The following is a 224,010-nucleotide window of genomic DNA, read 5'->3' as shown; positions in this document are numbered from 1 at the left end:
GTAGCAGCCCATTTGCAGCGGGGCCGGCTTCTGGTTTTCGTCGAGGAAGGTGGCCTGCATGGATTCGGAGTAGGCGGTGCCCAGCTGGAACACGTGGCCCACTTCGATGCCGCGTTCGATCGCCAGCACGCCCTTGCCGTCCGGCGAGGCGTCGCCTTCAACCACATTGCGCAGGTCGGCGACGATGGCCGGTTCGGCCATGTCGCGGCCCCAGTTGGCGCCGGTGTAGTGGAAGTCCACCTCGTTGGCGCCGGTCACGAAATCGGACATCAGCGCCACGGTGCGGTCGGCCACCACGGTGACCGGCGCCTTGGTGCCGATCGGGCCCAGGTAGCCAGGCTTGCAGCCGTACACTTCCAGGATTTCGGCTTCGGTCGAGAAGCGGTTCTTGGCCAGGCCCGGCACTTTGCTGGCCTTGATTTCGTTCAGCTCATGGTCGCCGCGCAGCAGCAGCATGAAGTACTTCTTCGAGCCGTCGTCCTCTTCCGCCGTCAGGGCGATGGTCTTCAGGGTCTGTTTCAGGTCGATGCCCAGCAGCTTGGCCACGTCTTCGCACTTGGCCGCTTTCGGGGTGGAGGTCTTGGTCAGCGCCGCGCCGGCAGCGGCGCGGGTGCCGCTGGCCACCGCTTCCGCCGCTTCCATATTGGCCGCGTAGTCGGAAGTCGGGCAGTACACCAGCGCGTCTTCGCCGGTGGAGGCGATCACGTGGAATTCATGCGAGCCGGTGCCGCCGATGGCGCCATTGTCGGCCGCCACCGCGCGGAACTTCAGGCCGAAGCGGGTGAAGATCTGGGTATAGGCGTCGAACATGATCTTGTACGACTTTTGCATGCCTGCCACGTCGCGGTCGAAGGAGTAGGCGTCCTTCATGGTGAACTCGCGGCCGCGCATCAGGCCGAAGCGCGGACGGCGTTCGTCGCGGAATTTGGTCTGAATGTGGTAAAAATTCAACGGAATTTGGCGGTAGGATTTAATCTCGCTCCGCACCACATCGGTGATCACTTCTTCCGACGTTGGCTGGATCGCGAAGTCGCGGCCGTGGCGGTCTTTCACGCGCAGCAGTTCCGGGCCCATTTTGTCCCAGCGGCCGGTTTCCTGCCACAGCTCGGCAGGCTGTACCAAAGGCATCAGCAGCTCAATAGCGCCGGCTTTATTCATTTCCTCGCGCACAATCGCCTCGACCTTGCGGATTACTTTCAGGCCCATCGGCATATAGGTATAAATGCCGGAACCGAGGCGCTTAATCATGCCCGCGCGCATCATCAACTGGTGGCTGACGATCTCCGCATCAGATGGAGCTTCCTTGAGGGTAGAAATAAAAAAACGGGATGCACGCATAATCGGTGAATTCTTTTTAAAAAGAGAGAGTTATAATCGACCTAATTTTAAAGGATTAGCTGGCCCGATGCGTCCAAACTTTATACAAAGAGCGCTATTGCAGTTGGATTTGTAGTCAAAAATATAAGAGGACGCCTCGGCCACGGAAAGTTTGAGGTGCAATATGCTCGATCGTGAAGGGTTTCGCCCCAACGTCGGCATCATCCTGCTCAACTCGCACAACGAGGTGTGGTGGGGGAAGCGGGTGCGCGAGCACTCGTGGCAGTTCCCGCAGGGCGGGATCAAGTATGGTGAGACGCCAGAGCAAGCAATGTACCGCGAGCTCCAGGAGGAAATCGGACTGCGTCCGGAGCACGTCAAGATTATCGGCCGCACGCGCGACTGGTTGCGTTACGAAGTGCCAGACCACTTCATCAAGCGGGAAATCCGCGGCCACTACCGTGGCCAGAAGCAGATCTGGTTCCTGTTACGCATGTGCGCGCGCGACAACGACGTGAACCTGCGCCTGACCGACCATCCGGAATTCGATGCCTGGCGTTGGCATGATTACTGGGTTCCGTTGGACGTGGTGATTGAATTCAAGCGCGAAGTCTATCAGCGCGCCTTGCAGGAGCTGTCCCGCTTCCTGACCTGGCCGCCGAATGGCGAGCGCCGCCACGCTTCGCGCTACCTGCGCCAGCCGCATGGACAGCGCGGCCAGCGCAGCACGGACAAGCCGCAGCAGCCTGCGGTCACGCCACCGGCGCCGGAAACTGAGTTGCTGACGAAAGAATGACAAACCGCCCTTCGGGGCGGTTTTTTTATGGCTGCGGCGCGCGCAGGGCCCAGCGCTGGGAGACGTAATCGAGCACCAGCTCCTTGCCCAGCATATAGTGCAGGCCGAGCACCCCGGCCAGCGGTGTGCCGGGCTGGAAGCCCATGCCGTCGCAATACGAGAAGCGGAAGGCCGGCAGCACCGGGCCATCGCCGATCTGCAGGCTGCGCGCCACCGTCCCCATCACGCAGGGCACCTGCCTGCCCCAGGAGTTGACGCTGAAACGGTGGGCATCGCGCAGCGTGCTGCCGTCGCGCGGGGCGGCGCCGGTCAGCCCGTCCCAGGCCTGGGCATCATGCGCGTTGAGGCCGAAGGCGGCGGAGCCAGTATCGAGCAGCGCCGGCTGCGGCGGGCCGCCCGCCACCCGCACCATCACCAGCGGATGCCCGCCCGGGCCACCCCAGCGCACATACTGCATGGGCTGCGCATCGGCCGCCGCCTGCAGGCCGGCGCCCTGGCGCCATTGGTAGCGCGCACCGGCCAGGTCCAGCGTCAGGGTGCCCTGCTCGAAAAATTCATTGCCGACGGTGGCGATCAGATCCTGCTGGCAGCGGCCCGGTTCCAGCATGGCCAGGTTGCTGGCGTCGGCTTCGACCTGGCGCCGCAGGCCGGCCAGTTCCAGCGTAACGGTTTTGCGCGGCGCGCCTTGCGCGCCACGGCGGTGCCAGATCACGGCACTGGGCGCACCAGTATCGAGCTGGGCGTAGCAGGCGATGCCGTCCACCGTGACCGGCAGCACGATACCGGCCGGCACCTTGGGCGCGCCCTGGTACAGGGCATAGTCGACGAAGTGAAATGGCAGCATTAGCAAAACATTATGGGAAAAGGGCCGCAGGGTACACCTTTGCGCGGCACGGTACAATGGCGGGATGTTTACCCCGTCTTCCCACGACGTGCGCCGCTTCTTCTGCGACGTCTACCGCAAAGCCAATGCCAATGAAATCATGGACCCGATCGAGCTGATCGCCCGTGACTGGATCATGGCGCACCCCGAATACCACGACCAGTTGAAGGACGTGGAAGCAGCGATCGCCCGCGACTACTCGGTGGAAGGCAGCGAAGCCAATCCCTTCCTGCACCTGTCGATGCATTTGTCGATCACCGAGCAGCTGTCGATCGACCAGCCGCGCGGCATCCGCGAAGCCTTCATCGGGCTGGCGCGCAAGCTGGGCACCGAGCACGCGGCGCACCATGAAATCATGGAATGCCTGGGCGAGATGATCTGGAATTCGCAGCGCCGCGGCGTGCCGCCGGACGGCGCCGCCTACGTGGAAGCGATCAAGCGCCGCCTTTAAGCCTGCGGTTCGGGCTTTTCCGCCGCCTCGTCCACGCGGACGATGGGCAGGTAGCAGATCAGTGCGAACACCAGCGGGCTGGCAATGGCGGCGAAGACGATGGCGCGCGGCAGGTGGCCCGAGCCGATGGCCAGCGCCGGCGCCACATTGATCAGCCACGGCAGGGTTGCCGCCAGCAAGGCCTGGGTCTTACGCCCCAGGCGGCAGGTCAGGCACAGCAGCAGTACTGCGGCACCGGCCAACAGCGCCGTTAGCAAATACACCATTTTCCGCACCTCCGCGATTGCCTGATAGAGCCATCATAGACCACTAGTTCCGAGTGGAAACTATCCAATTATCGCGCCGGTGCAAAAAAATCAGGCAAGCGTGAAGCCGGCTTTGGAGAACGGCAGCTCGGTCACGCGCTTGCCGGTCGCCGCAAACAAGGCGTTGGCCACCGCCGGCGCCAGCGGGCCGACCGCCTCTTCGCCGATGCCGCCGGGCGGCTCGCTGCTTTCGACCAGCGCGATGTCCATGCGCGGCGTTTCGGCCAGCGACAGCAGGCGGTAGTCGGTAAAGTTGGATTGCTCCACCGCGCCCTCCTTCACGGTGATCTCGCCGTAGAAAGCCGCCGTCAGCGCAAAGATATTCCCGCCCTCGACCTGGCCGCGCACATTGCGCGGATTGACCGCAATGCCGCAATCGACGACGCTGGTGATGCGGTGCAGCTTGACGCGCGCTGCCTGGTCCACCGACAGCTCGACCACCTGGCCAACGTAACTGCCATTGGCCCAGGTGAACGCCATGCCGAGATGGCGGCCCGGCTGGCGCTTGTCGCGCCAGCCGGAGCGCGCTTCCAGCAAATCGAGCACGGCGCGTTCGCGGCTGCCCGGCTTCATCATGGCGCGCCGGTAGTCGAAGGCGTCTTGCTGCGCCATGCCGGCCAGTTCATCGACGAAGGACTCGGACGCGAACACGTTCTGCGAACCGGCCACCGAACGCCAGTAGCCGAGCGGCACGCCCGCCTCCACCGTGGTCACGCGACGCAGCGGCACGGGGATGGTGTAGTACTGGCTCATGGGCACGCCGAGCGGGCTGCGGTCGAAGGGTTTGGCAGCCGACTTGTCGGCGCCGAAGCGCGAATAATTGAAGATCGAGTCGCAGGCCCAGTCCACGCGCATGGCCTGGATGGCGTGCTTGCCGTCGACATGGGCGCGCAGGCGCAACGCCACGGCGGGACGGTGGTAGCCGTGCCGCATATCCTCCTCGCGGCTCCAGGTCAGCTTGACCGGCACCCCGGCTTCGCGCGCAATCAGCGCCGCCTGCACCGCGAAGTCGGGTTCAATGCGACGCCCGAAACCGCCGCCGCTCAGGGTGGTATTGATGGTGACCGCTTCCGGCGGCAGGCCGAGCACCTTGCACACATTCTCCTGCGCGGTTTGCTGGGTCTGGGTCGGCAGCCAGAGTTCGGCCTTGCCGTCCTTGACGTGGGCGGTGCCGTTCATCGGCTCCATGGTGGCGTGGGCCAGCAAGGGCACGGCGTAGGTGCGCTCCACCACCTTGCCGCCTTTGGCGCTCGCGGCGCTGTAATCGGACAGGATGTCCTCCGCCTTTTTGGTGCGCGGCACCACCAGTTCGCCGTCCTTCTTCAGCGCCTCGTGCAGGCTGGCCATATAGGTGGCGCTGGTGTGCCTGCTGGCCGTGGCCAGGTCCCATTCCGGCTTGAGCGCGTTGAGCGCCTGCTGCGCGCGCCAGGTGCTGTCGGCCACCACGGCCACCGCATCCGGCAGGCGCACCACGCGCGTCACGCCGTGCTTGGCCAGCGCGGGCTGCGGGTCGAGCGCCGCCAGCTTGCCGCCGAAGTGGGGGCATTGCAGGATGGCGGCGTACAGCATGCCGGGCAGTTTGACGTCGATGCCGTAGACGGCGCTGCCATCGACCTTGCCCGGCAGGTCCAGGCGCTGCTGGTCCTTGCCGATGAAGCGCCAGCGCTCCTTCGGCATCAGCGGCGGGTCGGCGGGCACCGGCTGGCTGGCCGCGCGCGCGGCCAGTTTGCCGTAGGCGAGGCGGCGCTTGCTGGCGCGGTGCACCACGTGGCCGGCATCGGTATCGCACTGCGTGGCGGGCACCTGCCATTCATGCGCCGCCGCGCCGAGCAGCATGGCGCGCAACTGGGCGCCGGCCTTGCGCAGGGGCGTGAACTGGTGCGACACGCCGCCGCTGCCGTAAGTGGAGAATTCCTGCCAGCCGGGATTGGCGAAACGCTTTTCCAGCGGCGCCATTTCAACGCGGATGCTTGTCCAGTCCAGGTCCAGCTCATTGGCCAGCATCTGGGCAATGGCGGTGCCGGTGCCCTGCCCGATCTCGCTGGTGTTGGACAGCACGGTGACCGCGCCGTCAGGGGCGATGCGCACCCAGCCCGGCGGCTGCGCGGCCGGGGCGGCATCCGCCGCGCGGGCGAGCGGCGCGATGGCGACCAGCGCGCCGCCTGCGGCCAGGCTCTTGAGGAAGTCGCGGCGGCCGCTCATGCTGCGTCCTCCAGCTTCATGCCCGCCGCGCGGCGGATGGCGCGCCGCACGCGCGGGTAGGTTCCGCAGCGACACAAGTTGGTCATGGCGGCGTCGATCTGGGCGTCGCTCGGTTTGGGGTGAGACTTGAGCAGCGCCGCCGCCGCCATCAGCATGCCGGACTGGCAGTAGCCGCATTGCGGCACCTGCTCCGCGATCCAGGCCTTTTGCAAGGCATGCGAGCGGTCGGGCGACAAGGACTCGATGGTACGCACCTTGCCCTGGCCCACCGCGCTGACCGGCATGACGCAGCTGCGCACCACCTGGCCGTCAATATGCACGGTGCAGGCGCCGCACGCGCCGGCGCCGCAGCCGTATTTGGTGCCGGTCAGGCCCAGGGTGTCGCGCAGGACCCACAGCAAGGGCGTGTCGCCCTCGACGTCCGCCGAGCGGGCGGCGCCATTGATATGTAGTTTATAAATCATTGTCTCCCCCATAAGGTCGGGCTAGGTTAGCACCGCCGGGGGAGACTGGGTTACGGCAAGCTTAAGCCGGTTGCGCGGCGTCAGTTTTCCGGCACATAGACGATGGAGCCGTCTTTCATGCGGTACGCCGTGCCGGCCTTGTCGCCCTCGCCCTGGCCGATCTTGCCGGTGCTCTTATAGTGCTCGATCTTCTCGCCCTTCTTCACCACGACTTCCATGCCGGGCTTGCCGGCGTCAGTAATCACGGTCACGTCCTGCTTGCCGAAGGCATTCAATAGCGGGTTCTTGGCCACCACGATCAGCAGCGCCGCGATGATGACGAGGAAGACGTCGATCAAGTTGACCACCGACAGGATCGGATCTTCGGTTTCCGGTTCGTGCAGCAGCTTCATTGGGTAGCCTCCTGGCGCTGGGTGCTGATCTCAAGGATTTCTTCCGCCAGCCAGCGGCGCCGCACGTTCACCACCAGGAAGGTGATGGAGGCCGCGATCAGCGCCAGGATCACGGCGGAGAAAGCGACCATCAGGTTTTGCGACACGGCGCCCAGGTTGCCGTCGGAGAGGGACTTCATGGCGGGGCCCATCGGAATCATGGTCGCCACCAGGCCAAGCATGGGCGCGACGCGGGTGGCGATGCGGGCCGCCTCCAGCTCCTTGTGGGCGCGCACGTCGAGTTCATCGTCGCTGGCTTGCCTGTTGGCTTGCCACCAGGCAAGCAGCGAGCGGCCCTGGCCACGGCGGCGCTGCCAGCCTTGCACGGCAAAGCTGCCCAGGCTGTAAAAGCTGTACAGGAACAGGATGGCGATCAGGGCCAGCGTGGGCAGCAGGAAGACCTGGCCGAGCTGGTACATCAGGGTTTCAATCAAAGTTTGCATGGTGTGACTTTCAACGGGGTTGCGGGAAGGTGCTGGCCTGGCGCACAGCGCCGGCCAGTAAGGCGGCCAACATGACGAGCAGCGCCACGGCGAGCTGCGGGGCAGGTGATGGCTGCGGCGCTTCGACTTTGGTCAGCTGCAGGCCACGCACGGGTGGCGGTGCTGGTGGTGCAGGTGGTGCGGCGGGCGGCTCCGGCGGCGCGGCGGGCTTTGCGGGCGTGGCTGCGGCGCGCGGCGCTGGCGATGGCGATGGCGGCGGCGTTGCGCTTTGCGCGCCGGGCGGCGGGGCTGCGCCTTGCGTGCCGAAACCGGGTGCGACGAAAGCCTGGAACTGGAGGTTGTCGGTACGCACGTCGTGGCGCGCCGACAGTTCGCGCCAGCGCTCCTTCAGCTCCTGCACGGTATCGGCATCGGCCTGCCAATAGCCCTTGCGCGCGGCTTCCAGCATGCGCTCGATGGTCTGCGCCATGGCGTGCGGATTATCGCGCTCGAACCAGTCGCGCATGCCGAGCTTGTGCTTGTCGCGCACATAGACGTCGACAAACTCCTGCCACTGGTCGTCGCGTACGGTCTCGCGCGCCACCGCCTGCCAGCCCCAGAAGTTGTTGACGGCGTCGAGCACCTGCAAGGTGCCGGAATAGCCCTCCGCCATCAGGCCCTTGATATAGCCGGGATGGAAGTTGCGCGTCGCCAGTTCCTTGGCCAGGAAACCGGCCGCCGTTTCCACCCGGCCGCCGGACTGGCTGTTGTCGCGCAGGTTGGAAATGTACAGCTCGGGCGCCTTGCCATCCAGGCGCCGCACCGCTAGCGACAGTCCACCCAGGTACTGGAACGGATCGTCGGTGGTCAGCATGCCGTACAGGTTGGAGGTACGCGACAGCACCGCGCCCTCGGTGCCGCGCAGCGCTTCCGCGTACAGGTTCACGTTGCCGCCCGATTGGCCCCAGCGTGTTTCGTCCGGGCCGTAGGCGAACTGCATGCGCGCCAGGTACAGGTCGGCCAGCTTGCGATCGCCCTCCTCCTTGCCTTTCCAGGTATCGCTGGCCAGGGTGGCGTCATCCAGGCCGCTGCCGTAGTGGCCAGACTCGGACGAGAAGATGCGGGTCAACGCCGCGTTCTGGCGTTCTGCCTGCGGCACGCCGGCCTTGGCCAGCGCTGCCGCCATGGCGCGCGTGTTGGCGCTGACAGGGTTGTCGTCTTCATTCGCCTCGGCCGCCAGGCGCACGGCTTTCGCCAACTGCCGCATGGCGTTCGGGAAGTGGTCGCGATACAGGCCGGTGGCCGACAGCACCACGTCGACCCGTGGCCGTCCAAGCTTGTCACGTGGGATCAGCTTCACGTCGGTCACGCGGCCGCCGGCATCCCACACCGGCTCCACGCCCAGCGCCCACAGGGCCTGCGCTTCCAGGATGCCCTGGTGGCGCATGGTTTCCACCGACCAGAGCGAGAAGGCGAGCTTCTTCGGTGGCTGCCCTTTGGCCTTGCGGTGCGCGGCCAGCAGCGCATCCAGCGCGTCTTTGGCGGCGCTCCAGGCTTGCTGCGTCGGCACGCGCGACGGGTCGAAACCGTACAGGTTGCGGCCAGTCGGCAGCGCGTCCGGATTCTTGATCGGGTCGCCGCCGTAGGAGGTGGCGATATGGCGGCCATCCAGCGCCGCCAGCATGCCCGCCATTTCGCCGCCTGCACTCAGCGCCGCATAATAGGCTTGGCCGCGCTGCAGCAGCTCCGCCAGGCGCGCATTGCCCCGCGTGCTGGCTGGCAGCGGCTCGCCTTCGACGGTGTGACGCCGCAACAGGCGATATGGTGCCGATTCGGCCAGCTTGCTATAGTCCTCGACAAAGACTTCGTCCGGCTCGTCGCCCGGCGCGCCGGCCAGTTGCCAGTACTCGCGGCCCAGCATCAGCAGCACGGTGCCGAGGCGATGCTGTTCCTGCGGCGCCTTACCGAAAGTGTGCAGGCCGAGCGGCTGCGCTGTTTGCGCCAGCTCGTGCAACTGGCTGTGCAGCGCCTCCACAAAGCCGGGGAAGTCGGCGGCGATGCGCTGCGCATCCCAGGCCATGTCCTTGTCGATGTGCTGCGCACGCGCGGCTTGCAGCAGGTCGGCCGCCAGCTTGTCCTTGACGGCACCGCTGTCCTGCGCGATCCAGGCGTGCAGCAGGTCGTGCAGGCGCGACAGGGCTTCGTGCAGGCCGGCCGGCGCGAAGGGCGGCGTCTGGTGCGTGATGGTGACGGCGCGTCCACGGCGCTTGGCCTGCAGCGCTTCGCCGATATTGTCCACGATGTAGGGGTAGACCACCGGCACGTCGCCCACCGCCAGCAAGGGGTAGTCGTAGACCGACAGGCCGCGCTCCTTACCCGGCAACCACTCCTGCGAGCCGTGGGTGCCGTAGTGAACCAGGGCGTCGGCCTGCATGCCCTGGCGCGCCCACAGGTAGGCCGCCAGGTAGAAGTGGGAAGGATCGGCTTTCGGGCTGTGGTACAGGGCCTTCTCCTTGCCCTCCCATTTCTCGCCGCGCGGCGGCTGCGGCAGGATGGCCAGGTTGCCGAATTTGGCGCGTGGGATCACAAAGAATGCCTCGCCATCGCGCCGCAGCAGCATGGCCGAGCGCTCGGGGTCGCCCCAGCGCGCGTGCAGGGTTTGCTGCACCGCCTGCGGCAGGGTCGCCAGCCAGGCGCGGTAGGCAGGCAGCGGCAGTTTTTCGGCCAGGCCGTCGCGCAGCAAATCGTCCAGCGTATTGTCGCGGTAGAACGGCGCCAGCAGGCGCTGCAAGGTGGCGGTCAGCACTTCCTCATCCTGCGGCTGGGTGCTGTAGCCGGCGGCATGCAGCGCGGCCAGCGTGCCGGCCAGGCTGCGCGGCAGGTTCAGGTAGGAAGCCGACAGGTTCTTCTCACCCGGCGGGTAATTCCAGAAGAAGACTGCCAGGCGCTTGTCGCGATTCGACAGGCGCTGCAACTGCACCAGCTTGCGCGCCTTCTCCACAATGGCCTGCGCCTGTGCGGCGATCGGCACGATCTGGTCGTCGCTGGCGCGCGCGGCGCCGGTCACCATGGCGTCCACGATGCCGGCATACTCGCCCTGCGCCAGGTAGAACGGCACATCCACCAGCTGCACGCCCTGCGGGTCGGCTGCCCAGGCAGCCGCATCGCCCTTGCGGTAAGGCGTGGCCTGCACCACCGGAATGCCGAGCGCCTCGAACTCCTGCTTGCGCCCTTCCGGATTGAGCATGATCTGGGTGTTGATGATGACGTCCGGCAGCGGCTTGCCCGCCACGCTCATGACCGGCGCCATGGGCGCCATGGCCGGCCCGTAGAACGGCAGCGCCAGCGCGCCCGTCGCCTCGATGCGCGCGATCAGGTCGTCGATGAAGGCTGTCTGCTCGGCCGCGATATACGACTGGTGCAGGGCGATGCCGATCACCACCGGCTTGCGTTCCAGTTGCACGCCCTTCCAGCGCAGGTAGTCGGTCGCCGATGCGAAAATCTTGCCCGGCGCCTGCGGGTGGTACAGCGCCGCCTTGGGGAACACGACAGGCGGTGCGATGCCCTCCGTACTGCGGCCGCTCAAGTGCGCCACCAGCGTGCGCAGGAAGCCGCTGTAGTTGGCGCTGGAGCCGTTAACGTAGTAACTGAGAAGGCGGCGCGCCAGCGGCTCAGGCATGCCCTGCCACTCTGGCCGTTGCTCATGCAGCCAGAGCGCAGGCTGGCGCAAGCCCGGCAAGGCAGCCGCCAGGCGCGCCTTGCCGAATTCGCGCATATGGTCGCGCGGCAGGTCGAACAGCACCGCGTCGTAGCCTTGGAACAGCGACGCGCCGGGCTGCGGCGGCAACTGCTCCAGGTAGCGCACCTCGACACTCGCGCCGGCCGGCTTGCCCAGCTGCGCCAGCAGCTGGAACTTGCCGGTCGGCGTGGGGCCGCTGGTGACGAACAGCAGTTTGGCGGCATGAACGGGCGCCAAGGCGCCCGCCAGCAGCAGCGCGCATGCCAGCAGGCAGCGCGAAATCAGGCTTTGCATGGATCGGCCTTAGAACTGGTATGCCAGGCTGGCCGACAACTTGCGGCCCGGCTGCGTGTAGAAGTCGACACCGGTCGGCATGCGCGCATCGGCCTGGCGGATATCGCTCCACAGCCAGTACTTCTTGTCGAACAGGTTGTTGACCGACAGGTTAAGCTGCGCGCCCTTCGCTGGACGCCACCATAGCGACAGGTCGCTCACGCCATAGCCGGCGGGACGGAACCAGGCCCCGTCCCGATCGTCGGTGCGGGTCACCGCCTTGGCGGCGCGCAAGCGCAGCTCGGCGCCCCACTCGCCGGCATCGCGCAGCAGGCCGGCGCTCAGGCGCTGCGGCTCCACCGTGTTGATCGGCGCCCCGTTGGCCCGGTTCTCACCGCGCGCCATGGCCACGGCGCCGTCCAGCTTCCAACCCGGCGCCATATCCCACACGGCGCGCGCCTCGGCGCCGTAAATGCGCACGCGCGACAGGTTCTGGAACATGCTGGTCATGCGAATCGGCAGCGGCACGCAGCGCGGATCGCTCGGGCAATTCAGCTGCACGCTGGCGATGAAGTCGCGGTAGCGGTTGTCGTACACGGCGAACTGGCTGCGTACTGTATCGCTGCGCAGTTTCAGGCCCAGTTCCAGGCCGGTGCTCGATTCCGGCTTCAGGTCCGGATTGGGTACGATGCCGTACATCTGCGAGTTGTTGCGGAAGGCGCCGTTCACCTCCTCGTAGTTCGGGGCGCGGAAGCCGCGCGCCAGCTGGGCGTAACCTGACAGGTTCGGACTGAAGGCCCACATGGCCGCCAGTTTGGGCGACAGCGCGCCATCGCTCTGGCGCACCACCTTGCGGCCAATCCCGTCCAGCACGGCCTGGGCCAGCGCATCGACCTTCGGCGACAGGCGGCGCCAGTCATAGCGCAGGTTCGGCGTCAGGGTCAGGGCGCCGCCGGCCAGGCCGCTGATCTCGTCCTGCGCGAAGAAGGCGACGGTGTCGGTATTGCCGATGGCGAAATCGCGCAGCGGGAAGACATCCCCCGCCAGATTCTTGCCCACCGTGCCGGTGCTCAGGTTGCGCACGGTGGCGTCGCGCCTCTCTTCCGTCTTGACGCGCGAAGTGTCCAGGCCGTAGGTCAGGAAATGCTCCTGCCCCGCCAGCTTCAACGCGCTGTCGAACTGCAGGCTGCCGCCGGTGGCCGTTTGCGAGAACAGGAACTCCTGCGCGATCAGGCAGTTGTTGACGCCCACCGGGCCGGAAGCGGCACAGGTGGCGCTGGTCGCGTCGCGCTTCTGGTGGTTGTTGTTGCGAGTGTCGGCATCCTGGCGGTACAGGCGCGCTGTCAGGCGGTCGTACCATGCGCCTTTCGGCATATGCTGCCATTCCGCCGTGGCGCGCAGGCGCTTGCTGTGGTCATCGCCCCACATGGCGCTGACCTTGGGCAGCGACGCCGCCAGGCGCAGGATCTCGACATCACTATCGAGCTTGCGGCCTTCGACAGTCAGCGCCAGCTTGTGACCGGCGGCCGGGCGGTGGCCGAACTTCAGCAGCAGGCCCTGGTCGCGCACGTCCTGTGGATTGGGCAGGCTGCGGCTGGCGTTGCGCGTATCGACTGACCCCATGTTTTCAAAGGCATGCGCGGTCGCGCGCGAATAACCGAACAGTGCCTCGCTGGTCTCGCTGCGCCAGGCGCCCAGCAGGCTATGGCGCAGTGCATCGTTGGCGCCGATATGGCCCACGCGGTAGCGCAGCGCCGTGTTCTCGCCCGCCACCAGCATGTCGGCGGGGTCCAGCGTGAGGTAACCGACCACGCCGCCGATGGCGTCCGAGCCGTACAGGCTGGAGGCCGCGCCGCGCAGGATTTCCACGCGTTTGAGGAAGTCGGGCGACACGCCGCCCGGCGCATTCATGGTGAAGTTGGTAGGGCCGCCGCCGTTGTAAAAATCAGGCAGGCGTACGCCGTCCACCATCTGCGTCACACGGTTGTCCTCAATGCCGCGGATATTCACGCGCGTGGCGCCGAAACGACGCAGGTCGCGCGCCAGCGCCACATCCGGCTCGTCGCGCAGCAGGTCGGCGCCGTCGGCCGGCTGGCGGCGCTCGATGTCGGCGCGCTCCACCACGCTGACGGTGGCGGCCACGTTCTCGCCCGCCGTTTCGGTGCGGGTCGCGGTGACAGTGATGGTGGACAGGGTCTGGTCGGCCTGCGCATGCGGCGTGCCGAGGGCAAGCAACAGGGCTGCCGAAAGTGGTTTAAGCGGGAACATCGAGCCTCCGGTAAGTGGAACCGTGCGCGGCTGGCTGTTCGGAAAACCGAGGGGCTGACAATGACGGGAAAGGAATGCCGCTAGGTTAATTGCAAATGAGAACCATTCGCATTGATATAGATCAAGAAGTTCCCCGCGCTGAAAACAAAAAAGCCCGCACGCGGCGGGCTTTATGCGGGAGGCGCTGGATTAGCGCTTCAGTACCAGGCTGCCTGGCAGGGAATGGAGGTAGGCCGAGATGTCGGCGATGTCCTTGTTCGACAGCGGCTTGACCTGGCCCACCATGATGGCGTTGGAGCGGCCGTTCGGCGCGTCGCCGCGCTTGTAAGCGATCAGCGCGTGTTCCAGGTAGTCCTTGTGCTGGCCGGCCAGCTTAGGGTAGCTCGGGTCGATCGGGGAGTTGTAGTCCTTGCCGTGGCAGGCGGCGCAGCTGTATTTCTCAGCCAGAGCCTTGCCGTTGGCGATATTGCCGCCGGCAGTGGCGCTGAACGAAACGGCGGAGCAGAACAAAGCGATAATCAGTTTTTTCATGGTTCCAGGCCTCATTTCTGCTGGGAGTAGTAAGCGGCGATGTCGGCGATGTCCTGGTCGGACAGGCTGACGGCGATACCCTTCATGGACGGGTGCTTACGCTCGCCCTTCTGGTAGCCCTTCAACGCGTTTTCAATGTACTTGGCAGACTGGCCGCCGATCTTCGGCACCTGGAACACTTCTGGGAACGTCGCTTTATAGCCTGGGATTGCGTGGCAACCGATGCACATCTCGATCTTGCCTTTAGCGTTCTTGGCGTCGCCGACGATGTCCGCGGCTGCGGCAGCCTGCGCTACGGCGGCCAGCGCGAGGAGTGCGAAGATTTTTTTCATAGTGTGGGCTTTAATCAGTTGTAATCGAATACTGCCAAGCGCAAAAAAGATGGCCATCGCGCCCTCAACCTGCGATTTTACCTTACAAGTTGGGCAATCGTCCATAATCTGGATCTAGCTTATACTCAATAAGTACACATTTACCAGGAACACCAATGCAAGCCCCACAGCGATTCGAAGGCTCGGACAACTACGTCGCCACCAATGACCTGAAACTGGCCGTCAACGCGGCCCTGACCCTGCAACGCCCGCTGCTGATCAAAGGCGAGCCGGGCACCGGCAAGACCATGCTGGCGGAGGAAGTCGCGGCCGCCCTCGACATGCCCCTCATGCAGTGGCATATCAAATCGACAACCAAGGCCCAGCAAGGCCTGTACGAATACGACGCCGTGTCGCGCCTGCGCGACTCGCAGCTGGGCGACGAGCGCGTGCGCGACATCCACAACTACATTGTCAAAGGCGTGCTGTGGCAAGCCTTCACCGCGCCCGAGCCGGTGGTGCTGCTGATCGACGAAATCGACAAGGCCGATATCGAATTCCCGAACGACCTGCTGCGCGAACTGGACCGCATGGAATTCTACGTCTACGAGACGCGCGAAATGGTGCAGGCCAAGCACCGCCCGCTGGTGATCATCACCTCCAACAACGAGAAAGAGCTGCCGGACGCCTTCCTGCGCCGCTGCTTCTTCCACTACATTAAATTCCCGGACAAGGACACGATGGAAGCCATCGTCAAAGTCCACTACCCGCATTTGAAGCAGGAACTGCTGGCGACCGCCCTGCAATCGTTCTACGAAGTGCGCGACGTGCCGGGCCTGAAGAAGAAGCCGTCCACCAGCGAATTCCTGGACTGGCTCAAACTGCTGATGGCGGAAGACATTCCCGCCGAAGCCCTGCGCAGCAAAGACCAGAAAGCCATTGTGCCGCCGTTGCACGGCGCCCTGCTGAAGAACGAACAGGACGTGAGCCTGTTCGAACGCCTGGTCTACATGTCGAGGACCAACCGCTGATGGATGCACCAAACCCGGTCACGCTGGAGCTGAACGGCCTGCGCCTGGAGCCGCTCGGCCCGCAGCACGCCGACGCCCTGCGCGACGCCGCCCGCGACGGCGAGCTGTGGAAGCTGCGCATCACCTCCGTGCCCGAACCGCAGGACGTGGAAGCCTACGTCGCCGCCGCCCTCGACATGCGCCCTGCCCGCCTGGCCTTCGCCGTGGTGGAAGCGGTGAGCGGGCGCGTGCTCGGCACCACCAGCTACCACGACATCGTGCCCGCCCTCGACCGCGTGGAAATCGGCTACACCTGGTACCGCCGCAGCGCCCAGCGCACGCATGTCAACACCACCTGCAAGCTGCTGTTGCTGGCGCACGCCTTTGAAACCCTGGGCTGCGCCGTGGTCGGCTTCCGCACCGACAATTTCAACCACGCCTCGCAAGCCGCCATCGAACGCCTGGGCGCCCGGAAGGACGGCGTGCTGCGCCACCACGCCCTGCGGCGCGACGGCACCGTACGCGACACCGTCATGTACAGCATCGTGCGCGGCGAATGGCCGGAAGTGAAGGCACAGCTGCGCTACCTGCTGGCACGGAGGGCCTGAGATGCTGATCGACTTCTTCTTCACGCTGAAAGACGCCAGGATCCCGGTCACGATCAAGGAATTCCTCACCCTGCTGGAAGCGATGGAAAAGCAGGTGCTGGCGCCCTCGCTGGACGACTTCTACTACATGAGCCGCCTGTGCCTGGTGAAGGACGAGGCCAACTACGACAAGTTCGACCGCGCCTTTGGCCAATACTTCAAAGGCATCAACGCCGTCTTCGACACCACCAAAGAGATACCCCTCGACTGGCTGCTGCAGCGCATGAAGCGCGAGCTAACGCCCGAGCAGATCGCCGCGCTGGAGAAATTCGGCTACGACAAGCTGATGGACCGCCTGAACGAGCTGCTGAAAGAGCAGAAAGAACGCCACGAAGGCGGCAACAAATGGATCGGCAGCGGCGGCACCTCACCGTTCGGCAACGGCGGCACCAATCCGGAAGGTATCCGCATCGGCGGCAAGGGCGGTAACCGCACCGCAGTCAAAGTGTGGGAGCAGCGCACCTACAAGGACTACGACGGCGAACGCGAGCTGGGCACGCGCAACATCAAAGTGGCCCTGCGCCGACTGCGCAAATTCGCACGCCAGGGCGTGGCCGAAGAACTGGCGCTGGACCAGACCATCCGCGCCACCGCCAACAACGCCGGCTACCTCGACATCAAGATGCAGCCCGAGCGCAAGAACAACGTCAAAGTCTTGATGCTGATGGACGTGGGCGGCACGATGGACGACCATATCGAACGCGCGGAAGAACTGTTCTCGGCCGCCAAGACCGAGTTCAAGAACATGGAGTTCTACTACTTCCACAACTGCGTATACGACTACCTGTGGCGCAGCAACCGCCGCCGCAACGCCGAGCGCTTCGCCACCTGGGACGTGCTGCGCAAATACCCGCCCGACACGAAATTGATTTTTGTCGGCGACGCCACCATGAGTCCCTATGAAGTGCTGCAGCCGGGCGGCTCGGTCGAATACAACAACGAAGAAGCCGGCGCCGAATGGCTGCAGCGCTTCACGACCCACTTCCCCAAGTTCATCTGGCTCAACCCCGAGCCGGAAGGCTTATGGCAATACCGCCAATCGATCAGCGTGATCAAGCAGTTGATGAACAACCGCATGTTCCCGATCACCATCGAAGGCCTGGAACGCGCCATGCGCACCCTCTCCAAATAACACCCGCCAGCAAAATGTCCACATTGGGGTCAGGAAGAAAAGTGGACATTTCCTAGAAAAATGTCCACTTTTCTTCCTGACCCCAATGTGGACATTTCGGCTAGGCAAGCTGGAGGCGGTAGCCGACGGCGGTTTCGGTCAGCAGGTGCTGCGGCTGGGCGGGGTCGTCTTCCAGCTTGTGGCGCAGGTGGCCCATGTAGATGCGCAGGTAGTGGCTGTTGTCGGATTGGGCGGGGCCCCAGACGGCGCGCAGCAGCTGTGGGGCGGTCATGACGCGGCCGGCGTTGGCGACCAGCACGGAAAGCAGGCGGTATTCGGTTGGGGTGAGGTGGACGTGCTCGCCTTTCTTGGTTACGCGGCGATTCGGCAGGTCGACCACCACTTCGCCGAATTGCACCTGGCCGGCCAGGTCGGCTTGCGGTTGCCGCTGGCGGCGCAGGGTGGCGCGTACGCGGGCCAGTAATTCGCCGACGCCAAAGGGCTTGGCCAGGTAGTCGTCAGCGCCTGCGTCCAGCGCTTTGATCTTGTCGGATTCATTCACCCGGGCGGATAGCACGATCACCGGTACGTTCGACCATTTGCGCAAATCGGCGATAAAGTCGTTGCCGTCGCCATCCGGCAGGCCCAGGTCGAGGATCACCAGGTCGGGGCGGCGCGTGCCGGCTTCGATCAGGCCGCGCTGCATGCTGGCCGCTTCGTGCACATGCCAGCCCTCCTCTTCCAGCGCGGCGCGCACGAAGCGCCGGATCTGCGGCTCGTCTTCAACCAGCAAGGCGGTAGGCGCGATTTCGGTGTGCTGCATACTCATCATTCCTCAATTTCCGGCACTTGCGGCGGCGTGCCGACCGGCAGCGTGAAGACCACGGCGGCCCCGCCCAGCGGCGACTTATCGGCCGCGATGGTGCCGCCATGCGCCTCCACGATGGCGCGGCAGATCGCCAGGCCCAGTCCCACGCCTGGCTTGGCCGATTCCTTTTCGCCGCGCGTGAATTTTTCAAAGATGGCCTCTTCGCGCCCGCGCGGCAGGCCAGGGCCGTTATCGTACACCATGACGCGCGCGAATTCGCCGCGCTGCACGGCGTAGATCACGATCGACGAACCCTCCGGCGTGTATTTGGCGGCGTTCTCCAACAGGTTGCACAGCACGCGCTCGACCAGGACAGCGTCGAAGCGCAGCAGCGGCAGCTCGCGCGCGAGCTGGGTGCTGACTTTGTGCCCGGCCAGCGCCAGGCGGCTGGCGCGCAGCGCGCTGCCGACCACCTCTTCCAGCGGCTGCCATTGCAGGTTGAACTTCAAGCCGCCGCTTTCAATGCGCGCCATGTCGAGCAGGTTGGCGACCAGGGCGCTCATGCGCAGCGCTTCTTCGTGCAGCGAGCGCGCCATGTCCGCCTGCGATGCGGCCAGCGGCGGGCGCGATTGCGCCAGCGATTCGGACAGGCCCACCAGCGCGGTCAGCGGAGTGCGCAGGTCGTGCGACACGGCCGCCAGCAGCGAATTGCGCAGGCGCTCCGACTCCATATTGACCAAGGCTTCCTGCGCCACTTCGACGTAATGCACGCGCTCCAGCGCGATGGCGGCCAGCGCGGCAAAGGTCTCCAAATGCTGCCGCTGCTCGGGAATCAGGATCCAGCGCCGCTGCACCGGTTCAATGGCGAGCACGCCGCGCGTGCGCATCGGCGCCACCAGCGGCATGTAATACAACGCGCTGGCGGGCAGCGTGTCGGTGCCAAGCCCCGCGCGTTCCGCGTGGTCGAAGGCCCATTGCGCCACGCCCTGGTCCAGCGCCGCCGGCGTGCCGGCGCCCGGCGGCAGGTGCAGGCGGCCGTCGTTGTCGGGCACCAGCAATGTCGCCTTGGCGTTGAACGTCGCTTGCAGGAAGCGCGCGGTGGTGTCGAAGACCTGCTCCGTTTGCAAGGCGCCGGACAATTCGCGCGCATACTCGAACAGGGCGCGCGCCCGTGCTTCGCGGTGGGAGGCGATCCGCGCCTGGAAGCGCAGGCCGGCAGTCAGGTGGCCGGTGATCAGGCCGACCGCCAGCATCACGCCAAAGGTGATGATGTATTGCAGGTCGGAGACGGCAAAGCTGAAACGCGGCGCGACGAAGAAGAAGTCGAAACAGGCCACACCGACGCAGGTGGCCAGCACCGATGGGCCGCGCCCGTAGCGCACCGCCACCAGCAGCACCACCAGCAGGAATAGCATCGCGATGTTGGCCAGGTCGAAGTATGGCAGCAGCGGCGTGGCCAGCAGCGCCATGCCGACGCTGGCGGCTGCTGCGACCGCGTAGCCGGTGGCGCGCACTTTGGTGGCGCGCGCGTCCTCCTCCTCGTCGGTCGGGGCAAGGGTGCGCGGGGCGGCTTCGCGTTCGCTCACCGATACTTCGATCAAGTCGACGTCCGGCGCGTGGGCGGCCAGGCGGCGGCTATGCGCGCGGCGCCACGGCCAGCTGGAATGGCTGCGCCCGATCGTGATCTTCGAAAGGTTGTGGCCGCGCGCGTAGTCGGCTGCCGCAGCGGCGATATCGCTGCCCGACAGCACGGCGGTGCTGGCGCCCAGGTCCTGCGCCAGCTTCAACGTGCGCAGGATGCGTTCGCGCTCGTGCGCGGGCAGGCGCTGTAGCGCAGGAGTTTCGACGTAGATGGCATGCCACTCGGTGCCCAGTTGCCCGGCCAGGCGCGCGGCGCTGCGCACCACCTGTTCACTGCCGGGACGCGGCCCCACCAGCGCCAGCACCGAGGCGCCGGTTTTCCAGATGGTGTCGATCGACTGTTCGACACGATAGGCGCGTACGTCATCCTCGATGCGGTCGGCGGTGCGGCGCAAGGCCAGCTCGCGCAGGGCGATCAGGTTCCCTTTGCGGAAGAAATTGCGTGCGGCGCGCTCGGCCTGCTGCGCGTGGTACACCTTGCCGCCCTTCAGGCGCGCCAGCAGTTCGTCGGCGGGAATATCGACCAGCACCACTTCGTCGGCGGCGTCGAACACGGTGTCCGGCACGGTTTCGTTGACCTGGATGCCGGTGATGCCGCCCACCACGTCGTTCAGGCTTTCCAGGTGCTGCACGTTGACAGTGCTGTAGACATCGATGCCCGCTTCCAGCAATTCCTCGACGTCCTGCCAGCGCTTGGGGTGGCGTGAACCGGGCGCATTGGAATGCGCCAGTTCGTCGATCAGGATCAGGGGCGGACGCTGGGCCAGCGCCGCGTCGATGTCGAACTCGTTCAGTATCTTGTCGCGATAGGCCACCGCGCGCAGCGGCAATACGGGCAAGCCCTCAACCAATGCCGCCGTTTCGCTGCGGCCGTGGGTCTCGATGACGCCCACCAGCACCGGCTGGCCGGCGGCCTGCAGCTTGCGGGCGGCAGACAGCATGGCGTAGGTCTTGCCAACGCCAGCCGATGCGCCGAAGTAGATGCGCAGCTTGCCGCGCGTCGCCTTGCGCTCCTGGGCTTGTACTTGCGCCAGCAGCGCGTCTGGATCGGGCCGGGCGTCGTCGAGTGGAATCATATCAGCGAGTATGCGGTGTTTTGCCGTCCAGCGCCAGATTCAGGGCCAGGACGTTCACGCGCGCTTCGCCGAAGATGCCGAAGTATTGCCTGCTCGCGTGCTGCGCAATCAGCGCCTGCACCTGCCCGGGCGCCATGCCGCGCGCTGACGCCACCCGGTGCAGCTGGTACTGCGCAGCGGCCATGCTGATTTCCGGATCGAGGCCGCTGCCCGAGGCGGTCACCAGGTCGACCGGGATCGGCGCCCGGTTTCCTGGATCGGCGGCACGCAGCGCTTCCGCGCGGCCTTTCACTGCCTCGGTAAAGGCGGGGTTCAGGGGACCCAGGTTGGAGGCGGAGGAGCCGCTGGCGTTGTATGGCGCCGGACTGGTGGCCGACGGGCGGCCCCAGAAATAGCCGGGGGTGGTGAACTGCTGGCCAATCAGCATGGAGCCGATCGCCTTGCCGTCCACTTCGATGATGGAGCCGGCCGCCTGGTGCGGGAACAGGGCCTGGCCGGCGCTGGTCACGGCAACGGGGTAAATCACGCCGGTGGCGACGGTCAGTGCAGCGAACAGCACCAGGGCCGGACGAAGAGTCGAAATCATAGAGTTCTCCAGCTTAAACGAGGTTGAAGGCGGCCAGCAGCAGGTCGATCAGCTTGATGCCAACGAAGGGCAGCAGCAGGCCGCCCAGGCCATATACCAGCAGGTTGCGGCGCAGGAGCGCGGTGGCGCCAATGGCGCGATAGCGCACGCCCTTCAGCGCCAGCGGGATCAAAAACATGATGATCAGCGCATTGAAAATCACGGCGGACATAATGGCGGAGTTCGGGCTGCTCAGTTGCATGATGTCCAGCGCCTTCAGTTGCGGATAGGTGCCAACGAAGGCTGCCGGGATGATGGCGAAGTACTTGGCGATGTCATTCGAGATCGAGAACGTGGTCAGCGAGCCGCGCGTCATCAGCATCTGCTTGCCGATCTCCACGATCTCCAGAAGCTTGGTCGGATTGGAATCCAGGTCCACCATATTGCCGGCCTCCTTGGCGGCCTGCGTGCCCGAGCTCATGGCCACCGCCACGTCGGCCTGGGCCAGCGCCGGGGCGTCGTTGGTGCCGTCGCCGGTCATGGCTACCAGGCGGCCATCGGCCTGGTAGCTGCGGATAAGTTTCAACTTATCCTCAGGCGTCGCCTCGGCCAGGAAGTCATCCACACCTGCCTCAGCGGCGATGGCGGCGGCGGTCACCTTGTTGTCGCCGGTGATCATCACGGTCTTGATGCCCATGCGGCGCAGTTCGGCGAAGCGCTCTTTGATGCCGCCCTTGACGATATCCTTCAACTCCACCACGCCCATTACGCGGCCAGAATCGGCCACCACCAGCGGCGTGCTGCCACGGCGCGACACATCATCGACAGCGCGCGCCACTTCCGCCGGCCATGCCTGGCCGGCCTCCTCCACGTGCCTGCGCACTGCTTCCGCCGCGCCTTTGCGCACCTGGCGCCCCGCCATATCCACCCCGCTCATGCGGGTGTTGGCGGAAAACGGGATGAAGACGGCGTGCAGCGGCGACATTTCGCGCTCGCGGATATCGAACTTCTGCTTGGCCAGCACCACGATGCTGCGCCCTTCCGGCGTTTCGTCCGCCAGGGACGCCAGCTGCGCCACGTCGGCCAGTTCGCGCTCGGTCACGCCCGGCGCGGCGAAGAAGGCCGACGCCTGGCGGTTGCCAAGGGTGATGGTGCCGGTTTTATCCAGCAGCAGCACGTCAACATCTCCCGCCGCCTCCACCGCGCGGCCGGAAGTGGCGATCACATTGGCCTGCATCATACGGCTCATGCCGGCCACGCCGATGGCCGACAGCAGGCCGCCGATGGTGGTCGGGATCAGGCACACCAGCAGCGCAATCAGCACCGTGATGGTGATCGGCGTGCCCGCCTGCGCCGCCGCCACGGAGAACAGCGAGAACGGCAGCAAGGTCGCCGTCACGATCAGGAACACGATGGTCAGCGCCACAAGCAGGATGGTGAGCGCGATCTCATTCGGCGTCTTCTTGCGTTTGGCGCCTTCCACCATGGCGATCATGCGGTCGAGGAAGGTCTCGCCCGGATTAGCTGTGACCTGCACCACCAGCCAGTCGGACAGCACGCGGGTGCCGCCGGTCACGGACGAAAAGTCGCCGCCCGATTCACGGATCACCGGCGCCGATTCGCCCGTGATGGCGCTCTCGTCGACCGCGGCCACGCCTTCCACCACGGTGCCGTCAATGGGAATCACGTCACCGGCCTCCACCAGCACGTAATTGCCCTTGCGCAGGTCGTTGGCCGGGCACGGCAGCCAGCCCGTGCCATGCTTTGGCTTGGCCAGCTTTTTGGAGGTGACGCTCTGTTTCAGGCTGCGCAGGGAAGCGGCTTGTGCCTTGCTGCGGCCTTCGGCCAGTGCTTCGGCGAAGTTCGCGAACAAGACGGTGAACCACAGCCAGACCGCGGTGGCCAGGATAAAGCCCGGGCTGGACTCGCCCTGGCCGAACAGGGCCTGGACATACAGCAGCGTGGTGATAATGCTGCCGACGTAGACCACGAACATCACCGGGCTACGCAGCTGCACCGCGGGATTCAGCTTTTTGAAGGAATCTACAATGGCGGGCAGCACCAGCTTGGACTCGAACAGCTTAAGGCGCTGGCCAGCTTGGGCGACCGGAATCGCCTGGGATTGCGACATGATGTGCGCTCCTTATTTATACAGTTGCAGGTGTTCGATGACCGGGCCAAGCGCCAGGGCAGGAACATAGTTCAGGACACCGACCAGCAGCACCACGGCGACCAGCAGGAACACGAACATCAGGCCGTGGGTCGGCATGGTGCCGGCGTTGGCTTGCAGTCGCTGCTTGCCGGCCAGCGAACCGGCAATCGCCAGCACGGGCACGATCATGGCGAAGCGGCCAAACCACATGGCGATGCCCAGCATGGTGTTGTAGAACGGCGTATTGGCGGAGATGCCGGCGAAGGCGCTGCCGTTGTTATTGGCGGCGGAGCTGAACGCGTACAGGATTTCGGTGAAGCCGTGCGCGCCGGGATTGGCGACCGCCATCCTGCCGGCATCCGTCATCACGGCGATGGCCGTTCCCACCAGCACCAGGGTCGGCGTGACCAGGATGGCGATGGAAGTCATCTTCATCTCATAGGATTGGATCTTTTTGCCCAGGTATTCCGGCGTACGCCCGATCATCAACCCCGCAATGAACACCGCCATGATGGCGAAGACCAGCATGCCGTACAGGCCGGAGCCGACGCCGCCAAACACCACCTCGCCCAGCTGCATCAGCAAGGTCGGCCCCATGCCGCCCAGCGGCGTGAAGGAATCGTGGAAGCTGTTCACGGCGCCGCACGATGCCGCCGTGGTGACGGCGGCGAACAGGCCGGAGGCGGCGATGCCGAAGCGGCTTTCCTTGCCCTCCATATTGCCGCCAGCCTGCAGCGCATTGGCCGACTGGTCAACGCCCATCGCCTGCAAGGCCGGATGGCTGGACTGCTCGGCGGCCATAATGCCGCTGGCGGCCACCACGAACATGATGGACATGGCGCCCAGCACCGCCCGGCCCTGGCGGCGGTCGCCCACCAGTCGGCCGAAGGCGAAGCACAGGCCGGCCGGGATCAGGAAGATCGACAGCATCTGCGCGAAGTTCGTCAGCGGGGTCGGGTTTTCAAAGGGGTGGGCGGAATTGGCGTTGAAGAAGCCACCGCCATTCGTGCCCAGCATCTTGATCGCTTCCTGCGAAGCGACCGGGCCCATGGCGATGGTTTGCTGCGCGCCCTGCAGGGTTGTCACGTCCTGGTAGGTGGAAAAGTTCTGGATCACGCCCTGCGCCATCAGGAAGACGGCGAAGACAAACGAAAGCGGCAACAGCACGTACAGCGTAATCCGTGTAAGGTCGACCCAGAAGTTACCGATCGACTGGGTGGAGCGCGCGGCAAAGCCTCGGATCAGCGCGAAGGCGACCGCGATGCCGGTAGCGGCGGACAGGAAGTTCTGTGGCGCCAGCGCCAGCATCTGGCTCAGGTAGCTCATAGTCTGCTCGCCCACGTAGCCCTGCCAGTTGGTGTTGGCGACAAAGCTGATGGCGGTGTTGAACGAGGAGTCCGGGCTGACGTTGCCCAGGCCTTGTGGGTTCAGAGGCAGCCAAAGCTGCAGGCGCTGCACGGCATAGACGAACAGCGCGCCCAGGGTATTGAAGACCAGCAGCGCGATAGCGTAAGCCCTCCAGCCCATGCCCTGTTTTTCTGTCGCCAGCGGTATGCCAGCGGCGCGATACAGCAGGTTTTCCGCAGCGCCCAGCCAGCCCAGGCCTGGCACGGCGCGGCCATCCGCGACACGCGCGAGCCACCCGCCCAGGGGCCAGGCGGCGGCAAACAGCACCGCCATGAAAGCCGCCAGCAGTAAAAAGGATTGCGTGGTCATATTAGAGATCCTCCGCTTTCAGCAGGGCTACCAGCAGGTAGGCCAGCAAACCGGCCGTAGCAGCCGATCCAATGAGGTAAAAGAGGTTCATTGCCGCCCTCCCAGCTTGTCGCAGGCGGCGGCCATCGCGGCCACCAGGGCGAAAAAGGCGACGAGTGCGCCGACAAATACGATGTCCATTGGCTTGTTCGCTTCAGAAGGTTTTGCTGAGGGTCAGCTGAAAGGCGGTCCTGCCGGTGAATTTGCCGTTTGCCGGCGAGGCGTAGGCCACTTTGCTGGCATTAGTGCCGACGGCCGCCAACTGCAGGCTGGCGACGCCAAGGTCTTTGGTGACGCCCACTTTCCAGTCGGTGTAATCGGAGGCGCGGTTGCTGCGGATTTTCTGGCGGCCCGCATGCAGGTTGATGGTGTAGCCGCTGCCCGCGTCGAGATTGGCGCTCAAGTCCAGGTAGCCGGAGTTTTTGCTATCGACGAAGCCGAACAGGTTGGTCAGCGCGTGGGAATACTTCAGGGTCGCCGGCCCGTAGCCAAGCTGGGCATAGATTTCGGTGGTATCGGCGTTGGCAAAGCCCGCCACATGTTTCAGGCCATTGTTGGCGTAGACATAGGTCAACACACCCACATCGTAGCTGACGTCCGCAGAGACCTGGCCGCGCTTCCCGCCATAGACATCCAGCTCGACACTACCGCCACCGCCCGCATCCCTGGTCCACTTGATGGTGGAAGCCCAAGCCCCGGCGTAAAGACCGCTTTGGCTATCGACGTAGTCAACGCCGCCCTGCAACGCAGGCTGCAAGCGGGTTTGGGAAATGCCGCGATAGCGGTAGTCCGAAGTGAGCGCCGCATTAAGGCTGGTTTCCGCCGAAGCGCCAAAAGACGCCAACATCGCGGCAGCAAAGATCAGTTTTTTCATCATTCATCGAAAGGGTTAAGGTCCAACCACTCTATCGATCAACGCGTAAAAACAGCCTTAAAACACAGCCCACCCCTGTAAACAAACCGTAAAAAGGGAAAATGTCCACTTTGGGGTCAGGAAGAAATGTGGACATTTCCTCGAAATGTCCACATTTCTTCCTGACCCCAAAGTGGACATTTTTGCTCAGAGGCGCATGTATTTGCGGAGGACGGATTGAACCTGGTGTTCGGCGAGGGGTTTGTCCAGCATGCCGGCGGCGCCGGCGGCGCGGGCGCGGGTGCTGTCGTAGTCGTGGGCGCTTTGGGCGAGGAAGATCACTTCGGGCTGCCCTGGCTCGCTGCGCAATTGGGCGCACAGTAAATAGTGGTCGATGATGGGGGCGGCGAAATCAAGCAGCACCACGGCCACCGCCTGCTGGCGGCTAATCGCCAGCGCGCCGACGCCGTCCACCGCCCATAAGACGGCGGTACCGAACTGCTTCAACGATTTGCCCAGTTGTTCGCTGAAGTGCGCGTTGGCGTCCACGCACAGCACCGCGCCTTCACGGCGCGGCTTGCGCATCCTTTCATAGACGGCGGGTTCGGTCAGGTCGAGGTCGAGCCGTTCGCGGCGGCGCCGCTCGGGCACCAGCGGCTGGCCGGAGGCGGACAGGCCGGCCAGCACTGCGGCGCGGCGCGCCAGCAGGCGTTCCAGCTCGCCATGCAGGACGCTCCATTGCACCGGCAGCGGCAAATTCGGGTACGGCAGCGCCACCCCGGTCGCGCCCAGCACCAGGGCGGGCCGGATGTCGCCTGCCGCCAACGATGCGATCACGGCCAGCGCTTTCAGTTCGGTGCCGTTGGCGATGTACAGGCCGGGGTCGCGCAGGCTGTCTTCGGACAGGCATAAATAGCCCGCGCCGTCTGCCGGGGCTCGCGCCAGCCCCTGCGCGAGGGCCCGTTCGGCGTCCGGGGGGAAGCCGACCAGCCTGACTGCGAACGGGTGCCGATCTGTGGTCATAAACCCATTTTACCGCCGCGATTCCCTTGCGCCACCGGCCGTTGCGGATAGAATGCGCAGGCAAGAGCCCCGTCAAGACGGAAAATACTGTATATAATCACAGCACTTTGCACTACCAAGAACACGTATGGCCACTAAAAAACCAGTCTCCGACTACAGCGAATCATCCATCCGCGTCCTGAAAGGACTGGAACCCGTCAAGCAGCGTCCGGGCATGTACACCCGTACCGAGAACCCGCTGCACATCATCCAGGAGGTGATCGACAATGCCTCCGATGAAGCCCTGGGCGGCCATTGCAAGAACATTATCGTGACGCAGAATGCGGACGGCTCCATCACGGTGGAGGACGACGGCCGCGGCATCCCGGTCGGCCTGCACCCCGAGGAGAACGTGCCGACCGTGGAGATCGTCTTCACCCGCCTGCACGCGGGCGGTAAGTTCGACAAGGGCTCGGGCGGGGCTTACGCCTTCTCGGGCGGCCTGCACGGCGTCGGCGTTTCGGTCACCAACGCGCTGTCCAAACGCCTGGAGATCTCGGTGTGGCGAAAAGACGACGCCGGCAACGGTTTCCACCACCTGGCGTTCGAAAACGGCGACCTGGTGGAGCCGCTGGCCTCCCAGCCGGCGCCAAAGGACGGCAAAAAATCCGGTACCCGCGTAACCGCCTGGCCGGATGCGAAGTATTTCGATTCGCCGCTGATTTCGCAGGTCGAGCTGCAACGCCTGCTGCGCTCCAAGGCGGTGCTGCTGCCGGGCGTGACGGTCACGCTGAAGAACGCCAAGAACGGCGACGAGCAGACCTGGATGTATAAGGACGGCCTGCGCGGCTACCTGAATGAGCAGCTGGCGCAGACTTCCAACGGCGAGACCCTGATCCCCCTGTTCGAAGGCGAACAGTTCGCGACCCCGGACGCGGAAGGCTTTGCCGAGGGCGAAGGCGCCTCGTGGGTGGTGGCCTGGACCGAAGAAGGCGGCGTGGTGCGCGAGTCCTACGTCAACCTGATTCCGACCCCGAACGGCGGCACCCATGAATCGGGCCTGCGCGAGGGCCTGTTCGGCGCGATGAAGAACTTCGTCGAGCTGCATTCGCTGCTGCCGAAGGGCGTGAAGCTGCTGCCGGAAGACGTGTTTGCGCGCGCTTCCTTTGTCCTGTCGGCCAAGGTGCTGGACCCGCAGTTCCAGGGCCAGATCAAGGAGCGCCTGAATTCGCGCGATGCGGTGCGCCTGGTGTCCACCTTCTCCAAGCCTGCGCTGGAGCTGTGGCTGAACCAGCACATCGACTACGGTAAAAAGCTGGCGGAACTGGTCATCAAGCAGGCGCAATCGCGCCTGCGTTCGGCGCAAAAGGTGGAGAAGAAGAAGTCCTCCGGCGTGGCGGTGTTGCCGGGCAAGCTGACCGATTGCGAGTCGGACGAGACGGCGCGCACCGAAATCTTCCTGGTCGAGGGCGACTCGGCGGGCGGTTCGGCCAAGATGGGCCGCGACAAGGAATACCAGGCCATCCTGCCGCTGCGCGGCAAGGTGCTGAACTCCTGGGAGACCGACCGCGACCGCCTGTTCGCCAATAACGAGATCCACGACATCGCGGTGGCGATCGGCGTCGATCCGCACAGCTACGGCGATTCGCCGGATGTAAGCGGCCTGCGTTACGGCAAAATCTGCATCCTCTCCGATGCGGACGTGGACGGCTCGCACATCCAGGTGCTGCTGCTTACCCTGTTCTTCCGCCATTTCCCGAAACTGATCGAGAACGGCAACATCTGCATCGCCCGTCCACCGCTGTACCGCGTGGATGCGCCGGCGCGCGGCAAGAAGCCGATCCAGAAGCTGTATGCGCTGGATGACGGCGAGCTGGTGGCGATCGAGGACAAGCTGCGCAAGGATGGGCTGAAGGAAGGCTCCTGGACTATCTCTCGCTTCAAGGGCCTGGGCGAGATGAACGCCGAGCAGCTGTGGGAAACCACCATGAATCCGGACACCCGCCGCCTGCTGCCAGTGTCGCTGGGCGATTTCGACCACAGCTACTCCGCCTCGCGCTTCAATATGCTGATGGGCAAAGGCGAAGCCGCCGCCCGCCGCGCATGGATCGAAGAACACGGCAACGAAGTTGAAGCAGACATCTAATACACGCTACAAATATGACTCAAGCAAATCTCTTTGACGAGCCGATTCCGGAGCAGCCGGAAGGCGGCAACAACAGCGGCGGCGGTGACGACGGCGGTGAAACCCTGACCCTGTCCACCTTCGCCGAACGGGCCTACCTCGATTACGCGATCTCCGTGGTCAAGGGCCGCGCCCTGCCGGACGTGTGCGACGGCCAGAAGCCGGTGCAGCGCCGCATCCTGTATTCGATGAATGAACTGGGCCTGGGCCCGACCGCCAAGCCGCGCAAATCCGCCACCGTGGTCGGTGACGTGCTGGGTAAGCTGCACCCGCACGGCGACCAGTCGGTGTACGACGCGCTGGTGCGCATGGCGCAGGACTTTTCGCTGCGCTATCCGCTGATCGACGGCCAGGGTAACTTCGGTTCGCGCGACGGCGACGGCGCTGCGGCCATGCGATACACCGAAGCCCGCCTGACGCCGATCTCGCGCCTGCTGCTGGACGAAATCGACCAGGGTACCGTGGACTTCATCCCGAACTACGACGGTTCGTACGAGGAGCCTGCCCTGCTGCCGGCGCGCCTGCCGATGGTGCTGCTGAACGGCGCCTCCGGTATCGCGGTGGGCCTGGCGACCGAGATCCCTTCGCACAACCTGAGCGAGGTGGCGAAAGCCGCCGTGGCCATGATCCGCAATCCGAAGATCTCGCATGCGGAACTGATGGAACTGATCCCTGGCCCGGACTTCCCGGGCGGCGGCCAGCTGATCACCCCGCGCGCGCAGATCGATGATATGTATGCGTCGGGCCGCGGTTCGATGAAGGTGCGCGCACGCTGGAAGATCGAAGAACTGGCGCGCGGCCAATGGCAGGCGGTCGTGTACGAACTGCCGCCAGGGACTTCATCGCAGAAGGTGCTGGAAGAAATCGAGGAACTGACCAATCCCAAGGTCAAACTGGGCAAGAAAGCCCTGTCGCCGGAACAGGTGGCGCTGAAAGGCCTGCTGCTTGGCCAGCTTGACAAGGTACGCGATGAATCGGGCCGCGAGGCTGCGGTGCGCCTGGTGTTCGAGCCGAAGTCGAAGAACCAGAACCAGACTGAGTTCATGCACATGCTGCTGGCGCATACCTCGCTGGAGACGTCGGCGTCCATGAACCTGGTGATGATCGGCGGCGATGGCCGTCCGCGCCAGAAGGGCATCAGCGATATCCTGGCCGAGTGGATCGAGTTCCGCTTCGCCACCGTGACCCGCCGTACCCAGTACCGCCTGAACAAGGTCGATGAGCGCATCCATATCCTGGAAGGCCGCCAGATCGTCCTGCTGAACATCGATGAAGTGATCGCCATCATCCGTAATTCGGATGAACCGAAGGCGGCGCTGATCGAACGCTTCAAGCTGTCGGACCGCCAGGCGGAAGACATCCTCGAGATCCGCCTGCGCCAATTGGCGCGCCTGGAGGCGATCAAGATCGAACAGGAATTGTCCGAGCTGCGCAAGGAACGCGAAGGCCTGCAGGATGTGCTGGACAATCCGTCCACCCTGCGCCGCCTGGTGATCAAGGAAATCGACGGCGACGCCAAGACTTACGGCGACGCGCGCCGCACCCTGATTGAGGAAGCGCAGAAGGCTGTCGTTGAGCAGAAAGTGGCGGACGAGCCGGTGACCGTGATCATCTCGGAAAAGGGCTGGGTACGCGCGCGTACCGGCATTGGCCATGATCCGGCGCAGTTCACGTTCAAGGCGGGCGATTCGCTGTATGGCGCGTTTGAGTGCCGTACGGTCGATACGCTGCTCGGCTTCGGCGATAACGGCAAGGTGTATTCGGTGCCGGTGGCTGCCCTGCCAAATGCGCGCGGCGATGGCGTGCCGATTACCACGCTGGTGGACCTGTCGGGCGGTGCGCGTTTGCTGCACTACTACGCGGGCACCGGCGACAAGCAGCTGCTGATTGCTTCGGATGCGGGTTATGGCTTTATCGCCAAGGCTGGCGATATGGTGTCGCGACTGAAGGGCGGTAAGGCTTTCATCACCCTGGACGAGGGCTCGAAGCCGCTGCCGCCGACTGTGGTGGCGGAGAACGCCAGTGCGGTGGCTGTGATCTCGGAGAAGGCGAACCTGCTGGTGTTCGGCATGGATGAGATGAAGGTGCTCTCCAATGGCGGCCGCGGCGTGATCCTGATGGATCTGGCGGATAAGGAGAAGCTGGTGGCTGCTTGTGCGATTACCGATAAGGGCGTGACTGTGCTTGGTATCGGCAATGCGCAGAAGGCGAAGGAGGACCGCATGGGACCGACCGCGCTGGCGCCGCACTTTGGTAAGCGGGCGCGGAAGGGGAAACCGATGCCGGTGCGGATTAAGCCGACGGGGTTGGTGCCTAACACCTAAACCCGGAAAACCAGGGTACGACCCAAGGGTCGGACCCTGGCCTGCGACAGCCGCGTCAACTGGGTCTGACCCTTGGGTCTGACCCAGGTTTAACGGGTTTAGCGCGGAGCATAGAGATCGATCGTCTCCTGCACCGCCTCATTACACACAACGCAGAACGCCTCACTGCGGTCAAACATCAGGCATTGCTGCTGCGAGCGGAAGTAGCCGGTCGCTTCGTAATTCGCCCCTTCAAACGCGCCCACCGCCTTCCGGTTCGGCGCCGTGGAGAACAGCTTGTTCGTCCACGCCAGATCCTCCTTGAATAACTTGCTCATTTCCGATTCCGGGCGATTATCCTTGCGCAGTTGCGCGCGGATCTTCTGGTATTCGCGCGAATGCACCTCGTACTCCGCCTTCGGCCACGCGGTCGGCAGCGCCGTCCCCGCCGTCACATGCTTTTTCCACTTCACGTTGGCGGGCTCGAGCAAGGCCGTCACATTCGGCTCCCACGGTTCCATGCGCGCGCCGCCGGTCGCGTAGGCCACCGGCGAGGTGTAGTACTCGTCCGCCAGGCCGGCAAAGTGGTGGCCGAATTCGTGTACGAACAGGTAATTGGCCCAGTCGTTATCCGCCGCCGCTGTGCTGAACTGGCCGTAAATGCCACCGCCGCCATACGTGTCGTTATTGACCAGGATCTCGATAAACTCATACGGCGCATGCTGCGAGATCTCGCGCAGGGCGCGGTTATCCAGCGTCAGCACGTAACGCTCGCTGCCGAAGATGTCGTAGCGCGTGCCCAGCTTGGACGCCTTGTGCGCGCCGGTCGAGGGGCGCGAGGCGCCCGATTCCTGCGTCGGCACAGCCATCGCCCACACGTTGAAGTCCTTGGCGCGTTCCTTGAACGGCGACACGCTGAACAGGTAGTCGGACAGCTTGCGTGCGCGGGCTTCGAACTTGGCCATGTCGGCTTGCGTGTAGCCGTCGCCCAGGATCAGCAGGTCGACCTTTTTCTCGCTCGGGCCGTTAACGCGGATGGCGATCGGCTTGGCCGGCGCCGGGTCCTGCTTGCGCACCACGTCCATCGCGTCGGTATCAACTTCCACGCTCCACACCACGGAGAACTCATTGCGTTCGTCGCGCTTCAGAATACGCACTTTGACCGGGCGCTCAGGCTTGGGGAAGCGTACCGATTCGTGGAAGCCGCGCGTCAGCTTGGCCGCTTCCTCGGTGGACTTCCATTCACCGAAAATGGTGGAAAAGGTGCGGGTGTAGAGAATCTTGCCGGTCTTGGCATCGGCCACTTCGACCTTGTTCACGCCACGGTTGGTGGTGTCGATGGTCTTGGCCATATCGCCCGGCCACGGCAGCGGCTCAATCACAACTTGCTCGATGGCGTAGCTTTCGTTTAGCGCATTACCGGTGTGCATATAGTCGAGACGCACGGTGGCTGGCTGCGCGCCCAGCGCCTGGCTGGCGGCAACGCACAGGGCGGCGCCGGCCAGCAGCTTGTTCAGGTGAGGCATGGAATCTCCGGGTTGTTGTTTGCCCGGTATTCTACTTATATTTGTATAGCGGTCGCGTGATTTCGATCGGCCGGATATCGAGCCGGATATTCAGCACCGAGTAGGCCTCGCCCACGGTGGACACATAGCCCACGCTGTCCGGCGTTTTGGTAAAGCGGAATTCGAAACCGACTTCGGTGCCGCTGGCGCGCGGGTTGCCGCTGGCGATGCCGATCGCCTCTTCCTGGTTGCTGTCGATCAGGCGCTCCATCAGGTCGATCACCGCGCTGTTGCCCAGCACATCGTTGCTGTACACCGCGCCGCGCCCCAGCGTGCGGGTAGGGTCTATGCGTCCGCCCGCTTTTTCGGTGGCGGGCGTGAACATATGGGTGGCGATATTGAACTTGTCGCCGCGATCGAGATAGCTGATCACGGCATTGCGTACGCCGAAGTGCGGGTTGACCTTGTCCCACTCGGCGCGCGACAGGTCGATCAGCAAGGCACCCTTATAGCCGATCACTTCCACCTCGCGCTGGGCGTTGACCACCATCGCGCTGTCCTCATCGATGCCAAGGCCGATCTGGTAGCCCTTGGCCAGCATGGCGGGGATCATGCGCGCAAAGCGGCCGCGCACCAGCAGGTGCTGGTCGACAAACACGTCGTCGCCGATGAAGCCCAGGCCCGGGCCCAGCTCGCGCCCGTCCGCTATGCCGGTCTGCAGCATGGACAGCACCGCTTTCGGATTGGCGAACATGGTGCTGCTCATAATGGCCGCGCCGGCCGAAGTGCCGGCGATCACGCCGCCCCGGCGGTACACGTCCCACACGGCTTCCAGCACGGCGGTCTGCGAGCCGTCCTCGCGCACCAGGGCCTTGGTGATGCGCCCCTGGTCGCCGCCGGCGAAGTAGATACCGTCCGACTCGCGGATTTTTTTCGCCAGCGCCGCGTCGTCCGCATTCTTCTTGTAGTCGCTGCCCGCCAGGCGCACCGCAACCGGCACCAGGAATGCGTCCGCGCCCCATTTGCGCAGGTAGCCGATGATGATCTGGGCCGAGCCCTCGGGATTACCCGCCGCCGAAGGGAAGACCGCGATACGCGCGCCCTTGCCGCCGGCCAGCTTCACCACGCGCTGCCACACGTCCGCATTGTCGCCGCGCAGGCCGCCGCCAATGATGACCAGGGAGCCCTGGTGCGCCGCCACTGGTGACGGTGCGATGGCTGCCGAGCCGCCGCTGAGCGTGGCGCTGGCGCCCGCCACAATGCGTACCGGCGCGCTCAGATCGGGCGCCGGCGGCGCTTTGGCCGGCGTCTCCGGCGGCGGCGTCGTGCTGGTGCGCCCGCTCGATGCGGGAACGGGTTTCTTGGGTGGCGCTTCCTTGGCTTGTACCGGAAGGCCGCAGGCGGCTAGTAAGGCAAGGCCCAATCGGGCCAGGCTTGCGCGGGAACTCAGCTTCACGATGATCTCCTCCTCGACTTGCTCACTAGCATCGCTGGTAGACATCCGGGTAATACCTTTCCATCAGTGTAGCTGGACGCGAGGGTGGAGTAAAACCGAATTGCGCGTACAGTCCGTGCGCATCGCCCGTGGCCAGCGTGAAGCGCCGCAAACCCTGCAAATCCGGGTGAGCAAGCACTGACTCCATCAGGCGCTTGCTGTAGCCCCGGCCGCGCAACGCGGGCAGCACGAACACATCCACCATATTAGCGAAGGTTGCCCGGTCTGTGATTACGCGGGCAAACGCCACCTGATTTCCGTCAAGGTAGCCGCCGAAGCAGAGCGAGTTGGCCATTGCGCGTTCGACAAGTTCGCGCGGGATGCCGCGCGCCCAGGCCGATTCCTGCGACAGGAAGCGGTGCACCAGGCCCACATCGAGGCGGCCCGCATCGCAGCTGACCTCAAAGCCGTCCATCAGCGCGGCTTCAGGTAGCGCTCCGGCAGCGGCGCTTTCTCGCCTTCCGGTTGCCACAGCAGTTGCGAAATCCACCAGCGCTGGCCGTCGTTCACCAGCTGGATCGAATTGATGCCGCGCACAAACGGCTTGTCGCCCGGCGCGTGGCGCGCCTCGTAGGTGGTGAAGACGTGGGCAATCTGCCCGAAATGCTCACTGGTGCGCGCCAGTTCGGATTCGTAGAAGCCCTCCTTGGCAAACACCGGCGTGGTGCGGGTGATGTAGTCCTCGATGCTCAGCACGCGGGTATTCAGCACGCCCTCCTTGTTCGGGCTGTGCACCACCATGCGGCCATCGGGACGGAACAGGGAACGCAGGCGGTCCCAGTCGCGCGCCTTGCCGGCCGGGCCGGAAATCGTGTCGTACAGGGCGGCCACAATGCTGTCCACCGAGGCCACGTCGGCCGGGCGCGCACCCTGTGCGAAAGCACTGCCGGCGGCCAGCGCCAGCAGTAGCAAACTTGCTAACTTCTTCATTCAATCTCCTACTTGTTTATAATCGTCCGACTCTCACCGGAAAACCTACTATGACAGATCAATTCTCCAAGAAGGCGGAAGCCTGGTCCGCACGCTTCTCCGAACCCGTTTCCGACCTCGTGAAACGTTACACCGCCTCCGTGTTTTTTGACAAGCGCATGGCCAAAGCCGACATCCAGGGCTCGCTGGCGCACGCCGACATGCTGGCCGCGCAAGGCATTATCGCCGCCAGCGACCTGGCCGCGATCCAGAAAGGCATGGCCCAGATCAGCGGCGAAATCGACGCCGGCCAGTTCGAATGGCAGCTGGACCTGGAAGACGTGCACCTGAATATTGAAAAGCGCCTGACCGAACTGGTAGGCGACGCCGGCAAGCGCCTGCACACCGGCCGCTCCCGCAACGACCAGGTGGCGACCGACATCCGCCTCTACGTGCGCGCCGCCATCGACGACATCACCGGCCTGCTGCAGCAGCTGCGCGGCGCCCTGGTCGACCTGGCCGAGAAGAACGCCGACGTGATCCTGCCCGGCTTCACCCATATGCAAGTGGCGCAGCCGATCACCTTCGGCCACCACATGCTGGCCTATGTCGAAATGTTCGGCCGCGACGTCGAGCGCATGCAGGATTGCCGCAAGCGCGTGAACCGCCTGCCGCTGGGCGCCGCCGCGCTGGCCGGCACCACCTTCCCGATCGACCGCCTGCGCGTGGCGCAGTCGCTGGGCTTCGACGATGTCTGCCACAACTCGCTGGACGCCGTCTCCGACCGCGACTTCGCGATCGAGTTCACCGCCGCCGCCTCGCTGCTGATGATGCACGTGTCGCGCATGTCGGAAGAACTGATCATCTGGATGAGCCCACGCGTCGGCTTCATCGACATCGCCGACCGCTTCTGCACCGGCTCCTCCATCATGCCGCAGAAGAAAAACCCGGACGTGCCGGAACTGGCGCGCGGCAAGACCGGCCGCGTGTACGGCCACCTGATGGGCCTGCTGACCCTGATGAAAGGCCAGCCGCTGGCCTACAACAAGGACAACCAGGAAGACAAGGAACCGCTGTTCGACACCGTCGACACCGTGGTGGACACCCTGCGCATCTTCGCCGACATGGCCGGTGGCATCACCGTCAAGCCGGAAGCCATGCGCTCGGCCGCCCTGCAAGGCTACGCTACCGCCACCGACCTGGCCGACTACCTGGTCAAGAAAGGCCTGCCATTCCGCGACGCGCACGAAGCCGTGGCGCATGCGGTGCGCGCCTGCGACGACCTGAAGATCGACCTGTCCGAGATGTCGCTGGAGCAGTTGCGCGCCTTCTCGCCGCTGGTGGGCGACGACGTATTCGCCGTGCTGACGCTGGAAGGCTCGGTCGCCGCGCGCGACCACGTGGGCGGCACCGCGCCGAACCAGGTGCGCGCAGCGATTGCCCGCGTGCGCCAGCAGCTGGCCGGCTAAGCAGCCCCAAAGGCCGCCCACATGACATGCCGGCGGCCACTCCCCCGGACACCGGCATGCCAGCGACGCACATGACTTCCGCCACGCGCCCCCTCTGGCGCGCCACTTTGCTCGGCCTGGCAATCGCTGTTGCCGAGATCACCGCGCTTACGTTCAGCGCCGTGGCGCTGGAAGCTTTCGGCAAGCCGCCATCCGGCTACGCCGGCGCCGGTTGGGGACAGGGAATTCTATTTCTCTACTTGTTCTCGCTGGCTGCGTCTTCCACTATCGGCATCATTACAGGCGCAGCGCTATTTCGCCGCAAGCGCGGCTTTCTCGTCGAATGGAGCCTGATGCTGGGCTGCCTGCTTATCGTTGTAGCGATGCCGATCTGTTGGTTCATGCTTTAAGCGACGCCAGAGCCAGGCTGCCGCCATTAAGGCAAACTGCAGCGATATGCCGTAGTTAAGCGATACCACACACTTGACCAGGTACTGTCACGAGAAGTTTATAAAAATATCGGCCACGATTCGCGCGATGCCTCCCTGTGCGCACGAAGTACTTTGCTCGAACCGCCAACCCAAGCGCACCGAATAGCCAAACTTGAAAGCTAGCGCTAACGAACTCAGGGCTTCTGGCGGCTTGAAGAATAGCGATCATGAGGCGCTCCAGTTTTTTCAGCCTCTAGGACTGCCCGTGCGGATGGCTTTTCTGGCGCGGGGATCTGCCCTGAGCAGGAATTCACTGGGTCATTACAGAAGCTTGTCCCGGAAGTTGCAACATTTCTTTGAGACTTTCCATCAGCTGAAATCCGATATACACAGACCCCGCGAACCCGCCAACTAAAAATCTTCCGACTGGGTATGCCCTTTGCAATACGTCTGCCGTACGGCCATTGCTCCACGTTACTTGAACATCTGAAATCACGGCTCCGTAGCCGAAGAGCGAGGCTGCCCCAACTATCCAAGTCATAAACACCTATCTCATTGCGAGTACATAAACGAATTCGTCAGCTTCTGGCCGTTACGACCCGTCGGCTTCACTTTTCAGCAATTCGCCATCGAACCAAACATCTTCATAGTCTGGGGCAAGCAATACGCGCCAGCCTGGCGGTAATGCTAAATAAGGTACGATCTCCGGGCAAAGCTCAGGTAAGTGGTCAACGTGAAGTGCCTGGTAAAAATCAATTTCCGTTGAATGCTCGCCGCCGTAGATATACCAGCCGCACGTACCGCCTTCCGGGCGAAGCCGCACCGCATGAAGCGGTATATTTCCCAGCGATTCTAGTGCAATCCCTACCTTCAGACCAGCATCGGGAGGCATGTATGTCGTGCCGAATCGGCGGCAAATTTCGCTTGGATCGCTTTGCATGATTATGTCGCTTTGCTGCCTTAGTTTCTGAGTGACGGCTCCTGGCCGACTGTACGCGGTCAAATCGGGCTGCTCGCCTAATTTTCAACGTGTCGGACAGGGATACCATGTTGAAGCGCCGAATCGTACACACACTTGGCCAATTCATCATCCTCGATCACCAAAACTGATTTAGTTATCTCGTTTGTCGGCAGGAACTGGGGGGTATCGAGAATTTTTTCCAACACGCTCAAACCTTCGTTGCGACAAGCGTCCGCCACTCTACGAGCATACCTGGACTCAAATCGTCCTAGGAAAAAGATCGGACATCCGCGCAACCGCTCAATAACTTGACTAAGCGGCAGCGATTTATATTCCGACACGGAACGCCTCACCGCCATCAGTTCTCGAGGCGATGGGCCATCAGGTTGTTCAAACTTCAGAGATAGTCCGACATCATTTCCATAGAGGCGCGTCAACACCCAGCCGGGCTGAGAACCGTCCCAGAGATATTGAAAAGCAAGGACTTCCGATGAGCTCATAATTCTAAAAGTAGATATTTTGCGATAGTCCGAAACGCGGTGACCGCTCTTGGCCGGCTGATGCCAGTTGCCTAGTTCTTTCGCTAAGGATGTTCCCCACCACTAGATCGTACAAGAATACCTGCGTCCGAAAATCTTGCTCAATCTGATCAATAGCTTGCAATTCTTCGTTCTTGTTGGGGCTTTCAGGCATTCCTTTAGTCAGTCCCTTACAACGTAGTGATACATCTGTTCGGTTACCTCGCATCCCGTGCTACAGAGCACTCGCCTTGCGCCGTCAGGGCGGCATATACCTGTTGTTGAAGGGCTTCCTGCATGAAAGTTTCTTTAGCGCAACAATTATCAAATCGGCATACAATAGCAGAGATACAAAAACTGCGGCATGCGTGATTCGCGCCCGGAAGGCTGATATCCTTGCAACAACTAATCCAATAATCAGGAGATGCAATGCAGGGCTTACTCAAGCTGTCGCATTGGCTGGACCGCATAGGCTATCGTTGCGGGCAGCTGGCCAATGTGATGATCCTCGCCTCATGCTTTATCAGCGCCAGCAACGCCATGATCCGCTATGGCTTTGACTGGAGCTCGAACGCCCTGCTGGAAATGCAGTGGTACCTGTTTGGCGCCGCCGTCATGCTGGGCGCCAGCTACACCTTCCAGCGCAATGAGCATGTGCGCGTGGACCTGATCTACGGCCATGTCTCGGAACGCGCGCAGCTGTGGATCGACGTGTTCGGCATCATCGTCTTCCTGTTCCCGGCCTGCATCCTGTTCGCGTGGCTGTCGTGGGAGTCGCTATTCCTGCCGTCGTGGGCCATCATGGAGCAATCGAGCAATGCCGGCGGCCTGCCGCGCTGGCCGATCAAGTTCATCGTGCCGATCGGCTTTGCCTTGCTCACGCTGCAAGGCGTCTCTGAGCTGGTCAAGCGCATCGCCCACCTCGCGGGCCAGGCCCACCTGGACAGCAAATACGAAAGGCCGGTGCAATGATTCCTTTGGAGATGATGCCGCCGCTGATGTTCGGCGGCCTGGTGCTGTTCATGCTGGTCGGCTTCCCGGTGGCCTTCTCGCTGCTGGCGGTGGGCCTGTTCTTTGGCGTGATCGCGATCTTGCAGGGCTTCTTCGGCGTGCCCTTCATGCAGGCGGTGCCGCAACGGATTTTCGGCAGCGTGCTGGCCAATGACCTGTTGTTGGCGATTCCCTTCTTTACCTTCATGGGCGCGGTGCTGGAAAAGTGCCGGCTGGCGGAGGATATGCTGGACTCCATGGGCCGCCTGTTCGGCGGCGTGCGCGGGGGCCTGGGCTACTCGGTGATCATTGTCGGCTTCATCCTGGGCGCCATCACCGGCACCGTCGCGGCGCAGGTGATCGCGATGGCCATGATTTCGCTGCCGGTGATGATGCGCTACGGTTACCACATGCGCTACGCCACCGGCGTGCTGGCGGCATCCGGCACCATTACCCAGTTGGTGCCGCCGTCCCTGGTGCTGGTGGTGCTGGCGGACCAGTTGAAAACCCAGACCGCATCGGCCGACGTGGGCAGCATGTACCTGGGCGCGTGGGGGCCTTCGGTGATCCAGATCGCGCTGTTCGCGCTGTACACCTTTGTTCTGTCGCGCGTGAAGCCGGAATGGCTGCCGGCGGCACCGGAAAATGAGCTGGGCCCGCGCGGCTGGGCGCTGTGGAAGCAGTGCCTGCAGGGGATCATTCCGGCGGCGGTGCTGATCTTTATGGTGCTGGGCACCATGATGCTGGGCGTGGCCACGCCGACCGAATCGGGCGCCATGGGCGCGCTGGGCGCGGTGATCCTGGCGGTGATCCGCCATCCGGAATTCAGCGGACGCGATAAGCTGGTGTTCCGCGCCGGCATGGTGGCGCTGGGGCTGGCCGCCGTGATCGGTACCTTCTACTTCAAGGCGCAGGTGGGCATTGACGCTGCGGCCAAGCCGTATGTGCAGGCTTCGCTCGGCGTGCTGTACCTGGCCGTGGCCTGGATGCTGATCCGCGCCAGCCGCATCAAGCCGCTGCGCGAGCTGATCGTGCAAAGCTACCAGTCCACCATGCGCCTGACGGCCATGGTGGTGTTCATCCTGATCGGCTCCACCTGCTTCTCGGTGGTGTTCCAGGGCGTAGACGGCGGCCTGTGGGTCGAGCACCTGTTCAACGGCATCCCGGGCGGCTGGATCGGCTTCCTGCTGGTGGTGAACCTGTTCGTGTTCTTCCTCGCCTTCTTCCTCGATTTCTTCGAGATCGCCTTCATCGTGGTGCCGATGCTGGCGCCGGTGGCGCAGAAGATCCTGGCGCCGGAACTGGAGCCGATGATGGGCAGCCCGGAAGCGGCGGCATCGGCGGCGCTGGTGTGGTTTGGCGTGATGCTGTGCGTGAATATGCAGACCTCCTTCATGCATCCGCCGTTCGGTTTTGCGCTGTTCTACCTGCGCGGCGTGGCGCCGAAGGAAGTGAAGTCTTCCGACATTTACTGGGGCGCGCTGCCTTGGGTGGGCCTGCAGATGCTGATGGTGCTGCTGGTGGCGGCGCTGCCGCAGACGGTGACCTATTTCCTGGACCGCGGCGTGGGCGGCAAGGTGGAGTCGGGCGACCTGCAGATCGAGCAGCCGGCGATACCGGACTCGCTGCCGGCGCAAAAGCAGGACGATGAACAACAGCCGGAGCTGAACTTCTCCCAGCCGGAGGAAGAGAAGAAATAGCGCCTGGCGCCCGCTGGTGTTAGTCCAGCGGGCCGCAGGCGGCCTTGGTGTAGTCGCCTTCCAGCTTGTCGATCGACTTTTGCGTTTCGCCCATCGCGGCCAGGTTGCCGGCGCGGCGGTTGTCGTTGCGCTGGCCGTACAAATCCGCGCGCTGGCTGCGCAGCTTGTCGCAATCGGCTTTGGCGGGCGGCTTGTTGGCCGCCGCCGTTTGAGTCGCCGTCTCTTCGTCCTTGGCGCGCTGCTCGCGCTGGGCGCGGTTGCGCGCGGCCAGCTGCTCCATGCGCTCACGATCTTCCTGCGCGCGCGCCTGCGCCGCCTTGACTTGCGCCGCGGTCGGGGGCGGCGGCACGTCGAGCGTTTCGCCGCCCTTGGCGCAGGCCATGGACTGGTAGGTCACCTTGCCGTCCACGGTGCATTTGAACAGGCTTTGCGCACCGGCCTGGGTTGCGGCGGCCAGCCACAGGGCTGCGATTAACGGCGCTTTAATCATCTGATGCTTACTCCCAATGGGTCTGGGTCAGGAATTTGAGACGGTTCTTGTCGGGGTCGAGCACGGACATCATGCGCAGGTCGGGTCCCAGGTCGTTGTTCGGAGCTGTTTCCACCGTCACGCCGTACTCCAGGAAATCGTCGAACAATGCGTCCACGTCGGCTACGTAGAAGTGTACCAGCCCACCGGGCTGGCAGTCGCCCGTGTGCTCGCTGAGGAAAATCTCCATGCCGTCGAAGGCCATGGCCGCGAAGAGCGGAAAGCCCGGCTCGAACTGGTGCGTCCACTGCTCGCGGAAACCAAGCGACTCGTAGAACGGCTTGCTGGCGGCATAACTGGCCACCCGCAGCGCCGGCACCACCCGCTGCGTTTCGCGTCTCACGCCCATGCATTTCTCCCTGTAGGAACACCCTGCAGGGAGTGTACCTCAATGCTTGTGCGCAATCATGTTCGAGAGGACGCTGAAGGCGGCGCCTGTGTGTTCCTTCTCGATCAGCAGGGTCAGCTCGGTGTGGGTGGAGATCAGGTTGATCAGGTTGACCTTGTCCCAGGCCAGCTTTTTCAGGATGGCGTGGTAGATGCCGGGGGTGCGCCAGGAATCGGCGGTCAGCTGCAACGTCACCGCGTTCAGGTTCTCCAGCCGCGCCAGCAGGCGCTCGTTGGCGAACAGCTGCTCGACGATGCCGATGAAGGGGCGGCTGCACACCACCATCACCTCTTCGCTGCCGCGCGTCACGGTCAGGTACAGGCCGTGGCCGGTGCCGACACGTTCCAGCAGCAGCCGGTGGCAATCGTCGATGCGGTCCGAGCGGCGGAAGGTGAATTCAACCAGATCGGTGCGCGCGGTCAGCTGGCCCGACTGCTGGGCCAGCACCAGTTCCTGCGATTCCTTGTCGGGCAGGCGTTCGGCCACGCGGCGCAAGGCCATGACCACGGCCGCCTGGCCGACCGGCTTCCACAGGTCGTTCTGGAGCTGCGGTTGCAGCTGGCGCGCCAGTTCCGACAAATTGATCAGGCCACGGCGCAGCCCTTCGCTCAGGAAGGGCGACTCCGTGACGATCCTTTCGACTTTGGTAGATATGGACAACATGAGTGATTGCGCCCTCACTGAGTAATACGTCAAACAATTGACGGGCTAGTGTAAAACGCGAAATTCAACTAGTGCAACGTCGACGTGACAATTTGATACATATTTGTGTTGCATCAAACACGAAACTAGAAAAACCCCTCTATTTCGTTGTAAGTACCCGACATCTCAAGCCTATCGTGCGCCATCTTTATGCAAGTCACGCTAGCTCAGCGGGTAGCAAAATGTAATCAAATGTCTAGAAATGGACATTTTTTGTAAATCTGACTTTTTTCATAAGTTTTTTGACTTGCCCAAAAAAGAGGCATAACTTCCGCTCTCCAATCCACCCCACACAGCTCAAGGAGAGCCGATGAAACTTCGCAAAAGCCTGCTGGCCGCAGCCATTGCCGCCCTGCCCTTCGCCCCCGCCTTCGCCGGTGCGCTGCCGGACACCCTGATGGCCGCGCCAGCGCAGCCGATGAGCGTTGAAGCCAAGGCCGGCCTGGCGGCCCGCCTGGACGCCCGCCGCGCCTCCGCCGGCCTGGATAGCGAGCACGGTTACGCGCTGCGCGACCAGCACCCTGGCGCCAACGGCCAGCGCATCGCGCGCGCCGCCCACACCTTCCAGGGCCTGCGCGTGTTCGGCTCGGAGTCGGTGGTGGTCACCGACGAAAACGGCGACATCGTCAGCGAATCGGCCTCCGACCGCCGCAACGGCCTGGACGCCTCGCGCGCCGCTAAGGCCGCAGGTAAAGGCGCGCCGGACACCACGCCGGCCTTCAACGCGGAAGAAGCAATCCGCATCGCCACCTCGCGCGCCGGCGCCAGCGGCGGCGTGCATCGCTGGAAGCCGGAGGCGGAACTGCTGATCTGGCCGGTGGTGAAAAGCGTGCGCACCAAGGAAGCGGCCAACAAGCCGGAAAGCAAGCTGAATGCGCTCGACCTGGAAGAAGTGGTGGACCGCTACGAGCTGGCCTACCTGGTCAAAACCCGCATGTCGAAGGACAAAAAACCGGTCTATCGCGACACCGTGATCAACGCCACCACCGGCGCCGTGATCCAGCAGTGGGACGCGCTGCAAACCGTGGTCGGCACCGGCAACAGCCAGTACAACGGCCAAGTGCCGATCAGCACCTCGCTGTCCGGCTCCACCTACCGCATGCTGGACTCGACGCGCGGCACCGGCGGCCAGTTCGGCGGCATGGCCATCACCAACGCCAACCACGCGCCTGAATCGAACCCGACCCCGGGCCAGATCTACACCAACAGCACCAACACCTGGGGCGATGGCCAGCAGTACATCAGCGGCGGCAGCACCACCAACGCCAACGGCCAGACCGCCGCGGTGAATGCGCTGTGGGGCCTGATGAACACCTACGACACGATGAAGAACGTGCTGGGCTGGTCTTCGCTGGACGGCAACAACACCGCCACCTACATCGCGGTCCACGTCGACAACAACTACGACAACGCCTTCTTCGATCCGGGCTGTAAGTGCATGTACATCGGCGACGGCGGCACCATGTTCTACAACCTGGGCTCGATCGACGTGATCGGCCACGAAATGGGCCACGGCGTGATCGACGCCACCTCCAACCTGACCTACTCCGGCGAATCGGGCGGCCTGAACGAATCGAACTCGGACATCCTGGGCGAAGTGGTGGAAGCCTACGCCCGCGCCGGCGGCACCGGCACCACCATCCCTGCTACCGGCAACGATTGGATGATGGGCAAGGAAATCGGCCGCAGCGGCAACCCGCTGCGCTGGATGTGGAAGCCTTCCAAGGACGGTAAATCCAAGGATGCCTGGAGCAGCACCCTGGGCGGCCTGAACGTGCACTACTCCTCTGGTCCGAACAACCGCATGTTCTACTTCCTGTCCAAGGGCTCCAACTCGTCCTCGTCGAGCGAGATGTACAGCTCCTACCTGAACAAACAGCCGCTGGCGATGACCGGTATCGGCACCGACAAGGCCTTCCGCATCTGGTTCAAGGCCGCCACCACCAAGTTCACCTCGTCCACCAACTACGCCACCGCGCGCGCCAAGGTACTGGAAGCGGCCGAGCAGCTGTACGGCGTAGGCAGCGCCGAAGCGACCGCCGTCAAGCGCGCTTACGCTGCGATCAACGTCGGCACCGACGTCGATGAAGGCGGCAGCAGCGGCGGCGTGTCGATCACCACCCAGCCAAACAACGTGACCGTGGCAGCCGGCGGCACCGCCTCGTTCAGCGTGGCCGCATCGGGCGGCACCGCGCCTTACAGCTACAAGTGGTACCGCAACGGCAGCCAGGTCAGCGGCGCCACCTCGGCCACCTACTCCTTCACCGCGCAGGCGGCGGACAACGGCGCCGTCTTCAACGCCGTAGTCAGCGACTCTTCCTCGCCGGTGAAGACCGCCACTTCCAACAACGCCACCCTGACCGTGGGCAGCACGCCTCAGAACGAGCTGGTGGTGAACGGCGGCTTCGAGTCGGGCACCTCGCCATGGGCCGGCAGCACCGGCGTGATCGGCAACTACAGCGGCCAGACCGCGTATGAAGGCACGCGCTTCGCCTGGCTGGGCGGCAATGGCAGCACCGCCACCGAAACGCTGTACCAGACCGTGTCCATCCCATCCACCGCGACTTCGGCCAACTTCTCGTTCGCGCTGCACATCGACACGGCCGAAACCGGCAGCACCGTGTACGACAAGCTGGTGGTCACCGTGAAGAACACCGCCGGCACCACCCTGGGGACCCTGGCAACCTACAACAACACCATGCCGGCCAGCGGCTACCAGATCCGCAGCTTCAACCTGCTGCCGTACAAAGGCCAGACCGTGCGCCTGCACTTCAACATGACGGAAGACTCGTCCCTGCAGACTTCCTTCGTGGTCGATAAGGTCAGCCTGCAAGTGCAATAAGCTTTAGTAAGTTTTACTCCGCGCCGGATATGCGGCTATCGTCATCCTCCAATACGATAGCTGCATAACCGGCTTTTTTACGTCCCTGCGGTGCTATGATTGCCCCCTTGTTTTATAAGGAGGCGGTATGGGCGTAGGTATTGGCGGCAAGACAATGGAAGAGGCACTGGCAACCCTGTCGGACATGACAGCGGGCGCCGCGCCAATCAAGAAGGAAGAACACCTGGCCCGCATCGCCAGGGCGCAAACCTATATGCGCCAGCACGGCATTGCCGCCATCTACCTGAACGCCGGCTCCAGCCTGCTCTACTTCACCGGCACCAAGTGGTATCCGAGCGAACGCATGGTGGGTGCTATCCTGCCGGCCAGCGGCGCCGTGGAATACATCGCCCCCGCCTTCGAGGAAGACACGCTGAAAGACTTCATGCTGGTGGAAGGCGCCGTCAACTGCTGGCACGAGCATGAAAGCCCGTTCGCCCTGTTCATCGCCGTGCTGAAGAAAATGGGCATCGCGCCCAACAGCGCGCAGGCGCCGCGCATCGGCATCGACGAAAGCGCCGCCTTCTTCATTTTCGACGGCATCCGTCCGCTGGCCGAAGGCTATGCGCTGGAGAACGCCAAGCCGGTGACCGCGCACTGCCGTACCCGCAAATCGAAGGCGGAAATCGCCCTCATGCAGCGCGCCAAGGACATGACGCTGGCCGTGCACATCGCCACCGCCAGCATCCTGCGCGAAGGCATCACCACCACCGAAGTGGCGGAGTTCATCGACAAGGCGCACCGCAAGGTGGGCGCGCCGGCTGGTTCCTACTTCGTGATCGTGCTGTTCGGCGTGGCCAGCTCCTTCCCGCACGGGGTGAGCTATGTGCAAACGCTGAAGCAAGGCGACACGGTGCTGATCGACACCGGCTGCAAGCTGCACAACTACATCTCCGACATCACCCGCACCTATGTGTACGGCGAGCCGAGCGAGCGCCAGCGCGCCGTGTGGAATGCGGAAAAAGCGGCGCAACTGGCCGCTTTCGAAGCGGCCCAGCTGGGCGTACCGTGCGAGGAAGTGGATATGGCCGCGCGCCGCTCATTGCAGGCGGCCGGCTTTGGCCCGGAATACAAGCTGCCAGGCCTGCCGCACCGCACCGGCCACGGCATCGGCCTGGATATCCACGAGTGGCCTTACCTGGTGGGCGGCGACAAGACCCCTCTGGAAGTGGGCATGACCTTCTCCAACGAGCCGATGATCGTGGTGCCGGGCGAATTCGGCGTGCGCCACGAGGACCACTTCTACATGTCGGAAGAGGGACCGCGCTGGTTCACCCAGCCGTCCCACTCCATCGACGATCCGTTCGGGCTTTAACTAGCCAGCATGCTTTTCTTCAGGGTGGCGATGCACTCTTCGGTCGCAATCGCCAGCTCTTTTTTCAGGCCTGCCGCCTTGTTGTTGACCAGTTCATCGTAGGTCGGAGCATTAGTGTTCGATTCAGGCATGCGCGCGCACGAACCGGCGGCAATGACTTTCTTGCTGTCGACATCGATCAGGCGCGCCTGGGCGCCGTGCATCACGCGATAATGCGTCCAGTCGGTCGGGAAATAGGCGAACATCCAGCCCGTGGTCTGCACATCCAGTACATACTTGGCCGAACCATTGGCGGCAGCGACCAGTTGCTGCGCATCGTCGGTGTTCACGTTCAATGCGGGCGCCACGCTCATATTCCGGGTTTCCGCCAGGTGTTTGGCCAGTGCGTCACGGATTGCCACCGCCGGATCAGGCACGTCATTGTCGTTGATGATGGCGTTACCTTCCTTGATCATCAGCGCTGCGCCAACCAGCGCAAAAGCAGCTTTACCGGCGGTCATCGCGCTGAACGATGGTTTTTCCGCGCGTGCCGTCACGACGACGCTCTGGCCCTTGAGCGCCATGCTGTAGGCTGGATCCATTGGGATGTTCTGGATGGTGGCGCAGCCGGAAAACAGGGCTGCCACAGCGACTGCAAATGCAATTTTCTTCATACCGGCAAATTTATAATGTTTGGGGACCCGCATCATACTGGCTCGATACCATGCAAAAAATCACACAAACTCACATTGTCGTTATTCCCTGGCTGGCGCAGGCAAAGTAAGAGGGACCGCGCTGGTTCACCCAGCCGTCCCACTCCATCGACGATCCGTTCGGCCTGCAGGCCTGAATGCTTAGCGCTTGATGATCGTTACCGTGTAAGCACCTTCTTCCACGAAGGTGTTGGAGGTGACGATGATCTCGTGGAAACCGCTGAAGGTTGCCGTGTAGTTCACGGTGGCCTTGCCGGGCGCCGTCAGGCGCTTGGTCGCCACGGCCGGACTGGTCGGCGTGCGGTCGTCGCGCAGGATCAGGTATGGCGCAATCTTGGCCGACTCGAGGTTGATCTCCACGCTTTCGCCGGTTTCCATCAGCAGGATGTAGCGGTCCTCGATATCGCCCATGAAGGAGCAGCTGGTCGCCTTGGTCAAAGCCTGGGTGACGATGGAGCCGTAAGTCGCGAAGATCACCGGGCTGCAATAGGTGGCGTCGGTGATGGCGTTGGAGAAATCGCTGGACAGGTTCAGCGTGTAAGCGCCCGTAGTGGCGCTATCCGGCGCATACACGCGCAGCAGGTAATCGCCGGCCGGCAGGGTGTACTGCAGGGTCAATGGATTGACGTTGGCAGGTGCAAACGGGTCGCTCGGCATCTCGCCCACCACCCGGCCCGCCGCCGTGAACACGCGCAACTGGCGGCCGTCCGGACCGTTCAGGATGGCTTTGAAACCGGTCGGGTTGGCCAGCTTCAGGGTGTATTCGTCGTAACGCTTGTCCAGTGCGGAATCCAGGCAATCATCGGCAGACCAGCTGCCGTTCACCGCCAGGCCCACGGCAGCCGGCTGCTTCACGCAGCCTGCTGCCAGCAGCGCATTAACCGGGATGTCCAGCGACAGGCTGCCCAGGCTGGCGACCAGCTTCTGCGTGCCGACCAAAGGGCCCAGCGTCCATCCCGGAACGCGCGCCACGCCGGCGGCGTTGGTGACCGCCGTGGCGCCGGCCAGGCTGCCATGGTTGGCCGCCAGTGCAAAGCTGACATTGGCGCCAGCGACCGGGTTATTGTTTGCATCGGTAACCGTCACGCCAGGCGCGGCAACTGTAGTGCCGATATTGGCGCTCGCTACATTGTCGGCCAATGCAACCAACTTCGCGGGTGCGCCCGCCACGGCGCGCGCCGTCACGGTAACGCTGGCGGTTCCTGACGTCACGGCCAGCGACTGGTCGCCCGCCGTCTTGCCCAAGGTCCAGTCAGAGATGCTGATCTTGCCGCTGCTGTCGCTGGTGTAACTGGTGGTACCAAGCGAGCCGCCGCCGCTGGCGACACTGGCTGTGGCAGTGGCATTGCCTACCGCGCCACCGCTGCTATCCTGCAGAACCAGCACAATCGCTTGCCCCGGCTTGCTGCCTGCGGGCGCGCTTTGACCACTACCGCTGACGACTGCAATTGTCGCCACGACAGCCGGTCCTCCGCCCCCGCCGCCGCAGGCAACCAAGCCAATACACAACAGCATTCCCAAGCCCAGCGACCTGATCCCACCCATATTCATCCCCTCGTTGTAGTTAAGTGCGATTGACCAGTATAGCCAGCGGAAATCGGTCAAATCAACGGACTGAATGTCGGTCTACAACGCCTACATGAAATCACTTTTGCGCACGATTTCCAGCTTCACAATGGTTTCATACCGGGCGCACAATGGGCCGCTATCGTGGCGGCCATGGACAACTACATCTCCCTCCCGCGCGCCTTGTGCGCCTACCTGGCCGCCGTCACCATCGCAGCGCTGGTCTTCGTGTTGCCGCGCTTTACGCCTGCCACGCTGGTGCTGGCGTGGATCCTGGCCTTTGTGGCAGCCTTGCTGCCGTATGCGGCTGGCATCGCCTATGCCAACTGGCGCGGCATCCGCAGCTGGCGCTATTTCGTGGGCGGCGGCGCGGCGACGACGCTGCTGTATGCGCCGCTGCTGGCGGCAATCCACCGGCCCGCGCACTTCTTCGGTCTGCTGCCATGGCTGGTGCTATCCGGCCTGGCTGCCGGGACGGTCGCGCGCTGGCTTGTGATACAGTCGCCGCACAATGAAAATCCTGATCCTGTTAATCAGCTTCCTGCTGGTGGCCGCCATGGTCGCGGACCGCTTGCGCCAGTGGCGCGGATCGCGCCGCAATGAACGCGGCGCGTGCGCGCTGTGCGCCGCCGAAATCAAGTGGAATACCTACGAAGAGCTGCCGCTGGCCAGCGGCGGCGGCGCGAAGATGCGGGTGTGCCAGCGCTGCCACGCGCGCCATTACAAGATCAAATGGACGGCCGCAGCCCTGATCGTGCTTGGCTTTGCCGGCGCGATCTACATCCTGGCGGCCGCTTAACAGCGGCGGCCAGGATGCGCGCCACAAGCAGCGCCGTCAGGCGCGCTTGGAGACCAGCGTCAGGATGTCGTAGCTGGCCACCAGTTCGTCGTTCTGGTTGGTCACCTGTACGTCCCACGCGACGACGCCCTGGCCGCGGCCCTGGTCGTCGGTGCGGTTGCGGTCGACCTTACGCTTGCAGGTCAGGCGCGCGCGGATGGTGTCGCCGATTGCCACCGGGGTGATGAAGCGCAGGTTGTCCAGGCCATAGTTGGCCAGTACCGGGCCGGGCGCCGGCGATACGAACAGGCCCGCAGCGGCAGACAGCACGAAGTAGCCGTGCGCGATGCGCTTGCCGAACTGGGTGTCTTTGGCTGCGATCTCATCGAAGTGCATGTAGAAGTAGTCGCCCGAGATGCCGCCGAAGTTGACGATGTCGGCTTCGCTCACGGTGCGGCGGTGGGTCAGCAGGGAATCGCCCATCTGCAGGTCTTCAAAGCACTTGCGGAACGGATGCACATCGCTTTCGCGCACGGCGCCACCGCGCACGTATTCGCCGGTGATGGCGGACAGCATGGTCGGCGAGCCTTGCACTGCGGCGCGTTGCAGGAAGTGGCGCACGGCGCGGATGCCACCCAGTTCTTCGCCGCCGCCGGCGCGGCCCGGGCCGCCGTGTTTCAGCTGCGGCAGCGGCGAACCGTGGCCGGTGGAGTCAACCGAGGATTCGCGGTCCAGCACGTGCACGCGGCCGTGCGAGGCGGCGGCGATCGGCACGGCGTAGGCGGCGATGGCGGGGTCTTTGGTGATCAGCGACGACACCAGCGAGCCTTTGCCGCGCGCCGCCAGTTCCAGCGCTTCGTCGATGCCGTCGTAGGTCATCATGGTACTGACCGGGCCGAAGGCCTCCACATCGTGCACCGCGTCGTTGCTCAAGGCATTACGGCACAGCAGCAGGGTCGGTGCGAAGAAGGAACCGTTTTCCACGCCCTCGCCCACCAGCTTCAGCGCGCCCGCGCCGCCGAACAGGATCTCGTTGCCCTGCGCCAGTTGCGCCACACGCTCGGCGACGTCTCGCTGCTGGTCCTTGGAGGCCAGCGCGCCCATGCGTACGCCTTCCACCGATGGATCGCCCACCACCACCTTGGCCAGGCGCTCGCGCAGCTTATCGGCCACCGCGTCGGCATGCTGGCGCGGCACGATGATGCGGCGCACGGCGGTACATTTCTGGCCGGCCTTGGTGGTCATTTCGCGCTGTACTTCTTTCACGAACAGGTCGAACTCGGGATCGTCCGGGGTCACATCCGGCGCCAGGATGGCGCAGTTCAGCGAATCCGCCTCGGCGGTGAACGGCACCGAATTGGCGATCAGGTTGCGGTTGGCGCGCAGCTTGGCGGCCGTGTCGGCGGAACCGGTGAAGGTCACCGCGTCGGCGCCGCCCAGGCGGTCCAGCAGGTCGCCGGTGCTGCCGATGACCAGCTGCAACGCGCCTTCCGGCAGCAGGCCGGATTCATTGATCATGCGGATCAGGGCTTCGGTCAGGTAGGAGGTGGCGCTGGCCGGCTTGCCGATGCACGGCATGGCTGCCAGGAAGGACGGCGCGAATTTCTCCAGCAGGCCCCAGATCGGGAAGTTGAAAGCATTGATATGCACAGCAATGCCGCCACGCGGCACCAGGATGTGGGTGCCGGAGAAGCCGCCGCGCTTGCCCAGCGCCATGGCCGGGCCTTCGTGCAGCACGTTGGACGACGGCAGCTCGCGGCTGCCCATGCTGGCGTAGGCGAACAGGGTACCGATACCGCCCTCCACGTCGACCCAGCTGTCCGGGCGGGTGGCGCCGGTCAGGTGCGAAATCGCGTACAGCTCTTCCTTGCGCTCCATCAGGTAGGTCGCCAGTGCTTTCAGGCGCTGGGCGCGGGTCTGGAAGTCCAGCTTCATCAGCGCCGGGATGCCGGTCTTGCGGCCGTAGTGGACGGCTTCGGCGAAGTCGATTTGCTCCGCGTGGGTGTGGTAGATGACGCGGTTGTCCAGGGCGCTGTGCAGCGCGGTCGCGGCTTCCTTGCCTTGCCAGCGGCCGCCGATGAAGCTTTGCAGGGTGTGTACCATTTCGTAGTCTCCGTTATTTATTCTCGAATGCTTGCTTGTGCAGGTGCATGGGCAGCGAGCTGTCCCACTCCATGCGTGGGCGGTCGGGCGCCGCCGCGCTGTCCGGCTGGCATTCGCGCATGGTCTGCGCCGAACGCACCGCCAGCTCGTGGTACTGGTGGGTGCCCGAGCCTTTCCATTTCAGTTCCGTCTCCGTCACCTCGCGCAGGATGCGCGCCGGGGCGCCGACCACCATGCTGCGCGGCGGGATCTGCATGCCCGCTTTGACGAACGCCGTGGCGCCGATGATGCTCTCCGCGCCGACCACGGCGTTGTCCATCACCACGGCGTTCATGCCGACCAGCGCATTGCGGCCGATGCGGCAGCCGTGCAGCACGGCGCCGTGCCCGATATGGCCGTCCTGCTCCACGACAGTGTCGCCGCCCGGGAAGCCGTGCATCACGCAGGTGTCCTGCACATTGGCGCCCTCCTCCAGGATCAGGCGGCCAAAGTCGCCGCGCAGCGATGCCAGCGGCGCGACATAGCAGCGCGGGCCGACGATCACGTCGCCGATCAGCACGGCGGTCGGGTGCACGTAGGCGGTGGGATGGACCACCGGGCGCACGCCGTTAATCTCGTAGCACGGCATGCTCAGACCCGTTCGATCACGAGCGCGATGCCCTGGCCGACGCCGATGCACATGGTGCACAGCGCATAGCGGCCGCCGGTGCGCTCCAGCTGGTTCAGCGCGGTCGTTACCAGGCGCGCGCCGGAGGCGCCGAGCGGGTGGCCGATGGCGATGGCGCCGCCGTTCGGGTTCACGCGGGCGTCGTCGTCGGCCAGGCCGAGGTCGCGCGTGACCGCCAGGCCCTGCGCGGCGAAGGCTTCATTCAGCTCGATCACGTCCATCTGTTCAATGCTCAGGCCCAGTTGCGCCAGCAGCTTCTTGCTGGCGGGCGACGGGCCAAAGCCCATGATGCGCGGCGCCAGGCCGGCGGTGGCCATGCCCAGCACCTTGGCGCGCGGCTTCAGGCCGAACTTGTCCACGGCGGCGGCGGACGCCAGCAGCAGCGCACAGGCGCCGTCGTTGACGCCGGAGGCATTGCCGGCGGTGACCGAGCCGTCCGGCTTGACCACGCCTTTCAGCTTGGCCAGCGCCTCGATCGTGGTGTCCGGGCGCGGATGCTCGTCGGTGTCGACGACTTTCGCCTCGCCTTTCTTCTGCGGGATGGTGACCGGCACGATCTCGCCCTTGAAGAAGCCGGCCGCATGGGCGGCGGCCCAGCGCTGCTGGCTGCGGATGGCGAAGGCGTCCTGGTCGGCGCGCGCCACGGACCATTGCTCGGCCACGTTCTCCGCCGTCTCCGGCATGGAGTCGATGCCGTACTGCGCCTTCATCAACGGGTTGACGAAGCGCCAGCCGATGGTGGTGTCTTCGATCTTGGCGGCACGCGAGAAGGCGCTGTCGGCCTTGCCCATCACGAAAGGCGCGCGGGTCATGCTCTCCACGCCGCCGGCGATCACCAGTTGCACTTCGCCGGCCTTGATGGCGCGCGCCGCCATGCCCACCGCATCCAGCGAGGAGCCGCACAGGCGGTTGATGGTGGTGCCCGGCACTTCCACCGGCAGGCCGGCCAGCAGGCCCGCCATGCGGCCCACGTTGCGGTTGTCTTCGCCGGCGCCGTTGGCGCAGCCGTAGTAGACGTCGTCCACCTGCTTCCAGTCCACCGACGGGTTGCGCGCCATCAGGGCCGCGATCGGGATCGCCGCCAGGTCGTCGGCACGTACGCCGGCCAGGGCGCCGCCGTAGCGGCCGAAGGGGGTGCGCACGGCGTCGCAGATGAATGCTTCAATCATTTCTGTTCCTTAGGTCGTTTGTCTACTACACGTTTGGCTTTGCCGGTCGCGGTGCGCTCGATGCCGCCGACACCCAGCAGGGTGACGGTCGTGCTCACGCCGACATTGGTCTTGATGCGCTGCTCCAGTTCGCGCGCCACGTCGCTGGCGTCGGCGCGCGCCAGGCCGGCGCGCAGCTCCACCAGCACTTCCAGCTTGTCCAGGTGGCCGTCGCGAGTCACCACCAGCTGGTATTGCGGTTCGAGCTTGGGCAATTTGCAGATCTGCTCCTCGATCTGGGTCGGGAAGACGTTCACGCCGCGGATGATCAGCATATCGTCGGAGCGGCCGGTGATCTTGCCGATGCGGCGCATTGAGCGCGAGGTCGGCGGCAGCAGGCGCGTGAGGTCGCTCGTGCGGTAGCGGATCACGGGCATGGCTTCCTTGCTGAGCGAAGTGAACACCAGCTCGCCCTCCTCGCCGTCGGGCAGCACCTCGCCGGTTTCGGGGTCGATGATCTCCGGGTAGAAATGGTCTTCCCAGATCACCGGGCCATCTTTCGATTCAATGCACTCGCTGGCGACGCCCGGCCCGATCACTTCCGACAGGCCGTAGATATCGACCGCGTCGATGCCGGCGCGCTGTTCGATCTCGGCGCGCATGGCATTGGTCCACGGCTCTGCGCCGAAGATGCCGACCTGCAGCGAGGATTTGGCGCAGTCCAGGCCCTGGCGCTGGAATTCCTCAACGATGTTCAGCATATAGGACGGCGTGACCATGATGATGGACGGCTTGAAGTCCTGGATCAGCTGCACCTGCTTTTCGGTCTGCCCGCCCGACATCGGGATCACGGTGCAGCCCAGGCGTTCCGCGCCATAGTGCGCGCCCAGGCCGCCGGTGAACAGGCCGTAGCCATAGGAGATATGCACCATGTCGCCCGCGCGGCCGCCGGCGGCGCGGATGGAGCGCGCCACCACATCGGCCCACATGTCGACGTCGCGCTGGGTATAGCCGACCACCGTCGGCTTGCCGGTGGTGCCGCTGGATGCATGCACCCGTACCACCTTCTCGCGCGGCACGGCGAACAGGCCGAAAGGATAGTTGTCGCGCAGGGTTTTCTTGCCCGTAAACGGGAATTTGGCCAGGTCGGCCAGCGCTTTCAGGTCGCTCGGATGCACGCCTTTGGCGTCAAAGGCTTCGCGGTAATGCGCAACATTGTCGTAAGCGTGCTGCAGCGACCATTTCAGGCGCTCCAGCTGCAAGGCTTGCAGCTCGTCGCGGCTGGCGCGCTCGATCGGCTCCAGGTCGTTTGGTGCGGGGATGCGTTGAACCATTACAAAACACTCCTTCAGCTATGCGTCGGAACCACCTCTCCTGCCACGCGGTGCGATTTGCCACGGAAGGTGGCGATCATCTTGCCCTCCTGGTTGGTGACGTTGACATCGTAGATGCCGGTCTTGCCGGCCAGCGTGCGTTCCACCGCCTCCGCCATCAGCACGTCGTCCAGCCGCCCGGGGGCCAGGTAGTCGATCGTGCAGCCCGCGCCTACCGTCGTGTGGTTATGGCTGTTGCACGCAAAGGCGAAGGCGCTGTCGGCCAACGCAAAGATAAAGCCGCCGTGGCAAGTCTGGTGCCCGTTCAGCATATCGGTCCGCACCGGCATGCTCATACGCGCATAGCCGGGCCGGATTTCCACCAACTTCATACCCAGGCCCTGACTGGCGGGGTCGCGCGCGAACATCGCCGCGCCGGCTGCTTCCGCCAGGGCCTGTGGATTCATCCTGGGGTTATGCATGGATCGTCTTCCCGCTTTGCTGGCGGCGGCGCAGCAGCGGCGACACGCGGTAGCGGTCCTCGCCATAGCTCGCGGCCAGGTTCTCCAGCACGGCGACGATGTGCTGCACGCCCACCAGGTCGGCCCAGGCCAGCGGCCCGCGCGGATAATTGACGCCCTTCTGCATCGCCAGGTCGGCCGCCTGCGCGCTGCAGACGCCCTGGTTGACGGCATCCGCCGCCTCGTTGGCCAGCATGGCGACGGTGCGCATCACGGCCAGGCCGGGTACGTCGTCCAGGCGGGTTACGGTGAAACCGGCCGCCTGGAACATGCCGATGGCGGCGATCAAGGCGCGCTCGCTGCACTGGTCCGAGCAGCTGATGGCGATGCGCGGCGAAGCGCCGTAATCGAATACCAGGTCGTACAGCACCATGTCGTCGTGCTTGTCTTCGCGCGCGCGCCGGGTGGCACTGCGGCCGTCGGTCAGATAGATGGCGGCGCCGTTGCAGTGGAAGGCCGGCGCCTCGTGCGAGCGGTGTCCTTCGGCCGAATTGCGCTTGGTGACGGCCACGCCGCGCGCCTTCAGGCGCTCGATGATGGCGGTGGCGATGCCGGTGTGCTGCTCGCCCGGCTCAAAGCTATAGCCGATATATTCCGGCAGCGGCTGCGGCGCTTCGGCGCGCGGCTGCGGCGCGGTTGCGCCTTCGCTGTAGTCGTAGAAGCCGCGCCCTGTCTTGCGACCCAGGAAGCCGGCATTCACCATCTCTTGCTGCAGTACGGATGGCGTGAAGCGCGGGTCGTTGTAATAGGCGCGGAAGACGGATTCGGTGACGGAGTGGTTCACGTCGTGGCCGATCAGGTCCATCAGCTCAAAGGGGCCCATGCGGAAGCCGCCGCCTTCGCGCATCACCGCGTCGATGGTGGCGGCATCGGCGGCCTGCTCGTTCAGCAGGCGCCAGCCCTCCGCGTAGTAAGGGCGCGCCACGCGGTTGACAATGAAGCCCGGCGTGGACTTGGCATGCACAGGGTTCTTGCCCCAGGCGATGGAGGTGTCGTAGACCGTTTCCGCCACGGCGGCGTCGGTGGCCAGGCCGCTGATCACCTCCACCAGCGCCATCAGCGGCACCGGGTTGAAGAAGTGCATGCCGACCAGGCGCTGCGGCTTGCGCAGCTTGGCGGCGATGGCGGTGACGGAGATCGAGGAAGTGTTGGTGGCGAGGATGGCGTCGTCGCCGACGATGCCTTCCAGGTCGGCGAACAGGCTGCGCTTGACGTCCAGGTTTTCGACAATGGCTTCGACCACCAGCTTGGCATCGGCCACGTCGCCCAGGCCTGCCACGCCGTGCAGGCGGGCGCGCGCGGCATCGGCATCGGCGGCGCTCATCTTGCCTTTTTCAACCAGCTTGCCATACACCTTGCCGATATCGGCGATCGCCTTGTCCACCGCTTCGGCGCGGGTGTCGAACAGCTTGACCGTGTAGCCGGACGCCGCCGCCACCTGCGCAATGCCGGAACCCATTGCCCCGCTGCCGATGACGGCAACGACGCTGCCTTTCGCCAGTGCCGTCATGCCTATTCCCCTTTGAAGTTTGGTGCGCGCTTGTTGATGAAGGCGTCCACGCCTTCGCGGTAGTCGTGGCTGTAGCCCAGCTCGCGCATCATTTCGCCTTCGAGCTTGAGCTGGTCGGCCAGGGTGTTGCCGTAGCTGGCTTGCAGCGCGCGCTTGGTGAACGCCAGGCCCTTGGTGGGCGCGCTGGCGAAGTGCTTGGCCATGGCCATGGCTTCGTTCATCAGTTCTTCGTCCGGCACGGCTTTCCAGATCAGGCCCCATTGCTCGGCGCGTTCGGCGGACAGCTTTTCGCCCAGCATGGCGAGGCCGGTGGCGCGCGCGTGGCCGATCAGGCGCGGCAGGTGCCAGGTGCCGCCGGTGTCCGGGATCAGGCCCAGTTTGCAGAAGGCTTCGATGAAGCTGGCGGATTTGGCGGCGAGGACGATGTCGCAGGCCAGGGCCAGGTTGGCGCCGGCGCCGGCGGCCACGCCGTTCACGGCGCAGATGACGGGCATGGGGAGTTCGCGCAGGGCGAGCACCAGGGGGGCGTAGAATTTTTCGACGGATTCGCCGAGGTCGACGGCATCGCCGCCGGGGGCGACGGCGCGGTCGCCCAGGTCCTGGCCGGCGCAGAAGCCGCGGCCGGCGCCGGTCAGGAGCAGGACGCGCACGGACTTGTCGGCGCGCAGTTGCGCCAGCGCTTCGCGTACTTCGAGGTGCATCGCCTGGGTGAAGCTGTTCAGCTTATCGGGGCGGTTCAGGGTCAGGGTGGCGATGCCTTCGGCGATGCTGAATTTGATGTTCTCGTAGGTCAATTTTGTCTCCTTTTAAACCGGTAACCCGGTGCCTGACCCGCAGGGTCAGACACCGGTACGCGGCGTTCGCAGGTCCGGTGTCTGACCCTGCGGGTCAGACACCGCTTTGCCGGTTTTTATTCAGCCTGGTCGAAATCGACGACCACTTTATCAGTCACCGGGAAAGCCTGGCAGCTCAATACGAACCCACGCGCGATCTCGTAGTCTTCCAGCGCGTAGTTGACATCCATATCGACCTTCCCCTCCACCATCTTGCAGCGGCAGGTCGAGCAAACGCCGCCTTTGCACGAGTAGCGCATATCCAGCCCCGCGCGCAGGCCCGCATCGAGGATCGACTCCTTGTCCTTCTCCATGGTGAACGAAGCGGCATTGCCATCCATGATCACGGTCACTTCGGTCAGGTGCGGCGCTTCAGCCACGGCAGCGCGCGGCTTATGCTGGTGTTTCGGAATACTCGCCGCAAACAGCTCGATCTTGATCGCAGCCTTCGGCATGCCCGCCTCCTGCAGCGCAGCCGAGACGCCCAGCATCATGTCCTCCGGCCCGCAGATGAAGGCATTGTCGTAGTCCTTGATATCCACCCAATGCTGCAGGAACTGCTGCGTCTTCTCCTTGGTGATACGGCCGTTGAACAGCTCAATATCCTGCTGCTCGCGCGACATCACATACACGATGTTCAAGCGCTCCAGGTAGGTATCCTTCAGCTCCATCAGCTCCGTCTTGAAGATCACCGACGACGACGCGCGGTTCCCATAGAACAGCGTAAAGCGGCTGTTCGGCTCCGTCAGCAGCGTGGTCTTGATGATCGACAGGATAGGCGTAATGCCGCTACCCGACGCAAACGCCAGGTAATTCTTGCTATTGCCCGCATCCAACGGCACATTGAAGTGGCCCATCGGCGGCATCACCTCGATGGTGGCGCCGGGCTTCAGCGTATCGTTGGCCCAGGTCGAGAACTGGCCGCCCGGCGTGCGCTTGATCGCCACGCGCAGCGCGCCGTCCTGCACCGCCGAGCAGATCGAATACGAACGGCGCAGGTCTTCATCATTGATGGTCGCGCGCAGGGTCAGGTGCTGGCCCTGCTGGTACTTGAAGCTGTCCTGCAATTCCGCCGGCACGGCGAAGGTGACGGCGATGCAGTCGCGCGTCTCCTGCTGCACATTGGCGACGGACAGTGGATAGAATTTGCTCATGGTCTCAGTGGCACTTGAAGTAGTCGAAAGGCTCGCGGCAATCGAGGCACTTGTACAGCGCCTTGCACGGAGTGGAGCCGAACTGGCTGGTGATCTCGGTATGGCTGGAGCCGCAATGCGGGCAAACGACTTGCGGCGCCGGCACCGCGCCGCGCGCCACACCGGCACGCAGCGCGTCGAACGGCGCGGCTGGCGCAGTGCGCGGCGAGCGCAAGCCGCTGATATCGATAACGCTCTGCGCCGGCGGGGCAATGCCGTAGCCTTTCAGCTTGGCCTTGCCGGAAGTGCTCATCCAGTCCGTGGTCCACGCCGGCGACAAGCGCGTGATGATGTCCACCTGGCGGATGCCGGCGTCGCGCAAGGCGCTCTGCACCGCATCGGCAATCACCTGCATGGCCGGGCAGCCGGAATACGTCGGCGTAATCGTCACCGCGCACGAAGAAGGCCCGGTCACCTGCACATCGCGCACGATGCCCAGGTCCACCACCGAAATCACCGGGATCTCAGGGTCGGAAACCTGCTCCAGCAACTCCCATACGCGGCCCGCGTCCATTACCACTCCGAGCCGGGATAGGCGCGCTGCAGGAACTGCATCTCGGCCAGCAGGTAGCCCAGGTGCTCGCTATGGCGGCCTTGCTTGCCGCCTTTCTGCATCCACGCATCCGACGGCGGCATGCTCAATGTCGCCTCGCCGAGGATATCCGACACATGCGACAGCCACTGCTCGCGCAGGGCAGCGCTGGCAGGCGCCACGCCCTCGGCCACCATGGCCTCGTCCACCGCGTCGTAATTGAACACCTCACCCGTGTACATCCACAGCTCATCGACCGCGGTCTGGGTGAAGCGCTTGCTGGTTTCCGTGCCGTCGCCCAGGCGCACGATCAGGTCGCCGCTGCGGCGCAGGTGATAGGTCACCTCCTTCAGCGACTTCTCCGCGATTTCCGCAATGCGTGGATCGGAAGAACGCGTCAGGGAACCGATCAGGAAGTAATGCCAGGTATCGAAGAAGAACTGGCGCACCAGCGTGTGCGCATAATTCCCGTTCGGCTGCTCCACCAGCAGCACATTCTTGAAATCGTGCGCATCGCGCAGGTAAGCCAGCTTGTCCTCATCGCGGCCCTGGCCCTCCAGCTCCGCCGCATAGGTGTACCACATGCGGGTCTGGCCAAGCAGGTCCAGCGACACATTGGACAGCGCCATATCCTCTTCCAGCGCCGGGCCCTTGCCGCACAACTCGCACAGGCGCTGGCTCAGCACCATGGCGTTATCGCCCAGGCGCAGCAGGTAATTGACCTTGTTATCCATCGCAGCCGCGCCTTACAGGTTCTTCACTTCTTCCGGCATCGGGAAGAAGGTCGGGTGGCGGTACACCTTGCTGTTGGAAGGCTCGAACAGCGGGCCCTTGTCGCCGGGCGCGCTGGAGACGATATCGGCCGCGCGCACCACCCAGATGCTCACGCCCTCATTGCGGCGCGTGTACACATCGCGCGCATTGTTGATCGCCATCTCCGCATCCGGCGCATGCAGGCTGCCCACATGCTTGTGCGCCAGCCCGTGCTGGCTGCGGATGAACACTTCCCACAGTGGCCATTCTTTGCTCATCTTGTCTCCTCTCAGGCCGCAGCCTGCTCCTTATTATGTTTGTCGGCATAGGCCACCAGCGCATCGCGGAACCACTCGCCATCCTCATAGGCCTTAACGCGTGTGCGCAGGCGCTCGCGGTTGCACGGGCCGTTGCCCTTCAGGACCTGGTGGAACTCCTCCCAATCGATCTCGCCGAAGTCGTAGGAGCCGCGCTCCGCGTTCCACTTCAGGTCAGGATCGGGCACGGTCAGGCCCAGGAATTCCGCCTGCGGCACGGTTTGATCGACCATGCGCTGGCGCAGTTCATCGTTCGAGAACAGCTTGATGCGCCAGGCGCTCGATTGCGCGCTGTTGACGGAGGCCGCATCGGACGGGCCGAACATCATCAGCGACGGCCACCACCAGCGGTTCAGCGCATCCTGCGCCATCGCCTTCTGCTCCGGCGTGCCCTTGGCCAGCGACATCATGATGTCGTAGCCCTGGCGCGCGTGGAAGGACTCCTCCTTGCAGACGCGGATCATGGCGCGCGAATACGGACCATACGAGCAGCGGCACAGCGGGATCTGGTTGATGATGGCCGAGCCATCCACCAGCCAGCCGATGGCGCCCATATCGGCCCAGCTCAGGGTCGGGTAATTGAAGATCGACGAGTATTTGGCCTTGCCGCTGTGCAGGGCCGCCAGCAACTCATCGCGCGACACGCCCAGGGTTTCCGCGGCGCTGTAGAGATAAAGGCCGTGGCCCGCCTCATCCTGGATCTTGGCCAGCAGGATCGACTTGCGCTTCAGGGTCGGCGCGCGGGTCACCCAGTTACCCTCAGGCAACTGGCCGACAATTTCCGAGTGGGCGTGCTGGGAGATCTGGCGAATCAGGGTCTTGCGGTAGGCCTCCGGCATCCAATCCTTCGGCTCGATCTTGATGCCGGCGTCGATGCGCGCCTGGAACTCACGCTCCTGCGCGTCCATATCTTCTGCGGTCTGGACCTTCTTCAGGCCGGTTTCCACCATTTGTGCGTACATAAGGAGGGCCTCCTTGTTCGGGATAGACTCATAATACGATACAAAAACACGTTTGCAAACGAATTTTGTGTGTCATTTAAAAAATCTGTATCCAGATCAATGACAAGTATAGAATTAGTTCTATGCAAAAAAACCAGAACATCAATAGCTGGATAGAACAATTCCTGGCCGCCGAGCCGCCGCGCTCGAAATCGCTGGTGATGACCATTTTTGGCGACGCCATCGTGCCGCACGGCGGCATGGTGTGGACCGGCAGCCTGATCGAGCTATTGGCCCCTTTCGGCGTGAACGACCGCCTGCTGCGCACCTCCGTCTTCCGGCTGGCGCAGGAAGGCTGGCTGGGCGCCCAGCGCGACGGCCGCCGCAGCTCCTACGCCATCACGCCCGACGCCATGCGCCGCTTCAGCCGTGCCTTCCGCCGCATTTACGCCCCGTTGACCGCGCACTGGAACGGCCAATGGACCCTGGTGCTGGCCGCCGACGGCCTGGACGCCCCCGCCCGCAGCCAGTTGCGCAAGGAACTGCTGTGGGAAGGCTACAGCGTGATCGCGCCCGGCATTGCCGGCCATCCCGCCGGTGATATGGAAGCGCTGGAAGCCCTGCTCTCACGCCTGGGCCTGCTGTCCAAAGTGTACGTGGTGCAAGCCACCGAAGTGCCCGGCCTGCGCGCCCGCCCAATGGGCGACATGGTGGCCGAAGGCTGGGACCTGAGCGAGGTCATCGCCGGCTACGAGAGGTTCGCCGCCCAGTTTGAAGGCTTGCCCGCCCTCTTGGCTGACGCGGGCCAGGTCGATCCGCAACAAGCCTTTGTCCTGCGCACGCTGCTGATCCACGCCTACCGCCGAGTTCAGTTGCACGACCCGCAGCTGCCAGTCGAATTGCTGCCCAACCCATGGCCCGGCGCCCGCGCCTACGAACTGGCCAGCCAGCTCTACCACGCCCTCAGCGCCCCCGCCGAGCAGCACATCCTCGCTACCCTGCGACGCGAAGACCCCAGCGCCCCCCAGCCCGAATCCAGCTTCTACCACCGCTTCGGCGGCCTCCGCTAAGTCCGCAATAAAATGTCCACCTTTCTTCCTGACCCCGAAGTGGACATTTGTTGACTGGTGTATCATGTCGGGCTTCGCGCGCAGCGCTTCATTTTCGACAGGACACACCATGTCTATCAAGATCAGCAGCCAGTTCGATGCTGGCGCCATCGATGTGGTCAGCGTTACCTCCGCTGGCGATATCGATCTGAACATCCGCAAGGACTCCCATGCGGACATCATCCAGTGGTTCTATTTCCGAGTGCAGGGCGCGAATGCGGTGCCGCTGACCATCCGTTTCCTGAACGCTGGCAAGGCTGCCTATGCTGAGGGCTGGAAGGGCTATAACGCTGTCGCTTCCTACGACCGCGATACCTGGTTCCGCGTCCCGACTTCCTTCGATGGCGAAGTGATGACCATCGAGCACGCGCCGGAACACGATTCCGTCTACTACGCGTACTTCGAGCCATACTCGTGGGAGCGCCACCTGTCGCTGCTCGATTCGGCGCAGCAGCACCCTTACGCTGAACTGGTGGACCTGGGCAGCACCGTGGAGGGCCGCGATATGAATATGCTGGTCATCGGTGACCAGCAGGCGGAGAAGAAGGTGTGGGTCATCGCGCGCCAGCACCCTGGCGAGACCATGGCGGAGTGGTTCGTGGAGGGCATGATCGAGGCGCTGCTGGATGCGTCCAACCCGTACGCGCGCCAGTGCCTGCAGGATGCCTGCTTCTACGTGGTGCCGAATATGAACCCGGACGGCTCGGTGCGCGGCAACCTGCGTACCAACGCGGCTGGCGCCAACCTGAACCGCGAATGGAACGAGCCGACCATGGAGCGTTCGCCGGAAGTCTTCCTGGTGAAAGAGAAGATGAAGGAAATCGGTTGCGACCTGTTCCTGGACGTGCACGGCGACGAGGGCTTGCCTTACGTCTTCGTGGCGGGCAGCGATGCGCTGCCGAATTTCACCAAGGAGCAGAAGGCGCAGCAGGATAAGTTCATCGCTGACTTCAAGCTGGCTTCCCCGGACTTCCAGTCCGAGTTCGGCTACGGCGAGTCGCCTTACACCCCGGAGGTGCTGACCATGGGTTCGCCGCATATCACCCACCTGTTCGGCTGCCTGTCGCTGACGCTGGAACTGCCGTTCAAGGACAACGCCAACGATCCGGACGAAATCAATGGCTGGAGCGGCGCCCGTTCGGCCAAGCTGGGCGCGGACGTGCTGCAACCAATCCTGCGCAACCTGCGCAACTTCTAAGCTGTACCTGCGCGGCGCCGCTCTGCCGGCTGCCGCGCAGCGTCATCTCACAACGTGTCGGGGAAATAGCTGCACATCTGGCGGCAAATTTTCTCGTGCGCCGCCTCGAATTTTTCGACCTCCACCTCCTCCGCCTCCGCTAGTTCCTTGAGCTTTTGCGGGTCCGTGACGCCTTCTTTTTTGGCGCGAATGTTCTTCAGCCTTTGCTGATGCGCAGCCGTCTTATCCGCGTTGAGCTCATACAGCATCGGCAGGCATTTGCCTTCACACTGGGCTTTGGTCTGCATCTTTTCCTTCGCCAATGCTGTTGCCGCCATGGCGAGCAGCGCCATCGCCACTAAAGTCCTCTTCATTCGCTTAGTCTCCCAGTGTGGTGTCCAGTGATACCCGTAGCCGTGTATTCGAGTCCCTCTCGCTGTAGCCCGTGAGTGTCAGGCCCTGCGCGCTGTATTCATCGATCTGGCGGCCTTTGCGTTTGACCAGGTTGTCGATGCTGAATACGAGTCTCGTCTTCGGATTGACCTTCCAGGCGGCGCTGGTATTCAGCGTGAACCTGCTGGACTGATAGGCGCGCTCCACCAGGTTCTGGCGCGTCCAGTCGGACGGCAGCCAGTTGGCGTCGGCGTTCAGCTTGAGCGGCATGCCTGGCACCGAGTACGACAGGCCCAGCTTGGCGCGCCATGGCAGTTGGCCTGGGATGCGGTTGTCGGAGCCGGGCAGGTCGCGCAGGTGCGAGCGGGAGAAGCCTACGCTGCCGTTCAGGTCCAGCGCCGGAGCGTCTTTCCAGAAGTCTTTGGCGCTGCTGCGGCCTTCGAAGCTGATGCCGTAGATGTCGGCCTCGCCCAGGTTGGCGGGGCGTGAGACGTAGCGCGGCACATTGGCCCAGGCCACGCTCTCCAGCGCCAGCATGGTGCCGATCTTGTTGTCGATGCGGCGCGAGTACAGCTCTGTCGCGAACTCGCTGCCCGAGCCGAAGCCGTGCGAGTAGCGCAGGTTCAGGCCCAGTGCGCGTTCCGGCTGCAGCTTGGGGTTGCCGGACTTGTCGTTGGTGTCGGGAGTGTTGGCGCCGCACTGGCCGGCTGCATTGCAGGGGGCCAGGTAGTTGATGTAGGGCCGCAGCATAAGCTGGTAGTCGCCCGGCGCCTGGAAGGTGCGCGCGAGCGAGGCTCGTAATTGGCGCTTCCTGTCGCCGCCAATCTTGTGGGCGAAGTGCAGCGTGGGGGACCAGATGCGGTAGGTGCTGCGGTTTTCGTAAGGGCCTTCACGCAGGTCCAGTTCGTGTTCTTCGGTGGAGAGGCCGAAGCCCAGCGCGTTGGCGCGGTCCAGGCGCCAGTCGTCCTGCACGAAAAAGCGTGTGGTGGTGCTGCGCCCTGCCACTTTGTTACCCAGCACGCCGAAGCTCAGGTCGGGTAGGCCGTTCACCAGGTTCAGGTAATTGGTGTCGTCGCTGTTGCGGCTGAATTTCGCGCCGGCCGAGATTTCGTGGCCAGCGCCGAGTTCCGTGTTGTATTTCAGGTCGAGGATATTATTGCGGCTGTCCTTCTGCCACGCATCGAAGCGGGTGCGCGGCTGGCCCGGCGCCCATTGCTCGAAGCGCTGGTAGTCGTTATCCAGGTTCGTTGCTATAGAGCGCAGCATAAGCTCGAACCGACTCTCGTCATCGATGTTCCAGCTCCATGTGACTGCCGCCGAGCGTGTGGTCATCGGTGTCCGGCTTTGTTTATCAACGGCGAGGCGCCGCGCGTCCGGCCAAGTGCGCTGGTCGGTCGCGCCGCTGCTTTCCACAATGCGGCCCGCTTCGGCGCTGAAGCGCAGTTTATGAGCGAGCGTGAGCTTCACCTCCGCGTTGAAATCGCCGGTGAACATATCGAGGCGGCCGCTGGACGAGTCCTCCCCCTGGTAGAGCACGACCTGTTGGCCGCCGATCGTTTGCTCTTGCCGGTATTGCCTTAGGCCGGGCGTATTGCGCCGGTCTGCCACCAATGCGTAGTTGTAGCTCCACGGCGAAGCGTCCGGCAATTGGTTGCTGGTCAGGGTGACGCCGCCGCCGCCCTGGCCGCCTGCCATATTGCCGTTGGCGCGCACTTGCGTCATGGCTTTGCGTTCGACCTTGCGGCGCACGATGTTGATGGTGCCGGCAAGGCCGAATGGGCCGGTTTCGGCGGTGGCGGATTTGATGATCTCGATGCGTTCAATCTGCAGCGCATCCAGCTGCATCGGGTCGGCGGCGGTGGGCGGCTGGCCATCGACCAGGATCTGGGTATAGCCAGGCAGCCCCATCAGGCTGAGCTGGCCATTCTTGCCGACAGTCACGGCAGGTTCACGGCGCAGCACCTCGCCGGCATTTTGCGCGCCGCTTTCCGCAATTGCTTTCTTGCCGATGACCAGCTTGCCGGCCACGAAGTCGCGCTCCGCTTCGCCATTCACCACCACCTGTGCCGGGGCAGGTGCGCTCTTGTCCTGCGCCGCCGCTACCGGCGCCAGCGCCAGCAACAGCCATCCGTAACTCTTCATCCGCAATTAGTTAAATTATTAATAATATTAACGATATTAACTATAAGTTACCTTTAACGCAACAGAGCTTTAAATGCTTTCGGCATCCAGGGCCGCGCTGCCAGCATGATGGTGACAGCGCGCCGCTGTTCGAATGGCAGGCGGGCGTCGTCCTGGTGCTGCAGCGAAAACTCGTCGGCCACCTGCTTCAGGCGGTCCAGCAAGGCGCGCGTCGATTGCTGCGACAGCATTACGCTTACCAGGCGCTGCACCTCGTGGTGGCCGTCGAAACGGCTGTCGAAATAGTCGCCGTAGGCCTCGTCGCGGAAGAAGCTTTGGATCGGCCCGTTCGGCAGCCAGCTAAAGGTGCGCGACACCAGCAGCTTGACGCGGTTGTTCGGCTTGAGCATCAGGAAGCCAATCCGGTCCAGCCGCAGCAGGCAGGCCGTCGCTTCGGCGGCGCTGATCTTGTAGCTCGCCACCACCTCCTCGATCGGCACCTGGTTCAGCGCCAGCACCGCCACCACCAGCAGCTTGGTGTCGCTGATGATTTCCTTCTCCTGCGCGTAGGTGAGCTGGGAAACCAACTGCGGCGCGTCGGCGGCCGATTGCGCCAGTTCGGCAAAGTCCATTTCCAGCACGGCCAGCACCTGCTCCAGCCGGTCCAGCGTGAAATTGCGGGCGGCGAACATGCGCTTGATGCTCGGCTCCGAGAGGCCGATTTTCTGGCCCAGTTCAGCGTAGGTGATGCCGCGCGCTTTGAGCTGGCGTTTGATGGCGTCCACCAAGCGGGTAACGTTGGACATGCATGCCTCTCCGACAATAAAGTATCGAAATATGATACCACCGGCTCGCCCTGACGCGACAGTGCGCGCGGCGATTGCGGCGGCGCAGGCGGCGCAGCAAGATGGCGCCTCCAATCACTTGTGGAGCACAACAGAAATGAAACGCACCCTGATCGCAACCCTGCTGGCCCTGGCCTGCGCCAGCAGCCAGGCGGCCGACGGTTCGCAGGCTTCGATGCACGGCTTGAGCGATTTGACCGCCTCGGTGGCGGCGGGCTCGATACTGACCGTGTTCGCCGCCGGTTCGCTGGTGGTGGAGTCGGTGGAAACCATCGGCGACGGCGTGTCGGTGGTGTTGAAAAGCGCGGCCGATGGCAGCAAGGCCACGGTGCAGTTCAGCGGCAAGGCGCTGGAAGGCGTCTCGGTGGCCGCCGGCACGGCGGTGAGCGCGGTGGCCATGTCGGCCGGCCATGCCCTGGTCGTTTCCGGCAAGGTGATTGCTTTCCTGCCGAACGAGGCGGGCAAGGCCCTGCTGCACCACAGCCGCGTGAACTGAGCCATGCGACGCGCCCTACTCACCCTGCTGGCCGTTGCGGCCCTCGCCACCGGCACCGCCCACGCCGGCCAGCATTGCGAACACCGGCCGCTCTCGCTGGGCGATGTCGAACGTTCGCTGGACCTGGCCCAGCGCAGCTCGCAGGCGCTGGACGCCAGCGGCGCGCAGGTGGCGATCATCGCGCGCGCCGGGCAGGACTTGTCCGACTACGGCCTGCGCTTCTCGCACGTGGGCCTGGCCTGGCGCGACCACCCGGCCGGGCGCTGGGTGGTGGTGCATTTGCTGAACGACTGCGGCACGGCGCGCTCGGGGCTGTACAACGATGGCCTGGGGCGCTTCTTCCTGACCGACCTGTACCAGTACAAGGCGCAGCTGATCCTGCCGGCGCCGGCGGTGCAGCAAAGGCTGGCGCAATTGCTGGCCACGCGCACGCCGGTGCGCCTGCACGAGCCGCGCTACAACATGCTGGCCTACCCCTGGTCCACGCGCTACCAGAACTCCAACCAGTGGGTGCTGGAGACCCTGGCCGCCGCCAGCGCCGAACCGGGCCGGGTCGAAACGCGCGCCGAGGCGCAGCAATGGCTGGGCGGGGTAGGCTACGACCCCGGTTCGGTTCGTATCAACGCCGTGAAGCGCCTGGGCGGGCGCATGTTCCGCGCCAATGTCGCATTCGACGACCACCCAACCGGGCGCCGCATGCGCGGCGATATCGCTACGGTGACGGTGGATGGCATTGAACAATTCGTGCGCCGGCAAGATGGCGGGGCGCGGGTGCTGGAACTCTGAACTACCTGCGGCTGAGTTTTCGGATGCGCGTCACATGCTTGTGCCGCAGGCGCTCGATCGCGCGCGCCTGCGGGTAGCCGGGCTGGCCGGGAACGCGCTCGCGCAGCGCCGCCATGACCAGGGGTTCTGGTTCCAGGTACAGTGCCGGCAGGCGCTCGGCTTGTCGTTTGCTGGTCATGCTTCATGTTAGGCGGCGGCCGCCAAAGTTGCCAGATTTGCGGTGGCGCAAAGGCCGTGCTGTCATCTGCGCCGATCATGGGGCTTTATGGAGGCGAACATGAAGCGAATTCTCGCGGTGCTGGCTTGCGCTATGCTCGTTGGCTGCTCATCCATGCCCTACCGCCCGGCGCAGGCGGATGGGGCCTTCCCGGGCCTGGTCGACTTCGTGGCGACGGCGCCGGGACGCAGCGTCGACGTGCTGCTGGTGCACGGCATGTGCACGCACGACGAGCGCTGGGTGGTTGACACGGTGCTGCAGCTCAGTAGCGCGTTGCGGGCGCAGGCGCAATCAGCGAGCGCAGCGCCCATGGCCGTAGCGGAAGGCATCCAGCTCTTCGAACGCACCATCACACTGCGCCAGGGCGAACTACGCATCAAAGCCCTGGTCTGGTCGCCGCTGACCACACCCCTCAAGCACCAACTGGACTACGACCATAGCGACCGCCTGCCGGCGGTGCGCGCCAAGCTGAATGCGCGCGCCAAGGACCTGCTGATGAACGATTGCATTCCGGACGCGCTGATCTACCAGGGCGTGTCGCGCGACGCCATCCAGCAGCGCATGGCGCAGGCCATCCTGCGCGCCACCGAGGGCGCAGCGTCGGAGGCTCCGCTGCTGGTGCTGTCGGCCAGCCTTGGCAGCAAAATCCTGTTCGATACCCTGCTGCGCATGGACGTGGCGGCGCAGCGCACCATCGACCGCATCGCCTATCTGGTAATGGCGGCCAACCAGATCCCCCTGCTCGCGCTGGCGGACCAGCAGGCGGTGGCGCCAGGGCCTGGTGCAAGGCCAGCCACACCCGCCGCAACTGCGGCCCCTGGTGGCGACAGCCTGCAAGCCGTGCTGCGCAAGCGCCGCGCCGCGGCCACGCCGCGCGCGGCGCGCAAGCTGACGCTGGTGGCCTTCAGCGATCCGAACGACTTGCTGACTTATACGCTGGAACGCGAGCGCTATGCGCCGCTCGGCGTGGATGTGGTGAATGTGCTGGTCTCGAACGCGCCCACCTGGTTTGGCCTGCTGGAGCGGCCCGACCATGCGCACGGCAACTACCTGCTCAACCCAGACGTTGCCCGAATGGCCGCGTGTGGCCAGCCGCATAGTGCGCGTTGCGAATGATCTGGTAGACCTTGCGCGCATTGGCGATGGAGTCGAAGCGCGGCACGCCCTCCACGCCGGGCCAGGAGGCCAGGCCGCTGAAGTTATCGCCCGCCGCCGACACGCCGAAGGTAATGGTGCCCTCCCCTTTACCGTTTTCCGTCAGCGAGAAGTCGGCCAGTTCGCGCAGGGCAAGGACCTGCTCGCGGCGCCTGAAAATGCCGGAGCGGATAATGATGTTCTCGCTGTTTAGCTCGTAGTCGGTATTTGCGCGCTGCCACGCATCGACAAAGAAGCGGCCCGCGATCATGTGCAGGCCCACCAGCACAAACGGAATGCCCCACACGCGGAATAGCAGCGGCGCGTCGGCGCTTACCACCGAGTACTGCCAGTACAGGGCAAAGCCGCCCCATACCAGGCTGAATGGAATCATCAGGATGTCGGCGCCGCGCAGCATCAGCCCCTGGCGCGGGCGGCCACGCCACAAAGTGCGTTCATTGTTCATGGCGCCATCTTACCCGGTGCTGGCCGCAAAAATTCTGGCAGATTGTCACTTGAAGATAGAAAGCAGGCGTTGCCACCAGCTGCGGCGCGGCAGCGGCTCACTATGCACAGCGGGGATGATGCCGAAGTCGGTCACCAGCGCCACCACGCGGCCGGCGCTGTTGTAGCCGAAGTAGGAGGCATGGCGGCCTTCGTCCACTTCTGCGGCGAAGCTGACGGTATTGCCATCGCTGGCGAAGCAGGCGTTCCCGGAGTGCACGGTATAGCCGAAAGTTTCGCCCGGCTGCAGCGTGCGTGCATCCTGGTCGGCGGTCAGCGCGGGGTACCAGTGGGCGGCATCGGCGGCTGCGTCGAACAGCACGCGCGCATAGGCCAGGCGCGCCCCGGCCATGGCCAGCGTAACGGGATACTCGCCTTGCGGCACACATTGCGTGAAAGGAGCCAATGGTTCTTCCGACTGCGGATCGCCGGCAGCGACCTTGCCGGTACTGACGGCCAGCCGCCCGGCCTCAACCAGCGTGAATTGCAGTGGGGGTTCTTCTGACGTGAAGCGCTCCGCAGCAAAGGCGGAGCGCAGTCCTTCTGGGTGGGGCGCATAGCTCATGCGCCCATCATATTACTTTTGAAGGCGAACCAGCAATTCCTTGCCTACCAGCGGCGCGGAGGCGGGGTTCTGGCCGGTGATCAGTTCGCGGTCGGTGACGATATTGCCTTCCCAGTTAGCGGCCTTGGAGAACTTCAGGCCGGCTTTGACCAGCGCGGTCTCCGGGTAGAACTTCATCTCGCCACCGCCCAGCTGGGCCTTGGACGCTTCTTCTTCCGCGTTGCTGAACACGGTGACCTTGTAACCCGAGTAGATCCACTTCGGCTGGGCCGGGGCAGCGCCTTGCGCCAGCTTCATGGTGAAGCCTTTGGCGTCCGGCATGGCCGACAACAGGGCGATCGGGCCGTGGCATACCAGTGCGGTTGGCTTGCCGTCTTTGTGGAAGGCGGTCAGCACTTTTCCCAGCGCAGGGCTGGCGAGCAAGTCCTGCATCGGCGCGTGGCCGCCCGGCACATAGACTGCGTCGTACTTGGCATAGCCCTGCTGCTCCACGCGCGCCAGGCTGACTACCGGCGAGCTGTCCTTGTCGGTCAGGCGCAGGTGTTCCAGCAGTTTCACGTGCGCATCCAGCGCAGCCTGGTCACCACCGAAGAACATTGGGTTGACTGAGCCTTTGTCCAGGGTCGGCGCCTTGCCTTGCGGAGTGGCGAAGGTGATGCTGTGGCCGGCGTCCATCAGCATTTTCACGGGCTGCATCAGCTCATTCAGGTAAAAGCCGGTCTGGAAGGTTTTGCCGGCTTTCAGGTCCAGCGTGGCTTCGTCGGACAGGACGACCAGCACATTGCCGGCATTGGCCGAGGTGGCGGCGAAGGCGGCGGCAGCGAGGGCGATGGCGGTGAGTTTCTTGATCATGGTGTGCTCCAAAGAAGTTGATGACGCTACTTTATTCAATCCTCTATCGGCGATAAACTACCGCACAACCAAACCATTTTTCCCTTAAAAGCAATAATGAGCCGTAAATACGACCATTTGGGCGATGTCGAAACCTTCGTCACCGTTGTCGAGCGCGGCTCGCTGACGGCGGCCGCAGTCGCCCTGTCCACCACGCCCTCGGTTATCAGCCGCGCCCTGGCCCGCCTGGAAGCGCGCCTCGGCACCCAACTCCTGCGCCGCACCACGCGCAGCCTGGGCCTGACCGATGCCGGCCGCCTGTACCTGGAACAGACCCGCGCCGCCCTGTCGCTGATCGACGATGCCGAGCGCGCCGTGCAGGCCGAAGGCGGCGAAGTCACGGGCCGCATCCGCCTCAGCGCGCCCACAACCTTCGGCCACTACCGCCTGCCGGCCCTGCTGCAGCGCTTTGCCGAGCGCTATCCCGCCGTGCGGGTGGAGCTGAATATCAGCAACCGCAATGTCGACCTGGCGGCGGACAATTTCGACTTCGCCATCCGCCAGGGCTTCCTGAAGGACAGCAGCATGATCGCGCGCAAGCTGGAGGACGCGGAACTGGTGCTGGTGTGCGCGCCCGCCTATGTGCGGCGACGCGGCCTGCCGCGCGACCTTGAGGCGCTGGCCGAACACGATTGTCTGACCTTCCTGCTGCCCAGCACCGGCCGCTCCTTCCCGTGGCAGTTCATGCGCGATGGCGAGGAGCTGGACTGGCCGCCGGAAACAGCCTTGCAGGTGACCGATGACGCCTTGGGGGTGGTCTCGCTGGCCGAAGCGGGCCTGGGTATCTGCCAGACCTTCCGCTTCATTGCGCAGGAGCGGCTGGAACGCGGCGTGCTGGTGGAATTGCTGCCGGAGCTGAAGGGCCGCAGCCGGCCCTTTTCCCTGATCTACACACCGCAGCGGCGGATGACGGCTGCGGCACGCGCATTCACGAATTGCCTGCTCGACCAACCGTAAGATCTTCGCTCTACATTTAGAAGGCCCGCCACAATGCACGATGCGCGCAATGGCATCATAGGTAGGTTTTCGATACCCTTCCTGCCACTGTTTTAGGCCGATGCCCTATGCCTTACGAGAAGCCTCAATGCCTTCCAGCACTTCGTCAACGTGCCTGCGAAGTTGGTGTCGGTCGGAGTAGAAAAGATAGAAGTACAGAACAGGAGTTCTGGCAGCCAGAAAGCGCCCCTTGAGCATCGTGTGCGACTCGATAGCGCTTACCAGTTTGAGTTCAACGGGCAACGCTTCACCTTGTCGCGCTACTTCTTGATGGATTCGTCAATGCTCTCGGATCTGTTGGAAATCAAGAACGGCCAGGCTCGGTGTCGAGACAAATGCCACAACATGAGGTGCCAGGAAGCACGTTGCCGGTCAACTTGGCACCGAGCAATCCGACCGTGTCTTAAGTTGACTTTGGCATTCGATGACTGGTAAGGGCGTATAGCTCTGGGGTGGCGCTTACTACCATTTTTTTCCGCCAGAATTCTTGAGTTTTTCTGGCAGGTCACCACTTCCACACGGCGCCCCATGCGGGCCAAGCCCCTGACGTATGCGAGCAGTATGAACGCCAGATCATCGAGCTGCAGGAAGCATACGGTGAAGCGATGCTTGAACTGTGTGCCCAAGAAGTTGGGTTCAAAGTTTCGAACAGTAAGGCTGTACCAGTGGTTCCAGATACCGCCCCGGACCGTGTACTGCAAGTCCGTCAAGGCGGCGCCGAAGATGTAGCCGCGTTTTGCCGAATCAATCAAGGCCATGATCAACGAAGAACTCTCGTCTGGTTGTAGTACTGTTGCGGCCCTACTTGGGTTCAACAAAAACACCGTACAGCGCATCTTCCATCTGCGCGGCTGACAAAGGAAGAGGCGGCCGATTGGATTGCGACCACTCGTCCAGACACTGCCTTCCGTGGCTACGGCGTCGAATGAACGCTGGGCGACGGATCTTTGCCGCGTATGGGCCAGTCGAGAGGACTGGCTGGTACTGGATTTGGTAATTGACCGCCACCCGCCCGCGAACGATTTGGCTGGCATCTATCACACTCCGGCAAAGCCAAGACGGCGAAAGCCGCCTTGGAGCAAGGCTCCTTGCCCTGTATGGCACGCTGGGCCGCGTGTCTGCGCCGTTCTTGCTTCGCGTAGACAACGGGCTTGTTTTCACCAGCCGCAGTTACACGGCGCTGGTACGCCGCTAAGTCTGAGGCAGGAATTCATCGCGCCGCATGGCCCAGAACAGAATGGCATGGTTGAACGCGTGATTCGTACGTTGAAGGGGCAACGCGTGCATTGCCACCGCTTTAAGACTTTGGAGCATCCCAGCGATCATAGGCGAATGGATTTGGCTAGACGACAATCTGGCCCGCACCCGGCGCTGGGGCACCTGCTGAGGAATTTTATTTTAGTGGCGTGAGTTGAAAAGGAACTGCTAGGTCATTACGGCAGCGCATCAGATCTATTGATAGACCAGCATCGCCAAATAATTTCCGAGCAAAACTTAAAATAAATAACTCCCGTTTTGCAAGTAAATGCCGCTTAGTCGATGGAGAATTAATTTATTGACAGCGTTATTCAAAAAAATAATATTGCATTTCTTTCAATTAAAGGAGAATTACGAATGCTCTATCGTTACACGCTGGCATTTATATTTGTTATCGGCTGCTCCGCGTCTTATGCAGTTGCAAAAGATGTAGACGGTGAACCTCCTCTTTCCCCTGTAATGCAATGCATTGCAGATTGCTATGCAGCTTCGGGGTCAGTAGCCTGGATGCATGCGCCAACATGTGCTTGGCCCAATAAATGCAGCTTGAGCCCGCCAACCATGTTGGCGGGTTCTTCGGCGTCAGTAGTCATTTAACTGCAATGGCTCTACTACAGCAGCTATTTGTAGCGCGTTAGGATTACCCCAAGCAGTCTATTGGTAAGGATATGGTATTCTGCAAAGAATAGGGTCGAAGCACTGGGCCATTCCAGTTGACTTTCGAATTGCACTCTCGATTAAAAATTGTGTGAGGTACTTATTGAAAAAAATGTTACGTATTGATTTGGTTGACATGTGTTCTTTGCCCACTTAATGCGCAAGCACAGCTAATTCCGAGAAAACAAGCTGATTGCATTAGCGTTTGTCTTCAGCAAAAAGATATGAACTGGCTTTTCCGCCCTGCACATCTTTCACGAATGCAAAAGATACAGGAGAAGAAGAGGCTGGCAAGTGAGCCAGCACAAATTTCGGAAATCGAAAAAGAGGAAATGGAAGAACTCGAACGTTACGCTGACAAAGTGCAAGAGACGTGCGAATTCATCTGCCGAAACAATCCAAAATGAACTTGGTAGCCTGCCATACCAACAACTTTCGAATTGAGAATGTCGGTCTACATGCTGTAGCAGCGGCAATCGAAGGTGCAAGACTATCGATTGGGTCTTGCTTAGTCCTCCACCTGCGCGCCGCAATCGCATCACGCTTGCGGCGCGCTAACTGAATTACTTCCCTCCCCGCCCTGCCTTGATCAGGAAGTTCTGCATGGTGGACTCCGCCACCGACGCCCACTGGTTCTGGTCGTTGCGGAAGCGCTTCCACGGTTCGTAGATCTTGGCGAACTTGGCGTTCTTCGCAGCTTCCTCGTTCATCAGGTCATTAGAAGCCTTGTAGGCCGCTTCCATGATGTCGTTGGAGTAGTTGCGCAGTTTGACGCCGTTCTTCATCAAGCGGCCCAGCGCGGTTGGATTCTTGAAGTCGTACTCGGCCTGCATCACCACGTGCGCTTCATACGAGGCGCATTCCACCGCAGCCTGGTATTCCTTCGGCAGCTTCTCCCACTCCTTGATGTTCACGTACAGGGTGAAGGAAGCGCCCGGCTCCCACCAGCCCGGGTAGTAGTAGAACGGCGCCACCTTGTAGAAGCCGAGCTTCTCGTCGTCGTATGGACCGACCCATTCCGCCGCGTCGATGGTGCCCTTTTCCAGCGCGGGATAGATGTCGCCGCCAGCCAGCTGCTGCGGCACCGCGCCCAGGCGCTCCATCACCTTGCCGGCCAGGCCGGCGATGCGCATCTTGGCGCCTTTCAGGTCGGCCACGGACTTCACTTCCTTGCGGAACCAGCCGCCCATCTGGGTGCCCGAGTTACCGGCGATGAAGTTGATCACGCCGTAGTCTTTGAAGAAGCCGCGCAGCAGCTCCTTGCCGCCGCCCTGGTCGTACCAGGCGGTGTGCTGGCGCGAGGTCAGGCCGAACGGCACGGCGCAGTCGAGCGAGAAGGTGGCGTCCTTGCCGTAGTAGTAGTACGAGGCGCTATGGCCGCATTCCACGGTGCCCGCTTGCACCGCGTCCAGCACTTGCAGGCCGGGCACGATCTCGCCGGCGGCGAAGACTTTGATATTGAATTTGCCCCCGGTCAGCTGGGACACGCGTTTGGTGAACGTGTCGGCTGCACCGTAGATGGTGTCGAGGGATTTGGGGAAGCTGGATGCCAGGCGCCAGGTGACGGCAGGCAGTTCGGCAGCGATGGCCGGCGCGGCGATAACACCTGCGCCCGCGCCCGCGGCTGCCTTCTTGATAAACGAACGGCGTTCCATACGTTCTGTCTCCTTTAGGGGTGTAGTTCTCGAGACAGTGTATGGAAATATTTAATTTCCGGCAACCACCATCTTTTCAATCAGGATCGACCCTGTTTGCTTGGTGCCACGCACCAGGGTGTCGGTGCCGATGCCGACGATATCCTGGAACATTTCCTTCATATTGCCGGCGATGGTGATCTCTTCCACCGGGTACTGGATCACGCCATTCTCGACCCAGTAGCCGGAGGCGCCGCGGCTGTAATCGCCGGTGACATAGTTTGTGCCCTGGCCCATCAGCTCCGTCACCAGCAGGCCGGTGCCCATCTTGCGCAGCATGGCGGCGAAGTCGTCCGCCTTCTTGGTCAGCGAGGAGGTGATGGTCAGGTTGTGCGAGCCGCCGGCATTGCCGGTGGTTTTCATGCCCAGCTTGCGCGCCGAGTAGGTGGACAGGAAGTAGCCTTGCAGTACGCCGTTCTTGACCACGTCGCGCTTGTGGGTGCGCACGCCTTCCTCATCGAACGGGGCGGAGCCGATGCCGCCCACCACGTGCGGGTCTTCCTTGACCTGGATGTGGGCGGGGAACACCGGCTTGCCCAGCGAATCGAGCAGGAAGGTGGATTTGCGGTACAGCGCGCCGCCCGAGGTGGCCTGGACGAACGCGCCCAGCAGGCCGGCAGCCAGCGGTGCTTCGAACAGCACCGGGCAGGTGCGGGTGCCCAGCTTGCGCGCATTCAGGCGCGCCAGCGCGCGTTCGGCGGCGTAGCGCCCGACGGCTTCCGGACTGGCCATTTTTTTCGGGTCGCGCACCGAGGTGTACCAGTCGTCGCGCTGCATCTTGGCGCCCTTGCCGGCGATCGGGGTGACGGACAGGGTGTGGCGCGAGTAAGGGTAGCCGCCGATGAAGCCGCGCGAGTTGGCCGAGACAAAGTGCGACTGCTGCACGTGCACGCCGGCGCCTTCGCTATTGGTCACGCGCGGGTCGACCGCAAAGGCCGCCGCTTCGGCGCGCTGCGCCAGGACCACCGCTTCCTCGGTGCTGATGGTCCATGGGTAGAACAGCTTCAGGTCTTGCGGATTCTTTTCCAGCAGCTCTTCCTCGGCCAGGCCGGCGCAATCGTCTTCCGCCGTGAAGCGGGCGATATTGTAGGCCGCTTCCACGGTGGCCTTCAGCGAGGCGGTGGAGAAATCGGAGGTGCTGGCATTGCCGCGCTTCTGGCCGATGAAGACCGTGACGCCGATGCCCTTGTCGCGATTTTGCTCGATGGTTTCGATCTTGCTCTTGCGGACCGACACCGAGAGCCCGCTGCCTTCGCTGATTTCAACGGCGGCATCACTGCCGCCCTGCTCGCGCGCGTACTGCAAAACATCACGTGCAAGCTGTTTCAACTGGTCCTGCGAATAGGAGAAGGCGGAGTCGCTCATGGGTCTTTTTAGGGGTCGTAGCGTTAAAACAGTTATCATAGCAGCCGTTTACCGATTTCCTCGCTCTATCATGCCTAATCCAAACCGCGGCTCTGTTGGCTTCCAGTCCAACGAGTTCGAACAAGAATACGACCGCCCTTCTAAAACCGAGCTGAAACGCCAGTCCGACGCCCTGCAAGCGCTGGGCAAGGAACTGGTTGAAGCGCCGCGCGACCGCGTCAAGCGCGTGCCGATGCCGGAAGATGTGCGTGATGTTATTTTGGAATGCCAAAATATCAACAACCACGAAGGCCGCCGCCGCCAGATGCAGTTCATCGGCAAGAAGATGCGCACCCTGAGCGAAGAGGAAGTGGCGATCATCAAGCGCACCATCGAAGGCTGGAAGGGCGCCTCCAAGGCCGATACCGCAGCGCTGCACGCGCTGGAACGCCGCCGCGACAAGCTGCTGGCCGACGACAAGGCCCTGACCGCCCTGCTGGAAGAAGCGCCGCACCTGGACGTGCAGCACCTGCGCACCCTGATCCGCAACGCGCGCAAGGAGCAGGCCGAGAACAAGCCGCCCAAGGCTTACCGCGAAATCTTCCAGATCCTGAAGGATTTGAACAAGGCCGCCGCCTCCGCCCCATCGCCGGGCGAGGACGTCGACGTCGACGCGCCGGAAGGCGAAGACGATGAGTGAGGATACGCTGCTGGTTGGCCTGGTCTCGGTTTCCGACCGCGCCAGCGGCGGCGTGTACCAGGACCAGGGCATCCCGGCGCTGGAAGAATGGCTGCGCAGCGCATTGGCCACCCCGGTGCGCTTTGAAACCCGCCTGATCCCCGATGAACGGGCGCAGATCGAGTCCACCCTGGTGGACCTGGTCGACAACGTGCGCTGCCATCTGGTGCTGACCACCGGCGGCACCGGCCCGGCGCGGCGCGATGTCACGCCAGAGGCCACGCTGGCCATCGCCACCAAGGAAATGCCGGGCTTCGGCGAGCAGATGCGCCAGGTCAGCCTGGCGTTTGTGCCGACCGCCATCCTGTCGCGTCAGGTGGCTGTGATCCGCGAAACGCCTGATCACGCGGCGCTGGTGATCAACCTGCCGGGCCAGCCGAAAGCCATCAAGGAAACGCTGGAAGGGCTGAAGGATGCCGACGGCAAGCAGATCGTCGGCGGCGTGTTCGCCGCCGTGCCTTACTGCATCGACCTGATCGGCGGCCCGTACGCTGAAACCCATGACGCGGTGTGCAAGGCATTCCGCCCCAAATCCGCCATCCGCAAGAAGGACAACGCATGACCCACCTGCTCGACTCCATCGTCATCGATACCGCGCCGAACCCGCAAGTTTCCGTGATCTGGATGCACGGCCTGGGCGACAGCGGCGAGGGCTGGGCGCCGATCGTCAATGAGCTGGACCTGCAAGGCCTGCCGGGCATCCGCTTTATCTTCCCGCATGCGAACCAGATGCCGGTCACCATTAACGGCGGCTATGTCATGCGTTCTTGGTACGACATTGTGCACACGGACCTGGGCCGCCAGGAGGATGAGAAGGGCTTGCGCGAGTCGCAGATCCTGGTCGAGGCGCTGATCGAGCGCGAGATCGCGCGCGGCGTGCCGGCGCACCGCATTGTGCTGGGCGGTTTCTCGCAGGGCTGTGCCATGACCTTGCAGGCGGGCTTGCGCTATTCGCAGAAGCTGGCGGGCTTGATGTGCTTGTCCGGCTATGTGCCGCTGGCGGATAAGGTGGCCGCTGAGCGCCACCCTGCGAACCAGGAGACGCCGATTTTTATGGTGCACGGCACGATGGACCCGGTGATTCCGTTCGGCCGCGCGACCGCTTCGCGCGACCTGCTGGCGCAGCTGGGCTACAAGATCGAGTGGCATGAGTATCCGATGCAGCACTCGGCTTGTGCGGAGGAGGTGCGGGATGTTTCGGCTTGGCTGAAGAAAGTGCTGCTGTAAACCCCGGCAAAGCCAGGTCTGACCCGAGCCGGATGGCCGCGAGGCGGGGTCCGGCCCTTGGGCCGTACCCCGGTTTACCGGGTTTGCAGGTTGCCGTTTAGCTTAGCCAGCCCCGCCGCCAATCCTTCCACATCGGCCACCGAAATCGCGCAGGCATGGGCGATTTGCTCGCTCACCTTCAAGCCCTCGGCACGCAATGCGCGTCCTTTGTCGGTCAACGTCAGCACCAGGTTACGCTCATCCTCCGGCGAACGCCCGCGCGTAACATAGCCCTCCGCTTCCAGCCGCTTGACCAGCGGCGTGATCGAGCCCGGATCCTGCTGCAGCCGCTCGGCCACACCTTTAATGCCCAACCCCTCCTCCTCCCACAGCACCACCATCACCAGGTACTGCGGATAAGTCAGGTTGAGGGGCGCCAGCAGCGGCTTATACAACTGCGTCATCTTCAGCGAAGTCGAATACAGCTTGAAGCAAAGGTGCTGGTCCAGCGTGGGGGGCGTGCGGTTTTCCATGGCGCGTACTTTAACACGCCCTCCCATGCTCAACGCTTGGCTGCGGCCAGGATCACCTTGGCCACCGCCTCCGGCTGCGACGCCATCGGCACGTGGCTGGCCGCCAGGGTGGTGGTGGTCGCGCCCAGCTTGGCGGCGAAGGCTTTTTGCAGACCCGGGTCGATCATGCGGTCCTTGTCGGCCACGATGTAGTAGCTAGGCTTGTTCTTCCACGCCGCGTAAGTCACCTTGTCGCCGAAGGCGCTGGCCTTGATCGGACCCTGGGTCGCGCTCATCAGGCGATGCTCGGCCGGCTTCAGGTCCTGCGCAAAATTGACCGCCATCGATTCCGGCGACAGGTAGATGAAGCCATTCGCGTCCGGCTTCAGGCTGGCGATACCCGGCGGCAGCGGGAAGTCCTTGCCCACTTCGCCAATCACCTCGCCTTCCGACGGCGCGAATGCCGCCACATACACCAGCGCCTTGACCTTGTCGCTGCTGCCGGCCTGAGTGATCACGGCGCCGCCCCAGGAGTGGCCCACCAGCACCACCTTGCCGGTCTGGGTGTCGATCACGCGCTGCGCAAAGGCCACGTCGTCCGCCAGCGAGGTCAGCGGGTTCTGCACCGACACCACTTTCACGCCCTGCTTTTGCAGCAGTGGGATCACCTTGTTCCAGGCCGAGCCGTCGGCGAAGGCGCCGTGCACCAGCACCACGGTGGTGTCTTCGGCGGCATGGGCGGGCACCAGGGCGGCACCGGCGATCAGGGAAGCTGCGAACAGGGCGGATTTGATGGTCGATTTCATGGCTTCATTCCTTATGGTTTGTACGTTAATGGTTAGCGCGCTAAGCGCATGACTGAAATATAGCGCACAAATCGTTAGTGTGCAAATTAATTTTTATGGTTTTCCCGCTGGCGCAATCCATAATAGCCGGATGATCCGCAAAAAAACCACCACGCCAAGGTGCCGGTTGCTGGCCGCCGCCCTGCTGGCAAGCAGCCTGCCGCTCGCCGGTGCCGCGCCCCAGCCGGCCCAGGAAGCGCCCTGGTGCGACCGGCTGGCCACGCGCCTGCCCAATATCTCGGCCGCCGAATGCCGCCAGAGCGCGTTGGCGCCGAGCGGCGTCAAATCGCACCGCGGCTTCCCGATCCTGGAGCGCGACATCGCACCGGCCAAGGCCGACGCGCCGCGCGTGCTGCTGCTGGGCGGCATCCACGGCGACGAGCTGACCGCCTCCGCCCTGGTGTTCGAATGGCTCAAGCAGATGGACACGCCGGCCGCGCAGGCCATGCACTGGAAGGTGGCGCCGCTGCTCAATCCGGACGGCCTGCTGGCCGCCAGGCCGCAACGGGTGAACGCGCGCGGCGTGGACCTGAACCGCAACTTCCCCACGCCCGGCTGGCAGCAGGAGGCGCCACGCTACTGGGCCAAGGTGACGCGCAGCGACCCGCGCCGCTACCCCGGCAAGAAACCGCTGTCGGAGCCGGAAAGCCGCTGGATCAACGACACTATCGAACGCTTCCGTCCCGACCTGATCGTGTCGGTCCATGCGCCGTTCGGCGTGCTCGATTTCGACGGTCATATCGACCCGCCCAGCAAGTTCGGGCGCCTGGTGTACCGCAGCGTCGGCGTGTATCCCGGCTCGCTCGGCAACTACAGCGGGCGCCACAAGCAGGTGCCGGTGATCACGATCGAACTGCCGCATGCACTGGCCATGCCGCCGGATGCCGAGGTGCGCCGCATCTGGCACGATATGCTGCAGTGGATCGGGCGCAACCTGTAAACGCCCCGAAGGCTACGGCAGCGGCGCCGCCGTCGATGCGGGCGGCGCCGACTGCGTCGCATTCATCACCATGGCCAGCAAGGTGTAGTAGCCGTTCAGGCCCACCAGGTCGGTCACGCCGTGTTCTCCGAATAGCGCCACGGCGCGCTGCCAGGTGGCGTCGCTGACGCGCTTGTGCGTGTGCAGCTCCATGCAAAAATCGTAGACCGCCTGTTCGTCTTGCGCCAGCCCGCCTGGCGCGCGGCGCTGGGCGATGGCGTCGATGGCCGCTGGCGCAATGCCCTCCTGCGCCGCGATCGGGGCATGGATGGCCCACTCCACCTGCTGGTCCCATTGGCGCGCCGTGACCAGGATGGCCAGCTCCGACAGGCGGGTGCCGAGCGCGCTGCGGTAGCGCAGGTATTCGCCCATGCGCTGCGCGCTGGACATCAGCTCCGGGCTGCGCAGCAACGGCACGAACGGCCCGTATAAGGCGCCGCGCGGGCCGTCGATCACGGCCTGCGCGGCGGCGCGCTGCTCGGGCGTCATTTCCACCACAGGAATCGGGCCAAGTCGCTCTTTCATGACGGCCGATGGTCGCACAGGATGCGACAAAAATCAAAACGCCGGCGCAAGGTGCGCGCTAATGTCGCTGAACCACCAATCAGCGAGGAGCCGCCATGCACCACCCCACCCACCTGATCCACCGCGACCTGCGCCGCACGCCGCCGGTCGCGGTCTGCGCCTTCGGCCTGCAAGTGCGCGACAGCGCCGGCAACACCTACCTGGATGCCAGCGGCGGCGCCGCCGTCTCCTCGCTGGGCCACGGCCACCCGGACGTGCTGGCCGCCATGCAGGCGCAATTGAAAGTGGCGGCCTACGCGCACACCTCCTTCTTCACCACCGAGGTGGCGGAGGAACTGGGCGACCGGCTGGCGCAGGATGCGCCGGGCGACTTGAACCATGCCTACCTGGTATCGGGCGGCTCGGAGGCGGTCGAGGCGGCGCTCAAACTGGCGCGCCAGTATTTTGTGGAGAACGGCGAAACGCAGCGGCGCGTCTTCATCGCGCGCCGCCAGAGCTACCACGGCAACACGCTGGGCGCGCTGGCCCTGGGCGGCAACGAGTACAGGCGCCGCCATTTCGAGCCGCTGCTGATGGACGTGGCGCGCGTCTCGCCCTGCTTCGAATACCGCGAGCGGCGCGCCGGGCAGGACGTGCATGAATACACCGCCAACCTGCTGCAGGAGCTGGAAACCAAGATCATCGACCTGGGGCCGCAGCATGTGATCGGCTTTTGCGCCGAGACGGTGGTGGGCGCCACCAGCGGCGCGGTGCCGCCCACGCCCGGCTACTTCAAGGGCGTGCGCGCGCTATGCGACAAGTACGGCATCCTGATGATCGCCGATGAAGTCATGTGCGGCATGGGGCGCACCGGCACCCTGTACGCGTTCGAGCAGGACGGCGTGGTGCCGGACCTGGTGGCGCTGGGCAAGGGCCTGGGCGCGGGCTACCAGCCGATCGGCGCGGTCATCGCGCGCGACCATGTGGTGCAGCGCCTGCGCGCGGGCAGCGGGGTGTTCCAGCATGGGCATACCTATGTCGGCCACCCGGTGGCGGCGGCGGCGGCGCTCGCAGTGCAGAAGGTGATCCGGCGCGATTGCCTGCTGGGGGCGGTGACGGTGCGCGGCGCGGCTTTCCGGCGCATGCTGCGCGAGGCATTCGCCATGCATCCGCATGTGGGGGACATCCGCGGGCGCGGCATGCTGCTGGCGTTGGAGCTGGTGCAGGAGCGGGACGGCAAGCGTCCTTTCGATCCCGACTTGCAAGTGCATGCGGCGGTGAAGGAGGCCTGCCTGGAGTGCGGGCTGATGGTGTACCCGATGGGCGGCACCATCGACGGCCGGCGCGGCGACCATGTGCTGCTGGCGCCGCCGTTTATTGCGACGGAGGCGGATTTGCAGCAGATCGTGGCGCGCCTGGCCGATGGCTTGGAGCGGGCGCTGGCGCGCGTGCGGCCAGGTTAAAACTCCTGGTACCCGATCACATCCTGCTGCTGCTCGCCCAAGCCGGCGATGCCAAGGCGCACAAAGTCGCCCTTCTTCAGGTAACGCTTGCGCGCCATGCCGACCCCGGGCGGGGTGCCGGTGGCGATGATATCGCCCGGCTCCAGCGTCATAAAGCGCGAGATGTAAGCCACCAGCTGCGGCACCTTGAAGATCATGGTCTCGGTGCAGCCGGTCTGCATGCGCTTGTCGTTCACTTCCAGGTACAGGTCAAGCTTATTCACATCCCACACCTCGTCGCGCGTCACCAGCCACGGGCCGACCGGACCGAAAGTGTCGCAACCCTTGCCCTTGTCCCAGGTGCCGCCCTTCTCCAGTTGGAACTCGCGCTCGGACACGTCGTTCACCACGCAGTAGCCGGCGATATGCTTCTCCGCGTCCTTCTCGCTGACATTGCGCGCGCGGGTGCCGATCACCACGCCCAGCTCCACTTCCCAATCGGTCTTCTTCGAGCCTTTCGGCAGCATGATCGGGTCGTCCGCGCCGGACAGGCAGGTGATGGCCTTCATGAAGATGATCGGTTCCGCCGGAATCGGCAGGCCCGCTTCCGCCGCGTGGTCGGCGTAGTTCAGGCCCACGCCGATGAACTTGCCCACCCTGGCCACCGGCACGCCGAAGCGCGGATTGCCGCGCACCACGGGCAGGGTTTCGGGATCGATCTTGGCCAGCTTGCGCAGCACCTTGTCGGACAGGTTGTCGCCGTCGAAGTCGCCGATCTCAGCGGACAGGTCGCGCAGCTTGCCGAATTCATCGATCAGGCCGGGTTTTTCTTTGCCGATACGGCCATAACGAACCAGTTTCATTTCATCTTCCTTCTTGTTGAAGGCGATATTTTACCGGAAGCGTCGGAGCAGGTAGCGGCACAGGCCCGGCAACTGGATCAGCAGCAGCAAGCCGAAGGCGCATTGGTAGGCAACGGCAGGATAATGGCCCTGCGGCGAGGCCGGCCACAAGCCGAGCACCTGCCCGAATCCGGCCTGCACCGCGAAGGCGCCGGCGAAGATCAAAAGGTTCAGGCAAGTGGAAGCGCGCCCCGTCAATGCTGGCGGCATGGCTTGCGCGATGATCGAGTATTCCATGCCGGTGATGCAGCCGACCAGCATGAACAGCACCGGCAGCATTTGCTGCGCCGGGCGCCAGCCGCTGGCAAACGCGCCTTGCAGCAGCACGAACAGCAGCACGCCGCCGGCCGCCACATCGAGCGCGCGCCAACCGCGCCGGGCGGCCCATTCACCCAGCATGCCGACCGCGATCGAGCCGAAGATCACGGCCGCCATGCCAAGGTAGAGCAGCCAGGCGATGGCTTCCTCGCCGTAGCGCGGCACGTCGGCCATCCAGCGCGCGACCCACAGGCCCTGCACGCCGAAAAAGACGGTATGCGGCAGCAGCACCAGCAGCGCGGTTTCGCGGAACACCGGGTGGGCGAAGGTTTGCGCCAGCGCGCCGCGGCTGAAGGGGCGCGGCGCGGCGGCCGGCGGCGTGGGGGCGAGCAGCAGCACCAGCAGCGCCACCGCGATGCAGCAGGCGGCCAGAGCGATCATCAGCCACTGCCAGCTGGTGTGGTGCAGGGCCAGGCGCACCGGCAAGGTGGCGGTGGCGGCGCCCAGGCCGCCGGCGGCGATCAGGTAGCCTTGCACCGAGGGCGTCTTGTGCGCGGGCAGCCAGGTGGTGAGCGCTTTGATGGCGGCCATGAAGCAGCCCGCAAGGCCCAGCCCCATCAGGGCGCGCGCCACCGCCATGCCGGCGAAGTCGCGGCTGCCGGCGAAGGCCAGCGTGCCGAGCGCGGCTACCAGCAGCAGGCAGCATTGCACGCGGCGCGGCCCGTAGCGGTCCAGCGCCATGCCGACCGGCAGTTGCGCCAGCGCGAAGGCGAGGAAGTAGGTGCTGGTGAGCAGACCCAGTTCGGCCGATGTCAGTCCCGCCTGCGCCACCAGCTGCGGCGCCAGCATGGCGTTCACGCTGCGCAGCAGCCAGGAAAGGTAGTGGCCCAGCGCGAAGGGGATGAAGACCAGCAGCAGCGCGGCCGGCCCGGACAGGCTGCCCGGCACCCGCTCCCGCCCGCGCCACCAGCGCCCCGGCGCCGCCAGCCAGCGCCCGCGCCAGTCGCCGCGCACCGGCACCGACACCGCCAGCGCGGCGTGGATCTCGCCGTCCGCATGCGCGGGCGCGGCGGGCGGCCCGCTGCTTGCGGGTCGGGACGCTGACGCAGGCATGGCGCGGCCTCAGGCCACCAGCGGAATCACGCGGCGCGGCAGCGCCGTCACCTGCGGCCCGTGGCCGGCCTCCGGCATGCCCTGTCCCTCCTCCTCGAAGAAGAACTTTTCGCGCCCGAAGGCGGGCCGCAACTGGTCGAACCAGGTCGCCGCCGGATCGTACTTGGCATAAAACGGCTTACGCACCCAATCCGCATTGCGCGCCTGCAGGAACTGCAAGGCGAACACCTTCTCCCCGCCAATCTGCGCCACCCCGTCGATCACTACCTTGCCCGGAAAGGCGCTCATGGAAGGCCCGCGCACCGTGCGCGCCAGTCCCGACACCATCTGGTACGCCTGCTGGAACACCTCGTGCGCGCGCGCCAGCGGCAGCTGGAAGTACTCGCGCGGTCCCGTATCGCGCTCCACGAACATGTAGTACGGAATCGCCCCCAGCCGCACCCCGGTGCGCCACAGCTCGGCCCAGCTGGCCGGGTCTTCATTGATATGCCGGATCAACGGCCCCTGCATGCGCAAGGTCGCGCCGGTGCCCACAATGCGTTTGACCGCCTGCTGCGCCACCACCTGCCGCAGCTCCACCGCATGGTTGTAGTGCCCCATGACCGCCATGTTCTTGCCCGCCGCCACCACCCGCTCGAACAGGCGCAGCAGATCGTCCGCATCGCGGTCGCTGACAAAACGCTGCGGCCAGTACGACACCGACTTGGTGCCGATGCGGATGTTCTGGATATGCTCCAGCCCCGCGCCCAGCAAGGGCGCGATGATCTCCTCCAGCGAGCGCGTGTTCATGATCAGCGGGTCGCCGCCCGTGATCAGCACATCCGTCACGTCGCGGTGCGCTTTCAGGTACGCCACCAGCTCGCCCGTTTCGCGCGCATCGAACTTCATATCGTCCATGCCGACAAACTGCGGCCAGCGGAAGCAGAAGGTGCAGTAGGCGTGGCAGGTCTGGCCGGCGCTGGGGAAGAACAACACCGTCTCCTTGTACTTGTGCTGCAAACCCTTGAGCGGCGCATCGTTCACGCGCGGCACGTTGTGCGTCATCTGCCCGGCCGGGTGGGGATTCATGCGCAGGCGGATCTGCCGCACCAGCTGCTGCGCCGCCGCCTCATCCTGCTTCACCAGCAGCAGGTCGCGCAGCTGCCAGTACTCGTGCGCGGGCAGCATGTCGCGGTGCGGGAACACCAGCCGGTAGATCGGGTCGTCGGGGATATTCGACCAGTCGATCAACTGGTCCAGCACGTATTGGTTGGTGCGGAACGGCAGCACGTGCGACAGCACCTGCACCGCCTCCTGCTGCTCCGGCGCCAGCAAGTCCCACTGCGGGGCCTGGCGAATGGTCTGGCGGGTGTAGGGCTTGAACTTGGGCTGGATCGTGGGCTGGGCAGCGGCGCTCATGGCGTACTCCTGAAGGGGTGGGCTAGGACTTCATGATGGTCCGGTTCGGAAAGCGCCTATTGCCGTATCTCAATACTTGCCCGGAAAAATCCTACGAGCTTGCGTTTGCGCAATTCCCGCCTGCGCGCGCGGAAGTACATTGGCATCTCCATCCCCCACCAAGGAGTCCGGCAATGAAACGCATCCTGAGTGCACCATTGATCGTGCTGGCCATGGCCGCCGCGCATGCCAGCAACGAACCGACCGAGAAAGACGCCATCGCCATGGTGGAAAAAGGCGCCGCCTACATCAAGCAGCACGGCAAGGACAAGTTCATCGAGAAGGTCGCGGCCAAGGACCCGGACTTCATCCAGGGCGCGCTGTACGTCGATATCCGCGACCTGGCCAGCGGCATCGTGCTGGCGCATCCGGTCAATCCCACCATCGTCGGCAAGGACCTGACCGACGTGCCGGACGCCAGCGGCAAAAAGTACCGGCGCGAGATCATCGAGCTGGCCGCGAAAAAGGGCAAGGGCTGGGTCGACTACATGTACAAGAACCCCACCACCGGCAAGATCGAGCCGAAAACCACCTATATCCTGCGCGTCGGCGACGCCGTGCTGGAAGCCGGCATTTACAAAAAATAGGGGGTGCCATGCTGAACCGACTGCGGATTGGACCGAAGCTGCTGCTGGCGCCGGGCGTGGTACTGGCGCTGCTGCTGGCGACAGCAGCCTGCGCCTGGTTCGGCATGGTGCGGCAGAACGCATCGATGGAGAACCTGGTGCAGCTGCGCGCGGCACGCCTGCAGGCCGTGGCCGACGTGGCAGGCGAGGCGCGCATGGCGCATGCCAACATCTACCAGCTGCTGGCCTGGATCAACGGCAGCTTCGCGCAGGCGCGGCTGGATGCGCTGGCGGCCCAGATCCGCAACCGCCACGGCGCGGTCGGCGGCCGGCTGGAGCAACTGGCCAGCGGCGCCGAGGCCGATGAACAAGGCTTGCTGGCCGGCTCGCGGCAGGCCCTGGCCACCTACCGCAAGGCAGTGCAGGAAACCATGGAGCTGGCGGCGGTGGACCAGTCCATCGCCACCAACGCCATGGCCAAGGCCGAGCGCCAGTTCGCGGCGCTGGACCTGCAGCTGGCGCAGCTGGCGGCGCTGGAAAAATCGCTGAGCGAGGCGGCCTATGCCCAGGCGCGCCAGGAGTTCCGCCGGCTGGGCATGACCATGGCGGGCCTGCTGCTGCTGTCGGTGGCCTTGTCGCTGGCGGTGTCGATGCTGGTGCGGCGCGCGCTGCTGCGCGACATCCACGCCATTGGCGAGGGCGTGCGCTGCCTGGCGGCGGGCCAGCTGGCGCCGCGTCCGCCGGCGCGCGGGCGCGATGAAATCGCCGACACCGCGCGCGCGCTCGACAGCAGCGTGGCGCAATTGAACGGCACCATCGGCGCCATCCGCGGCGCGGTGCAGCAGATCGACCTGGCCTCGCGCGAAATCGCCACCGGCAATATGGACTTGTCGGCGCGCACCGAGCTGCAGGCCAGTTCGCTGCAGGAAACCGCCAGCGCGGTCGATGCCCTGGCTTCGGCGGTGCGCGGCAATGCCGAACATGCGCGCGAGGCCTGCCAACTGGCCGACAACGCCAACCAGCTGGCCGCGCGCGGCGGCACGGCGGTGGCGCAGGCGGTGCAGACCATGGAGGCGATCCGCGCTTCCTCGCGCAAGATCGTGGAGATCATCGGCGTGATCGACGGCATTGCGTTCCAGACCAATATCCTGGCCCTGAACGCGGCGGTGGAAGCGGCGCGCGCGGGCGAGCAGGGGCGCGGTTTCGCGGTCGTGGCGGCGGAGGTGCGCACCCTGGCGCAGCGCAGCGCCACGGCGGCGCACGAGATCAAGGCGCTGATCAGCGCTTCGGTCGCCACCATCGACAGCGGCGCCGGATCGGTCGGCGTGGCCGGCGGCAGCATGGGCGATATCGTGGCGGCGGTGCGGCAGGTGGGGCGCATCATCCAGCGCATCAGCGAGGCCAGCGCCGAGCAGGCGCGCGGGATCATGGAGGTCAACCAGGCGGTGGCGCAGATCGACGATGTGACGCAGCAGAACGCGGCGCTGGTGGAGCAGGCGGCAGCGGCGGCGGCCAGCCTGCAGGAGCAGGCGGCCGGCCTGGCGCAGGCCGTGGCCGTGTTCCAGCTTGAGACCGATGGCGCGCCCGCCAGCCTCGTTGCGCCCGCGCCTTTGGCGGCGGCCGCCAACAGCAAAAGCGCCGACGCATGGCGCGCGCCGGGCGGCACTGGCGACGTCCCGGCGCGTGCCGGGCGGCGGACGGCGCAAAGCGCGATGCGCGGCGCGCGGCGCTGACGCGCTGGCGGCAGAAGGTGATGAGGGCCGCCGGGGCGAGCCTAGCGGAACGGCCGGCTGAGGTAGGGCGAGCCGGCCAGGCCAAAGCGCCACGGCACCTCGACCGCCTTGGAAATGCCGATGCGCGGCCCGACCGCCACCTGCACCCGCCCCTTGCGCGGCAGCAGTTCAAACGGCGCCGCGTCCAGCGCCATGGCATTCAGTTCGCGCGTCACCCCCAGCGCCTGCCCCAGCCGCCCCGGCCCGGAACACAGCAGGCGCGCCTCGGCCAACCCGCGCCGCGCCGCCATCTGCTCCAGCCCGGCCAGCGGCTCGAGCGCGCGGATCAGCACCCCGGCCCCGTGCCCTTCCTCGCGGCACACCAGGTTCAGGCACCAGTGGATGCCGTGCGACAGGTAGACATAGGCATGGCCCGGCGGCCCGAACATGGCGAAGTTGCGCGCCGTCTGGCCGGAAAAGCTATGCGAGGCCGGATCCTCGCGGTCATAGGCCTCGACCTCGACAATGCGGCCGCCCACGCCATTGACGAGCAAGGTGACGCCGATCAGGCGCCGCGCCACCTGCGGCGATGGCGCGCTGAAATCGATACCGGCCAGGATGTGACAAGACATGCTACGGATTGTAGCAATGCTGCCATTTCGGCATGAAAAAAAACTCACCCGCGCCCCGGGCAAAGCCGGAAAAACAGGCGATAATGGCGAAGCCCGCCTCAGCAGAACAACCCACGAAGCAAAATGACAACAGCAGCAGCCCGGCTCCCGGCAGAAAACACGACCGCAGAAGACGCGCTGTTGCGCTCCATCCGCATCCCCCCGCGTCCCAGCCTGCTGGTCGACCTGCAGCGCGAACTGGCGCAGGAAGACCCGTCGCCGCGCGCCATCGCGCGCATCATCGGCAACGACGTCGGCATGTCGGGCGCCCTGCTCAAGCTGGCCAACTCGCCGTTCTACGGCGCCGCGCGCAAGGCCAAATCGGTCGAACAAGCGATCAACTTCCTCGGCATCAACCAGTGCGCCGCCATGCTGACTGGCATCCTGGTGCGCGAGACCGTCGGCGGCGGCAACGCCGCCCTCAACCAGTTCTGGGAAGTGTCGTCCTGCCGCGCCCAGGCCCTGGTCTTCATCTCGCGCAAGCTGCGCCTGGCGCCGCCCGACATCGCCCACACCTTTGGCCTGTTCTGCGACATCGGCATCCCGATCCTGCTGGACCGTTTCGCCGACTACCAGCAAACGCTGGACCTGTGCAATGGCAGCGCCGCGCGCAAGTTCACCGAGATTGAAGACGCGCGCCACAGCACCAACCATGCCGCCATCGGCTGCCTGCTGGCGCGCAACTGGGGCTTGTCGCCGGACGTGTCCTGGTCCATCCTGCACCACCACGACTACGAGGTGCTGTGCGACGACGCCACCGACGACGCCATCCGCTCGCTGGTCGCCGGCGCCGTGCTGGCCGAACGCGCCATCCAGCGCTACCACGGCAACAGCGCATCGCTGGAGTGGGAAAAAGGCGGCGCGGCCGCCTGCCGCCACCTCGGCCTGAACGAGGATGAAAGCGCCGACCTGCTGGACGAGCTGCACGAAACCTTCCATATCGAACCCTGAACCCTCAACCCTGAACGCCACTGAGCCGAATGCAAAAGAACAAGCGCCCAGCCCCCCGCAAATCGCCCGCCCCCACCCTCGACAAAGAAGAAACCCTGAGCCAGGAACTGTGCAGCCTGGCGCTGGCGCAGGAACCTGAGCTGCGCCACGCGGTGCGCCGCTACCTGCGCCAAGGCAAAGACGCCGTGCTGTTCGGCGCCATCGAACTGGCGCGCGGTGAAGACGTGGAAGCCTACCGCCTGCTGAAGGAAACCGTGGAGGAGGACGCCGGCACCGTCCTGCTGCGCAAGGGCGACGGCCCGGAAATGGAAATCAACGCCTTCGCCATTCCGCTCTTCGTGCACAGCCAGGGCGGCCTGCGCGAAGCCGACGGCTTCCAGGACGAGGCCGCCTACGCCGCCCTGCTGGACAGCTTCACCAGCGCCGGCCTGGAAGGCCCGAAAGCCAAGGTGGTGCTGGTGCAGCACGCCTACGACCTGGCCGAGATGGACGCCATCCGCCCCAGCCAGCTCAACGCCATGGTGAACGAGGCGGCGGCCGCCCTGCTGGACAAGAAAGTAGCCGACGCGCCCGCCCTGCTGCGCAGCATCGCCGGCTGGCAGCCCGCCTCCTTCGGCGCCGCCGACGAGGCGGTGGAGCTGCGCTTCCTGCTCGGCTTCGCGCTGAAGCGCGCCGACGACCCGTTCTACAGCGTGCCGCCGGCCGGCAAGAAGCAGGACGCCTGGTTCGCGGCGCGCATGCAGCGCTACCAGGACTGGACCGTGTCGGCCACGCCGCTGCTGCAGCGCTGCCTGGCCTGCGCCGCCCAGGCCCCGGCCCTGCGCATCAACTTCCTGTACCAGGACCTGTTCTACGGCGCGCTGCAGCAAGGCCGCTCCGAACACTGGATGCTGGCCATGATGGCCGATTTCGGCGCCGCGCTGGCGGCCGATGGCGGCGCGCGCGCCGTCATCACCCTGGTGGAAGGCGAGGAGGACGCGGCCCTTGGGGTGCAGCTGCTCGGCAGCAGCGGCGAACTGGCGCACGCCGACCGCCGGCTCGACGTCGGCGATGACGTGGAGGCGCAGATCGACGACCTGCGCGACGCCCTGGCCACCCTCGGCATCGAGGACGTTACGGTTGAATTGACAGCCCCCTGAGACGCGCACATACTAGTTTCATATAGGGGGAGGAGACGCCGCCATGAAACTACTGTCAACATTGATTTTCGCCGCGCTGCTGGCCGGTTGCGCCAGCGCGCCGTCCGCGCCGCCCATCGCGGTGGAACGCGCGCTGTTCAACGACAGCGCATTCCCCAAGCCGGACACCATCATGGCGCCGGAGCAGATCTTCGCCCTGACGCCGGAAATGAAGGCCTACGTCGGCAAGATCATGCAAAGCCACCGCCCCACCAACGACCTGCACCAGGCGCTGATCGCGGCGCTCTACCAGCGCGACCAGCTGCGCCTGGAGTACGACTCCGAATTGACGCGCACCGCGGCCCAGGCCTTCGACGCGCGCTCCGGCAACTGCCTGTCCCTGGTGATCATGACCGCCGCCTTCGCGCAGGAGCTGGGCTTGAAGGTCAAATTCCAGCGCGTCACCAGCGAAGACACCTGGAGCCGCAGCGGCTCGCTGTATTTCAGCAGCGGCCACGTCAACCTGGTGCTGACCAAGGCCGCCAGCCACGTCTATAACCTGATGGACAGCAAGCACTCCGTGACGATCGATTTCCTGCCGCCGCCGGACGCGGAAATGATGCCGACCGAGGAGATTTCGCAGCGCGCCATCGTGGCCCTGTTCATGAACAACCGCGCCGCCGAGAACCTGGTGCAGGGCAAACTGGACGAGGCTTACTGGTGGGCCCGTTCCGCCATCGAGTACGACAACACCTTCCTGCTCGGCTATAACACCCTGTCCACCATCTACCAGCGGCGCGGCGACGTCGACCGTGCCGAACAAACCCTGCGTTTTGCGCACCGCCACGACCCGAACAATACGGTGATCCTGTTCAACCTGGCCGAAGTGGCCACGACGCAAGGCAAGCTGGAAGAGGCGGCGCGTTTCAAAGCCATGCTGGCACGCCTGGAACCCTACCCGCCCTTCCACTTCTTCAACCAGGGCCAGCAAGCCATGCAAGAAGGCGACTACCGCAAGGCGCGCGCCATGTTCGTGCGCGAGGTGCAGCGCGCGCCCTACTACCACGAGTTCCACTTCGGGCTGGCCAAGGCGGCGTTCGCCCTGGGCGACCTGAAAGAGGCCGACAAGCATATGTCACTGGCCCTGAACAACAGCACCACCCGCAGCGAGACCGCGATCTACGCCGGGAAATTAGCCAGCCTGCGCCTGTATGAGTCGCGGGCCCGTCTTCGACAAGGATTCTAAAAAATAGCCAAGGACATGCTGGACACATTCCAACCCCTCGCCTTTTCCCTGACCCTGACCCTGGCCTTTGCAGGCGCCGCCCACGCGGCGCCTGACGACAAGCCGGACCTGCGCGCCGCCTACACCAAGTACGAATTCCGCATCCCCATGCGCGACGGCGTGCGCCTGTTCACGTCGGTCTACGTGCCCAAGGACAGCAGCAAGAGCTACCCCTTCCTGGTGGAACGCACGCCCTACAGCGCAGGCGTGAACGTCGACGGCCAGCTGCGCTACGGCGTCGACTTCTACCCGCGCCGCCTCGGCCCCTCGGCCGACTTCAGCGACGCCGGCTACATCTTCGTGCGGCAGGACGTGCGCGGGCGCTATATGTCGGAAGGCAAATGGCAGGAAATGACGCCGCATGCCAACAGCAAGCTCCAGCCGGGCGAAGGCAACGAGAGCCGCGACATGCACGACACCGTCGACTGGCTGCTCAAGCACGTGGCCAACAATAACGGCAAGGTCGGCATCCACGGTATCAGCTACCCCGGCTTCTACACCGCGGCCAGCATCATCGACTCGCACCCGGCGATCAAAGCCGCCTCGCCGCAGGCGCCGATCACCGACCTGTACATGGGCGACGACTCCTACCACGGCGGCGCCTTCATGCTGGCAGCGAACTACGACTTCTACGCCTCCTTCACGGAAGAAAAGAACCCGACCCCGCTGCCCAAGACCTGGACCGATTTCGATTACGGCACCACCAGCGGCTACGACTACTTCCTGCAGCGCCTGACGCTGTCGAACATCCTGGCCGGCCTGGAGCCCAAGCAGCAAGCCTACCTCAGGCCGACCATCGAGCACGACACCTACGACGAGTTCTGGAAGACGCGCAACCTGGCGCCGCACCTGAAGAACGTGAAAGCCGCCGTGCTGACCGTGGGCGGCTGGTTCGACGCGGAAGACCCGGCCGGCCCCTTCGCCACCTACCGCGCCATCGGCAAGCACAATCCCGGCATTTTCAACGGCCTGGTGGTCGGCCCGTGGGTGCACGGCGGCTGGGCCGGCGGCGACGGCAAGCGCCTGGGCCATGTGCAGTTCGACAGCAAGACCAGCGAGCATTTCAACCAGAAGCTGCTGTTCCCCTTCTTCGAGCAGCAGCTGAAAGGCGTGAAGCCGGCGCAGCCGATTGCCGCCGTCAACACCTTCGAAACCGGCACCAATGTCTGGCGCCAGTACAGCGCCTGGCCGCCAGCGCCAGCCAGGGCCAGGATGCTGTACCTGGGCCCGAACGGCACCCTGAGCTGGCAGCAGCCGGCACAAGCCAACGCCTTCGACGAATACGTGAGCGACCCGCGCAAACCGGTGCCCTTCATCGGCTACCCGGCCACCGGGGTGCCGCGCGAATACATGGTGTCGGACCAGCGCTTCGCGTCCAGCCGTCCCGACGTGCTGGTGTACCAGAGCGAGGTGCTGGAAGAGGATGTGACCATCGCCGGCCCGGTCACGCCCAAGCTGTTCGTCTCCACCACCGGCAGCGACAGCGATTTCGTGGTCAAGCTGATCGACGTTTATCCGGCCGACTATCCGGAGCACGCGGAGGAAGCCACCTCGCGCGACGTGGCCCCGCCTACGCTGAAGATGGGCGGCTACCAGCAGCTGGTACGCGGCAATCCGCTGCGCGGCAAGTTCCGCAACAGCTTTGAGAAGCCCGAGCCATTCGTGCCCGGCAAGGTGGAGCCGCTCAGCTACCAGCTGGGCGACGTGCAGCACACCTTCCGCCGCGGCCACCGCATCATGGTGCATGTGCAGAGCAGCTGGTTCCCGCTGGTGGACCTGAACCCGCAGACCTTCACCAGCATCCCCAAAGCCAAGCCGGAAGACTTTGTCAAAGCCACCCAGCGCGTGTACCGCGCGCCGGGCAGCGCCTCCGGCCTGCAGCTGATGGTGATGCCCTAAGGGAGTTCCGGGGCGTTCAGCAGCTCTCGTACTTCCAGTGCCGCTTCTTGCCCTCGGCAATCCACTCGACCGCCTGGGCCATGCGCTTGTTGCGCGTGGCCTCGGTCAGCCAGTCGCAGTAATCGCGTTTGGCGCTGGTTGAAAAGCCGTTGAACACTTCGTACGCGGCGGGATTGCCCTCCAGCGCCGCGATGAAATAGTCCGGCACCAGCAACTCGCGCGGCGCCGCCTTGGGCCGCGCGACTTTCACGCCTTCCTCATTCAGCTTCATGGCCTTCTTGATATAGGCCGTCAGCACTTTCTTCGACGGCAAGTCCTGCACCGATGTAATGCGGCCGAACTGGCCCATCGCCTCCTTGCCCTTGTCGTCCTCGCCCGCCAGAAGCAGCTCCCCCTTCCAGAAGCCGAACGCGCAATGCTGCTTGAAGCTGGCAAAGTTGCATAGCAAACCATGGTGTTCAAAGTTCGGCATGCTCCATTTGATGGTCTCCTTCACCTCCGGACAGGCAGCATGGATCACGCCGCGCAAATGGGCCAGGATGGGCTGCGCGAATTCGGCGGAGTTGGCGATGTACTCATCGACACGCGGATCAATGGTGGGCATGGTTATCCTTATAAGAAGCAGTTTCGAATGCGTGTTGCCGCAATCGGACATTAGTGCGTTGCTTAACGCAGTTTACTCAGCATTAGGAGCATACTAGACCTCATGAGCAATTCACGCAAAATGGCAGCTACCGCAGGTGCTATTGGCTTTGCATGGGCCGGGTTGACGGCTTTGCTGATGGCCGGCCAGCGCAAGCTGCTGTTCAATCCCACCATCAAGCGCGAAGTTGAAAAACCGCGCAGCAGCGGCCACCGCACGCGCGCAATCGTGCTGCGCGGCGGCGACGGCACGCGCCTGGCGGGATGGCTGATGACGCCGCGCGAACCAGGCATACGGCCGGCCGTGGTGTATTTCGGCGGGCGCTCGGAAGAAGTGTCGTGGCTGGTGCGCGACGCCGGCAACCTGTTCCCCGGCATGGCGGTGCTGGCCCTGAATTATCGCGGCTACGGCGAATCGCACGGCGAACCGGGCGAGGACCTGCTGGTGTCCGACGCCTGCATGCAACTGGACTGGATATGCAAGCACCACAAAGTCGATCCGACGCGGGTGGCCGTGGTCGGGCGCAGCCTGGGTTCCGGCGTGGCGGTGCAGGTGGCGATGCAGCGCCGGGTGCAGGCCACGGTGCTGATCACGCCTTACGATTCGATCCTGGCGCTGGCGCAGCGCAAGTTCCCGGCGCTGCCGATCTCGATGCTGCTGCAGCACCGCTTTGAGTCGGTCAAGCATGCCACCCTGGTTGCGGCGCCGACCTATGTGCTGCGCGCCGCCAGCGACGATATCGTGCCGCACTCGCACACCAATGAACTGGTGAGCAAGCTGTCCTGCCTGCACCACGACGAAATCATCCCCGATTCCGACCACCTGAACATCCCCTACCTGCCCACCACGCAGCAGAAAATCGCCAGCTTCCTGCAGTCGCAGTTCACGCGGCCGGCTTGAACACCGCGCGGAAGGCGCGCATGGCGCCGGGGTGGCCGATGGTCATGTGCGTTTCGTCCAGCATGGGCGCCATTTGCCAGCGCAAGCCCTCGACCTTGACGCCTGACAAGGCGCCCTCCAGCTGCCTGGCAAGTTCCGGCTGCCCCTTCTCGCCGCTGGTGGCGACGAACAGGGTCTTGTCCAGGCGTTGGCGCGCGCCGAGCAGGCCGCTCGCCGTTTTCAGGATGTGGCGGTCGTTCCACCACAGCGTGGGGTCGATGGCGATAAAGGTGTCGAACATTTCCGGCGCGTGCAGCAACGTCTCCAGCACGAACATGCCGGCCAGCGATTCGCCGATCAGGGCCGTCTCGCCGGTGGTGTTGTAGCGCGACTTCACCAGCGGCATCAGCTCCTCCCGGATGAAGCGGCGGAAAGCCGCCGAGCCGCCGACAACGGGCGCGATTTTCTTGTCCTCCGCACTATCGGTCGGCGCCGTCATATCGCGCCGGCGCACCGTGTTCTCCATCCCCACCAGCATGAAGGAACGCATGGTCAGGTTGGCCACCGACACCTGCAGCAGGCCAGCCGTGTGTACGAAGTCCTCCGCCACACCGCCATCCAGCATGAACAGCACCGGCAGCGGCGCGTCCGGCTTCACATCCCAGGCGCGCGCCGAATACACATTGATGCGGCGCGTCTCGCCCAGCACCGTGGAATGCAGCGTGAACGTCTCGCCAATCGCCAGCGGCGCGGCCGGCGACGCCGCCGGCACCTGGCCAGCCGCCCGCGCCGATCCTGCGACGCCCGCCACCCCAGCCGCGAACGCGCCCGCCGCCAATCCCAACATCTGCCTCCTGCTCGCCATCCCCGACTCCCTAAAAGTTCAAACAACCGCGATAGGCCCGCGGCGCCACCACCGACAGATAACCATGCACCGCCTGCCGCACCAGCGCGCGCAAAGCCGCCGCATCCGGCCGCTCAGTGCGCGCCATCAAGGTCTGGGAAACCAGGCTATACGCAATGGCATGCGCCGCAAACGCAGCATCCCCCAACGCCGCCCCGGCCGGCCAATCGCCGCCAGCGCCAAGCCCGCGCTCCCAGAGCAAGACAAACTCCCGATACAGCTCCCTGAACGCCTGCGGTTTCGACACTTGCCGTTCCAGGTGAAACAAGGCCGCCCACTGTTCGGGTTCCGCCAGCGGCGCCTGCAGCTGCGCCGCCAGCAAAGCGTCCACCCGCTCCGGCAAGCTTGCCGTCGCCGATGCCAGCACAGCCGCCTGCAACGCCTCCGCAATTGCCCGCACACGCAAACGGATGCATACCGCCGCCAGCGCCTCCTTGCTGGCGAAGTACTCATAAAAGCTCCCCGCCCCCACGCCCGCCAGCGCCAGCACCTGGCGGATCGTCACCTGCGCGTAGCCCTTCTCCACCAAAAGCTGCACGAACGCCTGCTCAATAGCCTGTGCCGTGGCACGCGCGCGCGACTGCGTCGGTTTTCGCCGCTTCGGCGCGGCGGGAAGTGATGCCTGCATGGTCAAAATCCGAACACCCGGGAAAGCGCCGAGCATTACACTTTCTTGCACAATAATCAAGGAGGCACGATGGACAACCTGACCCGCGAACTGAGCGGCTACAACCTGTACACCAGCGACCTCGCCCTGCAGGAAGGCGTCTGCCGCGCCGGCGCCGGCGCCCACGAAGCCGAACTGGAAGCCTACGGCGCCCTGCTCGGCAGCCAGTCCACCCTCCGCATGGCCGAAGAAGCCAACCACCACAAACCCGAACTGCACACCTTCGACCGTCAGGGGCGCCGCATCGACCGCGTTGAATTCCACCCGTCCTGGCACGGCATGATGCGCATGGCGCGCGAACACGGCATGATCACCCAGCCCTTCGCCGACGACCGGCCCGGCGCCTGGGCCGCCTACGCCGCCGCCTTCTCCATGCACCACCAGATCGAATCCGGCTCGCAATGCCCGCACTCGATGACGCTGGCCAGCGTGCCCGTCCTGTGCCAGGACCCGGAGCTGTTCGAAGCACTGGCGCCCAAGCTGTTCTCGCGCCGCTACGACCCGCGCGACATCCCGCTGGAACAGAAGGACTCCATCCTGGTCGGCATGGGCATGACCGAAAAACAGGGCGGCTCCGACCTGCGCACCAACACCACGCGCGCCGAGCCGGTGGCAGGCGGCTACCAGCTGACCGGCCACAAATGGTTCTTCTCCGCCCCCATGTGCGACGCCCACCTGGTGCTGGCGCGCAGCGACGGCGGCCTGTCCTGCTTCTTTGTGCCGCGCTACCGGCCGGGCGGCAGCAAGAACGCCGTACAGATCCAGCGCCTGAAGGACAAGATCGGCAACCGCTCCAACGCCAGCAGCGAAGTGGAATTCCACGGCGCCTGGGGCCGCATGGTCGGCAAGGAAGGGCGCGGCATCCCCACCATTATCGAAATGGCCAACATCACCCGCCTGAACTGCGTGATGGGCGCGGCCAGCCTGATGCGCCAGTGCGTCACGCAAGCCATCCACCACGCGCGCCAGCGCCACGCCTTCGGCAAGCGGCTGGTGGAACAGCCCTTGATGCAGAACGTGCTGGCCGACATGGCGCTGGAAAGCGAAGCCGCCACCCAGCTCATGATGCGCATGGCCGAAGCGTTCGAGCGCGACGACAGCCCGCTGGAGCGCGCCTACCAGCGCATCGTCACCCCGGCCGGCAAACTGTGGAGCACCAAGCGCTCGATCGAACTGTCGGCGGAAGCGATGGAAGTCTTCGGCGGCAACGGCTACATGGACGAAGGCCCGATGGGCCGCCTGTACCGCGAAACGCCCGTGCTGTCGATCTGGGAAGGCTCCGGCAACGTCATGGCGCTCGACCTGCTGCGCGCTATCGCCCGCGAGCCGGAGGCCATGCTGGCCCTGCGCGACGACCTGCGCCAGGGCTGCGCCGGCGATGCCGCGCTGCGCCCGCACGTCGCAGCCCTCGACGCCCTGCTGGCGCCGAGCGCCGATCCATACCTGCAGGAAGCCCAGGCCCGCCGCCACGCGCAGCTACTGGCCACCCTGATCCAGGCCCGCCTGCTGCGCGAACGCGCCCCGAGCGCGGTGGCCGACGCCTTCATCGCCAGCCGCTTCGACCACGCCCACGGCCGCATCTACGGCACCCTGCCCGCCAGCGCCGCCCTGCGCACCATCATCGACCGCGCCTGGCCGGTATAGCGGATGCCAGGATCGCCATAAAGGAACCCGATACGCCGCCGCCCGGAGCCCACGCGATGGGCTCCCCGTAACGGCTTCCGGTATAATCCTGCCCCATGAACGATACTACCCGCCCAGACCTCCCGGACCATCTGTCGATCGACCCACGCAGCCCGCACCACGTGGCAGCCGTGTTCGAGCATGACATTGGCATTACTTTCAACGACAAAGAGCGCTTTGACGTTGAGGAATACTGCATCAGCGAAGGCTGGATCAAAGTCCAGCACGCGACGGCCAAAGACCGCCGCGGCCAGCCGATGCTGATCAAGCTGAAAGGCACGGTAACAGCCTTCTACCGCTAAGCGCTCCGGGGCCAGCTTTCGCTGGCCTTTTTCATGGCCTGCAGGCCATGCCCCACCGCCGCCCCTGCCCGCAGGGCGGCTGCAATAAACACCACTTCCGCAATTTCCTGCCGCGTGGCGCCCGCCTCCAGCGCATTCTTGGTGTGGACATCGATGCAATAACTGCACTGCGTCGTCAGCGCCACCCCGATGGATACCAGCTCGCGGTACTTGACCGGAATCGCCCCATCTTCCCGCTCCGCCGTCGCTTTCAAGCCGAGGAAGGCTTTCGCCTCCAACGGCGCCAGTTCGATCAGGTCCCTCGCGTATTTCATATCGTCCATCACGTCTCCTAAGTTGGTTGCTGCTCCCCTAAGAGGGGCAGAACAGCCAAAAGGATTCGCCGCGCCGAAAATATGCTTTTATCTACATGCCAATATGGCGGGCGCCGACAGCGGCAACGCCATGGCCCTGCAAAACCAGGCCGCCGACCGGGTGGAGCGCGCCTGCGCCTGGGACTCGCTCAGCGGCCAAGTGGCTCAGGGCCACCAGTCCTGATACGGGCTACCGGCCGGCTTGCCGGCAGCATCGGTCCAGATATCGTCTGGTTGCGAGCGGTCCCGATGCAGCACGCGGTCGTGGTCTGGATACGTGATCCGGTCAAGCTGCGCGCGCGTGCCGACGATCATGCACTTGGCCGGCAAGGCACTCTTGTTCCATAGGTAGTGCCCAAGCGGGCTGTCTTTCGGGAATGCGGCCGCATCGCCCGGGCCAAGCAAGTGCTCAGCCTCGCCTTCGACCAGCGTGACTTCGCCCTCCAGGACAAAAGCAAGTTCGTCCTCCGACGCATGCCAGTGCTTGATGCTCGAGCGCGTGCCCGGCGCGAGGACGTGGATGAAGGCGCCAAACTGCGTCAGCCCACCAGGCTCACTGATCCACTCCTCCCGGTTCTCCACACCGGGCTGCGAAGTCTCTCTCGTTTCCACCTGCCGCTGCGCGGCGCGAACTACTGGCATGTCAGATCTCCCATACTCGCAGGCCCGAATGAAAGCGTAGCGGGACTCGAACTAGCGGTGCGCCGCTTCGGCGCCGAAATGGACCATGTGTTCGACGTGTACCTTGATCTTACCATCCAGGCTGGCGAATTCGCGGCGCAGCTCGCGCGCGGAGTCGTCGCCGATGCCGTCGACGGTAATACAGTGCTCGTAACAACCGCCACGGCGCGAGATGACCCATTTATCCACGTGCGCGTTGGCGCCCTTCAGGGTCGATTCCAGCTGGCCGGTGGTCAGTTCGTTCGAGCCGAGCACGATATGGAAAGTGTGCGTGAGGCGGAATTGGTCGCGCCAGGCGCTGAGGTCTTGGGATGGGGTGTAGGACGCTTGGCTTGTCATGGTTCTCTCCTGAGAGCTTGGCCCGATTCGGAGCAAACCATGTCGCGCCCGCTTCGTTGCCGTTAATAGGCCGCATCGCCGTGATGGCTTCCACCTTGCCCGGGTAGGCAGGTTGGCGTCGGTTAAACCGACTCTTGATGCTAAGTTGATAACCTAAACTCGTTGTGCGAATTTCGTTATACAGAACTTGGGTTCAATATATCGGAAATCTCCCGAGCCCGCAATAGGCCCGTGCGTGCTTATTCAACAGGCAATAGCACGCTCACCGCCAGCCCGCCACCATCCAGCCCCGGTCCGAGCAGCACCTGCGCCCGATGGAGTTCGGCCACGCGCGCGACGATCGACAGCCCCAATCCGCTGCCCGGCAGGGTCGCTCCCGCCAGGCGGAAGAAGCGCTCAAACACGCGCTCGCGCATCTCCGGCGGAATGCCAGGCCCCGAATCGGCCACGCGCAGGAAGCTGCGCCCCTCCTGCCGCCCGCAACTGACGACGATACGGCCGCCCGCCGGCGTGTAGCGGATGGCATTTTCGACCAGGTTGCGCAACAGCATACGCATGCTGTCGGCATGCAGCGCGCACGGCGCAGAAGCGATGTCCAATTGCAGGCGCAAGTCCTGCTGCGCGCAGCCGGCCTGCCAGTGCGCGGCCTGCTCGCGCAGCAATTCGGCCAGGTCGCCCTGGTCCGGCGTGGCCACGGTGCCGGACTGCGGGTCCATCTTCTCCAGCATCAGCAACTGGTCGACCAGGCGCGTGGCGCGTTCGACGCTGGCGCCCAGGCCGCTGATGAATTCATCCCGTTCCGCGTCGCTGCGGGCGCGCTGCAGCACCTGCAGGTTGGTCTTGATGGCAGCCAGGGGCGTGCGCAGTTCATGCGCGGCATCGGCGGTGAAGCGCTGCTGGTGCTCGATGGTGTGGCGCACGCGCCCGAACAGGCGATTGATCGACAGCAGCAGCGGGTGCACCTCGCTTGGCACGCCGTTCAGGCTGACTTGCGCCAGGTCGTTCGGCGTGCGCGCCGCCACTTCGTCCGCCGACCGCTGCAAGGCGCGCACCACGCGGCTGATACTCCACCAGATCGCCGCCGTGGCCAGCACGGCCAGCAAGCTGCCGAAGATCACGATCTTGTAGAAGAAGCGGCTGCTGATGTCCTCGCGGTGGCTGGTGGGCTCCGCCACCACCAGCGCCAGTTCGTGCCGTTCATCCCACAGGGTGAACAGGCGCCAGCGCTTGCCGTCGATCTGGGTCCACGACAAGCCGTCCGGCGCGTCCGGCGCCAGCGCCGCATCGCCCGCGCCGTCGTTCTTGTACAGCACACGGTGCTTCGCGTCGCGCACCTGGAACAGCAGGTAGCGGTGCGAATTGGGATGCCCCTTCATCGACAGGACGATGGGCTGCCCCAGGCCGTGCTCGCGCACTTCGTTCTCCACCAGCGACAGCAGCAGATGCGCCGTCTCCATCAGCGACTGGTCAAACAATTCATCGCTTTCCTGCTGCGCCTCGACATAGACGATGGCTGCGCTGCTGGCCCACAGCGTCAGGGTCAACCCGAGCAAGGAAGCGAGCAAGGTGCGCTTGAGCGACCATTGCTTGCCGAATGCACTGCGGATCATGCCGGCACCGCCTTGTCGATGCAGTAGCCCACCGCATGCACGGTGCGGATCAAATCGCGCCCGAGTTTGCGGCGCAGATGATGAATGTGCACTTGCACCGCATTGCTTTCCACCTCCTCGCCCCAGCTATACAGGTTCTTTTCCAGCTGCTCGCGGCTCAGCACACGGCCGGCCTGTTCCAGCAGCAGGAGCAGGATGCGGAACTCCTTGGTGGTCAGGGTCACCGGCTGGCCCGCCAGCGTCGCGCTGCGGTCGGCGATGTCCAGCACCAGGTCGCCGTGCACCAGTTGCTCGCGCAGGCGGCCAGCGCTGCGCCGGCTGGCACTACGGATGCGCGCCGCCAGTTCGTCCAGGTCGAAGGGCTTGATGACGAAATCGTCGGCGCCGGCATCCAGTCCAGCGATGCGCTCGCGGATCTGGTCGCGCGCCGTCACCACCAGCACCGCGCCCTGGTAGCCGCCGTCGCGCAGGCTGGCCAGTGCCTGCATGCCATCCTGGTCCGGCAAACCCAGGTCGAGCAGGATGCAGCCGTAGTCGTGCAGCCGCACCGCCGTGTGCGCATGCGCGGCCGAGGTGACCCAGTCGACCGCATAGCCATTCTGCTCCAGGCCGATCTGGGTGGCACGGCCAAGCTGCGGGTCATCTTCAACGAGCAGGATACGCATAGGGTTCGTCAGGAAAAGGGATGCCTGGATGGTAAGGAGCACTTGTTAAGAACCTCTTAAGAAGTCCTGAGCACCATCGGCGCCACCTTCCCAGCCAAAGAATCGACCATGTTGAATGCCCTTCTCATTGTATCCGCCGCCGCCGTGGCGCAGGCCCCTGCGCCGCAACAGGTGCTGATCAGCCAGGAACAGATCAACCGAGCCGGCATCGCCACCATGCCGGCGCTGGCCGCGCTGCCGGACGACGGCACCGCCGGCGGCGACGCCATCGTGCTGGCCGGGACCGTGGTTGCTCCCGCCACCGCGGTCGTGGTCAGCGGCACGCCCTGGGGCGGCATGGTACAGGAAGTGCACGTGACAACTTTGCAAAAAGTGAAAGCCGGCGCCCCCTTGCTTACCTTGTTCAGCCAACCGTGGCTCGACCTGCAGCGCGAGTACGTCGAGCTGGCGGCCCGCGCGCGACTGGCGACGGAACAACTGGCGCGCAGCGAAGGCTTGTACGCCGACGGCATCATCGCCCGCGTGCGGCTGGACGAAAACCGCGCCGCCGCGCAACTGGCGCAACTGGCGGCGGAGCAGCGCGCGCAAGCACTGCGCGCGGGCGGCATGGGCCAGGCCGCACTGGCCAAGCTGGCCGGCACACGCCAACTGAGCCCATTGCACACGGTGCGCGCCCAGGCCGCCGGCACGGTGCTGGAGCTGCCCCTGGCCTTGGGCCAGCAGGCCGAAGCCGGCAGCAGCGTCGCCCGCATCGTGCGCGACGCGCCGCTTTGGGTCGAGCTGCAGGCATCGCGCCAGCAGCAGGCAGCGATTGCAGTGGGCGACAAGCTGACCGTGGCGCCAGGCTGCCAGCTGAAGGTCAACGCCATCTCGCCGTTGCTGAACGGCGCCAACCAGACCGCCCTGGTACGCGCCGAGCAAACGGAACGCACCAGCTGCCTGCAATTGAATGCCTACGTCGAAGCGCGCCTGGCACGTCCGCGCAACCAGGCCGGCGCCCTGGCGGTGCCGGCAGCGGCCCTGGTACGGCGCGGCGCGGCCAGCTATGTCTTCGTGCGCAATGCCAAAGGCTTCCAGGCGGTGCCGGTGCAGCCTGGCGCCGCCGCCGGCGACCAGGTCTGGGTGCGCGGCGCACTCACTGCCGGCGCGCAGGTGGCGACGCGCGGCGTGGTCGCCATCAAGGGCGCCTGGAGCGGACTGGGCGAAGCGGCTGCCGACGCGAAAGGGCAGCCATAATGCTGGGCCGCCTGATCGCCATGTCGCTGGCGCAGCGCCTGCTGGTGCTGGTGCTGACCGTGATGATGGTGCTGGCCGGAGCGCAGGCCGTGGGTGCGCTGTCAATCGACGCCTTCCCGGACGTCTCCAGCACCCAGGTGAAGATCATCATGAAGGCGCCCGGCATGACGCCGGAGGAAGTGGAAAGCCGCATCGTGGCGCCGATCGAGCAAGAGCTGCTGGGCATACCGCAGCAAGCGGTGCTGCGCTCGCAATCCAAGTACGCGATTGCCGACATCACGCTGAACTTCCAGGAAGGCACCGACATGTACTGGGCGCGCCAGCAAGCCGCCGAGCGCCTGGCCGCAGTACTGAAAGACCTGCCCGAATCAGCCAGCGGCGGCCTGGCGCCCATCACCACCCCGCTGGGCGATGTCTTCATGTTCACCATCGAAGGCCCGCTGTCGCTGATGGAAAAACGCACGCTGCTGGAATGGACCATCCGCCCGCAGCTGCGCAACATCCCCGGCGTGGCCGACGTCAACTCGCTGGGCGGCGCGGTGCGCAGCTTCGAAGTGGTCCCCGACCTGGCCGCGCTGGCCGCGCGCAAAGTGTCGCTGTCTCAACTCGAACAGGCGCTGCAGGCCAACAACCGCAGCGACGGCGCCGGCCGCCTCGCCAGCGGCGAGGAATCCTTCCTGATCCGCAGCGACGCCAGCGTGCGCACACTGGCCGACGTGGCGGCCATCAGCATCACCAGCCACCACGGCATGGCCGTCACCGTCGGGCAAGTGGCGCAGGTGCGCATCGGCGCCTTGACCCGCTACGGCACCGTCACCCAAAACGGCCAGGGCGAAGCGGTGCAAGGTCTGGTGCTGGCCATGCGCGGCGCCAACGCCTTGCAGGTGGTGGACCAGGTGCGCCAGCGCCTGGACGAGATCGGCAAGTCGCTGCCGGCCGGCACCAGCATCAGCACCTTCTACGATCGTGGCCACCTGGTCGAACGCGCGGTGCAGACGGTCGGCAAGGCGCTGCTGGAAGCGACCGTGCTGGTAGTGGTGCTGCTGTACGTCTTCCTTGGCAATGTGCGCGCCGCCGTGGTGGTGGCCTGCATCCTGCCGCTGTCGGCACTTGGCACCTTCCTGCTGATGCAGCAGTTCGGCCTGAGCGCCAACCTGATGTCGCTCGGCGGCCTGGCCATTGCGATCGGCATGCTGGTCGACGCCGCCGTGGTCGTGGTGGAGAACATCGAAGCGCACAGCAACAAGGCGCAATCCGGCATGTCGTGGCTGCACGTGATCTACCGCGCAGTGCGCGAGGTGGCGGTGCCGGTGACGGCCGGCATGGTGGTGATCATGGTGGTCTTCATCCCCCTGCTCACGCTGCAGGGACTGGAGGGCAAAATGTTCGCGCCGGTGGCCATGACGATCATCTTCGCCCTGGGCGCCTCGCTGCTGCTGTCCCTGACCGTCATCCCGGTGCTCTCGTCCTTCCTGCTGAAGGCGCAGCACGGCCCGGCGCCACGCATCGTAGTGTGGCTGGAATCGGTCTACCAGAAGCTGCTGCAACGCGCCTTGGGCCACGAGCGGCTGGTGGTCGGCAGCGCCGCCGCCGCGCTGGTGCTGGCGCTGGGGCTGTTCACCGTGGTCGGCAAATCCTTCATGCCCGTGCTGGAGGAAGGCGACCTGATCATGCAGTCGGAAAAACTGCCATCGGTCAGCCTGGAACAATCAACCGCCCAGGACCTGGCCATCCAGCGCCGCATCCTGCAGCAAGTACCCGAGGTGACGCGCATTGTGGCCCGCCTCGGCACCGACGAACTGGGGCTGGACCCGATGGGACCGAACGAGAGCGACTCCTTCCTGGTCCTGAAACCGCGCGCCGAATGGCGCAGCCCCGACAAGGAAGACCTGGTTGACGCGCTACGCAAGGCCACGGCGGACTTCCCCGGCATTAACTTCAGCTTCACCCAGCCGATCGAGATGCGCACCTCGGAAATGCTGTCCGGCGTGCGCGGCGACCTGGCCCTCAAGATCTTCGGCCCCGACACGCAAAAGCTGGGCGAACTGGCCGAGCAAGTGGTCGGCGTGCTGCAGGCCATCCCGGGCAGCGAAGACGTCCTCACGGTCAAGAATGAAGGCGTGCAGTATATGCAGGTCGACATCGACCGCGTCGCCGCCGGCCGCCTGGGCCTGAGCGCCGAACAGGTGCAAAACGACCTGCGCACCATGATCGAAGGCCGCAATGCGGGCATCGTTATCGACAACGCACAGCGCCTGCCCCTGCTGCTGCGCGGCGGCGACGCAACGCGCATGTCGCCCGAACTGTTCCAGCAACTGCGCCTGCCCCTGGCCGATGGCCAGGCGGTTCCTCTCAGCCAGCTGGCCACCCTGCGCATGGTGGACGGCCCGGTCAAAGTGGAACGCGAGAACAGCAGCCGCCTGTCCGTGGTGCGCGCCAATGTGCGCGGGCGCGACCTGGTCGGCTTCGTCGAAGAAGCCAAGGCCGCCGTCGCGCAAAAAGTGAAGCTGCCAGCCGGCTACCGCCTGTCATGGGGCGGACAGTTCGAAAACCAGCAGCGCGCCGCCGCCAGGCTGGCGCTGGTGGTGCCGGCCGCCCTGGCGCTGATCTTCCTGCTCCTGTTCACCACCCTGGGCAGCGTACGCCAATCCATCCTGGTGTTCGTCAACATCCCGTTCGCGCTGATCGGCGGCGTGGTGGCGCTGGCGGTGACAGGCGAATACCTGTCGGTGCCGGCCTCGGTGGGCTTTATCGCCCTGATGGGCATCGCCGTACTGAATGGCCTGGTGATGATCACCTGCTTCAACCAGATGGCGGCGCGCGGCGTGCCGCTGGCGCAGGTCGTAGTACAAGGCGCACTGCGCCGCCTGCGCCCCGTGCTGATGACCGCCAGTATCACCGGCCTTGGCCTGGTGCCCCTGCTGCTGGCCAGCGGCCCCGGCTCGGAGATCCAGAAGCCGCTCGCCATCGTCGTGATCGGCGGCCTGCTCAGTGCAACCTTGCTGACCCTGATCCTGCTGCCGCTGCTATTCCGCCGCTTCGGCGTGCCAGGCAACCCCAAAACGGATACCGTATGAAGACTTTGCCCAACGATACCTTGCTGACGCTGGTGATCCCCGTCAGCCTGGAAGAAGACATCCTCGATTTCCTTCTGCTGCACCCGCAGCTGGCCAGCGGATTTTCGATCCTGGCCGCCCAGGGCATGGGACAGGGCGCGCCGCTGCAATCGGCGATGGAACTGGTGCAAGGCCGCAGCGCCCGCAAGCTGGTACTGATTGCAGGCCGCCTGGAGCCGCTGCAGCAACTGGTGCAGCGGCTTGGCGAAGAAATGCCGACGCCGGACGTCGCCTACTGGATGACGCCTCTGCTGGCCAGCGGGAGACTGGCATGAAGCGCGCCCCTGTCAGCCTCGCCCTGGCCGCCGTCCTGAGCGTCCTTGGCGCCCTGGCACCCGCCGCCCGCGCCGCCACCTTGCCGCTGGCCGGCGACAGCCTGTACGCCCTGCCGCCGGAAGCCGCCGTTCGGCGCGCCCTGCAAGCCATGCCGCAACTGCGGCTCGGCGCCATGAACGAAGAACTGGCCGCCACCGAACAAGCCAGGCTGAATGCCGGCCCATACGAATGGATCGCGCGCGCCGGTACATCCCAGCGCCGCGTGGCCGGCGTCGAACGCTTCCGCGAACACGAATGGGGGCTGGAGCGCGGCGTGCGCTGGTTCGGCAAGGCCGACCAGGACCGCGCCATCGGCGAGCAAGGCATGACGCTGGCCGCCGCCCAGCGCGCCGACGTGTGGCACGAAGCCTGCCGCACCCTGATGCAGGACTGGTACAGCGCCCTGCGCGCGCAAGCCGTCCTGCAACGCCTGGGCGAACAGCACGCGCTCGTGCAGCAACTGAAAGCCGTGGCCGAACGCCGCGTCAAGGCCGGCGACAGTCCCGCGCTGGAAGTCCTGCAGGCCGACACCGAATTACGCCGCTCGGAAGCGCTGGTCGAGCAAGCCAGGCAGGACGTGGCGCAGGCACTCGCCCTACTCAGCGCCACCTACCAGCAGTTGCCGGCACCCGCGCCCACAGGCTTGCCCGAGCCGCGCACCGCCAGCGAGACCATGCCGGCGCAAGTGTCCCGCATCACGCAGGACAACCACGAACTCGACCTGGCGCAAGCCGAAGCCCAGCTCTACCAGTTGAAAGCACGGCGCGCCGCCAGCGAGCGCACGCCCGACCCAACCATCGCCCTGCGCGCCACGCGCGAGCGCGACGGACAAGAGCGCACGGTCGGCCTGAGCGTATCGATACCCCTGCCCGGCCAGGTGCGCGCCAGCGAAGCCAGCGCCGCCACGGTGCGCGCCCGCATGGCCGAGGAACGTGCTCGGCAAGTCGAAGCCAAAGTGCAACTGGACGCGCAACGCGTGGTCGCCGAAGAGCGGCACAGCCACCAGGTGTGGGCCAGCCTGCGCGCCGTCGCCGAGCAAAGCGCACGGCAAGCGCAGCTGATGGAACGCGCCTACCAGTCCGGCGAATCCAGCCTGAGCGACGCCCTGCTCAGCCGCCGCCAGGCCCTGGAAGCCGCCCTCGCCGCCCAGACCGCGCAGATCAACGCCCTCGCCGCCAGCGCCCGCGTACAGCTCGACGCCCACGCCCTCTGGTCCATCGACTAGTTCCCCCCGCGCAAATGTCCACTTCGGGGTCAGGAAGAAAGGTGGACATTTCTTCAGGAAATGTCCACCTTTCTTCCTGACCCCGAAGTGTTATAGGATGTCAGAAAAATACAATAAGACACCATAGTTTTGCTCGCCATCGGTAGGCAATCTGTAGCAATGACTGCTTTTCTGCTCCCATCGAGATTCGTTTTGTGATCTCATATGTTCATAGATTACATATGATATGAGCCTATGTGCCGTCATGGAGTGGACGGCAGGCGATCTAACTGCGCATCCAATTGGGGAGCGGTCATGGATTTCGTATCGGTTCGCGCCAAGGTCCTCAGTGACTCGACCGGCGCTGTTTCGGAAATTCCAGTTCTGCTGACTGATGGCGGACCATTGCAGATATTGGTCGATTACCTTCTCTGGCGGCGCCATGATCGTAGCCTCGCCTGGATGCGTAAGGTTGTTCACGACGTGGCTCTGCTTCTGAAGTATATGGAGGTGAACGCCCAGCACCATTGTGATCCGGAAACGCTGTTCAACTCATTTGTCCAACGACTGTATAGCGGCACGATTGGATTAGACGGCATCGACCCCAGCGGCTTGTATTGGCGTCCATTCGATCACCGTGTCATCGGTAACGTCGTCACCCGCATCACTGACTTTTCATGTTGGGCCGCCGAGCGACAAGGCACTACGCAGGTAAACCCTTTGACGGCTTCCAGTTCATACGACGAGATGGTGGCAGTGGCGGCATCGATGGCTAGGCGGGACCGCGCATTTCTGGGGCATACCTGGCAGAAAAGGAGTTTTAGTCAGACGCCGAGCGGGCGGAGCACCCTTCCCCGCCGTCCACCTAAGGTAAGCGTTTCTGACGATGCAGTAGCCTTCCCGGAAAAGCATTTCGAGAATTTGCTATTCCACGGATTCCGTCGCCGAAACGGCGAGGGACAACCGGATCTTTCCAAGCGCTTGAACCTTCGCGATTGTCTGATTACGCTCCTAATGCATGGGGCAGGTTTCCGGCTATCGGAGTGCTTCCACCTGTGGATTGGAGATGTACAGTCCCATCCGCTCGATCCATCCACGGCTCACGTCCGAATTCACCATCCAAGCCTTGGAGACGCACCGGGCGACTGGCTTGACGAGCGAGGCAATCCCATCAAGTGCAATCGTGGTGCCTACCTGGCCGGCAAGCACGCGCTGAAGCCAAGAAATGAAATAATGAGCAAGCACTACGCCGGCTGGAAAGACCCCAGCCTGGACGGGAACTATTACATGGAAGCGTACTGGTTTCAGCCTGAGCTTGGTCGCTTATTCCTTCACCTATGGATGCTCTATCTGAAAGAGTTGATCGCGTTGCCTCGCTCTCATCCCTATGCCTTTGTCGTTGAACAACGCGACACCGCCGGCGACTTGTACAGCATCGACAACTACAAACAGGCTCATGCCAGAGCGGTGCGCCGCATCGGCCTAGTTCCTAGTAAATCCCTTGGAACTTCTCCACATGGCCACCGGCATGCGTACGGCCGCCGACTAATGCGCAGCGGGGTCGCAGTTCAAGTGAAACAGAAGGCGTTACATCATAAATCCGTCGCCTCGCAAGCAATCTACACCGCGCCTAATGCGACGGACGTCAGCAACGCACTGACCGAGGCAACACAAAATCTCAATCGCTTGGCGGCAGATGGCAATCATGTGAAGCCGACGTTTGATTTCGATAAATTGCTGGCTCACGGCTTCGAAGACGTCGATCCCGATGGCTTATTCTCTGGCCCCAACCCGAAACTGAGGTAATCGCGATGCCCCGAACAAGAAGAAGCAAACGCACACCTGTATCGGCCGATGTCACTTTCGAATGGATGACTCGCGAACTTGGCGAAGACTTCGCGGAATGGAGAGCTTGGGCAGCGGCCTGGCTGGCTACGCAGCCCTTGGGGCTGGCCGACCGGATCAATGGCTTACGGGCTTTTTTCAAGCATTACATACATCGACTAAAACTACCCGTCTCCCCATCGATACTCTTGCGTCGAGAGCAGCCACTGCCCGATTTTTTCGAGACCTCCCTTCCTCAAACGCACGGCGGAATAAAGTGGAATAACAAGGCCAGGATTTTTATTGACTGGTATTGGAAACTCACTTCTCCGAACCGGATGACAATGGTCGCCCCGTAGTGAGTCCAGCTTTTTGGAATCCCGTCGCATACCGCAGCCAAACCGGGAAGATTCGCCCCAACGAGTCGGTACATTCTCCACTACCGTATCGGTATATCGTAGAACTGCGTGAGCGGCTAGCACCCGGAAAAAACTTCCGTGACTGGCAATGGACTCATAGTGTGGCTCATGGCCAGCACGGTGTGCGCAACGACTGGTTCGAGGTTGATGAAGACAAGATCGACTATGAAGATCCTGACTGCGTATGGCGAACACGCAGGACCAGCTATAAGCGTGGAAATCGACAGATCTTCGAATTGTGGAGTCCCGTGCGGGCGGTAGTCCTGCTTACAAAGCTCATGATTCCGCTTCGAACGCACCAGGTCAGGGTCTTGGATTCGGGTGAGGCAGACACCTGGCGCTATGCTGCCACTGGTTGGACCCTCAACAAAGGGCAGCACGCAGAGGGATCGAAGAGAAAGCCTGTCGAAAGGGGCGTCTTCCGGCAACAGCGCGATCTTGATTTGGATGAAGTTCGTACTTCTCTCTATATCAACACGAACAAGACAGCGGACATCACCAAGCAAGGCGAAACCGGCTATATCATCCCTTGGCAATATGCGGAACTGCTGTACTGGCTAGAGAAGTTACGCAACTGGCAGGAGAAATACAACCCGGTTCCGAATCCGATCAGCTGGCACCATCTAGACCATCGTCACTTACGCGGCCCTCGGTCCGATTATCAACTCTCGCGCATGCCAGACACCTGCTTCTTGTTCCGGGATGCGGCATCACATGGCGACGATAAGTACAAGCCGATTATCGACGACCCTATATTCTCACTCTGGTACAGGCTGCTTCTGGATCTGGAGCAACGCTGCGCCGCGCGCGGCGAGACCGGGGCCAATGAAAAAGCTCTGCGGTTTGTAGCAGACAATACGAATCGCACAACCCTTTACCCTCTTCATAGTCTGCGGGTTTCGCTGCTGACCTGTCTCGCCGTCGATGCTGAAGTTCCTCTTGTGGTACTTGCCAAACTAGTGGCCGGCCACAGCCGTGTGATCATGACCCTCTACTACACGAAAATTGGCGTCACGCAGATGACGCGAATCCTTGATGCCGCGAGTAGCAAACTACAAGAAACGGCCGAGGCCGGATTGCGACGTTTTTTAGCTGAAGCAGAGTACGACGAGTTGACGAACAAGGTCGTGGCAAACAACTGGGAAGGACTAAAGGCATCGCTTGTCATTCGACCTGCCGATCGCAATCCAGCAGGCTGGATGGCACGCAGTTATGGAATGTGTTTGGTGGGCGGAAATTCATCTTCCGACGAATTCAATGGCAAGGTCGGTGGATGCTTAAACGGTGGAGAACTCTTACGCAGCAATACAAAGGACGTATCGAACAATATCTATGCCCCCGTCCCCGGCGGACCGGGTAATTGCGTTCGGTGCCGCTGGTTTGTAACTGAACCGCATTACATCGATGCGCTTCGTGCCCACTTTAACAATCTGGGCTATCACTTGGTCGAACAAGCAAAGGTCGCCAAGAAACACGAAGTAAAGCTGGAGACCTTGAAGACGAAGCGATATCAAGCTGAACAGACCGATATTCCGTTTACCGAAAACGCCGAACTCGCCAGAGCAGCAACGCTATGGGAAATGGAAATCGCCAAAACTGACGAGCTTGGCCACGATCTGATCGCTACCTTCCGTCTCATCAAACGATGTTTCAATCTGATAGAGAAATCCTCAAATGCCGGGAAGGCCAGCCAGCAAATTGTGGCAGTCGGCGGAATGGCGGATTTGAAGCTAGTATTCGAAAACACTCAGTCCGAACTGCTTCAGATATCAGGCATTTGTCAGGACGCCGAACTCTATCCCGACGAGAATCCCGGCCAAGCAATATTCCGAAGGTCTCAATTATTAGATAGCGCGTTGTACCGGGAACGCTACCAGCCTGTATTCGCGCACCTGTCTCGCGACGAGCAACTTCGCGTGGGTAATCGTTTCATGGAGCATCTAGCGGTCCTAGCCCAATCCGACGACCCAGCGCAAGGATTGCGACGTGTGGTCGGGATGATTGAAGCTGGACGCAGCCTGGCGGATCTCGGACTTGAAGACGACTGGGCAGTTCATCTCGACCCGAAATTGGACCAGGGAGCAGCACGCGTCTATGATCTTACGAAAACCTCAAAAGCTCTGCCACTTACCAAACAGTCCCCTCGATGAGTAAAGTTCATCCAAGCGAGTTGCTCAAGACGCTGACGGCTGAGGCCCGGCCGCAGAAACGCCGGAACCTGGAGGTCATGCACGAAGTCTGCGCGGAGCTATACAGGCTCGGGAGCCTCGACTATTCCCTGGCAACTGTTGGTCGCTTATCTCAAGAGCGAGGAGGCATGTCACAGCGAGCGCTTTACAACTCCACGTCTGGCGACTTCAAGACGCTAGTTCGGGCATGGGCAAACTTCGCGGCGCCGATTAAGAAATCGCCTTCCGACTCGCGATCCCGCGACAGCCTGCTGACCGATAACGATTTACTTCAGAAAATAGCTGACCCCGCTTTGCGGGTGCTTCTGGGGCATATCATTGCCGAGAGAGATCGTCTTCGCGGTGAGGTCAAACTGCTTCGGGCAAACGCCAGCGTGGTAGTTGATCGGCGTGTTCTGCCCGGCCACATCAACGTCACACCGAAAGGCGAAGTAATTCAAGTGATGAGTAGCGCCGGCCTATCTGACACCGAAAAGCAGGCTCTGATACGAGCCATATCAGCAGAATTTTTGAGTCAAGAAGGCTGGTCAGAAGGCGCTAACGGCGAGATCCTCAACCCGCGAGGTAGAAAATTGTTTGATATCGGCTTCATCAACGCAATCAAAAAAACACTCGCTTCATGATCACGCTGGAAATCCAACTCTGATGACCAGAGTACTCTATCGCTTGCCTTACTCAGGGTCTAGTTTTTTGACTTCGCCTGTGACGGCGTGTTGTCATCAGTCATCAGTGAATCCGGATCAAGCGTTAGAGCACATTGACGCGATCCATACCAACTGCCTTCTCATTCATATCCAACTCAACCCGAAGCCGGCACATGCCGGCTATACGGCCTACCGCACCAGGCTTTGTTCAGTGGGATCAAATAGCCATGTCGAACTCCTGTGCTTGAACTAGGCCAAGAACATTAAAGAAGTCAAGGGCGGAAGAAAGTATGCGGATTGGAATAATGTCGCCAGGTCGGCCTGGAACGCACCGCCTGCAAAATTTAGCGCTGACGATCGGCTCATAGGCTCGCTGCACCGCAAAGGTCTTTACTACTGCTTGCTTGCATGTGCGCTTCGACCGCCGCGCTGACACACATGAAGCATTTATGAAGCTCGCCTGTTGTCTTATTTGCTGGCGTACGCTTCGCCGGGCCGAAACTTCACTTTGAAACAGCCTCTTAGCGCGTCGGGGACTGACTTCGAGCGAGACCCTCGTTAATTTTACGAATTATTTGTTCGGCAGGCATTCCAAGTTGCGGGGAACTGCTGGTGCGGGAAATAGCCGCTACAAAGTCTGCGCATCCACTTGGCAAATGTATCAGTGGATTATGCTGGACGACGCTCAATAGGTTCATTAGCGACTTATTGCGATCAAAAAATGAGGCCGAACTTTCGAGAGCTGAACACGAACTCTGAACAATTAAGTCTGACTGCTCAGCTGTAGCAAACTTTGCCAAAGTAGATGTAATCCGTCGGGCTGCGTTGCGCACGTTCTCATCCGGATCATCAGAAAGTGTTATTCCTTTACTCAAAGCTACAGATGGCAATCCTAAGTATGGGAGAAGCGAAACGCCTGCTATCCGCTCAAGTGCGGAGCAGCTCTCGACAGAGCTCAAGACATCTGATGCATATCTTAGGACCTCCTGTTGAATTGGAAAATCCTTGTGGCGCTCATCCAATTTGAACGAATCGTCAATTTGGATAGGAGAGTTAAAATCTAATCCTCTTATTTCATTTAACTCGCTTTGCAGAATAGAATCATACAATTTTCGGATGAGGTCTCCATTCGGACCAACTTCTTTACAGGGGCCCTTCATGCCATTTGTCTTGGCCTGTTGGTAACCGCCGACCTGGACGACGTATAGAGCTGTGAAGTGCTCCATTTCGATCGCAGTGCACCTTACTTCGCGAAGCTTTAAGCCTTCACGAACGTTTGCGCAAGCCTTTGCCAGCAAAGGGGAATTAATAGGATATCGATCGCCGGACTTAATGTTTGTGAGCTCTCTGATCTTGTCCACTTTGTTGAAGTCCATGGTGACGACATCCACCCCAGTCCAAGTATAGTGAACTGTTGGCGAACAGATTGCTCGGGTGGCAATCAACATTGTGCAACCGAATACGAGTGCAAATTTACGAGGAGTAATCAACAGAAGTAGCAGTAAGGATTTTTTCATTTTCTTTCTCATCTGCCAATAATTCCGAGAATCGTTGCGTTTTTGCAACATCGGTCATTCTATTAATTTCAGACCCTGGAATATAAACAAAATCGTCACTAGGTTTCAATAGAAACTGTGTCATAGCGTCTAGGATTGGAAGTTGCGGAGCCAGCGTTTCCATCCATAAGAACTGACCTGCTTCATTTACTTCAAAAAATACCCAATTTCCGTTGGAGTCCACCGCGAAGTCAAAGCTTCCATGTACAATTTTGAGCTTAGTCATTAAGCGGACGCAAAATCTGTGAACACTGTCGGGGACGACTATCTCTGCAACATTCAACCTATACGTGTCTACAATTCTCCAGTCTGTTTCAGCTCCACAGATATCTTGGCTGTGAAGCTTCAATGCAAAAGATTGTTTTCCAAAGAAAACGATTCGAACTTCGAATTCCTTCACTATCTTCTTTTGATAAATGCTCGGACACGCACGGATTGCATCGTCGGCGGGCAGGGCATCAACGGCTATATCACTTGTGTATGAAACAAATACACGTCCGTCCTCAATCCAGCTTGTTCCGAGAATGGGCTTAACGATGCAGGCATCGTCAGATGAATCCAGAAATTCTCGGATGTCATTAGGGTTATTTGAAACTAACGTTGTCGGGACGGGAAAACCCAGTGAGACGGCCTCTCGTAATTGTAGCAATTTACTATTGGCCCGACGCCTACCTTCCATAGAATTTACCCAAACAGCACTGTCCCAGGCGCTAAAAAAAACCGATCGAACAAAATGGTCGCATTCCTGCTTAGCCATTTTCCCATCTCGCGGGTCCAAATTGTTGGGAATTCTCGGCCATCGAGGTCGCCGTAACCATACCACATCGAAATCTGAGAACGCTATACGAGTGCGATCATTAATGCATTCATAGTAGCCCGTGAATTTTCCACCATCGCTCACATATAATGAGCTCGTCTGTTGAGTTGGGAAATTGTCTCCAATCATTCGGACTGCTCGTGCACCCTCATTCTCAAGTGCAATTTTAACGAATATGGAATCGGTGTCGCCGATCATGGATGGAATAAATACAGAATGCATTTCTTTATCTTAAAGAATTTTAAATGAAAGCGGCAGTCCGTCTGCCGCCATTTCGACTTAATCCCAGTCGGCTAAAGAGGTATCAGGATCTTGCGGCCCGCTCGGATCAGGACTAGAGGACTTTTTCGTCGGTTGACCTCCTGTCACGGCCCCCCCAGGCTGCTCTACACCACCAGAAACTTCGGACAACTCTGCTTCGTTCAGTTCCCGCGCTACTGTGCGCAATACAATGCGATCCATCAACTAACTCCTCTATTAATACTCTCGCAGGATTACGAGAGTGAAATATTATTATATGATAAATTCAATTTATGCAATATAATTATTCCACAAATTTCCTCTTCCTCGACCTTGCCTGGTTTGCAAGTCACCATTAACTAGTGATTTGAAAGTTTTAGACCATTTCTTGAGTAAGGTCCAAAATACTGTAAACGGGAATTTCGTCCCACCTTCCAACTTAAAGAAGCATTCCAAAATGGTTGCTCCAGGGCACCCCGTAAGCGTAAAGCCAGCAACGTCTGGAAGTAGGGATCGTGACCTGCTTTGAAATAGCCGCCGTCGCTGCGAATTCGGGGCCATTATCGACGGTCACCGAGCTTGGTAGGCCCCGCGATTCGGCGAGACGTTCCAGCACCGAGGCGACACGCCAACCAGGCAGCGAGGTATCGACTTCGATGGCCAAACACTCTTTCGTAAAATCATGCACGATGTTCAGGCAGCGCAACCGCCTGCCATCGACAAAGCCACCCGACACGAAGTCCATCGACCAACTTTGATTCGCGCGCGCAGCCAACACCCTGACGCTGCATTCGACCCCCGCGATGCGTTTGCGCTTCCTACGCCGAACCATCAGGCCTGCCGCGTGGTACACGCGGTAGGTACGCTTCCAATTGAGCGTCCATCCTTTTCGGCGCAGCAGCACATGCAGGCGACGGTAGCCATAGCGCCGCTTCTGGCCAGCCAGCACGGTCAGCCTCGCCAATAGTTCTCCATCGTCCGGGCGCTTCGCCACATACCGGGACAACGATCTAGAGATTCCGATCAGCCCACAGGCCCGCGTCACGCCCAACGCATGGGTAGTCATTAAATGGGCCACGGCGAGCCGCTTAGCCTGCGGGCTTACCACTTGCGACTGACCACATCCTTTAACGCCGCGTTGTCCAGCATGGCATCAGCCAACAAGTGCTTGAGCTTCGAATTTTCAGATCCCAGCTCCTTCAATCGCTGAGCTTCCGAGACCGTCATGCCGCCGAACTTTGTCTTCCAGTTGTAGAACGTCGCTTCGGCAATGCCATATTTCCGGCTGAGATCAGCTATTCGGGCGCCTGCGTCAGCGGGTAGCAGGTCAGTCAGACTTAAAACCGATCAAGGAAATAAATCTCGAACTTGTACAAAAGGAGCCCCCGTCTCGGCAGCGTGACGGACTTTGCGCTCCAACACATGATTCAGAGGAATTTCTCGATTCAGCAAATCGTAGAGATCTAAGCCACTCATGCAAATCAGACTTTTCCCTCTGCCAAAAGCAGCGATCCCCTCAGCCGTGAAGCCGCTATCACTGACGAACAAGCCACGAGCCCACGCCGCTTTCTCTCCAATTTTCCCTTCGAACACATGGAGGTCGGCAGCGCCGATTGGCGCGCCTTGCCACTTGGCTTCCAGCAGGTAAGTCTCGTGGCCCAGTTGAAAACTGCCATCTATTTGTTCACCATGTAACCGAAAAGCCTGTCGAGCTTCAAGCCCAAATGCGTCGAACAGTTTCTTAAGGAATTTTTCGTAAGCGAAGCCACGCGGCTGTGGCGCAAGCGCTGCGAGTGCCAGCAGGTCCGCTTTCAACTGCGAAATAAGTTCTCGATTAAACGCAGGCTTCGGAACTGCCGGCGCCACGGGCGCCGCAGCGGGTTGTGTTCCTTGGATACGATTGAGCAAGTCCAGAAACCGACCGTGTGCGTTTACTACCTTGTCTTGCTCATTCGTCCGCTGGCGGATCGCCTCGCGATAATTCCAAAGGGCTTTTAGCGTCCGGACAAGCGTCGCTTTATCAACTATTTGAAGGAAGCATCGGAGTCGCTTGGCCTTTGATGTCCCGTCACGATAGTACTGTTGCTCAGTAATGTCGATATTCAGTTCTTCTGCAAAGAAGGCGGCAAACGTGCGATCCGAAAAATCCAACACATAACCGCCACCCATATCAAAAACGTCGTCGATGAAACGCATGTCGATTGTGCGGATGTTACTCAATCAAATTCCCTTTCAAATAGTCAAAGCGAATAGATCACTTAACTGCGGTGACCTTAGAAAGATTCAGCGAACTCCTAGTTTGCCCCTCTTACCACGCAGGACGGAGCGGCGCTTCCTGCATCTTGGCAATTTGCTCCCGAATCTCAAGAATTCGATCCTGCCAGTAGCGTACAGTACCGAACCAGGGGAACGCGACCGGAAATGCTGGGTCTTTCCAACGGCGGGCGATCCACGCGCTGTAATGAAGCAAGCGCAGTGTGCGTAACGCTTCGATCAGGTACAGCTCTCGGTCGTCAAATTCTGAGAAGGTCTCGTAGCCACGAAGAATTGCGGCAAGCTGGGTACGTGCATAGACTTCGTCACCCGACAAAAGCATCCAGAAATCTTGGATAGATGGTCCAGATCGGCTATCGTCAAAATCAACAAAATGAGGGCCGTCATCGGTCCACAAAACGTTCCCTGCGTGGCAGTCACCATGAAGTCGCAGCATGCGAACATCGCCGGTACGTTGATATGCAGCCCTCACAGCCTCGAGAGCTTGGTCCACGACGCTAACCCATGCAGTCAGCAATTCTTCAGGCAGCCAATTGCCTGCAACGAGAAAATCTCGAGAGTCAATGCCGAAACTTTGAATATCGAGCGATGGTCTGACTTGGTAGGTTTCAGTGGCACCTTTAGCGTGAATGCGGCTGAGGAAGCGCCCCATCCATTCAAGAGTATCCACTCGATCCAGCTCCGGCGCTCGGCCGCCGCGCTTCGTGAACAACGCAAATCGGTGGCCTTCACAATGATGCAGGGTTCGCGCATTGAAACTTAATGGCGGAACAACTGGAACTTCCTGCATCGCTAAATCGAGCGAAAAATCATGCTCCTCAAGAATGGCCTCATCACTCCAGCGCCGAGGACGATAGAACTTGACGACGTATTGCCCCCCACCTTCGGTCCATACCTGATAGACCCGATTCTCGAAACTATTCAGCTGAAGGAGACGGCCATCACAGCTAACCCCAAGGCTTTCAATTGCAGTAAAAATGCATTCGGGCGTTAGGTCGGAATAGGGAGTTTCAGCACTTAGTTGTTTGTTTTCCACAGGAGAGCCACTTGATATTGTTGGGCGCAAAATGCACGTGCAACTTATTGTATACAACGGTTCGGAATCCCTTCAATGAAGGGTGCTCTCCAAAACTATGGTAGCTTGACATCCTATAACAATCCGGACATTGCTTTAGAAGAACTCGTCGAGCATGAGGTGGAAGTTGAGCTTTTCGCGGTCGAAGTGGGGGATGCCATATTGCCGGAGGAATTCTTCTTGCAGCGATGCGCCGAACTCTTCCAGGCAATTCCAGGCGATAGCGATGTCCTGGTAGCGGTCCGCTATGCCGGCCCGTCCGACGTCGATGCAACCCGCGACTTCCCCGTCGCAGATAAGGATGTTGTCGAGTGAGTAGTCGCCGTGCGTGACCACGGGATCCGGAGCCAGCGGCAGCAAGGCTTGCAGCGCAGTCCATACCTGCTCGCCGGTCCAGCCGGCGCGCGCGTCGTCGAAATCACCCTCATCGACCAGCTTGGCATCCAGGCGCTCCCGGGCACGGGCCAGTCGGTACTCATAATGGCTGGTGAAGGGGCAAGCGCTGGCCGGAATGGCATGGATGCTGCGCAAGAATTTTGCGATGGCCGCGACCACCGCCATGCGCTGGGCAGGGAACTGCTCCATTACCTGGTAAGCCGTTTTCCCTGGCAATGCGGTCATCAGCAAGGAGGCCTCATCTGCACTGCGGGTGAAGCGCACGCATGCCGGCACGGGAAGGTAAGCGCCTAGCCAGCGCAGCCTGGCCATTTCGTCGGTGATGTCATCGGCCACTGCATCTTTGCCATGCTTCAGGAACAGGTCGGGGCCGCCCGCCTTGTGGTGCAGGCGGTACACCGCGCCGCCGGACTCGCCGACCATATCGCGCCGCCACTCGTACCCTTCCAGTTCCTGGGCATTCATTGCGATATTCACTTCGTGCCGCCCTCCATGAATTCCGCAATCGCAGTGCCTGCACCTGCCCTCAAAACGGCGGGCGTTTTTCCTACGAGTGTCAGGGTGTAGGCGGGGCTGCTTGACACGGGAATTCCGTTAAGGTCCGATAAAGATCTAGCCGTCATTCTACTTCTTGTGCAACTCTCAATAGCACTCCATGTCAAGTCAGCTCTGGATTGCTACGTGATTGGAAAGACAGAAATGGCAAAAACTCATTGATTTCATGAGGACGTAACCATTGAGATGTTTCAGAAAGACCCGTCGCTGGCCGCCGACTACCTCAACGACGTACTCGCGACTGGCGATGAAGTAGATCTCATGTTGGCACTGCGTTACTTAAGCACTGCATTCGGAGGGGTTCAGGAAATCGCGCACCAGGCGGAAGCCAATCCCAACACCATGTACCGCATGTTGTCCGAACGAGGTAACCCCTCTTTGAAAACCCTGCGAGCGATCTTGAGCGCAATGGGATTGCGTTTGGCGGTACAGCCAGCTTGGATGAACCATTCCTAGCGTAGAAAAACCAAAGCAGACTGTCAGCTTGATCATACTAGGGTGCTGCCTATCCAGAACTCAGCGCAAGGGACCGCGCTGCATGACGGCGATTAAGTAGCGGGATCCCACAACAACGCGAGCGCAAGCGCGGCCAAGGTGACCGGTTCACGCAATGCATTGCCGGACGCTGGACGCCACAGGCGCGGCGTCAGGCCATTGAGTTCGATGGCACCGACCGCTTTCCCGTCATGTCTGAATACGTACCCGATTGGTGCCTCCAGCGACAGCGATGAGCCCCGCACCTCGTGAACCGATTGCACCTCGAGCGTGGTCCCCCCCATCGAGAATTGGCCGCTACGCTCGGCTTTCATCGTCAGGCTGACCACGGGGGCGTTCATCTTCAGCTGCGCGCTTCGTGCCCCACGCCACTCGCAGTCGAACGAGAACGGCTTTGCGTTGGCTGCTATGGCCTTCCATGTCGCCTCGACCACCTTGCCGCTGCAGGCCGCTTCGGTGCGACTGCCATCCGCGAGCACGAGCGAGTAGCGCGTCGAGGCACTGCTCCAGTTCACCACAGAGAACAGGTCGACGCGATCGCGCCCGCGGCTGAAAGTGCCCGTCTCCGGAGACAACGAGAAGCTGCCGTTCCGCCCCCCTCCAAGGCCCTGCACGGTTTCAGCGCGTTCTGCGGCAATAGATGCGGGGAGGCTCATTTCTGCGGCGGGCAGGCTGGCGCAACCAGTCAATACGACTGTAGAAGCGGCACATAGAGCGAGGAATAAGATGCGCAGCATGAGGATCGGTCGGCAGGAATGTACGTTACGAAAAATTATAGCGACGCTGGTCGGCCCAATTGTCGTCATTTTGTCGTGATAGTTGCGTAACACGCTTCGCTACAAACGTCCGCTTGTGGGAACTTAGCGAGGTTGATCACACGGCAAAATTCCGCCGATCGCGAGTGCTAGCTCATCGTCGAGAACTTCAGTTTCATCCGTATAGCCGGATGCAATGCGCCGTTGCGCCTCGGGCACCACTAGGTCCAAGGCTATTTGCTGGCGAATGAAGGCGGCCAGTACATAGTTCGAAATTTCGCCCACAGGCACCGACCAGTTGTCGCGACAACGATCAATGAGGCTCGATTCGAAGCCCGGATCAACCCAGGGGCCAACGATATCTGCAACTGTTCGTTTTTCCATTTGGTTCTACGCCATAACGCTCGAAAGTTTTCTCACCGGCTGCTTGTGGTCGGTTGTGGTCAAACGGGATAGTTTGTGTCAAAGTCGTAGCCCCGTAGGCGCAGCGTCTTTACGACCGTATCCAAGACCGCATCGTTCGCTCGTTGATGTACGAAATACCTGCCATTCTGCAAGGCTGCCATAGCATCCGGTAGAGCATACAATTTTTCGCTGAAGTTCCGAATTCCGCCTTCCAGATAATAGTTCCACTCACGCGCAACATTGTCCTTCCGAGCAAAGACGAGGTCGAATTGCTTCAACCATTTTGCAAATTGCATGGAAATCTTGTTCAGTTCCGGAAACTGAGACCTCAGCGGCGTGGCGGTGAAGCAGACCTCGGCATCGGTCCACAATATGTCACTTCGCTTTTTGGGTTTTGAAATCCACACCAACGGTGTCGTTTCCTGATTTATATGCTCAGAATCGGGCAGAGGCTCCGTAGCCATCGCACGAAAGTAGAGCCAGGTTCCATCCGGACGCTCCTTCATGGTCGTTTCATATTCAAGTGCCGCAAACCAGGTCGTGACTAATTGATAGTCCCTTTCTGAGGCTAAAAAATGATAGCTAACGGACATCCATCAACCTTCCTAAACACGACATTCAAAAAAACTCAGTATCCGTGAAGGGCAGCTCTTGGCCGACAGCGGCGTAGTCACGAAGTCTGCCACATTGCTTCAAAGTCTTGTGATGCAACTGGGCTGTACAAGGGCACAGATAGATCAAGTGGTACCAAGGCAAGTCCACCAAACTCATCCTCTGCGTGCTGTTCGCCGTAACGCAATTGCACGCCAGATTCATATTGCTCAATCTGCCGAAGCACCCTGCCTTGATCATCAACCTCGAAGTACCACCAAGAGGTTCCCCAAGCGTCATGCGCGTCACCACGCAGCTCATTCCAGTGTCGTTTAACGTACGTCGCCATATTCAAATAGATTGCATAAGGTCAGCGTCTGCAAGTGGCCGATTGTACCCAATCACGTCGCTATCCCAAAAAATGACGTTTACTTATCGCCAAATTTAGGGAAGGCACAAGGCACTAGGATCTTCTAACAGCATTCCGCACATAGCGTCTAAGCTCGGCGCGACTTCGTTGGTCGAATTACCATCAAATGAAAAATCCATGTGGACTGAAGCGCTTGATGCGTCCTCAAAGCGCAGACAATAAAGTTGCGCGGAAAGGAAACCTTCAGCGAAAGGAAGGAGCGAATACGGAAAATTTTTTGCGTCATGCAACAGGCGTTCCAGCGGCCACAATTCAAACCAGTTGCCATCAACGGTACCCCTTGGCATACCACCACAGAGGAAATATAGGAGCTCAACATCCGCAGATAAGCTGATGTGTCCCATCTTGGCAAGACTGCGAATTTCTTCTATGTCGAGTCCAGGCAATAACGGAATGCCTTGTTCTCGCCATGACAAAACTGCTCGACGTATATTGCTTATCAAAATTTATCCATTTGTTCTAGAGTTCTCAGCGTGGGACGTCTGCTTCTGGCCGAATGAAGTAAGCTCCGCAGCTCTATCGTAGCTCAAGTATCTCTCTTTCCACTTCCGCTATAAGATCACCGAGCACACGAGGCGTTGGTGCGGAAACGTACGCTGCCGCCACTTCAAAAGGGTCGAGCATCAATGCTCGCTGGCTCGGAATATTGAATTTTCCGACGACAAACCTAGCAAAGTAACGAGAATCCGAAATTTCATTCACATACCAACACCCCGCGTGCTTTTGCACGAAATACTCACCAATGTAGTAACCCATGCGCGTCACGAGCCAAGTTCTATCCTCTTCATTATCGATGGATAAATTCCCTGTCGCCTGTGATACGAAAGGTTCGAATTGGACGGCGTGGTTCAGCACTTCGTGCGACGGCTCAATTCCAATCTTTCCAATGAAATCTACAAGGCACGGCAGAAGCTCAGCGTAGAAAGCTGAAAAATCGTTCTGCCGTTTCTGGAGTAGTACGCCTTCTTCTAATGACATTCTTGCCTTTTTTTGATCCCAATCGTGTGTGTCTGGTTTTGCGTAACAGGCTCGCGTGCTTAGGCCAAATGTCGGTGCGTAAGCTCCAACCCCACCGAGGACGCCACCACAGCTGCTTTTTCTAGGAGTTTCATGCCCGATTCGGGTATCGGGAACTTCGTAACAATATCTACGACTAGGCCTTTGCCTTCAGCGTTAGGATAGGCTTCGTAGATTTGACGTGAATCTACAAACGAGAAATATGCGTTGAGCTTTGCTTGAAGGGTTTTCAAGTGTTCGCTCTCATCCGTCCAGTCCCAGGAATCCAAGACACTCAGGACTATCTTTCCGGTGCTAATGTCGGTACCAACAGCATCAACGATATCGCAGTTATCTAAACCCATTTAATAAATCTCTCAAAACTACTTCGCATGTTGCTTGGGATGACCGTTTTTGGCCGGACTGGGACGAATACTATTCTTCACGTTTTTGAAATCGATCGCCGTCCGGATCCAGATCCCGATGTTCACGCACGACGGGTAATTGGAGCTTAAACCAGAGGTCTCCCATAACTTCACCAAGTCCGCGCATATGCTCAGCTCGCTCAGTCTCTGGAAGGTTGTGAACTAGATTGCATGCATCATTCAACGCGACAGCGACACGTCCATAAATGGCCATCAGCTCTTCAGCACTATTACGATCCACTTCATTTCCCCATATTAGCAGGCAGCAATTGGCCGACTACGGAACCAAGTGATTTCAAGCTTTGGCCCATGTCAGCCCCTTGGTGGCGTGATTAGCTTCGGTTGGCGGGCTGTCGCACTCAGTGAAGCTAATGCTAGAGGCATCCAGCTCAAGTTGGTTTACGAGCTTAAACAGTGGTAGTGATTTGAGTTCATCAATAAAAGTCAGGACATCAGCCTTACTCCAGCAATCGACAACCGACTTAGCCGCATTGAGTTGAAAGAACTCAAGGGGCGGCTTGTAAGTAAGCGAGAGGCGGAGCTTATAGCCAGGGGCCCACTCCCAGAAATTCGCACCGTCAATTGGCGGGAAGCGCAAGATACGATTAATTCCGAATTCTAGAACAGAACCTCGTCCCCTATTCAGTAGCTCAAAATAGGCTACCAAGCCATCACCCTGCATTGGCCTTAGGCCATCAACTTCGGTCGATTGCCAATGTTCAGTAACAAAACGCAGTGCACCCAGCGCGTCCAAATCTTTCAGTTGCTGCCCTGCGGAACGCAACGACTGGCGCAATGACTTTTCTAGTTCAGTGGCAAGCATGCCCAGCAAATCCTAAGAGTTGAAATATTCGTCTAAATGTCCAGCATGCGCAACGGCTGCTGTTGGCCGAACACAGTCGGATACTGGTTCTACAGAAAGTCGAACAGTTCAGCCGCTTCGGCATCGGAAATGCGTTCGCTGCGCAATTGAACTCTGACACCACCTCGAAATTGCCGCCCACCGAAGCCCAGCTTACTTGTGAATAGAAGTATCACCCCGATTTGTCGGGTGTCACCAAAATCTACGATGTGATGAAAAAGCTTAGCTGTTTTATCTGCGACAGTTACTTCCACACCCTTTTGAGTCAGTTGCATCAACTCGCACGGGGAAAGTCGAGCGAGACGGTCAACTTCTTTGCTTACAAAGGCATTACATGTGATCTCGAAATCAGTTTCCATTTTCCCTCATGTTCAGGTGTCGGGTTCTGGCCGACTTCGGTCAAACCGTGGCTAATTCAAATGCACGTCTTACCTCATCTGGAACGTTGGTCCAAGTCGTTGCAGTGACCTGTAATCGCACATCTATTTCGTTTTCAATCTCTTCGAGAACATCAGAGAACCAGGTGGCACATTGATTATGGTTTTTCATATCAAACCAAAAAGCGCTTATATCGTTGTGCCACTCGACTCCTGTCACAGTGTAGTTCACTGTCTGGTACCACGGCTTACCGCTGCTCACGAGCCGAACTCTCAACATCCTGTCAGAGAACGCAACTTCAACGGTCTGTACAGCTTCTACGGTCATTTGATAGTGGGTATAAGTGGTGGTCCGTTATTGGCCGCTTATTGCCGCCCCGCCGAAGTTGCGGCTTCTTTGTAACGATCGAGTTTACCGTGGCTATGGTAATTTAAGAAGTCAGCCATCGCCGGCGTTAATTCCGTTTGCGCTGCGATATCCCAAAATCTTGCTTCGCCAAGCATTGGGATGAGCCCTTCGATTAAGCCTTGACTACAATTATGGCTTGCAGAAGTCAGCCAATGCTGCAGCAACCGGGTAACTTCTTCAATCGGGAGTTGGGATGACCTGACGAGGGAGAGCGCGTACCTATAGTTTTGAGGAAAAAGCGCTTCTATAAATCCTATGCGCTGCGGCACAGCTTGGGAACGTAGCCATCGGCGAAGCTCCGTATCAATTTTGGCGTTACCTGAACGACGTGTAAATTCCTCAGGTGTGTAACGTGGTTCATTCATTTGAATTGCAGGATCGGTGGCACCATTACATTTACCCTCGGAGAGGCCGCTCGTGGCCGTTAAGGCACGTCACAAGCTTTCATGGTTCGATGATCTGGATCGACGGCGAATGGGTTAGAGCCTCGTCAATGAACAATCGCAGCGCGACGGAGGCAATCTCCCGATTCACCAGATGGTCGACAAAATAGAATCCGTCCGATTCAACCGCGTAGTTGTAAATCTCAGCCATAGCAGAGCGCTCAATTGGGCTCGGTAACTTTCTGAGCAATGCCGACGGGTCGAAATCCATCGGCATGACAAACTTAATTTTGTACTCAATTCCCACGAACATTGATCCTTCTGATGTTTCAAAATCCGCCCGCGACGACTGGTCTTGGCCGGCCTCTGCCGGCGACTTGGCTGCCAATGCCATCCTTTATCGGGTATAACATGCCTGTAGTTTGGGCGCCAATGCGTCAAACCACGATTGCTTTTGCATTGGCAGTGCTTCGCCGCTATGAACCCGAGCGAGCCATTCGTCGAGTTGATCCTGCGGGACGCTGCTCATCGCCATACCAACGCATATGCATCTTACATTTGCAACAGCAAAATCGGTTTGTCGTGAATTGAAATTGGCTTTGATGCAGTCATTGAATAGACTACGGTCACGCCTAGCACGCGGATCGGGCCGAGTGGCTTGGTAGGCGGCCACCATGGATTGCAGATCGTCAGTGGACACACCTTCAATATCGAGTTTCCCCGGAGCGTCGTTTCTTACCAAACTCTCGCATTGTTCGAAGGAGACGTTGCCGCCCCCATCCTGACTAGGAAGCGAGGGGAATTCTGAATCGATCATCGAAGCCGCTAAAGCTATTCGAACGCCTTCAAAAACCTCGAACCGCCGGGAATCCCAGAATTGCTTGACATAGCGCGAATCGAGGCCCGCTTTTCGAAAAACGGCGTCACAACGATTTAGGGTTGCGTATACGCTGGCTCGTCCTTCCATAACACGGAGTGCGGCATTGCGGAGCTGATCATTGGGCTCGGCAGCCAACACAGAAGCTGCACAGGCCAATAATCCAACGACGAATGAAGTCTTCGAAACCGTGGCGAACTTTTGAATATTCATCTTGATGTAGCGAATTGATGCATTATTAGGCGACTGCCCGGTTATGGCCGAATGTACTTACCCCTGAATTTTCCAGGTCTGTCGCTTTGTATCAAACGCCAGAAATGGCGAACCCTGGGAGCCTTCTGGCGTAATTATCGCACTTACACCAACGGCGTTCGATGCGCCGGCCACAAACTTTAGTAGCGCCGCATGTTCGGTTTCTCCAAGGATTTCGCCAGGATCGACGTCGAGCTCAATTTCATCATCTTGGAAGAAGTGGCAGTTAACAGAAACATCATCGATCCAAATCGAAAGGCAATGGCTCGTATCAATGCGACGAAACACTTCCCCCAATCCAGGGAAAGCTGCGTCTTCTCCATCAGCCTTATAAGTAAGTCTGTATGCAGACGCATATTGAATGAACCGTTCCCATCCGTGAATATCAACACCGGTGAGATAAACGTCTCGAAGGGAGCCGTCTCGCTCCCAGAGTTCTGGCAATTGGGTGATGCTCGGTTGGCTCATCGCAAAATAAGAGGTGATAGATCTCGGTTCGACTGGCGGAACGGCAGCTGCTGGCCGAACTCCGTCAGCGCTTTAAGGTCAAAGCTCACTGGCGGACGAAGGCAACCTGAGGAGCGCATGGTCGGGCGCTTCCTACTTGAATTTCATATGCACGCAATCCGAGTTTGCACGAAGTATATCCACAATGAGCGGCCAGATCGCCTTCTCGTGACGCTCACTAACTCTGAAATCCAGGGTCCTCGAACAATGCTCCGATCCCAAGATCACCATTTCGTAAGGGACTTTGTCCGGCCAAGATAGGTAATCATTCAAAGCATCCAGGTGCCCATTCCATTTGCCCCCGACAGATTCAATGAAGCCCTTGTTGAATTTGTCGATTAGATCTTCGAACGATTGAACATCACGGCAGTCAATTACATACATCGCTCTGCATCCCAAGGGGTGTATATCGCAAATTGGCAATATAACATCAGCGCATGCGAAATAACATCGGCAGGCCATCGACCAGGAACCTAGATCGAGTTATGGTCGTTGGCACCAGGTGTCCGCAAGTGGCCGTTGCCGCCTACGCCTTAACTTGTTCGATAAACGGTGTCCAAAGCGTGCGGCATGGAGGTCGTCTGGCTGATTAATGGGATGGTTATTGAATTATGGTTCTTTGGGGCCCAAGGATGCAACATGTCGCTTGAGCGCCTCTGCAAACATATCCTCTGGAAAAGCCAACTCACTTGGCGGGTCTGTTCGCCAGCTCTGCCGGTCAACAGAATAACATTCCACCGCATACTCCAAGGCTTCAGAAAGCGTGAGAAAGAAACTATCGCCCTCAATATCTTGTTTCTGATAGTCGAAATACCTCACCAGAAGGCAAGATGTGTCACCTACTAAACCTCCGCATGGTTCAATCGAAATTGCATCTAAACAAAAACTTCCAATGTCGGGTAAGACGATAGGTATAACTGTTGACACTAGTCGCATGCGGAAGATTAGGTTGTCCAACGGTTTTGCATTTCAAATTGGCAAAATAACATGGATGACCGCAGTTGGCCGTACGTGGTCAAGGCTGAACAGTGTGCTCGTAGGAATGCCACCGCCGCACTATTGTCCGAGCTTTGTGACGGAGTTCCTGCGAGAGCTTTTCCGCAGTCGCGATCACGTTAAGGAACTCCACCAGTTCAGCATCTATGGGCGCCCCTTGCTCAATCCATTCAACGGCCAAGCCTTGCCAATAACCGGCCAAGGTATCAGCGGGCCAGCTCAGTCCAGCAAGAATAACATCACGTGCGCTGGCATCATCCGCGCAGTAATCTGCAAACGGTGTTTGAAGTCGCACAACTAGCGCACGCTGGTCCATATCAGTTTCCAATACCTTCGATTAAATCAAGGTCCGCACTTGGCCGAGTTCAGCCCAATTTAGGCCACCGAAGTGGTTAGAATGCAGCGGGTTCTCACCTGCTTCTTGAACTTAGTATATCGGACACGTCTCGCCAGTTGATGAACGGCGGTAGTTCATTCCCACCAAGAAATGCGGTGAATACTTCCGCAATTTCTGTATGGTTAAACCATTCATCCGATTGCAAAGCAATCTCGCCGGCCCCGAATACTAGTCGAGTCCCATCTGGATAGTTGGAGTTTTTCTCCAGCTTGAATCCACGAAAATGGCGGCCCGTAGCCGCATCACGACGCTCCAGCATACAGGTAATGCCGCCACCTGCGACTTGCAAATAATTTCCGTGAACGTCGCTTAATGAAGCGAACGAATTCGGACCAAAGCTTTTAAGACGCGCTATGGCGTTTCTTACCTGCGTCTCATTCGGAGCGAGGATTGGGGACTTCATCTCGACTTCTAGTTTCATAAAATTCGTTGTTCAGCTTTTGGCCGTTTGCTTCGTTAGAAATCGAGTAGCAAGCCCGACTTCCCTTTGAAAATGACTTCCAGAGTGCCTTTGATCTCTTCAACAGTCTGACTGTCAGGGGCGAACTCTATTGCGTATTCGAGATGACCATCCATTGCCCTTGCGGCTAAATCGTTCAGCTTCATCAGAAGTCCGGTCCGAGAAAGCGTCACATTTAGCTCTTTGCAGCGATAGTTGAGCTGGTCGGACACCATGACTTCAATGTCGTTGGAATCCAGTGAACGAGAAAGGGAAAACCAGTAAGCGGTTTCCGCGTCACGCATCCAGATGTGCGCCATATCTTCAAATTCTTCATCGGCTGCTGAAGCGAACACAATGCCGCGTAGTTTCATGGTCACCAGGGTTTTCAAAATCGGTTCAATGAGATGTCTGCTTGTGGCCGTTTTCGGTCGTCAGCGGATTCGGAAATTCGTTATGCAGCCAGGACCGAACGTAAAGTTCGCCACTGCCTGGCTTTGTCTGCGTAACTCAAGGTATGTGCTGGGCTACTTGATGGCAGTTCCACGATACTGTAACCAGTAGCTGTCGCGCCCAACACTTTAAGTCCCAGTCGCCCAGCCGTCCCACCATTAAATGCAATCGCCTTGATCTGGGAATGGCGCGCAAGCAAACCGAGCAGGTCGTTGTCGTTGCGCTGTTTGATCTGGCTGTCCAGGCTCCCTTTTCGATGCGCCTCCGCAACCACGTCCCACAAGCCTACGCCGTGCGCCAGCAATGCTTCCAACCTCGATGCATAGTCGAGGGGAACGAGCTCCACGCCGATCACCTCTGACATAAGAAGCCAGAACTTGTTCTGGCGATTGCCGTAGTACTCCTGCACGGCCAGCGATTTGTCGCCGGGCAGGCTGCCCAGTACGAGCAGCCGGGTGCGGTGGTCCACCACGGGATCGAAACAGCGCTTCAACGTCATGGCTTAACGGCGGGGATCTCGTCGAGGCTGCGGTAGACCAGCAGGCCGAGCTGCTGCGCCAGCGCTACCATCGCGTCGGCGCCGACGGAAGCGCCGCCTACGCGCAACACGGCGTCGCAGTGCGCCAGCAGGCGCTCGCAATGGGGATGGAAAATCTGTTCGTACACGGCGTCGCCCACCTTCTGCGAGCCGGCGGCGTGCAGCACGGGCAGCGCCAGCCATTCGCCCAGCACAGGCGTGTGGCCGCGTTCATACAGCGGCAGCACGTACGCTTCCATCGCTGCCACATTGGCGGCCATGCGGCCAGGGTCGTCGCCGGTGCCGGAGCGGTATGGGCCGGCAATCAGGATCAGCATGCTGCGCGGCGGCAGCACATGCAGGTGCAGGTACTGCAACAGCATGATGGTCTTGCCGTCCATGATTTCGCCGCTGGCGGTCATGGCCAGGGCCTGGTCGGCGTCGAGCTCGATGACTTCGATATCCTCGCCTTCATGTTCCAGCCCGCCGCCGCTGCCGACCTGGGAGTCGGCGTCGTACTCGCCGACGAAGAAGTGCAGCCGCTCGGTGACGGAGCCGGGGCTCATGAACACGTCGAACACTTGCTGCAATTTGGCGACCTTGTGGCCGGTTTCCTCTTCCAGTTCGGCGTGCATGCGCTCTTCGGGATGGGCGTCATCCAGCATGCCGGCCGGGGCTTCGATCAGGTAGCCGTCGTGCTGGTTGACGTAGGCCGGAAAGCGGAACTGGCGCGTCAGCAGCACGGTGCGGCGGGCGCGGTTGTACAGCAAGGCAACCGCGCCGTTGCCACGGTCGTATGTTTCGCGCGTCATGGTTTGCCAGCGGCCATCGCGCCGGCGCAGGTCGAAGGTGGTCTTTTTCAGGACATACCAATCGTCCGACAGCAGTTGCACTGTCTTGACGCGGACATACTCTTGCATGGTGTGCTCAGTTGTGGATGTACTTGGTGAAGACATCGCTGAAGTCACGCTTGGTGTGCGTGTCCAGGATGGCCGTGTTGACAGCTGCCAGCAGTTCGCCGAACTGTCCGGCAACGCTGCTGCCAGGCTGCACGCCGTTCAGTTTATACATGGAGGCGGTGGCGTCCAGCGCGCGCACGGCGTTCTCGCGGCCGATGGCGTCCTTGTGCTGTTGCTTGCCGATCGAGATCAGCGCCTTGTAAATGTCTTTCAGCTGCTCGATATGGGATTTCTTGACGTCGATGCTGAACAAGGTGTCGCCGGCGCTGAACTTGAGTTCCACGTCCATATCCAGGGTGCCGGCGGTTTCGATGCTGACGTTGCCGATATAGGAGGAGCTGTAGTCGTAGCGCTTGATCGAGCGCTTGGACGACACCGCGGAGTCGCCGTCCACGTGGACGATGGCCAAGTTGGTGAAGCAGTATTCGTCCTTCTTGCTCTTGATCAGGAAGAAGATCTGCTCGCCGTCTTCCGAGAACAGGTAATCGTCCGCATCGACCTTGTCGTAATCGTTCGGCGAAACAATCACGCCGATATCGCTGATACCCAGGGCCTCTGCGGCCAGTCTCTTAAACATGTCTTGTCTCCTTCGGCAACCGGCCGGGACGGGGTGCAATGTGCCCGGCAAGATTAGCATTTATGCAAATGTGCGTCCATACCGATCGCGTGTAGAATCGAACGGTAGTGCTATACAAATAATCACACGGAGACCGACATAATGCCTGATGCACGTGCCATCGATACCCTGCTGGCCAAATACAGCGAAAGCCATCTCGACCCGACCAACGAGGCGATCCATTGCGCCTGCGTGCCGTTGATCGTGTTCAGCCTGCTGGGCCTGATCTGGGCCATCCATCCGCTGCTGGCCCTGGCCGGCGCTGCGGCGTCCATGGTCTACTACTTTAAGCTGTCGCGCAATTTCGCGCTGGGCATGCTGCTGATGGCGGCGTTCATGCTGGCGGTGCTGGCCGCCCTGCCGCCGGGCGCGGTACTGCCGCTCAGCATTGTGATCTTTGTGCTGTCCTGGATCGGCCAGTTCATCGGCCACAAGATCGAGGGCAAGAAGCCTTCGTTTTTCGATGATTTGCGCTTCCTGCTGATCGGGCCGTTATTCGTGCTGGGGGTGCTGTACCGCCGCCTGAAGCTGGCTTACTGAGGGACCGGGGCGGCGCCCTGCGCTGCCCTAAAGAAACACTTATACTGGCGGGATGCCTTCTCCCTTTCTCTTTGTCGTTGCCTGCCTGATCTGGGGTTCCACTTTCTGGGCCATCACCTTGCAACTGGGCCACGTCGCCCCGACCGTTTCCATCGTTTATCGCTTTGCCATGGCGTCCAGCGTGCTGTTTGCCTGGTGCCTGCTGCGCGGGGACAAGCTGCGCCTGCCCTGGGCGGCGCAGCGCTGGACGATCCTGCAAGGCTGCTGCAGCTTTGGCCTGAGCTATATCGGCACGTATTTTGCGGAGCAGTATGTGGTGTCGGCCCTGGTGGCGGTGCTGTTCGCCCTGATGGTGTTCTGGAACCCGATCCTGAGCCGCTTTGCCTTCGGCACGCCGCTGACCTGGCGCACCTGGGCCGCTGGCAGCGTGGCGGTGGGCGGCGTGATCTTGCTGTTCTACCATGCAATTGCCGAGTCGCTGCGCGATGTGCTGGCAGGCGGCGAGGGGCATTTCATCCTCGGCCTGTCCCTGGCCCTGGGTGCGACGATTGCGAGCACGGTGGGCAATACCCTGGTGGTCAAAGTGCGCCAGCAGGAATCGAATGTGCTGCTGAGCATGGCGTGGGGCATGTTGTGGGGTACCTTGCTGGTGGCCCTGTTTGCCGTGGTGCGCGGCGATGCCTTTGCGTTGCCGAGCTCGGTTTCGTATTGGGGCGGGCTGATCTACCTGTCGCTGTTCGGCTCGGTGATCGCGTTTGCCTGCTATTTCACGCTGATTGACCGTATCGGCACGCAAAAGGCGGTATATATCGGCGTCGTGACGCCTGTGCTGTCAGTGCTGATGAGCATTCAGCTGGAGAATTTCCGTCCCGGCTGGATGGAGGTGGCGGGCATGGTGCTGTGCATTGCCAGCGTGGCCTGGGCGTTGCAAGCCCCTTCCCTGCCGGCGCGTCCGGCTGTTGTTGAACCTGAACCTTTAGAGAAAGCAGTATGAGCAATTTGATTATCCGCCCTGCCCGTCCGGATGACGTGGCGGCCATCATGGCCATGATCCGCGAACTGGCCGTTTTCGAGAAACTGGAACACCTGGTGGTGGCTGACGAGGCCATGCTGCTGGAGGAAATGTTCGGCAGCAAGCCCGGCGTGGAGGGCATCGTGGGGGAGGAGGCGGGCGAGGTGGTGAGCTATGCCCTGTTCTTCCATAACTTCTCCACCTTCCTGTGCAAGAAGGGTTTGTACCTGGAAGACTTGTACGTGAAGCAGGATCGCCGTGGCGCGGGCTTTGGCAAGCAGATGCTGGCGGCGCTGGCGAAAATTGCGGTGGAGCGCGAGTGCGGACGCTTTGAGTGGTCGGTGCTGGATTGGAATGTGAATGCCATCAAGTTCTACGAACAGATGGGGGCGGATGTGCTGCCGGATTGGCGCGTGTGCCGTGTCACCGGGCCGGCCTTGCAGGCGTTGGCGGACGCCTGACCCGCTCGGGCAAAAAAAATCCCTCGCGGCTCGTGTGTGATCGGGCGAGGGACTAGAAACCCAGGTGTCAGTTGGGGAGGGGAGATGAATCGACGGTTTCAATATAGTCCCGCTCTCCCACCCTTGCGTGGTCACTTACAAATTTTTACCGACAGGCTAGATCTCCTTACATTTGATGTAGCGCAATAGGTGCTGCCGGGAAATTTGCAGAATAGATAGTCCCGCTACTTTGCCGGAGACTGATCATGTTGAAAGCCGTTCATCGGGCGTACCTGCATTTCCTGCTGGGCCACTACCTGCGGGAGCTACAGGTGCGGGCGGCGCAGCGCGCGAACGATGCGTTGGCGGAGCAGTTGCTTACGCACGAAGCCGAGCAGGTGCGCGTGCGGCTGCAGATGCTTTGAATCCCCTCTCCATCCATTCGAACAGCCCTTGCGTGAGCAGGGCGAGGACGGCTGCCGGCAGTGCGCCGGCCAGCATCAGGGTGTTGTCGTTCAGGGCGAGGCCGGTGGTGATGCGTTCGCCGTAGCCGCCGGCGCCGATGAAGGCGGCGATGGTGGCGGTGCCGACGCTCATGACGGCGGCGGTCTTGATGCCGGCCAGGATAGTTGGCGCGGCCAGCGGCAGTTCGACGTAGCGCAGGCTTTGCGCGCGGCGCAGGCCGAGGGCTTGGGCGGCTTGCTTTTGGCCTGCGGGGATGCCGCTCAGGCCGGTGCAGGTGTTGCGGACGATGGGGAGCAGCGCGTACACAAACAGGGCGCACAGGGCGGGCAATGTGCCGATGCTGCCCAGTAGCGGGATCAGGATTGCCAGCAGGGCGAGCGAGGGGATGGTTTGCAGGATGCCGGCGACGGCCATCACGGGTTCGCGCCAGGCCGGGCGATGGGCGGCGAGGATGCCGAGGGGGATGGCGATCAGGCTGGCCAGTGCGACGGACAACGCAACCAGGAGGATGTGTTGACGGGTCAGCGGCCAGAAGTCGTCTGCAAACATGCGCTGCCAGAGGCTGGGGCTTGCCTGCGTGGCGGCGGCTTCCGATCGTGGCGTAGCGCCGGCGGAGGATGCAACGTCTGCACTGGTGGCGGACGGGGCGGCCGCTGCTTGCGCGGAGGTCGCCGGGTGCGCGATGCCGGCGGTGGGCTGCGGGATAGCAGTGACGGAATGCGCGGCAGAATCGGACGGTTGCGGGGCGGCGCCGGGACGCGTGGCGATGGCAGCTGGCGGGTGGCGGGTGAGCCACTCGTGGGCGATGGTGGCGAAGGGTTGGCGCCGCAGCTCGGCGGCGGCGTTCATGGCGATCATGTCGGGGGCGCTGATGCGGCCTTCCAGCCCGCGGATGGCTTGCCAGGCTGCGGGGAAGCGCTGGGCAGCGTCCAGCCGGTACAGCAGCACGGCGTCGTAGCGCGGGAAGTAGCCTTGGTCGTCTCCCAGCACGCGCAGGCCGTATTGGCTGATCTTGGCATCGGTGGCGTAGATGTCGATCACGTCCACCTGCTTGCGCGCCAGCGCTTCGTAGGCGATGCCGTGATCGAGGCCGCGCGGCGTACTACGGATGCCGTAGCGCTGTGCAAGCCCTGGCCAGCCGTCCGCGCGGCCGATGAATTCGTGCGACAGGCCATAGCGCAGCCCGCGCTGGGCGGCCAACTCGCTCAGGCGCTGCGGGCCGCCGCCATCGCCGCGCACCGCCAGCGCGTAGGTATTGTTGAAGCCGAGCGGCACGGCAACGCCCAGCCCCTGCGCGGCCAGTTCGCGCTGCATCTGTTCGATGGATGCGGGTCGGGCGTGCTTCAGGATTTCCAGGCTGATGGTGCCGGTGTATTCGGGATAGACGTCGATGCTGCCCGACTTCAGCGCGGCCAGCACGATGGCCGTATTGCCCAAGCCCTGCTTGTGCTCCACCCGTGCATGCGGCGCGGCGGTTTGCGCGAGCAGTTCGCCCAGGATGTAGGACTCGGTGAAGCGCTTGGAACCGACGCGCAGCACAGCATCCGCGTGGGCCGCCGAGGCGAGAAACACGGCCAGCGCCGCCAGGGCCAGGAAGGCGGTGGCGGCGCGGCGCAGCAAATCAGGCGCCTGCGCCCGGGAGCGGCGCAATGCCGACGACCGGATCGCGCCACACGCCGCGATTCACCACGGCGACGCAAGGATTAAAGCCGAAGGCATAGGACAAATCGGCCGGACGCGCAATCTGCCACAGCGCGAAATCGGCCCGCTTGCCCACTTCCAGCGTGCCGACCTCGCCCTGCAGGCCCAGCGCGCGCGCGGCGTGGACGGTGCAGCCGGCCAGCGCTTCGAGCGGCGTCAGGCGCCACAAGGTACACACCATATTCATGGCCAGCAGCAGGGACGTCATCGGCGATGTGCCGGGATTATTGTCGGTGGCAACCGCCATCGGTACCCCGGCCGCGCGCAAGGCGGCCACCGGCGGCGGCGTGGTGTCGCGCAGGAAGTAGTAAGCGCCCGGCAGCAGCACCGCCACCGTGCCCGCGCCAGCCATGGCGGCAATGCCGTCCGCCGTCAGATGTTCCAGGTGGTCGGCCGACAGGCCTTTGTAGCGCGCCACCAGCGCCGCGCCGCCCTGGTCGGACAATTGCTCCGCGTGCAGCTTGACCGGCAAGCCATGCGCGCGCGCGGCGGCAAAGATGCGCTCCGTCTGCGCTGCGCTGAAGCCGATGCGCTCGCAGAAGGCATCCACCGCATCCACCAGTCCATCACCCGCCAGCGCCGGGATCATGGCGATCACCGCGTCCACGTAATCGTCGGCGCGGTCTTTGAATTCAGGCGGCAAGGCATGCGCGCCGAGGAAGGTGGTGGCCACCGAAACCGGCATCACCTCGCCCACGCGGCGCGCCACGCGCAGCATCTTGGCCTCGGACTCCAGCGACAGGCCGTAGCCGGACTTGATCTCCAGCGTGGTCACGCCCTCCGCCAGCAGCGCCGCGATGCGCGGCAAGGACTGGCGCAGCAACTCCTCGTCGGAAGCGGCGCGGGTCGCGCGCACGGTCGACATGATGCCGCCGCCGGCGCGCGCGATATCCTCGTAGGTGGCGCCGTTCAGGCGCGCCTCGAATTCGTCGCTGCGGTTGCCGGCGTGGACCACGTGCGTATGGCAATCAATCAGGCCCGGGGTCAGCCAGCAGCCGCCGGCATCATGCTCCAGCTCCGCGCTGCCCGCCGCCGCCGCATCCTCGCGGCGGCCGATCCAGGCGATGCGGCCGTTGTCGACCGCGATCGCCGCATCGCGGATCTCGCCATAGCCCTCGCCCACCATGGTGGCCAGGTGCACGTTGGTGATCAACAGATCCCACTCTACTGCCATGTTTTTACTCTTCGTTCGGGAAAATATCGACAATGAACACGGTGGCATGGCCCGCTTCCAGCGTCCACACATCATCTTTGTCCAGCACCACCGCATCATAGCGCACCAGCGAAATGCGCTCACTGGCGCTGGCCAGGTTCAGGCTCTCGCCTTCCGCCAGGAATACCACGGTGGTCGGGCTGCGCCGCTCCAGGGTGGAAAAGTCGCGCACCACGCGCCGTTCCAGCTGATGGTTGCAAATGGAACGCCGCGTCATCACGTTGAAATCGGTGGTCGGCGCCCCCTCCACCGTGGCGCTGACCACGCTCTCGCCCGGGAAGGCGATCACCGGCTCGCGCTCGGACAAGGCCACGCGCCGCTCATTGCCCACATCCAGCACCACGCCGCCGCCCTCGACCAGGGTCAGGGTGCGGTCGATGCCGGGGAAGACGGAGAACGGGCCACTGTGCGCGATGGTGGCCAGCGAAATGCGCCATTCGAACGCGTCAAAGCTGGCGCCGGGCGGCATGACGCACAGTTCCGTGGTGCTGCCGCCGCCGTTCTTCCAGGGCGTGGTGTGCAGGCTTGCATACTGGATGATTTGGGTCATGCTCGTAGCTCGCGCAGTTCGGCCAGTGTCTTTTTGAAACGCGCGGTGATGGCCTGTTGCGCCGCGTGCTCCCGGCCGCGCACCACCCAGTGGCCGCCGACCATCACATCCCTGACAAGATTATCATTTCCGCTGAAAACGAAGCACCCCAATACGTCGGCGGCGTCGATTCCATCAAGATTAGGGTGGTCATCATCCAACACTATCAGGTCGGCGCGCTTGCCGGCGGCCAGTGCGCCCACCGGACGGCCCGCCGCCTGCGCCCCGCCTTGCAAGGCGGCCTGCCACAGGAAGTCGCCCACGCGGCGCTCGCTGCCCGAGACGGCGATATTGCGGCGCTGGTGCAACAGGCGCTGGCCGTATTCCAGCCAGCGCAGCTCCTCCACCGCGCTCTGCGAGACATGGCTGTCGCTGCCCACGCCGATCCGGCCGCCCTGCTCCAGGAAGCTTTCAAGCGGGAACAGGCCGTCGCCCAGGTTGGCCTCGGTGGTCGGGCACAGCCCCGCCACGGCGCCGCTTTGGGCAATGGCCGTGACTTCGTCCGGCGTCAGGTGCGTGGCGTGCACCAGGCACCAGCGCGCATCGACTGGCAACTGCTGGTACAGGTACTGCACCGGGCGCTTGCCGCTGAAATCGAGCGACTGCTGCACTTCGCCCTGCTGCTCGGCGATGTGGATGTGCACCGGGCGCGCTTTGGGCAAATGCGCCAGCACTTCCTTGATCTGCGCCACGGAGGCGGCGCGCAGCGAATGCGGCGCCACGCCCACTTCCACCTGCGCGTCGCGCAGGGGTTCCAGTTCGCCGATGATCTTCAGCACGTCGCGCGCATCGGTGCGGAAGCGCGCCTGCTCCGGCTTCAAAGGCTGCTCGCCAAAGCCGGCGTAGGAGTACAGCACAGGCAGCATGGTGATGCCGATGCCGGTCTGGCGCGCGGCGGCAATCACGCGCTGCGCCGTTTCCGACGCCTGCGGGTACATGCTGCCGTCTGGCGCGCGCTGCACGTAATGGAATTCGCACATCGAGGTGTAGCCGTGGCGCAGGCACTCGGAATACAGCTGGGCGGCGATGGCCTCCATCTGCTCCGGCGTGATATTGCGCGCAAAGCGGTACATCAGGTCGCGCCAGGTCCAGAAACTGTCCTTGGCCTCGCCCGCGAACTCGGTCAGCCCGCCCAACGCGCGCTGGAAGGCGTGCGAATGCAGGTTGACCATGCCCGGCATGACCAGGCGCGCGCTCGGCAGGCCGGGCGCCGCCACGGCATCGGCTTGCACGGCGCTGAAGTTGCCGCGCTCGTCCCATTGCAGCAGAACGTTCTTGCGCCAGCCTTCCGGCAACAGCGCGTGGTGTGCGAACAGGGCCTTCATTTGCGCACCCAGTCCGCAGCGGCCTGCACCAGCTGGCGCAGCAGCGGCTGTACGTCGGCCGCCAGGTCTGCGCGATAGCCGAAGGGCGCCGTCTCGTCCATATAGGTGGACTGGCACATCTCCAGCTGGATCGCATGCACGCCCTGCTCCGGCTTGCCGTAGAAGCGCGTGATGTGGCCGCCCTTGAAGCGGCCGTTGACGGCCACCGTGTAGCGCTCGTCGCGCCGCGCCACGCCGGCAATCGCTTCGGTCATGGCGGCATCGCAGCTGGCGCCGTCGGCGCTACCAAAATTCAGGTCGGGCAGCTTGCCTTCGAAGAAACGCGGCACGATGGAGGCGATGGAGTGGGCGTCCCACAGCACCACCTTGCGGTGGATCGACAGCAAACGGTCCAGCTCCGCGCGCAATTGCGCGTGGTAAGGCTGCCAGTAGGCGGCCAGGCGGCGCTGCACCTCGGCCTGGTCGGGCTGGCGGCCTTCCAGATAGAGCGGCTCGCGGTGGAAGGTGTCCAGCGGGCACAGGCCCGTGGTGTCCTGGCCCGGATACAAGTTGGTGTTTTCCGGCGGACGATTCAGGTCGATCACATAGCGCGACCAGCGCGCCGACAGCGTGGACGCGCCGAGCGCGCCCAGGAAGTCGTACAGCTTGACCAGGTGCCAGTCGGTGTCGGCCTTTTCGGTCGCCGCCGGCGCCATGCCGGCGGCGATATCGTCCGGGATGTCGGTGCCCACGTGGGGCATCGACACCAGCAAGGGAATACTGCCTGCGTTGAAGCGGTAATCCATGTAACCCTCCTTACGGATGCAGGGCGCTGAACAAGCTCTTGCAGGTGGCGCTCAGCTCACCGTTCACCACCATTTGCTTGGCTGCCTCGATGTCTGGCGCAAAGAAGCGGTCGGCGTCGAAGAATGGTACCTTGGAACGCAGCTGGGCGTGCACATGCTCCAGTTGCGCCGAGGTTTTCAGCGGACGGTGGAAGTCGATGCCCTGGGCAGCGGCCAGCAGTTCAATGCCGAGGATGACCGCGGTATTCTGCGCCATATCGTGCAGGCGGCGCGCGCCGTAGGTGGCCATCGAGACGTGGTCTTCCTGGTTGGCCGAGGTCGGAATGGTGTCGACCGAGGCCGGATGCGCGATCGACTTGTTCTCCGACGCCAGCGCGGCAGCGGTGACGTGGGCGATCATGAAGCCGGAGTTCACGCCCGGGTCGCGCACCAGGAACGGCGGCAGGCCGGACAAGGTGGCGTCGATCAGCAGCGAAATGCGGCGCTCGGAGATGGAACCGATTTCCGCAATCGCCAGCGCCAGGGTGTCGGCGGCGAAGGCCACCGGCTCGGCGTGGAAGTTACCGCCCGAAACCACGACAGGACCGTCGGCGTTCTGGAAGATCAGCGGGTTGTCGGTGACGGCATTGGCCTCGATCAGCAGGGTGCGGCCGGCGTTGGCGATGATGTCCCAGCAGGCGCCCATCACTTGCGGCTGGCAGCGCAGGCAGTACGGGTCCTGCACGCGCTCGTCGCCCACCAGGTGCGAAGCGCGGATCGCGCTGCCCGACACCAGTTCGCGGTAGATGCCGGCGGCGGCGATCTGACCCGGCTGGCCGCGCACTTCGTGGATGCGCGCGTCAAACGGCGAATCCGAACCCTTAGCCGCGTCCAGCGACAGGGAGCCGGTGACCATGCCCGCTTCCAGCAGGCGCTCGGCCATGAACAGGCCGTGCAGCGCCAGCGCGGTGGAAGCCTGGGTGCCGTTGATCAGCGCCAGGCCCTCTTTCGCGGCCAGCACCACAGGGGCGATGCCGGCGGCTTTCAGCGCGACGGCCGCTGGCACCAGCTCGCCCTTCACGCGCACGTCGCCCACGCCCAGGATGGCCAGGGTCATGTGCGACAGCGGCGCCAGGTCGCCGGAGGCGCCGACCGAACCTTTGGCCGGGATGGCAGGCATGATGCCGGCGTTGTACAGCGCGATCAGGGTATCGATCACGATCGGACGGATGCCGGAGAAACCGCGCGCCAGCGAGCTCAGTTTGGTCAGCATCAGCAGGCGCACGACTTCGTCGGACATCAGCTCGCCGGTGCCCACCGAGTGCGACAGGATCAGGTTGCGCTGCAGTTGTTCCAGCTTATCGTCCGGGATGCGGGTCTTGGCCAGCAGGCCGAAACCGGTGTTGATGCCGTAGGCGGCGTCGCCCTTGGCGACGATGTCCTGCACGGCTTTGCAGGAGGCTTCCACGGCGGCGTAGGCTTCTTTCGCCAGCGCGATCGGGGTGTGGGCGGTCCACACGGCGCGCAGGTCGGTCAGGGTCAGTTTGCCAGGATTCAGGGTCAGTTGGGTCATAGTTTCGCTTCTCGTATTCGTTTGCTTTTCAAACCGGTAAACCGGTGCCTGACCCACAGGGTCAGGCACCATGTACGCGGCGGCCGCAGGGCAAGTGCCGGTTTTACTTAATCATCGGCAGGTTCAGGTGGTTACGCTTGGCGCATTCAATGGCGCTCTCGTAGCCGGCATCCGCATGGCGCATCACGCCCGAACCGCAGTCGTTGACCAGCACGCGCGCCAGGCGCTTGGCAGCGGCTTCGGTGCCGTCGGCCACAATCACCACGCCCGAGTGCTGCGAGTAACCCATGCCCACGCCGCCGCCGTGGTGCAGCGACACCCAGGTCGCGCCACCGGCAGTATTCAGCATAGCATTCAGCAGCGGCCAATCGGACACCGCATCGGTACCGTCGCGCATGCCTTCGGTTTCACGGTTGGGCGACGCCACCGAACCGGTATCCAGGTGATCGCGGCCGATCACGATCGGCGCCTTCAGTTCACCGTTCTTCACCATCTCATTGAAGGCCAGGCCGGCGATATGGCGCTCGCCCAGGCCCAGCCAGCAGATCCGCGCCGGCAGGCCCTGGAAGGCGATGCGCTCGCGCGCCATGTCCAGCCAGCGATGCACGTTGGCGTGGTGCGGGAACAGCTCCTTGATCTTGGCATCGGTCTTGTAGATATCCTCCGGATCGCCCGACAGCGCCACCCAGCGGAACGGGCCACGGCCCTCGCAGAATTGCGGACGGATGTAAGCCGGCACAAAGCCCGGGAAATCAAACGCGTTCTTCACGCCCTTGTCGAACGCCACCTGGCGGATATTGTTGCCGTAGTCGACCACCTTGGCGCCCAGCGCCTGGAAGTCCAGCATCGCCTGCACGTGCACCGCGCAGGAAGCCGCCGCCGCATCCACCAGCTTGGCATGCTGCGCCGCGTCGGCCTGCGCCGCCTTCCACTGCGCCACGCTCCAGCCTTGCGGCAGGTAGCCGTTCACCAGGTCGTGCGCGGAGGTCTGGTCGGTCACCAGGTCCGGCATGATGCCGCCGGCCTTGGCGCGCTTCACCAGCTCCGGCAGCACATCGGCCGCATTGCCCAGCAGGCCGATGGAGATCGCATCGCCGCGCTCGGTATGGAATTTCACCAGCTCCAGCGCCTCGTCGATGTTGGCGGCCTGCTTGTCCAGGTACTTGGTGCGCAGGCGGAAATCGATCGACGACTGCTGGCACTCGATATTCAGCGACACCGCGCCGGCGAAAGTCGCCGCCAGCGGCTGCGCTCCGCCCATGCCGCCCAGGCCGGCGGTCAGCACGAAGCGGCCTTTCAGGTCGCCGCCAAAGTGCTGGCGGCCCGCCTCGGCGAAGGTTTCATAGGTGCCCTGCACGATGCCTTGGGTACCGATGTAAATCCAGGAACCGGCGGTCATCTGGCCGTACATGAACAAGCCCTGGCGGTCCAGCTCATTGAAATGCTCCCAGGTGCCCCACTTCGGCACCAGGTTCGAGTTGGCCAGCAGCACGCGCGGCGCATCCTCATGGGTCTGGAACACGCCGACCGGCTTGCCGGACTGGATCAAGAGGGTTTCGTTAGCTTCCAGCTTTTTCAGGGAAGCGAGGATCTGGTCATAGCACTCCCAGTTGCGCGCCGCGCGGCCGATGCCGCCGTACACCACCAGGTGCTTGGGATTCTCCGCCACTTCCTTATCCAGGTTGTTCTGGATCATGCGGAAAGCGGCTTCGGCGCCCCAGGTCTTGCAGCTCATCTCCGTACCGCGCGGGGCGCGGATATCACGGGTGGCGTCGTAACGGGGATCGTTGTCCAGGTGCTGGGTGCTCATGTCATCTCCTCAAGTTGGTGATAGCAGGCCTGCACAGGCCCGCGCATTTTCACAGCTTAAGTTGTATAGACAACTGAGTCAATAAAAAATTCGGGGTCAGGTCTGGCAATCGGACAAAAGATGCCCAAGGGCATCTTTTGTCCGATTGCCAGACCTGACCCCGAATCTTATTTACGGAAAACTTGCTTGCCGCCGACCCAGGTTTCGAGGACGCCGATCTTGCCAATCTCTTCGGCGGGGACTTTGAACAGGTCGCGGTCGGTGATGATGAAGTCGGCCCACTTGCCCTGCTCCAGGCTGCCGATGGCGTGCTCCTGGTGCGCGGCCCAGGCGGCGTCCAGGGTGAAGCAGCGGAACGCTTCGGTCAGCGTCATGGCCTGTTCTTTGTACCAGCCGCCGGTCGGTACGTTCTGCATATCCTGGCGCGTGACGGCGGCGTGGATGCCGTGCAGCGGGTTGGGCGATTCGATCGGGAAATCGGAACCGCAGGCGATGCGGCTGCCTTGCTGGAGGAAGGTGTGCCAGGCGTAGGCGCCTTTGATGCGCTGCGGGCCCACTCGCTGCTCGGCCATGTTCTGGTCGGACGTGGCGTGCGTCGGCTGCATCGACGGCACGATGGCCAGCTGCTTGAAACGGGGGATGTCGGACAGCTGCACCACCTGCGCGTGCTCGATGCGGTGGCGGCGCGCGGCCAGCGGGTATTGTTTGCCCAGCCTTTCAAAGCTGTCCAGGATCTGCTTGTTGCCGGCGTCGCCAATGGCGTGCACATTGACCTGGTAGCCGGCCTTCATCGCTTTTTCGATCTTGCTGCCGATGGCGGCGTCGGTGTTGAACAGCAAGCCGCGCGTATGCGGGGCGTCGCTGTACGGGTGCACCAGGGCGGCGCCGCGGCTGCCCAGGGCGCCGTCCGAATACAGTTTGACGGCGGACAGTGCGTAACGCTCGCCGCCATAGCTTTTCAGCGGGCCGCTCTTGGCCAGTTGGTCAAAGTCGGCGCCCACGTCGCCGATCATGGCGTACACGCGGGTCGTCAGCTTGCCCTGGTCGGCGTAGGCGCGGAACAGGCGGTCGGAGCCGACGTCGACGCCGGCATCGTGCACGCTGGTCAGGCCGACGCTGGACAGGATGCCCAGTGCGCCGTCGAGCATGGCGCGCGCCTCGGCGTCGGTCGGCTTGGGCAGGATCTTGTAGACGTAATCCATCGCGGTATCGACCAGGATGCCGGTGGCGTTGCCCTGCGCGTCGCGCTCGATCTTGCCGCCCTCCGGGTCCTGGGTGTCGCGCGTAATGCCGGCGGCTTCCAGCGCCTTGCTGTTGACCCACATGGCGTGGCCGTCGATGCGCTCCATCGCGGCCGGGCGGTCGCCTACCACCGCATCCAGTTCGGCCACGGTCGGGAAGCGGCCCAGCTTCCAGATCTCCTGGTTCCAGCCTTTGCCGATCACCCATTTGCGCTGCGGATTGGCTTGCGCGAACTTGGCGATGGAGGCTTGCGCCGCCTGCAGCGACGCGGGCGAATACAGGTCGGCGCTGGTGGCCACTTCGCCCAGGCCGAAGACGTGGCCATGGGCGTCGATCAGGCCTGGCAGCACGGTCTTGCCCTGCACGTCCACGCGCTTGAAGCCTTTGGCTTTAGCCGCCACTGCCTTCGCGCTGCCGACCGCGACCAGCTTGCCGCTGTCGTCGAAAGCCAGCGCCTTGAACTGCACCAGCTGGCCTTTGGCATTCAGCGTATAGCCATTGGCATTCTCGATCATGGTACCGGCGTTGGCGGTGGCGGCGACAGCCAGGGCGGCGGTGGCCAGCAAAGTGCGGCGGAAGTGCATGGGTCCAGTCCTTTCGAATTCAAAAGCAAGAATTTGCAGAGTGTACCCGTTGACTCGTTCATTTACACGTGTAATCATTCGCCATCGATTACACATGTAAATGATTATGACCATCCAGATCAGTGAAGCCGAGGCGCAGGTGATGCAAGTGCTGTGGGAGCGCCATCCGCAAACGGCGGAGGAGGTGTGCGCCGCGCTGGCGGGCCAGGGCTGGCAGGATGCCACCATCAAAACCCTGCTGAATCGCCTGCTGAACAAAGGCGCCCTCAGCGCCCGCAAGGAAGGCCGGCGCTACCTGTACGCGCCGCTGCTGGCGCGCGAGGACTGGCTGGCGACCGAAAGCCAGGGCTTCCTCGACCGCATGTTCAACGGCCGCCTGGCGCCGCTGGTGGCGCACTTCAGCCAGCACAAGGCTTTGAGTAAAGCCGATATCGCGGAACTGAAAAAACTCGTCAAGGACCTGGAAAATGACAAGTGACTGGCTGCTGCGCTTTCTGCTGGCCAGTGCAGCCTCGAGCGCGCTGGTACTGCTTTTTCGTCCGGCATTGCGCCGCCTGTGCGGCGCCGGCAGCGCCTACCTGTCATGGGCTTGCGTGCCAGCCTGCATGCTGGCAGCCCTGGTGCCGCAAGGCGGCCGCATCGAGTTCGCCGCGCTGCCGCTGGCTGCACCAGCCGTCTCCTCCGCCGAGGCCTCGCAAATCACCCATGCCGCGGTGACCGACTGGAGTTCCATCCTGTTGGCCGCCTGGCTGGCCGGCGCCCTGCTCATGGCCAGCTGGATGGCCTGGCGCCAGTGGACCTTCCAGCGCAGCCTGCGGCACACGCCGTGGCAAGGCGGCCCGCTGCTATTGGGCGTATGGCGCGCGCGACTGGTGCTGCCGGCCACCTTCCGGCGCGACTACGACAAGGCGGAGCGGCGCCTGGTGCTGGCGCATGAACGCATCCACGCCGAGCGCGGCGACTTGCTGGCCAATACCGTGTGCGCCCTGCTGCAATGCCTGGCCTGGTGCAATCTCCTGATCCATCTCGCGGCGGCCCGCTTCCGGCTCGACCAGGAGCTGTCCTGCGACGAAGCAGTCCTGCGCCGGCACGGGCAGGCCGCCACCTACGCCAACGCCATGCTGAAAACGCAGCTGGCGGCGCAGGGGCTTCCCCTGGCTTGCCAATGGCAGGCCGTCCATCCACTGAAGGAGAGAATCATGCAGTTGAAATCAACCGTATCCTCTGCCCGCCGCCTAGGCGGCAAGTTGGCCGCAGCGCTGCTGCTGGCCGCATCCAGCGTGGCCGGCCTGTCCGCCCATGCCGATACAGCTGTCGCCAAGCGCTACTACATCCAGCTGGAAGTGGGCGGTGCGACGCCGGCCCTGCTGGTCGATGCGGGCGGGCCGGGCAGCGTGAAAGTGGGCCAGGGCGCGGATGCCTGGAGCGCCAGCTTTGTCGTCGAGCCGAAGGGAACCGAGGTGCGGGTAAAGACCAAAGTAAGCGTGGGCGATACGGAGTTGAACAGCTTCACCCTGGGCATGGCGAACGGTGAGCGTGGCAGATTCCGCGTATCGGATGGCGCGGGCAAGAACTTTGAGGGGGCCATGCGCGTGACGGAAGTCAAGTAGGCGCAAGAAGCGGAGTGTGGTGAAACGTGGCAGCTGGTCCAATCGGTGTTTTCACCAAAGGAGTCCTGCCATGATGACGCTGTACGATTACCTGCCTTCCCAAAACGCCTACAAGGTGCGGCTGCTGCTGTCGCATCTCGACCTGCCGTATCGCACCGAGATGGTCAGCATCTTTGAAGGTGCAGGGCAGCATCCGGACTACCTGGCCATCAATCCCACCGGCGCCGTGCCAGCACTGCAGCTCGAAGACGGGCGCGTGCTGGCGGAGTCCAACGCCATCCTCACCTACCTGGCGACCGGTACGCCTTATCTGCCTTCCGATGCCTTTGCGGCGGCCAAGGTGCAGCAGTGGATGTCGTTTGAGCAGGACTATGTGCTGAATATCGCCTCGCTGCGTCACTGGACCATGACGGGCAAACTGGCGCGCCGCCCGGCGGCGCTGGTGGAAATGCGGCGCGCCGGCGGCCTGCGCGCGCTGCAGATCCTGGAGCGCGAACTGGCGCAGCGGCCTTTCATTTGCGGCGACAGCTACACCATCGCCGACATCTCGCTGTTCGCCTACACCCACCGCGCGGACGAGGCGGGCCTGCCACTGCGCGAGTTCCCGCACGTCTGCGCCTGGCTGGAGCGCATTCGCGCGCAAGCCGGCTTCTACGCTGAGCATCACCCCTATGCCATCGACCCGCATTCGTCGGCGGAACTCCCGTAAGGACATAGGGAAGGGGCCTCGATCCGCGGCCCCTTCCACCTCACAGGGCGTCGTGGAAGATGATGCCCAAGGTATGCCGGTGGCCGCTGCGCAGGCGGCTCACGCCATGCCGCATGTTCACGCGGTAGCTGCCGCGCGCACCCTGCACCGGGCGGTGGAAGACGGGAAAGATAACGCAGTCGCCCTGCTGCAGCGGCAGCACTTCCACCCGTGATTGCATGCGCGGGCGCTGCTCGGTCAGCACGAACTCCCCGCCCTCGAAATCGCGCCCCGGTTGCGACAGCAGGAAAGCCGCCTGTAGCGGGAACACATGCTCGCCGTACAGGTCCTGGTGCAGGCAGTTGTAGTCGCCTGCGCCGTATTGCAGCAACAGCGGCGTGGGACGCAGCTGGCCGGCGGCGTGGCAGCGGGCGATGAAGTCGGCATGCGCCGCCGGGAAGCGCGCTTCCAGGCCCATGCTGGCGTACCAGCGGTTGGCGATTTCCGCCAGCGGCGGGTACATGCCGGCGCGCAGGCCCGCGACCAGGTCCGGCAGCGGATAACGAAAATACTGGTACTCGCCTTTGCCGAAACCGTGCCGCTGCATGATGACGCGGCTGCGGTACAGTTCCTGGCGCGCAAAGCCGGCCGCCAACTGCGCGCACGCTTGCGGCGCCAGCACCCCACGCACCAAGGCACAGCCGAATTCATCGAGGTCAGCGGCAATGCGCGCCCAGTCGAAAGCGTCCGGGCGCGCGGCGGCGGTCTGCCGGGCTATCGCGCGCGCGCTTGGCGCAATCGACGCAGGGGACGCAGGGCTGGCATCGGGCGCTGCGAACAGGTCGCCCGTCATGCCACGGCCTCCGCCGGCGCATGGGTGCCGGCGGTGCGGGCGTCGGCATCGGCCTCGCGCGCCAGCAGGGTTGCCTTGCGCTCGACACCCCAGCGGTAGCCCGAGAGCGAGCCGTCATTGCGCACCACGCGGTGGCAGGGAATCGCCACCGCGATGGCGTTCGCCGCGCAAGCACCGGCCACGGCGCGCGCGCCGTTGGGCGCTCCCACGCGCGCTGCCAGTTCGGCATAGCTGACCGTGGCGCCGGCGGGAATCTCGCGCAAGGCCTGCCACACGCGCTGCTGGAACGCGGTGCCGCGCACGTCGAGCGGCAGGTCGAGCCCGATCTGCGGCGCCTCCACGAACGCGATCACGCGCGCCACCACCTGCTCGTAGTCGGCCTGCGCGCCCAGCAACTCCGCCTGCGGGAAGCGGTCCTGCAAATCATGCGCCAGCGCCTGCGGATCATCGCCCAGCAGGATGCAGCAGATGCCGCGCTCGGTGCTGGCCACCAGGATCGCCCCCAGCGAGCACTGGGCAATGGCAAAGCGGATCTGCGCCCCGCGCCCGCCAGCGCGCCAGGCCGAGGGCGTCATGCCCAGCGCGCCGGGGGTGGCGGCGTAAAAGCGCCCGGAGGAATTGAAGCCGGCCGCGTAAATCGCCTCGGTCACCGAGGCCTCCCCCGCCAGGCCGGCCTGCATGCGCCGCGCGCGCGCCGCCGCGGCGTAGGCTTTCGGCGTCAGGCCGGTCTGCGCCTTGAACACGCGGTGGAAATGGAAGCGGCTCATGCCGCCGGCCGCCGCCAGCGCGTCCAGGTCCGGCGCGACCTCGGCCGCATCGATCAGACGGCACACCTGCGCCACCATGGCCGCGTGGCGCTCGGCCAGCGGCGGCTGCTCCGGCTTGCAGCGCTTGCAGGGACGGAAACCGGCCGCCTGCGCCGCTGCGATGCTGGCGTGGAACGCCACGTTCTCGCGCAAGGCCGGGCGCGCGCCGCAGGAGGGCCGGCAAAACACGCCGGTGGTGCGCACGGAATAGTAAAACTGGCCGTCGGCCGCGCTGTCGCGCGCCTGCACGGCGGCCCAGCGCTCGTTGTCGGTCAGATAAGGATTCATGTCAGGCTCCACTCGGTAGTATGCCACCATGCTAGGCCGCCCGCCCGGCCGTCGCACTCCGCCGCTTGCTATTGAATTCCCCGGTGCTACAATCGCCACACCTATTGCATGGAGCACAAGCCCGGAGCCCGGTTTGGACGAACAACAACAAAACGACACCCCCATTTTTCAGCGCATCAAGGATCACCTGCTGGCGCAGATCGCCGCCGGCACCTGGAAGGAAGGCGACGTGATCCCTTCCGAGCAAGCCCTGGTCAAGCAGTTCAGCGTGTCGCGCATGACGGTCAACCGCGCCGTGCGCGAGCTGACGGCGGAAGGCGTGCTGACGCGGCGCCAGGGCGCCGGCACCTACGTCGCGCCGCAGAAGTACCAGGCCACGCTGCTGGAGATCAAGAGCATCGCCGACGAGGTGCGGGCGCGCGGCCACGCCCACCGCAGCGTATTGCAGCTGCTGGAACGGGCCAAGGCCAACGACCTGCTGGCCAAGGCCTTCGCGCTGCCGCCCGGCCACGAGCTGTACCACTCGGTCATCGTGCACTATGAGAACGGGGTGCCGATCCAGGTGGAAGACCGCTGGGTCAACCCGCTCTGCGCGCCCGACTATATGGCGCAGGATTTCGGCCACATCACGCCCAATGAGTACCTGGTGCGCGCGGCGCCCCTGCAGGCCGCCACTTACAGCATAGAAGCCTTGGCGCCGCCGCGCGAGGTCGCCGAAATGCTGGCGATGGACGCGCGCCAGCCCTGCCTGGTGCTGAAACGCCAGACCCAGTCAGCCGGCCGCATCGCCTCGCTCGCCACCATGTGGCACCCGGGCCATCGCTATCAATTTGGCGGGAGCGTCCCAGCCTGAGCAATGCTATAGTTGTCCGCACATGCCAGCGGCCACGCTGGCCAGAAAGGGATGCCTTGCCGCCACCGAGCCTGACCGCCGCCTCGCCAGCCCGTCCGCGCCGCCGCGCGCGGCGCGCGCTGGCCGCCGTGCTGGCCGGCGCGCTGCTGGCGGCGGGCGCGGCGCACGCCGACGAGGCCGTGACCATCCAGCTCAAATGGCGCCACCAGTTCGCCTTCGCCGGCTACTACGCGGCGCAGGCCAAGGGCTATTACCGCGAGGCCGGACTCGACGTGACCCTGCGCGAAGCGGGACCGGGCCAGGACCCGGTGCAGTATGTGCTCGACGGCGGCGCGCAGTACGGCATCAGCAACAGCTCGCTGCTGCTGCGGCGCGGCGCCGGCGCGCCGGTGGTGGTGCTGGCCACCATCTTCCAGCACTCGCCGCTGGCGCTGGCGGTGCGCCTGGACGAAGACGGCCAGCGCCGGCCCTGGCGCGGCAGCCGCATCGCGCTCGGCACCGAAAGCGAAGAGCTGCGCATCCTGCTGCAACGCAGCGGCGTGCCGCTGGACCAGGTCACCCTGGTGCCGGGCCAGAACAACCTGGACGAACTGATCGCCGGCCGCCTGGACGCCATCGCCACCTACGCCAGCTCCGGCCCCTTCGCCATGGCGCGCAGCAACCTGCGCTTTGAGCTGCTCAGCCCGCGCAGCGTGGGCATCGATTTTTACGGCGACAACCTGTTCACCACCGAAGCTGAGCTGCGCGCCCATCCGGAACGCGCGCGCGCCCTGCGCGCCGCCACCCTGAAAGGCTGGCACTACGCGCTGCAGCACCCGCAGGAAGTCGTCGACCTGATCCGCGCGCGCTACCCCGAGCGCAAGTCGCGCGAAGCGCTGCAGTTCGAAGCGCAGCACCTGCTGCCCCTGCTGGAACAGCACCTGATCGAACTCGGCTACAGCAACCCGCAGCGCTGGAAAGCCATTGCCGACACCTATATCGCGGCCGGCATGCTGCCGCCCGGCTTCCGCCTGGACGGCTTCATATACCAGGACACGGCGCGCCTGCCGGGCTGGCTGCTGGCGCTGGGCGTAGCGCTGGCCCTGTTGGCCGGGGCCGCCCTGTGGCGCCTGGTGCGCGTCTCGCGCGCCCTGAAAGGGGCCGAGGGGCGGCTCGACGACGCCGAGCGCATCGCCAGCTTCGCGCTGGAAGGCGCCGGCGAGGGCTACTGGGACTGGCAGCCGCAGGTGCCCTCCCTGCACCTGTCGCAGCGCTACGGCGAAATCCTCGGCTACCCGGCCGGCACGCTGCGCCTGTCCACGCTGGAGCAGTGGCTGGCCCTGGTGCACCCGGACGACCGCGCCCGCGTCACCGGCGAAATCGCGGCGCTGGACGACCCGGCCGCCGGGCGCGCGCCCTTCACCATGGAATTCCGCATGCAATGCCGCGACGGCAACTGGACCTGGGTGCTGGCGCGCGGCATGGTGCTGGCGCGCGACAGCGCGGGACGCCCGCTGCGCATGTCCGGCACCCTGGGCGACATTTCCGACCGCACGGCGGCCGAACTGGCGCGCCTGGCCGCCATGCTGGCCGCCCTGCCCGGCGCCCTGCTGGTGGCCGACCGCAGCGGGCGCGTACGCCAGGCCAACGCGGCCGGCGACGCCGTCTTCGCCGCCGCGGCCGGCCAACTGGCCGGCGCCTCCATGGAACAGTTGATCCCCGACGTCATGCGCGACACGCCGGGCCGCCCGCGCGAGCTGTTCGCCCGCCCGCAAATGCCGGGCCGGGTACTGACCGCGCGCCGCCTGGACGGCAGCCACTTCCCGGCCATGGTGCACCTGGCGCCGATCCAGCTGGCCGGGCAAGGCCTGGTGGTGCTTTCGCTGCGCGACATGACGCAGCGCCAGCGCGCCGAGGAGGCGCTGCAGGCGTCCTCCGAGCGCTACCGCCTGATCGTGCAGACGGCGGCCGAGGGCATCTGGATGTGCGACGCGGCCGACCTGACCAGCTTCGTCAACCCGACCATGGCGTTCATGCTGGGCTACGAGGTCGAGCACATGCTGGGGCGCCCCATGGCCGATTTCATGGACCCCGACTGCGCCGCCCTGCGCCAGCGCCTGGCCGCCGGCGACGTCCACGGCGGGCGCCCGGAGCCGGCCGAGGGCCGCTTCTACCGCCAGGACGGCTCCTCGCTGTGGGCCCTGTTGGCCACCAGCCAGGTCAACGCCGACAACGGCAGCTACGCCGGCACCCTGACCATGGTCACCGACATCACCGACCGGCGCCTGGCCGAACTGGCGCTGCGCCACTCCAACCAGCGCCTGGCCTCGGTCTTCAACGCCGTCACCAATGGCCTGGTGGTGTTTGACGCCGCCGGCAATATCGTCGAATGCAATGCCGCCGCCAGCCGCATGCTGGGGCGCGCCGCCGCGCGCGGCGCCGGCCAGTGGGACGGCGTGCACGAGGACGGGCGCCGCTTCGACGCGCCCGAGCACCCGGTGGCGCTGGCCCTGGCCGGCGGCCAGCCGGTGCGCGACGTGGTGATGGGGGTGGCGGCGCCGGCCGGCGCGGCCGAGGAACGCTGCTGGCTGTCGGTCAATGTGGAGCCGCTGCGCGACGAGTTCGGCCCCGGCAGCATGGTGGTGGCCAGCCTGACCGACATCACCTACCGCAAAAAGAGCGAGGACGCGCTGCGCCAGGGCGAGCAGCGGCTGCAGGAAATCATCCAGATGATGCCGATCGGCCTCTTCATCAAGGACAAGGACAGCCGCCTGATCCTGATGAACCGCGCCTGCGAGCAGCAGTTCGGCTACACCTTCGATGAACTGAACAACGGCGACTACACCGTGTTCCACGCGCCGGAGGAGGCGGCCGCCTTCCGCGCCAAGGACCTGGAGGCGTTTGCCGGGCGCACCCTGATCGATTTCGAGGAAACCATCTGGAACCCGGCGCAAGGCGCGCCGCGCCAGCTGCGCACCTTCAAAAAGCCGGTGTACGACGCGCACGGCGCGCCGGCCTACCTGATTTGCATGGCGATCGACATTTCCGACAGCAAGGCCGCCGAGCGCGCGCTGCGCGAACTGAACGAGCACTTGGAGGAGCGGGTGGCGCAGCGCACCGCCCAGCTGGAAGAGGCGCGCCAGCAGGCGGTGGAAGCGTCGGCCGCCAAGGGCCAGTTCCTGGCCAAGATGAGCCACGAAATCCGCACCCCGATGAACGGCGTGATCGGCATGGCTTACCTGGCGCTGAAGACCGAGCTCGAGCCGCGCCAGCGCGACTACCTGGAAAAGATCCGCTTCGCCGGCGAGCACCTGCTGCGCATCATCGACGACATCCTCGACATTTCCAAGATCGAGGCCGGCAAGCTGGAAATCGACGAGGTCGACTTCTCGCTCGACCATGTGATCCAGACCCTGACCACGGTGGTGGCGCCGAAGGCAGCCAGCCGCGGCCTGCGCCTGAATTTCGAGCTCGACCCGGCGCTGCCGCCGGTGCTGCGCGGCGACCCGCTGCGCCTGGGCCAGGTCCTGATCAACTACGTCAACAACGCCATCAAGTTCTCCGAACAGGGCAGCATCGACGTCAGCGTGCGCCAGCTGCTGGCCGATGACACGGCCTGCCTGCTGCGCTTCGACGTGCGCGACCACGGCATCGGCCTGACGGAGGAGGAACAGGGCAAGCTGTTCCAGGCCTTCCAGCAGGCCGACACGGCGATCACGCGCGAATACGGCGGCACCGGCCTGGGCCTGGCGATCTGCAAACAGCTGGCCCAGCTGATGGGCGGCGAAGTGGGCGTGCACAGCGTGCCCGGCCAGGGTTCCACCTTCTGGTTCACGGCGCGCCTGGGGCAGTCGGCGCGCCGCGTGCCCGAGCTGATCAACGAAGTCAACGCCGCCGCCGCCGCCCTGCTCGACAGCGCGCGCAGCGCCGCCGCCATGCAGGCCCTGAAGGACGCGCGCATCCTCCTAGTCGAGGACAACACCTTCAACCAGCAAATCGCGCTGGAAATGCTGGAGGAGGCCGGCTCCTCGGTGTGCCTGGCCAACAACGGCGCCGAAGCGCTCGACCTGCTGCACCAGGCCGACTTCGACTGCGTGCTGATGGACGTGCAAATGCCGTTGATGGACGGGCTGGAAGCGACGCGCCGCATCCGCGCCGACCCGGCCCTGGCCGCCACCCGCGTGCTGGCCATGACCGCCACCGCCACCAAGGACGACCGCGAACGCTGCCGGCAGGCCGGCATGGACGACTTCATCGCCAAGCCGATCCAGCCGGCCCTGATGTACCAGACCATCGCCAGCTGGCTGCCCGAGCGCAGCGCCGACGCCGCCGCGCCCGACCCGGCGCGCGCCGCCCGCCCCAGCGGGCGCGCCGCGTTCCGCCCCACCCTGGCCGGCGACCCGGCCATCATCGACCTGTCGGTGCTGGCCCAACTGCTGGGCTACCACCCGCACAAGATCCGCAAATTCGCCTTCAAATTCCTGCAAACCACCGAGGCCGGCCTGAATGAGATGGAAGCGGCGCTGGCCGGCGCCGAGCTGCAGAAGGCGCGCGAGCTGGGCCACCGCATCAAGAGCAGCGCGCGCGCCGTGGGCGCCCTCGGCATGGCCGAGCTGTGCCAGCAGCTGGAGCAGCTGGCCGAGGACAGCGGCGCCGCCGCGCGCGCGCGCAGCCTGCTCGACCAGCTGTGGACCCTGCTGCACCAGGTGAGCGAACACATCATGACCAACACCACTTTTGCCGACGATGACTGAACTTTCCCCCCCGCCCAGCCCCCCCTTGCGCATCCTGCTGGTGGATGACGACCCCTTCATGCTGAGCATGCTGGCCGATATGCTGGAAGACCTGGGCCAGCTCAATGTGCGCAGCGAAAGCGACGCCCGCCAAGCCCTGCTGGCCCTGCCGCAATTCCGGCCCGACCTGCTGATTTGCGACCTGTCCATGCCCGAGCTGGACGGCATCGAATTCCTGCAGAAGGCCGCCGACCGCCACTTTGCCGGCGCCGTGGTGCTGCTGTCCGGCATGGACGCCAGCGTGCGCCAGGCCGCCGACACCCTGGCCCGCGCCCACGGCCTGTCGCTGCTGGGCACCCTGGCCAAACCCGCCACCCCTGCCGCCCTGCGCCAGCTGCTGGGGAAAATTCGGGGCCAGGTCTGAAAAAAAATGGGGACGTACCCTATTTTTTGCTGCGCGAAGAATGGGTACGTCCCCATTTTTTTAAAATCGGGTATTATTTGGCCCATTCCCGCCCTGATTCCCTGTTAACCTCCCAGTATTGAATTAGTGCAGTTCGTCGCCAGATGGGCGATAACGGCAAGGGATTTTCCCGGGCGAACTAATCAATTAAGGACAAACAATGAGCGACCTGATCAAACACATTACCGATGCTTCCTTCGACAGCGACGTGCTGAAGGCCGACCGCCCTGTGCTGGTGGACTTCTGGGCCGAGTGGTGCGGTCCGTGCAAGAGCATCGCCCCGATCCTGGAAGAAGTGGCCAAGGAATACGACGGCAAGATCACCATCGCTAAAATGGACGTGGACAGCAACCAGCAAGTGCCGGGCAAGTTCGGCATCCGCGGCATTCCGACCCTGATCCTGTTCAAAAATGGCGTGCCGGCCGCACAAAAAGTGGGCGCCATGGCAAAAGGTCAACTCACCTCTTTCATTGACAGCAATATTTGATGTAAGATAGGCGGTGCTGCGCCCGCAGCCCGCCTGATTGGCGGGGAAAGTGCCCAAAAACCTTTCCCTTTAATTTAGAGATCCACGTAGTTCCCTCCCCTACCCTTACTTTCCCGTCACGGGACACTCAAACAGCTATGCACCTTTCTGAACTTAAGGCTATGCACGTTTCAGCTCTGCTGGAAATGGCAATCAGCCTCGATATCGACAATGCGGCCCGCCTGCGTAAGCAGGAACTGATGTTCGCGATCCTGAAAAAACGCGCCAAGGCCGGCGAACAGATCTTCGGCGACGGCGCCCTGGAAGTGCTGCCGGACGGCTTCGGCTTCCTGCGCTCGCCGGACGCGTCGTACATGGCGTCGACCGACGACATCTACATCAGCCCGTCCCAGATCCGCCGCTTCAACCTGCACACCGGCGACTCGATCGAAGGCGAAGTGCGCACCCCGAAAGACGGCGAGCGCTATTTCGCGCTGGTCAAGGTGGACAAGGTCAACGGCGAATCGCCGGAAGCCTCCAAGCACCGCATCCTGTTTGAGAACCTGACCCCGCTGCACCCGACCGTGCCGCTGCGCCTGGAGCGCGACATGGCCGGCACCGAAAACATCACCGGCCGTATCATCGACCTGGTGGCGCCGATCGGCAAAGGCCAGCGCGGCCTGCTGGTGGCCTCGCCCAAGTCCGGTAAATCCGTGATGCTGCAGCATATTGCGCACGCCATCACCACCAACCACCCGGACGTGACCCTGATCGTGCTGCTGATCGACGAGCGCCCAGAGGAAGTGACCGAGATGCAGCGCTCCGTGCGCGGCGAAGTGGTGGCCTCCACCTTCGACGAGCCGGCCACCCGCCACGTACAGGTGGCCGAGATGGTGCTGGAAAAAGCCAAGCGCCTGGTCGAGATGAAAAAAGACGTGGTGATCCTGCTGGACTCGATCACCCGCCTGGCGCGCGCCTACAACACCGTGATCCCGGCTTCCGGCAAGGTGCTGACCGGTGGTGTCGACGCCAACGCGCTGCAGCGTCCGAAGCGCTTCTTCGGCGCCGCGCGTAACGTGGAAGAAGGCGGCTCGCTGACCATCGTCGCCACCGCCCTGATCGAAACCGGTTCGCGCATGGACGACGTGATTTACGAGGAATTCAAGGGTACCGGCAATATGGAGGTGCACCTGGAGCGCCGCCTGGCCGAGAAGCGCGTCTACCCGTCGATCAACCTGAACAAATCCGGCACCCGCCGCGAGGAACTGCTGATCAAGGCCGACCAGCTGCAGAAGATCTGGATCCTGCGCAAGCTGCTGTACTCGATGGACGAGATCGAAGCGATGGAGTTCATCCTCGACAAAATGCGCGCCACCAAGAACAACGGCGAGTTCTTCGAGATGATGCGCCGCGGCGGTTAAAAAAAATGGGGACGTACCCCATTTATTGTTAGCCACCGCAAAAGTGGGGACGTCCCGGAAAATGGGGTACGTCCCCATTTTTTTTGCTATAATCGCGAGTTCATTTTTAACCACCGGCAAGTGGATGGCAATCGGGTCGAGAGGCTGTAGTGACCGACGAAGTGCTGTTTGGCTACCAATATTGAGAGAAAAGCATGAAAGCTGAAATTCATCCAGATTACCGCGAAGTTCTGTTCCACGACGTGTCCTGCGACTTCAAGTTCGTGACCCGTTCGACCATCCAGACCCGCGAAACCGCGACCCACGAAGGTAAAGAGTACCCTCTGATCAAGATCGAGGTGTCCTCCGAGTCGCACCCGTTCTTCACCGGCCAGCACAAGATCGTCGACACCGCCGGTCGCGTGGAAAAATTCCGCCAGAAGTTCGGCAAAGTCGGTTCCAAGACCGCCGTCGCCAACGCCTAATCGCGTCCGCTTCGAAAAAAAGGCAGCTGCGGCTGCCTTTTTTGTTATTTGCCCGTCATACTCCTGCTTTCCTAAGAATAAAGTCGACCGATGAAGCCAGTCCGTCTTCCCGCCGCCGCCACCCGCACCCTGCCGCGCTGGGCCATTTTCGCCCTGGGCCTGTTGTACATCCTGCCGGGCCTGATCGGGCGCGAGCCGTGGAAGAACGACGATGCCGCCAGCTTCGGCGTCATGTGGACCATGGCGCATGGCACTTGGCAGGACTGGTTGTGGCCGAATATTGCCGGCCTCTCCATCACCGACGAGGGCCCGCTGGCCTTCTGGCTGGGCGCGCTGGGCATCAAGCTGTTTGGCTGGGCCCTGGGCGATGTCTTGGCCGCCCGCGTCGCCACCCTTGGCATCTTCCTCTTGGGCGTGAGCGCCGTCTGGTACACCACCTTTAACCTGGGCCGCCGGCCGGAAGCGCAGCCGCTGCGCCTGGCCTTCGGCGGCCAGCCCGAGCCGGACGACTTCGGCCGCACCCTGGCCGACGCCGCCGTGCTGATCTACCTCGGCTGCCTGGGCCTGCTGGTGCACAGCCATGAAACCACGGCCGAGCCGCTGCAAGTGGCGCTGCTGGCGCTCACCCTGTACCGCAGCGTGCGCTATATGGAATTGCCGTCGCTGCGCAACGCCGCCCTGGCCGGCATGGCGCTCGGCCTGCTGACCCTGACACGCGGCTGGGTGGTCCCGGCCGCCCTGCTGCTGGCCCTGTTCGCCTGCACCCGCTTCCTCGCCATGCCGGCCGGCCGCTCGCTGCGCGACCTCGGCCTGGCGCTGCTGGTGGCCGCCGGCGTGACCGCCCTGTGGGCCGTGCCGGCCCTGCTGGCGCGCCCTTACGGCCAGGAGCCGCTGGCGGCCTGGCTGGCCTGGAACGCGGCCCAGCTCAAAGTGGGCGGCTTCGAAGGTTTGCGCAACTTCTTCCGCGTCGGCATCTGGTTCTTCTGGCCGGCCTGGCCGTTCGCCGCCTGGGCCGTATGGGCCTGGCGCCGCCAGAGCAACCTGCTGCACATCGTGGTGCCGATCACCTTTGTCACCGCCGCCGCCATCCTGGTGCTGCTCAACCCGCTGCCGGAACAGGGCCACCTGCTGATGCTGCTGCCGCCGCTGGCCATCATGGCCGCCTTCGGCCTGCTCACCATGCAGCGCGGCGCCATCAATGCCATCGACTGGTTCAGCGTCATGGTGCTGACCCTGTGCGCGGCCGTGCTGTGGATTTTCTACTATGCCCAACTGACCGGCTGGCCGGCCAAGCCGGCCCATAACGTGCTCAAGCTGATCCCCGGCTTCACGCCGGAAGTGCGCTGGCCGGCCCTGCTGGTGGGCCTGTGCGCCACCGCCGGCTGGTTCATGCTGGTGCACTGGCGCATTTCGCGCCGCCCGGCCGTGCTGTGGCGCGCCGTGGTGCTCTCGTCCGGCGGCCTGATCCTGATCTGGATCCTCTTGATGACCCTGTTCCTGCCGAATGTGAACTACAGCAAGAGCTACGCCGCCGTGGCGCGCCAGGCCGCCGCCGCGCTGCCGGCCGACACCGACTGCGTGCAGACCAATGTCACGCCAGCCCAACGCGCCTCCTTCGCCTATTTCGGCCACCTGCCGTTCACCGGCGTCAACGGCGGCCAATGCCGGGTCTTGCTGTTGCAAGATAGCATCAAAAATCGTTCGCTCCAGCAACAGCCTGATGCCGAATGGAAACTGCTGTGGGAAGGCCGCCGCGCCTCCGACCGCAGCGAGCGCTTCCGCCTGTTCCAGCGCGCACCGTAATTGTCGCCGCGCCGCCCTTGCTGCTATCCTGTAACCGGATGGTGCAATGAGGGCGGCATGGCAACAGCACTAAGTTACTTCGCAATATTGCTGGCTACCAGCGCCCCGGCGCTGGCGGCCCCGCCCGGCATGCCGCCGCTGGTCATCACCGCCGAGCACGCGCCGCCGGCCAGCATGAAAGTGGGCGACGAAGTGATCGGCCGCGAAAGCGAAAAAATCCGCGAGATGCTGGCCCGCAGCGGCTACCGCTACAGCATCGATGTGCTGCCCTGGAAGCGCGCCTACACCATGGCCCAGCGCGATCCCTACACCTGCGTCTACTCCACCTCGCGCACCCCGGAGCGCGAAAAGCAATTCAAATGGGTCGGCCCCACCGACGAGGCGGAATGGATACTCATGGGGCGCGCTGGCCGCGCTTACCAGCTGAACACCCTGGAGGACGCCCGCAAACTGCGCATCGGCACCTATTACGGCGACGCGCGCGACGAATTCCTGCGCGCGCGCGGCTTCGACGTGGACCCGGCGCAGAACGATGCCTCCAACCCGAAAAAGCTGCTGCTGGGCCGCATCGATCTGTGGGCGGTGGGCGTGCGCAACAACGATATCAGCGCCCTGGCCCAGTTCGCCTCGCCGGAGCAGTTGGTGCCGGTGCTGGTGTTCCACCGCGTCAAGGTCTACCTGGCCTGCAACCGCTCGGTGCCGGACGCCATGGTCGAGCGCATGAACAGCGCCCTCGACAGCATGCGCAAGGACGGCAGCTTCGCCAGGTTGGAAAAGAAATACGAACAGTGGCAAGTCCGCAAATAACTTGCCATTTCTTACTGTTGCGCAACGAAAGTTTTTTTAACGAACAGCCGACACAAGCTTGGCAGACCTCGCTATAGTCCCCATATACGGAATGTTGCCGTGAAGCATTTCTGATAACAGGGCCAGCCGAGGCGTCAGCCACCGGCCATAGGCCCACCCGAAACCTCAGCGTTTTCCAGGCCTATGTTTAATATCTACAAGCTCCAACTCGCCCTCAAAAACCCCATGGTGCGCATCACCCTGGTGCTGCTGGCCACTGCCGCCCTGGCTTTCGTCCTGCTGCGCGGGGAGGTGGCGCAGGATGCCGCACCGGTCATGCGTTCGCAGAACATCGGCGAAATCACGGCCCTGGTGGCGCAGCGCGACAAGCTCGATTACCTGCTGATCGCCCGTCCGCTGGCCGATTCGCCGCGCTATATCTACAAGTACAAGAACGAGGCCACGCTGCACGTGGTGGTAGTGCCGAGCACCTCGCACCAGAGCCTGGAGCGCGAAGTCCTGCTGCGCAATAACATCCCCTACGCCATCGCCAAGGACGACTACCTGGCCGCGCACAAGGGCGTGCTGCTGGACGACGGCGGCCAGTGGGCCTCGGTGCAGGCATTCCTGAAACGCCACGCTTTCGACATCTTCGTGGTCGGCCTGGTGCTGTTCGTGCTGAAGTGGGGCATCCCGGGCATGGGCCCGAACGCCTCCGTCATCACGCCCGACAAGCTGAAAGGCTCGATGGACGACCTGATCGGCATGGAGGACATCAAGCAGGAAGTGCTGCACCTGGAAGACATGATCCGCAACCGCGAAGTCTACAAGCAGCACAATATCGACAAGCCGTTCAACGTGATGCTGACCGGCCCGGCCGGCACCGGCAAGACCAAGCTGGCTGGCTACCTGGCCAAGAAACTGGGCTATCCCCTGATCCAGGCGTCCGGCTCGGCGCTCGAATCGGGCTATGTCGGCGGCGGCTCCAAGGCCCTCAACGCGCTGTACAAAAAGGCCTGCGCGCGCGGCAACTGCATCATCTTCCTGGACGAGGCGCAGGCGCTGTTCATGCCACGCGGCCGGGGCGAAAAGAAATGGGAAGACGACACCGCGAATACCCTGCTGGGACTGCTGGACGGCGTGAAGAGCGAGCAGGGCCAGGGCGTGATCTGGATCGTCGCCTCCAACTTCGACGACAACTCGACCGCCATGGATGAAGCCATGCTGCGCCGCTTCTCGGTGAAGATCAATTTCCGCCTGCCCAACAAGGGCGAGCGGCGCGCCCTGCTGGACGCCATGCTCAAGCGCAAGCAGGAGGGCCTGGTGGACTGGGCCGACATGGACCTGGAGCAGGTGGCCGACATCACCGCCAACCTCAGCCCGGCCCTGCTGGAAACCGTGGTCGACCGCGCTTCCATGATCTCGATCCAGGAAAAATGCGTAATCACCACCGACCTGATGTTCCGCGCCTTCGAGCGCGCCACCATCGGCCTGACCGACCGCGCCACCACCGCCGAAAAGACGCGCCAGCGCGAGCGTATTGCGCTGCATGAGCTGGGCCACTTCTTCATGCAGATCGACCCTTACCTGCGCGCCGGCCTGCCGCTGGCGGAGGTGAAGGAAAAATCGCACCTGCTGAAGATTTCCACCGAAGCGGTGTCGAAAATGAACGCGCTGGGCTATGTGTTGAGCGCGGGCGACGATATGTCGCTGCGCACGCTGGAGGAGATGGAGCGCGACGTGATGCAGCTGTACGGCGGCGTAGCGGCGGAGGAATTGTTCTACGGCGCGCGCGGCATTTCCGTGGGCAGCCAGAACGATATCGAAAAAGCCACCAAGATGCTGAACATGATGGTCAACCGCCTGTCCATGTATTCGCGCTCCAAGCTCGATTACAGCCAGCTGCGCGGCGACACCGGCGACGAGCACACCCTGCTGCAGGTGGAGTCCAAAGCCGACGAGTTGTACAGCACCACCCTGGCCGCCATGCGCGACTACCAGGGGGTGATGGACTCCATCAAGGATGAACTGATGGAGCGCTACGTGCTGTCCAAGGATGCGATTTTCACCTTGCTGGAAGAGCGCCTGGATACGGCGCCCCTGCGGCAGGCGGCCTGAGCGCGCCCGCCGCCGCGACCACTGCTTTCAGCGCCTCAACGGGCTGCCACCATGCGGACCTTGCTTGCGCCCAGGGCGGCCGAGCTTGGCAGGCGCTCGAAGTTATCGATCGCCACTTGCTCGCCCTGGTCGCTGAACTCGACGCGGGCGCCGGCCTGCGTCACGAACACGTTGGCGGCCACCGGATACAGCTCTACTTTGTCTGCACTGCCCAGGCTGGCCCAATAGCGGCGGCCAGTCTGGGTGAAACGGATCGCCTGGGCGTTGGCCAGGACGTAGACGTATGCAAAGTCCCTGAATTCCTGGGCATGCAATTTGTAGCTCGCTTGCGGCGCTTTGATCTGGACCGACGGATCATCCGGCCCGGCGGCCAGTGCGGCGCCACCCACCAAGAGTGCGGACATGGCACCCAACATCATCAGCTTTTTCATCATCATCTCCGATTGGTTTGCCTGCAGCCCCGCCATCAGAATGGGTGCGGGGTCAATTTAAAATTAGCAAAGGGGTTGTCGGATGTGCAGGGTCCGGCGACAGTCGGCATGTTCCGGGGTACCGGCTGCATGCGGCGCGGACGAACTGCATGGCGGCCTGGAGCTCCAAAACGGGTGGGATGCATCCGTTCCAACAGCCCAAACCTGGTTCCGTCGCCGGCTAAAAGTCCGGCCCGGCCTGCTTATTGGCCGCTTTGCCCCTTCCCCAACACCGTTTAAGTGCTTAAATCGCGCGGCAGGGTTGCCGCAAGGTGGCAAATCGGTAATAATGCTCGTCGCGTTATGTGGCCCGAGTGGTGAAATTGGTAGACGCAGCGGACTCAAAATCCGCCGCCGCAAGGCGTGCCGGTTCGATTCCGGCCTCGGGCACCACCTAAACGATCTCCTCTGCGTTCATCCCTTGTCTGCGCTGCGGCTTCGGTCGCCGCCGTCGGCAAAGCCGGCCGGACGCCCGCTGCTTCCCACCCGTTGTTTTTGATCCAGGCAGCTCGACAGCTTGCGCGATCTCCGGCCACACCTCCATTTAAGCAAACAGGCGCCCGATTGCAAGCAGGCAAACAGATAAGTCCAACCGGCAGGGGTGGGCGGCTCAGGCCGTCAGCTTGCGGTACAGTGCCGCGTAGTTTTCCGCCATTTTCTCTGCCGTGAACAGTTCCCAGTAGCGCGCTTCGGCGCGGCGCCCCATGTCGGCCGCCAGTTGCGGGTTGTCCCACAGGGTGCGCATGGCTTGCTCGAACGCGGCCGGGTCGCTGGGCGGCACCACCAGGCCGGTCTCGTTGTCGATATTGATGTAAGTGGTGCCGGTGCCGATCTCGCTCGAGATCATCGGCTTGCCGTACATGGCGCCTTCCAGCAGGGAGATGCCGAAGGCTTCCGAACGCAGGTGGGATGGGAAGGCCATGGCATAGCACAGCTTGAGCAGGGCCACCTTGTCCTCTTCATCCACCGCGCCGACGAACTGCACATGGTGCAGGCCGAGGCGCTCGGCATGGGCTTTCAATTCCTGCTCGATCGGGCCGGCGCCCACGATCACCACCGGGTAATCGGTCTTGGCCACCGCGTCCAGCAGGATGTGCAGGCCCTTGTAGTAGCGCAGCACGCCGACGAACAGGAAGAAGCGCTGGCCCTCGGTGCGCGCGCGCCATTTCTCCAGGACTTCCGGGCGCGGCTCCACGTAGGTGGCGCGGTCCAGGCCGAACGGGATGACGCTGACTTTGTCGCGGTAGCGGCCCAGCACTTCGGACGAGGCGAAGTAGTTGGGCGAGGTGGCCACGATGGCGTCCACGTCGTTCAGGAAACGGCGCTTGAGCGGGGCGTACACGCGCAGCAGGGTTTTCTGGCGCACGATGTCGGAGTGGTAGGTCACCACGCTCGGCTTGCCGGAGCGCGCCATGAAGTGCGCCAGGTCCATGAAGGGCCAGGGGAAATGGTAGTGGATCACGTCCGCTTCGCGCGCCAGGCGCGCCAGCTTGCGGATGGCCGAGAACGAGAAGGCGTTGGAGGCGATCTCGAAGTCCAGCGCCACGCGGTGCACGGTGTGGCCTTCGATCTGCATGGTTTCCGGCCCGCCGTTGCGGGTCAGGGTCAGCACTTCGTTGCTCACGCCCAGGCGCGCGGTACCCACGCACATCTGGCGGATCACCTGTTCGATGCCGCCCCAGGAGTCCGGGTAATAGGTCTTGTAAAAATGGAGTACGCGCATGGTGGATCTACTGCTTCAAAAAAATCACGCCTCGTACATCCAACGCAAGGTCTGCTCCAGCGGCAGCGGGTCGATGGCGCCCACCACGCCGGCCAGGCGGCGGTTGTCGCCGGTCAGGCGCACCACTTCGTTGGCGCGCACGAAGGCCGGGTTGACGTGGACGTTGATCTGGTAGCCGGCGATCTCCTCCATCATGCGCAGCGCCTCGCCCAGCGAGTACGCCTTGCCGGAGCTGACGTTGAACACGCGGCCCGCCGGCGCCGCGGCCAGCAGGGCGCGGTAGGCGGCGGCCACCACGCGCACGTCGGAGAAGTCGCGCCACACGTGCAGGTTGCCCAGCTCGATGTCGGTGGCCTTGCGGCGGAAATGGGAGACGATCTTCGGCAGCAGGAAGTTCTCGGCCTGGCCGACGCCGGTGTAATTGAACGGGCGCACCATGATGATGGGCAGCTTGTCCATCCACAGCCGCGCCGCGTATTCCATGGCCAGCTTGGAGACGGCGTAGTCGTTGGCCGGCGAAGGCGGCGCGTCTTCGTGCAGCACTTCGAGTTCGGAATTGCCGTAGATATTCGCGCTGGAGGCCAGCAGCACGGCGCAAGGCTTCTTTTCCAGCGTGGCCAGGGCTTCCAGCAGGTGGCGCGTGGCCACCACGTTCACTTTATAGATTTGCTCGACATCGCTGTGCGCCACAAAGGCGATGGCGGCCAAGTGCACCACCACGTCCGGCTGCACTTCGCGCACCACGGCGGCCAGCGCCAGGCGGTCGGTCAGGTCGACTTCGACGGTGCGCGCGCCGTCCATGGCGTGCGCGTGGCCCGGCGCCGCGGTGCCGACCACCTCGTAGCCGGCCGCCGCCAGTTCGGCCAGCACATAGTGGCCGGTAAAGCCGTGCAGGCCGGTCACCAGGGCGCGCTTGCCCGCGCCTTCGCGCGCCGGCGACAGCAAGGCCAGACTGTGCGCCATCAGAGCGAGACGCCTGCGGTGTTGCGGCGCAGGTCGGCGTCCACCATCATCTGGCACAGTTCTTCCAGCGTGGTGTTCGGCTGCCAGCCCAGTTCCTTGCGCGCCTTGGCCGGGTCGCCGATCAAGAGCTCGACTTCGGCCGGGCGGTAGAATTTCGGCGACACGCGCACCAGCACCTTGCCGGTCGCGGCGTCATGCCCGGTCTCGTTCTCGGCGCTGCCCTGCCATTCGATGGCGATGCCGACGGCTTTAAAGGCCATGGTCACGAAATCGCGCACGGTCTCGGTGCGGTTGGTGGCCAGCACATAGGTGTCCGGCTTATCGGCCTGCAGCATGCGCCACATGCCTTCCACGTATTCCTTGGCGAAGCCCCAGTCGCGCTTGGCGTCCAGGTTGCCCAGTTCCAGCACCTCCAGCTTGCCCAGCTTGATCTTGGCCACCGAGTCGGTGATCTTGCGCGTGACGAATTCGCGGCCGCGCAGCGGCGACTCGTGGTTGAACAAAATGCCCGAGGCGGCGAACATGCCGTAGGACTCGCGGTAGTTCACGGTCATCCAGTGCGCATATAGTTTGGCGACGCCGTACGGGCTACGCGGGTAGAACGGGGTGTCTTCTTTTTGCGGGATGGCCTGCACCTTGCCGAACATCTCGGAGGTGGACGCCTGGTAGAAGCGGATCTTTGGATTGATGATACGGATCGCTTCCAGCAGGTTGGTCACGCCGATACCGGTGATTTCGCCGGTGGTGACAGGCTGCTCGAACGATACGCCCACGAAGGATTGCGCCGCCAGGTTATAGACCTCATCGAAGTTACCCTGCTGCAGCAGGCGCAGGATGCAACCCAGGTCCGTCAGGTCGAACTCCACCAATTTCAGGTTCGGGTGGTCCTGGATGCCCAGTTCCTCGATACGCCAGAAATTAACCGAGCTGGTACGGCGGAAGGTGCCCGTGACGGTATAGCCTTTTTCCAGCAGCAGTTGTGCAAGATAGGCGCCGTCTTGACCGGTGATGCCCGTGATCAGGGCGCGTTTCGTGGTTTGCATTGTCTTATCCAAACTGCAGCTTTTCAAACGAAGTATTGTAGCAGAGGGCCTCCTGCCGCCCGGTCTGGGACGGCAGGGCCTTACAACAGTTACATCTTGTTACGTGGAAACTTTTTGAGCGCGCGCTTCAAACGTAGCCGATGCCGCGCGCCATGGCGGCGGCGGCGAACGGCAGCAGCGCAAAGACGTGGATTTCGATCATCAGGACCTTGCGGATGGCGCGCACTTCCACCTCTTCCGGGGCGTAGCCCGCGTCCGAGGCTTGCGCCTTGCGCCAGCGCAGGAAGGCGCGCGTCGGCTTGATCGAGAACAGGCCGATGACGCCGAACAGCGCCACCTTGGACCAGAACACATGGTTGTGGAAATAGAATTCCGAGCCCTTGGCGCCGAAAAACACGCGCAAAAAGCCGATCGCCAGCAGCGACAAGGCCATGATGCCGAGGGCGATGTCGTACTTGGCGGCCAGCTGCACGGCCGGCGGCTGCATGCCCGGCCGCACCAGCACCAGCTGGGCGGTGATGGCCGCGGCAATGCCGAAGGCCAGTAGGTGATGCACGATCGCGAGCGACAGGTCGAGCATGGCCGCCCTTTCCTTATGCGCGTTCCGACACCGCGTCCACCACGCACAGCGCCGTCATGTTGACGATGCGGCGCACGGTGGCGGACGGGGTCAGGATGTGCACCGGCGCGGCGCAGCCGAGCAGGATCGGGCCGATCGCGATGCCGTTGCCGGCCGCGGTCTTGACCAGGTTGTAGGCGATGTTGGCGGCGTCGATGTTCGGCATCACCAGCAGGTTGGCGTCCTGCTTCAGGGTGGTGCCCGGCATCAGCTTGTGGCGGAACTTGGAGTCCAGCGCGGTGTCGCCGTGCATTTCGCCGTCCACTTCCAGGTCCGGCGCGCGCTGGCGCACCAGCTCCAGCGCGGCGCGCATCTTCTGCGCCGATTCGCTGTTGTGGGAGCCGAAGTTCGAGTGCGACAGCAGGGCCGCGCGCGGCACCAGGCCGAAGCGCTTCATTTCCTCGGCGGCCATGATGGTGATGGCCGCCAGCTCGTTGGCGTTCGGGTTTTCGTTGACGTGGGTGTCGACCATGGCCAGCTGGCGCTCAGGCAGCACCAGGATGTTCATGGCGGCGTACACGCAGGCGCCCGGGCGGCGCCCCAGCACCTGGTCGATATACTTCAGGTGCAGGTCGGTGGTGCCGAAGGTGCCGCAGATCATGCCGTCGGCGTCGCCCTTCTTGATCATCATGGCGCCGATCAGCGAGTGGCGGCGGCGCATTTCCAGCTTGGCGTATTCCTGCGTCACGCCCTTGCGGCTGGTCAGCTCGTAGTAGGCCTGCCAGTATTCGCGGTAGCGCTCGTCGAAGTCCGGGTTGATCACGTCGTAGTCCAGGCCCTGCTTCAGGCGCAGGCCGAATTTCTGCACGCGCGCGTCCAGCACGGCCGGGCGGCCGACCAGGATCGGGCGCGCCAGCTTCTCGTCCACGATCACCTGCACCGCGCGCAGCACGCGCTCTTCTTCGCCTTCGGCGTAGACGATGCGCTTCATCTCCGGCGGGGTCTTCTTGGCCACCGAGAACACCGGCTTCATGAAGGTGCCGGAACGGTAGACGAATTGCTGCAGGCTGTCGGCGTAGGCTTCCAGGTCCTTGATCGGACGCGTCGCCACGCCGGAGTCTTCCGCCGCCTTGGCCACGGCCGGCGCGATCTTGGTCAGCAGGCGCGGGTCGAACGGCATCGGGATCAGGTATTCCGGGCCGAAGGCCAGGTTGGCGATGCCGTAGGTGGTGGCCACGATGTCCGACTGCTCGGCGTGCGCCAGGTCGGCAATCGCGTGCACCACGGCGATTTCCATTTCACGCGTGATGGTGGAGGCGCCGGAGTCCAGCGCGCCGCGGAAGATGTACGGGAAGCACAGCACGTTGTTGACCTGGTTCGGATAGTCCGAACGGCCGGTGCAGATGATGGCGTCGGCGCGCACCGCCTTCACGTCTTCCGGCAGGATTTCCGGATTCGGGTTGGCCAGCGCCAGGATCAGCGGGTTCGGCGCCATGCGCTTGACCATGTCCTGTTTCAGCACGCCGCCGGCCGACAGGCCGAGGAAGATGTCGGCGCCGTCGATGCATTCATTCAGGCTGCGGTGCGGGGTGTCGCGCGCGAAGCGTTCCTTGTCCGGGTCCATCAGCTCGGTGCGGCCCTTGTAGACCACGCCGGCCAGGTCGGTGACCAGGATGTTCTCAATCGGGAAGCCCAGGTCGACGATCAGGTCGAGGCAGGCCAGCGCCGCCGCGCCCGCGCCGGACACCACCAGCTTGACGTTCTTGATGTCCTTGCCGATGTATTTCAGGCCGTTCAGGATGGCCGCGCCGACGATGATGGCGGTGCCGTGCTGGTCGTCGTGGAAGACCGGGATCTTCATCTTCTCGCGCAGCTTGCGTTCGATGTAGAAGCACTCCGGCGCCTTGATGTCTTCCAGGTTGATGCCGCCGAAAGTCGGCTCCAGGGAAGCGATGATGTCGACCAGCTTGTCCGGGTCGTTCTCGTTGATTTCGATGTCGAACACGTCGACGCCGGCGAACTTCTTGAACAGCACGCCCTTGCCTTCCATCACCGGTTTGGAGGCCAGCGCGCCGATGTTACCCAGGCCCAGCACGGCGGTGCCGTTGGAGATGACGGCCACCAGGTTGCCGCGCGCGGTGTATTTATACGAGTTGGCGGGATCGATCACGATCTCTTCGCACGGCGCGGCCACCCCTGGCGAATAGGCCAGGGCCAGGTCGCGCTGGTTGGTCAGTTGCTTGGTGGGGGTGACGCTGATTTTGCCCGGCTTGGGGCACTCGTGGTACTCAAGTGCTGCCGCGCGCAGTTGTTGGCGAAGTTCTTCTTTCTTGTCGGATCCCGAATCCATGCTGTACTGCCCCTTCTCTTGTGCTGTCCCGAAAGTGTTCGATTCTAGCAGACGAAAAGAATACGCAAACCTAGGTATTTTCACGAATGCCGAATTTTCGTCGGTTTCCCGGTCAGGTGACCGTGTCTGATTGCCGCACAGAAACGCAATTTTCCATCGCTACACTCTGTCGCTGGAACGACAATGCTGACTTGCGGCACGAAACCCTAAAATCTTGTTGCGCCAAAACTCAAATAGTTGGAATATTCGTCGATAACAACTTTACATATAGCATTTCTGTTCCTAGACTGAGTTTATTGGTACTTTACGGAAGGAAAATACCATGCGTCACGCACTCTGGCATTCCTGGTCCCGTCTGTCCGGCGTCCTGTTTCCCGCGAGCGTCGCTGTCCTTTTCTTCACCCCGCAGGACTCAAGCTATGTGGTCATGCTGGCCATGGCAGCCCTGGCCTCCGGCGGCACCTGGGTCTATCTGCGCGATAAGCACGAGTAACAAGCCTAAGGACGAAGCTGGGCTGCCCCGCTAGAATGGCGGGATGCTCTCCGAATTCGACCTGATCAAACACTATTTCGACCGCCCCGTGCCGGGGCGTGCGACCCTTGGCATCGGCGACGACTGCGCCCTGCTGACCCCGGCCCCCGGGATGCAGACAGCCATTTCTTCCGACATGCTGGTCGAGGGCCGGCATTTCTTTGCCGGCGAAGAGGCCCAGCGCCTGGGGCACAAGAGCCTCGCCGTCAACCTGTCCGACCTGGCCGCCATGGGCGCCCGTCCCGTCGCCTTCACCCTGGCCCTGGCCTTGCCGGCCGCCGACCGCGCCTGGCTGGAAGGCTTTTCGCGCGGCCTGTTCGCGCTGGCCGATGCCCACGGCTGCGAACTGATCGGCGGCGATACCACCAAGGGGCCGCTGACGATCTGCATCACCGTGTTCGGCGAAGTGGCGCCGGGACGCGCCCTGCGCCGCAGCGCGGCCGTGGCGGGCGACGATGTCTGGGTCTCCGGCACCCTGGGCGATGCGCGCCTGGCGCTGGCAGGCTACCGCCAGGAGCCGGCCCTGGCCGCCCCGCTTAACGCCGCCGACCTGGCCGCCGCCGGCAGCCGCATGCACACGCCGACGCCGCGCGTGGCGCTGGGCGTGCTGCTGGCCGAGCGCGGCCTGGCGCACGCCGCGATCGACATCTCCGACGGCCTGGTGGGCGACCTGGGCCACATCTTGGCGCGCTCGGGCGTTGGCGCCACGCTGGACGCCGATGCGCTGCCGGCCGGACCGGTGCTGGCCGCCCAGCCGCTGGCCCTGCGCCGCGCCTTCACCGCCGCCGGCGGCGACGATTATGAAATCTGCTTCACCGCACCAGCCGCGTCGCGCGCGGCAATCGCCGCCGCCGCGACCGAATGCAGCACGCCGGTCACGCGCATCGGCCGGATCGATGGCGCGCCGGGCTTGCGCTGGACCGATGCGGCCGGCGCCCCGCTGGCGCTCGAATTGGCCAGCTTCGACCACTTCAAGTAAGCGCGCGGCGGTACGCGCCGGGCGGCTTGCCGACCAGCGCCGTGAATTCGCGGATGAAGTGGGCCTGGTCGAAATAGCCCAGGTCCTGCGCCAGCTTCGCCAAACTCGCCCGCTCCGGCGCCGCGCCGGCCTGCAACCGCGCCACCGCCTCGTGCATGCGGTAGCGTTTGATGACCCACTTCGGGCCCACGCCCACGTATTGCTGGAACAGGCGCTGCAGGGCGCGCTGGGTCATGCCGGCCTGCTGCGCCAGCGCCTCCACCGTCAGCAGCGCCGGATCGACCGCAATGGCCGCCACCAGCTGCGCCGCCTGCTCCGCGTCCGCATCCGGCGGCGGCAGGCGCGCCAGCAGGAAGTTGCGCGCCACCTCCGCCATCGCGCGCGGCAGCGCCGCCGCGTCGGCGTCCGCCAACGCCCTCAGCTCCCGCACCAGTTCCATGCCCGACGCGCCGAACAGGCTGGCCAGCGGCACGCGCTGGTCCGCGATCTGCGCCACCGGACGCCCGAGGAAAGGCCGGAAGCCGCCCGGCCGGAACTTGACCCCGAATGCAAAACCCTTCCCCGCCAGCGTCTTGCTATAGCGCGCCGTATGCACGCCATACACGCCCTCCGCCTCGTGTTCGACCACCAGGTGCACATTCGGGTGCGGCAGGGTTTCCTGCTGCCGCGCCGGCAGCCCCGCCATATCCCAGCCCACGAACCAGTAGTGCTCCACCAGCCCGGCCAGCGCGGCGCACGGCGCCAGGCGCTCGTGGCAGAATGCACCGGTGGCGAAGCCCGGCACCAGGACGCCACGCGGCGCCGCATCGATTTGTCGCGTTTTTCCAATCATAAGGGTGGGGAATCTAGCACACTGGCCGCCATGAAAACACTGATCCCTTTACTATTCGTATTGGCCGCAACCGCGGCGCACGCAGGAGACAAACCCATGCAGCAAATCGAAGGCAGCTTCGACGTCAAACTCACGCCGCAACCGGCAGCGGAAGGCCAGGCCTGGGGCCGGCAAAGCATCGAGAAGACCTTCCACGGCGCGCTGGCCGGCAGCAGCCGCGGCGAAATGCTCGCCGTGCGCACCGCCGTGCCAGGCTCCGCCGGCTACGTCGCGCTGGAAGAAGTCAAAGCCACGCTGGAAGGCCGCAGCGGCAGCTTTTTCCTGCAGCACTTCGGCCTGATGGACAAAGGCACGCCAAGCCTGACCGTCAGCGTGGTGCCCGACTCCGCCACCGGCGAACTCACCGGCCTGCAAGGCACGATGCAGATCGACGTCACCGGCGGCCAGCACCGCTACACCTTCACCTACAAGCTGCCGGCCAAATGATGTCATGCGGCGGTAACACGGGCGGCTTAAGATAGCGCCTGTCTCAACATTCAGTACCAACTCCCTACGAATGTATTTGGGGCCAGTTCCGGCGGGTGGAACTGGCCCCTTTTTTTATCCGGTGAGGGCGGTGTGGTCTTCGCCAGGCTCGCCGGCGCGGCGGCCGCTGCCGTGCATCAGCCAGTAGTGGTGGAAGGCCAGGCGGATGTTGTCGCGCAGCTGGGTGTCATCCCAGGGCTTGGTGTAGAAGCGGTAGATGGCGCCGCGGTTGATCGAATCGAGCACGGCCTCCAGCCCGGTGTAGCCGGACAGGATGATGCGGATCGTGTCCGGGTACATCTCCTTCACCTTGGCCAGGAATTCGGTGCCGGACAGGATCGGCATGCGCTGGTCGCACACGATCACCTGCACCGGATACAGCGCCAGCAGGTCGAAGCCTTCGGCCGGCGACACCGCCGTCAGGATGCGGTAGCCGTCGCGCCGGAACAGGCGGTGCAGCGAGGACAGTACGTTCACGTCGTCATCCACCAGCAGCAGGGTCTGCGGCGGTTCGGCCGCCACATTGGGGTCGGGCGGCAGGGCCTTGCCCGATTCGGCCAGCGCGCCCATATCCGCCGCCGCCAGCGGGCGTGAGAAGAAATAGCCCTGGATTTCGTCGCAGCGGTTGCGCCGCAGGTATTCCAGCTGCGGCCGGGTTTCCACGCCTTCCGCGATCACGCGCAGCTTCAGGCTGTGCGCCATGCTGATGATGGCCAGCGCGATCGCCGCGTCGTTCGGATTGGTGGTGATGTCGCGCACGAAGGCGATGTCGATCTTCAGCTTGTCGATCGGGAAGCGCTGCAGGTAGGCCAGCGAGGAGTAGCCGGTGCCGAAATCGTCGATCGCCACCTTGATGCCCAGGTCCTTCAATACCGTCAGCACCTGGATGGTGCGCTCGGCGTTCGACATCAGGGCCGTCTCCGTCAGCTCCAGCTCCAGCAATTCCGGCGGCACCTGGTGCCGCTCCAGCGCTTGCCGCACGTCGCTCTCCAGGTCGCCCTCCACGAACTGGCGGCTGGCGACGTTGACCGCCACATGCACCCCGCCCACCGGCGTGCGCAGCCAGGCTGCGATCTGGCGGCAGGCGGCGTCGATGATCCAGCTGCCGACACGCACGATCAAGCCGGTGTCTTCCAGCACGCCGACGAATTCGGCCGGATACACCAGGCCGTAGCCGGGGCGGTTCCAGCGCAGCAGCGCTTCCGCCCCGCTGATGCGGCCCGTGGTCAGGTTCACCTTGGGCTGGTAGTGCAGCTCCAGCTCATTGTTCTCCAGCGCGCGGCGCAGCGCCATTTCCAGGTCCAGCCGCGCCAGCACCTGCACATTCATGCCCGCCGTGAAGAAGCGGTAGCCGTCGCCGCCGGCTTCCTTGGCGCGTTCCATCGCCGTGTTGGCGTACTTAACCAGGGTCTCGGGATCGCTGGCGTCGTCCGGGTACATGGCGATGCCGATGGAGGCGGTCAGCGTGGCTTGGTGGTCATCCAGGTCGAACGGATTGCGCAGCGCCTCGCGCACCTCGTTCGCGACCAGCACCGCGTCCTGCTGGTCGCGCGTCATGCTCAGGATCAGTGCGAACTCGTCGCCGCCCAGCCGCCCTACCGTGTCGCGCAGGCGCACGCACTGCACCAGCCGGTTGGAAAATTCGTGCAGCAGGCGGTCGCCCATGGCCGCCCCCATCGAATCGTTCACCTTGCGGAAGCGGTCCAGGCCGATGAACAGCACCACGATGCGCCACTCCTTGTCCTGCGCCAGCTCGATCGACTCGCCCAGGGTCTCGAAGAACAGGGTGCGGTTGGGCAGGCCGGTCAGGGCGTCGTAGTGCGCCATGTGGCGCAGGCGCTCCTCCGCCAGGCGCCGCTCGCTGATGTCGCGCGCCACGCAGATCAGGGTGCGGTGCGCCGACTCGCCCTCGCTTTGCAGCAGCCAGTACACCTCCACCGGCACCGCCGCGCCGTCGCTGCGCAGCAGCTCCCCTTCCGCCAGGTCCGGCGCGCGGTGCGGCGCGGCGGCGGCCTGGCCGGCGCGCGCCGCCTGCTGCGCCAGCTCCTCGCGCCCGCCCAGTCCCAGGCGGCCCGCCTCCTGCGCCAGCAGCTGCGCGCGCGGGTAGCCCAGCATGCGGCCGGCACCCTCGCTGGCGTCCACCAGCGCCAGGGTATCGGTGTCGATCAGGAAGATGGCGTCGGCGGTGGCATCCATCGCGCTGCGAAAGCGCTGCAGGTCGGCGGTGCGGGCGCGCACGGTCTGCTCCAGCACTTCGTTGTGGTCGCGCGCCTCGCGGTGCAGCAGGCGCACTTCCAGCATATTGTGGATGCGCGTCAGCACCTCCACCGGGTCGAACGGCTTGCTGACGAAGTCGCGCGCGCCGGCGTCGAGCGCGGCCAGCTTCTGGTCCGGCTGCGCCGTCACCACCAGCACCGGCAGGTATTCCGGCTCCAGCGGCTTGAGGGCCTCCATCACATCGAAGCCGCTCATGCCGGGCATGTGCAGGTCGAGGATGATCAGGTCATAGCGGTGCGCTTCATGCCAGGGCGCCACCACGCGCGGGTCGGTGGTGGAGCTGACCTGGACATAGCCGCTGGTCTGCAGCAGGTATTCCAGCAGCTGCACATTGACCGGCTGGTCATCCACGATGAGGATGTTGGCGTTGAGGATATCGTCGCGGCTGATCACTTGGACGTACTCCCTTCCTCTTCCCGGCGCGCCAGGAAGGACATGGTGCTGTTGATCGCATCCGTGAACTCGTCGATGTTGATCGGCTTGATCAGGTAGCGGAAGAAACCGGCCGCCAGGCCTTTCTCCACGTCGCGCGGCATGGCGTTGGCGGTCAGGGCAATCACCGGGATGTGGGCGGTGCGCGGATCGGTGTGCAGCAGCTTGACGGCATCGAGGCCGCTCAGGCCCGGCAGGTTGATGTCCATCAGGATCATGTCCGGCTGGTGGGCGCGCGCCAGCTCGATGCCCAGGTGGCCGTCCGGCGCCGACAGCAGTTTCAGGTCGGGGCGGAAGCTGATGATTTCCTCCACCAGCTTCAGGTTAGCCGGGTTGTCTTCCACATACAAGATGGTGGCCGGTTCGCCTTGCGCGTGGCGCGGCAGCGGCGGCACACTCTCCGCGTCCGGGTCAATGCGCGACGGCGTCGGCTCGGTCGACGCCAGCTCGATCCAGAACATGCTGCCCGCGCCCTGGCTGCTGGTAACGCCGATGGTGCCGCCCATCAGCTCGACCAGGCGCTTGGTCACCACCAGGCCGATGCCGGTGCCCTCTTCCGTGCCGCTTTCCTGCCCCAGCCGGTTGAACGGCTGGAACAACTGCTTGACCTGCTCCGGCCGCAGGCCCATGCCGGTATCCTGCACCGACACGCGCATCAGCCCTGGCCCGCCCGGGCTGCAGTCGACCACCACCGAACCGGCCTCGCGGTTGTACTTGATGGCGTTGGACAGCAGGTTGAGCAGGATCTGCTTGAGGCGCGTGCGGTCGGCCGTGACATTGGCCGTGCAGGCGTCCGGGAACAGCAGGCGGATGCCGCGCTGGTCCGCCAGCGGCGCCACCATGCCCTCGCACTCCTGCAGGATTTCCTGCAGCGCCACCGGCTCCAGCGACAAGGCCACGGCGCCCGACTCGATCTTGGCCAGGTCGAGGATTTCGTTGATCAGGGTCAGCAGGTGGCGGCCCGACTTCAGGATATGGCTGGCGAACTCGCGCTTTTGCGCCAGGGTCGACGGCAGCTTTTCCGAGGTGAGGATTTGCGCGAAACCGAGGATCGCGTTGAGCGGCGTGCGCAGCTCGTGGCTCATGGACGAGAGGAAGGCCGACTTGGCCTGGTTGGCGCTCTTGGCCTCCTCCATGGCCAGGGCCAGCTCGCTGTTGGCCTGCTCCAGCTGCAAGGTGCGCTCGTGCACGCGCAGCTCCAGCTCCTCGTTCAGGCGCATGACTTCCTGCTGCGCCTTGCTGCGCTGCTCGGCCTCGCGCGCGATCTCGCTGTTGGAGTTTTCCAGCTCGCGCGTGCGGCTCTCGATCACGCTCAGCATCTTGTTGAAGGAGGCCGCCAGCTCCGCCACTTCGTCGTTGCTGGTGCCGGGCGCGCGGCGCGAATAGTCGCCCGTCTCCACCACCTCGCGCGCCACATCGGCAATGGCCAGCACCGGCTGCGTCACCACCTTGTTCAGGGGCCGCATCAGCAGGTAGGCGATGCCCAGCGCCAGCAAGGTGGCGATGATGGCGATCATCGCGTAGTCGCTGAAGCGGCTGAGGATCTCATAGTCGGCCTGCAGGTAGACCGTGCCCAACACCTCGCCGTTATCGCGGATGCGGCGGAACAGCAGCATCTTGCCGTTCACGAAGGCGACGCCGTCGGCGCGCGGCGCCTGCGGCACCTGGACATCCAGGCCGGGCGCCACATAGGTGGCAAACAGCTGGCCGCGCGCACTGTAGATGGCGCCCGCGTTGACCTTGGGTCGCAGGCGCAGCAAGGCCAGGTTTTCCTTGGCCAGGCGCTGGTCGTCGAAGGTCAGCGCCGGCGCGCTCATATGCCCCAGCAGCTCGGCCTGGGTGGTCATGTCGGCCGTCAGCGACTGGTGGTAGGCGCGCAAGTCGTAGGCCAGGATGGTGCCGAGCGACACCAGCAGCGCCGCCAGCGTGACCAGCATGACCACGCCCAGCAGCTTTTGCGGCAAGGAGCGGCGCCGGCTCATCATCCCGCCACCTGCTGCACGCGGTACGCCGCCGACAGCATGCGCGCACTGATTTTCAGGCGCGCCGCGGCAGCCGGCTTGAGCGACACCTCAAAGCGCAGCCGTTCATCGGCGATGACGAAGTTGATCATGCTGCCCAGGCCAAAGGTCTCGTCGGCATCGGTCACGGTCAGCACCGGCTGGCCGCGGCTGGCGCTGAGCAGGTCCTGCGCCAGCGTTTTGTCCTGCGCCGCCACGAACAGCATATGCACGCCGGCCAAGCCGTCGCCGCGCCGGATGCGGCGCACCTGCAAGGGCCGGCCATTGGCGCTGTGGCCGGCCACGGTCTGCTCCAATTGCCCGGCCAGCGCGTCGGCGCCGACCACGCCGATCACCACCGCGCTGTCGGGACGGCTGAAACTGCCTTCGGGCCACTCGACAAAGCCGGCAAACTTGAGCAGGTAGGCCGCCTTGACCTGGCGTTCCAGCGTGCTATTGGTCTGCGCCAGGGCAAGCAGGGGCCACAGCGCTGCCAGCAGCACTGCCACCCAGACACCGGGACATCTTCCTTGGAGCGTCCTCACCACCTTGCCTCGCGAACAGGGGACTGCGCCATTCTATCGCTGAGTCCAAAAACCCGGCGCATTTCTTGATTTACCGCACCACAGCGGCCCTGCGCGACTTGCAAGTTAGTCGTGATGCCACATTATTGCGCTGCAGCGTGGTCAATGTGCACAGCAGCGCGCTAGAATGGGGTCAACCGCATTTGTTTGCTAAAGGAGCCACAAGTGAGTACCGATATCAACGAATTGGCCGCCCAGGTGGGCAAGGCCCTGCAGGACAAAGGCTTGCTGTTGGCAACCGCAGAATCGTGCACCGGCGGCGGCATCTCCACCGCCATCACGGAAATCGCCGGCTCCACCGGCTGGTTCGATTGCGGCTTCGTGTGCTACTCCAACGCCTCCAAGACCGAGATGCTGGACGTGCCGGCCGCCATGATGGCGCAATTCGGCTCCGTCAGCGAAGAGGTGGCGGCCGCCATGGCGCAGGGCGCCATCGGCAGCAGCAATGCGCACGTGGCGGTATCGGTGACCGGCATCGCGGGCCCGACCGGCGCCGTACCGGGCAAGCCGGTCGGCACCGTCTGTTTCGGCTGGGCCAACGGCGACACGATGCACACCGAGCGCCTGGTGTTCGGCGGCGACCGCCACGCGGTGCGCCAGCAGACCATCGAGCATGCGCTGAAAGGGCTACTGCGCTTTATTAATTGACTGCGTTGAGCAGCCGGCTGCGCTGCGCCGCGTGCGCCGCGTCCGGCTCGAACAGGGTCAGCCCCGCGATCGCGCGGCTGATCGCCACATACAGGTAGCGCCGCTCCTCGGCGAATTCCTCCGCGTTGCGCGTCACGCGCGGGAACTGGCCATCCTCCATATAAGGCAGCAGCACCTGCTGCCACTCCCTGCCCTTGGCCGACTGCACCGTGGCCAGCGCCAGCGCCTTGCTCGCGCCGCTCTTGCCGCTCTTGCCGCGCGTGGCCACCTGGCGCCGGCGCAGCTCCTCCAGGAAAGCCGGCGCTTTGGCCTCGCCCTGGCGCCGGGCAAAGTCGAGGAAGGCGCGCAAGGTGCGCAGCACCGAATCGGCATGGGCGCGGTTGACGAAGGTGCGGCGCGTGGCAGCCGGCAGGTCCAGACCGTCGCTCGCCAGCTGCAGCAGCTGCGCCGCGCTGGCGCTGGACGCCTGCGCTTTCATCTGCTCCAGCACATTGGCCAGGCGCTGCTTCCAGCGCCGCGTAACGCCCGTATCGTAGGGCTGCTCCACGCACAGCAAGCCGCTGAACATGAATTCCAGCGTTTCCGGATCGCGCACCACGGCATCCTTCTGCTGCTTATAGGCGTCGCCCGAGCCGTAGATCGCGTGGTCCGCATCGTAGTCGCTGCGCTCGCCGGAGACCGCGAAATAGGTCTGCAGCCCGTCCACCATCAGCTCGCAGCTCTCCTTATCCGCCTTCAGCGTGCTGTAGTCGCCGCAGGCCACGTGCAGCAGCGCGCGCAGCGCCATGATCTCGGGCCGCTGCAGGTAGGAGGCAAAGCCGTCGCAGTTATAGGGCAGGCCCGCGTCCAGCAAGGCGTTCTCGATTTCCACGCTCTGATCCACCTCGCGCAGGATAATGGCCAGGTCCGGCCCCCTGGCCAGCTCCTGCGCCCGCGCCACCACGGCGCGCGCGCAGGCCTGCGGATCCGACGGATCGTATTCCGCATGGCGCACTTCGGAATAGGTATCGGGATGCGACTCGAAACCGCACTTGGGCAGGGCGCGCTCCAGCAGCTTTTTCAGCGACACGCCGCAACGGCGCGACTGCGACAGCGGCAAGCGCTCCGCATCCGGGAAGGCCAGCTCGAAGCCGCCGCCAGAGAAGCGCGGATCGGCGCCGCGCTCGGCGTTGATGACCTGGTGGCGATCGCCCACCACCACCAGGCGCGCCTGGCGGCGGAACAGCTGCAGCAGCTCGAACTCTGCCGCGTTCACATCGTGCCACTCGTCGACCAGCAGCAGGTTCGCCTGCGGCATATCATGCACCGCCTCCGGGAAGCGGCGCAGGATGGACACCAGGTCGGTCGCATAATCGACCGGCGCCTGCCACAGGATATGGCCGGCCTGCGGCTGGCGGCGGCGCTCGAACTCATGGAAGATCTCCACGATCTCGCGGTCGTCCAGCTCGAACTGGCTGCACAGCTCATCGAAGGTGAAGTCATCGAACACCTCATCCTCGAAGCGCAAGGTGGCCAGCGTCGCCTTCATCTGCGCCAGCAGCTGCAGCATCATCTCCACGCGCTGCGTGCTGCGTTCGAAATCGAAGTCGAACTCCGTATAGCGGCCCGCGTGGCGCTGCCACACCGCATTGGCCGCCGCCACCAGCATCGGGCGCATCTGCTCCAGGCTGGACCAGCGCTGCGGCAGGTCCAGCCAGCTGCCATGCTCCGCGATGCGCGTCAGCTGCGAACGCGCCAGCGCCTCCACGGTCAGCACCTGCACCTTGCGGCCCGGGCACTCCAGCGCCAGCTTCTCATAGAAGCGCAGGCGCGCCCCCTCCGAAAAACACAAGCCCAGGACCACGCCCGGTTCCTGTGCCGCCAGCATGGCCAGCGTGGTAGTCTTGCCAGTCCCGGCGCGCGCCTCGATCATCAAGGTCTGGGCGCGGGATTTCAGGATCGCTTCCTGCTCGCTGGATGGTAAAACTCGCATGCCTGTTCAATGGTGCCAATGAAAACACGCATTCTACCTTGGCTGGCGCTGGCCGCCGCCGCGCCCATGGCGGCGGCCGGCCCGCTCACCGTCTACGCCGCCGGCGACATCGCCGACTGCCGCTACACCCGCGCCGCCAACTCCGGCGCCGCCGAAACCGCCGCCCTGATCGCCCAAGGCGACCCCAAGGCCCTGGTGCTGTCCCTGGGCGACCACACCTACCCCAATGGCACCGCCGCCGAATTCCGCGACTGCTACACCCCCACCTGGGGCCGGTTCAAGGAACGCACCCGCCCCGCGCCCGGCAACCACGAATACGGCAGCGGCAACGCCAACGGCTACTACGACTACTTCGGCGAGCTGGCCGGGCCGCGCGGGCGCGGCTATTACAGTTTCGACAAGGGCGGCTGGCACTTCATTTCCCTGAACAGCCACCTCAACCCCGCCGAGCACCAGCGCCAGCTCCTGTGGCTGAAAGACGACCTGGCCGCCAGCCAGGCGCGCTGCACCCTCGCCTACTGGCACGCGCCCATGTATAGTTCTGGCGGACACGCCCCGAGCAAGAAGATGCAGGACGTCTGGCACGCGCTGCACGGCGCCGGCGTCGAACTGGTGCTTTCCGGGCATGACCACGACTACGAGCGCCTGGCCCCGATGGACGCCGAGGCCCGGCCCGACGCCGCGCGCGGCGTACGCCAGTTCGTGGTCGGCACCGGCGGCGCCTACCTCACGCCCTACCTCTGGATTCACGACCAGAGCGAAGCGCGCATCAACTGGCGCACCGGCGTGCTGAAACTGAAATTGAAAGAGAACGGCTACGAATGGGAGTTCCTGGCGGTCGAACCCAGGACCGCACCGGAGCACCCGCAGCAGGAAGCCAGCGACAGCGGCGCGGCCGACTGCCACAGATAACAGGAGCATCAATGCAAAACACGGTTCACTTCGTCCTGCAAGGCAAGGGCGGCATCGGCAAAACCTTCGTCTCGACCATCCTTGCGCAATGGCTGCAAGGGAAAAGCGAAACCCCGCTGCGCTGCTACGACACCGACCAGGAGAACACCACCTTCTCGCGCTACAAATCGCTGAATGTGAAGCACGTGCCGGTGATGACCGAAGCGCGCACCATCGACCCCAAGCGCTTCGACGCCCTGATGATCGACATCCTGGAGCAGGACGGCAACTGCGTGATCGACAACGGCGCCAACACCTTCTCCCCGCTGATGGCGTACTTGATCGAGAACGACTGTTTCAACCTGCTCGAAGAATCCGGGCGCAAGGTGTACATCCACACCATTGTCGGCGGCGGCGACACGCTGCACGACACCGCCATGGGCTTCGTCACCACGGCCAAATCGACCCAGGTACCGCTGGTACTGTGGGAAAACGAGCATTTCGGCCTGCTGCAATCGGCCTCCGGCAAATCCTTCCTCGAATCGCAGACCTACGCCGACAACTCGGCGCGCGTGCGCGGCCGCATTGTGCTGAGCGCGCGCAACGCCGACACCTTCGGCGCCGACGTCAAGAAGATGAACACCGGCCGCCTGACGATCGACGAAGTGAAAGCCAGCGACAAATTCAACGTGATGGAAAAGCAGCGCATCAAGGTCGTGTTCCGCGACCTGTTCGAACAACTCGACCTGGTGAACTGGTAATGGCCCTCGACCCGCACAAGCTGCGCCTGCACGTCTTCGAAAAGACCGGCATCAAGGTCGACGTTGACGACCCCATTTTCGCCCTGGTCGCCCTGAACGAAGCGGTGCTGGAAGAAGCGGTCGAGCGCCACCTGGCGCGCCTGGACAGCGTCCGGCCCGCTGCAGCACCGGCCAGCGCAAACGCAACACCTGGCGCCGCGTACGTCCCGCCGCCCGGCGCCCGGCCCATCCCCACCTCGCACGAACCGTTTTCCCGCCGCGAATTGCGGCTGCTGGCCGCCGCCGCCGGCGTCGCCATCCTGACCGCCGCGCTGGTGCTGATCGGCCAAGCCATCTTCCGCCAGCCCGCCGGCATCCCCCCGGCCAAGCTCGAGCGCGCCCTGCAAACCCTCGACGCCCCCACCCGCGCCAAATTCGAAGCCGCGCTCGCCAAATAAGCGGTGCCCAAACCGGTGCCAGGTCTGTCATTTGGACAGCTAGCGCTAACGTTTGACGTTTCTCAATACGCTGATTTCCCTGAAATCGCGTATTGAGAAAGATCAAAGAAGCTGCTTGCGTGTCCGAATGACAGACCTGGCACCGGTTTTAGCCCGAATTTCATGCTAACATATGAATACCTATTCATTTGTTTGCTATGGCCATTTATCCTGATAACGATGCTTCCGTGGCGGAGCTGGCGGATCTGTTTCATTTGCTGGGCGATCCGACCCGGCTGCGTATCGTGCTCGCTTGCCTGGAGCAACCGATCGCGGTGAGCGATATCGCGGCGTCGCTCCAGCTGAGCTCTTCGCTGGTGAGCCACCACCTGCGCTTGCTGCGCGCGGCGCGTATCGTGAAGTCGGAGCGCCAGGGTAAGCAAGTCTTCTATTCCACCGCCGATGCCCACATCAGCGGTGTCCTGCGCGATATGCTGGAGCATATTGCCGAACCTTCCAACGGGAATTAGCTATGGGCGCGCACCATCATCACGGGCATGGCCACGATCACGGCCACCATCACCACCACGGCGATCCGGGCCACGGGCGTGCCTTCGCCATTGCCATTACTCTCAATGCGCTCTTTGTGGCGATTGAGTTCTTCTACGGGTTCCTGGCCAATTCGACGGCACTCATGGCCGATGCGGGCCATAACCTGTCGGATGTGCTGAGCCTGATGCTGGCCTGGGGGGCGGCGATCCTGGCCAAGCGGGAGCCGTCGGGGCGCTATACCTATGGCTTGCGCAGCAGCTCGATCCTGGCTGCGCTGTTCAATGGCATGCTGCTGATGGCGGCGACCGGGGCCATTGCCTGGGGTGCGGTGGAGCAGTTGATGGCGCCGCGTCCGGTGCAGGGTTTGACCGTGTCCATCGTGGCCGGCGTCGGCATTGCGGTGAATGGCATCTCGGCCTGGCTGTTCATGAAGGGCAGCAAGGATGACTTGAATATCCGTGGCGCTTACCTGCATCTGGCGGCGGATGCGGCGATTTCGCTGGGCGTCCTGGTGGCGGGCCTGCTGGTCATGTACACGGGCTGGGCCTGGGTCGATCCGGCGGTGAGCCTGGTGATCGTGGTGCTGATCATGAAGAGCACCTGGTCGCTGCTGCGCGAGGCGCTGGATATGACCCTGGGCGCGGTGCCGGGCAATATCAATGCGGCGGAGGTGGAGAAGTTCTTGCTGGCGCGCCCTGGTGTGGCGGGCATGCATGACCTGCATATCTGGTCCATGAGCACGACCGATGTGGCGCTCACTTGCCATCTGGTGATGCCGGGCGGCTATCCGGGCGATGTGGCCATCGATGAGATTGCGCGGGGCTTGAAGGAGCAGTTCGGCATTCAGCATACGACCCTGCAAACCGAACAGGGCACCACGCAGCATGAGTGCAGCCTGCATGGCCACAGCCCTGGGCCGGGCGGCAGCGCTGGCGCGCCCGGGCACGCTCATGGGCACGGCCACGGCTGCGACCATGGCCATGCCCACTAAGCTTATTTGACGTCCATCAGTTCCACGTCGAAGATCAGGGCGGAGTTGGCGGGAATGCCGCCCATGGCGCGCGCGCCGTAGGCCAGTTCGGCCGGGATGATCAGGGTGCGCTTGCCGCCCACTTTCATGCCGACGATGCCCTGGTCCCAGCCTTTGATGACTTTGCCGCTGCCCAGTTTGAAGTCGAGCGGCTCGCCGCGCGGGAGGGAGCTGTCGAACTGGCGGCCGCGCTGGTTCTTGGCCAGCGGGCGGTACAGCCAGCCGGTGTAGTGCATGTAGACGGTGGCGCCGACCGTCGCTTCGGCGCCTTTGCCGATTTTATTGTCGGTGACGATCAGTTGCTCGGCGGCGGGGCCGGGCTGGGCCGAACCGGGCACGATCGGTTCCGACTTGGCCGGCGCGGCGGCTTCCGCCTGCGGAGCCGGCGCGGGTTCTTGTTGGGTTGGCTGCTGTGCTTGCGCCAGGCCGGCTGCAGCGCACAGGATGGCGAACAGGATCGAAGTGCGTTTCATGTGATTTCTTTACAGAGTATTAAGGCGGCTGCAATGATAGCAAAACAACCCGCGCACAAACTGTTTTTTGCACTCTGGCCGGACGCGGCGACGCGGCAAGCTCTGGTCCGCCTGCAGCAACCGGTGCACGGGCGCCTGATTCCGCCGGACAAGCTGCACCTGACCATGGCCTTCCTGGGCCAGCAGCCGGCCGCGGCGCTGCCGCTCTTGCAGGCGATCCTGGCGGCCAGCGCCATGCCTGCGCTGACGTTGCACATCGATTGCTACGGCTATTTCACGCGCCCGCGCATTGCCTGGGCGGGGATGCGGGCGCCGCCGGCGGCCCTGTTGGCGGCGCAGGCGGATCTCATGGCGCGGCTGGAAGCGGCGGGGTTTAGTGCGGCAACGCATGGCGAATTCAGGCCGCACGTCACTTTGGCGCGGGAGGCCGAGGCGGCGCCGGCGGTGTTTGGCGCGGCGCCTGTGGTGTGGCAGGTCGCAGGACTCGCGCTGGTCGAATCCATGCCCGACGGCGCTTACGTGCCGCTGGCGCTCGCGGGCGCCGGGGCGGCATCGGGCACCGGCTCGGCCACCTGATCGGCCAGCTTGCGCAGCAGGTGGCCGGCGGCCACCATGCCGAAGGTCGCGGTCACCACCATGGCCGAGCCAAAGCCGGCGCAATTGATGCCCGTCACGCCTTGCTGCGGGGCGCGTTCGTCGCCGTCCACCGTGCACACTTCGCCGCTTTCCGGGAATTTCAGCGGTTCCATCGAGAACACGGCGTCCACCCCCAGCTTGTTTTTGGAGTTGGGCGGGTAGTTGAACTGGCTGCGCAGGCGGCGCCGCACTTTCTTGAGCAGCGGTTCCTGTTCGGTCTTGGACAGGTCGCGCACTTCGATGCGGGTCGGGTCGGTCTGGCCGCCGGCGCTGCCGATCACCACCAGCGGGATTTGCTTGCTGCGGCAATAGTGGATCAGCGCGGTCTTCGATTTGGCGGAGTCGATGGCGTCCACCACATAGTCGAAGTTGTGCGCGCCCACCATCTGGTCCAGGTTGTCGGGCGTGATGAAGTCTTCCACCTGCACCACTTCGCAGAAGGGGTTGATCTGGGCGATGCGCTCGGCCAGCGCGCTGATCTTGGCCATGCCGATGGTGCCGCTCAGGGCCTGGATCTGGCGATTGATGTTCGATTCGGCCACGTTGTCGAGGTCGATCAGGGTCAGCTTGCCGATCGCGGAGCGCGCCAGCGCTTCCACGATCCACGAGCCGACGCCGCCGACCCCGATCACGCACACATGTGCTCCACGGAAACGGGCCAGGGCTTTTTCGCCGTACAAGCGGGCAATGCCGCCAAAACGGCGGTCAAAATCGATATCTTCCAGAACTGGATCAACTATTTGCGGGGAATTCATCCCGTTATTTTAGCCGAGCCGGGCTACAATGTTTTCTCTTGCCAAGTTCACCAGACCCGCACCATGAGTAATTCCCTGATCGACACCGCACCGGGCTACGACCAGCCCATCGCCGTCCTGAAGCATTGCCACGACAAGATCCGCAAGCAATTGCAGACCCTGCAGAACCTGCTGACCCACCTGCCGCAGCATGGCGCGGATGCGGATGCCCAGCAGGCGGCCCAGGCCGTGCGCAAGTACTTTAACAAGGCGGCCCACCTGCACCACCAGGACGAGGAAATGGACCTGTTCCCGCTGATGACCGCCGCCGCCCAGGGCGAGGATGCGGCCTTGCTGGCCGAACTGGGTCCACAAATCGTGGCGCACCACCAGCAGATGGACCGCGACTGGTCCACGCTCGATCCGCAACTGGAGAAAATCGCCAGCGGCGCCAGCGCGGCGCTGGCTGCGGCGGATGTCGAGCGTTTCGTGCAAGCCTACAGCGCGCACATGGCCACCGAAGAGGCGTACATTGCTCCCATGGCGAAACGCATCCTGAGCCCGGCCCAGATGACCATCCTGGGCGAGGCCATGCAGCAGCGCCGCGGCATCTTGCCAGCAGCCGCTGCGGGCGGCATCGCGCTGGCGGATTTGCGCATGGATTATGGCCGCGCCAGCCTGTCGGAGGCGGATACCCTGGGCGAGCCGATCGCGCAGTTTGCCAAGTGGTTCAATGAGGCCATGAAGGCCCAGGTAAACGAACCGAACGCGATGAGCGTGGCGACGGTGGGCGCGGATGGCCGCCCGAGCTCGCGCATCGTCCTGATCAAGCAGTACGACGAGCGCGGCTTTACCTGGTACACCAATTACCAGAGCCAGAAAGGCCAGCAGCTGGCGGCAAACCCGCACGCGGCCATCCTCTTCTTCTGGCCGGAACTGGAGCGCCAGGTGCGGATCGAGGGCCGGGTCGAAAAGACGGCGGAGGAAGAAAGCGACAAGTATTTCTACAGCCGTCCGGTGAAGAGCCAGCTGGCAGCGATCGCGTCGCAGCAAAGCCGCGCGGTCGCCAGCCGCGAGCAGATGGAAGAGCAATATGCCGCTGTGGAAGCGGCCAGCGGCGACCAGCCGCAACGACCGGCGCATTGGGGCGGTTACCGCCTGGTGCCGGAACGGGTGGAATTCTGGCAGGGGCGCGCGTCGCGCTTCCACGACCGGATCGTGTACACGCGGCAGGCGGATGGCAGCTGGCGCAAGGAGCGCATCCAGCCATAATCCACTTGCCTGGGAGGGGGGCACATGTTCTTACAGAACCGCATCAATAGCTGGATCAGCAGCGTCGCCCCGCACAACGCCCTGCCCTTGCGGATTGAGCTGTGGAATGGCCGCAGCTTCGATTTCTCGCCTGAAGCGCCGCGCGTGACGATCCGCGTGCCCCGCCCGTCCGCCGCGCGCTACCTGCTCTCCCCTTCGCTGGCCAACCTTGGCACCGCCTACGTCGAGGGCATTATCGAGGTGAAGGGCCGCGCCGCCGACATGATCAAGGTGGTCAACGCCCTGGCGCGCAGCTCGCTGCGCCAGACTGGCCGCCTGGGCCGCGTCGTGCGCACCTACCGCCACAGCCGCCGGCATGACGCGCAAGCGGTACGCTACCACTACGACGTTTCCAACGAGTTCTACCAGCAGTTCCTGGATCCGAACATGGTCTATTCCTGCGCCTACTTCGAGCACGGCGACGAGGACCTGGCCACGGCCCAGCTTAAAAAGATCGACCACATCCTGGCCAAGATCCGGCTGCGGCCGGGGCAGACCTTGCTCGATATCGGCTGCGGCTGGGGCGCCCTGGTCATCCGCGCCGCGCAGCAGTATGGCGCGCGCTGCGTCGGCATCACGCTCTCGCAAAACCAGTTCGCGCTGGCGCAGGAACGGGTGCGCGCGGCCGGCCTGCAAGACCTGGTCGAGATCCGGCTGCAGGATTACCGCGACGTGCAGGGCACGTTCGACCGCATCACCAGCGTCGGCATGTTCGAGCACGTGGGGCTGAAACACCTTGTGGAGTACTTCGCAATTATCAACAGGCTGCTGGCGACCGACGGCCTGGCCATGAACCACGGCATCACCAGCACCGATCCCAACAATGGCGAAACCCCTTACGGCGGTGGCGAATTTATCGAAAAATACGTGTTCCCGCACGGCGAACTGGCCCACCTGGGCGAAGTGCTGCGCGCCATGCAGCAGGGACAGCTGGAGGCCTACGATGTGGAAAACCTGCGCCGCCACTACGCCCGCACCTGCGCCATCTGGACCGAGAACTTCGAGGCGCACGAGGACCAGGTGCGCGCGCTGGCGGGCGACAAGCGCTTCCGTATCTGGCACGTGTACCTGGCCGGCTGCGCCTATGCTTTCGAGCAGGATCTGATCAGCCTGTACCAGATCGTCTGCGGCAAAGCCGGCCGCAATCCGGCCGCCATGCCTTGGTCGCGCGGCTACATTTATGCATCAGAAAGCTAAACCATTGCTGGTAAAAGCCGGCAATGAAAAATTCCAAGAACTATGCCCTGGAGGGCTTGCTGGATCTATGCACCACTGACGGTGTTTGCCATCGCCACCGTGGACCCGCTCAACGCCCCGCTCGACGGCCTGTTCTTCGTGGGCGCCTTCCAGCTGATCCTGAAAGAACGCTTGCTGCCGCCGGAGGTCTGGTCCTATTTCCCTTACGCCAGCGGCGCCATTCTGCTGGTATGGGTGGCGGTGGGCGACAACGCGGTGTCGCGCTTCCTGTCCAGCAAGCCGCTGCGCTGGCTGGGGCACAAGTCTTTCTCGCTCTACCTCTTGCACAGCTTCATGCCGGCCTCGGTCGGCATGGCGGTGTACAGCGCCACCGCAGGCATGGATTTCCTGGCGCGCGTCCTGCTGTCCACCGCCGCCGTCCTTGCCAGCTCGGCCGCCGTGTCGGTGCTCTTCGCGCGTTACGTGGACGACGCCTCGGTGCGGATCGCCAACCGCTATGCCCAATTTGCCTACGCGCGCAACACAGCGCGCACGGTTACTTTTGGAGAGTCTTTTACGGCCGGGTGCAAGTAAGATACGGGCAAATCCAGCCTGGGAGTCAGAGATGGGAATACGAGGTTGCTTTGCCGCTGTTCCGCCTGCAACGCTACAAGAACTGCGGGAGGACGAAGACGCTGTGGAAGAGTTCCTGTTCTCCGAGGATGACGATGCGGAGCTCGAGCATTTCATCGAAATCGACAAGGCCTGGCACGGCATCCACTACCTGCTGACCGGCGATGTGGATGGCGGCGAGCCGCCGTACAGCCTGGCGGTGCTGGGCGGCCAGGAGTTCGGTCCGGACCTGGATGGCGGCCCGGCGCGCTTCCTGACGCCGGAGCAAGTGGCGCAAGTGGCGCGTACGCTGGCGGACATGCCAGCCGAATCGCTGGAACCGCGCTACGCGCCGCAGGACATGCAGCGCAAGCAGATTTACCCGGATGTGATCTGGGTGCGCGATGGCGAGGAGTCGCTGCGCTACCTGCAGTACCACTACCGGGAGCTGGCCGCTTTTTACCGCAATGCCGCCGCACGGGGCGACGCGGTCATCCAATGGCTGTCCTGAATGCTGTTTTCGATCATCGCTCGGCGATGCTGCCCGGCTTGCACGCGGCGCCCCTGTTTGAGTTGAGCGAGGAGTAAGGAGCTTACCCATGGATCACAGCCCTGGCCCGTTCCGGGCCGTCGACACATTCCTGCACCTTGGCCCGGCTGGCAGCGCGCTGCCGCTCGAGGTCAACGACGCGTTCTGGGAAAAACTCAGCACCGGCGGCTTGGACCACCTGGGCCCCGGCCGGCTGGTCTCGACCTACGATTTCAGCGCCGACTGGACTGGCTGGGAGCGCCATCCCGCCGGGGAAGAAGTCGTGGTGCTGATCGCCGGTGCGCTCGAGTTCGTGCTGGCGACTGCGCAAGGCGAGCGCACCATCACGCTCGAGCAACCCGGCCAGTTCCTGCTGGTGCCGCGCGGCGTCTGGCACACCGCCAACGTGGCCGCGAGCGCGACCGCCCTGTTCATCACACCCGGCGACGGCACGGAGCACCGCCCACGATGAAGCGCCTGGCTTTTGCCGTCCTCATGCTATGCGCCGCGCACGCTGGCGCCCGCACCAAAGACCCCTTGCCCACCCATTGCCGCGCCGGCGAACATGCGCTGGTCGATGCGTGGTTCGGGCCGCTCGACTATGAGGCCACCGGCATTGAACGCTTCCTGGAGGGTGGGAAACTGCTGTCTCTCTGCGCCGACCGGCGGGAAGAACCGTTCTCGAAAATCGCCTACCGCTACGGCAAGCTGGGCAAGCCAGAGATGGAAGCCATTGCCACGCCGGCCTCCAGGGCAGGCATCTTCAACCGCCAGACCACCCCGCATACCGGCCAGGACATCGTATTTTTCCAAAACGGAGCGTACACCTATTATGTGGTGATCGCCGGCGGCCAAGCCCATGGCGTGACCTTGCTCGCTTTCAAAGGCGAGCAAAAACTGACCGAACGCTTCTCCGGCCTCGACCAAGGCATCGCGTATCAAACCGGCCCTGCGGAGCTGAGAACGTGGGAGCGGCGCAGCCTGTCGCCCGTAACCACCTGGATGCAACCACCGCACCGATTCTGACCCCATGCTGAACTACCGCAACTGCCTGCTCGCGGCCGCCCTGCTGCTGCCCACCCTGCCCGCTTTCGCATCGACCGTCCCCGGCGCCGGCGCCGAACGCCTGGTCGCCATCCTGGTTTTCACCCTCGCCGGGGGCGCCATTGGCGGCATCGGAGCCCACTTCCTGGTCAAGGATAGCACCACCCCCCTGTTCGCCTTCCTGTGGCCTTTGTTGGCCATTTCGTCCTTCATCGTGTTCCTGAACCAGGATCTCGACGCCGGAAATTTCTTCGCCGCCTTGCTGATGTGCGGCATCCCATACCTCGTGACATTTGCGATCGCCGCGGTGCCGTCAGCGCGGCGCGCGCGTGCCTTCCGCCACCAGCTGGGCGCCCAGTACATCAGCCGTCCCAACCTGGTGCCCAGCGATGTGGCACTGCCCCAGCTGCGCGAGATTTTGGCAAAGGAAGTCGAGGCTGAACGGAACGGCGGCGGGCAAGATGCCGACCTGGCCCTGCTGTGCAGCGTCCAGCTGTTCGGCCGCGGCCTGCTGGAAGACGTGTTGCGCATCTGGGCCGCGAAAACCGCCAGCCCGGCGCTTGGCCGCAAGCTCGACGCGCGCCTGCTCTGCGGCGCGGGCCTGCCGGCAACCAAGGCGTTCCTGGCCGCCCAGCCCGGCGCGGAAGCGGCCGAAGCCCTGCGCCACCTGGAACAACGCGAGGAAGCGGGCTACTTTGCCGAATTTTCCACCCAAGCGCACCTGGACAGCTACCGGACCTACTTCGGGCTGGAACCAGCCCAAACCGCGTGAGGGGAACGGTAAGCCTGCGCCACAGAAACCAACGCCAGGCCCGCTGCGCCAGCGACGAGCCGTCCGGCGCTGGGCACGGCTACCTGAGCTTGCTAGCGTAGGTTTTGCGGAACTTGGCCACCTTGGGCGCCACGATAAAGGCGCAATAGCCCTGCAGCGGATGCTGGGCGAAGTAGTTCTGGTGGTAATCCTCGGCCTTGAAGAACGGCGCGGCGGGCGCCAGCTCGGTCACCAGCGGCGCGTCCCACACATGGGCCATCTCGGCCATCACCTGGCGCGCCGTGGCCTCCTGCTCGGGCGACTGGTAGAAAATCACGGAACGGTACTGCGTGCCGACATCGTTGCCCTGGCGGTTCAGGGTGGTCGGGTCGTGGATGGTGAAGAAAATCTCCAGCAGGTCGCGATAGCTGACCTCGGCCGGGTCGAATTCCAGCCTGACCACTTCGGCGTGCCCGGTCTCGCCGGTGCAAATCTGCTCATACGTCGGATTGGGCTGCGCGCCACCCGTGTAACCGGACTCGACCTTGGTCACACCGCGCACTTCCAGGTACACCGCCTCGGTGCACCAAAAGCATCCACCGCCCAGGATTGCCACATCAGCCATATGCCCTCCTCACGTACTGGAAGTATTACTGTAGCGCAAAACTGCGCCCCCTGCTCAAAAAGTGCCGCCTTAGCTAAAATCCCCGTCGCTTTCGCCAAAGGTTAGACTATCGTTCTTTGGCATAATCTCTTTGAAACAAACAGGTCCCGCATGAATACCAGCTCCCCACGCGCCACCGAGCGTGAATTCGACAGTGTCCATTTTCGCCAGGCACTGTCGCAATTTGCCACAGGTGTGACCGTGATTACCACGCGGCTCGCTGATGGCAGTTTCCGTGGCTTGACGGCCAGCTCCTTCAATTCCGTCTCGCTCGACCCGCCATTGGTGCTGTGGAGCCTGGGCAGTGGCGCCAACAGCATGCCCATTTTCAGCGGTAATTCGCACTATGTGATCAATGTGCTGAGCGCCGACCAGGCCCATTTGGCCAAGCTGTTTTCGACCCGTTCGGAAGATCCGTTCGGTACGGTGGAATTCGAGCTGTCGCGCACCGGCCAGCCCGTCCTGAAGGGCGCTGCGGCGTGGTTTGAATGCCACAACCGCAGCCGCTATCCGGAGGGCGACCACGTGATCTTCGTGGGCGAGGTCGAGCACTGCGAGTTCGCCGGGAACGCACCGCTGGTCTTCCACGGCGGCCGCTTCCGTGACTTGTTGGAATGATTGATTTTTTATAATGTTTTTATAAAGAGAGACGTAATGAGCAAAGCCGCATTCCACTGGGACGATCCCCTGCTGCTGAACGACCAGCTGACCGATGACGAGCGCATGGTGCGCGACGCCGCCGCGGCTTACTGCCAGGACAAGCTGCAGCCGCGCATCCTGGAAGCCTTCCGCCACGAGCAGATGGACACCTCCATCTTCCGCGAAATGGGCGAACTGGGCCTGCTGGGCCCGACCATTCCGGAACAATACGGCGGTCCGGGCCTGAACTACGTCGCCTACGGCCTGATCGCGCGCGAAGTGGAACGTGTCGACTCCGGCTACCGCTCGATGATGTCGGTGCAGTCGTCGCTGGTGATGGTGCCGATCTATGAATTCGGTACCGAAGCACAGAAACAGAAATACCTGCCGAAACTGGCCACTGGCGAATGGATCGGCTGCTTCGGCCTGACCGAGCCGAACCACGGCTCCGACCCGGGCTCGATGATCACCCGCGCCAAGAAGGTGGCGGGCGGCTACTCGCTGACCGGCGCCAAGATGTGGATCACCAACTCGCCGGTGGCCGACGTGTTCGTGGTGTGGGCCAAGGACGACGAAGGCGCGATCCGCGGCTTCATCCTGGACAAGGGCATGAAAGGCCTGTCCGCCCCGGCCATCCACGGCAAGTTCGGCCTGCGCGCCTCGATCACCGGCGAAATCGTGATGGACGAAGTGTTCGTGCCGGAGGAAAACGCGTTCCCGGACGTGCGCGGCCTGAAAGGCCCGTTCACCTGCCTGAACTCGGCCCGCTACGGCATCGCCTGGGGCGCGCTGGGTGCGGCGGAAGACTGCTGGCACACTGCCCGCCAGTACACCCTGGACCGCAAGCAGTTCGGCCGCCCGCTGGCGGCCAACCAGCTGGTGCAGAAGAAGCTGGCCGACATGCAGACTGAAATCACGCTCGGCCTGCAAGGCTGCCTGCGCCTGGGCCGCATGAAGGACGAAGGCAGCGCCGCCGTCGAAATCACCTCCATCATGAAGCGCAACTCCTGCGGCAAGTCGCTGGACATCGCCCGCGTGGCGCGTGACATGCTGGGCGGCAACGGTATCTCCGACGAATTCGGCATCATCCGCCACATGGTGAACCTGGAAGTGGTCAACACCTACGAAGGCACGCACGACATCCACGCCCTGATCCTGGGCCGCGCGATGACCGGCATCCAAGCCTTCCAGTAAAAAAAAATGGGGACGTACCCCATTAATTTTTAGCCGCTGACGCAGTGGGGACGCCCGGAAAAAAAATGGGGTACGTCCCCATTTTTTTTGCTAGAAGCGGTAGCCGAGGGCGAGGCTGATGGCGGTGGGGTCGATCTTGATCGGGAGCTGTTGGCCGCTGTTGAAGTGGGCGCTGGTCTTGAGCTTGCTCTTCACCAGCATCAGGTCGGCGAAGAGGCGCTCGCTAAGCTTGGCCGATACGCCGAGCGCGAGGCAGAGCGTGTGCTTGGAGTCGAGCGTGTAGGTGCTGGGCGGGCCGCCGGGATTCATCATGGACGTCATCTGCGCGGAGCCGGTCTCTTTCTGGAAGTAGACGTAGCTGTAGCCCAGGCCGAGATAGGGCCGCACCGTAGCCGCCGGGCCGAACAGGCGGTAGTGCAGGAAGGCGGTCGGGGGCAGCACTTCGGAGGTGCCGATCTGGCCGATGCCTTCCACGCTGCCGGCGCCGTACAGCTTGTGCTCGTAAGGCACGCCGAGCAGCACTTCCGCGCTGAGCTGGTCGCTCAGCATATAGCCAATGGTGAGGACGGGCTTGGTGTCCGGCCCGACGTCGCCTTTGATGCCAGGCTTGGCGGGCGCGCTCATCTCGCCGGAATTAACGTGCGGCGTGATCTTGTTGGCGCCCAGCTTGAGCAGCCAGTCGCCTTTGGCTTGCGCCTGCGCGTCCGGGGCGGCGCCCAGCGTCGCCGCCGTGGCCAGTGCCAGGATTGCGCAGTGGATGCGTTGCGTCATGGTGCGTCCTTTCCCGTTTTACAGCCAGCCTTTGGCGATCATCTTTTCGGCCACCTGGCGCGCCAGCAGCCATTGCAGGTAGGGCGTGGGGTTGACCAGGTCGGCGTAAGCGTAGTGGCTGACGTCGCCGGCTTTCAGGTTGCTGCCATTGCACACCAGGGCGCTGCCCAGCGGGTTTTTGGCGGGGCTCAGGTCGCAGGCGGTTTCCCGGTTGTTGGTCAGACCGTAGGGCGTGGGGTTGCTGAACTGGTCGCGGCTGTTGGTGAAGGCGTCGATCAGCAGCACCTTGCCTTCGCCGGCGAACCCGGCGGCCAGCGTGTCGTTGAAACTCTTCACGATGGTGTCGATCAGGGCGCGGATGGCGGCCGGCTGCGACTGGCCGGCGGGCGAGCTGGAGACGTCCGGCATATTGATCACGGCCACGTAGTTGGCGCCATTGCCGAGCAACTGCCCTTTGACGATGCTGACCACTTCGCCTGCGGTGCGCGTCATGCTTTGCACCAGCAGCGGTCCTTGCGCGGCGGCGTAGGCGTTGCCGGCGGCGCTGCCGGCCGCGGCGGCCTCGGCCTGCGCCTTGGCGGCCATCGGCCCGAACACGGCGGGCGAGGCGGCGCCGCTATTGCCGGCCAAGACGGCGGCGTTCACGCCGGCCAGCACAACACTGTTGTCGTCGCTGCCGGGCCGGGCTGCTTCGGCGGCGATGGCGGCGCCGATGGCTTGCGCGGCGCTGCCCGGGTCGCTGGCGCCGGCGGCCAGCTGGCTGGCCAGGCTGGTGGCGAAGGCGGTGCGGCCGGCACTCGAGCCGGCAGCGCTGGCGTTGGCGGACAGCTCCGTCAGGCCGAACATCAGGTCGATATTGCCGATCGCGACAAAGACAATTTCATCGCCCTTGAATTTGCCGCCGACCTTGGCCAGGTGGTTTTGCACCTGGGAGGCAAAAGGCCAGGTCAGCGCGCCGAGCGGGCTGCCGGTGGCTTTGTGGCCCTCGCCGACCGGGTGCGCCACGCGCGCCCCGCCCTGCGCATAGGCGAAGCAATTGGGCTGGGCCTGCACCGCCACGCTGAAGCCCAGGGCGGGATCGCCGTCGAGCCCGGTCACGGCGGGGCACGGCGCGGGCAGGCCCAGTTGCGTGGCGATCAGCTCTGACCAATTCTTGCCCGTCAGCGCGGGATAGGTGGCGCTGTTGTTGCCGTTGATGGTGAAGGTGCCGCCGCCCATGGCGGCAATCGCGCCGACCTTGTAGGTGCCAACGTCCGAGATATTGTCGCCGAAGGAGACCTGGGACGAGAACTTCAGCCGCGGGCTTTGTTCGCCGGGGCGCGGGCCGTTCCCGCCGCATGCGGCAAGCAGTGCCGCTGCCATGCTGCACATGGCGAATATGGGGTGGCGCATTGGGTCTCCTGAGGGATTGCTCAGCCAAACCAATATGCCAGCGCTTGAATCTTAGTTACAAGCGGATTCTTCGTGACTGTCGTTGCCGCGCATCATGCCGCTTTGCCCCTTATAATTCCTGCAATGAAAATCCCTCACCTGCTCCTCGCCCTGGCCAGCGCCGGCGCGCTGTACGGCGCGCCCGCCCGCGCTGACACCATCACCTTCACGCCTGCGCAGTTGCAGCAGGATTTGCAGTTCGTGCGGCAAGCCATCGAGGACACGCATCCCGAACCGGCCTTGCGTTCCGGCCAGGCGGCCTATGAGCAGGCCTTCGCGGCGGCGCGGGAGCGGCTCAAGCAGCCGCTCTCGCGCGACGAGGCATGGCGCGCGCTGGCCGCGATGAACCCGGTCTTCAACGATGCCCACCTGGGCGTGGTCTTGCCGGACTGGCGCGCTGAAACGCGCGCGCACCTGGCGGCGGGCGGCAAGCTGTTCCCGTTCGAAGTGAGTATCGACCGCCAGGGCCGCCTGGTCATCGTTGCCGCACTGGGCGGCGGCGCCTCGGCGCTGGCGGGACGCGAGGTCGAGACGATCAACGGCGTGCCGGCGGCGCAGGTGCTGGCCAAGCTGGGGGCGCTGGTGCATGGCGATACCCCAGGCTTCCGCAACAAGCTGCTGGAGCGCCGCCTGTGGCTGTACTACTGGAAGACCTATGGCGCGACGGACAGCTTCACCTTGGGCGTCGGTGGCAAGGCGCTGAGCGTGCCGGCGGCGTCGGCAACGCCTGTTGTCATGCAGGGCGATACGGCGTTCGAGCAAACCTTCCAGTTCCGCCTGCTGCCTGGCGGCGTGGGCCTGCTGACAATCAACGCTTTTTCCTGGCCGGACAAGCAGCAGTTCTACGCCTTCACTGAGCGCGCCTTCACGACGCTGCGCGATGCGGGCGCGCAGACCTTGCTGATCGATATACGCGAGAACGGCGGCGGCGATGACGATATGTGGAAGACCGGCATCCTGCGCTACATAGCGGACAAGCCTTACCGCAACGGCTCGAGCTACGTGAAGAAAGTGCTGGAGGGACGCGCCGGGCCAAACGAGAAAGTGGGCGATGTGGTGCATGGCGCCGTCGACAGCTGGGTACAGCCAGAACCCGCGCATCCGTTGCGCTTCCGTGGCAAAGTGTATGTGCTGGTGGGGGATATGACTTACTCGTCGGCCATCCTGTTCAGCAACACGGTGCAGGACCATGGCTTTGCAACACTGGTCGGCGCCGGCGGCTACGCCTACGTGCGCCAGACCGGCGGCACGCAGAAGCAGCACGTGCTGCCCAACACGAAACTGGAAGTGGTGGTGCCGCGCTTCGTACTGGACCGACCTTCCGGCAAGCGCGCGCCGGCGCTGCTGCAGCCCGATATCGTGCTGGCGGACGATCCTGCCGACCGCTCGGCGCTGGTCAATGCCTTGCTTAAGCAGCTCCCTGGCCCAAACAAATAACTTCCGGGCTGGCGACCTTACCAGCTTAATGCGTGGCCAACGCCTCGGGCCTGGCCAGCAGTGCGTCGAAGTAGCGGCGCGCCGCCAGCAGGCAGGGGGCGCCGGCCATGCGGGCGTGGTAGCCCTCTAGCATCAGCTCCTGTGCGCTGCGACCGGACTTGGCCGCCTCCTCCTGCGCCCTGTGCGCCAACTCGTCGCGGATCAGGGCGAAGGCGCGGCGCGGCAGGCCGAAGTCGTCGGGCGCGTCTTGCTCTTCCAGGTCCACCAGCGTGGGCGGCGCGCCGCGCTGGGCGAAGTATTGCGCCGCCTCGGTGGCGTTGAAAAACGGTACGGACGGGTCTTTGCTGCCGCCGCACAGCAACAGCGGGCTTTGCGGGGTGTAGTTGCGCAGGTCGTTCTTCAGCATCCACTTGCGCAGGTTGTGCGCGGGCGTGCAGGCGCCGTCGTCGCAGGGATGGGCCGCCAGGTCCTGCAGGTAGGCTTCGCGGTAGCTGGTGCGCACCAGGTGCGGGCTGCTGAAGTAGGCGGCGGCGCCGCTGGCTTGCGGCTGCGAATCGCGGGCGAACAAGGCGCGCCTGGGCAGCTTGCCTTGCTTGACCAGTTCCTTCGGCTTAAGGCTATTCGGCAGCAGGCTTTCGATGCCGCTGGCGTACTGGCTTTCGTACAGTTCTTCCGGCCTGCTGTAGATGGCGGCGCCGGCGCGCTGGGCGGAGGTGGCGATCAGCGGCAGGTAGAGGGTGATGCCGGCATTGGGCTGGCCGCCGAAGACGGTGTCGGCGAAGCGCGCCATGGCGTAGGGGCCGGACAGGCCGGCGGTGGCGGTGACATTGAACTCGCTGCCTTGCTGCATGGCGCGCTGGGTGGCCAGCGCGACGTGGCCGCCTTGCGAGTAGCCGGCCAGGAATAGCTGCGGGCCGGGCTGGATTTTCAGCTTCTGCATCGCGGCGCGCGCGGCGCGCAGGGCGTCGATCATGTCGGCAGCTTGCTGCTCGGCGTTCAGGTAGGGGTGGTAGGGTAGCGAGGAGCCTTCGTATCCCGCGTAATTGGGGGCGACCACGATGTAGCCCTGGGCGGTGAAGAGCGCAGCCACCAGCTTGGCCTCGCCGCGCAGGCGCGCCATATTGTGGTCTTTGGCGATGGCGGTGCCGTGGGCGTACAACAACACGGGGCGCGGGCCCTGGCAGAGCGGGTCGCTGCCGGAGGGCAGGATCAGGGCGGTGCTGGCGTCGGTCGCTTCGCCGCTGCCGCCGATGGTGCTGTAGCGCAGGCTGTAGGTGGTGATGGTGCAGCGCGGTTTGCCGGCCACGTCGGCCAGGGCGTCGCCGGCCTTGTCCAGCGCTTCGGCCAGCATGGCGGGGGCGATGCGTTTAGAGGTCGAGAAGATGCCGGTCTCAATGCGCGATAGCGTAGGGCCTGCGAGCAAGCTGCCGCGTTCCGGCGCGGACAGCATGGCGCGCGCGCCGGAGGAGGATTCGGCAGCGGCGGCGAACGGCGCCATGGCCAGCAAAGCTGCGGCGAGGGCGAAGGCTGCCGACGTGGCGCGGGTGGCGGCGGGAACGGCGACCGTGGCGTGGGATGTCATGTGCGCGTCCATCACGACGGATGCTGGCACGTCGGCGCGCACGCTGCGCGCCGGGGCGTAGGGCAAGTTGCGGGACATGGCTGCCTCCTCGCTTGCGCAGGAGACAGGTTGCCCCGCTGCGCTTACGTTTTCAGGAAACGTTCAATGATGCCGGTCGAACCGAAGGCGGCGCGGCGCAGGCGATCGTTGACGCCCAGCCAGGCATCGCCGGTCGGCGGCGCTTCCACCAGGATCAGCTCCACCTGCTGCTGGTCCATCGCGCGCAATGCGGCATACACACCATAAGCATACCCCTTTGGCTCGGCAGGCAGCGCGACATTTGGATGAGCGCCCGGGAAGGGCGTGTAATGGATCAGCGCGGCACACCGCCCTTGCAGCTTGAGTTGCGCAAGGGTTTTTTCAATGTCGCCAGTCGGCAACAGCGCGACCGGTGCCTTGGGCGCGTAGTGCGATTCAAGCGTGCCGGAGGCGCGCGGCGCGGCCTGGTCCGGCTGGCGCGGCATGACCCCGATCACGTCGGCGATCTGCTGCGCGCTGATGTGGCCGGGGCGCAGCAGCACCGGGCCATGGGTGGCCAGGCGCGACAGGTCGAGGATGGTCGACTCAATGCCGACCTGGCTGGAACCGCCATCGAGCACCGAGTCGATCACATTGCCCTGCCCCACTTCGTCGTGGAACTCGTCGCGCACGTGCTGCGCGGTGGTCGGGCTGACGTTGCCGAACTTGTTGGCCGATGGCGCGGCGACGCCGCCCTTGCCGCCCTTGAAAGCTTGCAGCAGCTGCATGGCGACCGGGTGCGAGGGGCAGCGGATACCGACCGTATCCTGGCCGCCGGAGACGGCGTCGGGAATGTGGGTATTGCGCTTGAGAATCAGGGTCAGCGGGCCGGGCCAGAAGTGCTGCACCAGCGCGCGCGCTGCGTCCGGCACCTCGCTGGTCCAGTAATCGATATCGGCGCCCGGGGCGACGTGCACGATCACCGGGTGGTCTTGCGGGCGCCCCTTGGCGGCGTAGATTTTGGCCACGGCCGCCGGGTTTTCCGCGTCCGCACCAAGGCCGTACACGGTCTCGGTGGGGAAGGCGACCAGCGCGCCCGCCTCCAGCGCCGCAGCGGCTGCGGCGATGTCGGCGGGCGCGGCCGCGGCTGCGGCCAGGGCGCGGGATGCTGCGTCGGTCATGGTTCGATACCCAGGATGGCGCAGGCGGCGTTGAGGTGCTGCTGCGCTTGCGCCAGCGTTGGGGCGACGAAAGTCAGGTGACCCATCTTGCGCGCGCGGCGTGGTTCTTCCTTGCCATACAGGTGCAGGTTGGCGCCTGGCAGCGCCAGCACCTTGTCCCACGCCGGTTCGCGTACATCATCGCCCTCGCCTTCGTACCAGATGTCGCCCAGGATATTCAGCATGACCGCCGGCGAATGCTGGCGCACATCGCCCAGCGGCAGGCCGGCCATGGCGCGCACCTGCTGCGCGAACTGGCTGGTGACGCAGGCGTCGATGGTGTAGTGGCCACTGTTGTGCGGACGCGGCGCCATTTCGTTCACGACCAGCGAACCATCCGCCAGCACGAAGAACTCGATGCACAGCACGCCCACATAGCCCAGCTCAGCCACCAGCGCTTGCGCCGCATGCTGCGCCTTGGCGGCGCAGTCGGCGGTGATGTTCGGTCCCGGCACGGTGGTGGTGAACAGGATACCGTCGCGGTGCACGTTCTCGGCGATCGGGTAGACCACCGAAGAACCATCTGCGCCGCGCGCGGTCAGCACGGACACCTCGTACGCCAGCGGCAGCATTTTCTCCAGCAGGCAGGCGACCTTGCCCATGGATTGGAAGGCGGCGCGCACCTCGTCGCGCGACTTGACGCGCACCTGGCCCTTGCCGTCGTAGCCCATACGGACCGTCTTCAGGATACCCGGCAGCAGGTCTTCGCTGATGGCGTCGATGTCGGCGTCGGTCGCGATGACCTTGTGCGGCGCCGGCAGTACGCCCGACTTGGCAGCGGAAGCGACGAAGAAAGCTTTCTCCGCGATGCGATCCTGCGCCACGGACACGCCGTGCGCATTCGGCGCCACGAAAACCGATTGCGCCAGGCGCGACAGGCTGTCGGCCGGCACGTTCTCGAACTCGGTGGTCACGGCCACGCATTGCGCAGCCAGCGCATCCAGTCCCGCCACATCGCTGTAGCCGGCCTGGATCAGACGATTGGCAGCCTGCCCCGCAGGGCAGTCCGCTGCCGGCTCCAGCACGGCCACGTTGTAGCCCATGCTTTGCGCGGCGTGCGCGAACATGCGGCCAAGCTGGCCGCCGCCCATCACGCCCAGCCACGCCGGAGGGTTCTTCACATTACTCATACTGGCAATACCATTGCTTTAGCAGCGGCGGTCTGGGAAGCGCGGAATTCTTCCAGCTGGCCCGCCAGGGTGTCGTCGGTGGTGGCGATGATCGCCACGGCGGTCAGGGCCGCGTTGGCGGCGCCAGCCTCGCCGATGGCGAAGGTCGACACCGGCACGCCCTTCGGCATCTGCACGATGGACAGCAGCGAGTCCTCGCCGCGCAGGTATTTGGACGGCACCGGCACGCCCAGCACCGGCACAATGGTCATGGCCGCGACCATGCCCGGCAGGTGGGCCGCGCCGCCGGCGCCGGCGATGATGACACGCAGGCCGCGCTCGCGCGCGCTCTTGGCGTAGGCATACATTTCGTCCGGCATGCGGTGGGCGGAAATCACTTGCGCCTCGTACGGCACGCCGAATTGGCTCAGCACATCAACGGCGTTCTTCATCACGTCCCAGTCCGAGGACGAACCCATGATGATGCCGACCAGTGGTTTGATGTCGGACATGGCTTAGTCCTTCAGCTTTTCGCCGGTCAGGCGTTCGATGGCTTCGAAGTACTTGGCCTGGGTTTTTTCGATCACGTCGGCCGGCAGGGCTGGTGCTGGCGGGGCCTTGTTCCAGTCCTTCAGGGTTTCCAGGTAGTCGCGCACGAACTGCTTGTCGTAGGACGGGGGCGAGATGCCCGGACGGTAGGAGTCGGCTGGCCAGAAGCGCGAGGAATCGGCCGTCAGCACTTCGTCCATCAGGTGCAGCACGCCGTTGTCGTCCAGGCCGAATTCGAACTTGGTGTCGGCGATGATGATGCCCTTGGTGGCGGCGTAGTCGGCAGCGGTGGTGTACAGCTGGATCGCGATGTCGCGGATCTTGGCGGCCAGTTCGGCGCCGATTTTCTTTTCCATCTCTTCGAAGGAGATGTTTTCGTCGTGCTCACCCAGGTCGGCTTTGGCGGCCGGGGTGAAGATCGGGGCTGGCAGCTTGTCGGCTTGCTGCAGGCCTTCCGGCAGCTTGATGCCGCAGATGGAGCCGGTGCTCTGGTAGTCTTTCCAGCCGGAGCCGATGATGTAGCCGCGTACAACCGCTTCCACCAGGATCGGCTTCAGGCGCTTGGCGACAACCGCGCGGCCTTTCACTTGCTCTACTTCGTCTTGCGCCACGACGGACTCTGGGCTTACGCCGGTCAGGTGGTTAGGGACGATGTGGCCCAGTTTCTCGAACCAGAAATCGGTCATCTGGTTCAGGACCTTGCCTTTGCCAGGGATCGGTTCGTTCATCACGACGTCGAAGGCGGACAGGCGGTCGGTGGTGACGATCAGGATCTTGTCGTCGCCAACGGCGTAGTTGTCGCGCACTTTACCGTGGCCGAGCAGGGGGAGGGATTTGATGGAGGTTTTGTACAGGCTGTTCATGGCGGGGCTATCTGAGATTTTTAAACCCGGTAAACCTGGGTCTGACCCAAGGGTCAGACCCTGTATGACGCGGCGGTCGCGGGCCGAGGGTCTGACCCTTGGGGTCGGACCCTGCTTTACCGGGGTTGATTACTTAACGATCTGGGCCAGCTCACCGGCCTTGTAACGCTCAGCCATCTTCTCCAGCGAGATCGGCTTGATCATCGACGCACGGCCTTCGCAGCCGAACGACAGGAAGCGCGCCTTCACAACTTCTTCCGCAGCAGCACGGGCCGGCTTCAGGAAGTCGCGCGGGTCGAACTTCGATGGGTTCTCGAACATGTACTTGCGCACAGCAGCGGTCATGGCCAGACGGATATCGGTATCGATATTGATCTTGCGCACGCCGTGACGGATGCCTTCCTGGATTTCTTCCACAGGCACGCCGTAGGTTTCCTTCATATCACCGCCGAATTCGCGGATGATCGCCAGCAGTTCCTGCGGCACGGAGGAGGAACCGTGCATCACCAGGTGGGTGTTAGGAATGCGCGCGTGGATTTCCTTGATGCGGTCGATCGCCAGGATATCGCCGGTTGGCTTGCGGGTGAACTTGTAAGCACCGTGCGAAGTACCGATCGCGATAGCCAGCGCATCGCACTGGGTCTTCTGCACGAAGTCGGCAGCCTGCGCCACGTCGGTCAGCAGCTGTTCGCGGGTCATGGTGCCTTCCGCGCCGTGGCCGTCTTCCTTGTCGCCCTTCATGGTTTCCAGGGAACCCAGCACGCCCAGTTCCGCTTCCACGGTCACGCCGATGGAGTGCGAGAACTTCACCACTTCCTTCGACACTTCCACGTTGTACTCGTAGGAAGCGACGGATTTACCGTCAGCCATCAGCGAGCCGTCCATCATCACGGAGGAGAAGCCGGATTTGATCGCGGCCATGCAGACCGCCGGCGACTGGCCGTGGTCCTGGTGCATGACGACAGGGATGTGCGGGTAGGCTTCGATCGCTGCGTCGATCAGGTGACGCAGGAAAGCTTCACCAGCGTACTTACGCGCGCCGGCCGAAGCTTGCATGATCACCGGCGCGTTGACCGCGTCGGCAGCGGCCATGATGGCCTGCACTTGTTCCAGGTTGTTAACGTTGAAAGCCGGGATGCCATAGCCGTGTTCAGCGGCGTGGTCCAGCAGTTGACGCATGGATACGAGGGACATGGTATTACTCCAAACAATAAAGAAATCGTTAGAAACCGCCGCTTAACGCGCGGTGTCGGCGCGGTGGGTGAACTCACCCACTTTCACGATACGCAACGCGTTCGTGCCGCCCACTTTGCCCATCGGCGCACCCCAGGTAACCACAATCATATCGCCCTTCTGGGCGATACCCTGTTTTACCAGCAGGTCTTCGGCGGCGCGCAACACGACATCGGTCGGCGCGTCCTGCATCAGCTGGTGGGTGCAGACATTGCGGTACAAAGCCAGCTTACGCTGGGTGGTGGTGCTCGGCGTGAGCGCAATAATCGGGGTGTCGATATTGTGGCGGCTCATCCACAGCGCGGTGGAGCCGGATTCGGTCAGGGCCACAATCGCCTTCACGCGCAAGTGGTGCGCAGTGAACAGGGCGCCGTATGCGATCGACTGGTCGATACGGGTGAAGCGGGCGTTCAGGAAGTCCGCCTCCTGCTTGTTGTACTCGGACTGCTCGGCCTCGGTGCAGATGGCCGCCATCATTTCCACAGTTTCCACCGGGTATTTGCCGGACGCGGTTTCGGCCGAGGTCATCACGGCATCGGTACCGTCCAGCACCGCGTTCGCCACGTCCGACACTTCGGCGCGGGTCGGCACGGCGTTGAAGATCATCGACTCCATCATCTGGGTCGCGGTGATCGCGATCTTGTTCGACTCGCGCGCCATGCGGATCATGCGCTTTTGCAGCGCCGGCACGGCAGCGTTGCCCACTTCCACCGCCAGGTCGCCGCGCGCCACCATGATGCCGTCCGACGCGTTCAGGATTTCCTGCAGCGCCGGGATGGCCTCGGCGCGCTCGATCTTTGCGATCATCATCGGCTTGAAGCCGAACGGCTCGCCGGCGATATTGGCCAGCTGGCGCGCCATTTCCATATCGGTCGCGTTTTTCGGGAAGGAGATCGCCAGGTAATCGGCCTGGAACGACATTGCAGTCTTGATGTCCTCCATGTCCTTGGCGGTCAGGGCCGGCGCGGTCAGGCCGCCGCCCTGGCGGTTGATGCCCTTGTTGTTGGACAGCTCGCCGCCGATTTTCACGGTGGTGTAGATTTCGGAGCCGACGATCTTGTCGACCACCAGCACGATCAGGCCATCGTTCAGCAGCAGCACATCGCCGGCGCGCACGTCGGTTGGCAGGCTCTTGTAGTCCAGGCCCACGCGCTCCTGGTTGCCCAGTTCGCCGTTCTCGCCCCACTTCGCATCCAGGATGAACTTGTCGCCCTTGGCCAGCTCGATCTTATTGTTCTCGAATTTGCCGATGCGGATCTTCGGACCCTGCATGTCGGCCATGATCGCCACTTCCTTGCCGCATTCCGCAGCCGCCTTGCGCACCAGCGCAGCGCGGTCGATATGATCCTGCGCCTTGCCATGCGAGAAGTTCAAACGGACCACATCCACGCCCGCCTTGATCATTTGGATCAGGATGGACAGGTCGGTCGATGCCGGGCCGATAGTTGCGACGATCTTGGTACCACGTGCCATGAAGGTTTCCTTCGTGTGAGCTTAAAAAAGTTCAAAAGGCGCCTTGCGGGCGCCTTTTACCGTGTTACTGGGCGCGTTGCGCCAGGATTTCCACTGCCGGCAGGGTCTTCCCTTCCAGGAATTCCAGGAAGGCGCCGCCGCCGGTGGAGATATAGCCGATCTTGTCGGTGATCGCATACTTGGCGATCGCCGCCAGGGTATCGCCACCGCCGGCGATGGAGAAGCCTTTGGAATTCGCGATCGCCATGGCCAGGGTCTTGGTGCCCTCGCCGAACTGGTCGAACTCGAACACGCCGACCGGACCGTTCCAGACGATGGTGCCCGCTTGCGCGATTTGCGCGGCCAGCTTGGCGGCGGTTTTAGGACCGATATCCAGGATCATGTCATCGTCCGCCACGTCGGCGACAGCCTTCACGGTAGCGGTTGCGGTTGGCGAGAACTCCTTCGCGCAGACCACGTCTTCCGGAATCGGCACTTGGGCGCCACGGGCAGCCATGATGTCGATGATGGCCTTGGCTTCCGCGACCAGGTCCGCTTCCGCCAGCGACTTGCCGATCTTCAGGCCGGCAGCCAGCATGAAGGTATTGGCGATACCGCCGCCCACGATCAGGTTATCGACCTTGTCGGCCAGCGATTTCAGGATCGACAGCTTGGTCGACACTTTGGAACCGGCCACGATGGCCAGCAGCGGACGGGCTGGCGCGCCCAGGGCCTTGCCCAGCGCATCCAGCTCAGCGGCCAGCAGCGGGCCGGCGCAAGCGATCGGCGCGAACTTGGCGATACCGTGGGTGGTGGCCTCGGCGCGGTGGGCGGTGCCGAACGCATCGTTCACGTACACGTCGCACAGCTTGGCCATTTTCTCGGCCAGCTCATCGGAATTCTTCTTCTCGCCCTTGTTGACGCGGCAGTTTTCCAGCAGCACTACCTGGCCGGCGGCGACTTCCACGCCCTCCACCCAGTTCTGCTTCAGCTCAACCGGCTGGCCCAGCAGCTCGGACATACGCTTGGCGATCGGCGCCAGGCTGTCTTCGGCCTTGAACTCGCCCTCGGTCGGACGGCCCAGGTGGGACGTCACCATGACTTTCGCGCCAGCGCCCAATGCAGCCTTAATCGCCGGAATCGAAGCACGAATGCGGGTATCTTCGGTGATATTGCCCGCATCATCCTGCGGCACGTTCAGATCTGCACGGATAAAGACGCGCTTGCCTTGCAGCGCGTTGTGCGCCACCAGGTCTTCCAGACGGTTGAATTTCAGCATTGGTTACTCAAGGGTCATAATTGGAAAGACCGCTATTTTACCTTAAGCCGCGCCCCCTTACCCGCTTGTTAACCTCGGGTAAAGCCGATATTTAGTTGCCAATACGAAAACTTCAAACCGGTGCCAGGTCTGACATTCGGACACACTCGCAGCACGTTTGATCTATCTCAAACCGCTGGCGCGGATTTGTGCTGGAGCTGGGGCGGGTCTAATAGCGGATTTCGAGGTTGTGCCCGTCCGGGTCTTCGAAATAGCAGGCCAGCGCCAAGCCACGCGCGCCGTATTGGGGTTGAGGCTGGCTACCGGTGCGATCCATATGATTGCCGCCAAAGGGAATACTGCGCTCGCGCAGTTGTGCCATAACGCGCTCGAAATGCGCCGGGTCGACACGGAAGGCAAGGTGCAGGCGCTGGCCAGGCGGCTCGGCCAACAAGTCCAGCGTGAAGCCCGCGCTGACGCGCACGATGTCGAACGGCCCCGCCCTGCCCTCATGCGTGAATCCCAGCACATCCTGGTAGAAGCGAATTGACTGCGCGGGATTGGTAACACGCAGGATCAGATGGTCAATCTCAGCCATGCTTCCTCTCATAGATTTTGCATATTATCTTTGAGATTTCTCAAAGGTGCGCGCAGCGTGTCCGAATGACAGACCTGGCACCGGTTTTGGCACCGGTTTTGGCACGGTCTAGGAGAGCAGCAAGCGGAGGGCGGTGAAGCAGGCCATGCCGAAGATGATGGTCTCGAGCATGTTGCGGCGGGCCAGGTAGTAGGCGATGGCGGCGGCGCCGGCGATCAGCTTGTAATTGTGGAAACTGAATTCGACCGCGCCTTGCGGGTCGAGCAGCAGGTCGGGGCCGATGATGGCGGCCAGGGCGCACGAGGGGGCGTAGCGCAGCATCTCCTGCACGCGTGTTGGGATCGAGACGTGTTCGCCAATCACCCAGAACGAGGAGCGTGTGACGGCAGTGGCCAGCGCCATGGCGAGGATGGTGAGCCAGATTTCGAGGTCAGTCATTGGCGGCCTTGCGTCGTTCGATTTGTTCTTCCACCACCATGGCGGTGATCATGCCGACTATGACGGCGGCCAACAGGCCCAGCTTATACGGCATGTCATGCGCGAGCACGGCGGTGACGGCGGCGACCAGGGCACCCACCAGCGCCGGCCGGGTGGCGACCATCGGGACCGTGATGCAGACAATCGCCAGCGTGCCGGCGAAGCCCAGCCCCCATTCGGCGGGCACGGCGCTGCCCAGGAAAATGCCGGCAATCGAGCCGATCTGCCAGGCGAACCAGTTGGGATATAGCAGGCCGCGCAGGTAGGAGACTTTGCCCTCTTCCGGCTTTTCGCTCGGGTAGCGTTGCAGGAACATGGCGGTGGTCATGTCGCCGGCGCCGTAGCCAAGCAGGAAACGGCGCAGCAGCGGCAGCTTGGCAAAGTGCGGCGCCAGCAACGCGGCGAAAATCACGAAACGCAGGTTGACCACGACGGCGGTCAGGAAGATCACCCAGATCGGGGCGGCGGCAGCAATCAGCGGCAGCGAGGCGAGTTGGGCGGAGCCGGCGAACACAATCAGTGTCATGCCCAGCGCCTGCATCACCGTCAGGCCGGATTTGACCATGGCCACGCCCACGACCAGTCCCCAGGCGCCAATGCCAAACAGGGTTGGCGTGCCGTCTTTCAGGCCGGCGCGCCAGGAGGGTTCGTGGTGGGCCGCGACGTCGGGCTCGCTATCGGGATGACTCATGTGGTGTATTTGCCACGGCTGCAAGATGTGCCGCTTGGGAAAGCCGACATTCTACCGGCAGATTCTTATCATTGCTCGAATGGATTAAAATCGAGCTTTTTGATATAGCGGAGTGTTACAAGATGAGCAACGCCAACCAGCCAGTCGAACTCGATGGTAAAGACCTGCCGGCCCACTGCCCGAATCCGGCCATGCCGCTGTGGTCTACCCACCCGCGCGTGTTCCTGGACTTCAAGCATGGCGAAGCCAAATGCCCTTACTGCGGCACCCAGTACAAGCTGAAGCCTGGCACTGAAGTCGGCCACCATTAATTTATTCCTGGAGCCCGGATGGCACCTCGTAAACATCAGAATGGCAGTGCGGCAGAAGTCGAGGCGGCCTTTTACGATGCCTTGAACCGGGCCGACCTGGAGGCTTTGATGGCGCTGTGGGCGGACGATGAGGAAATCGTCTGCGTGCATCCGGGCGGCCCGCGCCTGATCGGCCACGCGGCCATCCGCGATTCCTGGCGTGCGCTGCTGGAACACGGTGGGCTGCACATCCGCCCTTCCCAGCTGCATGAAACACACAACCTGATGAGTTCGGTGCATACTGTGATCGAAGGCGTTACCGCCGCGAGCGGCGAGCCGGCGCACCTGATTGCGACCAATGTGTACGTTAAGACACCGAAGGGTTGGCGCATTGTGTTGCATCATGTCTCTGTCGCGCCGGGAGCTGTTCCCGTCGATCCGCGCGCTCAAATACTGCACTAGAACAAGGGGGATCGCGCCCGCTGGGACGATCCCAGCCGCGCTATGAACTACATCGCCCCTTTCTGGCTGCCCAGCGGCCATTTGCAAACCATTTATCCGGCGACCTGCATCGCCAAGCCCGATGTGCGTTTCCGGCGCGAGCGCTGGCATACGCCGGATGCGGATTTTATCGATGTCGATTTCGTCGACGGCGAACCGGGCAAGCCTTTCGTGGTGCTGTTCCACGGCTTGGAGGGTTCGTCGGACAGCCATTATGCGCGCGCCTTGATGGCGGAAATCACACGCCGCGGCTGGTCGGGCGCGGTGCCGCATTTCCGCGGCTGCTCGGGCGAGCCGAACCTGGCGCCGCGCTTTTACCATTCGGGCGATTCGGGCGAGCTGGACTGGATCATCCGCCGCATTCATCCGCGCGCGACGGGCAAGTTCTATGCGTGCGGCGTGTCGTTGGGCGGCAACGTGCTGCTGCGCTGGCTGGGCGAGTCGCAGCACCAGGCGGAGTTTGTCGATGCGGCATGCGCGGTGTCGGCGCCGCTGGATTTGGCGCAGGGCGGCAATGCCTTGTCGCGCGGCGTGAGCCGCCTCTACACGCGCATGTTCCTGCAGACGCTGAAGCCGAAGTGCGTGGCCAAGCTGCGCCAGTTCCCGGGCCTGTTCGACCTGGATGCCTTGCTGGCGGCGCAGGACCTGTACGCTTTCGATAATGTGGTGACGGCGCCGCTGCACGGCTACCGCGATGCGGACGATTATTGGGACCGGGCCAGCGCGAAACATGTGCTGACCGATATCACGGTGCCGACCCTGGTGTTGAATGCGAAGAACGATCCGTTCATGCCGGGCGAATACCTGCCGCGCCAGGCGTCGCGCCATGTGGTGCTGGACTATCCGGAGCAAGGCGGGCATGTGGGCTTTGCGACCGGTGGCTTGCCGGGCAGCCTGGATTGGCTGCCGCTGCGCATGCTGAATTTTTGCGAGGCTTGAGGGATGGATGAAATCGTTGTTCAGGCCATGGCGAAGTGGCCGAATGTGCCGCATTGCTACGGTTGGCTGGCGCTCGATGCGCGCGGCAACTGGCGCATGCGCGATGAGCGCGCGCAGCATTTCAATGAGGCCGGCGACAAGCTGACCAATCCAGCGCTGGTGGGCTTCATCACGCGCAATTACCAGAGCGATGAACGCGGCTGCTGGTATTTCCAGAACGGGCCGCAGCGGGTTTACCTGAACCTGGAGGCGACGCCCTTCATTGCACGTACCGATCCGCAGCAAGGCTTCGTGCTGCACACCGGCGCCCCATTGGGCGATATCGATGCCGCCTGGCTGACCGAGGCGGGTGAGCTGCTGCTGCGCAGCGGTGATGTGCTGGCGCAGCTGGATGACCGCGATTTCGCACAACTGCTGCCGCAGCTGGAATTGAATGGACGGCCGGTGGGCGATAACGCCTTGCTGGCCTGGCTGGATGCGGCGGCCAGCGATCCGGCCAGCCTGTCGCCCCTCACCTTGCGCGTGGGTGAGCGCACCGTGCCACTGGCAGCCATGGCGCGCGATGGCGTGCCGCAGGCCTTCCATTTCCAGCGCCAGCCGCAACCTTGACCAAAGGTCAACTCCGGGGCAAGATGCCGGGATAACAACACCCCGGAGACTCCCGAATGAAACGTGTCGCAAAATGGCTGGGCGGTATCACGCTCGGCCTGTTCGTCCTGGCGCTGGCCCTGGTCGCCCACACCTGGTATTTCAAGCCGCTCAAACTGGACTGGTTCTACACCCGTGTGTTCGCGGCATTCGCCGTGGAGAGCCCGGAAATGCTGTCCTCCATGCGCATCCTGCCAGGCTGGCTGGACTTCTACAGCAAGAAGCTGGATGACGCCTCCCCTGCCCATACCGCCAAACAGTTCGCGAAGCTGAAGCAGGACCTGGCCGTCCTGGAAAGCTATGGCACCGAAGGCCTGGATGCCGAAGGCAAGCTGTCTTACGAATCACTGCGCTTCTTCCTGAAGAACCAGGTGGAAGGCGAGCCGTTCATGCACCATGGCTTCCCGGTCAACCAGATGATGGGCGTGCAAAGCATGCTGCCGCAGTTCATGACCGACGTGCACCAGGTCACCACCAAAGGCGAGGCGGAAGCGTATATCACGCGCCTGGACCTGTTCCCGACCAAGTTCGGCCAGGTCGCCGAATCGATCAAGCTGAGTGAAAGCAAGGGCATCGTGCCGCCGAAATTCACGGTCGATAAAGTGCTGAAGGAAATGCAGGCCGTCGTGGCGCAGCCAGCCAAAGAGCATGTGCTGTACACGAATATGCGCGACAAGCTGGCCAAGGTAAAAGACCTGGCCGACGCTGACCGCGCTGCCCTGCTGGCGCAAACCGAGAAAGCAGTGAAGGACAGCGTCTATCCCGCTTACGGCAAACTGATCGAAACCTTCACCGCCCTGCAGGCGAAAGCCACTGCCAACCAAGGCGCCTGGAGCCTGCCAAACGGCGAGGCCTACTACGCCTGGTCCGTGCGCTCGCATACCACCTCGAACATGACGCCGCAGCAGGTGCATGACCTGGGCCTGGCCGAAGTGGAGCGCGTTGGCGCCGAGATGGATGCCATCCTCAAAGGCGAAGGCCTGAACGAAGGCACGATCGGCAAGCGCGTGCAGCAGCTGGCTTCACGTCCGGAGCAGCAATACCCGAATACCGACGAAGGCAAGAAAGCCATGCTGGCGGAGTACCAGGCGATCCTGGACGAAATCAATAAAGGCCTCGATCCGGTCTTCGATGTGCGTCCGAAACTGGGTGTGGAAGTGCAGGCGGTGCCGGTGGCATCGCAAGCCACGGCGCCAGGCGCCTATTACATGCAGGGCTCCTTCGACGGCAGCCGTCCGGGCGTGTTCTATGCGAACATGCGCGCGCCGGGCGAAACGCCGAAATTCGCAATGCGCACGCTGGCTTACCACGAAGGCATTCCGGGCCACCACTTCCAGATCGCGATCCAGCAAGAGATGACCGGCGTGCCGTTCTTCCGCAAGATCATTCCGTTCACGGCCTACCATGAAGGCTGGGCACTGTACGCGGAACGCCTGGCGGCGGAACAGGGCTTCCAGAAAACCCCGCTCGACAACCTGGGCCGCCTGCGCGATGAAATGATGCGCGCCACCCGCCTGGTGGTCGATACCGGCATCCACTACAAACGCTGGACGCGCGAGCAGGCCATCGACTACATGATGAACAGCACCGGCATGAGCGAAGGCGATGTAACGGCGGAGATTGAGCGCTACTTCGTCAATCCCGGCCAGGCGCTGGCTTACAAGGTAGGCATGCTGAAGATCCTGGAATTGCGCGAACACGCGAAGAAGGAGCTGGGCGCCAAGTTCGACTTGAAGCAGTTCCATAACGAAGTGCTGGTGCACGGCGCCCTGCCAATGACCCTGCTGGAAGGCGTGGTCAATGACTGGATCGCCAAGCGCAAGTCGGCGTAGGCTATTCCTTCTTCTTATCGCCCATCATTTCACGACGCTTGGCTTGCAACTCCCGCTCGCGGGCGTCGATCACGGACTGGTCGTAATAGGTGGCGTCCGGCGCCTTGCGCGCTAACGCCAACTGGTCCAACGCGGCCAGCACGCCGCCCAGCAGCACATACGATTCCGCCAGCGAAATATGCTGCAGGGCGATCTTGCCCTGCTTGGCATAGGCCTGCGCCATATAGTCATGCAGCTCCGGCTCGCGGCGGTACATCTGCAACTGGTCGCGCAGGAAGCGCGCCGCGTCCTCATACTTGCCGCCCTTGATCATGGCGTCCGCGTACTGCCACACAATCCCGCGCGACAGCGGGAAGCGCGCCTGCGCGGCCTTCGCCTCCTCAATGGCGGCGGCGATCGTCTCCGGCTTGTCCTCCTGCGCCAGCTTGATCTCCAGCGACATATAGGCCAGCGCGGAATCGCTGATGCCTTTCGGTATCGGCGTGCTGAACGCGCCCGCCATCGGCGGTTTATCGATGGTGGCGCGGGCCTTGTCCAGCCACTCCTGCGCGGCGCCGTATTCCGAGCGCTTGAGCGCCAGCATGGCCAGACCGTACTGCCCGGCCGCCACGTTCTGGCGCCCAGGCTGCGTCAGCTGGTTGCGGAACACGGCTTCGGATTCGGACAGGCCCTTGCTGCTGCTATCCTGCAGCACGCGGGCACGCGCGCGGATCAGGTGGAAGTCCATGCCGTCCACGCGCGGGCGATATACCTGCTCGCGGATACGGGCCTGAATGTCGGCGATCCGTTCCGTGGTCAGCGGGTGCGACATCAGCCAGGGCGGCATCAGGTCGCTGTACAAGCGCGTGCTGTTCTGCATGCGCTGGAAGAAAGCCACCATGCCGCTGGCGTCATAGCCTGCCGCATTCATGATCTGGAAGCCGATACGGTCCGCTTCGCGCTCGGCATCGCGGCCGAAATTCAATTGGCGCTGGATCGCCAGGCCCTGCCCGCCCATGAAGACGCCCATGGCGGCATCAGGGCTGGACTTGGCGGCCAGGGCAGCCAGCAGCATGGCGGCCAAGGGGATCAGCGCATCGTTTTTCTGTGCCCCCAACTGGCGCGCGATATGGCGCTGCGCGACGTGGCCGATTTCGTGCGACAGCACGGAGGCCAGCTCGGATTCGGTCTGCGCCGCCAGCAGCAGCGCGGAATGGACGCCGATATAGCCGCCAGGCATGGCGAAGGCGTTCAGGTTTTTGTCGCGGATGGCGAAGAAGTAGTAGTCCAGGTTGGCGTCGCCGCGCGCGCCGGGCCGGGCATCCACCAGCTTGGAGCCGAAGGCGTTCAGGTATTCGATGATGGGCGGATCGTCCAGGTAGTCGCGCTCAAAGCGCAAGCCCTGCATGATCTCTTCGCCCAGGCGCTTCTCCATCACCGGCGACAGATCTTCGCGCGAGGCGTCGCCCAGCGTGGGCAAATCAGGCTGTTGCTGCTGCGCCTGCCCCGCCGGAGCGGCCATCAGCAAGCCGGAAACCAGGGCCGCCAGCAAGGGGCGGCGAAAATGTAGTGCATTCACAGTGCTATCATACCCGTTCAACAAGAGACTTCTGCAATGACCGAACACCTTACTCATTTTGACGCTGCCGGACAGGCCCATATGGTCGATGTCGGCGCGAAAGCCGAAACCCACCGCATTGCCGTCGCCACCGGCAGCATCCGCATGAAGCCGGAAACGCTGGCGCTCATTCTATCGGGAACCGCAAAAAAGGGGGACGTGCTTGGCATCGCGCGCATCGCCGCCATCATGGCGTCCAAGCGCACGGCTGACCTGATCCCGTTATGCCACCCGCTCGCCCTGACCCGCGTCGCCGTGGACTTTACCACTGATGAAGCCAGCAGCGCCGTGCACTGCCGCGCGCAGGTGGAAACCTACGGCAAGACCGGCGTCGAGATGGAGGCCCTGACCGCCGTGCAGGTCGGCCTGTTGACCATCTACGACATGTGCAAGGCGGTGGACCGGGGCATGGCCATGACCGATATCCGCGTGACCGAAAAGGCCGGCGGCAAGTCCGGCGACTGGAAGGCTTGATGCTGCGCCGCGCCGCCCTCGCCTGCTGCCTCGCTGTGCTTACCGCCTGCGACAGTGGCGATGGCGGCGGCGCGGCCAGCGTGGCCAATGTCGAATGGCACCGCACCGACCTGAATGCGCACGTGGCACGCTGGCTGTCGCTGGCGCCGCAGCCTTCGGGCCAGATGCAGGGCGAGTTTGAGCGCGGCTGGCAGCCGACCCGGAACGGTGTTGGCGAGCTGACCTTGCATAGCCGCGTGGTCTACACCATGCTGGTCGGCTACGAGGCGACCGGTGACCAGCGCTACCTGGATGCGGCGCGACGCGGTACGGACTACATGCTGCAGCATTTCCGCGACCCCGAGTTTGGCGGTTTCTTCCAGCGGCTGGATGCCCAGGGCAAGCCGATCAATCCGGTCAAGAACACCTACGGCCACGCTTTTGCCCTGCTGGCACTGGCGCATGCGGCGCGTGTAACGGGCGACCCGAAATACAAAGACGCGGCGCTGGCGGCCTGGCACGATATCCGCAGCAAGCTGCGCCACCCGCAGGGCGGCCTGCGCATGATCGCGCCACGCAATTTCGCGCCGGGCGATGGGCGCAATTCGCAGAACCACCTGATGCATATGTTTGAGGCCTTGCTGGCCCTGATCGACGCGACGGGCGACCAGGCGGTGGTGGCCGATGCGCGCGAGCTGGGCGACTTTGTGCTGAACAAACTGATGGTCGGCCTGCCCTCGGGCGGGGCCTATATCCCGGAGTGGTACGACGCACATTGGCAGCCGCTGGCGGGCGGCGAAGGCTATATCGACCTGGGCCACCAATTCGAGTGGACGCATTTGCTGCGCAGCGCGGAACGGCGCGGCTTGCCGCCCATCTATTCCGATGTGGCGGACCGTTTGCTGAAGTACGCGGTGGCGACCGGGTATGACGAGCAGGATGGCGGCATCTTCAATCGGGTCTACTCCGATGGCCGGGTCGACCGCAGCAAATTCTGGTGGCCGCAGGCGGAAGCAATGCGGGCTTTTCTGGCGCTGCCGGGGCGGCCGGACATGGTGCGTCGTTACCTGGAGACACAAGAGTTGGTCGACCAGCAATTCCTGGACCGGGAGAACGGCGGCTGGCACCTGGCGCCGAAAAAAGCGTGCGGCGGGGGCGCTTGCGGCAAGCTGCAACCCGACCCGTACCACCTGGTTGGCCTGCATTGGACTGCCCTGTCATCGAAATAATAGTCACTGCCCATCATTATTGTACAATGAGCAATTGCTTACGAATGGACAATAACGACGATGGCGGGCGAAAGCAAGTTGCAGGAATACGCGTTTGAGCAGATGAACCTGCAGGTGGGTGGCCGTATCCAGCTGATCACCCATCGCACGCTGCGTCCCATCCAACATTTCTCCACTGTGATCGGCTGGGTCAAGGACGAGTATATGATCGTCAAGATCCCGCAAGAGAATGGCATGCCAATCGCGATCAGCGAGGGCGACAAGCTGACGGTGCGCGTGTTTTCGGGCGTGAACGTGTGTTCTTTCTCGACGGTGGTTCAGCGTGTTTTCCTGCGGCCATTGATGTACGCCCATGTCAGCTTCCCCAACGATATCCAGGGAACCAGCTTGCGCGCGGCGATGCGGGTCAAGGTCGATATCCCGGCGCAGATGGTCCGCGACGATGGCCAGCATGCTTCGGTATTCATCACCAACCTCAGCGTCTCCGGCGCCCTCATCGAGTCGGCGCAGCCGCTCAGCCGCGAGGGTGACGTGGTGCAGCTGGACTTCACCTTGCTGGCGCCGCCGGATGACCGCCAGGTGCGTATCAATACGCCGGCGCTGATCCGCAATGCCAGCGTGGCGCAGTCGCAGAAGGTAGAGGGGAAGGATGTGTTCAGCTACGGTGTGCAGTTCACCGGGCTCGATCCGGCGCACTTTACCTTGCTGCAAAATTTGACTTACGAGGCGATGCTGGCCGATCGCCAGAAGATCGTCTGACCAATGAAAAATGCCGTTCAGTCTACACTGAACGGCATTCTTTTTACTTCAGCTAATCAGATTACTTGTTGTTCTTCATCAGCGCTGCTTTAGCGACTGGGTTGACCACGGTGGTGGACACGGTCCAGACAACGTTGGCGGCAGCTTTGCCGGTGACAGGGTCGATGAAAGATGGGGTGAAGACGACGTCTGCATCTTCTGCAACATCGGTACCCAAGCCCTTAGCCAATTTCGCGGTCAGAGCGCCGTTGGCCTTAGCGTAGGTCACAGATTTAACTTCTTTGGTTGCCTGGAATGGAGGTACGCCGTTGACGGTGGTGCCGTCTGCCAGGGTACCGCCTACGTCACAGAACTCCAGGTCACCGCCAGCTTCTTGCACGCAAGTCACAACTGCGGTTTTCACCGATTCCACGCTGCCCAGGACGTTGCCCATTTTGGCTTTGATGGTGTAATCGGAGTAGGCCGGGATTGCCACTGCGGCCAGGATACCGATAATTGCCACAACGATCATCAGTTCGATCAGGGTGAAACCGGCTTGAGCTTGGCGCTTGATCATTTTCAGGGATTTCATTTTGCTACTCCTCAGGTGAAAAACTAAAATTTGGGTCCGACACCTGGGTATTCGCAACTGGCGTGCCAGCTCGTTTTTGCCTAATCTTTAAGCAAAAACGCCCTGAAATTGTCACGGATTGTCACTTTCAGCCTGCACTCTGACGATTTTTGTCGTGCCGCTGACAAAAATGGGCAAAAAAAACCGGGCTGACGCCCGGTTTTCTTCTTAAACAATATTACGGAGCTGGGGTTGCAGCAGCGAGGTTGTTCTTCTCGATCGCTTGAATTGCAGCCTTATTGGTGACGCCGGAGTGGCCGTTGGTCCAAACGACGTTGGCTACTGGCGCCTCAGGGGTACCAAAGTCGCCAGCCATGGTGATCTTCGCGGTGTCGGAAATTCCAGAACCCAGGCCTTTCTGCAGCACAACGGTCATGGTACCGATGTTAGACGAGCCACCTTCCCAAGTGATGTCGGCGATTTCTTTGGTTGGCTTAAACGGTGGAACAGGGCTGTCTTTCACGCCAGGGCCGCACTTGGAGCGGTCACCTGCAGCTTCTTCTACGCAAGTTGCGATCTTTTTCTTAACGTCGCCAGCCACGTCCAGCACGTTGCCGATCTTCGCTTTCAGGGTGTAATCAGCGTAGGCAGGGATTGCAACTGCGGCCAGGATGCCGATGATCGCAACAACGATCATCAGTTCGATCAGGGTGAAGCCGGCTTGTGCTTGCTTTTTAATCATTTTCATCGATTTCATCTTAATAATTCCTCACAGTGGAAAAAGCGTTAAAGTTGCTGCCATTCACTATGAGCAATTGGCGTGCCAGCATCTATTTTCCCCAAAACAACTTGTTTTTGGACAATTAGTGTCACTTTTGGCACTATTGACTGACAATAATTGTCGAAAGACAATAACTTGTCAAATAGCAGTGACAAAAGTTGTCAGAAAAACTGACGCAATGTGTCAGTTAGGCAAGGCGAAATGCCATCTGGATACCGCTGAGGTCGAGGACGTCGCCTGCTTTCAGGCGTTGCGGCTGGCGCGCCAGGGGGGCGCCGTTCAACAGGGGGGAGTTGGCGCCTTCCACATGGGCGGCGGAGTAGCCTTCTGCGGAGCGGGCAATCACCACCACTTGCACGCCGGGGCGGCCCAGGCTGGTGACGGCCTTGGTCAAGCTGAGGGTTTTACCGGCATTGCTGCCGTTGAGGACTTCTATATGACCGAGCGGCAACTGGGCGGCTTCGGCTGGCGGCGCGGGCGGTGGGGCCGGCATAGCGGGGACCGTGGCGGCGTGCGCGGCCAGCGGGCGGATGCCGTCGGCGATGAATTCGAGGTGGTATTTGGCCATTTTGATCACATCCTTGTTTTGCAGGAAGTGCTTACCGATGCGGTGGCCGTTGACGAAGGTGCCGTTGGTGCTTTGCAGGTCTTCGAGGAAGGAGTCGTCGAGGATGGTCGTGATAATGGCGTGTTCGCCACTGACCGCGCCATGGGCCAGGACGATGTCGTTGTGCTTGTGGCGGCCAACGCTCATGCGCTCTTTAGTGAGCTGCACGGTTTGTTCCACTATGCCTTCGCGCATCACGAGGAGTTTTGCCAAATCGATATCCTCCGAACAAATAAAAACGGGGAGCCGAGGCTCCCCGTTATCATACAGCTACTATTACAGCATTGCCTTCAGCAGGCGAGCCATTTCGGATGGGTTCTTGGTAACCTTGATACCGCAGGCTTCCATGATTTCCAGTTTGGCTTGCGCGGTGTCGTCGCCACCAGAGATCAGCGCGCCGGCGTGGCCCATGCGCTTGCCTGGAGGAGCGGTGACACCGGCGATGAAGCCCACGACTGGCTTCTTCATGTTGTCCTTGATCCAACGCGCTGCGTTGGCTTCGTCCGGACCGCCGATTTCGCCGATCATGATCACAGCGTCGGTGTCAGGATCGTCGTTGAACATGCGCATCACGTCGATGTGCTTCAGGCCGTTGATCGGGTCGCCGCCGATACCAACTGCGGAAGACTGGCCCAGGCCCAGTGCGGTCAGCTGGCCGACTGCTTCATAGGTCAGGGTGCCGGAACGGGAAACCACGCCGATACGACCCTTCTTGTGGATGTGGCCTGGCATGATGCCGATCTTGATTTCGTCAGGGGTGATCAGGCCTGGGCAGTTCGGGCCCAGCAGCAGGGTCTTGGAACCGGCTTTAGCCATGCGATCCTTGATTTCCATCATGTCGCGGACTGGGATGCCTTCGGTAATGCAGATGGCCAGGTCCAGTTCAGCTTCTACGGCTTCCCAGATGGCGGCAGCGGCGCCTGCTGGTGGAACGTAGATGACGGAAACGGTCGCGCCGGTTTCCGATGCTGCTTCCTTGACGGAGGCGTAGATTGGGATGCCTTCGAAATCTTCGCCGGCTTTCTTCGGGTTCACGCCAGCGACGAACGCTTCACGGCCGTTCGCGTAGTCGCGGCACATGCGGGTGTGGAACTGGCCGGTCTTGCCGGTGATGCCCTGGGTGATGACTTTGGTGTCTTTATTGATCAGGATAGACATATCGATTCCTTAATTATTTACCAGCAGCGGCGGCAACAACGGCCTTGGCTGCATCTTCCATGGTGTCAGCGGCGATGATTGGCAGGCCGGAGTCGGCCAGCATCTTCTTGCCCAGGTCTTCGTTGGTGCCCTTCATGCGGACGACCAGCGGTACTTGCAGGGACACAGCTTTGGAAGCGGTGATCACGCCTTCGGCGATCACGTCGCAGCGCATGATGCCGCCGAAGATGTTCACCAGGATGGCTTTCAGCTCTGGGTTTTTCAGCATGATCTTGAACGCTTCGGTGACCTTCTCGGCCGTTGCGCCGCCGCCCACGTCCAGGAAGTTGGCCGGCTCGCCGCCGAACAGCTTGATGGTGTCCATGGTGGCCATGGCCAGGCCGGCGCCGTTCACCAGGCAGCCGATGTTGCCGTCCAGGGAGATGTAGGCCAGGTCGAACTTGGAAGCTTCAACTTCCGCTGGATCTTCTTCGTCCAGGTCGCGGTAGGCGACGATCTCTGGGTGACGGAACAGCGCGTTGGCATCGAAGTTGAACTTGGCGTCCAGGGCGATGACTTTGCCGGAACCGGTCAGGATCAGCGGGTTGATTTCAGCCAGGGATGCGTCGGTGTCCCAGTATGCCTTGTACAGGCCTTGCAGGTTGGTCACTGCGTCAGCGATCGAGCCGTCCGGCACGCCGATTTTGCGCGCAACGTCAGCTGCGTCGGCGTCGGTCAGGCCGACGGCTGGATCGATGATCACGTTGTGGATCAGTTCTGGGTGCTTTTCAGCGACTTCTTCAATGTCCATGCCGCCTTCGGAGGAAGCCATCAGGACAACGCGCTGGGAAACGCGGTCGGTCACCAGGGAAACGTACAGTTCCTTCTTGATGTCGGCGCCTTCTTCGATCATCAGGCGGCGAACTTTCTGGCCTT

Annotated in this window: 225 protein-coding genes, 1 tRNA gene, 3 pseudogenes and 1 riboswitch (2 of these 230 only partly in view); of the genes and pseudogenes, 92 read left to right on the top strand and 137 right to left on the bottom strand. The window is 63.3% G+C overall.

Features of this window, described 5'->3' with window-relative positions; translation table 11 throughout:
- Window positions 1-1,338 carry the 5' portion of a proline--tRNA ligase gene (locus GTP41_RS02460; RefSeq protein WP_161023945.1) on the bottom strand. The gene continues 387 nt to the left of window position 1, outside the view, so only the first 1,338 of its 1,725 coding nucleotides appear in the window; its start codon is at window positions 1,336-1,338; its stop codon lies beyond the left edge, outside the window.
- Here GTP41_RS02460 and GTP41_RS27020 point away from each other — a divergent pair.
- Both GTP41_RS27020 and GTP41_RS02455 read left to right on the top strand, forming a co-directional pair.
- On the top strand, window positions 1,247-1,453 hold the full coding sequence (locus GTP41_RS27020) for a hypothetical protein (RefSeq protein ID WP_202419587.1): 207 nt from the start codon (window positions 1,247-1,249) through the stop codon (window positions 1,451-1,453). The genes GTP41_RS02460 and GTP41_RS27020 overlap by 92 nt on opposite strands.
- Before the next feature lie 48 nt (window positions 1,454-1,501).
- Complete coding sequence (locus GTP41_RS02455) at window positions 1,502-2,113, top strand: RNA pyrophosphohydrolase (RefSeq protein WP_161023944.1); 612 nt, start codon at window positions 1,502-1,504, stop codon at window positions 2,111-2,113.
- Between the two features lie 25 nt (window positions 2,114-2,138).
- Here GTP41_RS02455 and GTP41_RS02450 read toward each other — a convergent pair whose 3' ends face one another.
- Complete coding sequence (locus GTP41_RS02450) at window positions 2,139-2,957, bottom strand: hypothetical protein (RefSeq protein WP_161023943.1); 819 nt, start codon at window positions 2,955-2,957, stop codon at window positions 2,139-2,141.
- Window positions 2,958-3,021: 64 nt separating this feature from the next.
- On the opposite strand from GTP41_RS02450, the gene GTP41_RS02445 reads away from it, so the two are divergent.
- Window positions 3,022-3,447 carry a DUF1841 family protein gene (locus tag GTP41_RS02445; protein ID WP_161023942.1) on the top strand — a complete coding sequence of 142 codons (426 nt, stop codon included), beginning with the start codon at window positions 3,022-3,024 and terminating at the stop codon, window positions 3,445-3,447.
- Here the strand turns inward: GTP41_RS02445 and GTP41_RS02440 are convergent.
- The 9 genes from GTP41_RS02440 to GTP41_RS02400 form a co-directional block, all read right to left on the bottom strand.
- Window positions 3,444-3,713 (bottom strand): hypothetical protein, encoded by a 270-nt coding sequence (locus GTP41_RS02440; protein ID WP_161023941.1) that lies wholly within the window; start codon window positions 3,711-3,713, stop codon window positions 3,444-3,446. The two genes, GTP41_RS02445 and GTP41_RS02440, sit on opposite strands and share 4 nt — an antisense overlap.
- A gap of 90 nt (window positions 3,714-3,803) precedes the next feature.
- Window positions 3,804-5,954 (bottom strand): xanthine dehydrogenase family protein molybdopterin-binding subunit, encoded by a 2,151-nt coding sequence (locus tag GTP41_RS02435; RefSeq protein ID WP_161023940.1) that lies wholly within the window; start codon window positions 5,952-5,954, stop codon window positions 3,804-3,806.
- Window positions 5,951-6,418, bottom strand: coding sequence for a (2Fe-2S)-binding protein (locus GTP41_RS02430; RefSeq protein ID WP_161023939.1), 468 nt, complete (start codon window positions 6,416-6,418; stop codon window positions 5,951-5,953). Before GTP41_RS02430 ends, GTP41_RS02435 begins: the two co-directional genes overlap by 4 nt.
- An 80-nt stretch (window positions 6,419-6,498) precedes the next feature.
- Complete coding sequence (locus tag GTP41_RS02425) at window positions 6,499-6,810, bottom strand: DUF2149 domain-containing protein (RefSeq protein ID WP_161023938.1); 312 nt, start codon at window positions 6,808-6,810, stop codon at window positions 6,499-6,501.
- A complete protein-coding gene (locus tag GTP41_RS02420; protein WP_161023937.1) occupies window positions 6,807-7,292 on the bottom strand; it encodes a MotA/TolQ/ExbB proton channel family protein in 486 nt (161 codons plus the stop codon). The genes GTP41_RS02425 and GTP41_RS02420 overlap by 4 nt, the downstream gene beginning before the upstream one ends.
- Window positions 7,293-7,302: 10 nt before the next feature.
- Window positions 7,303-11,304, bottom strand: a complete 4,002-nt coding sequence (gene cobN, locus GTP41_RS02415; RefSeq protein ID WP_161023936.1) for a cobaltochelatase subunit CobN — start codon at window positions 11,302-11,304, stop codon at window positions 7,303-7,305.
- Between the two features lie 9 nt (window positions 11,305-11,313).
- Entirely contained in the window at window positions 11,314-13,551 is a 2,238-nt protein-coding gene (locus GTP41_RS02410; protein ID WP_161023935.1) for a TonB-dependent hemoglobin/transferrin/lactoferrin family receptor, read from the bottom strand.
- 189 nt (window positions 13,552-13,740) lie between these two features.
- On the bottom strand, window positions 13,741-14,082 hold the full coding sequence (locus tag GTP41_RS02405; RefSeq protein ID WP_161023934.1) for a c-type cytochrome: 342 nt from the start codon (window positions 14,080-14,082) through the stop codon (window positions 13,741-13,743).
- 11 nt (window positions 14,083-14,093) lie between these two features.
- Complete coding sequence (locus GTP41_RS02400; protein WP_161023933.1) at window positions 14,094-14,414, bottom strand: c-type cytochrome; 321 nt, start codon at window positions 14,412-14,414, stop codon at window positions 14,094-14,096.
- Between the two features lie 155 nt (window positions 14,415-14,569).
- On the opposite strand from GTP41_RS02400, the gene GTP41_RS02395 reads away from it, so the two are divergent.
- Genes GTP41_RS02395 through GTP41_RS02385 form a run of 3 tightly spaced genes read left to right on the top strand, consistent with a single transcriptional unit; the run spans window position 14,570 to window position 17,182 of the window.
- A complete protein-coding gene (locus tag GTP41_RS02395; protein WP_161023932.1) occupies window positions 14,570-15,424 on the top strand; it encodes an AAA family ATPase in 855 nt (284 codons plus the stop codon).
- Complete coding sequence (locus tag GTP41_RS02390) at window positions 15,424-16,011, top strand: GNAT family N-acetyltransferase (RefSeq protein ID WP_161023931.1); 588 nt, start codon at window positions 15,424-15,426, stop codon at window positions 16,009-16,011. The genes GTP41_RS02395 and GTP41_RS02390 overlap by 1 nt, the downstream gene beginning before the upstream one ends.
- Window position 16,012: 1 nt before the next feature.
- Entirely contained in the window at window positions 16,013-17,182 is a 1,170-nt protein-coding gene (locus GTP41_RS02385; protein ID WP_161023930.1) for a vWA domain-containing protein, read from the top strand.
- Between the two features lie 100 nt (window positions 17,183-17,282).
- On the opposite strand, the gene kdpE is transcribed toward GTP41_RS02385, so the two are convergent.
- The 8 genes from kdpE to GTP41_RS02345 all read right to left on the bottom strand — a co-directional run bounded on the left by kdpE (window position 17,283) and on the right by GTP41_RS02345 (window position 27,034).
- The gene (kdpE, locus tag GTP41_RS02380; RefSeq protein ID WP_371867254.1) at window positions 17,283-17,990 is read right to left on the bottom strand and encodes a two-component system response regulator KdpE; all 708 of its coding nucleotides are present in this window, start codon (window positions 17,988-17,990) and stop codon (window positions 17,283-17,285) included.
- Complete coding sequence (gene kdpD / locus GTP41_RS02375; protein WP_161023928.1) at window positions 17,990-20,686, bottom strand: two-component system sensor histidine kinase KdpD; 2,697 nt, start codon at window positions 20,684-20,686, stop codon at window positions 17,990-17,992. Before kdpD ends, kdpE begins: the two co-directional genes overlap by 1 nt.
- A 1-nt stretch (window position 20,687) precedes the next feature.
- Entirely contained in the window at window positions 20,688-21,272 is a 585-nt protein-coding gene (gene kdpC, locus GTP41_RS02370; RefSeq protein ID WP_161023927.1) for a potassium-transporting ATPase subunit KdpC, read from the bottom strand.
- Between the two features lie 13 nt (window positions 21,273-21,285).
- Entirely contained in the window at window positions 21,286-23,382 is a 2,097-nt protein-coding gene (kdpB, locus tag GTP41_RS02365) for a potassium-transporting ATPase subunit KdpB (protein ID WP_161023926.1), read from the bottom strand.
- Between the two features lie 12 nt (window positions 23,383-23,394).
- On the bottom strand, window positions 23,395-25,119 hold the full coding sequence (kdpA, locus tag GTP41_RS02360) for a potassium-transporting ATPase subunit KdpA (protein WP_161023925.1): 1,725 nt from the start codon (window positions 25,117-25,119) through the stop codon (window positions 23,395-23,397).
- A 1-nt stretch (window position 25,120) separates the two neighbouring features.
- Window positions 25,121-25,210 (bottom strand): potassium-transporting ATPase subunit F, encoded by a 90-nt coding sequence (locus GTP41_RS02355; protein ID WP_161023924.1) that lies wholly within the window; start codon window positions 25,208-25,210, stop codon window positions 25,121-25,123.
- 102 nt (window positions 25,211-25,312) lie between these two features.
- Complete coding sequence (locus GTP41_RS02350) at window positions 25,313-26,032, bottom strand: TorF family putative porin (RefSeq protein WP_161023995.1); 720 nt, start codon at window positions 26,030-26,032, stop codon at window positions 25,313-25,315.
- A gap of 186 nt (window positions 26,033-26,218) precedes the next feature.
- Window positions 26,219-27,034 (bottom strand): response regulator, encoded by an 816-nt coding sequence (locus GTP41_RS02345; protein WP_161023923.1) that lies wholly within the window; start codon window positions 27,032-27,034, stop codon window positions 26,219-26,221.
- Window positions 27,035-27,161: 127 nt separating this feature from the next.
- Here GTP41_RS02345 and GTP41_RS02340 point away from each other — a divergent pair, with 127 nt between their 5' ends.
- Window positions 27,162-29,159 (top strand): DNA topoisomerase IV subunit B, encoded by a 1,998-nt coding sequence (locus GTP41_RS02340; protein WP_161023922.1) that lies wholly within the window; start codon window positions 27,162-27,164, stop codon window positions 29,157-29,159.
- 14 nt (window positions 29,160-29,173) lie between these two features.
- The gene (gene parC / locus GTP41_RS02335; protein ID WP_161023921.1) at window positions 29,174-31,522 is read left to right on the top strand and encodes a DNA topoisomerase IV subunit A; all 2,349 of its coding nucleotides are present in this window, start codon (window positions 29,174-29,176) and stop codon (window positions 31,520-31,522) included.
- Window positions 31,523-31,620: 98 nt separating this feature from the next.
- Here the strand turns inward: parC and GTP41_RS02330 are convergent, their stop codons facing one another.
- Genes GTP41_RS02330 through GTP41_RS02315 form a run of 4 tightly spaced genes read right to left on the bottom strand, consistent with a single transcriptional unit; the run spans window position 31,621 to window position 35,431 of the window.
- Window positions 31,621-33,027, bottom strand: coding sequence for an IgA Peptidase M64 (locus GTP41_RS02330; RefSeq protein ID WP_161023920.1), 1,407 nt, complete (start codon window positions 33,025-33,027; stop codon window positions 31,621-31,623).
- Between the two features lie 31 nt (window positions 33,028-33,058).
- Window positions 33,059-34,462 carry a cyanophycinase gene (locus GTP41_RS02325; RefSeq protein ID WP_371867246.1) on the bottom strand — a complete coding sequence of 468 codons (1,404 nt, stop codon included), beginning with the start codon at window positions 34,460-34,462 and terminating at the stop codon, window positions 33,059-33,061.
- 25 nt (window positions 34,463-34,487) lie between these two features.
- On the bottom strand, window positions 34,488-34,916 hold the full coding sequence (locus GTP41_RS02320) for a GNAT family N-acetyltransferase (protein WP_161023918.1): 429 nt from the start codon (window positions 34,914-34,916) through the stop codon (window positions 34,488-34,490).
- A complete protein-coding gene (locus GTP41_RS02315) occupies window positions 34,916-35,431 on the bottom strand; it encodes a nuclear transport factor 2 family protein (protein WP_202419576.1) in 516 nt (171 codons plus the stop codon). The genes GTP41_RS02320 and GTP41_RS02315 overlap by 1 nt, the downstream gene beginning before the upstream one ends.
- Before the next feature lie 50 nt (window positions 35,432-35,481).
- Between GTP41_RS02315 and argH the strand changes: the two genes are divergently transcribed.
- Window positions 35,482-36,879 (top strand): argininosuccinate lyase, encoded by a 1,398-nt coding sequence (gene argH, locus GTP41_RS02310; RefSeq protein ID WP_161023917.1) that lies wholly within the window; start codon window positions 35,482-35,484, stop codon window positions 36,877-36,879.
- A 71-nt stretch (window positions 36,880-36,950) separates the two neighbouring features.
- A complete protein-coding gene (locus GTP41_RS02305) occupies window positions 36,951-37,268 on the top strand; it encodes a hypothetical protein (RefSeq protein WP_161023916.1) in 318 nt (105 codons plus the stop codon).
- A gap of 613 nt (window positions 37,269-37,881) precedes the next feature.
- Here GTP41_RS02305 and GTP41_RS02300 read toward each other — a convergent pair.
- Window positions 37,882-38,229, bottom strand: coding sequence for an immunity protein Imm33 domain-containing protein (locus GTP41_RS02300; protein WP_161023915.1), 348 nt, complete (start codon window positions 38,227-38,229; stop codon window positions 37,882-37,884).
- Between the two features lie 77 nt (window positions 38,230-38,306).
- Window positions 38,307-38,750, bottom strand: a complete 444-nt coding sequence (locus GTP41_RS02295; RefSeq protein WP_161023914.1) for a hypothetical protein — start codon at window positions 38,748-38,750, stop codon at window positions 38,307-38,309.
- Between the two features lie 447 nt (window positions 38,751-39,197).
- Between GTP41_RS02295 and GTP41_RS02290 the strand changes: the two genes are divergently transcribed.
- Window positions 39,198-39,740 carry a TRAP transporter small permease subunit gene (locus GTP41_RS02290; RefSeq protein ID WP_161023913.1) on the top strand — a complete coding sequence of 181 codons (543 nt, stop codon included), beginning with the start codon at window positions 39,198-39,200 and terminating at the stop codon, window positions 39,738-39,740.
- Window positions 39,737-41,458, top strand: coding sequence for a TRAP transporter large permease (locus GTP41_RS02285; protein ID WP_161023912.1), 1,722 nt, complete (start codon window positions 39,737-39,739; stop codon window positions 41,456-41,458). Before GTP41_RS02290 ends, GTP41_RS02285 begins: the two co-directional genes overlap by 4 nt.
- 19 nt (window positions 41,459-41,477) lie before the next feature.
- On the opposite strand, the gene GTP41_RS02280 is transcribed toward GTP41_RS02285, so the two are convergent.
- From GTP41_RS02280 to GTP41_RS02270, 3 genes are read right to left on the bottom strand one after another with little or no spacing between them, the layout of a single operon-like run.
- The gene (locus GTP41_RS02280) at window positions 41,478-41,948 is read right to left on the bottom strand and encodes a DUF4124 domain-containing protein (RefSeq protein WP_161023911.1); all 471 of its coding nucleotides are present in this window, start codon (window positions 41,946-41,948) and stop codon (window positions 41,478-41,480) included.
- A 7-nt stretch (window positions 41,949-41,955) separates the two neighbouring features.
- Window positions 41,956-42,336, bottom strand: a complete 381-nt coding sequence (locus tag GTP41_RS02275) for a glyoxalase superfamily protein (RefSeq protein ID WP_161023910.1) — start codon at window positions 42,334-42,336, stop codon at window positions 41,956-41,958.
- 39 nt (window positions 42,337-42,375) lie between these two features.
- Entirely contained in the window at window positions 42,376-43,038 is a 663-nt protein-coding gene (locus GTP41_RS02270; RefSeq protein WP_161023909.1) for a hypothetical protein, read from the bottom strand.
- A gap of 349 nt (window positions 43,039-43,387) precedes the next feature.
- On the opposite strand from GTP41_RS02270, the gene GTP41_RS02265 reads away from it, so the two are divergent.
- Both GTP41_RS02265 and GTP41_RS02260 read left to right on the top strand, forming a co-directional pair.
- A complete protein-coding gene (locus GTP41_RS02265; protein WP_161023908.1) occupies window positions 43,388-45,919 on the top strand; it encodes a M4 family metallopeptidase in 2,532 nt (843 codons plus the stop codon).
- A 127-nt stretch (window positions 45,920-46,046) separates the two neighbouring features.
- Window positions 46,047-47,273, top strand: coding sequence for a M24 family metallopeptidase (locus tag GTP41_RS02260; protein ID WP_161023907.1), 1,227 nt, complete (start codon window positions 46,047-46,049; stop codon window positions 47,271-47,273).
- On the opposite strand, the gene GTP41_RS02255 is transcribed toward GTP41_RS02260, so the two are convergent.
- Window positions 47,270-47,926, bottom strand: coding sequence for a hypothetical protein (locus GTP41_RS02255; protein WP_161023906.1), 657 nt, complete (start codon window positions 47,924-47,926; stop codon window positions 47,270-47,272). The genes GTP41_RS02260 and GTP41_RS02255 overlap by 4 nt on opposite strands.
- Window positions 47,927-48,106: 180 nt before the next feature.
- The gene (locus GTP41_RS02250; protein WP_161023905.1) at window positions 48,107-49,423 is read right to left on the bottom strand and encodes an Ig-like domain-containing protein; all 1,317 of its coding nucleotides are present in this window, start codon (window positions 49,421-49,423) and stop codon (window positions 48,107-48,109) included.
- Between the two features lie 261 nt (window positions 49,424-49,684).
- Here GTP41_RS02250 and GTP41_RS02245 point away from each other — a divergent pair, with 261 nt between their 5' ends.
- Together GTP41_RS02245 and GTP41_RS02240 are read left to right on the top strand one after the other, a co-directional pair.
- On the top strand, window positions 49,685-50,134 hold the full coding sequence (locus GTP41_RS02245) for a hypothetical protein (protein ID WP_161023904.1): 450 nt from the start codon (window positions 49,685-49,687) through the stop codon (window positions 50,132-50,134).
- Complete coding sequence (locus GTP41_RS02240) at window positions 50,088-50,330, top strand: hypothetical protein (RefSeq protein ID WP_161023903.1); 243 nt, start codon at window positions 50,088-50,090, stop codon at window positions 50,328-50,330. Before GTP41_RS02245 ends, GTP41_RS02240 begins: the two co-directional genes overlap by 47 nt.
- Before the next feature lie 36 nt (window positions 50,331-50,366).
- Here GTP41_RS02240 and paaZ read toward each other — a convergent pair whose 3' ends face one another.
- The 12 genes from paaZ to paaA all read right to left on the bottom strand — a co-directional run bounded on the left by paaZ (window position 50,367) and on the right by paaA (window position 62,161).
- Entirely contained in the window at window positions 50,367-52,412 is a 2,046-nt protein-coding gene (gene paaZ / locus GTP41_RS02235; protein ID WP_161023902.1) for a phenylacetic acid degradation bifunctional protein PaaZ, read from the bottom strand.
- Window positions 52,413-52,425: 13 nt separating this feature from the next.
- Window positions 52,426-53,040 (bottom strand): phenylacetic acid degradation protein PaaY, encoded by a 615-nt coding sequence (paaY, locus tag GTP41_RS02230; RefSeq protein ID WP_161023901.1) that lies wholly within the window; start codon window positions 53,038-53,040, stop codon window positions 52,426-52,428.
- A 2-nt stretch (window positions 53,041-53,042) separates the two neighbouring features.
- Window positions 53,043-54,248 (bottom strand): 3-oxoadipyl-CoA thiolase, encoded by a 1,206-nt coding sequence (gene pcaF, locus GTP41_RS02225; protein WP_161023900.1) that lies wholly within the window; start codon window positions 54,246-54,248, stop codon window positions 53,043-53,045.
- Entirely contained in the window at window positions 54,245-55,561 is a 1,317-nt protein-coding gene (gene paaK / locus GTP41_RS02220) for a phenylacetate--CoA ligase PaaK (protein ID WP_161023899.1), read from the bottom strand. Before paaK ends, pcaF begins: the two co-directional genes overlap by 4 nt.
- 14 nt (window positions 55,562-55,575) lie before the next feature.
- Window positions 55,576-56,022: a hydroxyphenylacetyl-CoA thioesterase PaaI gene (paaI, locus tag GTP41_RS02215; protein ID WP_161023898.1), complete on the bottom strand. Its 447-nt coding sequence runs from the start codon at window positions 56,020-56,022 to the stop codon at window positions 55,576-55,578.
- The gene (gene paaH, locus GTP41_RS02210; RefSeq protein ID WP_161023897.1) at window positions 56,015-57,571 is read right to left on the bottom strand and encodes a 3-hydroxyacyl-CoA dehydrogenase PaaH; all 1,557 of its coding nucleotides are present in this window, start codon (window positions 57,569-57,571) and stop codon (window positions 56,015-56,017) included. Before paaH ends, paaI begins: the two co-directional genes overlap by 8 nt.
- 2 nt (window positions 57,572-57,573) lie before the next feature.
- The gene (paaG, locus tag GTP41_RS02205) at window positions 57,574-58,365 is read right to left on the bottom strand and encodes a 2-(1,2-epoxy-1,2-dihydrophenyl)acetyl-CoA isomerase PaaG (protein WP_161023896.1); all 792 of its coding nucleotides are present in this window, start codon (window positions 58,363-58,365) and stop codon (window positions 57,574-57,576) included.
- 116 nt (window positions 58,366-58,481) lie between these two features.
- Window positions 58,482-59,558, bottom strand: a complete 1,077-nt coding sequence (gene paaE, locus GTP41_RS02200) for a 1,2-phenylacetyl-CoA epoxidase subunit PaaE (RefSeq protein WP_161023895.1) — start codon at window positions 59,556-59,558, stop codon at window positions 58,482-58,484.
- A gap of 4 nt (window positions 59,559-59,562) precedes the next feature.
- Window positions 59,563-60,111: a 1,2-phenylacetyl-CoA epoxidase subunit PaaD gene (paaD, locus tag GTP41_RS02195; RefSeq protein WP_161023894.1), complete on the bottom strand. Its 549-nt coding sequence runs from the start codon at window positions 60,109-60,111 to the stop codon at window positions 59,563-59,565.
- Window positions 60,111-60,863 carry a 1,2-phenylacetyl-CoA epoxidase subunit PaaC gene (gene paaC / locus GTP41_RS02190; RefSeq protein WP_161023893.1) on the bottom strand — a complete coding sequence of 251 codons (753 nt, stop codon included), beginning with the start codon at window positions 60,861-60,863 and terminating at the stop codon, window positions 60,111-60,113. The genes paaD and paaC overlap by 1 nt, the downstream gene beginning before the upstream one ends.
- A 12-nt stretch (window positions 60,864-60,875) precedes the next feature.
- On the bottom strand, window positions 60,876-61,160 hold the full coding sequence (gene paaB, locus GTP41_RS02185) for a 1,2-phenylacetyl-CoA epoxidase subunit PaaB (protein WP_161023892.1): 285 nt from the start codon (window positions 61,158-61,160) through the stop codon (window positions 60,876-60,878).
- 11 nt (window positions 61,161-61,171) lie between these two features.
- Entirely contained in the window at window positions 61,172-62,161 is a 990-nt protein-coding gene (gene paaA / locus GTP41_RS02180) for a 1,2-phenylacetyl-CoA epoxidase subunit PaaA (RefSeq protein ID WP_161023891.1), read from the bottom strand.
- 122 nt (window positions 62,162-62,283) lie between these two features.
- Between paaA and paaX the strand changes: the two genes are divergently transcribed.
- Complete coding sequence (gene paaX / locus GTP41_RS02175) at window positions 62,284-63,210, top strand: phenylacetic acid degradation operon negative regulatory protein PaaX (protein ID WP_161023890.1); 927 nt, start codon at window positions 62,284-62,286, stop codon at window positions 63,208-63,210.
- A 109-nt stretch (window positions 63,211-63,319) separates the two neighbouring features.
- Entirely contained in the window at window positions 63,320-64,447 is a 1,128-nt protein-coding gene (locus GTP41_RS02170) for a M14 family metallopeptidase (protein WP_161023889.1), read from the top strand.
- A gap of 47 nt (window positions 64,448-64,494) precedes the next feature.
- On the opposite strand, the gene GTP41_RS02165 is transcribed toward GTP41_RS02170, so the two are convergent.
- The 3 genes from GTP41_RS02165 to GTP41_RS02155 are packed head-to-tail and all read right to left on the bottom strand — an operon-like array spanning window position 64,495 to window position 67,746.
- Window positions 64,495-64,800, bottom strand: a complete 306-nt coding sequence (locus tag GTP41_RS02165) for a hypothetical protein (protein ID WP_161023888.1) — start codon at window positions 64,798-64,800, stop codon at window positions 64,495-64,497.
- 4 nt (window positions 64,801-64,804) lie between these two features.
- A complete protein-coding gene (locus GTP41_RS02160) occupies window positions 64,805-66,961 on the bottom strand; it encodes a TonB-dependent receptor plug domain-containing protein (protein WP_161023887.1) in 2,157 nt (718 codons plus the stop codon).
- A gap of 53 nt (window positions 66,962-67,014) precedes the next feature.
- Window positions 67,015-67,746: a helix-turn-helix domain-containing protein gene (locus GTP41_RS02155; protein WP_161023886.1), complete on the bottom strand. Its 732-nt coding sequence runs from the start codon at window positions 67,744-67,746 to the stop codon at window positions 67,015-67,017.
- Window positions 67,747-67,777: 31 nt separating this feature from the next.
- Between GTP41_RS02155 and GTP41_RS02150 the strand changes: the two genes are divergently transcribed.
- Together GTP41_RS02150 and GTP41_RS02145 are read left to right on the top strand one after the other, a co-directional pair.
- Complete coding sequence (locus GTP41_RS02150) at window positions 67,778-68,281, top strand: hypothetical protein (RefSeq protein ID WP_161023885.1); 504 nt, start codon at window positions 67,778-67,780, stop codon at window positions 68,279-68,281.
- Between the two features lie 3 nt (window positions 68,282-68,284).
- Window positions 68,285-69,067, top strand: a complete 783-nt coding sequence (locus tag GTP41_RS02145) for a DUF2145 domain-containing protein (protein ID WP_161023884.1) — start codon at window positions 68,285-68,287, stop codon at window positions 69,065-69,067.
- Between the two features lies 1 nt (window position 69,068).
- Here GTP41_RS02145 and GTP41_RS02140 read toward each other — a convergent pair whose 3' ends face one another.
- Window positions 69,069-69,245 carry a hypothetical protein gene (locus tag GTP41_RS02140; RefSeq protein WP_161023883.1) on the bottom strand — a complete coding sequence of 59 codons (177 nt, stop codon included), beginning with the start codon at window positions 69,243-69,245 and terminating at the stop codon, window positions 69,069-69,071.
- A 99-nt stretch (window positions 69,246-69,344) separates the two neighbouring features.
- Here GTP41_RS02140 and GTP41_RS02135 point away from each other — a divergent pair, with 99 nt between their 5' ends.
- Complete coding sequence (locus GTP41_RS02135) at window positions 69,345-70,400, top strand: hypothetical protein (RefSeq protein WP_161023882.1); 1,056 nt, start codon at window positions 69,345-69,347, stop codon at window positions 70,398-70,400.
- Here the strand turns inward: GTP41_RS02135 and GTP41_RS02130 are convergent.
- Genes GTP41_RS02130 through GTP41_RS02120 form a run of 3 tightly spaced genes read right to left on the bottom strand, consistent with a single transcriptional unit; the run spans window position 70,339 to window position 72,339 of the window.
- Window positions 70,339-70,884, bottom strand: a complete 546-nt coding sequence (locus GTP41_RS02130) for a PH domain-containing protein (RefSeq protein WP_161023881.1) — start codon at window positions 70,882-70,884, stop codon at window positions 70,339-70,341. The genes GTP41_RS02135 and GTP41_RS02130 overlap by 62 nt on opposite strands.
- 45 nt (window positions 70,885-70,929) lie before the next feature.
- Window positions 70,930-71,487: a DUF4241 domain-containing protein gene (locus tag GTP41_RS02125; protein ID WP_161023880.1), complete on the bottom strand. Its 558-nt coding sequence runs from the start codon at window positions 71,485-71,487 to the stop codon at window positions 70,930-70,932.
- A gap of 12 nt (window positions 71,488-71,499) precedes the next feature.
- A complete protein-coding gene (locus tag GTP41_RS02120; protein ID WP_202419575.1) occupies window positions 71,500-72,339 on the bottom strand; it encodes a type 1 glutamine amidotransferase domain-containing protein in 840 nt (279 codons plus the stop codon).
- Window positions 72,340-72,435: 96 nt separating this feature from the next.
- Here GTP41_RS02120 and GTP41_RS02115 point away from each other — a divergent pair, with 96 nt between their 5' ends.
- The 3 genes and pseudogenes from GTP41_RS02115 to GTP41_RS02105 all read left to right on the top strand — a co-directional run bounded on the left by GTP41_RS02115 (window position 72,436) and on the right by GTP41_RS02105 (window position 75,695).
- Window positions 72,436-73,335 (top strand): LysR family transcriptional regulator, encoded by a 900-nt coding sequence (locus GTP41_RS02115; protein ID WP_161023879.1) that lies wholly within the window; start codon window positions 72,436-72,438, stop codon window positions 73,333-73,335.
- 584 nt (window positions 73,336-73,919) lie between these two features.
- Window positions 73,920-74,003, top strand: a pseudogene (locus tag GTP41_RS27290) (DUF1153 domain-containing protein); the annotation flags it as partial.
- Between the two features lie 1,509 nt (window positions 74,004-75,512).
- Complete coding sequence (locus GTP41_RS02105) at window positions 75,513-75,695, top strand: hypothetical protein (RefSeq protein WP_161023878.1); 183 nt, start codon at window positions 75,513-75,515, stop codon at window positions 75,693-75,695.
- Window positions 75,696-75,851: 156 nt separating this feature from the next.
- Here the strand turns inward: GTP41_RS02105 and GTP41_RS02100 are convergent, their stop codons facing one another.
- Both GTP41_RS02100 and pmbA read right to left on the bottom strand, forming a co-directional pair.
- A complete protein-coding gene (locus GTP41_RS02100) occupies window positions 75,852-76,943 on the bottom strand; it encodes a TRAP transporter substrate-binding protein (protein WP_161023877.1) in 1,092 nt (363 codons plus the stop codon).
- A gap of 51 nt (window positions 76,944-76,994) precedes the next feature.
- Complete coding sequence (pmbA, locus tag GTP41_RS02095; protein WP_161023876.1) at window positions 76,995-78,347, bottom strand: metalloprotease PmbA; 1,353 nt, start codon at window positions 78,345-78,347, stop codon at window positions 76,995-76,997.
- Between the two features lie 70 nt (window positions 78,348-78,417).
- On the opposite strand from pmbA, the gene yjgA reads away from it, so the two are divergent.
- Genes yjgA through GTP41_RS02080 form a run of 3 tightly spaced genes read left to right on the top strand, consistent with a single transcriptional unit; the run spans window position 78,418 to window position 80,292 of the window.
- On the top strand, window positions 78,418-79,026 hold the full coding sequence (gene yjgA / locus GTP41_RS02090) for a ribosome biogenesis factor YjgA (protein WP_161023875.1): 609 nt from the start codon (window positions 78,418-78,420) through the stop codon (window positions 79,024-79,026).
- Window positions 79,019-79,627, top strand: a complete 609-nt coding sequence (gene mog, locus GTP41_RS02085; protein WP_161023874.1) for a molybdopterin adenylyltransferase — start codon at window positions 79,019-79,021, stop codon at window positions 79,625-79,627. Before yjgA ends, mog begins: the two co-directional genes overlap by 8 nt.
- Window positions 79,624-80,292: an alpha/beta hydrolase gene (locus tag GTP41_RS02080; protein ID WP_161023873.1), complete on the top strand. Its 669-nt coding sequence runs from the start codon at window positions 79,624-79,626 to the stop codon at window positions 80,290-80,292. The genes mog and GTP41_RS02080 overlap by 4 nt, the downstream gene beginning before the upstream one ends.
- A gap of 74 nt (window positions 80,293-80,366) precedes the next feature.
- Here GTP41_RS02080 and GTP41_RS02075 read toward each other — a convergent pair whose 3' ends face one another.
- Together GTP41_RS02075 and GTP41_RS02070 are read right to left on the bottom strand one after the other, a co-directional pair.
- Entirely contained in the window at window positions 80,367-80,831 is a 465-nt protein-coding gene (locus tag GTP41_RS02075) for a MarR family winged helix-turn-helix transcriptional regulator (RefSeq protein ID WP_308700822.1), read from the bottom strand.
- Window positions 80,832-80,833: 2 nt separating this feature from the next.
- Window positions 80,834-81,589 carry an alpha/beta fold hydrolase gene (locus tag GTP41_RS02070; RefSeq protein ID WP_202419573.1) on the bottom strand — a complete coding sequence of 252 codons (756 nt, stop codon included), beginning with the start codon at window positions 81,587-81,589 and terminating at the stop codon, window positions 80,834-80,836.
- Between the two features lie 130 nt (window positions 81,590-81,719).
- Between GTP41_RS02070 and GTP41_RS02065 the strand changes: the two genes are divergently transcribed.
- On the top strand, window positions 81,720-82,568 hold the full coding sequence (locus tag GTP41_RS02065; protein ID WP_161023872.1) for a M14 family zinc carboxypeptidase: 849 nt from the start codon (window positions 81,720-81,722) through the stop codon (window positions 82,566-82,568).
- A gap of 12 nt (window positions 82,569-82,580) precedes the next feature.
- Here the strand turns inward: GTP41_RS02065 and GTP41_RS02060 are convergent, their stop codons facing one another.
- Window positions 82,581-83,132, bottom strand: a complete 552-nt coding sequence (locus tag GTP41_RS02060) for a carboxymuconolactone decarboxylase family protein (RefSeq protein ID WP_161023871.1) — start codon at window positions 83,130-83,132, stop codon at window positions 82,581-82,583.
- Window positions 83,133-83,227: 95 nt separating this feature from the next.
- On the opposite strand from GTP41_RS02060, the gene GTP41_RS02055 reads away from it, so the two are divergent.
- The gene (locus GTP41_RS02055) at window positions 83,228-84,574 is read left to right on the top strand and encodes an aspartate aminotransferase family protein (protein WP_161023870.1); all 1,347 of its coding nucleotides are present in this window, start codon (window positions 83,228-83,230) and stop codon (window positions 84,572-84,574) included.
- On the opposite strand, the gene GTP41_RS02050 is transcribed toward GTP41_RS02055, so the two are convergent.
- From GTP41_RS02050 to GTP41_RS02040, 3 genes are read right to left on the bottom strand one after another with little or no spacing between them, the layout of a single operon-like run.
- Window positions 84,571-85,416: a fumarylacetoacetate hydrolase family protein gene (locus GTP41_RS02050; RefSeq protein WP_161023869.1), complete on the bottom strand. Its 846-nt coding sequence runs from the start codon at window positions 85,414-85,416 to the stop codon at window positions 84,571-84,573. The genes GTP41_RS02055 and GTP41_RS02050 overlap by 4 nt on opposite strands.
- Before the next feature lie 30 nt (window positions 85,417-85,446).
- Entirely contained in the window at window positions 85,447-86,826 is a 1,380-nt protein-coding gene (locus GTP41_RS02045; protein WP_161023868.1) for an MFS transporter, read from the bottom strand.
- 9 nt (window positions 86,827-86,835) lie between these two features.
- Entirely contained in the window at window positions 86,836-88,224 is a 1,389-nt protein-coding gene (locus tag GTP41_RS02040; RefSeq protein ID WP_229502704.1) for a KamA family radical SAM protein, read from the bottom strand.
- 173 nt (window positions 88,225-88,397) lie between these two features.
- On the opposite strand from GTP41_RS02040, the gene GTP41_RS02035 reads away from it, so the two are divergent.
- Together GTP41_RS02035 and GTP41_RS02030 are read left to right on the top strand one after the other, a co-directional pair.
- Window positions 88,398-88,850: a cache domain-containing protein gene (locus GTP41_RS02035; protein WP_161023867.1), complete on the top strand. Its 453-nt coding sequence runs from the start codon at window positions 88,398-88,400 to the stop codon at window positions 88,848-88,850.
- An 8-nt stretch (window positions 88,851-88,858) separates the two neighbouring features.
- Window positions 88,859-90,562: a methyl-accepting chemotaxis protein gene (locus GTP41_RS02030; RefSeq protein WP_161023866.1), complete on the top strand. Its 1,704-nt coding sequence runs from the start codon at window positions 88,859-88,861 to the stop codon at window positions 90,560-90,562.
- A gap of 41 nt (window positions 90,563-90,603) precedes the next feature.
- On the opposite strand, the gene GTP41_RS02025 is transcribed toward GTP41_RS02030, so the two are convergent.
- Window positions 90,604-91,173, bottom strand: coding sequence for a DNA-3-methyladenine glycosylase (locus GTP41_RS02025; RefSeq protein WP_161023865.1), 570 nt, complete (start codon window positions 91,171-91,173; stop codon window positions 90,604-90,606).
- A 123-nt stretch (window positions 91,174-91,296) separates the two neighbouring features.
- Here GTP41_RS02025 and GTP41_RS02020 point away from each other — a divergent pair, with 123 nt between their 5' ends.
- Genes GTP41_RS02020 through GTP41_RS02005 form a run of 4 tightly spaced genes read left to right on the top strand, consistent with a single transcriptional unit; the run spans window position 91,297 to window position 96,465 of the window.
- Window positions 91,297-92,163: an HDOD domain-containing protein gene (locus GTP41_RS02020; protein WP_161023864.1), complete on the top strand. Its 867-nt coding sequence runs from the start codon at window positions 91,297-91,299 to the stop codon at window positions 92,161-92,163.
- A 29-nt stretch (window positions 92,164-92,192) separates the two neighbouring features.
- Window positions 92,193-93,302: a hypothetical protein gene (locus tag GTP41_RS02015; RefSeq protein WP_161023863.1), complete on the top strand. Its 1,110-nt coding sequence runs from the start codon at window positions 92,193-92,195 to the stop codon at window positions 93,300-93,302.
- Between the two features lie 43 nt (window positions 93,303-93,345).
- Window positions 93,346-94,527: a tetratricopeptide repeat protein gene (locus GTP41_RS02010; protein WP_161023862.1), complete on the top strand. Its 1,182-nt coding sequence runs from the start codon at window positions 93,346-93,348 to the stop codon at window positions 94,525-94,527.
- Between the two features lie 15 nt (window positions 94,528-94,542).
- The gene (locus GTP41_RS02005) at window positions 94,543-96,465 is read left to right on the top strand and encodes a CocE/NonD family hydrolase (protein ID WP_161023861.1); all 1,923 of its coding nucleotides are present in this window, start codon (window positions 94,543-94,545) and stop codon (window positions 96,463-96,465) included.
- A 16-nt stretch (window positions 96,466-96,481) separates the two neighbouring features.
- Here the strand turns inward: GTP41_RS02005 and GTP41_RS02000 are convergent, their stop codons facing one another.
- A complete protein-coding gene (locus GTP41_RS02000; protein WP_161023860.1) occupies window positions 96,482-97,069 on the bottom strand; it encodes a YdeI/OmpD-associated family protein in 588 nt (195 codons plus the stop codon).
- 120 nt (window positions 97,070-97,189) lie between these two features.
- Between GTP41_RS02000 and GTP41_RS01995 the strand changes: the two genes are divergently transcribed.
- Window positions 97,190-98,008, top strand: a complete 819-nt coding sequence (locus GTP41_RS01995) for an alpha/beta hydrolase (protein WP_229502703.1) — start codon at window positions 97,190-97,192, stop codon at window positions 98,006-98,008.
- Here GTP41_RS01995 and GTP41_RS01990 read toward each other — a convergent pair.
- Entirely contained in the window at window positions 97,992-98,852 is an 861-nt protein-coding gene (locus GTP41_RS01990) for an alpha/beta hydrolase (RefSeq protein ID WP_229502702.1), read from the bottom strand. The two genes, GTP41_RS01995 and GTP41_RS01990, sit on opposite strands and share 17 nt — an antisense overlap.
- A 10-nt stretch (window positions 98,853-98,862) precedes the next feature.
- Window positions 98,863-99,555, bottom strand: a complete 693-nt coding sequence (locus GTP41_RS01985) for a TetR/AcrR family transcriptional regulator (protein WP_229502701.1) — start codon at window positions 99,553-99,555, stop codon at window positions 98,863-98,865.
- A 33-nt stretch (window positions 99,556-99,588) separates the two neighbouring features.
- Here GTP41_RS01985 and GTP41_RS01980 point away from each other — a divergent pair, with 33 nt between their 5' ends.
- Both GTP41_RS01980 and GTP41_RS01975 read left to right on the top strand, forming a co-directional pair.
- Window positions 99,589-101,202 (top strand): acyl-CoA dehydrogenase family protein, encoded by a 1,614-nt coding sequence (locus GTP41_RS01980; RefSeq protein ID WP_161023858.1) that lies wholly within the window; start codon window positions 99,589-99,591, stop codon window positions 101,200-101,202.
- 95 nt (window positions 101,203-101,297) lie between these two features.
- A complete protein-coding gene (locus tag GTP41_RS01975) occupies window positions 101,298-101,543 on the top strand; it encodes a DUF3297 family protein (RefSeq protein ID WP_161023857.1) in 246 nt (81 codons plus the stop codon).
- Here GTP41_RS01975 and GTP41_RS01970 read toward each other — a convergent pair.
- From GTP41_RS01970 to GTP41_RS01950, 5 genes are all read right to left on the bottom strand, one after another.
- Window positions 101,540-101,866, bottom strand: coding sequence for a carboxymuconolactone decarboxylase family protein (locus GTP41_RS01970; protein ID WP_161023856.1), 327 nt, complete (start codon window positions 101,864-101,866; stop codon window positions 101,540-101,542). The two genes, GTP41_RS01975 and GTP41_RS01970, sit on opposite strands and share 4 nt — an antisense overlap.
- Window positions 101,867-102,061: 195 nt before the next feature.
- Window positions 102,062-102,538 (bottom strand): cupin domain-containing protein, encoded by a 477-nt coding sequence (locus tag GTP41_RS01965; RefSeq protein ID WP_161023855.1) that lies wholly within the window; start codon window positions 102,536-102,538, stop codon window positions 102,062-102,064.
- 51 nt (window positions 102,539-102,589) lie between these two features.
- Window positions 102,590-102,916, bottom strand: a complete 327-nt coding sequence (locus GTP41_RS01960) for a hypothetical protein (RefSeq protein ID WP_161023854.1) — start codon at window positions 102,914-102,916, stop codon at window positions 102,590-102,592.
- A gap of 42 nt (window positions 102,917-102,958) precedes the next feature.
- A riboswitch (SAM-I-IV-variant riboswitch) is annotated at window positions 102,959-103,062 on the bottom strand.
- 93 nt (window positions 103,063-103,155) lie between these two features.
- Window positions 103,156-104,526: an ATP-binding protein gene (locus GTP41_RS01955; RefSeq protein WP_202419572.1), complete on the bottom strand. Its 1,371-nt coding sequence runs from the start codon at window positions 104,524-104,526 to the stop codon at window positions 103,156-103,158.
- Window positions 104,523-105,191: a response regulator gene (locus tag GTP41_RS01950; protein WP_161023853.1), complete on the bottom strand. Its 669-nt coding sequence runs from the start codon at window positions 105,189-105,191 to the stop codon at window positions 104,523-104,525. Before GTP41_RS01950 ends, GTP41_RS01955 begins: the two co-directional genes overlap by 4 nt.
- A gap of 108 nt (window positions 105,192-105,299) precedes the next feature.
- Between GTP41_RS01950 and GTP41_RS01945 the strand changes: the two genes are divergently transcribed.
- The 8 genes and pseudogenes from GTP41_RS01945 to GTP41_RS01905 form a co-directional block, all read left to right on the top strand.
- The gene (locus tag GTP41_RS01945) at window positions 105,300-106,427 is read left to right on the top strand and encodes an efflux RND transporter periplasmic adaptor subunit (RefSeq protein ID WP_161023852.1); all 1,128 of its coding nucleotides are present in this window, start codon (window positions 105,300-105,302) and stop codon (window positions 106,425-106,427) included.
- Window positions 106,427-109,504, top strand: a complete 3,078-nt coding sequence (locus GTP41_RS01940) for an efflux RND transporter permease subunit (protein WP_161023851.1) — start codon at window positions 106,427-106,429, stop codon at window positions 109,502-109,504. Before GTP41_RS01945 ends, GTP41_RS01940 begins: the two co-directional genes overlap by 1 nt.
- Complete coding sequence (locus tag GTP41_RS01935) at window positions 109,501-109,818, top strand: DUF3240 family protein (protein WP_161023850.1); 318 nt, start codon at window positions 109,501-109,503, stop codon at window positions 109,816-109,818. The genes GTP41_RS01940 and GTP41_RS01935 overlap by 4 nt, the downstream gene beginning before the upstream one ends.
- Complete coding sequence (locus tag GTP41_RS01930; protein WP_161023849.1) at window positions 109,815-111,083, top strand: TolC family protein; 1,269 nt, start codon at window positions 109,815-109,817, stop codon at window positions 111,081-111,083. Before GTP41_RS01935 ends, GTP41_RS01930 begins: the two co-directional genes overlap by 4 nt.
- 294 nt (window positions 111,084-111,377) lie before the next feature.
- Entirely contained in the window at window positions 111,378-112,868 is a 1,491-nt protein-coding gene (gene gmtY / locus GTP41_RS01925) for a gamma-mobile-trio recombinase GmtY (protein ID WP_161023848.1), read from the top strand.
- 5 nt (window positions 112,869-112,873) lie between these two features.
- Window positions 112,874-115,455: pseudogene (gmtZ, locus tag GTP41_RS01915) on the top strand (gamma-mobile-trio integrase GmtZ).
- On the top strand, window positions 115,452-116,117 hold the full coding sequence (gene gmtX / locus GTP41_RS01910; protein ID WP_161023845.1) for a gamma-mobile-trio protein GmtX: 666 nt from the start codon (window positions 115,452-115,454) through the stop codon (window positions 116,115-116,117). Before gmtZ ends, gmtX begins: the two are co-directional and overlap by 4 nt.
- Window positions 116,118-116,542: 425 nt before the next feature.
- Window positions 116,543-116,650, top strand: a pseudogene (locus GTP41_RS01905) (IS5/IS1182 family transposase); the annotation flags it as partial.
- A gap of 9 nt (window positions 116,651-116,659) precedes the next feature.
- Here GTP41_RS01905 and GTP41_RS01900 read toward each other — a convergent pair.
- From GTP41_RS01900 to GTP41_RS01865, 8 genes are all read right to left on the bottom strand, one after another.
- Window positions 116,660-117,655: a hypothetical protein gene (locus GTP41_RS01900; protein ID WP_161023844.1), complete on the bottom strand. Its 996-nt coding sequence runs from the start codon at window positions 117,653-117,655 to the stop codon at window positions 116,660-116,662.
- Window positions 117,612-118,733, bottom strand: a complete 1,122-nt coding sequence (locus GTP41_RS01895; protein WP_161023843.1) for an MvdC/MvdD family ATP grasp protein — start codon at window positions 118,731-118,733, stop codon at window positions 117,612-117,614. Before GTP41_RS01895 ends, GTP41_RS01900 begins: the two co-directional genes overlap by 44 nt.
- Window positions 118,734-118,790: 57 nt before the next feature.
- Window positions 118,791-118,973: a hypothetical protein gene (locus GTP41_RS01890; RefSeq protein ID WP_161023842.1), complete on the bottom strand. Its 183-nt coding sequence runs from the start codon at window positions 118,971-118,973 to the stop codon at window positions 118,791-118,793.
- A 217-nt stretch (window positions 118,974-119,190) separates the two neighbouring features.
- The gene (locus tag GTP41_RS01885; RefSeq protein WP_161023841.1) at window positions 119,191-119,715 is read right to left on the bottom strand and encodes a DDE-type integrase/transposase/recombinase; all 525 of its coding nucleotides are present in this window, start codon (window positions 119,713-119,715) and stop codon (window positions 119,191-119,193) included.
- Between the two features lie 137 nt (window positions 119,716-119,852).
- The gene (locus GTP41_RS27935) at window positions 119,853-120,077 is read right to left on the bottom strand and encodes a transposase (RefSeq protein ID WP_371867253.1); all 225 of its coding nucleotides are present in this window, start codon (window positions 120,075-120,077) and stop codon (window positions 119,853-119,855) included.
- 21 nt (window positions 120,078-120,098) lie between these two features.
- Window positions 120,099-120,971: a restriction endonuclease gene (locus GTP41_RS01875; RefSeq protein ID WP_229502700.1), complete on the bottom strand. Its 873-nt coding sequence runs from the start codon at window positions 120,969-120,971 to the stop codon at window positions 120,099-120,101.
- 88 nt (window positions 120,972-121,059) lie between these two features.
- Window positions 121,060-122,061 (bottom strand): serine/threonine protein kinase, encoded by a 1,002-nt coding sequence (locus GTP41_RS01870; protein WP_161023840.1) that lies wholly within the window; start codon window positions 122,059-122,061, stop codon window positions 121,060-121,062.
- 135 nt (window positions 122,062-122,196) lie between these two features.
- On the bottom strand, window positions 122,197-122,994 hold the full coding sequence (locus GTP41_RS01865) for an APH(3')-I family aminoglycoside O-phosphotransferase (protein WP_371867251.1): 798 nt from the start codon (window positions 122,992-122,994) through the stop codon (window positions 122,197-122,199).
- A 243-nt stretch (window positions 122,995-123,237) separates the two neighbouring features.
- On the opposite strand from GTP41_RS01865, the gene GTP41_RS01860 reads away from it, so the two are divergent.
- Entirely contained in the window at window positions 123,238-123,507 is a 270-nt protein-coding gene (locus GTP41_RS01860; RefSeq protein WP_161023839.1) for a helix-turn-helix domain-containing transcriptional regulator, read from the top strand.
- A 92-nt stretch (window positions 123,508-123,599) separates the two neighbouring features.
- On the opposite strand, the gene GTP41_RS01855 is transcribed toward GTP41_RS01860, so the two are convergent.
- From GTP41_RS01855 to GTP41_RS01760, 20 genes are all read right to left on the bottom strand, one after another.
- The gene (locus GTP41_RS01855; protein ID WP_161023838.1) at window positions 123,600-124,202 is read right to left on the bottom strand and encodes a hypothetical protein; all 603 of its coding nucleotides are present in this window, start codon (window positions 124,200-124,202) and stop codon (window positions 123,600-123,602) included.
- 204 nt (window positions 124,203-124,406) lie between these two features.
- The gene (locus GTP41_RS01850) at window positions 124,407-124,685 is read right to left on the bottom strand and encodes a hypothetical protein (RefSeq protein WP_161023837.1); all 279 of its coding nucleotides are present in this window, start codon (window positions 124,683-124,685) and stop codon (window positions 124,407-124,409) included.
- 59 nt (window positions 124,686-124,744) lie between these two features.
- Window positions 124,745-125,299 (bottom strand): hypothetical protein, encoded by a 555-nt coding sequence (locus tag GTP41_RS01845; RefSeq protein WP_161023836.1) that lies wholly within the window; start codon window positions 125,297-125,299, stop codon window positions 124,745-124,747.
- Window positions 125,300-125,741: 442 nt separating this feature from the next.
- Window positions 125,742-126,143 (bottom strand): hypothetical protein, encoded by a 402-nt coding sequence (locus GTP41_RS01840; protein WP_161023835.1) that lies wholly within the window; start codon window positions 126,141-126,143, stop codon window positions 125,742-125,744.
- 100 nt (window positions 126,144-126,243) lie between these two features.
- Window positions 126,244-126,705, bottom strand: coding sequence for a hypothetical protein (locus GTP41_RS01835; RefSeq protein WP_161023834.1), 462 nt, complete (start codon window positions 126,703-126,705; stop codon window positions 126,244-126,246).
- A gap of 59 nt (window positions 126,706-126,764) precedes the next feature.
- Window positions 126,765-127,088, bottom strand: coding sequence for a DUF6572 domain-containing protein (locus GTP41_RS01830; RefSeq protein WP_161023833.1), 324 nt, complete (start codon window positions 127,086-127,088; stop codon window positions 126,765-126,767).
- Between the two features lie 70 nt (window positions 127,089-127,158).
- Complete coding sequence (locus GTP41_RS01825) at window positions 127,159-127,389, bottom strand: hypothetical protein (protein WP_161023832.1); 231 nt, start codon at window positions 127,387-127,389, stop codon at window positions 127,159-127,161.
- Between the two features lie 54 nt (window positions 127,390-127,443).
- A complete protein-coding gene (locus GTP41_RS01820; protein ID WP_161023831.1) occupies window positions 127,444-127,971 on the bottom strand; it encodes a hypothetical protein in 528 nt (175 codons plus the stop codon).
- 89 nt (window positions 127,972-128,060) lie between these two features.
- On the bottom strand, window positions 128,061-128,369 hold the full coding sequence (locus tag GTP41_RS01815) for a hypothetical protein (protein ID WP_161023830.1): 309 nt from the start codon (window positions 128,367-128,369) through the stop codon (window positions 128,061-128,063).
- Window positions 128,370-128,409: 40 nt separating this feature from the next.
- On the bottom strand, window positions 128,410-128,649 hold the full coding sequence (locus tag GTP41_RS01810) for a hypothetical protein (RefSeq protein WP_161023829.1): 240 nt from the start codon (window positions 128,647-128,649) through the stop codon (window positions 128,410-128,412).
- 104 nt (window positions 128,650-128,753) lie between these two features.
- A complete protein-coding gene (locus GTP41_RS01805; RefSeq protein WP_161023828.1) occupies window positions 128,754-129,161 on the bottom strand; it encodes a hypothetical protein in 408 nt (135 codons plus the stop codon).
- 79 nt (window positions 129,162-129,240) lie between these two features.
- Window positions 129,241-129,573, bottom strand: a complete 333-nt coding sequence (locus GTP41_RS01800; protein ID WP_229502699.1) for a hypothetical protein — start codon at window positions 129,571-129,573, stop codon at window positions 129,241-129,243.
- 3 nt (window positions 129,574-129,576) lie between these two features.
- Window positions 129,577-130,269 (bottom strand): hypothetical protein, encoded by a 693-nt coding sequence (locus GTP41_RS01795; RefSeq protein ID WP_161023827.1) that lies wholly within the window; start codon window positions 130,267-130,269, stop codon window positions 129,577-129,579.
- Window positions 130,270-130,326: 57 nt separating this feature from the next.
- Window positions 130,327-130,776, bottom strand: coding sequence for a hypothetical protein (locus tag GTP41_RS01790; RefSeq protein WP_161023826.1), 450 nt, complete (start codon window positions 130,774-130,776; stop codon window positions 130,327-130,329).
- 1,054 nt (window positions 130,777-131,830) lie between these two features.
- Window positions 131,831-132,127 (bottom strand): hypothetical protein, encoded by a 297-nt coding sequence (locus GTP41_RS01785; RefSeq protein WP_161023825.1) that lies wholly within the window; start codon window positions 132,125-132,127, stop codon window positions 131,831-131,833.
- A gap of 94 nt (window positions 132,128-132,221) precedes the next feature.
- Window positions 132,222-132,611 carry a hypothetical protein gene (locus tag GTP41_RS01780; protein WP_200953808.1) on the bottom strand — a complete coding sequence of 130 codons (390 nt, stop codon included), beginning with the start codon at window positions 132,609-132,611 and terminating at the stop codon, window positions 132,222-132,224.
- Window positions 132,612-132,664: 53 nt separating this feature from the next.
- On the bottom strand, window positions 132,665-133,039 hold the full coding sequence (locus GTP41_RS01775; protein WP_161023824.1) for a hypothetical protein: 375 nt from the start codon (window positions 133,037-133,039) through the stop codon (window positions 132,665-132,667).
- Window positions 133,040-133,101: 62 nt separating this feature from the next.
- Window positions 133,102-133,599 (bottom strand): DNA-deoxyinosine glycosylase, encoded by a 498-nt coding sequence (locus tag GTP41_RS01770; protein ID WP_161023823.1) that lies wholly within the window; start codon window positions 133,597-133,599, stop codon window positions 133,102-133,104.
- Window positions 133,596-134,537 (bottom strand): NUDIX domain-containing protein, encoded by a 942-nt coding sequence (locus GTP41_RS27760; RefSeq protein ID WP_161023822.1) that lies wholly within the window; start codon window positions 134,535-134,537, stop codon window positions 133,596-133,598. Before GTP41_RS27760 ends, GTP41_RS01770 begins: the two co-directional genes overlap by 4 nt.
- Before the next feature lie 7 nt (window positions 134,538-134,544).
- Complete coding sequence (locus tag GTP41_RS01760; protein ID WP_161023821.1) at window positions 134,545-135,153, bottom strand: PH domain-containing protein; 609 nt, start codon at window positions 135,151-135,153, stop codon at window positions 134,545-134,547.
- A gap of 141 nt (window positions 135,154-135,294) precedes the next feature.
- Here GTP41_RS01760 and GTP41_RS01755 point away from each other — a divergent pair, with 141 nt between their 5' ends.
- The 4 genes from GTP41_RS01755 to GTP41_RS27010 all read left to right on the top strand — a co-directional run bounded on the left by GTP41_RS01755 (window position 135,295) and on the right by GTP41_RS27010 (window position 137,609).
- Window positions 135,295-135,732, top strand: coding sequence for an Mpo1 family 2-hydroxy fatty acid dioxygenase (locus GTP41_RS01755; RefSeq protein WP_161023820.1), 438 nt, complete (start codon window positions 135,295-135,297; stop codon window positions 135,730-135,732).
- Between the two features lie 52 nt (window positions 135,733-135,784).
- Complete coding sequence (locus GTP41_RS01750; protein WP_161023819.1) at window positions 135,785-136,726, top strand: DMT family transporter; 942 nt, start codon at window positions 135,785-135,787, stop codon at window positions 136,724-136,726.
- Window positions 136,723-137,205 carry a GNAT family N-acetyltransferase gene (locus tag GTP41_RS01745; protein WP_161023818.1) on the top strand — a complete coding sequence of 161 codons (483 nt, stop codon included), beginning with the start codon at window positions 136,723-136,725 and terminating at the stop codon, window positions 137,203-137,205. Before GTP41_RS01750 ends, GTP41_RS01745 begins: the two co-directional genes overlap by 4 nt.
- A 245-nt stretch (window positions 137,206-137,450) precedes the next feature.
- Window positions 137,451-137,609, top strand: coding sequence for a hypothetical protein (locus GTP41_RS27010; RefSeq protein WP_202419570.1), 159 nt, complete (start codon window positions 137,451-137,453; stop codon window positions 137,607-137,609).
- Here the strand turns inward: GTP41_RS27010 and GTP41_RS01740 are convergent.
- From GTP41_RS01740 to GTP41_RS01705, 8 genes are all read right to left on the bottom strand, one after another.
- Window positions 137,563-139,269: a glycine betaine ABC transporter substrate-binding protein gene (locus tag GTP41_RS01740; protein WP_371867242.1), complete on the bottom strand. Its 1,707-nt coding sequence runs from the start codon at window positions 139,267-139,269 to the stop codon at window positions 137,563-137,565. The genes GTP41_RS27010 and GTP41_RS01740 overlap by 47 nt on opposite strands.
- A gap of 1 nt (window position 139,270) precedes the next feature.
- Window positions 139,271-140,524, bottom strand: a complete 1,254-nt coding sequence (gene hutI, locus GTP41_RS01735; protein ID WP_161023817.1) for an imidazolonepropionase — start codon at window positions 140,522-140,524, stop codon at window positions 139,271-139,273.
- Window positions 140,525-140,528: 4 nt separating this feature from the next.
- Window positions 140,529-141,113 (bottom strand): HutD/Ves family protein, encoded by a 585-nt coding sequence (locus GTP41_RS01730; RefSeq protein WP_161023816.1) that lies wholly within the window; start codon window positions 141,111-141,113, stop codon window positions 140,529-140,531.
- Window positions 141,110-142,477 carry a formimidoylglutamate deiminase gene (locus GTP41_RS01725; protein ID WP_161023815.1) on the bottom strand — a complete coding sequence of 456 codons (1,368 nt, stop codon included), beginning with the start codon at window positions 142,475-142,477 and terminating at the stop codon, window positions 141,110-141,112. Before GTP41_RS01725 ends, GTP41_RS01730 begins: the two co-directional genes overlap by 4 nt.
- The gene (gene hutG / locus GTP41_RS01720) at window positions 142,474-143,262 is read right to left on the bottom strand and encodes an N-formylglutamate deformylase (protein WP_161023814.1); all 789 of its coding nucleotides are present in this window, start codon (window positions 143,260-143,262) and stop codon (window positions 142,474-142,476) included. The genes GTP41_RS01725 and hutG overlap by 4 nt, the downstream gene beginning before the upstream one ends.
- A gap of 10 nt (window positions 143,263-143,272) precedes the next feature.
- Entirely contained in the window at window positions 143,273-144,814 is a 1,542-nt protein-coding gene (hutH, locus tag GTP41_RS01715; RefSeq protein WP_161023813.1) for a histidine ammonia-lyase, read from the bottom strand.
- A gap of 103 nt (window positions 144,815-144,917) precedes the next feature.
- Window positions 144,918-146,624, bottom strand: coding sequence for a urocanate hydratase (hutU, locus tag GTP41_RS01710; RefSeq protein ID WP_161023812.1), 1,707 nt, complete (start codon window positions 146,622-146,624; stop codon window positions 144,918-144,920).
- 167 nt (window positions 146,625-146,791) lie between these two features.
- Window positions 146,792-148,450: an amidohydrolase gene (locus GTP41_RS01705; protein WP_161023811.1), complete on the bottom strand. Its 1,659-nt coding sequence runs from the start codon at window positions 148,448-148,450 to the stop codon at window positions 146,792-146,794.
- 106 nt (window positions 148,451-148,556) lie between these two features.
- On the opposite strand from GTP41_RS01705, the gene GTP41_RS01700 reads away from it, so the two are divergent.
- The 3 genes from GTP41_RS01700 (at window position 148,557) to GTP41_RS01690 (ending at window position 150,769) form a co-directional block, all read left to right on the top strand.
- Window positions 148,557-148,928 carry a BlaI/MecI/CopY family transcriptional regulator gene (locus GTP41_RS01700; protein WP_202419569.1) on the top strand — a complete coding sequence of 124 codons (372 nt, stop codon included), beginning with the start codon at window positions 148,557-148,559 and terminating at the stop codon, window positions 148,926-148,928.
- Window positions 148,918-150,060, top strand: a complete 1,143-nt coding sequence (locus GTP41_RS01695) for a M56 family metallopeptidase (RefSeq protein ID WP_161023810.1) — start codon at window positions 148,918-148,920, stop codon at window positions 150,058-150,060. The genes GTP41_RS01700 and GTP41_RS01695 overlap by 11 nt, the downstream gene beginning before the upstream one ends.
- 70 nt (window positions 150,061-150,130) lie before the next feature.
- Window positions 150,131-150,769, top strand: coding sequence for a glutathione S-transferase family protein (locus tag GTP41_RS01690; RefSeq protein WP_161023809.1), 639 nt, complete (start codon window positions 150,131-150,133; stop codon window positions 150,767-150,769).
- A gap of 40 nt (window positions 150,770-150,809) precedes the next feature.
- Here GTP41_RS01690 and GTP41_RS01685 read toward each other — a convergent pair whose 3' ends face one another.
- Together GTP41_RS01685 and ada are read right to left on the bottom strand one after the other, a co-directional pair.
- A complete protein-coding gene (locus GTP41_RS01685) occupies window positions 150,810-151,601 on the bottom strand; it encodes a 2OG-Fe(II) oxygenase (protein WP_161023808.1) in 792 nt (263 codons plus the stop codon).
- Window positions 151,598-152,695, bottom strand: a complete 1,098-nt coding sequence (ada, locus tag GTP41_RS01680; protein ID WP_161023807.1) for a bifunctional DNA-binding transcriptional regulator/O6-methylguanine-DNA methyltransferase Ada — start codon at window positions 152,693-152,695, stop codon at window positions 151,598-151,600. Before ada ends, GTP41_RS01685 begins: the two co-directional genes overlap by 4 nt.
- A gap of 133 nt (window positions 152,696-152,828) precedes the next feature.
- Between ada and hutC the strand changes: the two genes are divergently transcribed.
- The 9 genes from hutC to GTP41_RS01635 all read left to right on the top strand — a co-directional run bounded on the left by hutC (window position 152,829) and on the right by GTP41_RS01635 (window position 165,781).
- Window positions 152,829-153,548: a histidine utilization transcriptional repressor HutC gene (gene hutC, locus GTP41_RS01675; RefSeq protein WP_229502698.1), complete on the top strand. Its 720-nt coding sequence runs from the start codon at window positions 152,829-152,831 to the stop codon at window positions 153,546-153,548.
- A 56-nt stretch (window positions 153,549-153,604) separates the two neighbouring features.
- Window positions 153,605-158,281: a PAS domain S-box protein gene (locus tag GTP41_RS01670; RefSeq protein WP_161023805.1), complete on the top strand. Its 4,677-nt coding sequence runs from the start codon at window positions 153,605-153,607 to the stop codon at window positions 158,279-158,281.
- Window positions 158,274-158,684 (top strand): response regulator, encoded by a 411-nt coding sequence (locus tag GTP41_RS01665; RefSeq protein WP_161023804.1) that lies wholly within the window; start codon window positions 158,274-158,276, stop codon window positions 158,682-158,684. Before GTP41_RS01670 ends, GTP41_RS01665 begins: the two co-directional genes overlap by 8 nt.
- 199 nt (window positions 158,685-158,883) lie before the next feature.
- Complete coding sequence (gene trxA / locus GTP41_RS01660; RefSeq protein ID WP_028101994.1) at window positions 158,884-159,210, top strand: thioredoxin TrxA; 327 nt, start codon at window positions 158,884-158,886, stop codon at window positions 159,208-159,210.
- A 137-nt stretch (window positions 159,211-159,347) separates the two neighbouring features.
- Window positions 159,348-160,610, top strand: coding sequence for a transcription termination factor Rho (rho, locus tag GTP41_RS01655; RefSeq protein WP_028101995.1), 1,263 nt, complete (start codon window positions 159,348-159,350; stop codon window positions 160,608-160,610).
- A gap of 194 nt (window positions 160,611-160,804) precedes the next feature.
- Window positions 160,805-161,074, top strand: coding sequence for a type B 50S ribosomal protein L31 (locus tag GTP41_RS01650; protein ID WP_161023803.1), 270 nt, complete (start codon window positions 160,805-160,807; stop codon window positions 161,072-161,074).
- A 90-nt stretch (window positions 161,075-161,164) separates the two neighbouring features.
- Window positions 161,165-162,877 (top strand): ArnT family glycosyltransferase, encoded by a 1,713-nt coding sequence (locus tag GTP41_RS01645; protein ID WP_161023802.1) that lies wholly within the window; start codon window positions 161,165-161,167, stop codon window positions 162,875-162,877.
- Between the two features lie 57 nt (window positions 162,878-162,934).
- Entirely contained in the window at window positions 162,935-163,684 is a 750-nt protein-coding gene (locus tag GTP41_RS01640; protein WP_229502697.1) for a substrate-binding periplasmic protein, read from the top strand.
- 183 nt (window positions 163,685-163,867) lie between these two features.
- Window positions 163,868-165,781 (top strand): AAA family ATPase, encoded by a 1,914-nt coding sequence (locus GTP41_RS01635; RefSeq protein ID WP_161023801.1) that lies wholly within the window; start codon window positions 163,868-163,870, stop codon window positions 165,779-165,781.
- 35 nt (window positions 165,782-165,816) lie between these two features.
- Here GTP41_RS01635 and GTP41_RS01630 read toward each other — a convergent pair whose 3' ends face one another.
- Complete coding sequence (locus GTP41_RS01630; RefSeq protein ID WP_161023800.1) at window positions 165,817-166,185, bottom strand: hypothetical protein; 369 nt, start codon at window positions 166,183-166,185, stop codon at window positions 165,817-165,819.
- 374 nt (window positions 166,186-166,559) lie between these two features.
- Between GTP41_RS01630 and GTP41_RS01625 the strand changes: the two genes are divergently transcribed.
- Window positions 166,560-166,644 (top strand) — tRNA-Leu (locus GTP41_RS01625).
- Between the two features lie 217 nt (window positions 166,645-166,861).
- Here the strand turns inward: GTP41_RS01625 and GTP41_RS01620 are convergent.
- The 5 genes from GTP41_RS01620 to GTP41_RS01600 all read right to left on the bottom strand — a co-directional run bounded on the left by GTP41_RS01620 (window position 166,862) and on the right by GTP41_RS01600 (window position 172,889).
- The gene (locus tag GTP41_RS01620) at window positions 166,862-167,974 is read right to left on the bottom strand and encodes a glycosyltransferase family 4 protein (RefSeq protein WP_161023799.1); all 1,113 of its coding nucleotides are present in this window, start codon (window positions 167,972-167,974) and stop codon (window positions 166,862-166,864) included.
- Between the two features lie 24 nt (window positions 167,975-167,998).
- Window positions 167,999-168,937: an NAD-dependent epimerase/dehydratase family protein gene (locus GTP41_RS01615; RefSeq protein ID WP_161023798.1), complete on the bottom strand. Its 939-nt coding sequence runs from the start codon at window positions 168,935-168,937 to the stop codon at window positions 167,999-168,001.
- Entirely contained in the window at window positions 168,937-169,980 is a 1,044-nt protein-coding gene (gene gmd / locus GTP41_RS01610) for a GDP-mannose 4,6-dehydratase (protein WP_161023797.1), read from the bottom strand. The genes GTP41_RS01615 and gmd overlap by 1 nt, the downstream gene beginning before the upstream one ends.
- A 127-nt stretch (window positions 169,981-170,107) precedes the next feature.
- Window positions 170,108-170,560, bottom strand: a complete 453-nt coding sequence (locus GTP41_RS01605) for a DUF2214 family protein (RefSeq protein ID WP_161023796.1) — start codon at window positions 170,558-170,560, stop codon at window positions 170,108-170,110.
- A 13-nt stretch (window positions 170,561-170,573) separates the two neighbouring features.
- Window positions 170,574-172,889, bottom strand: a complete 2,316-nt coding sequence (locus GTP41_RS01600) for an NADP-dependent malic enzyme (RefSeq protein ID WP_161023795.1) — start codon at window positions 172,887-172,889, stop codon at window positions 170,574-170,576.
- Between the two features lie 322 nt (window positions 172,890-173,211).
- On the opposite strand from GTP41_RS01600, the gene GTP41_RS01595 reads away from it, so the two are divergent.
- Complete coding sequence (locus tag GTP41_RS01595; protein WP_161023794.1) at window positions 173,212-173,382, top strand: hypothetical protein; 171 nt, start codon at window positions 173,212-173,214, stop codon at window positions 173,380-173,382.
- A 43-nt stretch (window positions 173,383-173,425) separates the two neighbouring features.
- Window positions 173,426-174,400, top strand: coding sequence for a thiamine-phosphate kinase (thiL, locus tag GTP41_RS01590; RefSeq protein WP_161023793.1), 975 nt, complete (start codon window positions 173,426-173,428; stop codon window positions 174,398-174,400).
- Here the strand turns inward: thiL and GTP41_RS01585 are convergent.
- The gene (locus GTP41_RS01585; RefSeq protein WP_161023792.1) at window positions 174,393-175,232 is read right to left on the bottom strand and encodes a helix-turn-helix domain-containing protein; all 840 of its coding nucleotides are present in this window, start codon (window positions 175,230-175,232) and stop codon (window positions 174,393-174,395) included. The genes thiL and GTP41_RS01585 overlap by 8 nt on opposite strands.
- 96 nt (window positions 175,233-175,328) lie before the next feature.
- Here GTP41_RS01585 and GTP41_RS01580 point away from each other — a divergent pair, with 96 nt between their 5' ends.
- Window positions 175,329-175,718: a DUF3224 domain-containing protein gene (locus tag GTP41_RS01580; RefSeq protein ID WP_161023791.1), complete on the top strand. Its 390-nt coding sequence runs from the start codon at window positions 175,329-175,331 to the stop codon at window positions 175,716-175,718.
- Between the two features lie 114 nt (window positions 175,719-175,832).
- Here GTP41_RS01580 and GTP41_RS01575 read toward each other — a convergent pair whose 3' ends face one another.
- The 3 genes from GTP41_RS01575 to GTP41_RS01565 are packed head-to-tail and all read right to left on the bottom strand — an operon-like array spanning window position 175,833 to window position 180,975.
- Entirely contained in the window at window positions 175,833-178,427 is a 2,595-nt protein-coding gene (locus GTP41_RS01575) for an EAL domain-containing protein (RefSeq protein ID WP_161023790.1), read from the bottom strand.
- Window positions 178,424-180,451: a sensor histidine kinase, YfiR-like protein-associated gene (locus GTP41_RS01570; protein WP_229502696.1), complete on the bottom strand. Its 2,028-nt coding sequence runs from the start codon at window positions 180,449-180,451 to the stop codon at window positions 178,424-178,426. Before GTP41_RS01570 ends, GTP41_RS01575 begins: the two co-directional genes overlap by 4 nt.
- Window positions 180,448-180,975 carry a TOL_0243 family YfiR-like periplasmic protein gene (locus tag GTP41_RS01565; protein ID WP_161023789.1) on the bottom strand — a complete coding sequence of 176 codons (528 nt, stop codon included), beginning with the start codon at window positions 180,973-180,975 and terminating at the stop codon, window positions 180,448-180,450. Before GTP41_RS01565 ends, GTP41_RS01570 begins: the two co-directional genes overlap by 4 nt.
- 240 nt (window positions 180,976-181,215) lie before the next feature.
- Here GTP41_RS01565 and GTP41_RS01560 point away from each other — a divergent pair, with 240 nt between their 5' ends.
- Window positions 181,216-181,698, top strand: a complete 483-nt coding sequence (locus GTP41_RS01560) for a CinA family protein (RefSeq protein WP_161023788.1) — start codon at window positions 181,216-181,218, stop codon at window positions 181,696-181,698.
- Here GTP41_RS01560 and GTP41_RS01555 read toward each other — a convergent pair.
- On the bottom strand, window positions 181,691-183,670 hold the full coding sequence (locus tag GTP41_RS01555; protein ID WP_161023787.1) for a 3'-5' exonuclease: 1,980 nt from the start codon (window positions 183,668-183,670) through the stop codon (window positions 181,691-181,693). The genes GTP41_RS01560 and GTP41_RS01555 overlap by 8 nt on opposite strands.
- Before the next feature lie 18 nt (window positions 183,671-183,688).
- Between GTP41_RS01555 and GTP41_RS01550 the strand changes: the two genes are divergently transcribed.
- The 5 genes from GTP41_RS01550 to GTP41_RS01530 all read left to right on the top strand — a co-directional run bounded on the left by GTP41_RS01550 (window position 183,689) and on the right by GTP41_RS01530 (window position 187,281).
- Window positions 183,689-184,582 carry a metallophosphoesterase family protein gene (locus GTP41_RS01550; protein WP_229502695.1) on the top strand — a complete coding sequence of 298 codons (894 nt, stop codon included), beginning with the start codon at window positions 183,689-183,691 and terminating at the stop codon, window positions 184,580-184,582.
- An 11-nt stretch (window positions 184,583-184,593) separates the two neighbouring features.
- Window positions 184,594-185,322: a P-loop NTPase family protein gene (locus GTP41_RS01545; protein ID WP_161023785.1), complete on the top strand. Its 729-nt coding sequence runs from the start codon at window positions 184,594-184,596 to the stop codon at window positions 185,320-185,322.
- Window positions 185,322-185,759 (top strand): hypothetical protein, encoded by a 438-nt coding sequence (locus GTP41_RS01540; protein ID WP_161023784.1) that lies wholly within the window; start codon window positions 185,322-185,324, stop codon window positions 185,757-185,759. Before GTP41_RS01545 ends, GTP41_RS01540 begins: the two co-directional genes overlap by 1 nt.
- A gap of 197 nt (window positions 185,760-185,956) precedes the next feature.
- Window positions 185,957-186,268, top strand: coding sequence for an ArsR/SmtB family transcription factor (locus GTP41_RS01535; protein WP_161023783.1), 312 nt, complete (start codon window positions 185,957-185,959; stop codon window positions 186,266-186,268).
- Between the two features lie 2 nt (window positions 186,269-186,270).
- A complete protein-coding gene (locus GTP41_RS01530) occupies window positions 186,271-187,281 on the top strand; it encodes a cation diffusion facilitator family transporter (protein ID WP_161023782.1) in 1,011 nt (336 codons plus the stop codon).
- A 2-nt stretch (window positions 187,282-187,283) separates the two neighbouring features.
- On the opposite strand, the gene GTP41_RS01525 is transcribed toward GTP41_RS01530, so the two are convergent.
- Window positions 187,284-187,793, bottom strand: a complete 510-nt coding sequence (locus tag GTP41_RS01525) for an FKBP-type peptidyl-prolyl cis-trans isomerase (RefSeq protein WP_161023781.1) — start codon at window positions 187,791-187,793, stop codon at window positions 187,284-187,286.
- 33 nt (window positions 187,794-187,826) lie between these two features.
- On the opposite strand from GTP41_RS01525, the gene thpR reads away from it, so the two are divergent.
- A complete protein-coding gene (gene thpR, locus GTP41_RS01520) occupies window positions 187,827-188,369 on the top strand; it encodes an RNA 2',3'-cyclic phosphodiesterase (RefSeq protein ID WP_161023780.1) in 543 nt (180 codons plus the stop codon).
- On the opposite strand, the gene tcdA is transcribed toward thpR, so the two are convergent.
- A complete protein-coding gene (gene tcdA / locus GTP41_RS01515) occupies window positions 188,309-189,184 on the bottom strand; it encodes a tRNA cyclic N6-threonylcarbamoyladenosine(37) synthase TcdA (protein ID WP_161023779.1) in 876 nt (291 codons plus the stop codon). The two genes, thpR and tcdA, sit on opposite strands and share 61 nt — an antisense overlap.
- A gap of 63 nt (window positions 189,185-189,247) precedes the next feature.
- On the opposite strand from tcdA, the gene pdxH reads away from it, so the two are divergent.
- From pdxH to GTP41_RS01480, 7 genes are all read left to right on the top strand, one after another.
- Window positions 189,248-190,435, top strand: a complete 1,188-nt coding sequence (gene pdxH, locus GTP41_RS01510; RefSeq protein ID WP_161023778.1) for a pyridoxamine 5'-phosphate oxidase — start codon at window positions 189,248-189,250, stop codon at window positions 190,433-190,435.
- Between the two features lie 24 nt (window positions 190,436-190,459).
- On the top strand, window positions 190,460-191,671 hold the full coding sequence (locus GTP41_RS01505) for a class I SAM-dependent methyltransferase (protein ID WP_161023777.1): 1,212 nt from the start codon (window positions 190,460-190,462) through the stop codon (window positions 191,669-191,671).
- 42 nt (window positions 191,672-191,713) lie between these two features.
- Window positions 191,714-192,244 carry an acyltransferase family protein gene (locus GTP41_RS01500; protein WP_161023776.1) on the top strand — a complete coding sequence of 177 codons (531 nt, stop codon included), beginning with the start codon at window positions 191,714-191,716 and terminating at the stop codon, window positions 192,242-192,244.
- A gap of 31 nt (window positions 192,245-192,275) precedes the next feature.
- Entirely contained in the window at window positions 192,276-192,773 is a 498-nt protein-coding gene (locus tag GTP41_RS01495; protein WP_161023775.1) for a YfbM family protein, read from the top strand.
- Between the two features lie 88 nt (window positions 192,774-192,861).
- Window positions 192,862-193,263: a cupin domain-containing protein gene (locus tag GTP41_RS01490; protein WP_161023774.1), complete on the top strand. Its 402-nt coding sequence runs from the start codon at window positions 192,862-192,864 to the stop codon at window positions 193,261-193,263.
- Window positions 193,260-193,817, top strand: coding sequence for a hypothetical protein (locus tag GTP41_RS01485; protein WP_161023773.1), 558 nt, complete (start codon window positions 193,260-193,262; stop codon window positions 193,815-193,817). The genes GTP41_RS01490 and GTP41_RS01485 overlap by 4 nt, the downstream gene beginning before the upstream one ends.
- Before the next feature lie 4 nt (window positions 193,818-193,821).
- Window positions 193,822-194,607, top strand: a complete 786-nt coding sequence (locus tag GTP41_RS01480) for a hypothetical protein (RefSeq protein WP_161023772.1) — start codon at window positions 193,822-193,824, stop codon at window positions 194,605-194,607.
- Between the two features lie 79 nt (window positions 194,608-194,686).
- Here GTP41_RS01480 and msrA read toward each other — a convergent pair whose 3' ends face one another.
- A complete protein-coding gene (gene msrA, locus GTP41_RS01475) occupies window positions 194,687-195,211 on the bottom strand; it encodes a peptide-methionine (S)-S-oxide reductase MsrA (protein WP_161023771.1) in 525 nt (174 codons plus the stop codon).
- A 150-nt stretch (window positions 195,212-195,361) separates the two neighbouring features.
- On the opposite strand from msrA, the gene GTP41_RS01470 reads away from it, so the two are divergent.
- The gene (locus GTP41_RS01470) at window positions 195,362-195,868 is read left to right on the top strand and encodes a flavin reductase family protein (protein WP_161023770.1); all 507 of its coding nucleotides are present in this window, start codon (window positions 195,362-195,364) and stop codon (window positions 195,866-195,868) included.
- Between the two features lie 36 nt (window positions 195,869-195,904).
- Entirely contained in the window at window positions 195,905-197,083 is a 1,179-nt protein-coding gene (locus GTP41_RS01465; protein WP_161023769.1) for an acyl-CoA dehydrogenase, read from the top strand.
- Window positions 197,084-197,173: 90 nt separating this feature from the next.
- On the opposite strand, the gene GTP41_RS01460 is transcribed toward GTP41_RS01465, so the two are convergent.
- Both GTP41_RS01460 and GTP41_RS01455 read right to left on the bottom strand, forming a co-directional pair.
- A complete protein-coding gene (locus GTP41_RS01460; RefSeq protein ID WP_161023768.1) occupies window positions 197,174-197,854 on the bottom strand; it encodes an OmpW/AlkL family protein in 681 nt (226 codons plus the stop codon).
- 18 nt (window positions 197,855-197,872) lie between these two features.
- Complete coding sequence (locus tag GTP41_RS01455) at window positions 197,873-199,246, bottom strand: SGNH/GDSL hydrolase family protein (RefSeq protein ID WP_161023767.1); 1,374 nt, start codon at window positions 199,244-199,246, stop codon at window positions 197,873-197,875.
- Between the two features lie 123 nt (window positions 199,247-199,369).
- Here GTP41_RS01455 and GTP41_RS01450 point away from each other — a divergent pair, with 123 nt between their 5' ends.
- Window positions 199,370-200,722, top strand: coding sequence for a S41 family peptidase (locus tag GTP41_RS01450; RefSeq protein WP_161023766.1), 1,353 nt, complete (start codon window positions 199,370-199,372; stop codon window positions 200,720-200,722).
- Between the two features lie 25 nt (window positions 200,723-200,747).
- Here the strand turns inward: GTP41_RS01450 and GTP41_RS01445 are convergent, their stop codons facing one another.
- The 11 genes from GTP41_RS01445 to GTP41_RS01395 all read right to left on the bottom strand — a co-directional run bounded on the left by GTP41_RS01445 (window position 200,748) and on the right by GTP41_RS01395 (window position 211,751).
- Window positions 200,748-202,382 carry an alpha/beta hydrolase family protein gene (locus tag GTP41_RS01445; RefSeq protein WP_161023765.1) on the bottom strand — a complete coding sequence of 545 codons (1,635 nt, stop codon included), beginning with the start codon at window positions 202,380-202,382 and terminating at the stop codon, window positions 200,748-200,750.
- A gap of 44 nt (window positions 202,383-202,426) precedes the next feature.
- Window positions 202,427-203,482 (bottom strand): L-threonylcarbamoyladenylate synthase, encoded by a 1,056-nt coding sequence (locus GTP41_RS01440; protein WP_161023764.1) that lies wholly within the window; start codon window positions 203,480-203,482, stop codon window positions 202,427-202,429.
- Complete coding sequence (locus GTP41_RS01435; RefSeq protein WP_371867241.1) at window positions 203,479-204,642, bottom strand: 5-(carboxyamino)imidazole ribonucleotide synthase; 1,164 nt, start codon at window positions 204,640-204,642, stop codon at window positions 203,479-203,481. Before GTP41_RS01435 ends, GTP41_RS01440 begins: the two co-directional genes overlap by 4 nt.
- Before the next feature lie 5 nt (window positions 204,643-204,647).
- Complete coding sequence (gene purE / locus GTP41_RS01430) at window positions 204,648-205,142, bottom strand: 5-(carboxyamino)imidazole ribonucleotide mutase (RefSeq protein WP_161023762.1); 495 nt, start codon at window positions 205,140-205,142, stop codon at window positions 204,648-204,650.
- A gap of 3 nt (window positions 205,143-205,145) precedes the next feature.
- Window positions 205,146-206,042 (bottom strand): phosphoribosylaminoimidazolesuccinocarboxamide synthase, encoded by an 897-nt coding sequence (locus GTP41_RS01425; protein WP_161023761.1) that lies wholly within the window; start codon window positions 206,040-206,042, stop codon window positions 205,146-205,148.
- A 129-nt stretch (window positions 206,043-206,171) separates the two neighbouring features.
- Window positions 206,172-207,236: a class II fructose-bisphosphate aldolase gene (gene fba, locus GTP41_RS01420; RefSeq protein ID WP_161023760.1), complete on the bottom strand. Its 1,065-nt coding sequence runs from the start codon at window positions 207,234-207,236 to the stop codon at window positions 206,172-206,174.
- A 42-nt stretch (window positions 207,237-207,278) separates the two neighbouring features.
- Entirely contained in the window at window positions 207,279-208,748 is a 1,470-nt protein-coding gene (pyk, locus tag GTP41_RS01415; protein WP_161023759.1) for a pyruvate kinase, read from the bottom strand.
- A gap of 64 nt (window positions 208,749-208,812) precedes the next feature.
- A complete protein-coding gene (locus GTP41_RS01410) occupies window positions 208,813-210,006 on the bottom strand; it encodes a phosphoglycerate kinase (protein ID WP_161023758.1) in 1,194 nt (397 codons plus the stop codon).
- 208 nt (window positions 210,007-210,214) lie between these two features.
- A complete protein-coding gene (locus tag GTP41_RS01405; protein WP_161023757.1) occupies window positions 210,215-210,583 on the bottom strand; it encodes a VOC family protein in 369 nt (122 codons plus the stop codon).
- A gap of 108 nt (window positions 210,584-210,691) precedes the next feature.
- A complete protein-coding gene (locus GTP41_RS01400; protein ID WP_161023756.1) occupies window positions 210,692-211,021 on the bottom strand; it encodes an AzlD domain-containing protein in 330 nt (109 codons plus the stop codon).
- Window positions 211,014-211,751, bottom strand: coding sequence for an AzlC family ABC transporter permease (locus tag GTP41_RS01395; RefSeq protein WP_161023755.1), 738 nt, complete (start codon window positions 211,749-211,751; stop codon window positions 211,014-211,016). The genes GTP41_RS01400 and GTP41_RS01395 overlap by 8 nt, the downstream gene beginning before the upstream one ends.
- Before the next feature lie 122 nt (window positions 211,752-211,873).
- Between GTP41_RS01395 and GTP41_RS01390 the strand changes: the two genes are divergently transcribed.
- From GTP41_RS01390 to GTP41_RS01370, 5 genes are read left to right on the top strand one after another with little or no spacing between them, the layout of a single operon-like run.
- Window positions 211,874-212,062 (top strand): zinc-finger domain-containing protein, encoded by a 189-nt coding sequence (locus GTP41_RS01390; protein WP_161023754.1) that lies wholly within the window; start codon window positions 211,874-211,876, stop codon window positions 212,060-212,062.
- An 18-nt stretch (window positions 212,063-212,080) separates the two neighbouring features.
- On the top strand, window positions 212,081-212,503 hold the full coding sequence (locus tag GTP41_RS01385) for a YybH family protein (protein WP_161023753.1): 423 nt from the start codon (window positions 212,081-212,083) through the stop codon (window positions 212,501-212,503).
- A gap of 42 nt (window positions 212,504-212,545) precedes the next feature.
- Window positions 212,546-213,481: a YheT family hydrolase gene (locus GTP41_RS01380; RefSeq protein ID WP_161023752.1), complete on the top strand. Its 936-nt coding sequence runs from the start codon at window positions 212,546-212,548 to the stop codon at window positions 213,479-213,481.
- 3 nt (window positions 213,482-213,484) lie between these two features.
- The gene (locus tag GTP41_RS01375; RefSeq protein WP_161023751.1) at window positions 213,485-214,090 is read left to right on the top strand and encodes a DUF2946 family protein; all 606 of its coding nucleotides are present in this window, start codon (window positions 213,485-213,487) and stop codon (window positions 214,088-214,090) included.
- A 56-nt stretch (window positions 214,091-214,146) separates the two neighbouring features.
- Complete coding sequence (locus GTP41_RS01370; RefSeq protein ID WP_161023750.1) at window positions 214,147-215,961, top strand: DUF885 domain-containing protein; 1,815 nt, start codon at window positions 214,147-214,149, stop codon at window positions 215,959-215,961.
- A 1-nt stretch (window position 215,962) separates the two neighbouring features.
- On the opposite strand, the gene GTP41_RS01365 is transcribed toward GTP41_RS01370, so the two are convergent.
- Window positions 215,963-217,462: a beta-barrel assembly-enhancing protease gene (locus GTP41_RS01365; protein ID WP_161023978.1), complete on the bottom strand. Its 1,500-nt coding sequence runs from the start codon at window positions 217,460-217,462 to the stop codon at window positions 215,963-215,965.
- A 93-nt stretch (window positions 217,463-217,555) separates the two neighbouring features.
- Between GTP41_RS01365 and moaC the strand changes: the two genes are divergently transcribed.
- The 3 genes from moaC to GTP41_RS01350 are packed head-to-tail and all read left to right on the top strand — an operon-like array spanning window position 217,556 to window position 219,999.
- Entirely contained in the window at window positions 217,556-218,032 is a 477-nt protein-coding gene (moaC, locus tag GTP41_RS01360; RefSeq protein ID WP_161023749.1) for a cyclic pyranopterin monophosphate synthase MoaC, read from the top strand.
- Window positions 218,032-219,240, top strand: a complete 1,209-nt coding sequence (locus GTP41_RS01355) for an AGE family epimerase/isomerase (protein ID WP_161023748.1) — start codon at window positions 218,032-218,034, stop codon at window positions 219,238-219,240. The genes moaC and GTP41_RS01355 overlap by 1 nt, the downstream gene beginning before the upstream one ends.
- Window positions 219,241-219,300: 60 nt before the next feature.
- Window positions 219,301-219,999, top strand: coding sequence for a flagellar brake protein (locus GTP41_RS01350; RefSeq protein ID WP_161023747.1), 699 nt, complete (start codon window positions 219,301-219,303; stop codon window positions 219,997-219,999).
- Window positions 220,000-220,060: 61 nt separating this feature from the next.
- Here the strand turns inward: GTP41_RS01350 and GTP41_RS27755 are convergent, their stop codons facing one another.
- The 5 genes from GTP41_RS27755 to sucC all read right to left on the bottom strand — a co-directional run.
- Window positions 220,061-220,570 (bottom strand): pilin, encoded by a 510-nt coding sequence (locus GTP41_RS27755; RefSeq protein ID WP_161023746.1) that lies wholly within the window; start codon window positions 220,568-220,570, stop codon window positions 220,061-220,063.
- Between the two features lie 217 nt (window positions 220,571-220,787).
- Complete coding sequence (locus GTP41_RS27750; RefSeq protein WP_161023745.1) at window positions 220,788-221,306, bottom strand: pilin; 519 nt, start codon at window positions 221,304-221,306, stop codon at window positions 220,788-220,790.
- Window positions 221,307-221,517: 211 nt separating this feature from the next.
- Window positions 221,518-222,150 (bottom strand): FHA domain-containing protein, encoded by a 633-nt coding sequence (locus GTP41_RS01335; protein WP_161023744.1) that lies wholly within the window; start codon window positions 222,148-222,150, stop codon window positions 221,518-221,520.
- A gap of 63 nt (window positions 222,151-222,213) precedes the next feature.
- Window positions 222,214-223,095, bottom strand: a complete 882-nt coding sequence (gene sucD / locus GTP41_RS01330; protein ID WP_161023743.1) for a succinate--CoA ligase subunit alpha — start codon at window positions 223,093-223,095, stop codon at window positions 222,214-222,216.
- A gap of 13 nt (window positions 223,096-223,108) precedes the next feature.
- Window positions 223,109-224,010, bottom strand: the 3' portion of a protein-coding gene (sucC, locus tag GTP41_RS01325) for an ADP-forming succinate--CoA ligase subunit beta (protein ID WP_161023742.1). The gene runs 265 nt beyond the window's last position; the window shows 902 of its 1,167 coding nt (coding positions 266-1,167); the start codon falls outside the window, past its right edge — the gene reads right to left on this strand; the stop codon is at window positions 223,109-223,111.

This window comes from Pseudoduganella guangdongensis (assembly GCF_009857475.1).
GTDB classification, from domain to species: domain Bacteria; phylum Pseudomonadota; class Gammaproteobacteria; order Burkholderiales; family Burkholderiaceae_D; genus Rugamonas; species Rugamonas guangdongensis.
Note: the sequence above shows the minus strand (reverse complement) of the source record. Positions and strands in the feature narration are given on the sequence as shown.

Coding starts and splice junctions, on each gene's coding strand:
- GTP41_RS01755 (WP_161023820.1), top strand. CDS start 135,295: ATGCCTGATGCACGTGCCATCGATACCCTGCTGGCCAAATACAGCGAA.
- GTP41_RS02260 (WP_161023907.1), top strand. CDS start 46,047: ATGGGCGTAGGTATTGGCGGCAAGACAATGGAAGAGGCACTGGCAACC.
- GTP41_RS01945 (WP_161023852.1), top strand. CDS start 105,300: ATGTTGAATGCCCTTCTCATTGTATCCGCCGCCGCCGTGGCGCAGGCC.
- GTP41_RS02065 (WP_161023872.1), top strand. CDS start 81,720: ATGATCCGCAAAAAAACCACCACGCCAAGGTGCCGGTTGCTGGCCGCC.
- GTP41_RS02245 (WP_161023904.1), top strand. CDS start 49,685: ATGGACAACTACATCTCCCTCCCGCGCGCCTTGTGCGCCTACCTGGCC.
- hutG (WP_161023814.1), bottom strand. CDS start 143,262: ATGGATTACCGCTTCAACGCAGGCAGTATTCCCTTGCTGGTGTCGATG.
- GTP41_RS01895 (WP_161023843.1), bottom strand. CDS start 118,733: ATGCATTCTGTATTTATTCCATCCATGATCGGCGACACCGATTCCATA.
- GTP41_RS01585 (WP_161023792.1), bottom strand. CDS start 175,232: ATGATTGGAAAAACGCGACAAATCGATGCGGCGCCGCGTGGCGTCCTG.
- pdxH (WP_161023778.1), top strand. CDS start 189,248: ATGAGTAATTCCCTGATCGACACCGCACCGGGCTACGACCAGCCCATC.
- GTP41_RS02425 (WP_161023938.1), bottom strand. CDS start 6,810: ATGAAGCTGCTGCACGAACCGGAAACCGAAGATCCGATCCTGTCGGTG.
- pyk (WP_161023759.1), bottom strand. CDS start 208,748: ATGGCACGTGGTACCAAGATCGTCGCAACTATCGGCCCGGCATCGACC.
- GTP41_RS02345 (WP_161023923.1), bottom strand. CDS start 27,034: ATGACCACAGATCGGCACCCGTTCGCAGTCAGGCTGGTCGGCTTCCCC.
- GTP41_RS01665 (WP_161023804.1), top strand. CDS start 158,274: ATGACTGAACTTTCCCCCCCGCCCAGCCCCCCCTTGCGCATCCTGCTG.
- parC (WP_161023921.1), top strand. CDS start 29,174: ATGACTCAAGCAAATCTCTTTGACGAGCCGATTCCGGAGCAGCCGGAA.
- GTP41_RS01930 (WP_161023849.1), top strand. CDS start 109,815: ATGAAGCGCGCCCCTGTCAGCCTCGCCCTGGCCGCCGTCCTGAGCGTC.
- GTP41_RS01890 (WP_161023842.1), bottom strand. CDS start 118,973: ATGGATCGCATTGTATTGCGCACAGTAGCGCGGGAACTGAACGAAGCA.
- GTP41_RS02050 (WP_161023869.1), bottom strand. CDS start 85,416: ATGAAACTGGTTCGTTATGGCCGTATCGGCAAAGAAAAACCCGGCCTG.
- GTP41_RS01485 (WP_161023773.1), top strand. CDS start 193,260: ATGAAGCGCCTGGCTTTTGCCGTCCTCATGCTATGCGCCGCGCACGCT.
- paaZ (WP_161023902.1), bottom strand. CDS start 52,412: ATGGTACACACCCTGCAAAGCTTCATCGGCGGCCGCTGGCAAGGCAAG.
- GTP41_RS01570 (WP_229502696.1), bottom strand. CDS start 180,451: ATGATGAGCCGGCGCCGCTCCTTGCCGCAAAAGCTGCTGGGCGTGGTC.
- tcdA (WP_161023779.1), bottom strand. CDS start 189,184: ATGAATTCCCCGCAAATAGTTGATCCAGTTCTGGAAGATATCGATTTT.
- GTP41_RS01605 (WP_161023796.1), bottom strand. CDS start 170,560: ATGCTCGACCTGTCGCTCGCGATCGTGCATCACCTACTGGCCTTCGGC.
- GTP41_RS01955 (WP_202419572.1), bottom strand. CDS start 104,526: ATGATCCGCAGTGCATTCGGCAAGCAATGGTCGCTCAAGCGCACCTTG.
- GTP41_RS02400 (WP_161023933.1), bottom strand. CDS start 14,414: ATGAAAAAAATCTTCGCACTCCTCGCGCTGGCCGCCGTAGCGCAGGCT.
- GTP41_RS01390 (WP_161023754.1), top strand. CDS start 211,874: ATGAGCAACGCCAACCAGCCAGTCGAACTCGATGGTAAAGACCTGCCG.
- GTP41_RS02280 (WP_161023911.1), bottom strand. CDS start 41,948: ATGATTAAAGCGCCGTTAATCGCAGCCCTGTGGCTGGCCGCCGCAACC.
- GTP41_RS02070 (WP_202419573.1), bottom strand. CDS start 81,589: ATGAAATCGACCATCAAATCCGCCCTGTTCGCAGCTTCCCTGATCGCC.
- GTP41_RS01635 (WP_161023801.1), top strand. CDS start 163,868: ATGTTTAATATCTACAAGCTCCAACTCGCCCTCAAAAACCCCATGGTG.
- ada (WP_161023807.1), bottom strand. CDS start 152,695: ATGAATCCTTATCTGACCGACAACGAGCGCTGGGCCGCCGTGCAGGCG.
- GTP41_RS01830 (WP_161023833.1), bottom strand. CDS start 127,088: ATGGGTTTAGATAACTGCGATATCGTTGATGCTGTTGGTACCGACATT.
- GTP41_RS01790 (WP_161023826.1), bottom strand. CDS start 130,776: ATGAGCCAACCGAGCATCACCCAATTGCCAGAACTCTGGGAGCGAGAC.
- hutU (WP_161023812.1), bottom strand. CDS start 146,624: ATGAGCACCCAGCACCTGGACAACGATCCCCGTTACGACGCCACCCGT.
- mog (WP_161023874.1), top strand. CDS start 79,019: ATGAGTGAGGATACGCTGCTGGTTGGCCTGGTCTCGGTTTCCGACCGC.
- GTP41_RS01935 (WP_161023850.1), top strand. CDS start 109,501: ATGAAGACTTTGCCCAACGATACCTTGCTGACGCTGGTGATCCCCGTC.
- GTP41_RS02350 (WP_161023995.1), bottom strand. CDS start 26,032: ATGAAAAAACTGATCTTTGCTGCCGCGATGTTGGCGTCTTTTGGCGCT.
- kdpB (WP_161023926.1), bottom strand. CDS start 23,382: ATGTCGCAATCCCAGGCGATTCCGGTCGCCCAAGCTGGCCAGCGCCTT.
- GTP41_RS01780 (WP_200953808.1), bottom strand. CDS start 132,611: ATGAAGTCCCCAATCCTCGCTCCGAATGAGACGCAGGTAAGAAACGCC.
- thpR (WP_161023780.1), top strand. CDS start 187,827: ATGATAGCAAAACAACCCGCGCACAAACTGTTTTTTGCACTCTGGCCG.
- GTP41_RS02030 (WP_161023866.1), top strand. CDS start 88,859: ATGCTGAACCGACTGCGGATTGGACCGAAGCTGCTGCTGGCGCCGGGC.
- GTP41_RS01785 (WP_161023825.1), bottom strand. CDS start 132,127: ATGGACCAGCGTGCGCTAGTTGTGCGACTTCAAACACCGTTTGCAGAT.
- GTP41_RS01440 (WP_161023764.1), bottom strand. CDS start 203,482: ATGACCGACGCAGCATCCCGCGCCCTGGCCGCAGCCGCGGCCGCGCCC.
- GTP41_RS02420 (WP_161023937.1), bottom strand. CDS start 7,292: ATGCAAACTTTGATTGAAACCCTGATGTACCAGCTCGGCCAGGTCTTC.
- fba (WP_161023760.1), bottom strand. CDS start 207,236: ATGTCCCTCGTATCCATGCGTCAACTGCTGGACCACGCCGCTGAACAC.
- GTP41_RS01505 (WP_161023777.1), top strand. CDS start 190,460: ATGTTCTTACAGAACCGCATCAATAGCTGGATCAGCAGCGTCGCCCCG.
- GTP41_RS02145 (WP_161023884.1), top strand. CDS start 68,285: ATGCGACGCGCCCTACTCACCCTGCTGGCCGTTGCGGCCCTCGCCACC.
- GTP41_RS01730 (WP_161023816.1), bottom strand. CDS start 141,113: ATGACCCAAATCATCCAGTATGCAAGCCTGCACACCACGCCCTGGAAG.
- kdpE (WP_371867254.1), bottom strand. CDS start 17,990: ATGAGTATGCAGCACACCGAAATCGCGCCTACCGCCTTGCTGGTTGAA.
- GTP41_RS01975 (WP_161023857.1), top strand. CDS start 101,298: ATGAACGATACTACCCGCCCAGACCTCCCGGACCATCTGTCGATCGAC.
- GTP41_RS02270 (WP_161023909.1), bottom strand. CDS start 43,038: ATGTTGTCCATATCTACCAAAGTCGAAAGGATCGTCACGGAGTCGCCC.
- GTP41_RS02390 (WP_161023931.1), top strand. CDS start 15,424: ATGGATGCACCAAACCCGGTCACGCTGGAGCTGAACGGCCTGCGCCTG.
- GTP41_RS02315 (WP_202419576.1), bottom strand. CDS start 35,431: ATGAAGAAGTTAGCAAGTTTGCTACTGCTGGCGCTGGCCGCCGGCAGT.
- GTP41_RS02045 (WP_161023868.1), bottom strand. CDS start 86,826: ATGCCTGCGTCAGCGTCCCGACCCGCAAGCAGCGGGCCGCCCGCCGCG.
- GTP41_RS01845 (WP_161023836.1), bottom strand. CDS start 125,299: ATGTCCGTTAGCTATCATTTTTTAGCCTCAGAAAGGGACTATCAATTA.
- GTP41_RS01455 (WP_161023767.1), bottom strand. CDS start 199,246: ATGCGCCACCCCATATTCGCCATGTGCAGCATGGCAGCGGCACTGCTT.
- paaY (WP_161023901.1), bottom strand. CDS start 53,040: ATGCCGTGCTACGAGATTAACGGCGTGCGCCCGGTGGTCCATCCCACC.
- GTP41_RS02295 (WP_161023914.1), bottom strand. CDS start 38,750: ATGAGCTCATCGGAAGTCCTTGCTTTTCAATATCTCTGGGACGGTTCT.
- GTP41_RS01375 (WP_161023751.1), top strand. CDS start 213,485: ATGGATGAAATCGTTGTTCAGGCCATGGCGAAGTGGCCGAATGTGCCG.
- GTP41_RS02430 (WP_161023939.1), bottom strand. CDS start 6,418: ATGATTTATAAACTACATATCAATGGCGCCGCCCGCTCGGCGGACGTC.
- GTP41_RS27760 (WP_161023822.1), bottom strand. CDS start 134,537: ATGCAAGAGTATGTCCGCGTCAAGACAGTGCAACTGCTGTCGGACGAT.
- paaK (WP_161023899.1), bottom strand. CDS start 55,561: ATGGTTCAACGCATCCCCGCACCAAACGACCTGGAGCCGATCGAGCGC.
- paaA (WP_161023891.1), bottom strand. CDS start 62,161: ATGTACGCACAAATGGTGGAAACCGGCCTGAAGAAGGTCCAGACCGCA.
- GTP41_RS02320 (WP_161023918.1), bottom strand. CDS start 34,916: ATGGACGGCTTTGAGGTCAGCTGCGATGCGGGCCGCCTCGATGTGGGC.
- GTP41_RS02075 (WP_308700822.1), bottom strand. CDS start 80,831: ATGGGAGGGCGTGTTAAAGTACGCGCCATGGAAAACCGCACGCCCCCC.
- GTP41_RS01970 (WP_161023856.1), bottom strand. CDS start 101,866: ATGGACGATATGAAATACGCGAGGGACCTGATCGAACTGGCGCCGTTG.
- GTP41_RS01820 (WP_161023831.1), bottom strand. CDS start 127,971: ATGCTTGCCACTGAACTAGAAAAGTCATTGCGCCAGTCGTTGCGTTCC.
- GTP41_RS01530 (WP_161023782.1), top strand. CDS start 186,271: ATGGGCGCGCACCATCATCACGGGCATGGCCACGATCACGGCCACCAT.
- GTP41_RS01460 (WP_161023768.1), bottom strand. CDS start 197,854: ATGACGCAACGCATCCACTGCGCAATCCTGGCACTGGCCACGGCGGCG.
- GTP41_RS02115 (WP_161023879.1), top strand. CDS start 72,436: ATGAGCCGTAAATACGACCATTTGGGCGATGTCGAAACCTTCGTCACC.
- GTP41_RS02170 (WP_161023889.1), top strand. CDS start 63,320: ATGTCTATCAAGATCAGCAGCCAGTTCGATGCTGGCGCCATCGATGTG.
- hutI (WP_161023817.1), bottom strand. CDS start 140,524: ATGGCAGTAGAGTGGGATCTGTTGATCACCAACGTGCACCTGGCCACC.
- GTP41_RS02355 (WP_161023924.1), bottom strand. CDS start 25,210: ATGAACCTCTTTTACCTCATTGGATCGGCTGCTACGGCCGGTTTGCTG.
- GTP41_RS02410 (WP_161023935.1), bottom strand. CDS start 13,551: ATGTTCCCGCTTAAACCACTTTCGGCAGCCCTGTTGCTTGCCCTCGGC.
- GTP41_RS01965 (WP_161023855.1), bottom strand. CDS start 102,538: ATGCCAGTAGTTCGCGCCGCGCAGCGGCAGGTGGAAACGAGAGAGACT.
- GTP41_RS02440 (WP_161023941.1), bottom strand. CDS start 3,713: ATGGTGTATTTGCTAACGGCGCTGTTGGCCGGTGCCGCAGTACTGCTG.
- GTP41_RS01745 (WP_161023818.1), top strand. CDS start 136,723: ATGAGCAATTTGATTATCCGCCCTGCCCGTCCGGATGACGTGGCGGCC.
- GTP41_RS01855 (WP_161023838.1), bottom strand. CDS start 124,202: ATGAGCCTCCCCGCATCTATTGCCGCAGAACGCGCTGAAACCGTGCAG.
- paaE (WP_161023895.1), bottom strand. CDS start 59,558: ATGAGCAAATTCTATCCACTGTCCGTCGCCAATGTGCAGCAGGAGACG.
- GTP41_RS02125 (WP_161023880.1), bottom strand. CDS start 71,487: ATGAGCTATGCGCCCCACCCAGAAGGACTGCGCTCCGCCTTTGCTGCG.
- GTP41_RS02100 (WP_161023877.1), bottom strand. CDS start 76,943: ATGGAACGCCGTTCGTTTATCAAGAAGGCAGCCGCGGGCGCGGGCGCA.
- GTP41_RS01950 (WP_161023853.1), bottom strand. CDS start 105,191: ATGCGTATCCTGCTCGTTGAAGATGACCCGCAGCTTGGCCGTGCCACC.
- GTP41_RS02140 (WP_161023883.1), bottom strand. CDS start 69,245: ATGACCAGCAAACGACAAGCCGAGCGCCTGCCGGCACTGTACCTGGAA.
- GTP41_RS01940 (WP_161023851.1), top strand. CDS start 106,427: ATGCTGGGCCGCCTGATCGCCATGTCGCTGGCGCAGCGCCTGCTGGTG.
- kdpA (WP_161023925.1), bottom strand. CDS start 25,119: ATGACCACGCAATCCTTTTTACTGCTGGCGGCTTTCATGGCGGTGCTG.
- GTP41_RS02160 (WP_161023887.1), bottom strand. CDS start 66,961: ATGAAGAGTTACGGATGGCTGTTGCTGGCGCTGGCGCCGGTAGCGGCG.
- GTP41_RS01555 (WP_161023787.1), bottom strand. CDS start 183,670: ATGCGAGTTTTACCATCCAGCGAGCAGGAAGCGATCCTGAAATCCCGC.
- GTP41_RS01545 (WP_161023785.1), top strand. CDS start 184,594: ATGCAAAACACGGTTCACTTCGTCCTGCAAGGCAAGGGCGGCATCGGC.
- GTP41_RS01535 (WP_161023783.1), top strand. CDS start 185,957: ATGGCCATTTATCCTGATAACGATGCTTCCGTGGCGGAGCTGGCGGAT.
- GTP41_RS02340 (WP_161023922.1), top strand. CDS start 27,162: ATGGCCACTAAAAAACCAGTCTCCGACTACAGCGAATCATCCATCCGC.
- GTP41_RS02060 (WP_161023871.1), bottom strand. CDS start 83,132: ATGAAAGAGCGACTTGGCCCGATTCCTGTGGTGGAAATGACGCCCGAG.
- GTP41_RS01395 (WP_161023755.1), bottom strand. CDS start 211,751: ATGAGTCATCCCGATAGCGAGCCCGACGTCGCGGCCCACCACGAACCC.
- paaC (WP_161023893.1), bottom strand. CDS start 60,863: ATGGATAACAAGGTCAATTACCTGCTGCGCCTGGGCGATAACGCCATG.
- GTP41_RS02150 (WP_161023885.1), top strand. CDS start 67,778: ATGATACCACCGGCTCGCCCTGACGCGACAGTGCGCGCGGCGATTGCG.
- GTP41_RS02000 (WP_161023860.1), bottom strand. CDS start 97,069: ATGCCCACCATTGATCCGCGTGTCGATGAGTACATCGCCAACTCCGCC.
- GTP41_RS01630 (WP_161023800.1), bottom strand. CDS start 166,185: ATGTCCGCACTCTTGGTGGGTGGCGCCGCACTGGCCGCCGGGCCGGAT.
- GTP41_RS01595 (WP_161023794.1), top strand. CDS start 173,212: ATGCGTCACGCACTCTGGCATTCCTGGTCCCGTCTGTCCGGCGTCCTG.
- pmbA (WP_161023876.1), bottom strand. CDS start 78,347: ATGAGCGACTCCGCCTTCTCCTATTCGCAGGACCAGTTGAAACAGCTT.
- GTP41_RS01500 (WP_161023776.1), top strand. CDS start 191,714: ATGCCCTGGAGGGCTTGCTGGATCTATGCACCACTGACGGTGTTTGCC.
- kdpC (WP_161023927.1), bottom strand. CDS start 21,272: ATGATTTCGACTCTTCGTCCGGCCCTGGTGCTGTTCGCTGCACTGACC.
- gmtY (WP_161023848.1), top strand. CDS start 111,378: ATGGATTTCGTATCGGTTCGCGCCAAGGTCCTCAGTGACTCGACCGGC.
- paaI (WP_161023898.1), bottom strand. CDS start 56,022: ATGCATAACCCCAGGATGAATCCACAGGCCCTGGCGGAAGCAGCCGGC.
- GTP41_RS02445 (WP_161023942.1), top strand. CDS start 3,022: ATGTTTACCCCGTCTTCCCACGACGTGCGCCGCTTCTTCTGCGACGTC.
- GTP41_RS01465 (WP_161023769.1), top strand. CDS start 195,905: ATGAGCAAAGCCGCATTCCACTGGGACGATCCCCTGCTGCTGAACGAC.
- GTP41_RS01800 (WP_229502699.1), bottom strand. CDS start 129,573: ATGGCATTGGCAGCCAAGTCGCCGGCAGAGGCCGGCCAAGACCAGTCG.
- gmd (WP_161023797.1), bottom strand. CDS start 169,980: ATGCAAACCACGAAACGCGCCCTGATCACGGGCATCACCGGTCAAGAC.
- GTP41_RS01700 (WP_202419569.1), top strand. CDS start 148,557: ATGACCATCCAGATCAGTGAAGCCGAGGCGCAGGTGATGCAAGTGCTG.
- GTP41_RS02105 (WP_161023878.1), top strand. CDS start 75,513: ATGAACTGGCTTTTCCGCCCTGCACATCTTTCACGAATGCAAAAGATA.
- yjgA (WP_161023875.1), top strand. CDS start 78,418: ATGCCTAATCCAAACCGCGGCTCTGTTGGCTTCCAGTCCAACGAGTTC.
- GTP41_RS01980 (WP_161023858.1), top strand. CDS start 99,589: ATGGACAACCTGACCCGCGAACTGAGCGGCTACAACCTGTACACCAGC.
- GTP41_RS01850 (WP_161023837.1), bottom strand. CDS start 124,685: ATGGAAAAACGAACAGTTGCAGATATCGTTGGCCCCTGGGTTGATCCG.
- GTP41_RS02025 (WP_161023865.1), bottom strand. CDS start 91,173: ATGTCTTGTCACATCCTGGCCGGTATCGATTTCAGCGCGCCATCGCCG.
- trxA (WP_028101994.1), top strand. CDS start 158,884: ATGAGCGACCTGATCAAACACATTACCGATGCTTCCTTCGACAGCGAC.
- GTP41_RS01355 (WP_161023748.1), top strand. CDS start 218,032: ATGCTGCGCCGCGCCGCCCTCGCCTGCTGCCTCGCTGTGCTTACCGCC.
- paaX (WP_161023890.1), top strand. CDS start 62,284: ATGCAAAAAAACCAGAACATCAATAGCTGGATAGAACAATTCCTGGCC.
- GTP41_RS01695 (WP_161023810.1), top strand. CDS start 148,918: ATGACAAGTGACTGGCTGCTGCGCTTTCTGCTGGCCAGTGCAGCCTCG.
- msrA (WP_161023771.1), bottom strand. CDS start 195,211: ATGGCTGATGTGGCAATCCTGGGCGGTGGATGCTTTTGGTGCACCGAG.
- GTP41_RS02080 (WP_161023873.1), top strand. CDS start 79,624: ATGACCCACCTGCTCGACTCCATCGTCATCGATACCGCGCCGAACCCG.
- GTP41_RS02450 (WP_161023943.1), bottom strand. CDS start 2,957: ATGCTGCCATTTCACTTCGTCGACTATGCCCTGTACCAGGGCGCGCCC.
- GTP41_RS01385 (WP_161023753.1), top strand. CDS start 212,081: ATGGCACCTCGTAAACATCAGAATGGCAGTGCGGCAGAAGTCGAGGCG.
- GTP41_RS01490 (WP_161023774.1), top strand. CDS start 192,862: ATGGATCACAGCCCTGGCCCGTTCCGGGCCGTCGACACATTCCTGCAC.
- GTP41_RS01685 (WP_161023808.1), bottom strand. CDS start 151,601: ATGACGGGCGACCTGTTCGCAGCGCCCGATGCCAGCCCTGCGTCCCCT.
- GTP41_RS02300 (WP_161023915.1), bottom strand. CDS start 38,229: ATGCAAAGCGATCCAAGCGAAATTTGCCGCCGATTCGGCACGACATAC.
- GTP41_RS02035 (WP_161023867.1), top strand. CDS start 88,398: ATGAAACGCATCCTGAGTGCACCATTGATCGTGCTGGCCATGGCCGCC.
- GTP41_RS02330 (WP_161023920.1), bottom strand. CDS start 33,027: ATGCCTCACCTGAACAAGCTGCTGGCCGGCGCCGCCCTGTGCGTTGCC.
- GTP41_RS02405 (WP_161023934.1), bottom strand. CDS start 14,082: ATGAAAAAACTGATTATCGCTTTGTTCTGCTCCGCCGTTTCGTTCAGC.
- GTP41_RS27010 (WP_202419570.1), top strand. CDS start 137,451: ATGTTGAAAGCCGTTCATCGGGCGTACCTGCATTTCCTGCTGGGCCAC.
- GTP41_RS01990 (WP_229502702.1), bottom strand. CDS start 98,852: ATGGCGAGCAGGAGGCAGATGTTGGGATTGGCGGCGGGCGCGTTCGCG.
- paaB (WP_161023892.1), bottom strand. CDS start 61,160: ATGAGCAAAGAATGGCCACTGTGGGAAGTGTTCATCCGCAGCCAGCAC.
- GTP41_RS02135 (WP_161023882.1), top strand. CDS start 69,345: ATGAAGCGAATTCTCGCGGTGCTGGCTTGCGCTATGCTCGTTGGCTGC.
- GTP41_RS02040 (WP_229502704.1), bottom strand. CDS start 88,224: ATGAGCGCCGCTGCCCAGCCCACGATCCAGCCCAAGTTCAAGCCCTAC.
- GTP41_RS01425 (WP_161023761.1), bottom strand. CDS start 206,042: ATGAACAGCCTGTACAAAACCTCCATCAAATCCCTCCCCCTGCTCGGC.
- GTP41_RS01795 (WP_161023827.1), bottom strand. CDS start 130,269: ATGAATATTCAAAAGTTCGCCACGGTTTCGAAGACTTCATTCGTCGTT.
- GTP41_RS01995 (WP_229502703.1), top strand. CDS start 97,190: ATGGCAGCTACCGCAGGTGCTATTGGCTTTGCATGGGCCGGGTTGACG.
- GTP41_RS01835 (WP_161023834.1), bottom strand. CDS start 126,705: ATGTCATTAGAAGAAGGCGTACTACTCCAGAAACGGCAGAACGATTTT.
- purE (WP_161023762.1), bottom strand. CDS start 205,142: ATGTCCGACATCAAACCACTGGTCGGCATCATCATGGGTTCGTCCTCG.
- GTP41_RS01600 (WP_161023795.1), bottom strand. CDS start 172,889: ATGGATTCGGGATCCGACAAGAAAGAAGAACTTCGCCAACAACTGCGC.
- GTP41_RS01725 (WP_161023815.1), bottom strand. CDS start 142,477: ATGAAGGCCCTGTTCGCACACCACGCGCTGTTGCCGGAAGGCTGGCGC.
- GTP41_RS27020 (WP_202419587.1), top strand. CDS start 1,247: ATGCCCGCGCGCATCATCAACTGGTGGCTGACGATCTCCGCATCAGAT.
- GTP41_RS01365 (WP_161023978.1), bottom strand. CDS start 217,462: ATGGCCGCTCCGGCGGGGCAGGCGCAGCAGCAACAGCCTGATTTGCCC.
- GTP41_RS02120 (WP_202419575.1), bottom strand. CDS start 72,339: ATGATCAAGAAACTCACCGCCATCGCCCTCGCTGCCGCCGCCTTCGCC.
- GTP41_RS02020 (WP_161023864.1), top strand. CDS start 91,297: ATGACAACAGCAGCAGCCCGGCTCCCGGCAGAAAACACGACCGCAGAA.
- GTP41_RS27755 (WP_161023746.1), bottom strand. CDS start 220,570: ATGAAATCCCTGAAAATGATCAAGCGCCAAGCTCAAGCCGGTTTCACC.
- GTP41_RS01960 (WP_161023854.1), bottom strand. CDS start 102,916: ATGACAAGCCAAGCGTCCTACACCCCATCCCAAGACCTCAGCGCCTGG.
- GTP41_RS01640 (WP_229502697.1), top strand. CDS start 162,935: ATGGCAACAGCACTAAGTTACTTCGCAATATTGCTGGCTACCAGCGCC.
- GTP41_RS01380 (WP_161023752.1), top strand. CDS start 212,546: ATGAACTACATCGCCCCTTTCTGGCTGCCCAGCGGCCATTTGCAAACC.
- GTP41_RS01580 (WP_161023791.1), top strand. CDS start 175,329: ATGCAGCAAATCGAAGGCAGCTTCGACGTCAAACTCACGCCGCAACCG.
- GTP41_RS01405 (WP_161023757.1), bottom strand. CDS start 210,583: ATGGCTGAGATTGACCATCTGATCCTGCGTGTTACCAATCCCGCGCAG.
- GTP41_RS01760 (WP_161023821.1), bottom strand. CDS start 135,153: ATGTTTAAGAGACTGGCCGCAGAGGCCCTGGGTATCAGCGATATCGGC.
- GTP41_RS01750 (WP_161023819.1), top strand. CDS start 135,785: ATGCCTTCTCCCTTTCTCTTTGTCGTTGCCTGCCTGATCTGGGGTTCC.
- GTP41_RS02275 (WP_161023910.1), bottom strand. CDS start 42,336: ATGGGCGTGAGACGCGAAACGCAGCGGGTGGTGCCGGCGCTGCGGGTG.
- GTP41_RS02455 (WP_161023944.1), top strand. CDS start 1,502: ATGCTCGATCGTGAAGGGTTTCGCCCCAACGTCGGCATCATCCTGCTC.
- GTP41_RS01805 (WP_161023828.1), bottom strand. CDS start 129,161: ATGAATGAACCACGTTACACACCTGAGGAATTTACACGTCGTTCAGGT.
- GTP41_RS01400 (WP_161023756.1), bottom strand. CDS start 211,021: ATGACTGACCTCGAAATCTGGCTCACCATCCTCGCCATGGCGCTGGCC.
- gmtX (WP_161023845.1), top strand. CDS start 115,452: ATGAGTAAAGTTCATCCAAGCGAGTTGCTCAAGACGCTGACGGCTGAG.
- GTP41_RS01480 (WP_161023772.1), top strand. CDS start 193,822: ATGCTGAACTACCGCAACTGCCTGCTCGCGGCCGCCCTGCTGCTGCCC.
- GTP41_RS01815 (WP_161023830.1), bottom strand. CDS start 128,369: ATGGAAACTGATTTCGAGATCACATGTAATGCCTTTGTAAGCAAAGAA.
- GTP41_RS02005 (WP_161023861.1), top strand. CDS start 94,543: ATGCTGGACACATTCCAACCCCTCGCCTTTTCCCTGACCCTGACCCTG.
- GTP41_RS01615 (WP_161023798.1), bottom strand. CDS start 168,937: ATGGCGCACAGTCTGGCCTTGCTGTCGCCGGCGCGCGAAGGCGCGGGC.
- sucD (WP_161023743.1), bottom strand. CDS start 223,095: ATGTCTATCCTGATCAATAAAGACACCAAAGTCATCACCCAGGGCATC.
- thiL (WP_161023793.1), top strand. CDS start 173,426: ATGCTCTCCGAATTCGACCTGATCAAACACTATTTCGACCGCCCCGTG.
- GTP41_RS01985 (WP_229502701.1), bottom strand. CDS start 99,555: ATGCTCGGCGCTTTCCCGGGTGTTCGGATTTTGACCATGCAGGCATCA.
- GTP41_RS01550 (WP_229502695.1), top strand. CDS start 183,689: ATGAAAACACGCATTCTACCTTGGCTGGCGCTGGCCGCCGCCGCGCCC.
- rho (WP_028101995.1), top strand. CDS start 159,348: ATGCACCTTTCTGAACTTAAGGCTATGCACGTTTCAGCTCTGCTGGAA.
- GTP41_RS02240 (WP_161023903.1), top strand. CDS start 50,088: ATGGTCGCGGACCGCTTGCGCCAGTGGCGCGGATCGCGCCGCAATGAA.
- GTP41_RS01450 (WP_161023766.1), top strand. CDS start 199,370: ATGAAAATCCCTCACCTGCTCCTCGCCCTGGCCAGCGCCGGCGCGCTG.
- GTP41_RS02165 (WP_161023888.1), bottom strand. CDS start 64,800: ATGAAGAGGACTTTAGTGGCGATGGCGCTGCTCGCCATGGCGGCAACA.
- GTP41_RS02265 (WP_161023908.1), top strand. CDS start 43,388: ATGAAACTTCGCAAAAGCCTGCTGGCCGCAGCCATTGCCGCCCTGCCC.
- GTP41_RS01525 (WP_161023781.1), bottom strand. CDS start 187,793: ATGAAACGCACTTCGATCCTGTTCGCCATCCTGTGCGCTGCAGCCGGC.
- GTP41_RS02015 (WP_161023863.1), top strand. CDS start 92,193: ATGCAAAAGAACAAGCGCCCAGCCCCCCGCAAATCGCCCGCCCCCACC.
- GTP41_RS02130 (WP_161023881.1), bottom strand. CDS start 70,884: ATGAACAATGAACGCACTTTGTGGCGTGGCCGCCCGCGCCAGGGGCTG.
- GTP41_RS01410 (WP_161023758.1), bottom strand. CDS start 210,006: ATGCTGAAATTCAACCGTCTGGAAGACCTGGTGGCGCACAACGCGCTG.
- kdpD (WP_161023928.1), bottom strand. CDS start 20,686: ATGATTCCACTCGACGACGCCCGGCCCGATCCAGACGCGCTGCTGGCG.
- GTP41_RS01495 (WP_161023775.1), top strand. CDS start 192,276: ATGGGAATACGAGGTTGCTTTGCCGCTGTTCCGCCTGCAACGCTACAA.
- GTP41_RS01860 (WP_161023839.1), top strand. CDS start 123,238: ATGTTTCAGAAAGACCCGTCGCTGGCCGCCGACTACCTCAACGACGTA.
- hutH (WP_161023813.1), bottom strand. CDS start 144,814: ATGACCCAACTGACCCTGAATCCTGGCAAACTGACCCTGACCGACCTG.
- GTP41_RS01370 (WP_161023750.1), top strand. CDS start 214,147: ATGAAACGTGTCGCAAAATGGCTGGGCGGTATCACGCTCGGCCTGTTC.
- GTP41_RS02290 (WP_161023913.1), top strand. CDS start 39,198: ATGCAGGGCTTACTCAAGCTGTCGCATTGGCTGGACCGCATAGGCTAT.
- paaD (WP_161023894.1), bottom strand. CDS start 60,111: ATGGACGCGGGCCGCGTATGGGAGTTGCTGGAGCAGGTTTCCGACCCT.
- GTP41_RS01445 (WP_161023765.1), bottom strand. CDS start 202,382: ATGTCCCGCAACTTGCCCTACGCCCCGGCGCGCAGCGTGCGCGCCGAC.
- GTP41_RS02435 (WP_161023940.1), bottom strand. CDS start 5,954: ATGAGCGGCCGCCGCGACTTCCTCAAGAGCCTGGCCGCAGGCGGCGCG.
- GTP41_RS02255 (WP_161023906.1), bottom strand. CDS start 47,926: ATGAAGAAAATTGCATTTGCAGTCGCTGTGGCAGCCCTGTTTTCCGGC.
- GTP41_RS01650 (WP_161023803.1), top strand. CDS start 160,805: ATGAAAGCTGAAATTCATCCAGATTACCGCGAAGTTCTGTTCCACGAC.
- argH (WP_161023917.1), top strand. CDS start 35,482: ATGACAGATCAATTCTCCAAGAAGGCGGAAGCCTGGTCCGCACGCTTC.
- GTP41_RS27750 (WP_161023745.1), bottom strand. CDS start 221,306: ATGAAATCGATGAAAATGATTAAAAAGCAAGCACAAGCCGGCTTCACC.
- GTP41_RS02395 (WP_161023932.1), top strand. CDS start 14,570: ATGCAAGCCCCACAGCGATTCGAAGGCTCGGACAACTACGTCGCCACC.
- GTP41_RS01350 (WP_161023747.1), top strand. CDS start 219,301: ATGGCGGGCGAAAGCAAGTTGCAGGAATACGCGTTTGAGCAGATGAAC.
- GTP41_RS02385 (WP_161023930.1), top strand. CDS start 16,013: ATGCTGATCGACTTCTTCTTCACGCTGAAAGACGCCAGGATCCCGGTC.
- pcaF (WP_161023900.1), bottom strand. CDS start 54,248: ATGATTGAAGCATTCATCTGCGACGCCGTGCGCACCCCCTTCGGCCGC.
- moaC (WP_161023749.1), top strand. CDS start 217,556: ATGACCGAACACCTTACTCATTTTGACGCTGCCGGACAGGCCCATATG.
- GTP41_RS02010 (WP_161023862.1), top strand. CDS start 93,346: ATGAAACTACTGTCAACATTGATTTTCGCCGCGCTGCTGGCCGGTTGC.
- GTP41_RS01620 (WP_161023799.1), bottom strand. CDS start 167,974: ATGCGCGTACTCCATTTTTACAAGACCTATTACCCGGACTCCTGGGGC.
- cobN (WP_161023936.1), bottom strand. CDS start 11,304: ATGCAAAGCCTGATTTCGCGCTGCCTGCTGGCATGCGCGCTGCTGCTG.
- GTP41_RS02055 (WP_161023870.1), top strand. CDS start 83,228: ATGCACCACCCCACCCACCTGATCCACCGCGACCTGCGCCGCACGCCG.
- GTP41_RS01770 (WP_161023823.1), bottom strand. CDS start 133,599: ATGACGTTGAAGCGCTGTTTCGATCCCGTGGTGGACCACCGCACCCGG.
- GTP41_RS02285 (WP_161023912.1), top strand. CDS start 39,737: ATGATTCCTTTGGAGATGATGCCGCCGCTGATGTTCGGCGGCCTGGTG.
- GTP41_RS02305 (WP_161023916.1), top strand. CDS start 36,951: ATGACTTCCGCCACGCGCCCCCTCTGGCGCGCCACTTTGCTCGGCCTG.
- GTP41_RS01705 (WP_161023811.1), bottom strand. CDS start 148,450: ATGCACTTCCGCCGCACTTTGCTGGCCACCGCCGCCCTGGCTGTCGCC.
- paaH (WP_161023897.1), bottom strand. CDS start 57,571: ATGACGGCACTGGCGAAAGGCAGCGTCGTTGCCGTCATCGGCAGCGGG.
- GTP41_RS01690 (WP_161023809.1), top strand. CDS start 150,131: ATGATGACGCTGTACGATTACCTGCCTTCCCAAAACGCCTACAAGGTG.
- GTP41_RS01470 (WP_161023770.1), top strand. CDS start 195,362: ATGAATACCAGCTCCCCACGCGCCACCGAGCGTGAATTCGACAGTGTC.
- GTP41_RS01900 (WP_161023844.1), bottom strand. CDS start 117,655: ATGAAAAAATCCTTACTGCTACTTCTGTTGATTACTCCTCGTAAATTT.
- GTP41_RS02155 (WP_161023886.1), bottom strand. CDS start 67,746: ATGTCCAACGTTACCCGCTTGGTGGACGCCATCAAACGCCAGCTCAAA.
- GTP41_RS01540 (WP_161023784.1), top strand. CDS start 185,322: ATGGCCCTCGACCCGCACAAGCTGCGCCTGCACGTCTTCGAAAAGACC.
- GTP41_RS01645 (WP_161023802.1), top strand. CDS start 161,165: ATGAAGCCAGTCCGTCTTCCCGCCGCCGCCACCCGCACCCTGCCGCGC.